The organism is Paenibacillus sp. FSL L8-0641, from assembly GCF_038006265.1.
GTDB classification, from domain to species: domain Bacteria; phylum Bacillota; class Bacilli; order Paenibacillales; family Paenibacillaceae; genus Paenibacillus; species Paenibacillus polymyxa_D.
This window is the reverse complement of sequence record NZ_JBBOUW010000001.1, coordinates 5,270,295-5,500,980: the sequence shown is the minus strand read 5'-3', so window position 1 is coordinate 5,500,980 and position 230,686 is coordinate 5,270,295. Positions and strand designations below refer to the sequence as shown.

Annotated in this window: 204 protein-coding genes, 2 pseudogenes and 2 riboswitches (2 of these 208 only partly in view); of the genes and pseudogenes, 118 read left to right on the top strand and 88 right to left on the bottom strand. The window is 45.4% G+C overall.

The annotated features are described in order from the left end of the window. The 6 genes from MKY16_RS24850 to MKY16_RS24825 all read left to right on the top strand — a co-directional run. On the top strand, positions 1–207 hold the final stretch of the coding sequence (locus MKY16_RS24850) for a M3 family oligoendopeptidase (RefSeq protein WP_340957491.1). The gene continues 1,614 nt to the left of window position 1, outside the view; only the last 207 of its 1,821 coding nucleotides appear in the window; its start codon lies beyond the left edge, outside the window; it ends in the stop codon at positions 205–207. Positions 208–363: 156 nt separating this feature from the next. Beyond that, complete coding sequence (locus MKY16_RS24845; protein ID WP_340957489.1) at positions 364–3,480, top strand: DEAD/DEAH box helicase; 3,117 nt, start codon at positions 364–366, stop codon at positions 3,478–3,480. Between the two features lie 220 nt (positions 3,481–3,700). Next, positions 3,701–5,665: a translation factor GTPase family protein gene (locus MKY16_RS24840; RefSeq protein WP_340957487.1), complete on the top strand. Its 1,965-nt coding sequence runs from the start codon at positions 3,701–3,703 to the stop codon at positions 5,663–5,665. A gap of 105 nt (positions 5,666–5,770) precedes the next feature. Next, positions 5,771–6,331 (top strand): DUF4303 domain-containing protein, encoded by a 561-nt coding sequence (locus tag MKY16_RS24835; RefSeq protein ID WP_340957485.1) that lies wholly within the window; start codon positions 5,771–5,773, stop codon positions 6,329–6,331. A gap of 33 nt (positions 6,332–6,364) precedes the next feature. Continuing rightward, complete coding sequence (locus tag MKY16_RS24830) at positions 6,365–7,006, top strand: hypothetical protein (protein ID WP_340957484.1); 642 nt, start codon at positions 6,365–6,367, stop codon at positions 7,004–7,006. Positions 7,007–7,148: 142 nt separating this feature from the next. Next, positions 7,149–7,676: a hypothetical protein gene (locus MKY16_RS24825; protein ID WP_069012336.1), complete on the top strand. Its 528-nt coding sequence runs from the start codon at positions 7,149–7,151 to the stop codon at positions 7,674–7,676. Positions 7,677–7,743: 67 nt separating this feature from the next. On the opposite strand, the gene MKY16_RS24820 is transcribed toward MKY16_RS24825, so the two are convergent. Next, entirely contained in the window at positions 7,744–8,124 is a 381-nt protein-coding gene (locus MKY16_RS24820) for a hypothetical protein (RefSeq protein WP_340957482.1), read from the bottom strand. A gap of 158 nt (positions 8,125–8,282) precedes the next feature. Between MKY16_RS24820 and MKY16_RS24815 the strand changes: the two genes are divergently transcribed. The 3 genes from MKY16_RS24815 to MKY16_RS24805 all read left to right on the top strand — a co-directional run bounded on the left by MKY16_RS24815 (position 8,283) and on the right by MKY16_RS24805 (position 11,158). Beyond that, a complete protein-coding gene (locus tag MKY16_RS24815) occupies positions 8,283–9,617 on the top strand; it encodes an SMI1/KNR4 family protein (RefSeq protein ID WP_340957480.1) in 1,335 nt (444 codons plus the stop codon). A gap of 189 nt (positions 9,618–9,806) precedes the next feature. Further along, complete coding sequence (locus MKY16_RS24810) at positions 9,807–10,340, top strand: YceI family protein (RefSeq protein ID WP_029518903.1); 534 nt, start codon at positions 9,807–9,809, stop codon at positions 10,338–10,340. A gap of 215 nt (positions 10,341–10,555) precedes the next feature. Next, a complete protein-coding gene (locus tag MKY16_RS24805) occupies positions 10,556–11,158 on the top strand; it encodes a class I SAM-dependent methyltransferase (RefSeq protein WP_340957479.1) in 603 nt (200 codons plus the stop codon). Between the two features lie 135 nt (positions 11,159–11,293). Here the strand turns inward: MKY16_RS24805 and MKY16_RS24800 are convergent, their stop codons facing one another. Further along, positions 11,294–12,715, bottom strand: coding sequence for an MDR family MFS transporter (locus MKY16_RS24800; RefSeq protein ID WP_340957476.1), 1,422 nt, complete (start codon positions 12,713–12,715; stop codon positions 11,294–11,296). A 316-nt stretch (positions 12,716–13,031) separates the two neighbouring features. Further along, positions 13,032–13,271 carry a hypothetical protein gene (locus MKY16_RS24795; RefSeq protein ID WP_029518900.1) on the bottom strand — a complete coding sequence of 80 codons (240 nt, stop codon included), beginning with the start codon at positions 13,269–13,271 and terminating at the stop codon, positions 13,032–13,034. A 344-nt stretch (positions 13,272–13,615) separates the two neighbouring features. Here MKY16_RS24795 and MKY16_RS24790 point away from each other — a divergent pair, with 344 nt between their 5' ends. Further along, positions 13,616–14,203 carry a sensor domain-containing protein gene (locus MKY16_RS24790; protein WP_340957636.1) on the top strand — a complete coding sequence of 196 codons (588 nt, stop codon included), beginning with the start codon at positions 13,616–13,618 and terminating at the stop codon, positions 14,201–14,203. A gap of 100 nt (positions 14,204–14,303) precedes the next feature. Next, entirely contained in the window at positions 14,304–16,103 is a 1,800-nt protein-coding gene (locus tag MKY16_RS24785) for a hybrid sensor histidine kinase/response regulator transcription factor (RefSeq protein ID WP_340933756.1), read from the top strand. Between the two features lie 200 nt (positions 16,104–16,303). Here the strand turns inward: MKY16_RS24785 and MKY16_RS24780 are convergent, their stop codons facing one another. Together MKY16_RS24780 and MKY16_RS24775 are read right to left on the bottom strand one after the other, a co-directional pair. After that, positions 16,304–18,298, bottom strand: a complete 1,995-nt coding sequence (locus tag MKY16_RS24780) for a serine hydrolase (protein ID WP_029518897.1) — start codon at positions 18,296–18,298, stop codon at positions 16,304–16,306. Positions 18,299–18,504: 206 nt separating this feature from the next. Then, the gene (locus tag MKY16_RS24775; protein WP_029518896.1) at positions 18,505–19,593 is read right to left on the bottom strand and encodes a GntR family transcriptional regulator; all 1,089 of its coding nucleotides are present in this window, start codon (positions 19,591–19,593) and stop codon (positions 18,505–18,507) included. Between the two features lie 291 nt (positions 19,594–19,884). On the opposite strand from MKY16_RS24775, the gene MKY16_RS24770 reads away from it, so the two are divergent. From MKY16_RS24770 to MKY16_RS24745, 6 genes are all read left to right on the top strand, one after another. Continuing rightward, a complete protein-coding gene (locus MKY16_RS24770; protein ID WP_029518895.1) occupies positions 19,885–21,498 on the top strand; it encodes a xylulokinase in 1,614 nt (537 codons plus the stop codon). 1 nt (position 21,499) lies between these two features. Next, entirely contained in the window at positions 21,500–22,195 is a 696-nt protein-coding gene (locus MKY16_RS24765) for an L-ribulose-5-phosphate 4-epimerase (protein ID WP_013373853.1), read from the top strand. A 41-nt stretch (positions 22,196–22,236) separates the two neighbouring features. Beyond that, entirely contained in the window at positions 22,237–23,661 is a 1,425-nt protein-coding gene (gene araA, locus MKY16_RS24760) for an L-arabinose isomerase (protein WP_029518894.1), read from the top strand. Positions 23,662–23,832: 171 nt separating this feature from the next. Next, complete coding sequence (locus tag MKY16_RS24755) at positions 23,833–24,696, top strand: hypothetical protein (protein WP_340957474.1); 864 nt, start codon at positions 23,833–23,835, stop codon at positions 24,694–24,696. 138 nt (positions 24,697–24,834) lie between these two features. Continuing rightward, positions 24,835–25,623, top strand: coding sequence for a class I SAM-dependent methyltransferase (locus MKY16_RS24750; protein ID WP_029518892.1), 789 nt, complete (start codon positions 24,835–24,837; stop codon positions 25,621–25,623). 238 nt (positions 25,624–25,861) lie between these two features. After that, on the top strand, positions 25,862–27,361 hold the full coding sequence (locus tag MKY16_RS24745) for a malate:quinone oxidoreductase (protein ID WP_029518891.1): 1,500 nt from the start codon (positions 25,862–25,864) through the stop codon (positions 27,359–27,361). Between the two features lie 265 nt (positions 27,362–27,626). Here the strand turns inward: MKY16_RS24745 and MKY16_RS24740 are convergent, their stop codons facing one another. Further along, on the bottom strand, positions 27,627–28,373 hold the full coding sequence (locus tag MKY16_RS24740) for an SDR family oxidoreductase (protein ID WP_049817054.1): 747 nt from the start codon (positions 28,371–28,373) through the stop codon (positions 27,627–27,629). Between the two features lie 185 nt (positions 28,374–28,558). Here MKY16_RS24740 and MKY16_RS24735 point away from each other — a divergent pair, with 185 nt between their 5' ends. Both MKY16_RS24735 and MKY16_RS24730 read left to right on the top strand, forming a co-directional pair. Further along, the gene (locus MKY16_RS24735; protein ID WP_029518889.1) at positions 28,559–29,482 is read left to right on the top strand and encodes an AraC family transcriptional regulator; all 924 of its coding nucleotides are present in this window, start codon (positions 28,559–28,561) and stop codon (positions 29,480–29,482) included. Between the two features lie 31 nt (positions 29,483–29,513). Then, positions 29,514–30,089, top strand: coding sequence for a histidine phosphatase family protein (locus tag MKY16_RS24730; RefSeq protein WP_340957472.1), 576 nt, complete (start codon positions 29,514–29,516; stop codon positions 30,087–30,089). Between the two features lie 90 nt (positions 30,090–30,179). On the opposite strand, the gene MKY16_RS24725 is transcribed toward MKY16_RS24730, so the two are convergent. The 3 genes from MKY16_RS24725 to MKY16_RS24715 all read right to left on the bottom strand — a co-directional run bounded on the left by MKY16_RS24725 (position 30,180) and on the right by MKY16_RS24715 (position 34,156). Further along, on the bottom strand, positions 30,180–31,247 hold the full coding sequence (locus MKY16_RS24725; RefSeq protein WP_340957470.1) for a DUF4367 domain-containing protein: 1,068 nt from the start codon (positions 31,245–31,247) through the stop codon (positions 30,180–30,182). Continuing rightward, positions 31,208–31,798, bottom strand: coding sequence for an RNA polymerase sigma factor (locus tag MKY16_RS24720; protein WP_340957469.1), 591 nt, complete (start codon positions 31,796–31,798; stop codon positions 31,208–31,210). Before MKY16_RS24720 ends, MKY16_RS24725 begins: the two co-directional genes overlap by 40 nt. Before the next feature lie 909 nt (positions 31,799–32,707). Next, positions 32,708–34,156 carry a DEAD/DEAH box helicase gene (locus MKY16_RS24715; protein ID WP_029518884.1) on the bottom strand — a complete coding sequence of 483 codons (1,449 nt, stop codon included), beginning with the start codon at positions 34,154–34,156 and terminating at the stop codon, positions 32,708–32,710. Between the two features lie 286 nt (positions 34,157–34,442). On the opposite strand from MKY16_RS24715, the gene MKY16_RS24710 reads away from it, so the two are divergent. Beyond that, positions 34,443–34,853, top strand: a complete 411-nt coding sequence (locus MKY16_RS24710; protein WP_016822512.1) for a YjdF family protein — start codon at positions 34,443–34,445, stop codon at positions 34,851–34,853. Between the two features lie 147 nt (positions 34,854–35,000). On the opposite strand, the gene MKY16_RS24705 is transcribed toward MKY16_RS24710, so the two are convergent. Next, complete coding sequence (locus tag MKY16_RS24705) at positions 35,001–35,582, bottom strand: TetR/AcrR family transcriptional regulator (RefSeq protein ID WP_340957468.1); 582 nt, start codon at positions 35,580–35,582, stop codon at positions 35,001–35,003. Between the two features lie 318 nt (positions 35,583–35,900). Here MKY16_RS24705 and MKY16_RS24700 point away from each other — a divergent pair, with 318 nt between their 5' ends. From MKY16_RS24700 to MKY16_RS24690, 3 genes and pseudogenes are all read left to right on the top strand, one after another. Continuing rightward, the gene (locus MKY16_RS24700) at positions 35,901–36,962 is read left to right on the top strand and encodes an LLM class flavin-dependent oxidoreductase (RefSeq protein WP_029518881.1); all 1,062 of its coding nucleotides are present in this window, start codon (positions 35,901–35,903) and stop codon (positions 36,960–36,962) included. 24 nt (positions 36,963–36,986) lie between these two features. Beyond that, a pseudogene (locus MKY16_RS24695) lies at positions 36,987–37,926 on the top strand (alpha/beta hydrolase). Between the two features lie 298 nt (positions 37,927–38,224). Beyond that, the gene (locus tag MKY16_RS24690) at positions 38,225–39,181 is read left to right on the top strand and encodes an endo-1,4-beta-xylanase (RefSeq protein WP_340957467.1); all 957 of its coding nucleotides are present in this window, start codon (positions 38,225–38,227) and stop codon (positions 39,179–39,181) included. A gap of 196 nt (positions 39,182–39,377) precedes the next feature. Here MKY16_RS24690 and gnd read toward each other — a convergent pair whose 3' ends face one another. The 4 genes from gnd to MKY16_RS24670 form a co-directional block, all read right to left on the bottom strand. Further along, on the bottom strand, positions 39,378–40,781 hold the full coding sequence (gnd, locus tag MKY16_RS24685) for a decarboxylating NADP(+)-dependent phosphogluconate dehydrogenase (RefSeq protein ID WP_340957464.1): 1,404 nt from the start codon (positions 40,779–40,781) through the stop codon (positions 39,378–39,380). A 107-nt stretch (positions 40,782–40,888) separates the two neighbouring features. Then, complete coding sequence (locus tag MKY16_RS24680) at positions 40,889–42,235, bottom strand: GntP family permease (RefSeq protein WP_029518877.1); 1,347 nt, start codon at positions 42,233–42,235, stop codon at positions 40,889–40,891. Between the two features lie 27 nt (positions 42,236–42,262). Further along, entirely contained in the window at positions 42,263–43,801 is a 1,539-nt protein-coding gene (gntK, locus tag MKY16_RS24675) for a gluconokinase (protein ID WP_318627776.1), read from the bottom strand. After that, entirely contained in the window at positions 43,794–44,525 is a 732-nt protein-coding gene (locus tag MKY16_RS24670; RefSeq protein WP_029518875.1) for a GntR family transcriptional regulator, read from the bottom strand. The genes gntK and MKY16_RS24670 overlap by 8 nt, the downstream gene beginning before the upstream one ends. Before the next feature lie 212 nt (positions 44,526–44,737). Between MKY16_RS24670 and MKY16_RS24665 the strand changes: the two genes are divergently transcribed. Both MKY16_RS24665 and MKY16_RS24660 read left to right on the top strand, forming a co-directional pair. Next, positions 44,738–46,033, top strand: a complete 1,296-nt coding sequence (locus MKY16_RS24665) for a GntP family permease (RefSeq protein ID WP_025719225.1) — start codon at positions 44,738–44,740, stop codon at positions 46,031–46,033. 21 nt (positions 46,034–46,054) lie between these two features. Continuing rightward, positions 46,055–47,200 carry a glycerate kinase family protein gene (locus tag MKY16_RS24660; protein ID WP_209950092.1) on the top strand — a complete coding sequence of 382 codons (1,146 nt, stop codon included), beginning with the start codon at positions 46,055–46,057 and terminating at the stop codon, positions 47,198–47,200. Positions 47,201–47,327: 127 nt separating this feature from the next. On the opposite strand, the gene MKY16_RS24655 is transcribed toward MKY16_RS24660, so the two are convergent. Both MKY16_RS24655 and MKY16_RS24650 read right to left on the bottom strand, forming a co-directional pair. Next, entirely contained in the window at positions 47,328–48,368 is a 1,041-nt protein-coding gene (locus MKY16_RS24655; protein WP_029518873.1) for a CdaR family transcriptional regulator, read from the bottom strand. 223 nt (positions 48,369–48,591) lie between these two features. Next, positions 48,592–49,722, bottom strand: coding sequence for an RDD family protein (locus tag MKY16_RS24650; RefSeq protein ID WP_340957462.1), 1,131 nt, complete (start codon positions 49,720–49,722; stop codon positions 48,592–48,594). A gap of 211 nt (positions 49,723–49,933) precedes the next feature. On the opposite strand from MKY16_RS24650, the gene MKY16_RS24645 reads away from it, so the two are divergent. Next, a complete protein-coding gene (locus MKY16_RS24645) occupies positions 49,934–50,491 on the top strand; it encodes a GNAT family N-acetyltransferase (protein ID WP_039272193.1) in 558 nt (185 codons plus the stop codon). 99 nt (positions 50,492–50,590) lie between these two features. Here the strand turns inward: MKY16_RS24645 and MKY16_RS24640 are convergent, their stop codons facing one another. Continuing rightward, positions 50,591–51,061 (bottom strand): MerR family transcriptional regulator, encoded by a 471-nt coding sequence (locus tag MKY16_RS24640; protein ID WP_238437914.1) that lies wholly within the window; start codon positions 51,059–51,061, stop codon positions 50,591–50,593. Continuing rightward, complete coding sequence (locus MKY16_RS24635) at positions 51,055–51,783, bottom strand: SDR family oxidoreductase (protein WP_069012309.1); 729 nt, start codon at positions 51,781–51,783, stop codon at positions 51,055–51,057. The genes MKY16_RS24640 and MKY16_RS24635 overlap by 7 nt, the downstream gene beginning before the upstream one ends. A gap of 150 nt (positions 51,784–51,933) precedes the next feature. Here MKY16_RS24635 and MKY16_RS24630 point away from each other — a divergent pair, with 150 nt between their 5' ends. Together MKY16_RS24630 and MKY16_RS24625 are read left to right on the top strand one after the other, a co-directional pair. Then, the gene (locus tag MKY16_RS24630; RefSeq protein WP_340957459.1) at positions 51,934–53,886 is read left to right on the top strand and encodes a BglG family transcription antiterminator; all 1,953 of its coding nucleotides are present in this window, start codon (positions 51,934–51,936) and stop codon (positions 53,884–53,886) included. 170 nt (positions 53,887–54,056) lie between these two features. Then, positions 54,057–56,063 carry a PTS fructose transporter subunit IIABC gene (locus MKY16_RS24625; protein WP_340957458.1) on the top strand — a complete coding sequence of 669 codons (2,007 nt, stop codon included), beginning with the start codon at positions 54,057–54,059 and terminating at the stop codon, positions 56,061–56,063. 86 nt (positions 56,064–56,149) lie between these two features. Here the strand turns inward: MKY16_RS24625 and MKY16_RS24620 are convergent, their stop codons facing one another. After that, complete coding sequence (locus MKY16_RS24620; protein ID WP_340957456.1) at positions 56,150–57,049, bottom strand: DMT family transporter; 900 nt, start codon at positions 57,047–57,049, stop codon at positions 56,150–56,152. Between the two features lie 107 nt (positions 57,050–57,156). Between MKY16_RS24620 and pdxR the strand changes: the two genes are divergently transcribed. Continuing rightward, complete coding sequence (gene pdxR, locus MKY16_RS24615; protein ID WP_340957455.1) at positions 57,157–58,530, top strand: MocR-like pyridoxine biosynthesis transcription factor PdxR; 1,374 nt, start codon at positions 57,157–57,159, stop codon at positions 58,528–58,530. A 75-nt stretch (positions 58,531–58,605) separates the two neighbouring features. Here pdxR and MKY16_RS24610 read toward each other — a convergent pair whose 3' ends face one another. After that, positions 58,606–58,953 carry a DUF3243 domain-containing protein gene (locus MKY16_RS24610; RefSeq protein ID WP_069012304.1) on the bottom strand — a complete coding sequence of 116 codons (348 nt, stop codon included), beginning with the start codon at positions 58,951–58,953 and terminating at the stop codon, positions 58,606–58,608. A 116-nt stretch (positions 58,954–59,069) separates the two neighbouring features. After that, positions 59,070–59,984, bottom strand: a complete 915-nt coding sequence (locus MKY16_RS24605; RefSeq protein WP_340933732.1) for a phosphatidate cytidylyltransferase — start codon at positions 59,982–59,984, stop codon at positions 59,070–59,072. Positions 59,985–60,079: 95 nt separating this feature from the next. Between MKY16_RS24605 and MKY16_RS24600 the strand changes: the two genes are divergently transcribed. Beyond that, positions 60,080–60,622 (top strand): hypothetical protein, encoded by a 543-nt coding sequence (locus MKY16_RS24600; RefSeq protein ID WP_023991046.1) that lies wholly within the window; start codon positions 60,080–60,082, stop codon positions 60,620–60,622. Between the two features lie 18 nt (positions 60,623–60,640). On the opposite strand, the gene MKY16_RS24595 is transcribed toward MKY16_RS24600, so the two are convergent. Continuing rightward, positions 60,641–61,531, bottom strand: coding sequence for a diacylglycerol/lipid kinase family protein (locus tag MKY16_RS24595; RefSeq protein ID WP_340957453.1), 891 nt, complete (start codon positions 61,529–61,531; stop codon positions 60,641–60,643). Between the two features lie 139 nt (positions 61,532–61,670). Here MKY16_RS24595 and MKY16_RS24590 point away from each other — a divergent pair, with 139 nt between their 5' ends. Then, complete coding sequence (locus MKY16_RS24590; protein WP_340957452.1) at positions 61,671–62,537, top strand: SDR family oxidoreductase; 867 nt, start codon at positions 61,671–61,673, stop codon at positions 62,535–62,537. A 262-nt stretch (positions 62,538–62,799) separates the two neighbouring features. Next, a complete protein-coding gene (locus MKY16_RS24585; RefSeq protein ID WP_029518861.1) occupies positions 62,800–63,141 on the top strand; it encodes a zinc ribbon domain-containing protein YjdM in 342 nt (113 codons plus the stop codon). A 41-nt stretch (positions 63,142–63,182) separates the two neighbouring features. Here MKY16_RS24585 and MKY16_RS24580 read toward each other — a convergent pair whose 3' ends face one another. Next, positions 63,183–63,938 (bottom strand): AIM24 family protein, encoded by a 756-nt coding sequence (locus tag MKY16_RS24580; RefSeq protein WP_029518860.1) that lies wholly within the window; start codon positions 63,936–63,938, stop codon positions 63,183–63,185. 251 nt (positions 63,939–64,189) lie between these two features. Here MKY16_RS24580 and MKY16_RS24575 point away from each other — a divergent pair, with 251 nt between their 5' ends. Further along, a complete protein-coding gene (locus tag MKY16_RS24575; protein WP_069012299.1) occupies positions 64,190–65,242 on the top strand; it encodes an LLM class flavin-dependent oxidoreductase in 1,053 nt (350 codons plus the stop codon). Positions 65,243–65,349: 107 nt separating this feature from the next. Here the strand turns inward: MKY16_RS24575 and MKY16_RS24570 are convergent, their stop codons facing one another. From MKY16_RS24570 to MKY16_RS24555, 4 genes are all read right to left on the bottom strand, one after another. Next, positions 65,350–65,859 (bottom strand): DUF1036 domain-containing protein, encoded by a 510-nt coding sequence (locus MKY16_RS24570; protein WP_029518858.1) that lies wholly within the window; start codon positions 65,857–65,859, stop codon positions 65,350–65,352. A gap of 82 nt (positions 65,860–65,941) precedes the next feature. Beyond that, complete coding sequence (locus MKY16_RS24565) at positions 65,942–67,450, bottom strand: aminotransferase class V-fold PLP-dependent enzyme (RefSeq protein ID WP_069012298.1); 1,509 nt, start codon at positions 67,448–67,450, stop codon at positions 65,942–65,944. A gap of 134 nt (positions 67,451–67,584) precedes the next feature. Continuing rightward, positions 67,585–68,061, bottom strand: a complete 477-nt coding sequence (locus MKY16_RS24560) for a DsrE/DsrF/DrsH-like family protein (protein WP_029518856.1) — start codon at positions 68,059–68,061, stop codon at positions 67,585–67,587. A gap of 96 nt (positions 68,062–68,157) precedes the next feature. Continuing rightward, a complete protein-coding gene (locus MKY16_RS24555) occupies positions 68,158–68,796 on the bottom strand; it encodes a histidine phosphatase family protein (protein WP_340957451.1) in 639 nt (212 codons plus the stop codon). A 313-nt stretch (positions 68,797–69,109) separates the two neighbouring features. On the opposite strand from MKY16_RS24555, the gene MKY16_RS24550 reads away from it, so the two are divergent. Continuing rightward, the gene (locus MKY16_RS24550) at positions 69,110–70,072 is read left to right on the top strand and encodes a radical SAM protein (protein WP_340957450.1); all 963 of its coding nucleotides are present in this window, start codon (positions 69,110–69,112) and stop codon (positions 70,070–70,072) included. Between the two features lie 160 nt (positions 70,073–70,232). Further along, positions 70,233–71,207 carry an aldo/keto reductase family protein gene (locus MKY16_RS24545; protein ID WP_069012295.1) on the top strand — a complete coding sequence of 325 codons (975 nt, stop codon included), beginning with the start codon at positions 70,233–70,235 and terminating at the stop codon, positions 71,205–71,207. Between the two features lie 32 nt (positions 71,208–71,239). On the opposite strand, the gene MKY16_RS24540 is transcribed toward MKY16_RS24545, so the two are convergent. The 5 genes from MKY16_RS24540 to MKY16_RS24520 all read right to left on the bottom strand — a co-directional run bounded on the left by MKY16_RS24540 (position 71,240) and on the right by MKY16_RS24520 (position 76,307). Next, positions 71,240–71,623, bottom strand: coding sequence for a hypothetical protein (locus MKY16_RS24540; RefSeq protein ID WP_318627764.1), 384 nt, complete (start codon positions 71,621–71,623; stop codon positions 71,240–71,242). Positions 71,624–71,820: 197 nt separating this feature from the next. After that, a complete protein-coding gene (locus MKY16_RS24535) occupies positions 71,821–73,761 on the bottom strand; it encodes an ABC transporter permease (protein WP_029518851.1) in 1,941 nt (646 codons plus the stop codon). Then, positions 73,751–74,512 carry an ABC transporter ATP-binding protein gene (locus MKY16_RS24530; protein WP_069012292.1) on the bottom strand — a complete coding sequence of 254 codons (762 nt, stop codon included), beginning with the start codon at positions 74,510–74,512 and terminating at the stop codon, positions 73,751–73,753. The genes MKY16_RS24535 and MKY16_RS24530 overlap by 11 nt, the downstream gene beginning before the upstream one ends. 102 nt (positions 74,513–74,614) lie before the next feature. Continuing rightward, positions 74,615–75,619 (bottom strand): sensor histidine kinase, encoded by a 1,005-nt coding sequence (locus tag MKY16_RS24525; protein WP_029518849.1) that lies wholly within the window; start codon positions 75,617–75,619, stop codon positions 74,615–74,617. After that, complete coding sequence (locus MKY16_RS24520) at positions 75,612–76,307, bottom strand: response regulator transcription factor (RefSeq protein ID WP_029518848.1); 696 nt, start codon at positions 76,305–76,307, stop codon at positions 75,612–75,614. Before MKY16_RS24520 ends, MKY16_RS24525 begins: the two co-directional genes overlap by 8 nt. Before the next feature lie 190 nt (positions 76,308–76,497). On the opposite strand from MKY16_RS24520, the gene MKY16_RS24515 reads away from it, so the two are divergent. Continuing rightward, positions 76,498–77,127: a YfbR-like 5'-deoxynucleotidase gene (locus MKY16_RS24515; protein ID WP_209947909.1), complete on the top strand. Its 630-nt coding sequence runs from the start codon at positions 76,498–76,500 to the stop codon at positions 77,125–77,127. A gap of 174 nt (positions 77,128–77,301) precedes the next feature. Beyond that, complete coding sequence (locus tag MKY16_RS24510; protein WP_029518846.1) at positions 77,302–78,288, top strand: aldo/keto reductase; 987 nt, start codon at positions 77,302–77,304, stop codon at positions 78,286–78,288. 155 nt (positions 78,289–78,443) lie between these two features. Here MKY16_RS24510 and MKY16_RS24505 read toward each other — a convergent pair whose 3' ends face one another. The 7 genes from MKY16_RS24505 to MKY16_RS24475 form a co-directional block, all read right to left on the bottom strand. After that, positions 78,444–78,743 (bottom strand): spore coat protein, encoded by a 300-nt coding sequence (locus MKY16_RS24505; RefSeq protein WP_029518845.1) that lies wholly within the window; start codon positions 78,741–78,743, stop codon positions 78,444–78,446. Continuing rightward, positions 78,740–78,949 carry a hypothetical protein gene (locus MKY16_RS24500; RefSeq protein WP_029518844.1) on the bottom strand — a complete coding sequence of 70 codons (210 nt, stop codon included), beginning with the start codon at positions 78,947–78,949 and terminating at the stop codon, positions 78,740–78,742. Before MKY16_RS24500 ends, MKY16_RS24505 begins: the two co-directional genes overlap by 4 nt. Positions 78,950–78,981: 32 nt before the next feature. Continuing rightward, complete coding sequence (locus tag MKY16_RS24495; protein WP_029518843.1) at positions 78,982–80,118, bottom strand: zinc-dependent alcohol dehydrogenase; 1,137 nt, start codon at positions 80,116–80,118, stop codon at positions 78,982–78,984. Further along, positions 80,115–80,495: a spore coat protein gene (locus MKY16_RS24490; protein WP_039272188.1), complete on the bottom strand. Its 381-nt coding sequence runs from the start codon at positions 80,493–80,495 to the stop codon at positions 80,115–80,117. Before MKY16_RS24490 ends, MKY16_RS24495 begins: the two co-directional genes overlap by 4 nt. A gap of 40 nt (positions 80,496–80,535) precedes the next feature. Beyond that, positions 80,536–80,787 (bottom strand): hypothetical protein, encoded by a 252-nt coding sequence (locus MKY16_RS24485; protein WP_039271973.1) that lies wholly within the window; start codon positions 80,785–80,787, stop codon positions 80,536–80,538. 72 nt (positions 80,788–80,859) lie between these two features. Further along, complete coding sequence (locus MKY16_RS24480; protein WP_340957449.1) at positions 80,860–82,398, bottom strand: FAD-dependent oxidoreductase; 1,539 nt, start codon at positions 82,396–82,398, stop codon at positions 80,860–80,862. A gap of 178 nt (positions 82,399–82,576) precedes the next feature. Beyond that, complete coding sequence (locus MKY16_RS24475; RefSeq protein WP_029518839.1) at positions 82,577–83,200, bottom strand: acetate uptake transporter; 624 nt, start codon at positions 83,198–83,200, stop codon at positions 82,577–82,579. A gap of 264 nt (positions 83,201–83,464) precedes the next feature. Between MKY16_RS24475 and MKY16_RS24470 the strand changes: the two genes are divergently transcribed. From MKY16_RS24470 to MKY16_RS24455, 4 genes are all read left to right on the top strand, one after another. Continuing rightward, positions 83,465–84,124: a hypothetical protein gene (locus MKY16_RS24470; RefSeq protein ID WP_029518838.1), complete on the top strand. Its 660-nt coding sequence runs from the start codon at positions 83,465–83,467 to the stop codon at positions 84,122–84,124. 70 nt (positions 84,125–84,194) lie between these two features. Next, complete coding sequence (locus tag MKY16_RS24465; RefSeq protein WP_069012290.1) at positions 84,195–84,551, top strand: nucleotide excision repair endonuclease; 357 nt, start codon at positions 84,195–84,197, stop codon at positions 84,549–84,551. A gap of 109 nt (positions 84,552–84,660) precedes the next feature. Next, complete coding sequence (locus tag MKY16_RS24460) at positions 84,661–85,605, top strand: helix-turn-helix transcriptional regulator (RefSeq protein ID WP_029518836.1); 945 nt, start codon at positions 84,661–84,663, stop codon at positions 85,603–85,605. Between the two features lie 67 nt (positions 85,606–85,672). Then, complete coding sequence (locus MKY16_RS24455) at positions 85,673–86,194, top strand: DinB family protein (protein WP_080658672.1); 522 nt, start codon at positions 85,673–85,675, stop codon at positions 86,192–86,194. On the opposite strand, the gene MKY16_RS24450 is transcribed toward MKY16_RS24455, so the two are convergent. From MKY16_RS24450 to MKY16_RS24435, 4 genes are all read right to left on the bottom strand, one after another. Further along, positions 86,127–86,663 (bottom strand): Crp/Fnr family transcriptional regulator, encoded by a 537-nt coding sequence (locus tag MKY16_RS24450; protein ID WP_029518835.1) that lies wholly within the window; start codon positions 86,661–86,663, stop codon positions 86,127–86,129. The genes MKY16_RS24455 and MKY16_RS24450 overlap by 68 nt on opposite strands. Positions 86,664–86,699: 36 nt before the next feature. Further along, positions 86,700–87,440: an SDR family oxidoreductase gene (locus MKY16_RS24445; RefSeq protein ID WP_029518834.1), complete on the bottom strand. Its 741-nt coding sequence runs from the start codon at positions 87,438–87,440 to the stop codon at positions 86,700–86,702. 30 nt (positions 87,441–87,470) lie between these two features. Beyond that, entirely contained in the window at positions 87,471–88,049 is a 579-nt protein-coding gene (locus tag MKY16_RS24440) for a TetR/AcrR family transcriptional regulator (protein WP_029518833.1), read from the bottom strand. A gap of 132 nt (positions 88,050–88,181) precedes the next feature. Beyond that, positions 88,182–88,727, bottom strand: a complete 546-nt coding sequence (locus MKY16_RS24435) for a glutathione peroxidase (RefSeq protein WP_165145594.1) — start codon at positions 88,725–88,727, stop codon at positions 88,182–88,184. 278 nt (positions 88,728–89,005) lie between these two features. On the opposite strand from MKY16_RS24435, the gene MKY16_RS24430 reads away from it, so the two are divergent. Next, complete coding sequence (locus MKY16_RS24430; RefSeq protein WP_029518831.1) at positions 89,006–89,734, top strand: YheC/YheD family protein; 729 nt, start codon at positions 89,006–89,008, stop codon at positions 89,732–89,734. 115 nt (positions 89,735–89,849) lie between these two features. On the opposite strand, the gene MKY16_RS24425 is transcribed toward MKY16_RS24430, so the two are convergent. Beyond that, positions 89,850–90,560 (bottom strand): SDR family oxidoreductase, encoded by a 711-nt coding sequence (locus MKY16_RS24425; RefSeq protein ID WP_340957444.1) that lies wholly within the window; start codon positions 90,558–90,560, stop codon positions 89,850–89,852. A gap of 32 nt (positions 90,561–90,592) precedes the next feature. After that, the gene (locus tag MKY16_RS24420) at positions 90,593–91,144 is read right to left on the bottom strand and encodes an NAD(P)H-dependent oxidoreductase (protein WP_069012287.1); all 552 of its coding nucleotides are present in this window, start codon (positions 91,142–91,144) and stop codon (positions 90,593–90,595) included. Positions 91,145–91,305: 161 nt separating this feature from the next. Here MKY16_RS24420 and MKY16_RS24415 point away from each other — a divergent pair, with 161 nt between their 5' ends. Both MKY16_RS24415 and MKY16_RS24410 read left to right on the top strand, forming a co-directional pair. Further along, complete coding sequence (locus tag MKY16_RS24415; protein WP_029518827.1) at positions 91,306–91,656, top strand: winged helix-turn-helix transcriptional regulator; 351 nt, start codon at positions 91,306–91,308, stop codon at positions 91,654–91,656. Between the two features lie 174 nt (positions 91,657–91,830). Continuing rightward, entirely contained in the window at positions 91,831–92,319 is a 489-nt protein-coding gene (locus MKY16_RS24410) for a hypothetical protein (RefSeq protein WP_340957441.1), read from the top strand. A gap of 88 nt (positions 92,320–92,407) precedes the next feature. On the opposite strand, the gene MKY16_RS24405 is transcribed toward MKY16_RS24410, so the two are convergent. Then, positions 92,408–93,148, bottom strand: a complete 741-nt coding sequence (locus tag MKY16_RS24405) for an SDR family NAD(P)-dependent oxidoreductase (RefSeq protein WP_029518825.1) — start codon at positions 93,146–93,148, stop codon at positions 92,408–92,410. A 157-nt stretch (positions 93,149–93,305) separates the two neighbouring features. Between MKY16_RS24405 and MKY16_RS24400 the strand changes: the two genes are divergently transcribed. Beyond that, positions 93,306–94,211 carry a LysR family transcriptional regulator gene (locus MKY16_RS24400; RefSeq protein ID WP_340957439.1) on the top strand — a complete coding sequence of 302 codons (906 nt, stop codon included), beginning with the start codon at positions 93,306–93,308 and terminating at the stop codon, positions 94,209–94,211. 90 nt (positions 94,212–94,301) lie between these two features. Here MKY16_RS24400 and MKY16_RS24395 read toward each other — a convergent pair whose 3' ends face one another. Then, positions 94,302–95,171, bottom strand: coding sequence for an AraC family transcriptional regulator (locus tag MKY16_RS24395; protein WP_340957437.1), 870 nt, complete (start codon positions 95,169–95,171; stop codon positions 94,302–94,304). Between the two features lie 249 nt (positions 95,172–95,420). On the opposite strand from MKY16_RS24395, the gene rlmN reads away from it, so the two are divergent. The 5 genes from rlmN (at position 95,421) to MKY16_RS24370 (ending at position 100,947) form a co-directional block, all read left to right on the top strand. Continuing rightward, positions 95,421–96,518, top strand: a complete 1,098-nt coding sequence (gene rlmN / locus MKY16_RS24390; RefSeq protein WP_340957435.1) for a 23S rRNA (adenine(2503)-C(2))-methyltransferase RlmN — start codon at positions 95,421–95,423, stop codon at positions 96,516–96,518. 139 nt (positions 96,519–96,657) lie between these two features. Then, positions 96,658–97,359, top strand: a complete 702-nt coding sequence (locus tag MKY16_RS24385; protein WP_029518821.1) for a dihydroorotate dehydrogenase electron transfer subunit — start codon at positions 96,658–96,660, stop codon at positions 97,357–97,359. Then, positions 97,340–98,272 carry a dihydroorotate dehydrogenase gene (locus MKY16_RS24380; protein WP_340957433.1) on the top strand — a complete coding sequence of 311 codons (933 nt, stop codon included), beginning with the start codon at positions 97,340–97,342 and terminating at the stop codon, positions 98,270–98,272. The genes MKY16_RS24385 and MKY16_RS24380 overlap by 20 nt, the downstream gene beginning before the upstream one ends. Positions 98,273–98,563: 291 nt before the next feature. Further along, entirely contained in the window at positions 98,564–100,213 is a 1,650-nt protein-coding gene (locus MKY16_RS24375; protein ID WP_340957432.1) for an ATP-binding protein, read from the top strand. Next, complete coding sequence (locus tag MKY16_RS24370) at positions 100,210–100,947, top strand: response regulator (protein WP_340957431.1); 738 nt, start codon at positions 100,210–100,212, stop codon at positions 100,945–100,947. The genes MKY16_RS24375 and MKY16_RS24370 overlap by 4 nt, the downstream gene beginning before the upstream one ends. A 55-nt stretch (positions 100,948–101,002) precedes the next feature. On the opposite strand, the gene MKY16_RS24365 is transcribed toward MKY16_RS24370, so the two are convergent. Both MKY16_RS24365 and MKY16_RS24360 read right to left on the bottom strand, forming a co-directional pair. Continuing rightward, positions 101,003–102,022, bottom strand: a complete 1,020-nt coding sequence (locus tag MKY16_RS24365; protein ID WP_340957429.1) for a 2-hydroxyacid dehydrogenase — start codon at positions 102,020–102,022, stop codon at positions 101,003–101,005. Positions 102,023–102,039: 17 nt separating this feature from the next. Next, a complete protein-coding gene (locus tag MKY16_RS24360; protein WP_340957428.1) occupies positions 102,040–103,095 on the bottom strand; it encodes an AEC family transporter in 1,056 nt (351 codons plus the stop codon). Between the two features lie 339 nt (positions 103,096–103,434). Here MKY16_RS24360 and mmuM point away from each other — a divergent pair, with 339 nt between their 5' ends. Next, the gene (gene mmuM / locus MKY16_RS24355; RefSeq protein WP_340957427.1) at positions 103,435–104,382 is read left to right on the top strand and encodes a homocysteine S-methyltransferase; all 948 of its coding nucleotides are present in this window, start codon (positions 103,435–103,437) and stop codon (positions 104,380–104,382) included. Between the two features lie 147 nt (positions 104,383–104,529). Here the strand turns inward: mmuM and MKY16_RS24350 are convergent, their stop codons facing one another. From MKY16_RS24350 to rhaB, 5 genes are all read right to left on the bottom strand, one after another. Further along, entirely contained in the window at positions 104,530–106,818 is a 2,289-nt protein-coding gene (locus MKY16_RS24350; RefSeq protein WP_318627823.1) for a GDYXXLXY domain-containing protein, read from the bottom strand. Between the two features lie 140 nt (positions 106,819–106,958). Next, positions 106,959–107,852 carry an AraC family transcriptional regulator gene (locus MKY16_RS24345; RefSeq protein WP_340957425.1) on the bottom strand — a complete coding sequence of 298 codons (894 nt, stop codon included), beginning with the start codon at positions 107,850–107,852 and terminating at the stop codon, positions 106,959–106,961. Positions 107,853–108,050: 198 nt separating this feature from the next. After that, positions 108,051–108,896: a rhamnulose-1-phosphate aldolase gene (gene rhaD / locus MKY16_RS24340; RefSeq protein ID WP_340957423.1), complete on the bottom strand. Its 846-nt coding sequence runs from the start codon at positions 108,894–108,896 to the stop codon at positions 108,051–108,053. A 67-nt stretch (positions 108,897–108,963) separates the two neighbouring features. Further along, positions 108,964–110,220, bottom strand: a complete 1,257-nt coding sequence (rhaA, locus tag MKY16_RS24335; protein ID WP_069012278.1) for an L-rhamnose isomerase — start codon at positions 110,218–110,220, stop codon at positions 108,964–108,966. A 12-nt stretch (positions 110,221–110,232) separates the two neighbouring features. Then, a complete protein-coding gene (gene rhaB, locus MKY16_RS24330) occupies positions 110,233–111,714 on the bottom strand; it encodes a rhamnulokinase (RefSeq protein WP_340957420.1) in 1,482 nt (493 codons plus the stop codon). A gap of 327 nt (positions 111,715–112,041) precedes the next feature. Next, positions 112,042–112,145: riboswitch (purine riboswitch) on the top strand. A gap of 181 nt (positions 112,146–112,326) precedes the next feature. Between rhaB and MKY16_RS24325 the strand changes: the two genes are divergently transcribed. The 16 genes from MKY16_RS24325 to MKY16_RS24250 all read left to right on the top strand — a co-directional run bounded on the left by MKY16_RS24325 (position 112,327) and on the right by MKY16_RS24250 (position 129,483). After that, a complete protein-coding gene (locus tag MKY16_RS24325) occupies positions 112,327–112,944 on the top strand; it encodes a xanthine phosphoribosyltransferase (RefSeq protein ID WP_340957419.1) in 618 nt (205 codons plus the stop codon). Further along, positions 112,938–114,245, top strand: a complete 1,308-nt coding sequence (locus MKY16_RS24320; protein ID WP_340886847.1) for a nucleobase:cation symporter-2 family protein — start codon at positions 112,938–112,940, stop codon at positions 114,243–114,245. Before MKY16_RS24325 ends, MKY16_RS24320 begins: the two co-directional genes overlap by 7 nt. 757 nt (positions 114,246–115,002) lie before the next feature. Further along, positions 115,003–115,200, top strand: a riboswitch (cobalamin riboswitch). A gap of 217 nt (positions 115,201–115,417) precedes the next feature. After that, on the top strand, positions 115,418–116,998 hold the full coding sequence (locus tag MKY16_RS24315) for an ABC transporter substrate-binding protein (RefSeq protein WP_340886845.1): 1,581 nt from the start codon (positions 115,418–115,420) through the stop codon (positions 116,996–116,998). 15 nt (positions 116,999–117,013) lie between these two features. Beyond that, positions 117,014–117,943, top strand: coding sequence for a nickel ABC transporter permease (nikB, locus tag MKY16_RS24310; protein ID WP_165145644.1), 930 nt, complete (start codon positions 117,014–117,016; stop codon positions 117,941–117,943). Between the two features lie 14 nt (positions 117,944–117,957). After that, positions 117,958–118,773, top strand: coding sequence for an ABC transporter permease (locus MKY16_RS24305; RefSeq protein WP_340886842.1), 816 nt, complete (start codon positions 117,958–117,960; stop codon positions 118,771–118,773). After that, on the top strand, positions 118,773–119,690 hold the full coding sequence (locus tag MKY16_RS24300; RefSeq protein ID WP_318627748.1) for an ATP-binding cassette domain-containing protein: 918 nt from the start codon (positions 118,773–118,775) through the stop codon (positions 119,688–119,690). Before MKY16_RS24305 ends, MKY16_RS24300 begins: the two co-directional genes overlap by 1 nt. After that, on the top strand, positions 119,687–120,463 hold the full coding sequence (locus MKY16_RS24295) for an ABC transporter ATP-binding protein (protein WP_340957418.1): 777 nt from the start codon (positions 119,687–119,689) through the stop codon (positions 120,461–120,463). Before MKY16_RS24300 ends, MKY16_RS24295 begins: the two co-directional genes overlap by 4 nt. 158 nt (positions 120,464–120,621) lie before the next feature. Further along, a complete protein-coding gene (gene nikA / locus MKY16_RS24290) occupies positions 120,622–122,247 on the top strand; it encodes a nickel ABC transporter substrate-binding protein (protein WP_340957416.1) in 1,626 nt (541 codons plus the stop codon). A 46-nt stretch (positions 122,248–122,293) separates the two neighbouring features. Continuing rightward, positions 122,294–123,238 carry a nickel ABC transporter permease subunit NikB gene (gene nikB, locus MKY16_RS24285; protein WP_340957414.1) on the top strand — a complete coding sequence of 315 codons (945 nt, stop codon included), beginning with the start codon at positions 122,294–122,296 and terminating at the stop codon, positions 123,236–123,238. Beyond that, entirely contained in the window at positions 123,238–124,068 is an 831-nt protein-coding gene (gene nikC / locus MKY16_RS24280; RefSeq protein WP_340957630.1) for a nickel ABC transporter permease subunit NikC, read from the top strand. The genes nikB (MKY16_RS24285) and nikC overlap by 1 nt, the downstream gene beginning before the upstream one ends. 20 nt (positions 124,069–124,088) lie before the next feature. Continuing rightward, entirely contained in the window at positions 124,089–124,913 is an 825-nt protein-coding gene (locus MKY16_RS24275) for an ABC transporter ATP-binding protein (RefSeq protein ID WP_340957412.1), read from the top strand. A 38-nt stretch (positions 124,914–124,951) separates the two neighbouring features. Next, positions 124,952–125,761 (top strand): nickel import ATP-binding protein NikE, encoded by an 810-nt coding sequence (nikE, locus tag MKY16_RS24270; protein WP_340957410.1) that lies wholly within the window; start codon positions 124,952–124,954, stop codon positions 125,759–125,761. A gap of 143 nt (positions 125,762–125,904) precedes the next feature. Beyond that, entirely contained in the window at positions 125,905–126,714 is an 810-nt protein-coding gene (locus MKY16_RS24265) for a transporter substrate-binding domain-containing protein (RefSeq protein WP_165145665.1), read from the top strand. A 30-nt stretch (positions 126,715–126,744) separates the two neighbouring features. Then, complete coding sequence (locus tag MKY16_RS24260) at positions 126,745–127,461, top strand: amino acid ABC transporter permease (protein ID WP_013312615.1); 717 nt, start codon at positions 126,745–126,747, stop codon at positions 127,459–127,461. Between the two features lie 4 nt (positions 127,462–127,465). Continuing rightward, positions 127,466–128,233: an amino acid ABC transporter ATP-binding protein gene (locus MKY16_RS24255; protein WP_340933681.1), complete on the top strand. Its 768-nt coding sequence runs from the start codon at positions 127,466–127,468 to the stop codon at positions 128,231–128,233. 233 nt (positions 128,234–128,466) lie between these two features. After that, on the top strand, positions 128,467–129,483 hold the full coding sequence (locus MKY16_RS24250) for an asparaginase (protein WP_165145671.1): 1,017 nt from the start codon (positions 128,467–128,469) through the stop codon (positions 129,481–129,483). Positions 129,484–129,525: 42 nt separating this feature from the next. Here MKY16_RS24250 and MKY16_RS24245 read toward each other — a convergent pair whose 3' ends face one another. Next, entirely contained in the window at positions 129,526–130,473 is a 948-nt protein-coding gene (locus MKY16_RS24245) for a Gfo/Idh/MocA family protein (RefSeq protein WP_340957409.1), read from the bottom strand. 112 nt (positions 130,474–130,585) lie between these two features. Between MKY16_RS24245 and MKY16_RS24240 the strand changes: the two genes are divergently transcribed. Next, a complete protein-coding gene (locus tag MKY16_RS24240; protein WP_340957406.1) occupies positions 130,586–131,545 on the top strand; it encodes a helix-turn-helix transcriptional regulator in 960 nt (319 codons plus the stop codon). Positions 131,546–131,587: 42 nt separating this feature from the next. On the opposite strand, the gene MKY16_RS24235 is transcribed toward MKY16_RS24240, so the two are convergent. Next, positions 131,588–131,833 (bottom strand): DUF6953 family protein, encoded by a 246-nt coding sequence (locus MKY16_RS24235; RefSeq protein ID WP_340957405.1) that lies wholly within the window; start codon positions 131,831–131,833, stop codon positions 131,588–131,590. A 213-nt stretch (positions 131,834–132,046) separates the two neighbouring features. Between MKY16_RS24235 and MKY16_RS24230 the strand changes: the two genes are divergently transcribed. Next, on the top strand, positions 132,047–133,447 hold the full coding sequence (locus tag MKY16_RS24230) for a transcriptional regulator (RefSeq protein WP_069012261.1): 1,401 nt from the start codon (positions 132,047–132,049) through the stop codon (positions 133,445–133,447). A gap of 209 nt (positions 133,448–133,656) precedes the next feature. Here MKY16_RS24230 and MKY16_RS24225 read toward each other — a convergent pair whose 3' ends face one another. Beyond that, positions 133,657–135,393 (bottom strand): ABC transporter substrate-binding protein, encoded by a 1,737-nt coding sequence (locus MKY16_RS24225; RefSeq protein WP_069012260.1) that lies wholly within the window; start codon positions 135,391–135,393, stop codon positions 133,657–133,659. Positions 135,394–135,540: 147 nt separating this feature from the next. Between MKY16_RS24225 and MKY16_RS24220 the strand changes: the two genes are divergently transcribed. From MKY16_RS24220 to MKY16_RS24210, 3 genes are read left to right on the top strand one after another with little or no spacing between them, the layout of a single operon-like run. After that, positions 135,541–137,052 (top strand): DUF4153 domain-containing protein, encoded by a 1,512-nt coding sequence (locus tag MKY16_RS24220; protein WP_340957404.1) that lies wholly within the window; start codon positions 135,541–135,543, stop codon positions 137,050–137,052. A gap of 13 nt (positions 137,053–137,065) precedes the next feature. Beyond that, positions 137,066–137,632, top strand: a complete 567-nt coding sequence (locus MKY16_RS24215) for a hypothetical protein (RefSeq protein WP_061829536.1) — start codon at positions 137,066–137,068, stop codon at positions 137,630–137,632. A 12-nt stretch (positions 137,633–137,644) separates the two neighbouring features. Beyond that, the gene (locus MKY16_RS24210; RefSeq protein ID WP_176716881.1) at positions 137,645–137,800 is read left to right on the top strand and encodes a hypothetical protein; all 156 of its coding nucleotides are present in this window, start codon (positions 137,645–137,647) and stop codon (positions 137,798–137,800) included. 675 nt (positions 137,801–138,475) lie between these two features. Here the strand turns inward: MKY16_RS24210 and MKY16_RS24205 are convergent. After that, positions 138,476–138,655 (bottom strand): aspartyl-phosphate phosphatase Spo0E family protein, encoded by a 180-nt coding sequence (locus MKY16_RS24205; RefSeq protein ID WP_209947593.1) that lies wholly within the window; start codon positions 138,653–138,655, stop codon positions 138,476–138,478. Positions 138,656–139,122: 467 nt separating this feature from the next. On the opposite strand from MKY16_RS24205, the gene MKY16_RS24200 reads away from it, so the two are divergent. The 5 genes from MKY16_RS24200 (at position 139,123) to MKY16_RS24180 (ending at position 142,629) form a co-directional block, all read left to right on the top strand. Further along, positions 139,123–139,662 carry a hypothetical protein gene (locus tag MKY16_RS24200; RefSeq protein ID WP_340957400.1) on the top strand — a complete coding sequence of 180 codons (540 nt, stop codon included), beginning with the start codon at positions 139,123–139,125 and terminating at the stop codon, positions 139,660–139,662. Positions 139,663–139,829: 167 nt separating this feature from the next. Then, positions 139,830–140,351 carry a hypothetical protein gene (locus MKY16_RS24195; RefSeq protein WP_053326405.1) on the top strand — a complete coding sequence of 174 codons (522 nt, stop codon included), beginning with the start codon at positions 139,830–139,832 and terminating at the stop codon, positions 140,349–140,351. A 106-nt stretch (positions 140,352–140,457) separates the two neighbouring features. Next, positions 140,458–141,342, top strand: a complete 885-nt coding sequence (locus tag MKY16_RS24190; protein WP_139116778.1) for a hypothetical protein — start codon at positions 140,458–140,460, stop codon at positions 141,340–141,342. 242 nt (positions 141,343–141,584) lie between these two features. Then, complete coding sequence (locus tag MKY16_RS24185) at positions 141,585–142,262, top strand: cell surface protein (RefSeq protein WP_340957395.1); 678 nt, start codon at positions 141,585–141,587, stop codon at positions 142,260–142,262. A gap of 142 nt (positions 142,263–142,404) precedes the next feature. Then, the gene (locus MKY16_RS24180) at positions 142,405–142,629 is read left to right on the top strand and encodes a hypothetical protein (protein ID WP_307350903.1); all 225 of its coding nucleotides are present in this window, start codon (positions 142,405–142,407) and stop codon (positions 142,627–142,629) included. Positions 142,630–143,046: 417 nt separating this feature from the next. Here the strand turns inward: MKY16_RS24180 and MKY16_RS24170 are convergent, their stop codons facing one another. After that, positions 143,047–144,426 carry a transcriptional regulator gene (locus tag MKY16_RS24170; protein ID WP_340957392.1) on the bottom strand — a complete coding sequence of 460 codons (1,380 nt, stop codon included), beginning with the start codon at positions 144,424–144,426 and terminating at the stop codon, positions 143,047–143,049. 325 nt (positions 144,427–144,751) lie between these two features. On the opposite strand from MKY16_RS24170, the gene MKY16_RS24165 reads away from it, so the two are divergent. Further along, on the top strand, positions 144,752–145,189 hold the full coding sequence (locus MKY16_RS24165; protein WP_069012257.1) for a hypothetical protein: 438 nt from the start codon (positions 144,752–144,754) through the stop codon (positions 145,187–145,189). A gap of 73 nt (positions 145,190–145,262) precedes the next feature. Here MKY16_RS24165 and MKY16_RS24160 read toward each other — a convergent pair whose 3' ends face one another. Both MKY16_RS24160 and MKY16_RS24155 read right to left on the bottom strand, forming a co-directional pair. Then, positions 145,263–146,378, bottom strand: a complete 1,116-nt coding sequence (locus tag MKY16_RS24160; protein ID WP_340957390.1) for a WG repeat-containing protein — start codon at positions 146,376–146,378, stop codon at positions 145,263–145,265. Positions 146,379–146,572: 194 nt separating this feature from the next. Continuing rightward, a complete protein-coding gene (locus MKY16_RS24155) occupies positions 146,573–147,286 on the bottom strand; it encodes an SAM-dependent methyltransferase (protein WP_340957389.1) in 714 nt (237 codons plus the stop codon). A 318-nt stretch (positions 147,287–147,604) separates the two neighbouring features. Between MKY16_RS24155 and MKY16_RS24150 the strand changes: the two genes are divergently transcribed. From MKY16_RS24150 to MKY16_RS24130, 5 genes are all read left to right on the top strand, one after another. Further along, entirely contained in the window at positions 147,605–147,922 is a 318-nt protein-coding gene (locus MKY16_RS24150; protein WP_340957387.1) for a PTS sugar transporter subunit IIB, read from the top strand. Further along, entirely contained in the window at positions 147,915–148,247 is a 333-nt protein-coding gene (locus MKY16_RS24145; RefSeq protein ID WP_013312602.1) for a PTS lactose/cellobiose transporter subunit IIA, read from the top strand. The genes MKY16_RS24150 and MKY16_RS24145 overlap by 8 nt, the downstream gene beginning before the upstream one ends. A gap of 84 nt (positions 148,248–148,331) precedes the next feature. Then, the gene (celB, locus tag MKY16_RS24140) at positions 148,332–149,660 is read left to right on the top strand and encodes a PTS cellobiose transporter subunit IIC (protein WP_340886811.1); all 1,329 of its coding nucleotides are present in this window, start codon (positions 148,332–148,334) and stop codon (positions 149,658–149,660) included. Between the two features lie 72 nt (positions 149,661–149,732). Next, positions 149,733–151,142, top strand: coding sequence for a glycoside hydrolase family 1 protein (locus MKY16_RS24135; RefSeq protein ID WP_340957628.1), 1,410 nt, complete (start codon positions 149,733–149,735; stop codon positions 151,140–151,142). A gap of 207 nt (positions 151,143–151,349) precedes the next feature. Continuing rightward, a complete protein-coding gene (locus MKY16_RS24130; RefSeq protein WP_029518770.1) occupies positions 151,350–152,060 on the top strand; it encodes a GntR family transcriptional regulator in 711 nt (236 codons plus the stop codon). Positions 152,061–152,154: 94 nt separating this feature from the next. Here the strand turns inward: MKY16_RS24130 and MKY16_RS24125 are convergent, their stop codons facing one another. After that, positions 152,155–153,696 carry a family 43 glycosylhydrolase gene (locus MKY16_RS24125; protein WP_340957384.1) on the bottom strand — a complete coding sequence of 514 codons (1,542 nt, stop codon included), beginning with the start codon at positions 153,694–153,696 and terminating at the stop codon, positions 152,155–152,157. A gap of 344 nt (positions 153,697–154,040) precedes the next feature. Between MKY16_RS24125 and hmpA the strand changes: the two genes are divergently transcribed. Next, entirely contained in the window at positions 154,041–155,270 is a 1,230-nt protein-coding gene (gene hmpA / locus MKY16_RS24120) for an NO-inducible flavohemoprotein (protein ID WP_069012254.1), read from the top strand. A gap of 110 nt (positions 155,271–155,380) precedes the next feature. Here hmpA and serS read toward each other — a convergent pair whose 3' ends face one another. Beyond that, positions 155,381–156,670: a serine--tRNA ligase gene (serS, locus tag MKY16_RS24115; protein WP_069012253.1), complete on the bottom strand. Its 1,290-nt coding sequence runs from the start codon at positions 156,668–156,670 to the stop codon at positions 155,381–155,383. Positions 156,671–157,193: 523 nt separating this feature from the next. Here serS and MKY16_RS24110 point away from each other — a divergent pair. The 4 genes from MKY16_RS24110 to MKY16_RS24095 all read left to right on the top strand — a co-directional run bounded on the left by MKY16_RS24110 (position 157,194) and on the right by MKY16_RS24095 (position 164,637). Beyond that, complete coding sequence (locus tag MKY16_RS24110; protein ID WP_165145713.1) at positions 157,194–159,746, top strand: DUF2339 domain-containing protein; 2,553 nt, start codon at positions 157,194–157,196, stop codon at positions 159,744–159,746. Positions 159,747–159,908: 162 nt separating this feature from the next. After that, positions 159,909–161,258: a sodium-dependent transporter gene (locus tag MKY16_RS24105; protein WP_013312591.1), complete on the top strand. Its 1,350-nt coding sequence runs from the start codon at positions 159,909–159,911 to the stop codon at positions 161,256–161,258. A gap of 168 nt (positions 161,259–161,426) precedes the next feature. After that, entirely contained in the window at positions 161,427–163,493 is a 2,067-nt protein-coding gene (locus MKY16_RS24100; RefSeq protein ID WP_340957382.1) for an acyltransferase family protein, read from the top strand. Positions 163,494–163,689: 196 nt separating this feature from the next. Further along, the gene (locus MKY16_RS24095; protein WP_029518762.1) at positions 163,690–164,637 is read left to right on the top strand and encodes a polysaccharide deacetylase family protein; all 948 of its coding nucleotides are present in this window, start codon (positions 163,690–163,692) and stop codon (positions 164,635–164,637) included. A gap of 74 nt (positions 164,638–164,711) precedes the next feature. Here the strand turns inward: MKY16_RS24095 and MKY16_RS24090 are convergent, their stop codons facing one another. From MKY16_RS24090 to MKY16_RS24080, 3 genes are all read right to left on the bottom strand, one after another. Continuing rightward, positions 164,712–165,839: a glycoside hydrolase family 88/105 protein gene (locus tag MKY16_RS24090; RefSeq protein WP_209947611.1), complete on the bottom strand. Its 1,128-nt coding sequence runs from the start codon at positions 165,837–165,839 to the stop codon at positions 164,712–164,714. 49 nt (positions 165,840–165,888) lie between these two features. Beyond that, on the bottom strand, positions 165,889–167,421 hold the full coding sequence (locus tag MKY16_RS24085; protein ID WP_069012248.1) for an MFS transporter: 1,533 nt from the start codon (positions 167,419–167,421) through the stop codon (positions 165,889–165,891). Between the two features lie 112 nt (positions 167,422–167,533). Next, positions 167,534–168,886, bottom strand: coding sequence for a right-handed parallel beta-helix repeat-containing protein (locus MKY16_RS24080; protein WP_340957378.1), 1,353 nt, complete (start codon positions 168,884–168,886; stop codon positions 167,534–167,536). Positions 168,887–169,217: 331 nt separating this feature from the next. Here MKY16_RS24080 and lepB point away from each other — a divergent pair, with 331 nt between their 5' ends. Next, on the top strand, positions 169,218–169,838 hold the full coding sequence (gene lepB / locus MKY16_RS24075) for a signal peptidase I (RefSeq protein ID WP_340957375.1): 621 nt from the start codon (positions 169,218–169,220) through the stop codon (positions 169,836–169,838). A gap of 62 nt (positions 169,839–169,900) precedes the next feature. Here the strand turns inward: lepB and MKY16_RS24070 are convergent, their stop codons facing one another. Next, the gene (locus MKY16_RS24070) at positions 169,901–171,103 is read right to left on the bottom strand and encodes a GTP-binding protein (RefSeq protein WP_340957373.1); all 1,203 of its coding nucleotides are present in this window, start codon (positions 171,101–171,103) and stop codon (positions 169,901–169,903) included. 326 nt (positions 171,104–171,429) lie between these two features. On the opposite strand from MKY16_RS24070, the gene MKY16_RS24065 reads away from it, so the two are divergent. Beyond that, complete coding sequence (locus tag MKY16_RS24065; RefSeq protein ID WP_340957372.1) at positions 171,430–172,452, top strand: methyl-accepting chemotaxis protein; 1,023 nt, start codon at positions 171,430–171,432, stop codon at positions 172,450–172,452. Between the two features lie 36 nt (positions 172,453–172,488). Further along, positions 172,489–173,118, top strand: coding sequence for a methyl-accepting chemotaxis protein (locus tag MKY16_RS24060; RefSeq protein ID WP_340957370.1), 630 nt, complete (start codon positions 172,489–172,491; stop codon positions 173,116–173,118). A gap of 104 nt (positions 173,119–173,222) precedes the next feature. Here the strand turns inward: MKY16_RS24060 and MKY16_RS24055 are convergent, their stop codons facing one another. Beyond that, positions 173,223–174,053, bottom strand: coding sequence for a carbohydrate ABC transporter permease (locus tag MKY16_RS24055; RefSeq protein WP_340957368.1), 831 nt, complete (start codon positions 174,051–174,053; stop codon positions 173,223–173,225). After that, entirely contained in the window at positions 174,053–174,949 is an 897-nt protein-coding gene (locus MKY16_RS24050) for a carbohydrate ABC transporter permease (protein ID WP_029518756.1), read from the bottom strand. The genes MKY16_RS24055 and MKY16_RS24050 overlap by 1 nt, the downstream gene beginning before the upstream one ends. A 121-nt stretch (positions 174,950–175,070) precedes the next feature. Between MKY16_RS24050 and MKY16_RS24045 the strand changes: the two genes are divergently transcribed. From MKY16_RS24045 to MKY16_RS24010, 8 genes are all read left to right on the top strand, one after another. Beyond that, complete coding sequence (locus tag MKY16_RS24045) at positions 175,071–176,936, top strand: cache domain-containing sensor histidine kinase (protein WP_340957626.1); 1,866 nt, start codon at positions 175,071–175,073, stop codon at positions 176,934–176,936. Then, positions 176,929–178,575, top strand: a complete 1,647-nt coding sequence (locus MKY16_RS24040) for a response regulator (protein ID WP_340957366.1) — start codon at positions 176,929–176,931, stop codon at positions 178,573–178,575. The genes MKY16_RS24045 and MKY16_RS24040 overlap by 8 nt, the downstream gene beginning before the upstream one ends. Positions 178,576–178,681: 106 nt before the next feature. Then, entirely contained in the window at positions 178,682–179,986 is a 1,305-nt protein-coding gene (locus MKY16_RS24035) for an ABC transporter substrate-binding protein (protein ID WP_039271867.1), read from the top strand. A 319-nt stretch (positions 179,987–180,305) separates the two neighbouring features. After that, entirely contained in the window at positions 180,306–181,334 is a 1,029-nt protein-coding gene (locus MKY16_RS24030) for an NADH:flavin oxidoreductase/NADH oxidase (protein WP_029518752.1), read from the top strand. Positions 181,335–181,524: 190 nt separating this feature from the next. After that, positions 181,525–182,451, top strand: a complete 927-nt coding sequence (locus MKY16_RS24025) for an ABC transporter ATP-binding protein (RefSeq protein WP_340957364.1) — start codon at positions 181,525–181,527, stop codon at positions 182,449–182,451. Then, entirely contained in the window at positions 182,444–183,154 is a 711-nt protein-coding gene (locus MKY16_RS24020; protein WP_340957361.1) for an ABC transporter permease, read from the top strand. The genes MKY16_RS24025 and MKY16_RS24020 overlap by 8 nt, the downstream gene beginning before the upstream one ends. Before the next feature lie 28 nt (positions 183,155–183,182). Beyond that, positions 183,183–183,920: an ABC transporter permease gene (locus tag MKY16_RS24015; RefSeq protein ID WP_340957359.1), complete on the top strand. Its 738-nt coding sequence runs from the start codon at positions 183,183–183,185 to the stop codon at positions 183,918–183,920. A 161-nt stretch (positions 183,921–184,081) separates the two neighbouring features. Next, positions 184,082–184,195: a putative holin-like toxin gene (locus MKY16_RS24010; RefSeq protein WP_016822651.1), complete on the top strand. Its 114-nt coding sequence runs from the start codon at positions 184,082–184,084 to the stop codon at positions 184,193–184,195. Positions 184,196–184,377: 182 nt separating this feature from the next. Here MKY16_RS24010 and MKY16_RS24005 read toward each other — a convergent pair whose 3' ends face one another. The 3 genes from MKY16_RS24005 to MKY16_RS23995 form a co-directional block, all read right to left on the bottom strand. Beyond that, positions 184,378–187,968, bottom strand: a complete 3,591-nt coding sequence (locus tag MKY16_RS24005) for a family 14 glycosylhydrolase (RefSeq protein WP_340957356.1) — start codon at positions 187,966–187,968, stop codon at positions 184,378–184,380. Positions 187,969–188,274: 306 nt separating this feature from the next. Next, the gene (locus MKY16_RS24000) at positions 188,275–190,446 is read right to left on the bottom strand and encodes an alpha-glucuronidase family glycosyl hydrolase (protein WP_340957354.1); all 2,172 of its coding nucleotides are present in this window, start codon (positions 190,444–190,446) and stop codon (positions 188,275–188,277) included. Positions 190,447–190,481: 35 nt separating this feature from the next. Continuing rightward, the gene (locus MKY16_RS23995; RefSeq protein WP_340957352.1) at positions 190,482–192,680 is read right to left on the bottom strand and encodes a glycoside hydrolase family 52 protein; all 2,199 of its coding nucleotides are present in this window, start codon (positions 192,678–192,680) and stop codon (positions 190,482–190,484) included. Between the two features lie 166 nt (positions 192,681–192,846). On the opposite strand from MKY16_RS23995, the gene MKY16_RS23990 reads away from it, so the two are divergent. Beyond that, positions 192,847–193,791, top strand: coding sequence for a helix-turn-helix domain-containing protein (locus MKY16_RS23990; protein ID WP_209947625.1), 945 nt, complete (start codon positions 192,847–192,849; stop codon positions 193,789–193,791). Positions 193,792–193,934: 143 nt separating this feature from the next. Beyond that, positions 193,935–194,045: pseudogene (locus MKY16_RS26220) on the top strand (SDR family oxidoreductase); the annotation flags it as partial. Between the two features lie 147 nt (positions 194,046–194,192). On the opposite strand, the gene MKY16_RS23985 reads toward MKY16_RS26220, so the two are convergent. Beyond that, entirely contained in the window at positions 194,193–195,380 is a 1,188-nt protein-coding gene (locus tag MKY16_RS23985; protein ID WP_340957350.1) for an MFS transporter, read from the bottom strand. Between the two features lie 147 nt (positions 195,381–195,527). On the opposite strand from MKY16_RS23985, the gene MKY16_RS23980 reads away from it, so the two are divergent. Continuing rightward, positions 195,528–195,971: an Lrp/AsnC family transcriptional regulator gene (locus tag MKY16_RS23980; protein WP_023990936.1), complete on the top strand. Its 444-nt coding sequence runs from the start codon at positions 195,528–195,530 to the stop codon at positions 195,969–195,971. On the opposite strand, the gene MKY16_RS23975 is transcribed toward MKY16_RS23980, so the two are convergent. Further along, positions 195,957–197,138 (bottom strand): serine hydrolase domain-containing protein, encoded by a 1,182-nt coding sequence (locus MKY16_RS23975; protein WP_340957348.1) that lies wholly within the window; start codon positions 197,136–197,138, stop codon positions 195,957–195,959. The genes MKY16_RS23980 and MKY16_RS23975 overlap by 15 nt on opposite strands. Positions 197,139–197,454: 316 nt before the next feature. Between MKY16_RS23975 and MKY16_RS23970 the strand changes: the two genes are divergently transcribed. Continuing rightward, positions 197,455–197,649 (top strand): hypothetical protein, encoded by a 195-nt coding sequence (locus MKY16_RS23970; RefSeq protein WP_340957347.1) that lies wholly within the window; start codon positions 197,455–197,457, stop codon positions 197,647–197,649. A 381-nt stretch (positions 197,650–198,030) separates the two neighbouring features. Here the strand turns inward: MKY16_RS23970 and MKY16_RS23965 are convergent, their stop codons facing one another. From MKY16_RS23965 to MKY16_RS23940, 6 genes are all read right to left on the bottom strand, one after another. Then, positions 198,031–198,918, bottom strand: coding sequence for a copper amine oxidase N-terminal domain-containing protein (locus MKY16_RS23965; RefSeq protein WP_340957344.1), 888 nt, complete (start codon positions 198,916–198,918; stop codon positions 198,031–198,033). Between the two features lie 346 nt (positions 198,919–199,264). Further along, positions 199,265–200,167, bottom strand: coding sequence for an AraC family transcriptional regulator (locus MKY16_RS23960; protein ID WP_029518728.1), 903 nt, complete (start codon positions 200,165–200,167; stop codon positions 199,265–199,267). Positions 200,168–200,256: 89 nt separating this feature from the next. Further along, positions 200,257–200,553 (bottom strand): hypothetical protein, encoded by a 297-nt coding sequence (locus tag MKY16_RS23955; RefSeq protein WP_029518727.1) that lies wholly within the window; start codon positions 200,551–200,553, stop codon positions 200,257–200,259. Positions 200,554–200,793: 240 nt separating this feature from the next. Then, a complete protein-coding gene (locus tag MKY16_RS23950) occupies positions 200,794–201,141 on the bottom strand; it encodes a KGG domain-containing protein (protein WP_029518726.1) in 348 nt (115 codons plus the stop codon). 123 nt (positions 201,142–201,264) lie between these two features. Further along, positions 201,265–202,026 (bottom strand): ABC transporter permease, encoded by a 762-nt coding sequence (locus tag MKY16_RS23945; RefSeq protein ID WP_340957341.1) that lies wholly within the window; start codon positions 202,024–202,026, stop codon positions 201,265–201,267. Further along, complete coding sequence (locus MKY16_RS23940) at positions 202,023–202,763, bottom strand: ABC transporter ATP-binding protein (RefSeq protein ID WP_340957339.1); 741 nt, start codon at positions 202,761–202,763, stop codon at positions 202,023–202,025. The genes MKY16_RS23945 and MKY16_RS23940 overlap by 4 nt, the downstream gene beginning before the upstream one ends. 243 nt (positions 202,764–203,006) lie before the next feature. On the opposite strand from MKY16_RS23940, the gene MKY16_RS23935 reads away from it, so the two are divergent. From MKY16_RS23935 to MKY16_RS23920, 4 genes are all read left to right on the top strand, one after another. Then, positions 203,007–203,606, top strand: coding sequence for a TetR/AcrR family transcriptional regulator (locus MKY16_RS23935; protein ID WP_340957337.1), 600 nt, complete (start codon positions 203,007–203,009; stop codon positions 203,604–203,606). Between the two features lie 100 nt (positions 203,607–203,706). Further along, positions 203,707–204,348 carry an SDR family oxidoreductase gene (locus tag MKY16_RS23930; RefSeq protein WP_340957335.1) on the top strand — a complete coding sequence of 214 codons (642 nt, stop codon included), beginning with the start codon at positions 203,707–203,709 and terminating at the stop codon, positions 204,346–204,348. Between the two features lie 375 nt (positions 204,349–204,723). Further along, the gene (locus tag MKY16_RS23925) at positions 204,724–205,434 is read left to right on the top strand and encodes an MBL fold metallo-hydrolase (protein WP_340957332.1); all 711 of its coding nucleotides are present in this window, start codon (positions 204,724–204,726) and stop codon (positions 205,432–205,434) included. 99 nt (positions 205,435–205,533) lie between these two features. Further along, positions 205,534–207,339 (top strand): glycosyltransferase 87 family protein, encoded by a 1,806-nt coding sequence (locus tag MKY16_RS23920; RefSeq protein ID WP_340957329.1) that lies wholly within the window; start codon positions 205,534–205,536, stop codon positions 207,337–207,339. A 132-nt stretch (positions 207,340–207,471) separates the two neighbouring features. Here the strand turns inward: MKY16_RS23920 and MKY16_RS23915 are convergent, their stop codons facing one another. From MKY16_RS23915 to MKY16_RS23900, 4 genes are all read right to left on the bottom strand, one after another. Then, positions 207,472–208,176, bottom strand: coding sequence for a Crp/Fnr family transcriptional regulator (locus MKY16_RS23915; RefSeq protein ID WP_029518719.1), 705 nt, complete (start codon positions 208,174–208,176; stop codon positions 207,472–207,474). Positions 208,177–208,237: 61 nt separating this feature from the next. Continuing rightward, positions 208,238–208,408 (bottom strand): rubredoxin, encoded by a 171-nt coding sequence (gene rd, locus MKY16_RS23910; RefSeq protein ID WP_069012221.1) that lies wholly within the window; start codon positions 208,406–208,408, stop codon positions 208,238–208,240. A 2-nt stretch (positions 208,409–208,410) separates the two neighbouring features. Continuing rightward, on the bottom strand, positions 208,411–209,604 hold the full coding sequence (locus MKY16_RS23905) for an NAD(P)/FAD-dependent oxidoreductase (RefSeq protein WP_340957326.1): 1,194 nt from the start codon (positions 209,602–209,604) through the stop codon (positions 208,411–208,413). A 36-nt stretch (positions 209,605–209,640) separates the two neighbouring features. After that, a complete protein-coding gene (locus MKY16_RS23900; protein ID WP_029518717.1) occupies positions 209,641–210,876 on the bottom strand; it encodes an FprA family A-type flavoprotein in 1,236 nt (411 codons plus the stop codon). Positions 210,877–211,223: 347 nt separating this feature from the next. Between MKY16_RS23900 and MKY16_RS23895 the strand changes: the two genes are divergently transcribed. The 8 genes from MKY16_RS23895 (at position 211,224) to MKY16_RS23860 (ending at position 222,676) form a co-directional block, all read left to right on the top strand. Beyond that, entirely contained in the window at positions 211,224–211,565 is a 342-nt protein-coding gene (locus MKY16_RS23895) for a cupin domain-containing protein (protein ID WP_025721355.1), read from the top strand. Positions 211,566–211,678: 113 nt separating this feature from the next. Further along, positions 211,679–212,452 carry a class I SAM-dependent methyltransferase gene (locus MKY16_RS23890; protein ID WP_340957324.1) on the top strand — a complete coding sequence of 258 codons (774 nt, stop codon included), beginning with the start codon at positions 211,679–211,681 and terminating at the stop codon, positions 212,450–212,452. A gap of 273 nt (positions 212,453–212,725) precedes the next feature. After that, the gene (locus MKY16_RS23885; RefSeq protein ID WP_340957321.1) at positions 212,726–214,357 is read left to right on the top strand and encodes a response regulator; all 1,632 of its coding nucleotides are present in this window, start codon (positions 212,726–212,728) and stop codon (positions 214,355–214,357) included. Beyond that, positions 214,354–216,117, top strand: coding sequence for a sensor histidine kinase (locus tag MKY16_RS23880; protein ID WP_340957318.1), 1,764 nt, complete (start codon positions 214,354–214,356; stop codon positions 216,115–216,117). Before MKY16_RS23885 ends, MKY16_RS23880 begins: the two co-directional genes overlap by 4 nt. A 210-nt stretch (positions 216,118–216,327) precedes the next feature. Then, positions 216,328–217,995: an ABC transporter substrate-binding protein gene (locus MKY16_RS23875; RefSeq protein WP_029518712.1), complete on the top strand. Its 1,668-nt coding sequence runs from the start codon at positions 216,328–216,330 to the stop codon at positions 217,993–217,995. Between the two features lie 14 nt (positions 217,996–218,009). After that, positions 218,010–218,990, top strand: coding sequence for an ABC transporter permease (locus MKY16_RS23870; RefSeq protein ID WP_029518711.1), 981 nt, complete (start codon positions 218,010–218,012; stop codon positions 218,988–218,990). A 567-nt stretch (positions 218,991–219,557) separates the two neighbouring features. Then, the gene (locus MKY16_RS23865) at positions 219,558–220,481 is read left to right on the top strand and encodes a carbohydrate ABC transporter permease (protein WP_029518710.1); all 924 of its coding nucleotides are present in this window, start codon (positions 219,558–219,560) and stop codon (positions 220,479–220,481) included. A gap of 62 nt (positions 220,482–220,543) precedes the next feature. Beyond that, positions 220,544–222,676 carry an endo-1,4-beta-xylanase gene (locus MKY16_RS23860; protein WP_029518709.1) on the top strand — a complete coding sequence of 711 codons (2,133 nt, stop codon included), beginning with the start codon at positions 220,544–220,546 and terminating at the stop codon, positions 222,674–222,676. 179 nt (positions 222,677–222,855) lie between these two features. Here MKY16_RS23860 and hxlB read toward each other — a convergent pair whose 3' ends face one another. Together hxlB and hxlA are read right to left on the bottom strand one after the other, a co-directional pair. Continuing rightward, entirely contained in the window at positions 222,856–223,413 is a 558-nt protein-coding gene (gene hxlB / locus MKY16_RS23855; protein WP_340957315.1) for a 6-phospho-3-hexuloisomerase, read from the bottom strand. A gap of 5 nt (positions 223,414–223,418) precedes the next feature. Then, positions 223,419–224,054, bottom strand: coding sequence for a 3-hexulose-6-phosphate synthase (gene hxlA / locus MKY16_RS23850; protein WP_029518706.1), 636 nt, complete (start codon positions 224,052–224,054; stop codon positions 223,419–223,421). 559 nt (positions 224,055–224,613) lie between these two features. On the opposite strand from hxlA, the gene MKY16_RS23845 reads away from it, so the two are divergent. Next, positions 224,614–225,489 (top strand): DNA-binding protein, encoded by an 876-nt coding sequence (locus MKY16_RS23845; RefSeq protein ID WP_340933623.1) that lies wholly within the window; start codon positions 224,614–224,616, stop codon positions 225,487–225,489. Positions 225,490–225,676: 187 nt separating this feature from the next. Here the strand turns inward: MKY16_RS23845 and MKY16_RS23840 are convergent, their stop codons facing one another. Further along, on the bottom strand, positions 225,677–226,513 hold the full coding sequence (locus MKY16_RS23840; RefSeq protein WP_069011007.1) for a methyl-accepting chemotaxis protein: 837 nt from the start codon (positions 226,511–226,513) through the stop codon (positions 225,677–225,679). Positions 226,514–226,711: 198 nt separating this feature from the next. Further along, positions 226,712–227,947 carry a peptidase T gene (pepT, locus tag MKY16_RS23835; RefSeq protein ID WP_209947651.1) on the bottom strand — a complete coding sequence of 412 codons (1,236 nt, stop codon included), beginning with the start codon at positions 227,945–227,947 and terminating at the stop codon, positions 226,712–226,714. A gap of 144 nt (positions 227,948–228,091) precedes the next feature. On the opposite strand from pepT, the gene MKY16_RS23830 reads away from it, so the two are divergent. Both MKY16_RS23830 and MKY16_RS23825 read left to right on the top strand, forming a co-directional pair. Beyond that, entirely contained in the window at positions 228,092–229,156 is a 1,065-nt protein-coding gene (locus MKY16_RS23830; RefSeq protein WP_340957311.1) for a LacI family DNA-binding transcriptional regulator, read from the top strand. Between the two features lie 198 nt (positions 229,157–229,354). Continuing rightward, positions 229,355–230,686 carry the 5' portion of a glycoside hydrolase family 2 protein gene (locus MKY16_RS23825; RefSeq protein ID WP_340957304.1) on the top strand. It continues 963 nt past the right edge of the window, so only the first 1,332 of its 2,295 coding nucleotides appear in the window; it begins with the start codon at positions 229,355–229,357; its stop codon lies beyond the right edge, outside the window.

Here is a 230,686-nt window from a genome sequence, read left to right as displayed (position 1 = left end):
GGCGGATTCGCCGAGCAATTTCAAGCCTTCCTGGCCGCCAGCAGCACCACCATGGTTGCAGATGCCGGGCAGTTAATGGGTATCGATGTGCGTTCACCAGAGTTCTGGAGAGATGCGCTGGCCTTGATTGGGGAAGATATTCAGCATTTAGTAAACCTGCACATGCACAATGTCATTAAGATTAACTCAAAGACAGAGCTGGAATAAGAGTGGAATACAATACACTGTTAAAAGCAGTGAAATCTTATATAATTGAATGGTACATTGATAAGCTCTCTAAGTTGGGGAGCTTTTCTTTTTGTCTTTAGATGACAGGGTGAGAGCTTTATAATAGTAATTACAGATGATAATGGGGGGAGACTCATGAATAAACGGCAAGATATCTTAAATGCTTGGATTACGATCGAGCAGTTATCCGAAGGTTCTATTAATAAAAAAGACAAATCGCTAAAGCTCATACATACAATGGAAGAGGATTGGAATCAGTTTTTTTCAGACTTTTTAATGAAGCAAAAAAAACAACAAGATGTATCAGATAAGTTCTTTAAGAAATCGGGCTTAGCATTATATTTCGATATTTTCGATTTTCAAGAAGTTGTTGAACTATTGAGGGAGAAATACAAGATTGCTAAAACCTACGAGGAAGTTAGTAAATCTGACAAATTCACCTTCTCTATCTATTTTGATAACGAATTGAATTTTCTAGCAGACAAATTGTTTTATACAATGAGTGGTTATATCCGCCAACATGGTGAATTACCGAAAGATTTTTTGAAAGTTGAAAACATATTTAGAGAAGATTTGAACAGCAAATTTGAAGAAGGTTTTCATACCACCATCTCTGAGCTTTTTCATAAATATCAAATTTCCGCAGAAAATTTCCGCTATGCATTTGTGAAAAACCTGGATAACGGAGATGTAAATCTACATTCGTTCTTTATTGAAGATCTGAACAAAGCAAAGACAATCACTAATAAAAATTTGGATCGATATTTTAATGGCTTTCCGGGACATAGGCACAATCTGGATGGCAATAAAGAGTCCGTTCATTTTAACCCCCGAATTTTCGAGACAACTATTTTACAACCTAAGTTCTATCCGCTCGGGCGGTTCCCAAGTAATCCCGGTTTCGCGCTTTCCTTTATGCAGCAGGTTGCGGTGAATCTAGCTTTAAATGATAAAAATGATATTCGTAGTGTCAATGGCCCGCCAGGAACAGGGAAAACAACACTGTTAAAAGATATTTTTGCTGATTTAGTCGTACAACAGACAGCGGAAATTGTGCAGCTTTCTGATAAAAGGATTAAAGGGAGTCTGGTTTATTGGAAAGATTTTAAGCTTGGTGTTTTACCACATTCCATTTCAGATAAAAACATTGTTGTTGCAAGTTCAAACAATGGGGCGGTCCAAAATATTGTTAGGGAGTTACCAAAGAAAGAAACGATTGCGGGCGACTTTCAAAAGCTACTAGATGAAGCAGATTATTTTAAAGAGGTTTCCAATTCTAAATTAACCGGTGAAGGTTTTGGACAGAATCGCGAGATTAAAAGTGAGTTTTTACATGAGGAAAATTGGGGTGTGTTCTCGTTAGAGGGCGGCGCGTCAACAAACATGAACAAGTTACTTTTAACTATTGAAGCAATCGAAAAAGATTTAGAGGATCATGATCAAGCGAATACAGGTGAAAGTGTATATCAAGAATTCTCCCGTCTGTATGCTGAATTAAAAATCGAAAGAGATAAAATGCAAGACTATAGCGAGAATATGTATGCTCTTCGAAAATTAAAAACCAAGCATAAAGAGCAAATGTTTGCATTTGAACAAGAAGAAAAAAAGAAACGAACAGATTTAATCTCACAGGAAGAAGAAGCGAGACGTGAACTAGAAAGACTGGGACAAGAAATTGAAAATCTCCAAGAGGATTGGTCAAATGCTTCTGTTGAAATAGAAAACCTAATTGATCTACAAGCTCAAGCTAAAAGGAATTATGACGTAGTTACTTCTCAAAAGCCAAGTTTTTTGTGGCTTCAGAAAATATTTAATAAGGCAAAAGTTGAGCAGTACTTCAAAGATCTGAATAATGTGAACGATCATTTAAATGATCTATCTAAACAAAAAACGAAATGGTTAAATGACCGTAGGCGACTCGAAAATAGGTTAAGGGAAAATGTTGCGAAAAGTGAGTATGTCCAAAAACAAACTCAGGACACAAGAGCTAACTTCGATCGATGGATGGTCAAACAACAAAATGGTTTTAAAAAAGTGGAACAAGAAATTGTATTGTTAGAAAAACTCAAGTATCAAAGTGGCATTAAGGAACCAGATTTTTCACAATCGTATGATGAGCTGCAAAAGTCTAATCCATGGTTTACAGTGAAATTCCGTAAATTACAATCAGAGCTATTTATTCTAGCCTTAAAAGTTAGAAAGCAATTCCTGTATGAAAACAAAAGCAATTTAAAAGCCGCGATAAATATTTGGAATAAGCAGTCTGAATACTTGAGAAAAGAGAATGGACAGCAGCTAATTTCAGAATCATGGAGTTGGTTGAATTTCGCGATCCCCGTTGTCAGCACTACTTTTGCTAGTTTTGGTCGAATGTTTAAAAATCTTAATGAAGATTCAATAGGTAATCTGTTTATAGACGAGGCGGGCCAAGCACTGCCACAAGCTAGTGTTGGTGCCATTTTTAGAAGTAAAAAGGTTATGGTCGTTGGGGATCCATCACAAATAAAACCCGTAATGACGCTAGGTTCAAATGTTTTAACCTTAATTGGAAGACACTATGAAGTCGATGAGAAATTTGTTTCTGCTGATGCTTCTACTCAAACCATTGTGGATGCCACAAGTCAGTATGGTTTCCAAAAAAATGAGGATGAATGGATTGGCATACCCCTTTGGGTACACAGACGCTCGAACTATCCGATGTTTACGATTTCAAATGAAATTTCGTATGAGGGGTTGATGGTACAAGGTAAATCAGCAGATGAGGCACGAGGGAAATCACAATGGTATGATTCAACCGGTAAAGCAAATGACAAATTTGTTAAGGAACAAGCTGACTTATTGAAAAGAATGATTGATAAACGTTTGCAGGAAGATCCGGATTTAGCGGATGAAATCTATGTGATCACCCCATTTAGAAATGTGGCTTATAAGCTTGCCCAGGTTTTAGATGAAATTAAATTCACAAAACGAGAAAACGGGAAGACAACGAATATTGGTACAGTTCATACTTTTCAAGGGAAAGAAGCCAAAGTCGTCTACTTTGTTCTTGGAGCGGACTCTGATAGCAGTGGGGCAGCAAGATGGGCTGTCTCTGATCCCAATATGATGAATGTTGCAGCGACGCGAGCTAAAGAAGAATTTTATGTGATTGGCGATAAGAAATTGTATGCCTCACTCGGTAGTGAAGTGGCAAGTAAAACGATGTCAATTATTGACGACTATAACAATAATGAGGTCGGGAATGATGGTTAGGCGAAGTTCTCCAAGTTGGAGTAGATTCGAAGGGGAGATTTAATAGTATATTAATTATATTTTAATCTGGAGAAATCACTCAATATAAATGTAACTCGTTAAATTTATCCTCTGTTTATAAAAAAGACCCTCACTCAAAACCAACTCCTACCCACTCTCCCGATTTCTATGCTTTAATAAAATGAGCAGTATTAACAAGAAGCGTTGAAAGTGGGATTCTATGAAGCGACTAACGATTGGCCTGTTCGCCCATGTGGATGCAGGTAAGACAACTTTTGCGGAACAGCTGCTGTACCATACGAACAGTATCCGGTCGCGGGGGCGGGTGGATCATCAGGATGCGTTTCTGGACAGCCACGACATCGAGCGGGCAAGGGGCATTACGGTGTTCGCAGATCAGGCGGTAATAGAATATAAGGGAGATAGCTATTACATAATAGACACGCCCGGACACGTCGATTTCTCCCCGGAGATGGAGCGGGCGATTCAGGTCATTGATTATGCCATCCTGATTGTAAGCGCAGTTGAAGGTGTCCAGGGCCATACGGAAACGGTCTGGCAGCTGCTGCGTAAGCATCGGATTCCGACGTTCTTCTTTATCAACAAGACGGATCGGATCGGTGCGGATGCAGGCAGAACCGAGGCGGATATCCGTCAGCAGTTGACGGGGGAAGTATGCTGCATTACACAGAGCTTCGCTGACGGCATAGTTGGCGAGCCGCTGCGGGAGTGCATGGCGGAGCGGGACGAAGCCTTGCTGGAAGCGTTCCTAGAGGGGAGAGAGGATTCCGGCTTCTGGCTGGAGGCCCTGCAGAGGATGATAGCGGCGGGTCTTCTCTTCCCCTGTGCTTACGGCTCTGCGCTTCAGGATACAGGCGTCATTGAATTTCTGAATCAGCTGCATCTGCTGACGACAACCACTTATGACGAGAATGCTTCGTTCCAGGGGCGGGTTTATAAAATTCGGCACGATGCAGGCGGAGCGAGACTCACGTTCATTAAGGCGTTGGGTGGTCGGCTGAAGGTGAGAGAACAGCTTAGTTACGAGAGCGGCGGGGTTCAATATGACGAAAAAGTTACGCGGCTCTTCTTGTTTAACGGCCTTAAATCGCAGCCGGTGGAACAAGTGGAAGCTGGCGATTTGTTTGCGGTTGCCGGCTTGTCCGCCGCCGAGGCCGGACAAGGCCTGGGGTCGATATCAGACAAGTTAGCTTACGATTCGGAGCCGACGTTACAATCGAGGGTAGTATTCGACAATTCGATACATGTACAAAAAGTGCTCGGTGCTTTTCGCACGCTGGAGGCGGAGGAGCCGTCTCTGAACGTCGTTTGGGATGAGAAATTGCAGGAGATTTCTATCCGCGTCATGGGATTGATTCAGCTGGAAGTGCTGGAGCAGCTTGTTAGAGAGCGCTTTGGCTTTGCTATCTCTTTTGGACAACCGGAAATCTTGTATAAGGAAACGATTCAATCGGCTGTGAAAGGGTACGGCCACTTCGAACCGCTCAGGCATTATGCAGAAGTGCATTTGCTGATTGAACCGGGAGCAAGGGGCAACGGCATCATGTTCGATAGCAGATGTCATGCCGATGATCTGAATGTCAGCTATCAGAATTTGATTCGGAATCACCTCTATGAACGGGAGCATCACGGACTGCTGACCGGCATGCCGGTCACCGACGTGAACATTACGCTGCTGAGGGGCCGCGCGCACAAAGAACATACCCATGGCGGCGATTTTCGTGAGGCTGCCTTTCGAGCACTACGGCAGGGTCTGGAGAAGGCGGACAACGTGCTGCTGGAGCCCTTTTACGATTTTAAAATCAAGGTCGCTATCGATGAAATGGGCAGGGTGCTGTCCGATATTCAGCGTGCTTCAGGTACTTTTAATCCGCCGCAGACAACCGGAACGCAAGCGGTGGTCACGGGCAGGGTGCCTGTATCGACTTTCATGAACTACAGTGCCGAATTCGCATCCTTTACGCATGGACGAGGCAGTATCCGCTGCGTGTTCAGCGGCTACGACCGCTGCCATAATACGGAGGAAGTCATAGAGCGGATGGGCTACCGCAAAGAGGCAGACCCACTGTATACATCCTCCTCTATCTTTTGCGCCAAAGGGGCGGGTTACTCGGTGCCATGGGATGAGGCGGAAGCCAAGATGCACCTTGAATTAGAACCCTAATCGCACATATTTCCAGGATTCAGGTGAATAGTAGGAAGATTTAGGACGAACAATCCTTGTAATGGAAACAAGATGTATATTTTATAGGGCTAAGGGGCGAATGTCATGAAACCGACGCAAGGAATAGAGGCGCTGGCGGCAGAAACTGCCGATGTGGCTAGGACATCCTTTCGCACTCTTTTTGAAAACGGCGAACGTTACTATTACTGCGCGCTATTTACTACTGGAGAGGGACATGCGCCAAGCATTTCCGCCTGGTCATGGGAGGCCTTGGAGAGGGAAGCGGCCAGGCAAGGAGACGAAAGCGACACGCCGGGATCAACGATTGCGGAACTCATCAAATGGTCCTATGCCGATTCACCCTATTGTTGTTTCAGGGATGAGGAGTTCGATGATGTTAAACAATTGTTTATGGAGCGTCCTTCCATTGCGGAGCTTGAAGCTGACGAATGGAATTGTGAATTTGATTCGAGGCTGAAGGCCATGGAGCTGGCGATGAAAATGCTCGATGATGAAGGCGTGTTTGCCTTGAATCAACCGCGAGAGGCTGTATGCGTCCTTGTCGAGGTCATGCCGCCGGATGAGATCAATACCGAAATCGCCCTGCGTTTGAACCGGGCGGAGTCTCCGGCTATGCAAGCATGGCTGGCGGAGGCAGCGGAGTAAGAGTATTCGCGTTTCTTGAGGGAGAGTTGTAAAATGCCTAATGAAAATCAAATGAATATTTTAGTTGAGAGAGCAAATTGTATTCTTTATTATGCCGAATCTGACCTATCGAAAGAGCATAGTGCAGGCTGGATCGGCGGGAATGCACCTAAATTCTTTGATGATCAATCAGACCTCATCCACAAAGGTAACCCAAAATATGTTTTTTACTTGAGCCTCGTCCATCCCTTTAAACCTGAGAGCATGATTTCGATCTTCATCCCTGAAGACTATGAGGAGTATTTGGAAAATAACATTTATCCTAATTGCCCGATCAAGGTGATTGAGCATCCCATTTCGACTGAAAGCGTCAAAGATATGTTTACTAACCCGGGTCTTATAAAGCATGTAATTTCAAACGGGGAACTAAGCCATGACGAAAAGTCGATGGATCAGCCTTTTTTGATCAAAGTAGGCGGAAACCCGAGACTTATTCAAAATGAAGACTATTATTTTGCGAAGCTGAAGGAGGAGTCATTCTCTTTTTTATTTCAGGTAGATGAAGATGGCTACCCCGAAACGTTGCTTCAGGAGGATTACAATTATCCTTTTGGTTTTGGATCACTATATGTTTTCGCCAAAGTGGGGACGAATGAGATACAACATCCAGTAGCAGGTTTTTGGCAATTCTCTTGATTTAGCGTGGGGACCGTTGGGCGGACTTGAACGGCGGTGAGCCCGCCAAGCGATTTTTGGCGTGCGTATGTCCTATTCGCACAAGCAGGCAGCCCGCCCCTGGCGTAAACTGAATTATAATCAGTGAGCGAGGTGAACTTCTATGGCACAATCGAAGGAGATGCGTGCACGGGCTAAGAAATTTCAAGGCCGTCCGGTCTGTGTCACCCTGCACAGCGGAGAGACCTACGTCGGCTACATCACCGACGTTAATCGCGGCGGGTTGATACTTGCCAGTGCTGGGGCTCCTCCACGCGCTTCTTCCGGGAGGCAAAATTCCCAATCTCTCAAACGCAGAGCCAGTTCGCATGCCCCGGGCGTCCGTCTCGGCAACCGGAAAAGCGGCGCACGTAAACCGTCTGGCCGTTCGCGCTCCCGCAAGCCGGACGCCAAGGTGTCGGCATTCCTGCCGATGATGGGCTCGCTGTTAGGCGGCCTTGGCGGCTCCACTGCAGGCGCAGGAGGACTTGGCGGTATGCTCGGCGGCGGCTTGCGGCTGTTCGGCATGATCCAGAAATTTCTCCCGGTCGTGAAGATGGGCTACGGCATGATCAAGTCCATTCGCCCGTTTCTCGGCGCCGTTAAAGGCTTGATGCCCCCGGCCAGTCCGGCCACGCCGGATAACGAATAATCGTATATCTGTGAACTTTAAGCTCCCTTTGAGTGGTCAAAGGGGGCTAGTCCACAAACCATTATCACTACCACTGTCTAATCCAAATCGGTTTTAACTCGGAATAGCCCATTTCCTTTAGTAAATCCCAGGCATGATCCAGAACGTGAGGCTTCCCCTGGCCCCAAAGTTCTTGTCGTTTTGCCATCAAGTAAGAGATGATTTCAGCAATATGTTTGGGTTTACCTAGATGGATGACAGTTTCTATTTCATTATTTTGGGCTGAAATGTCATAAAAGGACCAAAAAGTATGGGGTTCTTCTTCAGGGGGATTCGCCTGAAAGATGAGCGTGATTTTGATGTTTTTATTCTCTTTCGGAGATAGGTTTAGGATGAAGCGAGACCCGCCTGAGTACCAATAAACGAAGGCATAACCGTCGACCGTAATATTTCTTAATTGGCTTTTCATTACTTTCTCCCTCACGATATGTTGTTTAAAATGAACTGCGTTTGATGAGTCTCTAGATACATAACACTTTTAAGAGGTACGACCCATAGAAAAAATAATAAAATTGCTGGATAAGCAAACAAAGGAAACCTGGCTATGGTCAACAGGAGGGTTCAAATATGTGGTTTGGCAAGAAAGAAACGCAACTGGATCGAATAAAAAACAAACTGAGCCAAGCTATGCGCAAAGACGCGGGTTTCTCAGTGTTTGGATCATCCTCACATCAATATAGGGTTAAAGAGAAGCTTACAGCAAAAGAGCTGGCGGACTGGCAAGCCCACAATCAGGTCACACTTCCTGAGCCTTATGCGCTGTTTTTAACGAACATCGGCAATGGAGGCGCCGGACCCTATTATGGAATATATTCAATTGAAAAGGCAACTTCCTACACCGAGCGCCAAGCGCTCCTTGCAAAATCCGTTCTGTACCCCGGGATGACCAAAGAGGAATGGAACCGTCTAATTGAGCCCCTGACCAAGGACGAGGACATTCCCGATGAGGAATACGACGACACCTGTAATAAGGTGTTGGGCGGCATGTTGTGCATAGGCACCCAAGGCTGCGAATACGACATGTATCTCGTACTTGAGGGGAAATATAGGGGGAGAATTGTGTACACCTCCGATTTTCATCCTGATCATCCTTTTTTCTTTGTCTATGAGGACAGCTTTCTGGACTGGTATGAGCGCTGGCTGGATGAAATTATTCTGGATTATGATATCGGGTGGTTTGGCAGTCGAATGCCGGGTGATGAGAATGCGCTGATCCAGATTTATCAGAGCGCTCCAAACGAAGAAATCCAAGCCAAAGCGCTTGATGGAATGTTCAAGTTTAAGAAAGTCTCTCAGCTAACCCTTGCTTTTTTGAAAAAAATTGCGGAGCAAAGCCCCAAAAATCGGACCACAGCCATTTGGCTCATCTGCAAAGCTTCTTTTGACACGGGTAGAAAGTATACTCTGGAGCTGTTGCAATCGGATGAACATGAGGATTTTCTGCAAGCTTTACAGATTCTGCACGCTTCCAGTAAAACTGAGGATTTAACGGAGTTTATTCCAGTGATCTTGCAAAGGCTTGACCGGATTCACGACCCGGAAACGTTGCGTTATGCAGGGTATATCTTGGAAGAGTACGGTGCGATTACGCTCCAGAACTTTGCGCCTTTCTTGTGTCACGCCGACCCGAAAATGCAAACCACTGCCATCTATGCCGCGCGCAGTTGCGAAAACAAGCTGGGAAGCTGGCAGATCATTGAACAGATGTTGATGGGGGGCGACCCGCAGGTTCTGAATAACTTGATTTTATACTGGGGCATTATTCCACATGAGAAGCTGCTGTCTTATTATAAGGAGGTATGGCCGAAATACAAAAGCAATCCGAATTTCAGAGAAAAATTTATCGGTTGTTTGCGAGAACTGCATTTGCCCGATGATTATTTCGACAAAGACGAATCGTGAAGAAGGTGTACATGCATTATCCATAAAATGTAAACGAAATCGGATTTACGAGGAAGCCGAAAAAATGCTAAAACGCTACTGACATCCCGTTGTCAGTAGCGTTTTTGTATATTAGGGGTATGCGAATATCGCAGTGCTTTGAGAGGGGCGACCTTTCTCAAAATCTTATTATAGAGGTGGAATTTATTTATGAAAGATATCAATTGGGAAGTGGATCCGGACCACAGCTCCGTCGAGTTTTCGGTGACGCATTTAATGATTAGTAGAATTAAAGGAGTATTCGAGCATTTCCAAGCGATCTTGAGTTTTGACCCCAACAATTTAAAAACCATGGGTATTCAGGCTTCCATAGATGCAAATAGTATTACAACTCGCCAATCGCAACGAGATGAACACCTGAAGAGTGACGACTTCCTTCATGCAGCCAAGTATCCAACCATTACGTTTCAAAGCACCAGCTGCGTCCTTGCTGGCGAAAGGCAATATGAACTTACGGGCAATCTAACTCTGCATGGAGTAACCAAACCCATCACTTTTCATACCTTTTTTGAAGGACTAAACAAAGACCCTCGTGGCCGGGAACGTGTAGGATTTCATTCAACAGCCAGTATTGACCGCAATGAATTTGGCTTGACATTCAACTCGCCTCTGGAAAAAGGCGGGGTTATCGTCGGAAATGAAGTGAGAATCGAGCTTTATATCGAGGCAATTAGAATAGAATAGCAGTCCTAAAGGCCATCCTTTTAGCGGGGTGGTCTTTAAACTTGCCGTTACAGGTAGGGCGGTGAACCGTATCACAAATAAGGGCGGAAATTTTGAAGCAAAACAGTTTTGTTTTCCATAAGCATGAATTAGAATGTGGACTAAATGCAAATGCTTCGATAGAATATCATTCTATATTGTTGTGTTTTTTATTAAGGCGGATTGGGGAGGTAATCATGGGAAATACGGATAAGTTTGAAATGATAGCTAATGTATATGACACTTCTGAAAGAATTCAAATTGCAAAGGCATCATCTGATGCCATTCGTGAGTATGTAGTTGACGCTAATAGTAAGAATGCTATTGATTTTGGGTGTGGAACAGGTCTTGTCGGAATGAGCTTGTTAAATGATTTTAATTCTATGCTTTTTCTGGATACTTCACAAAACATGATTAATCAAATAAAGCAAAAAATTACTGATCTTCACATTCAGAATGCAGATACATTATGTTTTGACTTTGAAAAGGAAGGTCTAACGGATTTACATGCGGACTATATTTTTATGGCTCAGGTTCTGCTCCATATTCATGATGTTGAATTTGTTTTATCCAGATTATTTGATGTTCTAAATGAAGGAGGACATTTACTAATCGTAGATTTTAATAAAAATGAAAAAGTAGTTTCAGATATAGTTCATAACGGGTTTAATCAAGAAGAGCTGGCTGACATTATGACTAAAATAGGGTATAGAGAGATTCAATCCAAAACTTTTTATAATGCAAGTAAAATATTCATGGGACAAGATGCATCTATGTTTATCCTTGATTCTCGAAAATAAACTTTAGGCAGAAATCAGCTCTCCTTATAGTTAGCGGTTCTAAGGTACAACGAAATAAAAGGCCGCCCCTTATGAGACAGCCCATGCTTCTTGTACGGTTTTAAACTTATGATTCAATCTGTGCCTAGTAATGAATTAATTATGTTCAGGTGGCTTTTTTATAAACCAACCCAGCGCCAGAATAAGTATTGCCAGAATAAATTCAATCCAAAAAACCGTTTGTAGACCGGAAACCATGCTTTGTGTCTTCTCATGCATCGCAGTGGGATTGAGCGAATGGTGAAGATAATGATTGGCTCCAGACGACATGATGCCGACGAACAATGCGATGCCAATTCCCCCTGCAATCTGTTGGAGCGTATTATATATGGCTGTACCATGAGGAACTAGGTGACGTGGAAGTTGATTCAATCCTGTCGTCTGAGCCGGCATGACGACGAATGACATGCCTAAGAATAAGAGGATATGATTGAACAGAACGGAACCTTGTGTTGTATCACTGTCGATGCCGGTAAACAGCCACAACGATATGGCGATCAGGAATAGTCCGGGCACAATGACGAGTCTCGGCCCGAATTTATCGAGTAATTTCCCCGATACCGGCATCAGCATTCCGTTCAAAATGCTACCTGGCATTAGAAGTAAGCCTGTCGCGAATGCTGTCAACTTCATCACATCCTGCATATAGAACGGCAGCAATGTTGTTGTGGCGAATAGAACCATCATCAGAATTACAATCAATACCGCAACCAGAGAAAAAGTGGAATGCCGGAATACGGAAAGATTGATCAACGGCTCTTTGATCTTAAGCTGGCGCCATACAAGCAAGAGCAAGAAAAGGCTACCTATTGCAATCGATCCGTAACCTTCTGGCTCAAGAGAGACACTTGTTTGGCTGAAGCCATAGGTGACGCAGCCGAAACCGACGGTTGACATCACAATGGATACAAGATCGACCCTTGGCTTGGTCAGTTCTGTCACATTCTTTAAGTACACGAATGCATAAATCATCGAAAACAGTGCGACAGGAATCACCATGTAGAACAGCCATCGCCATTGAAAGGTATCGATAATTAAGCCAGACAAAGCCGGCCCGATGACAGGGGCGACCATGATGACCAGCCCCATGAGACCCATGGCGGCACCCCGACGTTCTGGAGGATAGAGAGCGAGAATCGTATTCATCATCAACGGGATGAATAATCCTGTCCCGCAAGCCTGAACAACCCTGCCCATCAGCAAGATTCCGAATCCCGGGGATACTGCACACAAGCAGGTACCGGCCAAAAATAACGCCATCGCAGACATAAACATCTGGCGAGTCGTGAACCATTGCTGTAGTAATGCGGTCACCGGCACCAGTACGCCGATCACGAGCATATACCCCGTCGATAACCATTGTATGGTCGAAGCAGCAACGTTAAATTCTCTCATCAACGCAGGAAACGCATGGGTAAGTAAATTTTCGTTAAGAAACGCGACAAATGTACCGATGAGTAGAGCGGTTAATATTGCCCCTCTCTTCATTCCTCTTGCATCTTGAGCCTGATTGTCCATCTTCTACCTCCCGATTGTTCATTACGTTCCGTCCATTGTTTGTATATCGCTTAACCCGCAACGCCTGAAGATCATTTTACGTGGAGTGGGATGAATTGGAAAAAGCGAAATTGCCCATCATACTCGGAAATTCATTCATATTTCGAAAGCATAAGGGGGGCTCCACCACGGTGTCGCTCATTCGCGCATTATTTCTTGACAAGATGAGGTTAGGGGATTATGATAACGTGCCGGTCAACTCTATAAGGCAAATAAAATCAAAAAGGCTGACTTTTCGTAGTGCCTTGGCACTGGAATCGTCAGCCTATCGTGCAGATTATCCTACACCATCACTTTCTAACAAAGAATAAAAATTATCACGGTCTTGGTCATCAAATTTGCCAAGTGTCCTTACCCTAACAAATTCATGTCCGCCATACATGTCTATTTCCTCACCGTACCTATTGTAGAGCGCGATCATATTGCCATCCTGATTCAACTCCAAGTACCCGTAATATTTTGCTTCAGGAACTTCACCGTAAAAGAGCGTAAATTTGATTTTGATCACTCTGTGCATGCAGATCCTCCCTTCCTGTCTTTCGTATTGGCTTTGAATATATATAGTATTCTCCATAAAATGTCAAGAGATAAGGTTTCTACGTATCTCTAAATGTTATTCAATTTATAATGACAAGCTCAATATATGGATAGTGTAAATTTCAAGCTTCTAAGTTTTTGGTGGGCAGTTTTTGTTTAGCCGTGCGATCCAAAATTGCCGTACACACAGTAACTACTGTTGTTTTTCCCCATTAGGTTCGCAGACCGCTTTCGCTTTGTGTCATATGACATTATGGCACTGGCGGATTTGACATCAAGAGCCGTAGGATACGATGACTACTTGTAAAGGATGTGAGCTCTTTGATGACAAGAACCGTCGTCAGCTTTATTCAAAATGGCTATTTCCTACTGCTTACTTTCGCTACCGGATTGTTTTACTTTTGCTTTTATCTGGTCGCTCTTACATTAGGCTTGAGTCTTTCGTTTACCGTCGCGGGCGTTCCTCTGATTACTCGCATTTTGCGAACTACAAACACCTTCCTGCAATTTGAACGCACACAGACCAAGATCTATACGGATATTACCACAGAGTTTTACGTTAAACCAATAAACACCGATGCCTCTATCTGGCTTCAAGCAAGGAAGGAGCTGCTAAATCGGCGCAACTGGATCGCTATCGGCTGGCTGATGCTGAAGCTTCCGGTGGGGATTTTAAGCCTCATTAGTGCAGCCTTGCTTTATATAACTCCACTCGCAATGATTGCGACCCCGCTCCTCTTTCCGCTATTTAATTATTATTTTATGGGTGTACCTATAGATACTGTGATAAAATCCGTACTGGTTTCGGCCTCAGGAGTCATATTCACTATGGTGAGCTACAGGCTTGCGAACAGCTTCACGCGCATGCTAGGAGGCTACACCCGTCGTATGATCAAGAGTGTGAACCGGTAGCCGGAATGTCCCGGTCTGGATTTAAAAGTATTGTTGGATGATGATCTGCTCTATAATAGTTACGTAATGTCATACTGATAGTTCTTAGGGGTTGATGGTTTTGTTCGATATGGTAAAGCAGTGGTTCTGGTACGACTGGTTCATGCTTATGATCCGCCTGATTTGCAGTACTTCTCTCCTGCTCACTATCATAGAGCGGCAAGCTCATTTCACGCTGCCGCTTTGGGTTCTTGTGTTTTGGCAGCTTATTGCTTTTTCCGTTCCCTGGCTGTGCTTGCAGCTCAATTATAGATACTACCTGCTTACCGAGATTGTGATCCCGGGCGGGCTCTGCCTGTATTTAGTTTTGTTCTTTCCAGAAGCCTACCTCACATTCCTGGTATATGCATTTTTGATTGCCTCTAATAGCAAACAAAGAACATATCTTTGGTCAGGTCCTTTATCCATACTGCTCCTACCCGCTATAGTTAAGCTGCTTGCAGAGCAGATTGATTTTTGGATTATGACCATTCAATTCGGGACGGCTTATGCATTCGGATTTTCCTTCCATTTATTGATGGTCAATCATCGTCAAAGTGAAATTATACGCGAGCAAAATGCGGTGCTGGAGCAGTACTTGTCCCAAATCGAGCGCATCACGCTGGCCGAAGAGCGGAATCGGCTCTCCAAAGAGCTCCATGATACCGTCGGTCATGCGTACACTTCCCTCATTATGGGGTTGGAAACCTTGCGCCCTGAGCTAGAGACGGATACAGGAACGAAACGGCTCGATTCCCTATTGAACCTGGCCCGGGAAAATATGGATGAAGTGAGAGGCTATGTGCATCAAATCGAATCGCCGCATGAAGAACTCCCACTGCTTCAGTCTTTGCGGAAGCTGGCAGAGGAGTTTCAGGAGCATGCTAAGGTGTCGGTTCGTTTCCAGGCCTTCGGGGAGGAATACCCTGTAACGAAGCAAGCGAAGATAGCGCTGTATCGCTGCTTGCAAGAATCATTGACGAATGCCGTGCGTCATGGACACTCGACGGAGATTACGGTTTCGGTGCAATTCGAGCCTCAGCAGACGAGGCTGGAAATTCAAGATAACGGCCGTGGGATGGAACATGGACGGGATGGTTTCGGCTTGAACGCCATGAAAGAGCGAGCGATGAATTTGCAAGGTCATGTTGGCGTCTATACCCAACCGGGCGAAGGCACCCTCGTTACCTGCACCCTGCCACGACAAACGGAGCTTAAGGATGATGTCATCCGTCTGTTGGTCGTCGATGACCAGCCTTTTATCCGTGAAAGTCTACGGACTCTTCTCGAGGAGCAGCAAGATTTGCAAGTCGTCGGGGTGGCAGAAGATGGCGAGCAAGCCATCGAACTGTGCAGGCAGGTTCAGCCTCAGCTGGTGCTCATGGATTTGGACATGCCGAACCTGGACGGAATCTCCGCATCCCGTACCATAAAACAAACGTGGCCCCACATCCGCATCTTGATTCTCACCACGTTCGAAGATACTGGACAGGCTTTGGAAGCGCTGCGAAGCGGAGCGGACGGATACCTATTGAAGTCGATGAAGCCGGTAGAGCTCGCCGAAACAATACGTACGGTCTATCGCGGAGGCACGCTGATCGATCAGGAGATGTCGCACAAATTGTTTGCTCAGCTGGAAGCCGCCAAGAGCGGAGACGTTCCGTCGACAACCAAAGTGGCTGCGACCTATGATTTAACTTCACGGGAGCTTGAAATTTTACAGTTCGTGTCGAAAGGACTGCGATATAAAACCATTGCTTCCAAATTGTATTTATCCGATGGTACGGTTAGAAACTATGCGTCATCGGTCTATCTGAAGCTGGGGGTTCGCAACCGGGAGGAAGCAGTGCAAAAGGCCCGGGAGGCAGGGCTTATGGAATAACTTTCGGTACGCCTCCTTAGGTGCCTGCTAGTACCGTGCCCTTATCGGTTGGCTTTTGCTTGCCCATAACATTCTTAAATGGGCGAGATGAACCAAAAAGCGCGAGTCATGGGGAAATCCCCTCTGCACTCGCGCTTTTTTCGTTAATCCCGAAGTAAGCACTGTCCTTTACGGTAGAAAATTTACTTAATCCTTTTGAATTAGTGACTGATTGGCAACGTATAGTAATTAAATGCTTGATCCAACAAGGCACTGGCTTCTTGACGCTTCAAAAGCTGTTTGGAGCGGAAGTCTATGGAGCCGTCTAAATTGATCTTGGTATTCGGGTCCATGATACCTTGGGAAACAAGAGCTGTGATGGCTTTAACTGCCCAAGCATCCGTTTCGCCACCCAATTTAACCTTAATTCCAGGCTCAACCTGTTTCAGGTTCTGGATCATTACCGCCGCCATTTGTCTAGTGATAGGAGAATTAGGCTGATAATTACGTAGTCCGGCCATCATCTGTTTTGTATTCGGTTCAATCATGAAAGGTTGTTTATACCACCCGTGGGCGCGCAGCAGCACTTCTGAGAATTCTCTCTGAGTCATCGTTCCTTTCGGATCGAAGAGGTGGGCTGATTTTCCGCTCATGACTTTCAAAGCATTAAGGTTGTTTATATATGGAATATATTTACTATCCGCAGGTACATCAGAAAATGGTGAATCAATGTTTATTTTTTGCGCATAAGCAACGAGGTCTGGGAGTTGCATGTAATACAAATATGCAATATGGCCTGCTTGATTTTTATTAAACGTCAATTTATTACCTGATTCATCTTCAAATAATAAAGGGTGGATCATTTTTAGTGTATGTTTGCCTGATGTTCCTGTCTCCATTATTAATTTCCCGTCCGAATACGAAACCTTCGTCCTTAAGGCAGCGATACGCGTGTTTTGGTATAATCCCACGTAGTCTTGGGCCTGCTGCTCACTTATTGTCGCGTAGGTTGACTTTGGAAGTTCTGATTTTCTCGGATAATAATGATTCATAAATTCTTCATACACGTCAAGACTCATCATGGAGTCGTTATTGTAGGACATGTACATTGCTGTATTCTTCTCAGGCAGAATAACAATCAAGGAAGAATGCCCTGTAACATTTCCTCCTTTTAGAATCACATGCTGATTATTCATCTTCTCTTTGAAGTAGCCTTCGAATCCAATTGTTGTGACCGGGAACTCCTTATCAGGGAATAATTGGTATGTGTGCATTTGCTCTATGCTCTTTGGACTCACTACTTCTTTACCTTTGTACTTGCCTTTGTTCAGGTGCATAATAAGGTACTTCGCCATGTCATCTGCTGTTGAGACGATACCGCCTTCAGGTTTTTCCGTTGGTTTAAACCCGTCCAAGGGTATCAGTTCGCCTGTTGGTCCATAGTGAGCAGCCATTCTGCTTAACAATTGGGGGGTAAACCGCACATTCGTCGAATTCATGCCTAACGGTTTGAAAATATTCTTTTCCATATATTTGGAATATGACATACCCGTTACGTTTGCTACAGCATATCCCGCTAGCATGAAACCAAAATTGTCATAAGTGTACGCTTCTCCTGGAGTCCTGACAACAGTTGGCATATTTGATGCGATGAACTTCTTCATCGGAAAATATTTGTCCGCGTATTCTGGATGCATTTCCATGGAAATATCTGGTTCATCAAATCCACTTGAATATGTAAGTAGATCAAACATCGTCAGTTTTTTTCCTGTTTTATTCGGAACCTTTATTCCTCCTAAATACTCTTGGATATCGCGTTTTAAATCCATTTTCCCCTTATCGACCAACTGCATAGCTGCCAATGCAGTGAATGACTTTGTAACAGAGCCGATTTGGAAAACGGTATTTTTATCAACAGGAATTTTTTTGCCCTTGTCGGCATACCCGTAACCTTTGCTTAGCATCACTTTCCCACCTGCAACGACCACAAAATTAGAACCAACTGTATTATACTTCTTCATCTTGTCCGCAAAAACGCCATCTGCAAAAGCTTCTAGTTCCTTAGCATCTCGCGGTCCCTCCAAGCTAGCCTTCTCAGATGCAACTGGTACGTTAACGGGTGCGGCAACTGATGCGCCGTTGGGTGCCATACACGCGGTAGTTACCGTAGCAGATAATAGTAGAACCGCGAGACTGGTGTGAATCATTTTTTTCATGAATGATTTCTCCTTGAAATGTATTTTTGCCTTATAGCGTCCGGCAAAACCAAGTATGGCAAAGGACTTGTCATACCAACAAGTTACATTTCGCCACCCACCATACCAAGTCACTCCAAAGTGTCATATGACAATTAGGCACTAGGTTTAAAGGGCGATGGTTCATTCAGAAAAAACGGAAATTCACCACAGTTACATATCCTTTTTCACTTCAGTTTCTTCTTAACCGTCTCTCCTTCAATTAACACAGGCTGATAATAGGTGTGGTTACGTAGATCCTTTTTCCCTTGAAGTTTCTTAATAACCCAATCGGCGGCATCACGTCCCATTTGTTCCTGGGGGTGCGTTAATGTCGTTAGTTTGATGTTTGCATTCTTGGAAATATAGGAATTATCTTGACCAATAATGGATAAGTCTTCGGGCACCAATATCCCAAGTTGTCTGCATACATGTACAACTTCTAATCCTACCTCGTCGTTATAGCAGACAATTGCGCTTAACTCGTCTCTTTGTTCGGTCAGAAATTTCCTCAAATTGGTGGACAAATCCTGCTTCGTTTCAGTATAGAATGAGAGCACTTGCTCGGGGTGAAACCGTAATTTGGCTTCTCCAAGCGCTTTGATATAGCCTTTCATTCGATACTTTCCTTGTAAATCGTCCATTTTGGCAATGATACCAATCTGTGTGTGTCCGTTAGCGATCAATTCTTTGGTTGCCAGATAGCTGGATTGTACGTCATCGAGGCAGAAGTAAGGAACTTCCAACTCTTCATAATAGGCATTAATCATGATGAAGGGAACATCCTGTTCCTTGAACGTCAGATAATAAGCGATATTGGGATTATATAGATTGCTCTTCGTAGGCTCAATGATCAAACCATCCACACCAAAGGACAGCATCATCTCCAAGGCTTTCTTTTCCTGGGCGACATCATTATTGGTACTCGCTAATAGTAATGAATAATTATCTTCATTTAATCTGGCTTCAATCCCGCGAATTATCGAGGGGAAGATGTAATCAGAGATGTAGGTCGTGATGACTCCGATGGTTTTATTACTGGAGTTCCCACCAGTCTTTGAGCGGAATTGGTTACTGACATAGGTGCCAGATCCTTTTTCACTTCTTAAGAAACCTTCGTTGGATAGTTCCAAAATAGCCTTCCGAACCGTCTGGCGACTAACTTTATACTTATCCTGCAAAGCGAATTCCGTTGGAATTTGTTCTCCTACGCTGTATGCCCCTGAAAGAATATTGCTTTTTATATCCTCAAGGATGACCTGATACTTTGGTTTCACTTTATTCCTTCTTTCCAAGTTGTTCTAATACTAATTAATGCATCTATAATATTTGTATGTACATATTTTAGCATAATTATGAGTTTATTATAATCTATTGTCCTATCTGTATAAATACTAAAGTTAAAACTAGAAAAACACTCGGTTTGTCAAAGTATTTGTAAGTATAACTACGGTTTTGTGTTGACAAATGTACGCACAAAAAATATACTAAGGCTGTAAACAAAAGAAAGCGCCTTCTTTCAATTAATGCGATTATAACAGTTGTTCAGAGAGAGGAGTAACGTGAGCATGGATCAAGACATTAAACAAGCGATTACTAAGGGAGAAACCTCACTTGGTATCGAATTTGGATCCACACGTATCAAGGCAGTGCTGATTGATCATCGTTTTGAAACCATCGCATCTGGAAGCTATGAGTGGGAAAACCTCCTGGTAGATGGATATTGGACGTACAACTTAGAGAGTATTATTATGGGCCTGCAAGAGGCTTATCGTGAAATGAAGCAAGAGGTTGAGCAAAAATATGGAGTCACCCTTCGTACGGTTGGTTCTATAGGATTCTCTGCAATGATGCACGGCTATATGGCTTTTGACAGCAAGGGTGAGTTGCTTGTTCCGTTCCGGACTTGGCGGAATGCGACAACCGGGGTTGCAGCAAAAGCTTTAACTGATAAATTTCAATTCAACATTCCTGAGCGATGGAGTATTGCTCACTTGTATCAAGCGATATTGAACGAAGAGCAACATGTCCCTCATATTGATTTTATGACGACGTTGGCTGGATATATCCACTGGCTGCTGACTGGCGATAAGGCAATTGGTATCGGAGACGCGTCGGGGATTTTCCCAATTGATGAGACTACACATGATTATAACGAGTCGATGGTTAAGCAGTTTGATGAACTCATTGCAGCCAAAGGCTACGATTGGAAGTTACAAGATATTATTCCTAAAGTTCATATCTCAGGCGAGCAGGCAGGTGTACTAACCGCAGCGGGAGCGAAAATCTTAGATAAATCCGGAGATTTACAACCTGGTATTCCGCTTTGTCCTCCAGAAGGTGATGCGGGAACAGGAATGGTCGCTACGAATAGTGTGAGAAAACGTACTGGCAACGTGTCTGTGGGAACCTCGGTTTTTGCCATGATTGTATTAGAGAAGGACCTTTCAGCGGTATATCCGGAAATTGATCTGGTGACCACACCGAATGGTAATCCGGTCGGCATGGTTCATGCCAACAACTGTTCAAGTGATCTCAATGCTTGGCTGGGCTTGTTCCGTGAATTCTATGAGGCCATGGGGCACAAGGCGGATCCGAATCAATTGTTCAGTGTGTTGCTGAATAAGGCTTTGGAAGCGGATCCAGATGGCGGTGGTTTACTCAGCTATGGCTATTTGTCAGGGGAGAATATCACCGGAATAGAGAAAGGCAGACCGTTGTTTGTCCGCTCTCCTGAGAGCCGTTTCAATTTGGCCAATTTCATGCGGACTCATCTGTTCACTGCATTTGCTGCTTTGAAAATCGGAATGGATATTTTGACGAAGAAAGAATACGTCGCAATTGACAGCATTCTGGCTCACGGTGGTTTATTTAAAACCCCTATCGTCGGACAAAAAATTGTTGCGGCTGCTATGAATGTCCCGGTATCCGTGATGTCAACAGCTGGAGAAGGCGGAGCGTGGGGTATGGCTATTCTGGCTTCTTACATGATGAACAAGGATCAACAAGAAAGTCTGGAAGACTTCCTCGACCAAAAAGTATTTAGAGATGTTGAGGGACAAGAAATTCATCCTGACGGTTCCGATGTTAAGGGATTCGAAACATTCTTAGAACGCTATACACAAGGCCTGGCGATTGAGCAGGCTGCTGTAGATAATCTAGTGGAAAACTGGAGGAATTGACGTGTTAGAGCAGCTGAAAGAAGAAGTATTTCAAGCCAATCTGGATTTGCCTAAACATGGACTCGTGAAATACACCTGGGGTAACGTAAGCGCTGTTGATCGTGAGCGTGGCTTATTCGTTATCAAACCGAGTGGTGTTAGTTATGACACGATGAAACCTAGCGATATGGTGGTTGTTGATTTTGACGGCAATGTTGTTGAAGGAGAGATGAGACCTTCATCGGATACACCGACTCATGCCGTACTTTACAAGCACTACGCAGAGATCGGCGGTATTGTGCATACGCATTCGACTTGGGCGACGATTTGGGCTCAGGCAGGCCTGGATGTACCTGTAATGGGGACTACTCATGCAGACACCTTCTATGGTTCTGTTCCCTGTGCTCGTTTCTTGACACAAGAGGAGATTGATCGTGGCTACGAAGCCGAAACCGGCCGTGTCATCATCGAAACTTTTGAGCAGCGCGGGCTGGATATTTTAGCAGTGCCAGGTGTCCTGCTTAAGGGTCATGCTCCCTTCACTTGGGGTAAGGATGCGAAATCTGCAGTCATGAATAGCGTCGTATTGGAAGAAGTTTCGAAAATGAATTTATTCGCACGGGAATTGAATCATTTTGCCGAAGAATTGCCGCAGCGGATTCTAGATAAACACTATTTGCGCAAACATGGGAAAGACGCCTACTACGGGCAAAAGTAAGACCAACTAAACTAACAAACGAAGAAAAGAGGATGAATGTTATGTCAACAGTAGGTACAAAACAGTTCTGGTTTGTCGTAGGTTCACAACATCTGTATGGAGAAGAAGCATTAGCAGAAGTCAAAGCACACGCACAAGAAATGACCGATGCCCTAAATAAGAGCGGCGTTCTGCCTTATCCGCTTGTATTGCAAGATCTGGCGGTTAGTGCAGACAAAATCACCAGCCTTATGAAAGAAGTCAACTATCGTGATGAGGTTGCTGGTGTCATCACTTGGATGCATACTTTCTCACCTGCAAAAATGTGGATTCGCGGTACTAAATTGCTGCAAAAGCCGCTACTTCATTTGGCCACACAGTACAATGAAAGCATTCCTTGGGCTACAATTGACATGGACTTCATGAACCTCAATCAGGCAGCTCATGGTGACCGTGAATATGGGTTTATCAACGCCCGCTTGAAGAAACAGAATAAAGTGGTTGTAGGTTACTGGGAACGTGCAGAAGTGCAAAAACAAATCGCAGAGTGGATGGATGTAGCGGTTGCTTATAACGAAAGCTTCAATATCAAAGTCGCCCGCTTTGGCGACAATATGCGTAATGTTGGCGTTACGGAAGGTGATAAGGTCGAAGCCCAAATTCAATTTGGATGGACTGTTGACTACTTCGGAATTGGCGACCTCGTTCAGTACGTCAATGCTGTGAAAGAAGAAGAGATTGATGCTTTGTTTGCGGAATACTCTGAACTTTATGAATTCGATTATGGTACTTATAGCAAGGAAGCTTGGGAAGCCAGTGTAAGAGTGCAAGCAAGCTATGAAATTGCTATTAAACGATTCCTGGATCATGGCGGCTATACTGCCTTCACTACGAACTTCGAAGACCTCTATGGTATGAAACAGCTCCCTGGTCTTGCCGTTCAACGTTTGATGGCACAAGGATACGGATTTGCTGGTGAAGGAGACTGGAAGACTGCAGCGCTCGATCGCCTGCTTAAAGTCATGAGCCATAACCAATCCACTGGCTTTATGGAAGACTACACCTATGAATTAGCGGCTGGTCAGGAATCGATCCTTCAATCCCATATGCTTGAAGTTGACCCAACGTTGGCGAGCAACAAGCCTAAAGTCATCGTTTCTCCGTTAGGTATCGGCGATCGTGAAGATCCAGCCCGTCTGGTATTTGACGGCAAGGCAGGAGACGGTGTGGTTGTTTCTATGGCTGACTTTGGCACTCATTATAAACTGCTGATCAATGAGGTTACGGCATTTGAACCGACAGTTCCTGCTCCAAATCTTCCGGTAGCCCGTGTACTGTGGAACGTGAAGCCTAACTTCCAGGATGGAGTTAAGGCATGGATTGAGAACGGTGGCGGTCACCATACTGTGGTTTCCTTGAATCTAACCACAGACCAAATTGTGACTTATGCAAAACTGGTTAACCTGGAATACGTAATTATTAAATAACTAGAAGATAGCCATCTATAAAAGCATTGGGTCAGTCCTTAGGATCCAATGCTTTTTATTGGTTTTCTAAGGATGTCGAGATAAAGGAAAGGTTCCTAAGCTATCTGGCGATATAACGAGATAATTGGATTCTCCTTAAGGTAATCATTTAATTCATAAGGATGTGATACTATGGCGAATGTACCAGCTACGAAAACGAAATTGGTTATCGTCGAAGGCATACCTGGCTCTGGCAAATCCACATTATCTAGATACATACATGACATGTTAAATACACATCAAATAGAATCGGAACTATTTTTAGAAGGAAATTTACGGCATCCCGCTGATTATGAATCGGTTGCATGTATGCCGAACGAAGAACTTGATCGGCTCCGATCAATCTATTCCGAGGTGTTTCATTACATTGATCCGTTCGTATCTTTGAATGGCAACGACTCTTTAATCGCATATGCGCTTGCGCAGCAATCAGCCCAAAATAAAATTCCTTCTAGTTTGTATGAGGAAATCCAGCGTTATGAAATCTACGATGGAGTACCCGTGGAAAAGTACTGCGAATTGATGATCCAACGTTGGAAGTCTTTTGTTAAAGATCAGCGAGAAAAGGAAAAGCTAATCATACTCGAATGCTGTTTTTTACAGAACCCAGGGTGTGCATTACTCGCCCGGCATGATGCTGGAAATGATCGATTTGTTCGGCATGTATTACAGATTGCGGAGCAAATTCAGGAGTTAAATCCAATTTTGTTCTATTTGAAGCAACCTGATGTGCGTGAGACGATTGAGCGAGTAAAAACGATGAGATCTCAAGAATGGTTAGATTTCACGATTTGGTACCATACAGAGCAAGATTATGGAAAGAAGAAGGGGCTTCATGGGTACGAGGGATATATTCAGTTCCTTGAATATCGACGAGAGCTAGAATTACAAATTATTGAGCAACTTCCTTTTCAATCGTTTGTTATGGATAACTCCGATTATGATTGGGTGAATCAACAACAGACTGTTTCGAATATCATGATGAAGTATTTATAAACCATGAAGCTCATTCGAGGAAACGTTAGTGCAATTAGAAAGGGCCTGTCCCGTAAAGATTGGCCCAAAAACTTGCCGTTACAGGCAGCCCTGTGACTCTCATGTTTTAAAAGTTCAGTAGAGAGAAGGTTATAAGCTATGAGTGATTATGGTCCAGATCTATTTAAAGGTACCGCTTGGTACTACTCTAGGTATCGACCTCCTTATCCTTCGTCGCTTATTCGGTTTTTAGTTAACAAGTTTTCTCTGAATGGGGAAGGTCGCTTGCTTGACTTAGGATGTGGAACGGGTCAGCTAGCTCTAAGATTTAGTGATTGGTTTGAAGAAATAGTAGGTGTAGATACTGAATCAGAAATGCTAGATGAAGCAAACCGTTTGTCCAGTGATAAAAGGTTGGACAATGTTAAATGGGTACAAGGAAGGGCGGAAGAGCGCGTATGTGACTGGGGTGTCTTTCGCCTCGTTATAATTGCGAAAGCATTTCATTGGATGGATAGAGAGTCCATTCTTGACATTCTGTATAACAGTTCTGATACTAATGGTGGCGTAGCTATTATTGATAATACTGGGAAGCAGGAACCCTTACTTTGGCAACTCAAGGTCAACGAAGTAGTGAGACGTTGGCTAGGAGACGCAAGAAGAGCTGGTAATAGCACTTACACTCCCCCAAAGGAGAGGTATGAGGATATTGTAAGAAAATCTGGATTCAAAAATGTCCAAAGACATATTTTACCGAGTTATTCATATACATGGACTGTTGATTCGATCATTGGAAATCTGTACTCTACATCATTTGCTTCAAGACGCCTTTTTGGTGATAATTTAGTACGATTTGAAAATGATTTAACATCTGTTCTACTAGATATGGACTCCACGGGTGTGTTTACCGAAGAATTGTCAGTGTCTGTTATTACTGCTAGTAAGTGAAGCCCCAATAATACAGCGTGTTGAGATTCATTCTTATTATTTTGCAAAGAAAATTCTCACTTTTTAGCAGAAATGATTTATAATTATCAGATAATAGACAATATAATTTTTAAAAGATTATATTTTAGTTATAATAGAGACAGAAAAGATATGTTCCTGAGTGGAGCCTTGCTTCTTGTATCACCTAAGCAGGAGGGCCTGCTCTTTTTTGCAAATATAAGAGATAAGGAAGGTTTTTATGAATAGCATTCAGAAAAATACAGACGTTATCTTAATTGGTGCCGGAGTCATGAGCGCGACTCTGGGATCATTGCTGAAAGAGTTAGCACCAGAATGGGAAATTAAAGTGTTTGAGAAACTCGCAAACGCAGGAGAAGAAAGCTCTAACGAATGGAATAATGCAGGTACAGGCCATGCTGCACTGTGCGAACTGAACTATACATCCGAAAAAGCTGATGGATCTATAGATATTCGTAAAGCTGTAGACATTAATGAGCAGTTTCAGCTTTCAAGACAGTTTTGGTCTTTTCTTGTAAACAGCCATTTGATTCGTAATCCTCAGGACTTTATCAAGCCAATACCTCATATGAGTTTGGTAACAGGAGAGAAAAATGTATCTTTTTTGAAAAAAAGGTTTAAAGCGCTTTCAACTATTTCTCTATTTCAAGGCATGGAATTTTCCGACGACCCTGAAAAGCTGAAGGAATGGATTCCGCTAATTATGGAAGGCCGTACATTGAATGAACCAATCGCGGCAACCAAAATCGACTCTGGAACAGATGTCAACTTTGGTGCTTTAACACGCATGTTGTTTGAGCATTTAAAAAGTAAAAACGTTGAGATCAATTACAAGCATAGTGTAAAGGATATTAAACGTGCGAGCGACGGCTCGTGGAAAGTCAAAGTCCATAATCTGGATAACGGTAAAATCGAATACCATACTGCCAAATTTGTCTTTATCGGTGGTGGGGGTGGAAGTCTACCTTTGCTACAAAGAACCGGTATTCCTGAGTCCAAATATATCGGGGGATTCCCGGTAAGTGGACTATTTATGGTATGTAACAATCCTAAGGTTGTCGCCCAGCATCATGCGAAAGTATACGGTAAAGCTAAGGTTGGTGCTCCTCCCATGTCTGTTCCGCATCTGGATACAAGATATATCGGTAACCAAAAAGCACTGCTATTTGGACCGTTTGCCGGCTTCTCACCGAAGTTCTTGAAAACGGGCTCAAATTTGGATTTGATCGGATCTGTAAAACCCAATAATCTCATCACGATGTTGGCGGCAGGCGCAAAAGAGATGGCATTGACCAAATACCTGATTCAGCAAGTGATGTTATCGAATGAAAAGCGTCTGGAAGAATTACGCGAGTTTATTCCGAACGCCAAAATCGAGGACTGGGGGATCGTGGTAGCGGGTCAACGTGTGCAGGTGATCAAAGATACGGAGGGCGGTAAAGGAACACTTCAATTTGGTACAGAAGTGGTTAGTGCTGCTGATGGTTCGATAGCTGCACTGCTCGGCGCCTCTCCGGGTGCTTCTACTGCTGTTCACGTTATGCTGGAAGTATTGGAAAAATGCTTCCCACAACATATGGAAGAGTGGGAACCAAAAATAAAAGAAATGATTCCTTCTTATGGGGTGTCACTAGCGGAAAACCCAGAGCTTTACCAAGAAATTTATGACTCCACAACGGAGGTGCTCGGTCTGGGCGAAAGGGAACCGCTTCATCGTTAATTTTTACATGGCTAGTAACTCGATCATCCAAATATTTTTAATAAAAAGCACAGTAATCTTACGATATATTTTAGAGTCCAATAAGCAACAACACCAAGCGGTGGGAAGAAAATCCCCACCGCTAAAAATGTTTGTTTAACAAAACAAAGTTTTGCAATCCTTCTGCATTTTCGATGTCACATGGATGAACAGCTTCCATGGTAAAGCTTTATGTATGAATAGATAGGGGCGCACTCACAAGAGGAGGTGCCCCTATCTATTTATGTTATATTTGTGCGGTTGGACGGATCACGATTTCGTTCACATCAATGTCAGCCGGTTGTTCAATTGCGAATCCAATTGCGCGGGCTACCGCGTCTGGTGTCATGGCTAGTTTATCCCGGATGACGGCGAGTTGATCTCTTATAGCCGGGTCTGTTAAACTTTCGGTGAAATTTGTCTGCACAATACCTGGCGAAATGATGGTTACGCGCAGTTTATCACCAGCCTCCTGGCGCAACCCCTCTGAGATGGCGCGTACGGCAAACTTCGTACCAGAGTAGACCGACTGGTTCGGAACGGTCTTGTGTCCTGCAGTAGAAGCAGTGTTCACGAAATGTCCGAAACCCTGTTTGCGAAAGACAGGCAACGCTGCAGCAATGCCATACAAAACGCCTTTAATGTTGACGTCAATCATGTGCTCCCAATCTTCCACGCGCAGATCATCGAGAGGGGATATAGGCATAACGCCAGCGTTGCTGACGAGAACATCCAGCTTCCCGTATCGTTCGCAAGCCAAAGTAACGAGGTTGCATAGATCCTCGCGCCGTCTCACGTCAGTGCGTGCATAGACAGCTTCGCCACCCCTATTCGTAATACGTGTCGCCAGTGCTTCAAGGCGGTCCACCCCGCGCGCGCCAAGCACGACTTTTGCTCCACGCTCGGCAAGCAACAGTGCTGTTGCTTCTCCAATTCCGCTGCTTGCACCTGTAATCACGACGACTTTGTTCTCTATTCTTCCTTCCAAACTCATAGCCCCATCCTTCTTTCTTTGATCTATTTGCCTTAGGCCCTTTGTTGGCCTTGCAAGTAAATTTTAAGTAGAATTCAATTGAGACAGGTAGACCGATCAAGTCCAATTCTTGCCTAATCCTATTCGGCGTGCATATAATTAGCACATCAATATTAGCGTTCAACGGAAAGGAAGGTGAAGCATGAATGGTTTCGTCTCCTCCCCCCTCTGATATTTCTACGAATCTACAAGAACTGATTCGTCTGATTGATCAACGCGCGTCTTCGGACGGTACGTTTGTTTCGTCTGTGCCAGGACTTTATTTCAGACGTGCAAGCCATGTGTCCGAGCTGAATCATACGGTCCATATGCCCTCCCTGTACGTGGTTGCGCAAGGCTCAAAGACAGCAATGCTGGCTGGAGAAAACTATGTGTACGATCCAACAACCTACATGGTCACATCAGTTCAACTTCCCGTAACTGGTAAAATAACTCAAGCCTCGTCGGAGCTTCCTTATCTCAGTCTTCAATTATCCATTAGTCCAGACGCCATCCTGGACATTATCAAGAAGAGTCCTCCTCCATGTAACGTTAAGACTGGACGCGGCATACTGGTGAGCCAATTTGACCCTCTGCTGCTTGATGCGCTGCTTCGGCTTGTCAGACTTTCGGATACGCCTGCGGATATTCAGTTTCTTGCGCCGCTTATCACGCACGAGATCCTTTATCGTGTATTACAAGGTGAGCAGGGAGCTTTAATCAGGCAATTTGCCGTAGTTGGCAGCTATGCACATAGCATCTCCAAAGCGATCCATCTGATTACCCGCGATTACTCTAAGCCTCTTGTGATCGAAGAATTGGCGAAGGAAGTAAACATGAGCCCTTCTTCCTTACACAAGCATTTTAAAAAGGTAACGGCTATAAGTCCTCTGCAGTATCAGAAGGCCATTCGACTGCAGGCTGCACGCCGCTTACTGCTCTCGGAGGGATTGGAGGCCGCCACTGTAGGCTTTCGCGTTGGCTATGAGAGTCCTTCGCAGTTCAGCCGAGAATATGGACGCATGTTTGGACGGCCACCGATGAGTGATGTTAAACATTTGCGTAATTCTCTTAGTGTCTCAGTTGATTGAGAAGTTTATCGGGTGATCCGTGGAGGTTAATATGAAAACTTTCATTTACATGGTGAGACATGGCGAATCACCAAAGACAGAAGGAAATGAAAGAACAAGAGGTTTGACTGATAAAGGTAAGTCAGATGCTTTTCAAATAACTGAGTTATTGAGAGGAGAGGGGATCGAGGTTTTCGTTTCAAGTCCATATCAACGGGCAATCCTAACCGTTCAAGAATTAGCTCAATGCTCAGGACAAGAAGTTTTAATATTCGAGGATCTTAAAGAAAGAATTTTTTCTAGTGAAGACAATCGAATGCCCGATCATGAATTATTCCCTTTGTTAGATAAGTCATTTTCTGATCCCAACTTTGCTTTAACGGGAGGAGAGTCTAATGCAGTTTGTCAGAACCGAAGTATAACGGTCTTAAAGGAATTGTTAAAAATCTACCGAGGACGGAAAGTCGCATTAGGCACTCATGGAGCTGTAATGGCTTTAATGATGGGGTACTATGACAAGCAGTATGATTTGAATTTTTTACTACACACATCCAAACCAGATGTATACAGAATGGAATTCAATGATCAGGAACTCGTTGAGGTAAAAAGATTGTGGAACTTGCCGTAATAGTTTGCGAGGAAAAGGTATAGGGACATTCTTCAAAGAGAGACCACCCTTATAAAAAGGATGGTCTCTCTTTGAAACTTTCTTGTATAGCTATTGCGATGAACCGTTAAGCAAATCTTCAGCTATTTTTACCAGGTCTTCTTTGCTCAGAGGGCTGTCCTGGTTATCGGATATGTTGTAGTGTAAATGTCTTTTTTCATCGAGCCATCCCAATCGGTTTTTTCCTGCTTCCAAGGGCTTGCTTGCTTCACTTGCCCTGATGTAATAGGCCTTGGTTCCTTTGATTGTCAATTGCTCAGCCGAATCCTGTTCATTTTGCATGATGGTTGTCTTTGTGACTTCAGGAGTGTATTTGGTGACGGTAATGTTTACATAGTCGTTTCCTCTCGCATACCGGGCAAAGGAGGAGTCTGACTTGTCCCAGCTCAGCTTTTGAATAAACAGATTTTCACCCTCCGGTGCAGCTTTGGCCTGTTGCATCAGTTTATCGGTTAAAGCTCGATATTCCTTTTTATCCATCATCCCAGGATATGCAGCGCTTGGATAGACGTATCCGAATTCAAACTGATAGCCATCCGGTAGATGAGTGGGGTTGCTGAATAATGGAGCCTCAGTCCGTTTGATTTCATCTTGTAAGCTGTTGAAACTTGAAAGTTCAGCCGGCTTGTACGCAAACAGGGCCGGATTAGATAGGTTGTTTTGATTCATAGAATCGTCCTTGACGTAATAAGCGGCATACTCTCCTGGTTTCAAACGGTCCCTCACTTCTTCGTTCCACCGTGCATAGGTGGAGGTATACGTTTTGGAGGCGTTCGTTTCGGTAGGTGTTTTGGCGGTATTTAATACAACGTCGCCCTTACTGTTGCGAAATTCAAGATATTGTGAAGCTGCGTATCCGGTCACAGAGGCCCCTACTACAAAAAGCAAAATCATGATGGGGACGGTGATCCGAGGCCGAAAATGGGTTTTTCCTATTTTTACCTTTTTGGGCATCGCCTTTTGGTAGACCTGTTTCATCACTTTGTCAGAGACATCAAAAGCTTGGATTTTCAGAGCACTCTCTGGTTCTGTCAGCATGTCCATGTTTTTTAATCCCTTGTCTTGCAGATCGGTGTAATTCAGATTTTGTTCCTGATTTCTGCCTTGAAATTCACGCATTTCGGGTCCTCCTTTATGGGCTCCATTATTTTTTTAAGCTTTGTTTTTGTTCTGCCGTATTTTTTCTTGATAGCTTCCTCGCTCTTGTTCATAATTTCCCCGATTTCTCCAAACGTTTTTTCTTCAAAAATGCGCAGCACCAACAGGTTTCGTTCTTCTGCATTCAGTTGGTCTAATGCCCGGCTCAGCGGTTCACTGAAAAGCTGACGTTCTATAACCTGTGCTGCGCTGTCCGCGGCTATGTTAGTTGAGGCGAACAAGTTAATTCTAAATTTGCGCTGCAGATTCTTCCGGCGAATCAGATTCAGGCAGTGATGATAAGCCATTTTATACAGCCAGGAGGAGAAGCCCATTGTCGGTTTGTACATGTTAATTTTTTCAAAAGCTTTGACCAAAATATCCTGTACGGCTTCTTCTGCCTCATGCTCACTTCCTAATAGCCGCCAGCAATACACAAATATCTGACGCTGATACTCCTTCACAATGTAGGCGTAATCCTGGATTTCGCCAGCTTGAACTGATTTGATTCTGTATTCGATTTCCTCATTCAAAAATTTAGGCACCTCCTCTGATCAAAAAGAAAACTATACCTATATAACAAATGAAGATGACCGAAAGGGACACCTTGTCTAAAAATTTTTTGAGTATTTTATCAACTCTCTAAGAGAATACGATAAAGCAGAACGTTTATCACTAACGGTGTTGATTTCATAGGGCTTGGATTTATATTGTGGAAGTAAATAGAATGATAAAGTATACCTATCAAAAATTGAAAATAGATTGTAAAAATATAAAAAGGAGATAAGAAATGAGGTTTTATAATAATAGGGGAGTCCAGATGGTGGTTGCACTTTTATATCCTGTTATAGCATTTGTTATATTAAGCAATAGTCTTATGATAGGTTCATGGACTGTTCCGGCCATTATGCAATTTTGTTCTGTCTGTTATGGAGAAATACTCTTTATGTAATCACCTCTAATGCCTTGATGTGGATTGTATCCGTACCTATGTGGTGGCTGCTAGTTGAACGTGTCAAAACAGGCCAGGGCGCTGAAATTTTCATTTCGTCATTACCATTCATTATATTGTTATACATATTTGCTGTATTGCTACCCGAAATTTCAATTGTTCTATTTAGACATTACATTTTTAATAAGTTTAGACGTCGTAATAGTAAGTAATCTCTGAAACGATTCAGGAGTGCTTTTCCAAAACAACCTATGGATTAGGTAAAGTGGAAGGAATGAGAGATAAAATAAAATTAAGTTAAGTTAAGTCATTGATAAGGTGAAGATGACTATTGGTTTTATCCAAGAGAGCACACAATTTTCTTGCAAATTCAAAATGGAAAGATGAATTAAACGATCAAGAGGTAAACTCGGCAATCCCGCCCGTTAGCTAACGAAAACTATCGGCTGTACGGGCGGGGTTGCCTCACCTTCTTTTATGCAGCATACATCTACTTATTATTCCCTTTGCGTACCTTTAACAGCTTACCCTTTACGGTTGTATTCTTCATAATCTCAAGCACCAATGGACCCTTGCCATTCAGAATCTCGACATCTGTCACATTATCTAGAATCGTAATGATCCCGATATCATCTGCGTTGACTCCGTCAAGCTTAGCGATGGTCCCCACGAAGTCGACAGCTCTAAGTTTTTTCTTCTTACCGCCGTTAAAGTTCAGCTTCATAATCTGTTGGTTTAATTGCTCGCGCTTATCTTTTTTGAGTGCGGTTTTTACATGCAGTTTTTGCTCAAAATCTTCTCTACGGAGGTCAACAGCCTCTTCTGAGGGAGCCTTTACCTGCGGAATCGCGAATCCAATATATGCTTCGATATCAGCTAATCTTCGGCCATCCTTAGGAGTGATGAGGGAAATGGCCTTCCCTGTTTTGCCAGCACGTCCCGTACGTCCTGTGCGGTGAACATAGCTTTCCTTCTCAAGGGGAATATCGTAGTTAATGACATGGGTGATATTCGTGATATCAATTCCTCGTGCGGCAACATCTGTTGCAATCAAGTAACGAAATTGACCCCTTCTGAATGCATTCATTACCTCAAATCGCTCGTCTTGCTCCATGCCACCATGAATGCGATCACATGGATATTCAAGATCAGCCAATGCCCTGAATAATGTATCTACATTCTCCTGCGTACGACAGAAAATAATGCAGCTGTCAGGATTCTCAACAATGAGCAGATCTTGCAGTAGTGCCAGCTTGTCTGACTCCTTCACCTGAATAAGAGAGTGATCAATTGTAGCGGTCGTTATACCAGTCGCTTTAATCTCAATTCTAACAGGGTCTTTCATATATTTACGTGACAGTGTGGCTACGTCCTCAGGGAAGGTAGCGGAGAATAACATGGTAACCCGATCACTAGGCAGCGCTTGAATAATCGACTGAACTTGCTCGATAAAGCCCATATTCAGCATCTCATCAGCTTCATCAATCACGAGATAGGCAATCCGATCTAACGGTAACGTCCCTCGTTCAATATGATCCAGTACACGTCCTGGCGTACCTACAGCCACATGCGTCCTTTGTTTTAACTCAGCCTTTTGGATATGAAAAGGATGTTTCCCATAAAGGGGTGTTGCTTTGATCCGCTTAAAGCGTCCAATATTCGTGATGTCTTCGGTGACCTGTAACGCGAGTTCACGGGTTGGCGTCAGGATTAAAGCTTGGGGCTTATTCTCATTCCAATCTACTAGCTCACAGATTGGAATGCCGTAGGCCGCTGTTTTGCCGCTACCTGTTTGCGATTTGGCGACAAGATCCTTCTTTTCAAGCGCCACTGGAATGACTTCCGTCTGAATCTCTGTTGGCGTCTCATAGCCCAAGCTATTCAGCGCTCTTACAATTTCTTCACTTAATGCGTAATCTGTAAAATGCTTCTGACTCATTTTCAACCTCTTCTGTTCTGTATTTAAGTACCATTACATATATCATGTCATCGTGTACCGAACTTATACTCATCTAGTATACTCTATATCCAGGTTCACTCTAATACATATCAGCGATTAACTTGCTGTTTTCCAGTAAGGCAACTATACTTTTTCTGAGACGAAAAAACACAGTCTGGTTGGTAGTCCAGACGCATGGACGACTCTATAATAGCAAGAGTGTCATGTCAGTAACCTTCCCCCCTCGGGATGTCCATCGTTTCGATTTAAAATGAGGGGGATTCAAATGAAGCTTACGATTTATCATGATGGACAGTATTGGGTTGGAGTCGTGGAGGAGCAGGACCAAGGGAAATTGAAGGCAGCCAGGTACATTTTTGGTACAGAGCCTAAAGACGAAGAGATTCTCCATTTTATTCGTGAGGAAATGTGTGAACTTGTTAGTCGGCTTTCACAAGAGGTGGCTGTAAAGGGGTCTGAGACGAAGAAGATCAATCCAAAGCGGTTAGCAAGGCAGGCAGCGTATGAATTAAGGCGAAAGGGAGTCTCTTCCAACGCACAAGAGGCCTTAAAGTTAGAGTATGAGAAGCGTAAGTTGGAGAAACGTACTTACTCTAAACAGCAAAAGGAATCTATGAAGGCACGGATAAGGGAATTAAAGGAGAAAAAGGCGAAAGAAAAACATCGTGGACATTAATAAAACCTCCATCGTTATCCGCAATTGTAACGAATTGTTTTATATCAGCATATGTAAAAATATGTGTTACGCACAAAGGGCACCCGACTGGGTGCCCTTTAAACTGTCATATAGAGATTGGTATCCGCTAAAATGAATGACTCCAAATTACTTAAGCAGTGTAAGTGTCACCTCTATCGTGTTATTAATAAATGATCGTTCTGGACGAGACTTTATCATTACGGTCAGTCCAATTAACGATACGACTAGCGCCTGTGATACAGCCTTCGCATTGAGCCCGATCTCAAGCTCACCTGATTGTATACCTCTTTCAATGGTTTCTTGAAATATAACCGCTAGGTACATTTGATGCTCCCTTGTAAGAATTTCAAACTTCTCATCATGGGGCGCAAGTTCAACCATTGTATTAATGCAAAAGCATCCTTTTCTAGGATTTTCCGAATATTCCTCATCGACCACACCTTCAAAGAAAGTCCGAAATGCTTCTTTTACAGATGGATTGCTTTGAAGTTTGGTTCGGATCAGAGAAGCACGGGACATCATGTATTTGCGCAGCGCAGCTTCGAACAATTCTTTTTTGCCTCCAAAAGTGGAATATATACTGGGTCGTTGAATTTCCATTCTGGAAGTTAAATCACTCAATGAGGTAGCTTCATATCCCTTCTCCCAAAATATTTGCATAGCTGCATCTAATACTTTATCTTCGTCAAATTCGCGGATTCGTCCCATAATCAATACCTCTCATTGTTCGTAATTTTATTCTTAATTCCATGACTCTGACCATAATTGTTAGGGGTCTTTATTTGCGTACCAGTTAGTATGTTATTATCTTATAATTAGCCCGTTATATTGTCAAATGCAGATTGGTTTATCGCACCAAGGAGATATCAGTATGAGGATAAATCAAAGTGTCTTTACTATATTTATTGACAGTACTCTTTTTAATGAGTTATATTTACTGGGAAAAATATTTTACCGATCGGTATGATATTTTACCGGTATTTAATTAACATACAAAGAAAGCTATTAGAATAGGAGAGATGGACGATGGAGATAGGTATTACTTCGTTTGTAGAAACAAAGCCCGACGTTCAGACAGGTGAAGTGATAAGTCACGCACAGCGATTGCGCGAAGTTGTCGAGGAAATTATCCTTGCTGATCAAGTGGGGCTTGATGTGTTTGGTGTAGGTGAGCATCATCGGAAGGATTATTCTGCATCTTCACCAGCAGTTGTGCTGTCAGCGGCTGCAGCGCAGACGAAACGGATTCGGCTGACCAGTGCAGTGACAGTGCTTTCTTCAGCTGATCCCGTTCGCGTTTTTCAGGATTTTGCTACGCTGGATGGTATTTCGAATGGACGTGCGGAGATTATGGCGGGTCGAGGTTCCTTTATTGAATCTTTTCCACTGTTCGGCTATGACTTGGAAGACTATGATGAGCTGTTTGAACAACATTTGGAATTGCTCCTTAAAATACGGGAGTCCGAAAAAGTAACCTGGAAAGGCGGACATCGGCCAGCAATTAACAATTTGGGTGTGTATCCACGGCCGGTTCAGAATCCTTTACCCATATGGGTTGGCAGCGGGGGCAGGCAGGATTCTGCTATCCGGGCAGGTCTGTTAGGACTGCCCTTGATACTCGCGATCATTGGCGGGAATCCGGTAAATTTTGCACCACTTGTCCAGCTTTATAAGAAGGCAGCAGCGCACGCCGGTCATGAGGAATCAAAGCTTAGGGTTGGGTCGCACTCGATAGGATTTGTCGGAGAGAATAATGAGCAAGCTGCAGATACATATTTCCCTTCTACGATGGCAGGTATGAATAGATTGGGCAGGGAGCGGGGCTGGGCACATTATGATCGTTCTAGCTACGATGCCGCGCGCAGCTTTGAAGGTGCGCTGTATGTCGGCGATCCAGAGACTGTTGCCCAGAAGATCATTCACCTTCGCAAACATGTAGGTGTTACTCGCTTTATGCTGTATGTTCCGTTAAGCACGATGCCGCATGCCGAAGTGATGAGAGCCATTGAGCTGCTAGGAACAGAGGTAGCACCCCGAGTTCGGAAGGAAATAGCCAAGTGGGAAGCGGAGACGGAGAAAAGATTGTAAAAACCAAACATAGGAGTGACTTGCATGGATTTTGAAAATCGTTTATTACCAGAATTAAGGTCAGTAATCGCACAATTTCCTGGTTTTCAACTGGAAGAGAATTTAGAGCTGAGCAGAAGCTATTTGTCTAGTCCTCCTATTGAGCAGTCGGAGCACGTACGCACGACAAGCCGGATGATTCCGAGTGTAGCAGGCGAGATATTAGTCAAAATCTACGAACCTGCTCAGCGAACTGACGTTAGGCTACCGGCCATGCTGTGGATTCACGGGGGAGGCTATGTGATGGGGCATCCTGATATGGACGATGCTTTGTGCGAACGCTTCGTGCAGGCGGCCAAATGCGTCGTCGTATCGGTCGATTACCGACTTGCTCCTGAGCATCCCTACCCGGCTGCCATCGATGACTGTTATGCCGCTTTGACGTGGATGACCGACGAAGCGGAGCTGCTGGGCATTGACTTAGATCGGGTCGCCATTGCAGGAGCAAGTGGGGGCGGCGGGCTGACCGCAGCACTTGCTTTAATGGCTCGTGACAAAGGTGGGCCAGCCCTCATTTTCCAAATGCCGCTGTATCCGATGATCGATGACCGCAGTATTACGGCGTCAAGTCATGAAATTACGGCCGATAACGCACCATGGAACCGGAAGAACAACTTGGCGGCCTGGAACATGTACTTAGGCAATCGTACCGAAGATAGCGAGGTGTCCCCATATGCGGTGCCGTCGAGAGCAGAAAGCTTGGCTGGGCTGCCGCCGGCTTATACGTGCGTAGGCCAGCTCGATCTATTCCGAGATGAGACGATCGAATATGTGGGACGCCTTGCCCAAGCGGGGGTGGACGTCGAATTCCATCTGTATCCCGGCACATTCCACAATTTTGAGGGAATAGTTCCACAAGCAGAAGTAAGCCAACGTCCCTAGCCAAAGTTATGTAGACGCAATTGCAAGAGCCCTTAATCCTTAAACTATTAAATAGGCAGTCTCCAAAGTGATATGTTCCCAAAAGAGTAGGCAGGTTAAAACTTGCTACTGTAAGGGGAGCATATCACTTTTTGCATCAACCTTTTTTTGTCATTTCGGAGTTGTTTGGGATAAAGGAGCACCAGGTTTTCAGTCGCCCCGCAATGATGTAAAGTTTTTCGGGTAAAATCTTTACTTTTACATGTAGCAGATAATAACCTTACATTCTTATAATTGGAAATGTAAGCGATTTATTTAAGAGTAGGAATATTAAAAAACTATACGTATGAGGAGGAGATTGTATGTCGAAATTTAAAGTGGGCAAGTTGGTAAGCGGCTTGGCGTTGGCGGGTGTGTTGTTATCATCAGTTCTGATAAACCCGGCTAGTGCCAGTATGGCGAACGGTGGCAAATTCCTGGGGAATGTCATTGCGGGCAGTGTCCCTCCTAGTTACGGGACATACTGGAATCAAGTGACGCCGGAAAACTCGACTAAGTGGGAATCGGTTGAAGGCAACCGTAACAACATGAACTGGTCACAGGCCGATACCGCCTACAATTATGCCCGTAGCAATGGCTTCCCGTTCAAGTTCCATACGTTGGTATGGGGTGCCCAGGAGCCAGGTTGGGTTAGGGGGCTGTCGGCTGCTGATCAGAAAGCGGAAGTGACTCAGTGGATTAAAGCAGCAGGTCAACGCTATCCGAATGCGGAGTTTGTAGATGTGGTGAATGAGCCGCTGCATCAGAAGCCGTCCTATCGCAATGCCATTGGTGGTGACGGGTCGACCGGATGGGATTGGGTCATATGGTCGTTCCAACAGGCCAGACAAGCCTTCCCCAATGCTAAGCTGCTGATCAATGAATATGGAATTATCAATGATCCTTCGTTAACCGACCAATATGTCAATATTATTAATCAGCTCAAGAGCAGAGGCCTGATTGACGGAATTGGTATCCAATGCCACCAGTTTAGCATGGACACTGTTTCAGTTAATACGATGAACACTGTACTGAACAAGCTGGCGGCAACAGGATTGCCAATCTATGTGTCGGAGCTGGATATAACTGGCGACGACAACACCCAGCTTGCCAGATACAAGGAGAAATTTCCGGTATTATGGAAGCATTCTGCGGTGAAGGGAGTTACGCTCTGGGGGTATATCCAGGGACAAACTTGGAAGCCGAACACACATCTGCTGAACTCTAACGGCACGGAACGTCCCGCGCTCCAATGGCTGAGACAATATCTGCAAAGATAAGCTATGGGTGGCACTTAAACCCCAACAGATGCAAACTTTTGCCAAATGTCTGGGCTGGGTAGATGTTTATTTGAAGAAGTCTTGGCTGAAATGTTATACGCCCAAGGCTTCTTTTTATTTAGCTTAAACGAGGAGTGCCCTAATGAAGGGAAGGAACCACTTCATTAGGGCACTGGAGATTTACTACCACTATCGATCACTGCCAGTTTGTATGAAAGGACCCTGCTGCATCACTTCGTTCATAAGTATGGGCACCAAAATAATCCCTTTGTGCTTGCAAAAGGTTAGCATTTGAAATGCCTGTCCGGTAACTATCGAAATAAGTAAGTGAAGCACTTAAACATGGAAACGAAATACCAGAATTAATACCCTCACAGACTACTTTTCGCAATCCCAATTGATACTCTTTAACCTTTTCAGCAAAATACGGGGCGATTAAGAGATTAGCCAAATTCGGCTGTTCTTGATATGTTTCGCTTATTACATTTAAGAATTTGGCACGAATGATGCAACCACCACGGAAAATAAGGGCAATATCCTGTAAAGGTAAATTCCATCCGTAAAGCTCAGAAGTCATTTTATATTGTATAAATCCTTGCGCGTAGGCACAAATTTTACCCATATAAAAAGCTTGTCTAATGTACTCAATCCACACATTTTTATCTAAACTTCGCTGATCAATCTCTGGGCCTGTCAGGATATTTTCTGCATAAACTCGTTCTTCTTTTAAAGAGGAGATGTAACGGGCAAACAATGACTCTGTAATAATGGATGATGGGATTCCATGATCAATTGCTTGAATACTTGTCCATTTACCTGTGCCCTTTTGCCCTGTTTTATCCAGAATCACATCGATCAGAGGTAAGCCTGTTATTTCATCTTTTTTTCGTAAAATCTCTGCGGTAATTTCGATTAAATAACTTTTCAGTTCCCCTTGATTCCATGTTTCAAAGATGTCGGCAATTTCATTAACAGATAAACATAGCCTCTTTCTTAAAAATGTATAGACTTCTGCGATTAATTGCATATCTGCGTACTCAATTCCGTTATGTACCATTTTTACAAAGTGACCGGATCCTTTTGGACCCATATAAACACAGCAAGGGTCTCCGTCTACTTGGGCTGCTATTTTTGTTAGAATAGGAGATGCTTTTTCATATACGTCTTTATCTCCACCAGGCATGATCGAAGGTCCATGTAAAGCCCCAACTTCGCCGCCGGAAATACCGATTCCTAAATAACCGATTCCTTTTGACTTCAATTCATCATATCTACGTTCCGTATCTTTGTAATGGGAGTTACCACCGTCCATGATCACATCGCCTGCTTCAAGGAAGGGGACTAATGTACCTATTACCGAATCAACCGGTTTGCCCGCTGTTACCATAAGGAAAATTTTCCTTGGAGTTTTTAAGGAGCAGACAAAATCTTGAATTTCGTAGTAGGGATGGATGGAGTGACCTTCACTTTTTTTGACAAGATCGTCCGTTAAATCCCTCGTATAATTATAGACAGCGACTTGCTCGCCTTTACCAGCCATGTTTAAGGCGATATTACGGCCCATTACCCCTAAACCAATGACACCCATTGTGTTGGACATTTTTTCTGCTCCTTTTGTTTGAAATGAATAGGCCGTAGATCCTCACTTATAAACTTAGAAGATTCTAAGAAAAATAAGTGGGGGATCTACCGCCCGGGAATCGTGGTTTATACGAATAAACTTAGTACTAAAATAAATCCTAATCCGGCTACCGAAATGATGGTCTCAAGCAATGTCCATGTTGCAAATGTTTCTTTCATGCTTAAACCAAAATACTCTTTAAACATCCAGAAACCAGCATCGTTAACATGTGAAGCTATTAAACTACCCGCTCCCGTGGCGAGCACAACTAAAGCAAGATTAACGTCGGATTGTCCTAACATCGGTATAACTAAACCAGCGGTTGTTAAAGCTGCAACAGTTGCAGAACCTAAGGAAATACGTAAGATTGCAGCGATGATCCAGGCAAGTAAAATGGGTGATAATGTAGTTCCATTGAATAATTCAGCTACATAGTCGCCTACGCCGCCATTAATCAGTACTTGTTTGAAGGCTCCGCCGCCCCCAATGATTAAGAGCATCATCCCAATATGAGTAATAGCCGTTGTACAAGATGCCATTACATTTTTGATTGGGATTTTTCTTGCTATTCCCATGGTGTAGACAGCTACCAGTAAGGAAATTAACATGGAAGTTGATGCATCACCAATAAAACGGATCGCTGCTAGTAAACTATTATCTTCAAATCCCATTGTTTTTTGAAGCAAAGTTATAATCGTAGCAATAGACATTAAAATGACAGGAAGCATTGCAGTAAATACACTGATTCCAAATCCAGGAGTTTCCTCGGACTTAAATACTTTTTGTTCACCTAAAGAGGCAATATTACCAGTTTTCGTAAATGATGCAGGTACGAGTTTTTTGGCAAGCTTCGTAAATACAGGTCCAGCTAAGATAACGGTTGGAATGGCAATAATGAAACCGTAAAGTAAAACCTCACCAAGGTTCGCGCCATATTCACGGGCAATAACTGTCGGCCCTGGGTGTGGAGGTAAGAAACCGTGTGTTACGGATAAAGCTGCAATCATCGGAATACCGAGATGTAAGATAGAAACCTTTAATTGTTTTGAAATGGCAAATACGATTGGAATTAACAATACTAATCCTACCTCAAAAAATAGCGCCACACCGATAATGAATGAAGCAGCTACGACCGCCCATTGAATATTTTTTTCACCAAATTTGTCTACGAGGGTCATGGCAATTCGTTGAGCACCACCAGAATCAGCGATCAACTTACCTAACATCGCTCCAAGTCCAAAGATTAACGCTAAGTGACCAAGGGTTCCGCCTAATCCGGCTTCGATGGTTTTAACAATTTCTTCTAAAGGCATTCCAAGTGCTAAAGCGACGCCGAACGATACAATGATTAATGAAATAAAGGTGTTCAATTTGAAGCCCATGATTAAAACGAGTAATGCTAAAATTCCAATCGCTACGATAACTAATGGCATTGTAATTACCCCCTGCTTTTTATCTTTTTAGTGTTTAATTAAGCTTCTTTGATAATTGGAAATCCGTGTATAATCGTCTTCTAATACTCTGGATAGGTTAATGAAAATCGGCAGCAATTTCCTGTATTCCTTGGTTGCTTCTTCTTTTGGTGTATGTTTGTTGGTACTGCCAACCATTTCAGAGACGACTTCAAAGGACTGGATTTTTCCGGTGGCATACAAGCCTAAAATACAAGCTCCTAGACAAGAACTTTCGTAGCTTTCTGGAACGACGACTTCAGATGCGAATATATCGGACATCATTTGCCGCCAAACATCTGACCTCGCGAAGCCTCCAGTAGCTTGAATTCGGGTCACGGGACCGTCCATGCATTCAGTTAATGCCAAAAATACGGTGTACAAATTGTAAATGACTCCTTCTAGGGCTGCGCGAATCATATGTTCTTTCTTGTGTGACATCGTCAAACCGAAGAATGAGCCACGTACATCTGGATTCCATAATGGCGCACGTTCACCAGCCAGGTATGGATGGAATAACAATCCGTCAGATCCTGGTCTTACACGTTCAGCAATCTTGGTTAGTACATCATATGGATCAATTCCTAGTCTTTTCGCTGTTTCTACTTCTGATGAGGCAAGTTCGTCACGGATCCAGCGAAGGACCATCCCGCCATTGTTCACCGGCCCCCCAATAACCCAGTGCTTTTCTGTTAAGGCATAACAAAATATTCTTCCCTTTTCGTCTGTTTGAGGCTTGTCTATAATGGTTCGAATGGCACCGCTTGTCCCAATTGTGACGGCAACCTCGCCTTTTCGTATCGCATTTACACCTAGATTAGAAAGGACTCCATCGCTAGCTCCAATAACAAACGATGTTTGTGGATCGATCCCCATCTTTTTTGCTAAATCTGAATCACAGTTGGTAAATATCTGGGTTGTTGGCACGAGCTCAGATAATTGAGAAGGGGTTATACCCGCAATTTTTAATGCTTCTTCATCCCAATCTAATTTTTCTAGATTCATCATGCCCATGGCAGAAGCTAGGGAATAATCCACTACATATTGATCAAAGAACTTTTTGAAAATATATTCTTTAATTCCGATATACTTTTTAACCTTGACAGCGGTTTCAGAAAGATCATTCACAATCCAAGCTATTTTTGTTAAGGGTGACATGGGGTGAATGGGTGTTCCTGTTCGTTTATAGACTTCATGGCCATTCAGCTCATCTTTTATTTTATGTGCCCATGCTTCACTTCGATTATCTGCCCAAGTGATACAAGACGTAAGTGGGAGGTCATGTTCATCCATCGCAATGACACTATGCATGGCACTGCTAAATGAAACAAACGATAGCTTTTTTTGTGAGTGATGTTTCATGATATTCGAAATGGCCTGTAGGACAGCCTGAAATATCTCTTCTGGATTTTGTTCAGCTGTCGCTATGTCCGGTGTATAAAGCGGGTATCCAATATTCTCTTGTTGGATGACTTCGCCCTTTTCGCTAAATAGAACGGCTTTCGTACTTGTGGTCCCGATATCTACACCCAACATATAGTTAGTCATTTGGTTGCACGACTCCTTTAGATAGCATTTGTTGTGACATCCATAGGTCTTCTACTTTACCTTGAACATCATCAAAGTTTTCATGTAAAGACTTGATCATGAGGTCTCTATCTTTTGCTTTGATTGCTTCAATATAAAGTTCGTGATTGTTTATAATCCGTGTAAAATCTTCATACTTTTCTTTGAAACGCATACGCATCGACAAAAGAATGAGACTTTCCATAACAGGCTTTAGATTATTCCAAATCATCAGAATATGAGAATGATTGACTGCACGAATAATCGTTTCATGGAATAAGACATCTTGATATGAAAACTCATCAGCATCACCATATTTAATGGCGACTTTCATCATTTCGAGTATTTTACTAAGTTCCTTCGCCAAATCATCAGTGTCCATCTTTACAAGACGTTCAAATACGAAGGATTCTATGAGCAGACGGACATCATAAATTTCTTCTATTTCTTTTTCTGATAAACCAATAACAACGGCTCCCATTCTTTCTAATCGAATGATATTTTCGGATGCCAGTATTTTTAACGCTTCACGAATGGGTGAGCGACTTACAGTGAAATCAGCAGCTAGTTTATTTTCAGATAATATGGTACCGCTTTCAATCCCGCCAGAAATAATGCGCATTCTAAGCTCGGAAGTTACGCGATCACCAGCTGAGGCTTTTAAAAGCCATTTGGAGGGATATAGGAATTCTGATTCGACCATCATTTCACCTTCTCAATTAATCAAGTATACTTGTATACAGGTATTATAATCTTAAATTTTAAATTTGCAAGCGTATTCATTAAATTTGTTTTGTAAGCCTGTTCGGACTTTTTTGTGCAAATGCACAATCAATTTCGTCTGTTCTTCAATATTTTTCACATACAGCAATCGATATAATGAAAGCGTAATCAAAAATTGCCCGGGGGGTTAGACAGATGGAAGGATTGACGATCAGTTGGATAGGGGCTCTGGCAGGGCTGGCTATTGCAATTATTCTGATATTAAGAAAGCTGAATCCGGTTTATGCTTTATTTTTGGGAGCTATTGTAGGCGCTTTATTGGGCGGAGCCAATCTGGAGCAGACGATCAGCGTGTTAATAAGCGGTACGCAAAGTGTGATGGGGACGGTCATTCGTGTGCTTGCCGCAGGTGTATTGGCAGGCGTAATGATGGAATCCGGGGCGGCGGAGACGATTGCGCAGGCTATTGTAAAGAAATTTGGCGGTAGTAAAGCGATACTCGCACTAGCCTTAGCGACGATGATTATTACGGCGGTAGGTGTATTTATTCCCGTTGCCGTGCTGATTGTGGCACCTATTGCATTGTCGGTCGGTAACAAAATGGGGATTTCCAAGCTGGCGCTCCTGTTGGCTTTGTCTGGAGGCGGAAAAGCGGGGAACATCATCTCTCCCAATCCTAATACGATTGCGGCGGCGCGCGGATTTAATCTGGATTTAAGCCACGTGATGTTGGCGGGCGTGGTTCCTGCGATATGCGGTTTAATCATGACTGTATTGGTGGCATCTATGTTGAAAACCAAAGGTGTGAAGGTGTCCGACCAGGATATTATGGACAGTGATGTCGATACATCGAAATATCCAGCGTTGGGACGGGCGATTGTAGCCCCGCTGGTAGCTGTTATTTTGCTGATGATTAACCCGATTGGTTCCATCTCCGGCATTGAAGCACTTTCGAGTTTCAAGGTGGATGCGATGTACATTTTGCCGATCGCCGGGATTGTGGGTATGCTGGCCATGGGACAAGGGCGCAATATCCTGAAGTATTCGGCCTCCGGTTTAAATAAAATGACAGCGACTGTGCTGATTTTGATCGGTGCAGGCGGGATTGCCGGTCTGATCTCTGCCTCCAACTTGTCTGCACAGGTGGTTGGCCTGATTGAAGCTTCGGGAGTTTCCGGTACATTTTTGGCACCGCTTGCAGGTATTCTGATGGCAGCCGCCACGGCGTCCACCTCGACGGGAGTTATTTTGGCGACAGGCTCGTTTGGGGAAGCCATTCTGAACATGGGGACGGCCCCGCTCGCCGCAGCTGTGATGGTGCATACAGGAGCTACAGTCATTGATTCCTTGCCGCAGGGCAACTATTTTCACGTCACGGCAGACAGCATGAAAATGAGCATTAAACAACGGATGGGATTGATTCCTTACGAAGCTATTGTGGGTGGGACGATGGCAATTGTAGCGACACTCATGTATGGATTTTTACTTTAATATTTACAATGGGGTGAGAAGATGAGAGAGAAAACATTTGTGCTGGCACCAGATTCTTTTAAAGAAAGCATGACGGCTAAAGAAGTGTGTATCGCGATGGAGAAAGGACTGCGCAAGGTCTATCCAGCAGCGAATTACGTCCACGTACCGATGGCGGACGGCGGTGAAGGAACGGTGCAGTCACTGGTGGATGCGACAGGCGGACAGGTTCGTTATATTGAGGTGACAGGACCACTTGGAGAACCTGTAACTGCTGCATACGGCTTGCTGGGAGACGACACCACGGCGGCAATCGAGATGGCATCCGCCAGTGGAATCCATCTGGTTAACAAGGATAACAAGAACCCGTTAAAGACAACCACCTACGGTACAGGGGAGTTAATCCGTGAATGTCTGAACCAGGGAATTCGAAAAATTATCATCGGCATTGGCGGAAGCGCGACGAATGATGGCGGTACAGGAATGGCGGAAGCACTGGGCGCCAGATTTCTGGATGCAACAGGCAATACTCTTCCGCGCGGTGGCGGTAGTCTGGGCGAGCTGGCCAGTGTCGATATTTCATCACTGGATGACCGGTTGCAGCAGGTACAACTGATTGTAGCCTGTGATGTGACAAATCCGCTGTGCGGAGAGCATGGGGCCTCTCAAGTATTCGGGCCACAAAAAGGGGCAACCCCGGAGATGGTGCAGCAATTGGATGCCAATCTTGCCCATTATGCCGATGTGGTGAAGCAGCAACTAGGCAAGGATGTGCGCGATCTCCCAGGCGCAGGCGCAGCAGGTGGATTGGGTGCGGGCTTATTGATTTTCACTCAAGCGGCGCTGCAAAAAGGCATTGAAATTGTGATTGAATACACCGGTTTAAAACAAAAGCTTGCCACGGCCGATATCGTTTTGACGGGGGAAGGCGGTATTGATTTTCAGACTAAATTCGGTAAAACTCCTTATGGAGTAGCTCAGGCGGCCAAACAGTCTGGCAAAAAGGTTATTGCGGTTGCAGGTTATATCGGGGAAGGGATCGACACGTTGTACAAGGAAGGAATAGATGCGGTGTTCGGCATCGTACCGGGAGCCTCGGAGCTCGGTAAGCTGCTGGCCGAAGGGCCGCAAAACGTAGAGCGTACGTGCGAGAATATCGCAAGAGTACTTCAATTCAGCGAGAAGTGAACCGAATAATACGAGCGCTCGCCTGTAATCCCGAGCTTAGCTAAAGCCGGATTGACTGAGAAATTGGGAGTGCGGCGAGCGGATACATGATATTTCTGGCGTATGGTCAGGGGCGTGAAACAGCTGTTCATTGATACAGTGCCAATAAGCCGTGCGTAAGCTCAAAAAGCTGAAGGAGATTCCGGGGATCTTTACCAGTTAAGGTATGGATGCGCTTCAGGCGGTATTGCAGCGTATTTCGGTGAATGTTTAATTCATCTGCCGTAAAGGAGACACTGCCGTTATGGTTAATAAAGCTTCGCAGCGTATCCAGCAAATCCACGGTATCCTCCAGCTTGCTCACCAGATAGATCGTGTTCGTCAGGTTCGTTTGACTCAATTTGACCAGAAATTCGACTTCCGCAAAAGAAATTTTTTGCACAGGCGGGCGCAAAGCCAGTAAAACATTCATAGCTGACTTGGCTTGCATATAAACATCCGCAATGTTGTGCTCTTGTCTGCTGACCGTAATCAGCACATCGGGATGGCTGCGCACAAGTGGCTCTAGCAGTTTGTCTGTCGGTTCCTGATTTTGTATTAGGACGAGATAACAATCTTCCTCCATACGAAAGGATGGATGCTGCATGAATATATTGGACAACTCGGCTAAATGAGCTGGATCAGCAGGCAGATACTTTACATATACAGCCGAAGTTTTTAGAAGCAAATCAATGTGATATTGAGCTGCTTCTTTTTTTATTTTTTGCGTGTAGGCTCCCTGATGATTCAATAACATTTCCAGCACAGATTTTTTGCGATTGGCTTCATAGGCCAGATGCTCCAATGAGATGCGCTGTTCGATCAGGAGAGATACTGTAGTTTTAACAATATTGCAAAAAGGACGCACTTCATCAGGATTGCCTGAAATACCAATCACGCCAACTAACTCATGATGAATGACAATCGGTTCGTTGGTTCCCTTTTTCTCATAGTGGCCGTCCTGCCACACTTCAATCATTTTCCCGGTTTCGAGCGCCTGAACAGCGCCTTGGTGAATGGTTCCGATTCGTTCACTCTCGCCGCTGCCAATGATGATGCCTCGTTCATTCATTATATTGATATTGTATGGAATATCCTTCATCATTTTGTCTACGATGTCTTGGGCTTGTTTTTCGGAGAGCTGAAACAAATCCGGATTCCTCCTTTATCTATCGTGATATAGTGTACCTTAATGTACTACCTTTATGAAAGGGTTTCCAATTTATTGTGCATCTGAACAATATGATAAGGCAGGTCGCCGAGCATGTCAGTCCATTTTATCATAGATGTGAAGAATCGTTGTACGCAAAAAAACAGGGCTCTAAGGAGCACCTGCTTTTTGTGTCTATCCTTTTTATTGCCAGCCACGCTGACTAATGACGAACCTCGCGGAAGCTATAGATAATGTCGTGCAGTTCTTTCTTTAAACGGCCGTCTTTAGACGCTGGGGCATATCCTAGCACCTGGTAGTAATCCTTTTCGGTCTCTATAATCGCTACGTGGGTGATATATTTATCCACATCTTTTTTACCTTTAATCGCGAACTCAAGGGCAGGATATCCATGAATGGTTGTATTAGAGACAGGTCCTACACTGGACAGGTTCCACTCTTTGGTTAAGTTATTTTCAGCTTTCTTACCATACTGTTGGAGAGTTATATTGCCCAATTGCTTTTTCGAGTGGGATAGTACCACAACGGACTTTTGAATGTACGGATTAAATATCGCAATCTCTGCTTTTCCTTCACGGTCCGGATCTGTTGACCAGTCCAGTGGGGCTGTGATTTGAAATCGTCCATCTTTACTCACATAGCTTTGCTCTTTCTTGCTCACTGGAGCTTCAGGAGGCACGTAACTATTTGCCAGTATAAAAATAGCATTTACAAACGAGGCTCCCAAGATCACTATGGCGGTAAAAAATATAAACAGCGAACGTTTCATTGTCTTTTTGCTAATCGGCTCTAAATCCTGTACCTTTACAACATATGTACCTGCAGCTAAATCACCAATTCGTTGTCTAGATGCAGTTACTAACACGCTGATACCAGCAGGTATCCCACCCATTAGCAACGGATTGGTATCGATTAGCCTGAGCAGCGTACGAATGAGTGATTTAAGAAAACCAGGAGGCTTACCTTCCCCGTTAACCACCTTAATACGAAAGACGAACTTACCCAGCGTATAGCCTGTGTAACCTTCCAAAAGCAAATAATAGCTGAAGAAAGCAATAAGCAGAATACAACGGGATGCAATCGCTAAAGGCCAAAACCATCTATCCGTTATTTGAATGACAGAAATAAAGAAACAAATATACCCAAGATAAAAAAATATGCAATCAAAAACTGTTGCTCCCCACCGTCTAAACAGAGTAGAGTTCCCGTATGTTTTTGATAACGCCGCCATCCTGTTTGGATCTACCCCATAATTTTGACCATGCCGAATGTACATCTGTCTTGAAGATTCCTGCGGGTTGTGTGGTACGTGCTGTTCGTCCAAAAAATACACCTCTTCTTAATAATTAAAAACACACTCCTTATATTAACGGTCATTTTACAATCCATGTTTAGGAAAACATTCTATAAACAAAGAAATTATTATAAATATCCCTTCCTCTCATTTACTCTATAATTGGAAGAAGAAAGTAACGATAGACTCGGGAGGTATGGGTATGCAAGAAGAGCTGGCAAAAGCGAACAAGGCAGCAAGAGGTGAGAATGTGAAAGGTGAGTTTCCGGTTATAACGACCGAACGTCTCGTATTACGAAAAATGGTAGCGACGGACAGCAAGGACATGTTGGAATACTTTTCAGATGAGCAGGTTATGAAGTTTTATGGACTGAGCCCGTTTGAGTCTGAACAGGATGTACTGGATGAGATCAGTTGGTATGATCGGATTTTTGAGACAGATCAGGGAATACGCTGGGCTCTTCAAACGAATGAAGGTAAAATCATCGGTTCTTGCGGGTTTCATAACTGGGACCAACGTCATCACCGGGCAGAAATGGGCTATGAATTGTCCAGAGACTATTGGGGCCAAGGGTTAATGTTGGAGGTACTTGCAGCTGTAATCGACTATGGGTTTAATACCCTCTCATTGAACCGCATTCAGGCGCTAGTAGAGCCAGAGAATGCACAATCCTTGCGTTTGCTCGAAAAAGCAGGCTTTCGGCAGGAAGGGCTCCTCTCCCAATATGAATTTACGTCCGGGAAATATGATGATCTTTACATGTGCGCATTGGTCAAATCAGAGTATATCAATCGTTCTCAGAAATGATAGATGAGGTGAATCAAGCGGGGGAGCATGGGTAGGAAGAAGGTTGATCATTGTACAACATGATCGACCTTCTTTTTGGATAAAGCAATAAAAAACCCCCTAAAAAAGGGGATTGGTGCTGGGGGTTGTAGGGTTACAATTCGTGTCGCTAAGATCAGGATTGGTAGAGAGGTCGCGATAATGGCTGAGCTTATATTCAATAATTTTTTGGGTCTCCATCAGTCTGGAGATTTCTTGTTGAATCTTCTGATTATGTTTTTCAAGTAAGGAGTGTCTAATCGGAATGGTGCTGTTGCCTTGCATCGAAAGTTCTCGATAATGCTTCATTTCCTCTATGGTCATTCCAGTGGCTTTTAATCGGGTTAGAAAGATAATCCCCAGAATCTGATCTCTACTGTAGAACCTGTGTCCGTTAGCCCTTCGTTCTGCATAAGGCAGCAAGCCAATTCGCTCATAATAGCGTATGGTATCCTCTGTTAAGCCTGTTAGTTCTGCAGCTTGACTAATAGAGGTTATGGTCTCCGGAATTTCCTGCAAAGTATCCCACTCCTTAATTGTAACGATTACCAAGGAACTTCTCCATTCGCGTCGAAAAACCCTCCTGACGGCCCGTCATTATTTAAAGTGGCTAAACGAACAACGACAGCAGCAGCTTGTTGTACCGAACCCGGTCCTGTAAAGCCATTTAAGTCAGTGGCGGTAAAGCCAGGATCAGCCGAATTAACTTTGAGAGGTGAGTCTTGGAGTTCCTTGGCAAGGGTGACGGTGAACATATTAACCGCTGCTTTGCTGCTATTGTAGGCAAGCAAATTAAATTGGGCATGCTCATGTTCAGGATCGCTATTATAGGTTAATGAACCAAGGCCACTCGACAAGTTAACGATTCTACCGCATGGAGATTCTTGCAATAAAGGCAGCATGGCTTGCGTCACGGCGACCAAACCGAAAAAGTTTGTTTCATACGTTTCTCTTAAATCGTCCAAAGAAAACTGACTTGGAGGAGTGGCTCCTCCCAAAGATATGCCGGCATTGTTGATGAGTACATCAAGGGAACCGGATTCTTGCTTGATCTGATGGGCTGCGGAATCAATCGTACTTTGATTCGTCACGTCTAACAAAATCAATCGGGCTTTTACTCCCTCATTAGCCAACTTAGCCACCGCTTCCCGGCCGCTCTGCTCATTCCGTGAGCCAATCAGGATTGTAAAACCCATACCGCCCAATTGTCTGGCTGTTTCATACCCGATGCCTTTGTTGGCCCCAGTAATAAGAACTGTTTTCCCAATGGTCATGAGTGATTCCTCTTTTCATTATTCTTAAATTTGGCGGCCACCATGCTTTAAATGTACTACTTGGAGTATACTTAAAGTCAACACAAAACCAGCAAAAATATAGCTCGAAATGCCCTGGACATTCTTTAACTTGGAAGATGGGAGAATGGAATGAATAAAAGGCAAATGGAAATTTTACGCATGTTGTTAACTGAACCGGACCGGTTGTGGTTAGCGCAGGATTTGGCAGATCTGACCGACTGCTCTGAAAAGACGATCCGCAACGATCTGAAAGTAATTGAAGATTATATCGTTAAGCATTCTGATGCCAATCTGGTGAGAAGGCCGGGACGCGGCATTTATCTAGAGATGGGTGAAGCAGATCAGAATGAATTGTTCCATCGACTGTATGCGGACGAGAGTACAGCCCAACATGAGTCGGATGAGGAAAGGGTACTGCATCTCGCCTATCGGCTCTTGATGAATGCCAAGCCTGTGACCATCCAGGATCTAGCTTCACAGTATTATGTGAACAAGACGGTAATTCGTAGAGATATGGAGAAGATTGATGGCTGGCTGCACAGCTTTAATCTGGCCTTAATTACCAAGCAGCGCGTAGGCTTAACCATTCAAGGCTCTGAGAAAAATAAGCGCATCGCTTTGGCGCGGATGAACCAGCTGATTGACAGTCCTGAGTTAACAGGACAGTTGATGCGCAAACAGTTTGAATCGCACGAGATTACAACCATAAATCATGAATTAAAAGCATTGCAAAAACGCCATGAGCTCAGCTTTACTGACGAAGCTTTCGAAGCTCTAATGCTGCATATCCTTTTAATGGTCAAACGAACTAAGATGGGACAACCCATTTCCCTCTCCAAGCAGGACATTGCCTTTTTGCAGGAGAGACGCGAATTTACATGGGCTACGTCTTTTTTGCAGCAATTGCAAAAGTTGTTTGCCGTGCCTTTTTCCAAGGAAGAGACAGCGTATTTAACTCTGCACCTGCTTAGCGGGAAGTTCCGTTACCAGCAGGAGGAAAGAACAGGAAAACAAGGTGAGCTGGCAGATAGCCACCCGCTTTTGCCTGAGTTGATTGAGCAGTTAGTCCGGCGGATGTCCGAGCTGAATATGATTGCCTTTTCCAAGGACAAAATGTTGCTGAAAGGATTGAATGTCCATTTATATACGACCCTGAACCGTCTTCAATATGGGTTGACCGTGTCCAATCCTATGCTGGCCGAGATCAAGAAGATGTACCCCTACATGTTCGACCGAGTTATTATTACGCTGGAAGAGGTGGGGAGATGGGTCCGGCTATCATTCCCCGAGGAGGAAGCGGCGTATTTAACGCTGCATTTTCAGGCTTCTGTGGAGCGATTGCACCGGAAAGAGAGTCATCCCCAGAGAGCCATTATCGTGTGTCACATGGGCATCGGTATGTCCCAACTGCTGCGCACCAAGGTGGAACGTAAATTTCCGGCTGTACATGTGGAGACCACCCTTTCCAAAGCAGAAGTCCAGGACTATCTGGCAGCCCAGGAGGTGGATCTCGTCATTACCACTGTAGATCTCCCAGAGATGAACATTCCGCACATTCTCGTCTCTCCCTTGCTGGATGCCAAGGACGAACGTCGACTGGAGCAAGTGATCCGACGACTGGATGAGCCGGAACATAGGGCGGCAGAAGAATCGGTATTTTTTAAATATACAACACCTTTTTTGGTCTTTCCCCAGCAGGAAGTGCAGCATCCGGAACAATTGATCTCCAAGCTGGCGCAAATACTGGAGGACAAAGGATATGTGGAGCCCGGTTATGTGGACAGCGTACTGGCGCGTGAGAAAATGTCGGCTACGACGATTGGAGGAGGCATAGCCATCCCGCATGGCGGTTCTGAGTGGATAAGGCAGTCCTCCATTGTAATCGCTACCTTGAAGCAGCCGCTTACCTGGGGGACCGAGAAAGTAGAGCTTGTGTTCTTGCTTGCGGTTAAACAAGATGGGCGGGAAGAGATGCGCCAGTTATTCAAGGAATTGTCCCTGATCAGTGAGCAGCCTGCTTTGGTTCATGCTTTATCTAAGGAGACTGATGCGATGAGATTATTAGGGAGAATGAAGGGATAAACTAAAATCAAAAAGCTGTGCTCTGGAGCAGGACTTATAGTTAAGTCCTGTTTTTTGTCGGTATAATTCCGTTTTTCCGAAAGTTCCGGTAAAAAGTTCACCCGATAATAGCAGGATAGGCGTTTATACTATCAATGTAAGCGGAAACATCAGAGAGAAGGGGAATGACTATGAAGATATTGGCGATTACCTCATGTCCTAACGGAATTGCACATACGTATATGGCAGCTGAGAATCTGCAAAAGGCAGCAGCAAAGCTGGGCATCGAGATGAAGGTCGAGACACAAGGCTCCATTGGAGTCGAAAATCAACTGACCGAGCAGGAGATCCGTGAGGCAGATGGCATTATTATTGCAGCGGATAAAACGGTGGTTAAAGACCGCTTCGTCGGTAAGAAACTGCTGGTCGTTGGCGTACAGGATGGCATTCGCCGTCCGGAAGAATTGATCCAGCGGGTGATGAAGGGTAATGTACCTGTGTACCAAGCAGAGTCACGTTCTGCCGAAGGTAGCTCACAGGAGAACAAACCGAAGCAAAATCCCATCTACCGCCACCTGATGAACGGTGTGTCCTATATGGTACCCTTCATCGTCATTGGGGGATTGCTCATTGCCATTGCGTTGACAATTGGCGGTGAGAAGACACCAGGCGGTCTGGTTATACCGGACGGTTCATTCTGGAAGACGGTTCAGAATATCGGTTCGGCTTCATTTACCTTTATGATACCGATCCTCGCTGGATTCATCGCGATGAGCATTGCAGATAGACCGGGGCTTGCACCGGGTATGGTTGGCGGATTCATTGCTGCGAACGGCAGTTTTTATGGAAGTGAGGCGGGGGCCGGATTTATCGGCGGCATTATCGCTGGTTTCCTGGCGGGTTATGTTGCGCTGGGTATTCGGAAAATGAAGGTTGGGCGAGCGTTACAGCCGATCATGCCTATTATTATTATCCCTGTATTGGCATCGTTAATTGTTGGATTAATCTTTGTCTTTGTGATTGGTGCTCCAGTCGCACAATTGTTTGAAGCTTTAACGGGTTGGCTTGCAGGTATGCAAGGTACAAGCTCAATTCTACTGGCATTGATTCTAGGTGCGATGATCTCCTTTGATATGGGCGGCCCTGTGAACAAAGTCGCATTCTTATTCGGTTCGGCCATGATCGGCGAAGGAAATTATGAAATTATGGGGCCAATCGCTGTTGCGATTTGTATCCCGCCAATTGGGATGGGACTTGCAGCGATGCTCAACAAACGTAAATTTGCACCTGCAGAACGTGAGGCTGGGAAGGCAACATTTACGATGGGGTTGTTCGGGATTACCGAAGGTGCGATTCCATTCGCGGCGCAAGATCCACTGCGTGTTATTCCTAGTATCATGGTAGGATCCATGGTCGGTTCAGTCATTGCGATGTTGGGGAATGTAGGTGACAAGGTAGCTCATGGTGGACCGATTGTAGCTGTGCTTGGTGCAGTGGACCATGTGTTTATGTTCTTCATCGCCGTTATCGTTGGCGCAGCCGTGTCGGTTATCCTGGTGAGCCTGCTGAAAAAAGATATTGCAGCAACTGTAACTCCGGATGCTGCTGGGGAAGCGATGCCTGGACATTCTACCACAGGAGCTGGACAATCTGCGATTACTACAACGGCCGTTGCGGAGTCATCAGTTTCAACAACTGTCACAAGTAACGGGCCAGCCGTGTCTTCGCAAGGCATTCACATTGAGAAACTGACGGATATTGTAACGATGGATCTGATTAATTTGGATCTGGAAGGAACGACACGAGATGCTGTGGTTGATGAAATGATCGGAGCACTTGAGAGAACTGGAGCTGTAAGCTCTGCCAGTGATTTCAAACAGGCGATATTAGCCAGAGAGGAAGAAGGATCAACAGGCATTGGAATGAATATTGCCATTCCTCATGGCAAATCGGAAGCTGTCCTGAAGCCAAGCGTGGTATTTGGCATCAAGCAAGGCGGTGTTGACTGGAATAGTGCAGACGGAAGTGAAGCAAAACTGATCTTTATGATTGCCGTACCGCGCAACAACAAGGAAAATGCGCATCTGAAAGTGCTGCAAATGTTATCGCGTAAGCTGATGGACGATCATTTCAGAGAGGCGCTTCTGGCAGTTACTACGAAGGAAGAAGCATATCAATTGCTGGATCAGGTGCATTAATTCAATGCGATAAGAACCTAAAATAAAGAAAAGAGGCTCCCGAAGTTTCAGCCGGGAGCCTTTTTTTGAGAAGGTCTTTGCGTGAGTCAGCGGCGTTCACCGCGTGATATAAGTATGATGCCGAGAAATACAAAGCCTGCACCAGCCAGATGAGCAAATGAGAAGGATTCACGGAGGATGATATAGGACAGCAGCAGTGTGCTGACGGGAATACAACCCGTGTATACAGCTGCTGTACTAGCAGGTACTCTTGATACACCCCTAAACCATAATACGTAGCCTAATGCGGTGACAAAGATACCATAATATAAGACTAGCCCAATCTCCCCTACACCAACGTGGTTAAAGTTGAACTGTTGGGCCTCCACAAAGGAACAAGCCAGGAACATGAGGAATGAAAAGAGTGTTATATACATGGTTCCAAGCAGGGAAGAGACATGGCTGGATAGCATCTTGCGTAACACTGTCAGTGCCGCTTCTCCGAACACAGCAGACAGAACAAGCAGCGGGCCAATGAACGAGGTTGCGTTAGGAGCATTGAACCAGAGCGCCGATATGTGAGGTGCTTGTAGTGCCAAAACACCGAGCAGTGAACAGGCAATCCCTAGTCCGGGGCGGAGCGTAATCTTTTCTCTCAGCAGCACATACGAAAGAAGTGCAACAATAGCTGGGGTTAAGCTAGTTAAAATTCCGCTTTCAGAAGCAGAGGCGTAGGCCAGCCCGTACAGCATTAGGACACGGAAGAGAAACATGCCGACCAGTGCTTGAATGAACAGGATTAAGGCATCCCGTTTGCTGATCCTTAATGAATACTTCTTGATGAATACAATGGGTACCAAGAACAGAAGGGCAACAGCCAGACTGGCAGATTGCGATAAAAAAACAGGCAGCTGCATCACGACCAGTTTGCCGACTACCACAGAACTGCCGACAATGGAAGTGGCGATCACTAATTCCATGTAAGTCGAAAAGGTTGGTTTGTTCATTTTATCTCACCTCTTGTACAGATATTGATATATACTGTAGCAATAGAAACTGGGCACTTGTAGATCCAGTTGAAGAGGTTTTCGACAGTACCGCTTGGGGGGTAGCTATGTGGTTATCTATCGATAAGAATGTGACAGTTCCGATGCTGCGTCAGGTATATCAAGCAATACGGGACCGTATTTTAGCTGGAGAACTGAATGCAGGGTATAGACTTCCTTCGACCCGGGTGCTGGCCTTACAGTTGAACGTTTCCCGGAATGTTATCCTCGAAGCTTATGAAATGCTGCTAGCCGAAGGCTTAGCCATTGCGCGCTCAGGTTCAGGAACCTATGTAGCCGAAGGGGCCGTCCTTCCAGGTTATGTATCCGCACCGCCTATCGAGGCGTCTGCGTCTGCAGTGGAATCTGCATATTCAAATGAGATGTCGGTAATTTCCTTCCGGACAGGCCTTCCTGCATTGGAATTATTTCCGCGCAAATCATGGGCTGACTTGCTTCAGAGCGTATGCAAAGAGGCTCCTGATCTGGCACTAGGTTATGGCGATCCTGCTGGAGAGCCTGAGTTACGCAGGGAGCTAGCCGACTATTTGAGTCACACCAGAGGAGTGAAAGTCAGCCCGGAACATATTGTAATCACTAGCGGAGCAGTACAAGCGATTCAGCTTGTCACCCGTCTGTTACTGTCAGCTGGAGATGAAGCCCTGGTAGAGGAACCGACAAATGAAGATTTAAAAAGCATTCTGGCGGCCACAGGAGCCACACTTCGGAGTATGACTGTTGATGATTCGGGAGTTATAACAGCCGATCTGCCGCAAAAGAAACACCCCAAACTGGCATATCTGACACCCTCGCACCAGTTCCCGCTGGGGGGTATCTTGCCGATCCAAAGGCGGATCGAGCTAATTCAGTATGCAGCCCGGACAGGATGTCTTCTGCTCGAAGATGATTATGACAGTGAGTTCCGATATGACGGGGCGCCCGTCCACTCCTTGCAGAGTCTGGACCCAGAACGGGTGCTATATGTCGGGACGTTTAGCAAAATATTATTCCCCGCGCTGCGGATCGGCTATATTGTTCTTCCCTCGTCACGAGTCGCTGATTTTATCCGTTTAAAGCAACTGGCGGATTACCAGACGGCGAGCCTGGAGCAAATTGTGTTGAGTCGGTATATCAGGAAGCGACTCCTTCATAAACATGTACATAAGATGAAGAAAGTGTATGCCAAGCGTCGTCAAGTCCTGCTTGATAGCCTTGAGCAGCATTTTACAGGGCAATATCGGGTGTGTGGCCGATCGGCGGGTTTACATTTGGTAGCAGAGTTTCAGTTCCCGTTCCGAGAGGATTTGCCGAAATGTCTCCATAGTCAAAATGTATTTGCGGCACAGCTTGAAGGGAACCGGCTGCTCATGGGCTATGGGCATCTAAAGGAAAATGAAATTCGTGAAGGGGTTCGCAGAATCAGGAACGCACTGCAACGGTAGTAAACGCGAAAGCAGCCTATCCTTAGGTGAGGATAGGCTGCCCTTTTCATAGCGAGATATTGTGTTTCATCATCACTATTCATACGAGGTTTGAGCCACGCGTACTAGCATATGGGCAAGCGCATGCTGCTGCTCCTTGTCCCCCGCTTTCCACAGCTCCTGGAGGAGCTTCTCCTCGCTGTTTCGAGGTTCTTCTTTGGCTGCCAGATATCCAGCTATCTTCTCAGCTGCTTTTGCGATCAATTCTTCATTCAAACCAATATTTTGAGCCATTTCAATCTTGTCGCTCAAATAACTTTTGAATGAATCAAAGCTGCCCAGAATGTTATCCTTTTTGTTGTCGTCTATCCGATTTAATACGTCATCTACCTTGTTCAAGGCCACTTCGCCTTCCTTATTCACAACATGATTGTGCTCTGCCATTTCTAACGCCTCCTCAAGATCGTTTTCTAGGATAAGGACTGCTTACGGTACGGTAGTACTTACCCCGGCTAACCAAAATGAAACCGATGAGAAGCGGAGTATTGCGGAGGTAATCGCTACATAAAGTCAAAAAAATAACGAATTACGTGAAAAAAGACGGGTGAGGTGTAGGTCAAACTATCCACCCGGCTTAAATAGCTTTTTTTCAAAGCATCGAACTTATCATCATCGCCGATTAATAAATCTCGCTTCAGCACGGAAACCGTTAAGCTGCCGAAGAAACCGCTCAAGCTGATCAGCATGCCGAAAATAATTCCAAATTTCAGGTCAAACGGCGTCAGGTAAGGATAGATGAAATAGGAAGCCGCTATAGTTACGGGAAAAGCGAGTGCAAAGCCTTCCCAAGTTATATTGGGATTGGATGTCGGGACGATTTTCCGCTTTCCGAAATAGAGTGATGCTAGATAGTGTACGACATCATTGAGCTGCGTCAGTACCACTAGAAAAAGTACAAGTTTCGCTCCGTATTGCGGCGTAGCAAACTGAAAATAGGCCAGATGACTCAACCCGAAAACCATCAGCATGAGTCCCCATTGGGTCGAGCTGACACTGCGCAAAAAACCAACCGTTCCTTTGTTGATCAATCGTGGGAGCGGTAGCAGTAAGAATACATAGATAGGAATAAAAACAATAAACATTCCGTACCACCCGATATAAATCCAATAAAATTGTACGGGAATCGCCAAGTACGCCCATAGAAACAATCTGCGATCAGCTTTTCTGGATCTAATCATGGAAAAGTATTCTTTTAGCGCAAAAAAGGTGAGTGCCATCAGGGAAAGCAGTGAAACAATCGGATTGAAAAGAGTTGCCAAGCAAAAGATAAAGAACATACCCCACCATGTCTTGATGCGAAGCCCAATCCCTGCATAGTCTTTGTCTGGTTGTGTTTTGACTACTACTATGTAAATCAGATGGATGACCAATAAGGCTGTAAAAATAAGGATTAACGTAAATAGCGAACTGTCCATTACCACTCACCAACTTATCGCGAAATAGGGTTCCATTAGGGTTCCTATGTTATTATGAAGGAATAATTCAAACTTGATAAGGGGAAATTTCGTAAATGGTAGCAGATCAATCCGTCTTTATCTTGCTTACGAATACGGGAACGTTTCTTACGAGAGTCATTAAAAGCTATACGAGAGCGCCATATAATCACGCCTCCATTTCCTTCAACCGGGAACTTTCGGAATTATACAGCTTCGGAAGAAAGACCCCTAATAACCCTCTGGATGGTGGTTTCGTGAAAGAGGATATTAAGACAGGTACATACAGCAGATTTCCGAATACAACATGTGTTATCTACGAACTTCAAGTAACCGACCGTGAAGTTGAAAAAATGAAGCGAGTTTTACATGTATTTATCCGAAGTCGTCAAAAATATATGTATAACTTACTGGGTTTGATTGGTATTGCACTCAAAGAACCAGTCGAGTTCAGCAATTCTTATTTTTGTTCGCAATTCGTCGCGGAAATTTTACAGCGATCCGGCATAAAAATATGGAACAAACTGCCCGCTCTTGTTACGCCAGACGATTTTCGGCAAAGTGATCGATTCCATTTGATCTACGAGGGGAAATTGAGCGAGTATGATCCTCAAGCTTGAGGACCAGCACCGCATGACCTAGACCCCTTCCGGCACAATTACCTCGATATGACGCGGTAAAATACCAAGCTCGATAGGCAAAGACGGCCCTTCCTCACCATCTACATTCGTACTGACCGGTTCTGCGGAGCTGACACTTACATGCTTTGCAGTAAAGTAAACGATATCACTATGATCCTTCAGGTTGCCTAAAAATAAGGATATGCTGGCCGTCACGGTGTTCAATATATTGAGGTTTTTAAAAATAAAGCAGTGAAGCAGACCATCGTCAACAGCCGCATCGGGTGCCAGTTTCTCGAATCCGCCAACTGAATTGGTTAACGTGGCCAAAAAGAGTGGGGACTTTCCTTCCCAGGTCTTGTCATCATAGCGGACGATAAGTGAGTGGGCTGGATGGCTGATAAGCTCTTTCATGCCTTCTTTGAAGTAGGCAAATGTGCCAAACATGGATTTATCGTCTGACGATACAGCTGATAGCGATTCAGCAAGCGAACCTGTAGCAACAACATTGGCAAACATTCGGCCGTTTAAGAGGCCCATATCTACGTTTTTCACGCGGGCAGAAGTCAGTGTACGGATCGCCAGCTCGGGACTTAGCGGAATTTGCAAGGCACGGGCAAAATCATTGACTGTCCCAAGGGGGATAATCCCCAGTCTTGGACGGTGGTCTTGATCCATGAAACCGTTGATGGTTTCGTGAAGTGTGCCATCTCCACCGATGGAAACGACTAGGTCACAAGCTTCCTCACACGCATTAACGCAAAAACGGGTGGCGTCCAGTTCCTTCTCTGTCTCTTTAACCGTAACAACGTATCCTTGATCACGTAGAGTTTCTTCTACGTTTCTGACATGTTGGAGGGATTCCTCTTTGCCGGAAGAGGGATTTACAATGATCATAGCTTTCTTCATATACATGTTCCTTTCTCTAGGGGAAAGTTTGGGTTACCCACTCTTACCCGCAAAGCAGACCTTTAGACTCTAAATTAGACATGTGTTATATTTTTAGTTACTATATAAAAGTAAATAAAATCTGAATGGAGGATTTCATATGAAAATCGCATTAACAGGAGCAACAGGGCAACTGGGTTCCATCGTGGTAGATACGTTGCTTACATCTGTCTCCGCAAACGATCTTATTGTTAGCGTAAGAAATCCAGAAAAAGCAGAGAACTTACGGTCTCGTGGCGTTGACGTTCGTCACGGTGATTTTGATAAACCGGAGACGCTGGATCAAGCGTTTGCTGGAGTAGATCGACTGCTGATTATATCCGCTGACGGGGATAATGATACTAGAATTCGTCAGCATAAAGCGGCTGTTGATGCTGCTGTGCGTGCTGGAGTAGGCTTCATCGCTTATACTAGCGCTGCCAATGCCGCTGACAGCACTCTATTTCTTGCGCCCGTACATCGCATTACGGAGGAGTTCATTCGCGAGTCAGGTATTCCTTATTCCTTCTTGCGTAATAATTGGTATCTGGAGAATGAGACAGGCACGATCCGATCCGTACTCGCGGGTGCTCCTTGGCTAACCTCGGCAGGGTCCGGTAAAGTAGGTTGGGCTACCCGCGCAGATTATGCGCAAGCAGCTGCAAATGTTTTGTCTGGTGAAGGACATGAGAATACAATATACGAGCTCTCCGGTAAGCCGATTACCCAAGAAGAGTTTGCAGCGGTACTTGCTGAGGTTCTGGGCAAAAACGTTCCTGTCCAGCAGGTGGATGATGCTACGTATGCCGAGGTTATGCTCGGTGCGGGAGTCCCAGAAGGAGCAATCCCTATTGTGGTTGGTATTCAACAAGCGATTCGTGAAGGAGCCTTGGATGTCGTAAGCAGCGATTTTGAGAAGCTGTTGAAACGCCCCCTTACACCGCTTAGCCAAGGAATTAGTGAACTAATCAAGCAAATCCAAGCATAATAAACGTGCCGTAAAACGGATGCTGCCTACCTAGGCAACATCCGTTTTTAGTTATATGTTCACCTATGGACATTTTCAGCAGACAGAACGCTTACATATGAGGTGCAACAATACTCAGATTAGTTTCATCCATGAGTGGAATCGTGACGGATTATCCAATATACTTGTAGGGAACTCCAAGGAAGACTTGGAGCAAGCTTGGTCTATCCAGGGAAGCTTAGCACAGCAGTAGAATTTGAAAATGAATGGAGTACATAATACCATGTCTAATTTACCAAATTGTCCTGAATGTAATTCAGAGTACACTTATGAGGATCGCAGTCTTTTCATTTGTCCGGAATGCGCTCATGAGTGGTCTACCGAGTCAGAAGCGGTAAGCAGTGAAGACATTAAGATCGTCAAAGATGCGAATGGTAACATTCTGCAGGATGGTGACTCTGTAACTGTCATTAAAGACCTTAAAGTGAAGGGAAGCTCATCCGTCTTAAAAATCGGCACCAAAGTAAAAAACATCCGTCTGGTGGATGGCGATCACGATATTGACTGCAAAATTGATGGTTTTGGAGCAATGAAGCTAAAATCGGAGTTTGTAAAAAAGAATTAAAATGTAAGAAAGGAGAAGCCGAGGGCTTCTCCTTTTTTTGTTTATAAGGGCGCTAACCATACGGTTCCTGTTCCCCTGTACACATTTACCAGCCCTTCGCCGGAAGCAGCCGAGCCCATTTTGGTTTTTCCAGATTTTTCGACGGTGAACTGTAAGGTATTGGACCACATGAGGGCAAAGTTACCATCCACCTTCAGCACATCATTTTGCAATTCTATAACGACCGCTTCCTCGGAAGGGATTGGCGCTTGAAGTGCCAGAACTCCTTTTCCGCGGGCGCTTAAATTAAATAACCCTTCTCCACCCAGTGCGGCAGAGGAAAGATTACTACGTGCAACGACGGATATGTCCAGCGTCGTGTCACAAGCCAAAAACAAGCCGTCTTCGATGGCAATATCATCATTGTCGACATCAATAAGCCAAATATATTGGTAGGTAGGCTCCAGCATAATGGTACCCGTGCCTTTATAGTGCGGTTTAATGGCACCTGTCCCTGTTACAGCGCCGGACACCAAGTTTCGCATTAAGCCTCCCACGCCTTTTACACCGGTAGTCATTTCCATGCTACCCACAGTATATTGCATGGCTCCCGCCTTCATCATAATCTCACTATTGTTGATTTCGATCATGAGTTGCTTGCGGCGCATGTTACTTTTGCTCATATAGTAATTGTCTTGCGCAGCCGCAACCGAGGTGCAGCTCAAATCTGTTATGTATTCCAGTACCGTAAATCCGCCTAATTGGTCAGTGATAGCAACATTGCTGTTATCCTTTAAATTATTAATAACAAAAGCCATAAATGTAAGTGCCTCCTTGTTGTATTCATGGTGTGGGGATGGGAAACTTCTTTGTTCCATACAATATTCGACAAAGAGACTTCTTTTCCTGCGGCGAATCTTGACACTTCCCTTGGCTGATTTTCAGACTCAGAAAAGGAGAGCTTGAAAAAGATGCGAAAAAGGTTCAATATAAAGATATCGGTTTTTAAAATGATTGGCTTCGAAAGCAGCCGAATGAGAATGAAACATGAAAATAGGGGGTAGAGCAAGTGGAGATAGGGATAAGCACGTTTGTAGAAACAACGCCGGATCCCCAAACGGGGGAGGTTATCAGTCACGCACAACGAATACGTGAAGTGGTCGAGGAGATTGTGCTTGCAGATCAGGTAGGGCTGGATGTGTACGGCGTCGGGGAGCATCATCGTAAAGATTATGCGGCATCTGCACCTGCTGTTATCCTCGCTGCTGCTGCTGCACAGACCCAACGGATTCGGTTAACCAGTGCAGTTACGGTACTTTCATCGGATGATCCCGTACGTGTGTTTCAGGATTTTGCTACACTGGACGGCATTTCGAATGGACGAGCTGAGATTATGGCAGGCCGGGGCTCTTTTATCGAATCGTTCCCGTTATTTGGGTATGATTTGGATAACTACGATGAGTTATTTGATGAAAAACTGGAGCTGTTATTGAAAATCCGAGAATCCGAGAAAGTCACCTGGAAGGGCGGACATCGGCCTGCAATTCACAATTTGGGCGTGTATCCGCGTCCAGTTCAAAATCCGTTGCCCGTATGGATTGGGAGTGGGGGGAATCAGGAATCTGTGGTTCGTGCAGGATTGCTCGGTTTGCCATTGGTTCTGGCGATTATCGGGGGTAGCCCTGTACAGTTTGCCCCGTTGGTGGAACTATATAAAAAAGCCGCGAGGCATGCCGGTCATGATGCATCGCTGCTTCCGGTTGCATCACACTCACATGGTTTTATCGCAGAGACTACTGAGCTGGCAGCGGATAAGTTCTTCCCTTCCACTCAGCAGAGCATGAATGTGCTTGGGCGTGAACGCGGTTGGGGCCCTTACACTCGCTCCAGCTTCGATGCCGCACGCAGCTTTGAAGGAGCGTTATATGTAGGTGATTCAGACACGGTTGCCAAGAAAATCATTCATCTCCGTAAACAGGTAGGCATTACACGTTTTCTGTTGCACGTGCCCGTCGGTACGATGCCGCATGACGATGTCATGAGAGCTATTGAGCTATTGGGAACAGAGGTAGCACCACGGGTTCGTGAAGAGATATCCAAGTGGGAATCCGAGAGTAAATAGGTGGATTGATCTCAGTAGACAAAGGAGAAAGGGGCAGACCATGAGCGATATGGCCGCTCCTTTCTTAACTCTAAAATAATCTATATATGAGCTGATCAGATCATTTTTTATTTTGTCCGTTTTTTATGCGTGATGCGCTTTTGCAACAGGGTTTTACCTTGTTTTAGTCTCTTAGGTTTAGCAGGGACTCTGCGCAGGATAGGTTTCTCTTGGATTGCCTTGGAAGGCAATGTCATGCGGAGTGTGGATGATGCAGGTTTTCTTTGACTGCTGCTCGTTACAAAGTTGATGGTGTAGTCCAAGACGAATGGACTAACTGCGATTCTCCGCAGTCCCACGCTTCTACAAGTGGTACAACCTGTATCCCAGCACCAATTGAAGGCATTCTCAGGAACTTGAGTGAAATATGAACCCCGCCATTCGCGTCCAAAATCATCTTCAGCGTAATAAAAGAACGTATTCCCTCCTGCGAAGCCGCTCCAAACCTGAATAGTCTGTCCAGGGTTAACACGGTACCAGCCTGCTTTAGAATAGTTAACAGGAGTACAGCTGAAGTCCGGATAGGCAAAGACCACAAAGATAGCCGCATTGGTACTGTTGCGAAAATTGAGACCCATTTGTCGTCACTTCTTTCCTCATATAGTAATCCTACAGAGTATTCTATGAGAGTTTTGAAAGAAGGGAACGGACACGAGTCTCTTAATCGCTAAAATTGAACCATTTGCTGATGTCTATTTTGTTATGTTCATTTATAGATCTCCATTCGTTTGATTCTGGTTGATAGGTATAATCTTTTTGCCAGGTCACGATGTTTTCCACGATTGCCCGTATGGAAGAGGCGATATAGGAGACTTCCTGATTCGTCATCATGGGATGGAGCGACAGACGCACCCAGCCCGGTTTTCGAGATAAGTCTCCTGCATCGATCAGGTCTGTCATTTGTTTAGACGTTTGGGGGTCGATGCCCAGCAAATAATGTCCGTAGGGGCCTGCACAAGAGCAGCCGCCCCGGACCTGAATACCAAACCGGTCATTCAATAGTTTTACGATCAGGTTATAGTGAATAGGACCGACAACGAAAGAAACGATTCCCATTCGTTCTTGGCTGCTTCCTCCTAAAATGTGTAGTCCTGGTATGGTACTCAAGCTTTTTAGTAATAATGATGTCAGTTCCTTTTTTCGCTCCAACATGCGGTTGTATCCCATTTGTTCTTTCAGCCGAATGCAGAGCGCCGTTCGAACGGCCTGTAGAAAGGCAGGGGTTCCTCCATCCTCACGGGCTTCAGTATTATCTTTATACTCGTATCCACCCCAAGGATTGGTCCAGCTAACTGTACCCCCTCCGGGCTGATCCGGAGCACAACTAAGGCATAGTCTCGAATCCATAATTAAAACGCCGCTTGTACCGGGACCCCCAAGAAATTTGTGGGGTGAAAATACAATCCCGTCCAGTTTCTCGAGAGGATCTGTGGGGTGCATGTTAATCTCGGCATAAGGTGCGCTTGCTGAAAAATCAATGAAACAAACGCCGCCATGTTCGTGCATTTTGCGAGATAGCTGGTAAATCGGTACTTCGAACCCTGTAACATTAGAGCAGGCGGTAAAGGCGCCGATTTTGATAGGGCGATGCCGGAATTGAAGCAGCAGTCGTTCGAGATGAGTTGGATCGACAATCCCGCCGGGACCCGGAGGAAGACATACAACGTCTCCAACGGTTTCTGCCCAGGAAATATGATTGGAATGATGCTCCATATGTGTAACGAAAATAACGGGGCGCTCTTTTTTGGCGATGGGGTAGAGGGGCTTTAATTTTTCATGTATTTTCAATCCTAATAGCCGCTGAAGCTTATTCACTGCACCTGTCATACCTGACCCGGCGAACAGGATGATATCATGTTCATTGGCATGAACGTGGCCCTTAATGATTTGTTTCGCTTCTTCATAGGCTTGGGTCATCAGAGTTCCTGTCAAATTAGACTCCGTATGCGTATTCGCCACAAAAGGGCCTAATTCATGAGCTATTTTCGACTCGATGGGTCCATACAGACGGCCACTGGCTGCCCAATCCGCATAAATCAGCTTTTTTTGTCCATATGGAGATTCAAAGGTCTGGTGATATCCGATTGTACTTTCGCGATACCTTTGGAAATAAGCCTCGTTAGAAGGCTGATACCTACAATTACTGCTTCCAATTCGAGCCATGAGCATACGGCGCCTCCCAAGTCGTTCTGTCTTCTTAGGGTACGTAAGTAGGTCCGAATGGGTTAAAAAAAATAGGCGAGTGTCATCATTTAGTCACAATAAAAGCCTCATCCAACAGCCGGATAAGGCGCAAGTCTATCCTATATAAACAACTGCATATCGGATTCGAGCGCATCTTTTAGATACGTTTTGGCCTCGATAATTTCCAGTTCAGGTATAAATTCTTCCGGTTTAAAACCCATAATATCCACCGATAGCTTACAGGCATAAAATTTGACGTTTTTCTTCCGGGCACCTTTTAGGAAGTGGATCAGCTTTGGGGCTTCATTGTCTTCCAACATTTCCGTTAGCATCAGTTTGCCCAGACCACTAAAATTCATATGGGACAGCGGTAAGGATTCAGGCCCTTTGGGCGTCATCAAGTCCATGAGTTTCTCGTAAATCGTCTTATCCTCAAGCGTCATCTTCTCGGGATCACGAACCAGTGATAATCCCCAGAACGCAAAAAACATCGTCACATCCACATCCAATTCCCGCGCTGTATTTGCCAGAATCAGTCCAGCCATTGCCTTATCATAATCGCCGCTGAACATAAGCAGATTCATCCTTTTATCCACAATTCCCGCCTCCATTACCAACAGATATATTCAGTATGGATTTGGAAATGAAAACTATGCATGGTTCACTGTGTTGTCTGAAGCCGCAAATTTTTCTCACGGCACAGTCGACAACTCAGCAAAAGATATCCTGTCTACAATATCAAAACCGTTTCCCTGTCCTCTTGGCTTCACAACTACAGTACCCAAGTTCGGAATCTCGCCCAAACCAATGCCTTGAGGGAAACTGTGAGCAATGATAACTTTGTTGGTCCCAGAAGGTGGAACTTTCTCTAACACAGAAGTCAGTTCGGCTAATGTACTTTCCTTCTCTGCTGCGGTTACATCACCACTTAGATTGTAAATTCTAACCCAGAAGGGATCTACATGAACATTTTCTGCTCCAAAAGCTAATTCTGCCGTTTCCCTTGTTCGACAAAAGGGACTTGCTATAACTGGGGTTTGAATGGGGATTTGTAAGCTCTTTATCCTTTCCCCAAAAAGTAAGGCTTGTCTTTTACCTTCCTCGGAAAGATTCCTTTGGAGTGAGCAATCGCCGAAGACGAGATTAGGTTGATCTTCTCCTAGCGTTGCTTCACCGTGCCTAACGAACAGAATGTATCCACCCTGACGAAGAGAACTTAGTAACTCTGGTTTAACTGGTCTAGCTTCCGCTGTATTTATAGCTGCTCCCACGATTTGTATCGGAGTCATAAGAAGTAAAGAAAGCATGCATGCATAAACTAACCTTTTCATCTTCGCATCTCTCCCCCTAAGAATACAATTTTGAGATATAGTATATGTATTGAGGGAAGAAAAAAACGGGGAATAGTATAAGTTACTGTTTCATAAGCTAGGCGGTTGTAACCCTCTAACATTGAGTTTTTTACTATTTAACAATATGCTGCCAATCCTTTTCTGCGCTTTTTCTGCAGTTCCCTACCCAAAACATGACGCTACTTATGCAACGGTTCGCCGTTACCAATGTCATATCTACAAACCGTCCCATTCTATATAATCTCAAGGGGAATTCAAGACACAAGCCTGAGATCGGGAGGATCATGAGAAAGTGAGTATAGAGAACAAATATAAAGCACTTGAACTGGAAAAGCCGGGCATCTACGAGCTGGAGGGACTGGAAGTCGGGGTCACCTCTAATTGCAACTTCAAGTGTGATTACTGCTGCGCATATCAGCGGAACGATGGGCAATGCATTAGCAGCAAAGAGGTCATTGATATTATTGATGACATTCCAACGTTAAAACGTGTGCGACTGTCCGGGGGAGAAGTGACCCTGAAGTATGAGGATTGTCTGGACATTGTGGCTCACTGTTCGAGCAAAGGAATCGCTACCCAGCTCAACACCAATGCCAGCTTGCTCAGCCCTGAACGAATTGAGAAACTGCGTGATGCAGGTCTTTCCAACATTCATATCTCCTTCAACTTCACGGATGCTGATAAATATGCAGCATATTATCATGTTCATCCTCGCATGTATGAGAAAATTGTTCAAAATATCCGGTTATGTACCGAGGCCAAGCTGGAAACGGTGTTGGAGACGTTGCTGTTTGCGGAGACACAAAACAACATGCCAGCTATTAGCGAAATGGTATATGATCTCGGTGTGCGCATCCATGAAATCCAAAACAGCATTGTGATGGATCATACCAACTGGAACGCTATTTCCACCAAGGAAGCGCTCGTCCGTTCCGTTCATGACCTGATTGCACATAAAAAAGATGATACTGTATTGTATTTCACCTGTATGGACCGTTTCGCAGAAGCACTGGGTTTCAAGGAACAGCCGGGTGTGTATTTTTCCAATTGTGTTGATGGTAAAAAACAGCTCCATCTGCACGGGAACGGGGACATTCTGATCTGTGAGCTATGCCATCCTGTGGTCATCGGCAATATTTATGATGGAACATCCTTAAAGGATATTTACAAAAATAAACCGAAGCAGCTTCAGGAGTTTCTCGACAAACTGCCTTGTCCTGCATATGATGCGCTTTTTCCTGTAGGAAGCAAGTAGACATGATTTGAAATTGTGAAACTAAAGCATCTACCACCCTAACAGTCAGGGTGGTAGATATCCTTCATGTAACTCCATGAATCCTTTATCAATGATTTTATGAAAGGGTTTACATGTTAAAATATAAAAATATAATTCTCTTATGAAAGAAGGAGTAGATATGAAATATAGAAATGTAGGCAACAGTGGTCTTAAAATTAGTGAAATCGGCTTGGGGAGCTGGTTGACGTACGGTACAGCCGCCGAGCAGGAAGCAGCTCATACCTGTATTGCCAAAGCCTTTGAACTCGGGATTAATTTCTTTGATACCGCGAACGCGTATAACCGGGGAGAAGGCGAAAAGGCTATGGGAGCTGCTTTGAAGTCCTATCGAAGAGATAGCTATGTATTATCTACCAAGGTGTACTTCCCTATGGATACCGGTCCCAATGACAGGGGACTGTCACGCAAGCACATTATGGAGCAATGTGAAGCGAGTCTGAAGCGTCTGGGTACGGATTATATCGACATGTACTTTTGTCATCGTTATGATCCAGACACTCCTTTAGAAGAGACGCTGCGAGCGCTCGATGACCTTCAGGCTCAGGGTAAGATTCTGTACGCTGCTGTCAGCGAATGGAGTGCTGCCCAGCTCATGGATGCTTATGGGATTGGAAAAAGGCTGAATCTGCGCCCGCTGATTGCCAATCAGCCGATCTATAATATGTTCGAACGTTACATCGAGCATGAGGTACTTCCGGTATCCGGGCAGGTAGGCATCGGCCAAATTGTATTTTCGCCTCTGGCCCAAGGGGTCCTCACGGGGAAATACAAGCCTGGACAACCTTTACCGACGGGTAGCCGCGGGGCTGATGCCTCTGTCAATAATGTCATCAGCAGTTACATGAACGATACCGTTCTGAACTGTGTCCAGGAGCTGGATAAGCTGGCGAAGAATTTGGGTGTTACCCTGTCACAGCTCGCGCTTGCTTGGATTCTGAGAGAACCGGGTATCAGCGCTGCACTTATTGGGGCTACTAAACCGGCACAAATTGAGGAAAATGTAAAAGCAGTCGAAGTGACGCTGCAACCGGAGACATGCGCGGAAATTGAGCGGATTCTTAAGCAAGCAGAGGGTTTTGAACCTTTGCGTTAAGCATTCACACGAGCCTCTGTAGAGGCGAACCATTAACTAGCTCCAAGTATGGCATAAATTCCTGAACCCACACTAAATACAATCCCGCTCACTAGAACGAGGATTTGCTTCTTACTGAGATCCAGCGGATCAAAAAAGATGGGTAATAGCCATTTTAGGGTGATGACAGACCATAAGCCCTCCAGTAACCCTAGCATCAACACCTTTTGTCCCCAGTGAAACTTCATTTGCGGTGTTAGCGGACCTGCTAGCATCAAATCACCTGAGGCACGGATATTCCAGCAAACGATAACCATGAATACAACAAGAGTTAATAGGGTTGACATAATATAGGCGATATCTTTTTTAGCCTTTTTCGTAAGTGTCGGCGATTTTTTAAACTCAGGCAAGCCAATTAGGAAAAAAACAATTCCCATAAAAATAGCCGCACCTATAAAGGAAGCGAGTATGATATTGGCTACGATGCCGATGCCATTGATGAGTAATAATAAAATAAGCTCCCCCCCTTGGGGTTACGATGATAGTTATTTTATTGTACATGTAGGAACGAAAATGCTCAAATATTTGGAAAAGCCCCAGCACTTTCGCCTGGGGCTTTTTTGCTTTTTGCCGATTATAATGCTGATTTAATGACCTTTTTATAATACAGGATGGATAGTATCCCGAAAATGGAATATAAGGCGGTGTACAGCACCATAACGATAATCATAGGCATCCAAATTTCGGTTCCAAATAAGAACCAGCCGGATTGAACGGCGAAATAGCTGTGTGATAGGCCAATCACTAATGGAATGCCAAAGTTAAAGAGTTGTTTTATTTTAATACCTCGAAGCAGGTCACTTTGGGTGAACCCTAACTTTCTTAACACCGTATAATTGGCTTTTTCATCTTCGCTCTCATCCATTTGCTTAAAGTAAAGGATACAGCCTGATGTAATGAGAAAGGTGAGTCCCAAAAAGCCAACTACAAACATGATCACTCCCATGTTCCGCTTCTGATTGCTGCTCATTTCAAGGCGGGATGTTTGTTGATCATTAAAATTCGCAGCTGCAAAGAGACGATTGGCTTCTTCAATCTGTTCTGCATTTATCATATCAATTCCAATATATAAGGATGATTTCTTTTGAATCTCAGGATTTACATCTTTCTTTAACCGCTCAAAGATGGTTTCGTCTACAATGACAGTGGGTACTCCCCCGGCTGCAAAATAGTAGGGAATGACATAATCCTTTTTTAGACCCACATATTGTTGAGGTATGACTTCTGTTTTCCCCTTCAAATCCAAGGGGCCAAAGTCTTTCAAGGACATGAATTTCTGTAACATATCATTATAGCCCGTTAAAACCGTTTGGCCTGGAGTTACATCCGTACCCTCCACAGATTGGTCGCTTACGACAGGCAGTGTCATGGAATCCGTACCATCATTTAATTGTTCCATAGGAGTCTCCATAATTTGCGCTGTCTTCACACTGACTTGAATCACTTCAATTTTCTTTTCACGATACTTTATATCATGCTCATGAAGTAACGCTTTGAATTTCTCCGCATCCGGTACATTCGTCATGGCAAAATGGGAAGGTACATTGTCCTCAGCTGCTTGATCCGCAGAATAATAGGCGATATAGCTTAAGGAAAGTAAACCGATGGCAAGTGCTGATACTGTCGTAATAATGGTCAACAACAAAGCATTGGACTTCATGCGGAACATAATGGATGAGAGAGATAGCACCTCATTAATGTTCAAATAGCCGCCTTTACTCTTTCTGATGATATTGGAAATAAAGCGGATAGATCCTTTATAAAAAAGGAGTGTTCCGATGATGACAGTGCCCAAAATAAACACCATAGCCATAAACAATTCATTTATGGATGTAAAGTCTCCACCAAATAATTTGGAGGAAACATAGTAACCTAAAGCGATGAGAGAGATGCCAATGATCCCGATGATCATCTCAAAGATCGATATTTTCTTGATTTTCCCTTCGGTGGTTGAGGTCACTCTGAACAAGGACAAAATACTTTGTCTTTTGATAAAAGAATAATTCATGAGCATGATCAGCAGGTAGATGACAACAAAAACGATGAGTGTTTGAGTCAGTGCTTGGTTAGAGAAATATAGAGTGGCAATGGCTTCGACGCCCGTCGTCTTAAATAAAATCATAATCACTAATTTGGAAAAGGAGAATCCAACCCCAATCCCAATGAAGAGGGAACTAAAGTATAAAATTAGGTTTTCAGCACTCAGGATGCGAAAAATTTTACTTTTAGTCATTCCGATCAATTGAAATAGGCCAATTTCTTTGCTTCGTCTTTTTATAAAAATATTATTGGCATACATAAGAAAAATGCAGACAATAGCGACCAGTAAAATGGAAGCTGCCCGTATGGAAGCTGCACCTTTAACAGACCCCTTCACTTCGTCCATGGAGGGATCGTACTGTAGTGTGACAAAAGCGAAATAGAGTGCAACACTGAAAATGAGGGCAAAAACATAAAGGTAATAATTTTTCAGGTTTTTTTTCAAATTTTTTAGAATGAGCAGATTAATGTTCATATTGGACCCCGCCTAAGACCCCTTGGGTTTTCATGATATCCTGGAAGAAGCTTTGTCTTTCCTGCTCGCCTTTGTGAAGCTGCGTATACATTTGCCCATCCTTAATAAAAATAACCCGACTGCAATGGCTGGCAGCGACAGGATCATGCGTGACCATAATAATGGTTGCTTTGCGTTTTTGGTTCAACTGGCCCAGCTTGTTTAATAAATCGGAAGCCGACTTGGAATCCAGTGCACCCGTAGGTTCATCGGCAAAAATAATACTGGGCTCATGAATAAACGCTCTGGCCGCTGATGTACGCTGTTTCTGTCCACCCGAAATTTCATTGGGATACTTATCTTTCAACTCATAAATCCCCAATTCTGTAGCCACTTCCTGAAATCTTCGGTTGGCTTCTTTCTTAGGCGTTTTGGTGATGGATAACGGTAAGAGGATGTTCTCCTTCACCGTTAGCGTATCCAGCAGATTATACTCCTGAAAAATAAAGCCTAAATGCTCTTTTCGAAATTCAGCCAGTTGCTTTTCTTTCATTTTCGTCATTTCGATATCATTGATTCTAATGGAACCTTGGCTCACTTTATCAATAGAGGAAAGAACATTCAGCAATGTGGTTTTACCTGAACCGGAGGCTCCCATAATACTGACAAATTCCCCTTCTTCAATAAGGATATCTATTCCCTTCAAAACCTCCTGCATATTGAACTTATTACCGTAGCTTTTACGGATTTTATGAGCTTCTAAAATGTTCACTTCGATGCACTCCTTATTGTTCTTGTAGCCTTATTATAAAAATAGAGCCGATGTTTTTCCTTTGATTGGGCGAACAATACATAAAAGCATGTGACATCTCTGTCACATGCTTACCACACTCACGAAATCATTTCGTTTGGGAAAAATTAAAGTGAAGGTTGTACCTACGTTCGGTTTGGAGTGCACATCTATATGTATGAGCAAGGTTTGTGCTGCCTTTTTCGTTAAATATAACCCCATACCCGTTGAAGTGTGATCAGAATGTTGGGTTGTGGAGGTAAAACCTTTCTCGAAGATACGCGGTATATCCTTCGGATCAATACCGCGTCCAAAGTCTTGAACCTCAAGCTGTATTCGATCCCTTTGTTCATAGCTGTGAATGATAATATCACTGGCATCGCTATATTTGATGGCATTGGTTAAGAGCTGTCTGATGATAAAAGCCAGCCATTTGGCATCACTCAGCACTTCCATGTGCTCAAGTTGGATGTCAAAACCGATCCCCTTTTGGATGCACCATGACTGTAATGCTTTGATCTCTTTAAAAACCAGAGATTTTAAATCCACTTGCTCGACATACAGATCATTTTCAATAAAAGATATTCGTTTGTGATGGAGCTGCTGATCCAGCAGTAAGTGAATTCGTAGCCATTCATAGGTTAACTGAGCTTTTAGGGACTTGTCGTCCAACCGCTCAATCATCAAATGCATGGTGGTCAAAGGTGTTTTTACCTCATGAATCCAGGATAATAGTTCATCTTTTTCATGTTCAAGTGTCAATTGATTTTGCGAGATGATCTGTTGTAACCGTTCGTTCTGGCCCGTGATTTTTTGTTCAATGATTTGCTCAAACGGACTCTCCGGTTCGCCTATACCCGTTAGTTCAAGAGAACTCTCCCATTTTTCTAGTGTGGTATAGAACTTGGTTTCCTTGGGATAACGAATGATTAAAAAAACCAAGAAAATCATCATAGATAAGAAGACGATATAAAGAATCGGCATTAACGGAATTGCTGCATCCACATAAGCAATGAACAGGATCAGGAATTGCTGACACACAAACAGTAGAATCCAGCTCCGCCTCTCTATAAGGTATTTTTTAATCATAGGCAGGTGCCTCTTCTGTAGCCATGTAGCCTTGCCCGACTTTCGTTTCAATGAAACGGCCCAAATCCAGCTCGTCCAATTTTTTGCGCAGGCGGTTCAAGTTGACGGTCAGGGTATTGTCGCTGACAAAACGTTCATCATCCCAGAGGCTTTTAATTAATTCCTCACGTGCAACAATTTTATTTTTTTGTTCGATCAGCAGCTTCAAAATAAAGATCTCGTTCTTGGTTAATTCGATGGAGCCAGTCTCATTGGCTACTACATTTTTTTCATAGTCGACCGTTGCGCCACACCATGTTTTAAGGGAGACAGGTTCTGTATTGTAATTATATACGCGGCGGAGTGTCGCCTGTAATTTGGCAATGAGTACATCAAAATGAAACGGTTTTTGGATAAAATCATCCGCTCCAAGCTGCATCGACATCACCATATCCGTAGGATGATCCCGTGAAGATAAGAAGAGGATGGGGACGTTAGAGTGGGATCGAATCATTCGACACCAATGAAACCCATCAAATTTCGGCAATTGAATATCTATCACGACCAGATCAGGCTTTATCGTTGTGAATTCCTGAATGACTTTATTAAAGTCCTGGATGCCATACACATCATAGTTCCATTGAGTTAACCGATCCTTCATTTCATGGAACAAAGTTTCATCATCTTCAATTAATAAGATTTTGAACAACGAATTCACCACTTTATATTTTTTTCAGGATTTTGCAAATTCCTCTTTTATAAAGTGTATAGCAAAAATTGTGTATATGCTACATGTGTGAATTCCACTTGATATTGCGATAATCTGCTGTTAATAGTTGAGGTTTATAGTGGGATTTAGATTGACTATCTCATATATATATTAAAGGATGGATGCAATGATGGGGATTCACACGTATTTTCGGTCGCTAAATGAGCTGGAAAGAATCATCCGTTGTCCGGGTAAGTTTAAATTCGAGGAACACAGCGTATCGGCACATTCTTGGAAAGTCGTACAATACGCCAAAACGCTGGCTGATATTGAAGAGAGAAATGGTGTCCGTATTGACTGGAAAAAGCTATACGAGATTACGAGCAGTCACGATTACGGGGAGATTTTTATTGGAGACATCAAAACGCCAGTTAAGCACTCCTCTAAGGAACTACGATTATTAATCCAACAGGTCGAAGAGGGTATGATTGAGTATTTTATTGAAGAGAATATTCCCGAGGATTTTAAGGCTATTTTTCGCAAACAGCTAAGGGAAGGTAAAGATGATTCTGTAGAAGGTTTAATCCTTGAAGTTGCGGACAAGATGGATCAGGTATACGAAGCATTTGCAGAACTTCAGCGGGGAAATACGGAAAAAGAATTTATAGTCATGTACCGTAATGCACTTGTAAAAATCAAGAATATTCAATTACACTGCGTTGAGTATTTTTTGGAAAATATCCTGCCCGATATGGTCAAGGAAGAAACGCCTTTATCCATTGATATCAAGAAGATTACGGAAGAGGCTTTAGCTCTGTAAGTGAATCTCCCTACCGTCCAGAAGCTACCGACCGCTTCTGTTCATACATAATAATTCTCGTTTCAAAACGAGACAATGCTTGACTTCAAGTTAACTTTAAGTAGTAACATACGGAATGTGACGTGGTGCTTAGGAAATACGATGACTATTCTGACAATTTAGGAGTGATAGAAATTGAAAAAGAAACAACTGGGTAACAGTGACCTTCAAGTATCTGCACTGGGTCTGGGCTGCATGGGAATGTCCGAATATTACGGTGAGTTGAATGAGCAGGAGTCGATCAAAACACTTCATCGTGCGCTGGAGCTAGGGATAAACTTTTGGGATACTGCCGATGTCTATGGTGTGGGGGAAAATGAAAAACTGATTAGCCAAGTCCTGCGGAGCCGCCGCGACGAAGTCGTATTAGCCACTAAATTTTCCATTATGCGTGGGGAAGATGGCGCATTTATGGGTGTAAGTGGCCGTCCCGAATACGTAAAAGAGGCATGTGATCGCAGCCTGCAAAGACTGGGTGTAGATGTGATTGATCTGTACTACCAGCATCGTGTTGATCCGAATGTGCCTATCGAGGAAACAGTTGGTGCGATGAGTGACTTGGTTCAAGCGGGAAAAGTCCGCTATTTGGGGCTGTCCGAAGCTTCTCCTGGGCTCATTCGACGCGCTCACAAGGTACATCCGATTACAGCGCTGCAAACGGAATACTCCTTATGGAGCCGAGAAGCAGAAGATGAAGTTATACCGGCGTGTAAGGAACTAGGCATCGAGTTTGTGGCCTACAGTCCACTTGGACGCGGCTTTTTGAGCGGACAAATTCAGAAGTTTGATGATTTTGCAGAAGATGATTTCCGTCGCTCTGTGCCACGTTTTCAACCTGAGAATTTCCAGAAAAATCTGGATCTCGTGCAGCATGTTAAGGACCTTGCCGCCCAAAAAGGGGTCAAACCTTCTCAACTGGCGTTGGCATGGCTGCTTGCGCAAGAGGGAATTGTACCGATTCCAGGAACCAAGCGGGTTACGTATTTAGAGGAAAATGCAGGATCCGTCGATGTTGTTTTATCCGCACAGGAAATGGAAGCTATTAACGCAATTATTCCAAAAGGAATGGCAGCGGGTCTTCGTTATCCTGCAGAACGGATGCCGAATTGGCAAGCCGAATAATTAAGATAACATGTTAATCCCAAAAGCCGCCCTTAACGCGTATCGACGTGAAAGGCGGCTTTGTGGGTTTACATATACTGCTAAGGATGTGCTTTTAAAATTCCCAAGGGACGTCCTACGGTCAGGAATGTACGACCGAAGTGAGCGTCCTATCTTTATAAAACAGGGGCTTGCAATGCAGTATTGATATTTTGTAGATCCATCGTAAGCTGCTCTTTTACGTTCCATGGGTGATACCAGCCACGTTCGATCATGTATGTTGAAATCTGCTCATGCATATCAATAGCCTCATCCAGTTGCTTCGTAAGAATTGCCTTAATTTCTGGAGTTCCCGCTTCTGTTACGGCCATAGCGTAATTTCTCACACCGCTTTTGGCCGCGTTCAGAAAATCGGCTGCAATGACTTGGTCCGTTAAGGTATGCAGTCCGGTCAAATGCTCCAACAGTGTATTCATGGCTTAACCTCCTGTGAGATGGCTTGATCTAAGAGGGTACCGAGTTCTTGTAATTGGCGGGTCGATAAGTCAACATCCTGCTGTAATATAGCTTTGAGAGTTGGATCAGAGATTAATGCTTGCATGGTTTTAGACTTGGTAAGACACACTGTTTTGAACGCTGACAATTCATGGACTTCAAGTGTTTCGTGCAGGCCATACACCATATGACGTTTACCTCCAATGCTCCAATATATAGTTAAGGTTTAAGTACAACTTTGATGCAATTGTCCTGTCTGGTATCAAAAATTTCATATCCACGTTTGGCGTCGCTTAACGGAATGACGTGTGTAACAACGTCTCCTGGGTCCACCTTTCCCGTATCAATCAGCTCATACATATATGGCATATAGTGAATAACGGGAGCCTGTCCCGTACGTAAATTAACATTTCGCTGAAAAATGTCTCCCAAAGGAAAACCGTTATATCGTCCGCCGTAGACTCCGGTAACTTGAATGGTGCCACCTTTGCGCACAGCCTGTGTAGCTATGACTAGTCCTCCTAAAGCTCCGCCGTGAAGCTTGAGACCGGAAGCGAGAGATTCCAGCGGAGACATTTTACCGCTCATGCCGGAGCAGTCAATAACTACGTCTGCGCCTCCTTTGGTTATCTCTTTGAGGTAGTTGCCGACGTTTTCTTGCGATTCTACATTAACAATTTCCACATGATTTGTACGCTTCGCATGTTGCAGACGATAATCCAGGTAGTCTGCCGCAATGACTCGTTTTGCCCCTTTGAACCAGGCGAACTTCTGGGCTAGCAGACCTACCGGTCCACAGCCAATAACAATGACAGTATCCCCCTTCTTTACTCCGGCATTATCGACGCTCCAAAATGCAGTAGTCATGGCATCAGCAATCAGGCAAAGCTTCTCGTCAGGATGTTCACAACTCTCCGGAATTTTGAAGTGAGTGAAGTTGGCAAAAGGCACACGTAAATATTCAGCTTGTCCACCCGGATATCCACCAGTTGTTCCTGAATAGCCGAAAAAACCGCCCATTTCTCCATGCTCATTAGAATGATCACATTGACTTTCCAATTGGTTTTTACAATAAAAGCATTCACCGCACGCTATGTTGAACGGAATGATCACGCGGTCTCCCTTTTTTAAGTTGGTTACGCCGCTGCCAACTTCCTCTACAACCCCCATCGGCTCATGACCAATTACATAATCTTCCTGTAGATTCGGAATCATTCCATGAATGAGATGCAGATCTGAACCACAAATAGCGGTTGTCGTCAGTCTGACAATCGCATCGTCGGCTTTTTGAATACTTGGGTCCGGAACCTCTTTAACCACAACGTTTTTGATACCTTGGTAGGTCACTGCTTTCATGCCTGGTTTCCTCCCATATGTTCGTCCGGCGTGCGATCAAACATACCCTTGCGGGTGGTATCGTCTGGGAACAGTTTCATTTTACTGATGTCCACCGTCTTGTTGGCTGATAGTTGATCTAATTGATACTGCTTTTGCAGATCATAGGGATGAAACCATTTTTTTCGTACCATAAGATCAGTAATTTCCTGATGAAGAGCGATGCCTTGATGCAGTTGATTGCGCAACAGAGTTCTGGCATCTGGAGAGACGGTTTCCGTCAAGGCTACGGCTGTATTTCGAACTCCTTCCTTGACGCGAATCAGAAAATCCATCGCTAAGGTCGTGTCTGCCATTTCTGGCATGTTTAATGAGTTTTTTGGATCCACATAATCCATTTTAGCGGACTGGGTCTGATCTAATGTCACATCATTCACCTCAATTTAAGATTGGTGTTGGTCTGAATTCTGGAACAGGTGCCTGAAACGGTGCTTTAACATACAATGCTTGCAAATCGGCAATAGCTTGTATAGATTGTTGAACATCTTTTTCCATTAAATCCTTTAGCTCTTGATCGAATACCAAGCCCTGCATTAATTTGGACTTGGCTAAGCATAACGTTTTAAAATTAAGCGCTTCGTGGATTTCTAAGGACTCATGCGCCGCTAATGTAGACTGTTGGTTTATCATCGGATCACCTTTCTTTTATGTTTCTCAAAGGTATGTTATCCAGCCTAACTAGGTTTATTCGAAAGGATCGTGCTATTCGGCTTCAACCTTGCCAAGTGCTTTTTTGGCCGGTCCTTCAATGACTTCGCCTTGATATGAAAAGCGAGAGCCATGACAAGGGCAATCCCATGTTCTTTCCGCTTCATTCCACTCGACTTCGCAACCCATATGGGTGCATGTCGTGTCCACTAGGTGCAATGCTCCTTGTGGGTCTCGGTATGCGCCTGCTCTTTTGCCGTTTACCCGGATGACCGACCCTTCGTCGTGTTCCAGTTCTTCGGCTTTTTTGTAGCTGATGTCTAACTTTCCAGCAATCAAATGTTTAGCCACATTTGCATTTTGAGTTACAAATGTTTTAATGTCGGGGTCCATATGAAACCTTGAAGGGGAGAAAAGATCCTGGTAGGGGCTTTCCTCTCTGGTAATCAGATTCGTATTTAATAAGGCTGCCGCTACACTTGTGGTCATCCCCCATTTTCTATAACCCGTAGCAACGAGGATGTTAGAGGTGTTGGATAGTTCCTGCCCAATATAAGGGAGCTTGTCTAGCGTATACAAGTCTTGGGCCGACCAGCGATAAACGATCTCCTTTAATCCAAATGTTTGCTCCGCGAACTTTTGTAAAGCTTCATAGTACTGGAAAGTACAGATTCCTTGTCCTGTTTTGTGACCTTCCCCACCGACGATAACCATTGGTTCTCCGTTTACCATTACGGAGCGAAGTGAACGTTTTGGGGTTTCTGCACTTAGATACATACCACCTGGATAGATTTTATCGGTTTTGACCGCGAGTACATAAGACCGCTCGGCATGCAATCGCGCAAAATAAAGACCGTTGGGATCATTGAATGGAAAATGTGAGGAGGATACGACATGGTTGCAGGTAATCTTCTTTCCGTCGCTGGTTGTAATGATGGCAGGGTTTCCTTTTTCCACATCTACAACGGTGGTTTGCTCATAAATTTCCCCGCCCTGACGGATGACTTGGTTTGCCAAATATCTTAAGAAAGGTACAGGATTAAACTGGGCCTGGTTTTTCATCTTAATAGCTGCTTTAGTTGAAAACGGCAGAGGCGTTTGTTCGACATAACTTCCCGGGATGACAAGTTGCTCGTAAGCTTTATATTCGTCGTCGATTTTTCCAACGTACGTATCTTCACATGTATAAACGTAGGCATCTTCTTCTGTAAATTGACAATCAATATTAAACTCTTCTACCGTTTGTTTGATAAATTGAAGAGCGTTGTGGTTGGCTTCGTAATAGAGCCGGGTTTTTTCCTTGCCAAAATGGGAAATAAACTCGCTGTAGATCAAATCATGCTGTGCGGTAATTTTGGCGGTAGTATGACCGGTTGTCCCATGAAGTATCCGCCCTGCGTCGACGACGGCGACGTTTAATCCTTTTTTAGAAAGTAAATAAGCAGTGGTAATACCGGTAATCCCCGCACCTACAATGGCAACATCCACCTGAATATCCTCACTAAGTTTGGGGAAGTTAGGGATGTCAGTGGAAGCTAACCAATACGATTCGGGAAATTGCGGAAATGCGATACGAGATTTGCTTTGTGTCATTTTTACAAAAACCCCTTTGATTACAATTTATGTATATTGTTATCATTGTGGGGTTTTATATTCACTAAACGACTCTCTTTAGTATTTTTTTGATACAGGGGGGAGTGATGGAAAGGAAACAAAGCCGTCCTTAACGCGGATCGGCGCGAAAGGAGGCTTTGTGGGTTTAAATATGCAGCTAAGGACGTGGTTTGAAAATGCCGAAAGGACGTCCTACGGGCAGAAATGTTCGGCCAAAATGTGCATTCAGAACGGCAGCTCCTGTACCGTACAGCGAGAGTAGACCAATGCCCATTTCAGCATAAGCGGCGATGGTATGGAACACCTCTGGGGCGATGCCGAATGCATCGAAGCTAAGGCCGAGGAATAGAAAATCAATCAACACAAAAATAAAAAATAGGACCTTGTGCGTCTCCATGGCTCCAATGGTCATGAAGAGCGTGAAGATGAGATAGCCGGCAAAGGCAAAGCCGAGCTGTTTGCCATCTACAGCAGATGCCAGCTCTGAGCCGAATACGCCCATTTTAATCATCCAGCTACTAGCTACGGCTAACCAGAAGAAGGCGTAAGCACCAAATGCCGTCATGCCAAAGGTATTGTTATGCTTTGCATCCTGAATGCAGGCAAACAGCTGTGCAAAGGCACCAAGGAAAATAGCCCAAGGGATAATAAAGCTCAAGCCTTCAGTGAGACCAAGCTTTTGGGATGAAGCTACAAGTGTTACAATAGCCAAGCCAAACAGGCCGATCGCACTCGGATCGGCCGTTATGATTTTTACGTTAGCATGAGATTCATTTTGCATGAAAAAATAGAAGCCTCCAATAATGTTCAAATACGCGTCAATCTGCCGATGCCAGAATCACACTGACATATTGTAACGGAAACCGGCGTGCTCGCATAGTAGGGAATTCATAGATTTCTATCTATTACGGTGCCTGTATTAACGTTATTACGACCATCCTCGATACTGACTGAGGTAAAAGGAATACTTTCAGCTTGCTTTAATCTTGTTTTAAGCTTGACCAGGTACACTCAAGGCAATTTTCCTAGGAAGGATGTATAACAAATGAAGACGAAAAGGGCCGTTTGGATTCCAGCTATGATTGCAGTTACGGTAGCAGTTCTACTCGTCATCTACTATTACTACATGTCATCGCTCTCCGGCGGTGGACCTGGCCCACGGCTATCAGAAGGTGGGTCTACAGGGCCTGTGGGCGTACATCCTCGTGGAGAAGGGCGTGGGGGCAACGGGGAAATATTCAAGACTTTGGGTACGATTTCCGTATTTCTTGGTGCGGCCGCTTTCTCTTGGTTCTGGTTTAAGAAGAAGCTAAGATCGCCATCAATGTTGGTTAGAAGAGCCGGGCGGTTGTTACATTCCCTCCATAAACTTCTGGGTTGGGCGACCTTGATCCTGATTGCCGCTCATGGTATTTATTTTTTGATAACCAAGCTTCAAGATAACAAAACCTATACCGGGATTGCGGGATTTGTCATTCTGCTGGCGATCGCCGGGTATGGCTTCTTCATTAACAAAGTTCGTAACAAGTGGATGCGGACCGTACATCGTTTGCTCGGATTGCTTTGGGTTCCCGTGTTGCTGCTACATGCTGGCGGATCGGCGATTATGGCGGTCATCGCCAGCCTTGCAGTGGGGGTACTTGTCTGGGTACTGGAAAGAATCGTTGAGAAAACGACGAAGCCTGTTCCAGGGGACACTCCCTGATTATCTTGAATGGTGTTACCGCAGGATTTGTGATAATATTTACACCTATATAGAATGAGGAAGTGACATAGTGATTAATATAACAATTCCAACTCCGGATATCACGATTACCAAACAGGTTAACCCTGAGCTCAGCCATATTTACGGGTTTACCGACTTTCACCTGATCCCTAGAGATAAGGCGGGTATCTTTATGTTTTACAATGCGCAGGAGGAACTGCTGTTCGTTGGTAAAGCAAGAAAGCTAAGACCAAGAATCAAAAAGCATTTTGAAGATAACGTATCGCCGATCAAGGACAAGCGGAATGAGGTTGCGATTATCGAGGTTTGTATTGTAGAAGATGCGGTAGAGCGAGAAATTTATGAAACCTACATTATCAATTCACAAAAGGCTAAATATAACGTTGAAAAAGTATTTTTTAAGTAATGGAGTAACTTCCGTATGAAAAAAAGAGCAATAAGTCGCAGTGACTGTACTGCCCTTATTGCTTTTTTGTATTTCTGCATTTTAGATCCTTCCAGAGAGGGGCCATGGTATGAACAAAACAGATCGTTTGCTAGCGATCTTGCTAGAGTTGCAGCGTAAGGATATTTTACGAGCTGAGGATTTGGCAGCTATATTCGAAACGAGTGTGAGAACCATCTATCGGGATATTCAGGCTCTAAGCGAATCGGGCGTACCGATTGTAGGAGCACCGGGCATTGGATATTCCTTGATGGAGGGGTATTTCCTGCCCCCAGTGAGCTTTACCGCAGAAGAGGCTGTGGCGTTGCTAATCGGGACGGATTTTATCGAACAAAAATTTGATACAGACTACGGTATCAAGGCGCAAACCTCCCGCAGGAAAATTGAAGCCATTTTACCAGAGAGCGTCCGCAGGGAAGTTTCCCGGGTGCGTACAACCATGAGATTACTCGCTGTGGGTGAAGGGGCAAACCATAGAGAGAAAACCTACTTGGAAACGCTGCGTCTTGCTGTATTGGAAAAACGAATGGTACGGTTTGGTTACTCCAAAAGAATGCCAGAGGCTGACGGGAATCGTCAAAGTGTGCGTGTGGTCGCTCCCTATGGTCTGGTATTGCTTCGTGGTTCGTGGGTATTAATCGGGCAATGTGAATTGCGGCAGCAGCTTCGCCATTTCCGTCTGTCACGTATGGACGAGCTTATGGTACTGGAGGACAGGTTTCATTTGCCTGTCGATTTTCATTTGCAGGATTATAAGCAAACCGATGACCGTCATGTGACTGTTCGCATACTAGCACGCTCCGATATCGCAGATAAGGTGAAGGAAGCGAACAACTTTTATATGGAGGCTATAGAGGAGCGTGCAGATGGATTGCATATACTTTTCCGCGTTAGACAGCCGGAGGAATTACTGCAATGGATACTTGGATGGGGCGCGGATATGGTTGTGCTGGAGCCTGAGTCGCTCCGGGAGCGGATACGTGCGGAAGTGGAAAAAATGTTGAAATGCTACTGACATAATGCTGTCAGTAGCATTTTTGTATAGTAAAGCTACTTTAATAGAGAGGGGCAGTCACTAATATATGAATACAACCGAAACATTGCAGCGTTTTGAAGAAACGGCACAACACTATCTTCTTGAATTGGACAGCTTTAGCTTGGAGCAATTGCAGTACACACCGCAGGAGGACCAATGGTCGCTTGGACAAATGTATCTTCATTTGGTGAACTCTGCTCTGTATATGCACCTGAAGAACATTGATGTTTGTCTACAGCCTAATGGGGAGACAGGGGTTAAAACGGAGGCGGGTACGGCCGTTTTTAATCTAGGAGGGTTTCCGCCCATACGTATCCAAGTTCCACCATCTCCGCAGTATACTCCCCCACAACCGACGAGCAAAGAAGAAATTGTGGAGGGTTTAAATGCTGTGATCCGTAAAATGAGAGAGATTGAGCCGATCGTTGGGAAATCAACAGGGCTTTCTACCGTCTCTCATCCCAGATTCGGCGCGTTGAATGCTGGAGAGTGGTTTTCGCTCATCGAGATGCATTATCGTCATCATCTTTTGCAGAAGGAGCGCTTGAAGCACGCAATAGCCGATTAATCGTCTCCCGGCGTAGCCCGATAAACTGGCCGATTTCCTCCTGCGTCAGCACGTCCGTTAACGTGGCGGGTGCGATGTAGGAGTGGAACCAGCGTTGAAGCTTCCGAAGCTTTTCGGCAGGTGACACCTCGGTGAGCTGGTCAATTCGTTGCTGCATCATGCGCAACTTATCCTGTAGCTGTAAAGCGATAGCCCGACATTGAGTCGGGTCTTGCTCCAGCGCCTGATACCATTCTTTTTGTGACAGAACCTCAACCTCAGAGGTTACCAGCGCGACTGCTGTACCATAATAAGGATTGGGGCTGATCAGGGAGTGGTGCGGGATGATTTCATCGGGCACAATCACATTAACTAAAATTTGCGAGCCGTCTTCATGGACTCGGACAATTTTTAACAAGCCGCTCTTGAGGTGATATAAAGGGCCAGATTCTCCTTGTCGAAATAAGGTCTCACCTTTGTGTAACATCATGAACGTAATAACCTCCATTCCATGTATTCCAGCTTTTTAGATGAACCCGCCATTGACGCGGATTGTCTGCCCGGTAACCCACTGTGATTTGGCGCTGACCAGAAACTCAATCACATCAGCGATATCTTCCGGTTCGCCGAGCCGACCCATAGCATTCATTTTTTTCATGCCTTCGATTTGCTGCTCGGTTTTTCCAGCTTGGAAAAGCTCGGTGTTCACAGGACCGGGAGCCACGGCGTTGATCGTAATTTGTTTGCTTCCGAATTCCTTGGCTAGCTGACGGGTAAATTGCTCCACTGCGCCCTTGGTACCTGCGTATACGCTATAGGTCGGGAACATTTGTCCGATCACGGATGTGGACAGGTTCACGATTCTTCCGTAGTTCTCCATATATTTCATGGCTTGCTGACAGGCAAAGAAGGTGCCCTTTACATTCAGTGCGAATTGTTTGTCAAAGTCAGCTTCGGTTACCTCAGCCAGAGGTTGGGTGATCATCAGCCCAGCGTTGTTAACCAGAATATCCACTTTACCGAATTCAGCAATCGTATTTGTAAATAATGCTTCAATATCACTCATTTTGCCCAGATCAGCGTGAAGTGCTATGGCTTTGCCGCCTTTTTGAATAATCCTCTCCACGACTTTTTGAGCTTTGTCCGGACTGCTGGCATAATTGATGACTACATTAGCGCCCAGATCAGCCAGTTGCTCGGCAATGGCACGTCCAATTCCTCTAGAGGACCCGGTGATAATTGCTGTTTTTCCGTCCAAATGCTTCATATGTGTTTGGACCTTCCTTCCATATCTATTTTAAGTGATTCCTTTTTCTAAAAGCATCCACACATCCGAAAACTCCCGATTAATCACGGGATTCTTCCATTCGTAAGCATGAGCGGGATGATGAAAACGGGCTGTGGCATAGAAAAGGGTACGCGCCAGTTGGGCTGGCTGATCCGATGTGATGTCTCCGCGTATAATGATATCAGCGAGCTGATCCACAATGTGGGCGATATGCTGGTCGATTAAATCAGCCGCTTGCTCGGTGACCCTCGTATACATCTCAAACATTTCCTCGTCGTCGCGGGCATAATACTGCTTAAGTTCGACCAAGGTCTGTATATATCGTTTTAAATGTGGCGTTCCCAGTATAGATGAATTCTGACAGACCTCCGTTAACGGGCCGATAATCTTTTCATTCAGCCATTTTTCGGTCACACCTTCAAGAAGCTCGGCTTTACTTTTAAAGTGTCGGTAAATGGTACCATGACTTACTCCCAATACTTTGGCAACATCGGTCACGGAGGTTTTGGCTATACCAAAACGCCTAAGTGTGTCTTCTGTAGCGATAAGAATCTGTTCCTTGGTTAGCACATCTGAGGATTTTTCCATAGGGACACGGTCAAGTGCCGTGTGAGTCACCTCCTTAAAGTCAGGATAACATAAAGGGTATCAAATGACAAATATACGTTTTTGTCATTTGATACCCTTTTTTTAAAGAATCCAAAGAAGTGAACAGAAATACTACAATAACGATTCGATGACGGGATCAATGGCCCAGGGCTCCGTTGTTACTTCAAATCTCCCTTGCACATGGCCATCGCGATCGACCAAGAATTTAGAAAAATTCCACTTGATACCGTCGCCAGCGTATATATCCGGATACTTATCCCGCAGGAAATCCTCCATCCATTGACCGTCTTTGGTCTGGATATCGAAGCCTTGAAACGGTGCCTGTTGGGTCAGATATTGAAATAAAGGATGAAGAGATAAGCCTCTTACATCCGTCTTCTCAAATAGTGGGAAGGTTACTCCATGGTTAATTTGGCAAATTCCCTGAACCTCCGAATTGCTACCCGGCTCTTTTTTATTGAATTGGTTACAAGGAAATGCAAGGATTTCAAAACCTTGTTCCCTCCGTTTTTCGTAGAGCTTTTGCAGATCAGTGAATTGACTGGAGAAGCTACACATGCTGGCAGTGTTTACAATAAGGAGAATCTTACCTCTATAGTCTGAGAGTTCAATCGGTTCCCCATTAATTGAGGTTGCTTGAAAATCATAAATAGACATGTTAACGTTCCTCCTCACGTTATTTTTTAATACATCATATATCCAGAATTGTTATTGGTCTAATATATTATTGGAATCAACCTTATAGGTATTTGCAATAATCTTGTCATGTAAAGACACATTGTCCATCTCTCTCTTGAAACCAAAGAAGACTCGACTTGAGAAAGTGGGAGATTTGCCTCTTCATAGCAAACTGTGGCATTCGCCGTTACCAAGATAGAATATAGATGCATATTCATGTAGTGTGTGCAAAAACCCAACAGAATCGAGGGATATTCGTGCCCATTGGAAAGATGATTCAATACAAGGAAATGCGACAACATCCCATTTTACGTTCTCACTTGCCCGAAACCCGCTGGATCAGTAATGCAAGGACTTTACGGATGCTGGATACCTATCGCACAGTCTTCATCAAGCCTAATTATGGGAGTGGAGGGACTGGCATCATACGTGCGAAAAAGCTGGGGAGGAAATATGAGGTTCGTTGTGGCTCCAGTCGCAGAATCGTTAGATCTCACGCCGTAAGAAGAGCAGTTAGAACCTATCGAAGACCTCATCGCCGTTATTTGGTACAGCAAGGACTTAAGTTAGCCAAGTACAAAGGTTCGATTTTTGATGCCAGAGTGTATATGCAGAAGCCGGAATCGGAATGGGTCATTTCAGGAATAACCGGCCGTGTCGCTGCACCTCGAAAAGTCGTTACCAACTATCGGAAGGGAGGACATGCGGCGCCGTTGTCCAAAGTGCTTTTAAGGGTCTTTAAAAATGACAGAACAAAAATGAAAGAGATTCTGGACCAGGTCACCGAGCTTTCTAGAATCATTGCCGACACGATAGATAAAAATCATCCGGTTCGCGAGTTGGGCATCGATCTTGCTATTGAGAAGAGCGGCCAAATTTGGATTATCGAGGCCAATCCGCATCCCGGACATATGTTGTTCAGGCAGCTCCCCAATCACAAGATGATTCGCAACATCTTGAGAAACAAACGTCGTATACATCATTAGGATAAAGTTTGTGAAATCATTCATGGATAAGAAAAGGAGGAGAACGCCCAAGCCAAGGTGCGGGAGCGTTCTCCGTTTTTTTTGGTAAATGACTGACAGATTTAGGACGAAGCTTTTATGTTAAAATGTGTCCGCCATCCACATGAAGGACTGTTCCGGTCACAAACTGATTTTGAATCAAATAAAGTACGCCTCGTGCAACATCCTCCGCAAGTCCAACTCGCTTCACAGGGAGCTTATGCGCGACCGTATCATAGAATTGATTGCGTGTATTTTCAGGCATTTTGCTACGGGAAGGTGTGTCAATAATGCCGGGTGAGACGACATTCACGCGGATGGGAGCAAGCTCTAACGCCAAGGTTTGACCAAGATTCGAAACGGCTGCATTCACAGCACCGAGCGCAGAGGAGCCGATCATCGGCTTGTAAGCCACCACTCCTGAAAATAAGGTAATGGAACCCTCGGCTGAGAGTTGGGAAGCCCCGTATTTAGCTGCATAATACTGTCCCCAAAATTTGTTTTCGAATAGCTTGCGGGCTTGATCTGTCTCCGACTGAAGGAATGACCCACCTGATGTTTCTGCCGCGCTAACGATAAGATGATCATAGGGGCCGACTTTTTCGAAGAAAGATTTTACCTGCTGCTCATCTGACGTGTCCAGCATATGTATTACAGCACGAGGGCCCAGCATTTCCTTGGCCTTGTGCAATTTATCCTCCGAGCGGCTGGCGATTACCACTTCCGCTCCAAGCGAAATGACTTGCTTAGCTGTTTCTAAACCAATACCTGAGCTTCCACCAATAATGACAATCTTTTGGTTTTGCAAATGGATTCCCTCCTAGTATTCATCTGGATTTGTTAATCATGTAATACGGCTTGTAGATGTGTATCAAGATCAGCAATAAATTTGGGTATATTTGGATTTTTAATAACATCGTAGCATGCAAAGCTTTTCAAGGGCTTCATACCGAGAAATGTATGCGCAGAATGCAAATGACGGAGTGCAGCTTCTAGACTAGCCCCATTAAAAAATTGAGTTGGATCATTAAAGGCTTTTTCCGGAGCATTCCAAGTTGTGGAGAACATATATTTCTTGTCGGTTAATAAACCTCCGCTCCCATATTCATGAGCACCCGTGAAGAATATACCGTAAGCATAGACTTCATCCATATAAGTCTTTAATAATCCAGGAACGCTGAACCAGTAGATGGGGGTTTGGTAAATGACTACATCCGCCCATAAAAATTTTTCTTGTTCTTCGCTGAGGGTATAGCCGTCTTGAACAGACGTTATTTTGATTTTGTTCTCTTCACTTAAGAGACGCACCATATTGTCTATCAATGTTTGGTTCAATTTCCCTTCAGACGAATCATATTTTTGATGACCGTTAATGATTAGTATATTTTTCATCTCTTCACCTCCTTGTATTAGAGAAAACGTTAGTTGCTACAGCGATATTGTATATGTAGTAAGTTTATTTAGGGAAGTAGTGATATTTAATTCATATAGTTTCCCTAAAGGAACTATTGTGATATCATTGGATTTAACAGATAATTTTTGGGGGAGTTCCTATGCACGACCAAGAACCTATTGAATTGACCAAAGGAATACCCGGCAAGCCGTGCCCTATTGCCCAAACACTTGATTTGATCGGAACGAAATGGACTTTTTTAATCATCCGTGACCTGCTTATCGAAGGAACACTGAGATTCAGCCAACTTCAGAAGTCCATGAAGGGGATTAGTCCCAAAACGCTTTCCCTACGCCTGAAAGAGCTTGAAGATAACGGTCTGTTAGAGAGAAAGGTATATGCCGAGGTTCCCCCGCGTGTTGAATATTCGTTAACGGAAAAAGGGAAGCGATTGGAAGGTGTTTTTATTGAGCTGAAGAGATTTGGCTTAGATTTAAAAGCAGATCATTGAGGGATATGAACTGCAACATTCCAAGGTATCGTTGAGCTGAACGATGCCTATTTCTTATATTCTAAAAAAGAAAACGTTTGCCAAAAAGTTCACAGAAAGTTCACAGAAAGTTCACTTATGTGGAGGTTTCGACTATTTATATAATTACCAAGGTACACAGAAGGGATGATGGAATTGCCAACGACGAAGAAAGAAGATTTTTACTTTGGTTTCATGATGTGCTTGGGGATGGTCGTATTCATGACATTTTATAATCTATATACAAATGACTTGATTGGCACAATCTCTCTAAAATTAATGGTTTTTCAATTTATTTTATGTTTTATCATTGCTTTCGTATTGGAACTATTTATTGTCGGTCCATTAGCAAAGAAAATAGCCTTCTCATTACCATACGATAAATCCAAAAAGGTATTTGTGATTCTGTCCCTTTCATGCTGTATGGTCATTGGAATGGTTCTCTGTATGTCACTTTATGGATTGGGGACAGCTTACTTTTTTAATGGTCTTTCGGGAGATTCATTATTTAAAAATTACTTATCTTTAGTTTTTAAGAATTTTATTTTTGCTTTCCCTCTGCAGCTCTTAATTGTAGGGCCGCTTGTTCGGTACTTATTTGCTAAATTCGTGAAAGGTACACGAATTGCGGTATCTTTAAGCTAAAACGTAGTTTAACGACGGTATACGATAGCTCAAAAGCCGCCTTCTGTCTGAGAAGGCGGCTTGTTTTTACTCAGAAGTCCCAATATCTTTACAGTGTTTGTCCGCTGTCTACCGTAATAATCTGGCCTGTCATGGCTTCCTGTTCCAAAGCAGAGCAGATCATGCTGGCGATATCTTCGGGCGTGGAAATGCGCTGTAGGAGTAAATGAGGAGCCAATGTTTTCATTTGCTCTTCCCTGCCTGACCACCATCTTGTCGCTACAGCTCCCGGCACGATGCAATTGACGCGAATATCCGGCGCAAGTGCCCGTGCTAAAGATTTGGTCAGCCCGTGGACGGCCGCTTTGGATACCGCATAGGGAAGCGAAGAACCTAGCCCTGTTTGCCCTGCTATACTTCCCAGATTGACGATAGCTCCTTGTTTACTACGCTTCATAAAAGGAGCTACGGCTCTGGCACAGTAAAACATGCCTTTTACATTTACATCAAATAGATCATCCCATACCTCTTCCGTGGCTGCCTCCAGATCATCCATCGGAATGTGATGTGTAATGCTAGCGTTATTCACGAGTATATTAATCGTACCGAATTGCTGGACAATCTGGTCAACCATAGTTCGAACTTCCTGATCTCGGGAAACATCTGCCTGTAATGCGATAGCACGTCCGCCCTTTTCAAGGATCATACGTACAGTTTCCTCTGCATCGTTTTTAGAGCGGGAATAGTTTACGACTACCGTAGCTTTTCGATCTGCCAAGGCCATACACACGGCTCTCCCAATTCCTGTACCTCCACCTGTAACCAATGCTACTTTTTGATGTAAATCCATGTAAATTCGCTCCTTCTCCATCCAGTTCATTTGCGTCTGAAAAATAATACGATCTGATATGTATCATTGTAGAGGAGGTATTGTATTCTGTATAATTGAATTAAATGAATTTATAATTCAATAAAATTGAATCAATTGTTTATACAGGAGTCTGATAATGGACATTAAAACACTCAAAACATTTCAAATGATTGTGAATTACGGAAGTTTTATGCGTGCAGCGGAAGAGTTGAATTATGCACAATCTACCGTGACGATGCAAATACAGAAGCTGGAGTCCGATATGGGAATTCAACTGATCGAACGGGGCAAGAAAATAAAGTTAACTGAAGCGGGCAGGATGTTTTACGAGCAAAGTCTACATATTGTAAAGGATATGGAGCAATTGCAGGAAAATATGGACAATCTGCAAAGAGGGACCGCAGGCGACATTCGTATAGGAGTGACCGAACCGACTGCCAGTTATCGACTACCAGGAATTTTAAAACGTTTCTTAACCCATTATCCGAACATTCGGGTTTCTGTTGAGTTTGGAAATACCCCTACCTTAAGCGAGCGTATTCTCAAGGGGGATATTGACTTAGCGCTGTGTTCCACACCAGATTTGGGCACAGAGCTATATTTTGAGCCTTTATTTAGGGAGAAATTTGTAGTTTTAATGCCTGAAAATCACCCGCTTGCGGAAAAAGAAAACATTGGGCCGGAGGATTTACAGGGGCAGCGGTTGCTTATTACGTCGGCTACTTGTCCCTATCGTCGCAAACTTGAAATGGTCATGAAGGAATATGGAATAACCACGTTAAATACGATGGAAATTGGCAGCATGACGGCTCTGAAATTTTATGTGGAAAGCGATTTAGGGATTGCACTTGTGCCACAACTTCTGGTCAGTTCTGTCCCGGCAGGAACAGCGGTGAGGGAATTAAGCGGTAGCATGATCGATATGACCTTCGGACTTCTCTGCAAAGCAACAGACTATCCGCTAAAGCCGGCAGGTTCAAGGCTATATTCTGTGTTGAAGCAGGAGCTTGGGGGATTGCATGCGACCATTAAGCTAGAGTAACGAGTATTAGGGAATTGTGTTTTCTGTCACCATATGATGTAAATGCAGTACAGCAGAAAACCGACTGCCGTGGGCAATCGGTTCATTGGTTTACTTTTTATTAATCGGAACCCATACCTCGCACCGGTAGTCTTCAGCATGTGAATCTCCCATAGTATACACTTCCAGTTCCGGGCCGCCTGAATGCTCATAATTGCTGGCAGGGAACCATTCCTGAAAAATTCTTTGCCATACCTTTTGGATCGAGTGAGGCATAGGGCCGATGGATGTAAACACTGCCCAGGTTGAAGCCGGAATGGTTCTGGATTCCAGCCCATTCGCGGTCGCTACTTCTTCGCTGCCTTCTGCGGCGATTAAGTACGTGAATTTTTCTTCCCCATGCTTGAAATCCAAACAAATACCGAGTATATCGTCGCCTATTCCCAAGGCATGAATCCGATCCGATGTACCATCCGCATTCAGTTCGTTCCAGAATTTTGGGATTTCTCGAAGATTATCGCCGTTCTTAGTGGTGACTTGAATGGACTTGCCAATGACCGTAAAGGCCGCTTTCTCTACAATTTTGTAATCCATTTCCTGATCTCCCTTCAACGATAGATGGAAGGTGATGCGTGGAAAGGCTTTCAGGTTCACCCCAGGGCTTCTGGCCTCAGAGGGAGAAATACCGTGTACCTTTCGGAACGCTTTAGAAAAAGATTCGGGGGAATCATATCCGTATTTGAACGCTACATCCAGCACCTTGGCGGAAGAAAGACTCAATTCCTGAGCAGCCAAGGTCAATCGACGTTTGCGCACATATTCTGCTACCGTGACGCCAGTTAGCATATGAAACATACGCTGAAAATGAAAAGGAGACGAATAGGCTGCCTTTGCAATTTCATCGATATCGAGTGGCTGCTGCATTCTCTCTTCCATCAGATCCAGTGCGTTCTTGATCCGAAGCAACCATTCCAACCGCATCACCTCCTTGGTTGTAATCATATCATTAGGAGTATCTGTAATCCTGTCTTTGCGTGCTCTTATTGAACAGGAAAAACAATGTGCCTGCCCCCTTGTGTTCATAATTAAAATTTGGGACAATGAAAGAGGCGTTTAAATAGCGCAGACTGCTTAAACATGCTATGATGCAATGATCGTTGAGACGAGTCGTGATGGCTAGGGTTTATATATAGAAATACGAATTTGATTGTTTTGAAAAGAGGATCGAACATGAAAAAAGAATCCATTTATGGATTAACGCTAGATCAATTGACAGCATGGCTCATCGAGCATGGGCATAAGAAATCCCGGGCATTGCAGGTATGGGACGCATTGTATCGGAAGCGGGTTACTGATTTTGCAGCGATGGCAGATGTTCATGAAGATTGTACTCGCCTGTTGGCAGAGCACTTTTCCATTGAAACACTTGAAGAACACGTGAAGCAACAGTCGGCAGATGGGACGGTCAAGTTCTTGTTCCGGCTTCAAGATGGTAATTTAATTGAGACCGTATTGATGCGGCATAAGTTTGGCTTATCCGTATGTGTGACTACCCAGGTAGGATGTAACATTGGGTGCAGCTTCTGTGCGAGCGGACTGTTGAAGAAGAGCCGTGACCTGTCTAGTGGTGAAATTGTAGAGCAAATTATGAAGGTCCAGCTGTATCTGGATCAGGAACGTCCGGGCGATCAGGTCAGTCATGTTGTTGTGATGGGAATTGGCGAACCGTTTGATAACTTCGTGAACCTGTCCGATTTCATTCGGGTCATTAAGGATCACAAAGGGCTAGCGATTGGGCCACGGCATATTACCGTTTCCACAAGCGGATTGGCTGATAAAATCATTGAATTTGCAGATTCAGACCTGCATGTCAATCTGGCGATCTCCCTCCACGCCCCGAATAATGAGATTCGTACTCGCATTATGAAGATCAACCGGGCGATTCCGATTGAGAAACTCATGCAGGCGATTGATTATTATTTGGACAAAACAAATCGTCGAATTACGCTGGAGTACATCTTGCTGAAGGATGTTAATGACGGTAAGGAGCATGCGCTCGAACTGGCTGAGCTGGTGGGCCATCGTCGTAATCTGGCCAATGTCAACCTCATTCCGTACAATCCAGTGGATGAGCATAGCCAATACCAGCGGAGTGAGTCGGAGTCGATTACGGGCTTCTATGATGTGCTGAAGAAACAAGGTATTAGCTGTAGTGTTCGGCTGGAGCATGGAGTCGATATTGACGCAGCCTGCGGACAGCTACGCAGCAAACAAATCCGCAAGGATGCCAAGGGTAGCCGCGATGCAGAGCGCGAAGCCATTAGTTAAATACACAAGCGTACTCTCTAACAGGAGTACGCTTTTTTATATCACGAGCCGTAGGGCGAAACGTTACCCAGAAATGTGAAAATAGTCACGTAATAGTTGCTGCTTTTACGTTATAGTGAGTGGTTAGTGGAGGGGTTATATGGCTAACGTAATTTCGAATGTGGCGCTCGTTCCGGGCATTTATGTGATGAAAATAGAGGGAAAGTTTAAAGGGAACATGGGGCAGTTTTACATGCTGCGCAGCGGGACAGGTTACCCACTGCTGCCCAGACCCATCAGCATTTATGATATCGGGGAAGAGAGTATTTCCTTTTTGTATCGGGTTGTTGGAGAGGGGACAAATTTGTTTTCCCAATTACAGCCTGGTCAGGAAATTCAGTTAGAAGGACCTTTCGGAAACGGTTTTCCGCAGGTAGAGGGTAGTTTGGCTTTAATCGGCGGTGGCATGGGTACAGCTCCGTTGCTGTTGGCTGCAAAGTATTACCCGCATGCGCATGTTTATCTAGGGTTTGCACAGCAAGCCTTCGGGGTTGAAGCGTTCGAAGCTGTGGCGGCATCTGTACAGGTCAAGGTAGGGGGAAGTATCGTCGAACAGATCGATCCGACGCTCTATGCAAATATGTTTTCCTGCGGGCCAACTCCGATGTTACAAGCACTCGCTATAAAAACGGTGGATACGTCGTCCCGCTTATATATTTCAACTGAAAGACACATGGCCTGTGGTATTGGCGCATGTTTGGGCTGTACGATGCGTACCCGTGGAGGCAATCGGAGGGTATGTAAAGAAGGGCCTGTATTCCCGGTGGAGGAGGTGGAGTTCGATGATCTCCATGGCGTGTAATATTGCGGGTGTACCGTTCAAGAACCCGATCATCATGGCTTCCGGTACGTTTGGATTCGGACGGGAGTATGCGGAATTTTATTCTCCTGAATTATTGGGCGGCATCGTCGGCAAGGGACTAACCCTGCATCCGAAGGCTGGTAATACGGGATCACGAATACATGAGACAGCATCCGGCATGCTCAATAGTGTGGGGCTGGAGAATCCGGGTGTTGCCGCCTTTTTGAAGGATGAACTGGATGACATGACTCACTGGAACACGGCTGTTATTGCCAACGTGGGCGGTTCCAATCTGGAGGAATATGTTCAGGCCGTAGCGATGATTACGGAAAATGCACAAAAGCGTCGCACGATGAACCGCAGAGGCGTTGATATGCTGGAATTGAACATTTCATGTCCCAACGTGTTGCAGGGTGGAATGCAATTTGGTATCCAGACGGAGGTAGCGCGGGAGGTTGTGCGTCAGGTGCGCAATGTGACGGCACTTCCGTTGGTTGTCAAGCTGTCTCCCAACGCAGAGAATATCACGCAGATGGCGGTTATGTGCGAGGAAGAAGGCGCAGACGGAGTTTCGTTGATCAATACATTTTCTGCGATGAAAATTGATATACGTCGGCGTCGTAGTGTTTTTGCCAATACGTATGCGGGTCTTTCCGGCCCGGCAATTAAGCCGATTGCTTTGCGTATGGTTCACCAGGTGGCACAGGCGGTGTCGATTCCGGTGATCGGGATGGGCGGGATTAGCTCAGTGGAAGATATTATTGAATTCACCATGGCAGGTGCCGCTGCCATTCAGGTAGGAACGTACAACTTTGTCCATTTACATGCAGGGGCCGAGCTGGTACATGGCCTTGAACAATGGATGCAGCGGGAAAAGGTGCAGTCATTGGATGAGATACGGGGAATTTTGTGAATTTGGAACCTTTTTGCATACACTAATTCATATGAGGATTTTGCAAAATCCTGATATAAAGCCGGCTTGTCTTTTAAAGACAAGTCGGTTTTATTTATTTTACTGAAGTAGCCAAGCTTCAACTAGGTGTTAATATCGCATTTGCTCAAGATGAACGAAATTTGCCTTTCCAGCCGATGAATGGTTTGCGAAATAAGAAGGAAATTGTCAAACGATGTCGAATAACAAGGGATTATAGGGAAAGAAATAGGCTCTTATTCCTAATGGAGAGCTTAACAAAAAAGCTAGGTGATGGGGTTGCGGTCAAAAAGTAAATCGAAACCGAGACGACAATTCAAAGTTTCGCTACAATTCATGATTATTATTTTGGTTGTTTTAGTTATCATTATTTCCTTAATTATATCCTTGCTTCTCATTCGTAATTTTGTGATTAACAAGCATTTTGATAATACGAAGGAAAAACTTTCGGGTGTTGCCAAGATGGTTGCCAGTGACAACGATGTTATTCGTAATGTCGAGCAGGGAATTCCTGTGAAGCAGATTCAAGACTACTCGCTTGGAGTCATGCATAACGTTAATGTGGATTTTGTTGTCATTCTGAACCACGATTTAATTCGGCTATCTCATCCGAATGCAACGATGGTTGGCAAACCGTTCTCGGATTTAAATGATGCCAGAAGAGCGCTATCCGGTCAGGGACATTTTTCTGAGAATATAGGTATTTTGGGCAAAGGTTACCGATATTTTACGCCGATATTTAATCAACAGCATGAGGTCATTGGCATTGTATGTGTAGGGCTGACCATGAGAACCCTAAATCACGATTTGATGCAGGCGCAGTATACCATTTTTGGGGGGCTGATGCTGGGGCTCTTTAGTGGAGTTTTGGGTGCGATCATTCTGGCTCAGAAAATCAAAACCATTTTATTTGGGCTTGAGCCGCAAGAGATAGCAACACGATTGCGCGAAAAAGAAATTATTGAAAATGAGGTGGCTGAAGGAATTATAGCCATTTCGGCTGACAAGAAAATTATGCTCATGAACAAAGAAGCTCAGGCCAAGTATCAACTGGCAAACCAAGAGATGAAAGCCTCGATTGGCAAGCAGCTAGATACCAACTTTTATAACGTGCTCTTCAAGAGAGTGTTTGATGATAAAAAGAAAATCAAGGATCGCTCATTTTATGTGAATGGTATAGAAGTCATTGCGACAGTAACCCCTATATATATTGAAAATGAGTTTTTTGGGGCGGTTGCAACGCTGCGCGACCAATCCGAGATGATTCATCTTAGCAACCAGTTAAGTGGTACTAAATATTATATTAACTCCCTTCGCGGACAGACCCATGAATTTATGAACAAAATGCACGTAATATCCGGGTTGATTGAGATGAGGAAATATGCGGAGGTCAGTCAATATATTCAGCAGCTAAATCACCGGTATCAAGATGAGGTAGGCTTTCTGACTGAGAGAATTAAAGTTCCGGCATTAGCAGGTTTTATTATGGGTAAAATCAACGAAGCACGCGAACAGAATATTTCGGTTCTTCTTGCAGAAAGCTCGGATATCTCTAATGTGGAGATGCAGGATATCGTTCATGATGTCATACACATCCTGGGCAATTTTTTTGACAACGCCATAGATTCCATCTTACAAAAAAAAGAACCCGGCAAAATTGAACTGAAATTGAACTATGAGAGTGAGGGAAATGTATTCATTTTGGAAGTGAAAGATAATGGGTTGGGGATTGATTTTGAGATGCAAAAAAGAATATTCGAGCATGGTTTTTCAACCAAAGGAGAAGACAGAGGCTACGGCTTGAATCTGGTTAAAACCATGGTGGAAAATCATCAAGGAATCATTGAGCTTGATAGCCAACCGGGTCTGGGAACAAGTATATATGTAGAGTTGCCCTGTACATTGGAGGTGACAAATGAATGAAAGTTCTAATTGTTGAGGATGATCCGATGGTTGCTGAGCTCAATCAACAGTTTATCGAGCGCATGGACAATTTGGACGTTGTATGTAAGGCAGATACCGTCAAGAAAGCACAGGACTGCCTTCAAAAATGGTCACCGGATCTGGTATTACTGGACGTTTATTTACCTGGAAAAAGCGGATTAACTTTATTATCACATATGCAGGAGCATCAGTATCATGCTTCCGTTATTTTAATTACGGCTGCAAAAGATATTCAGACGGTGAAGGAAGCTGTTTTTTATGGTGTTGCAGACTATTTAATTAAACCCTTTACATTCGAACGCTTTAGACTGGCTGTTGAGAAAATCCAGCGTCTGGCCACGGTGATGGAGGAAGGGAACGGAATTAATCAAGCTGTTATTGACCATTATTTTAATAAAGAAGAGCATGCGGGTGTGGAAAAGAAAAAACCTGTTGAACATCCATCGCATAATCTATCGAAAAACCTGTCTAAAAATTTGTCCAAACTGACCATGACCACAATACTGAAGAGTATTCAAGAGCTGGACGGACCCTTCTCGGTTGAAACGTTAGCCAGAGAAGTGGACTTGTCCCGTATCACGGTAAAAAAATATATTCAGTTCCTGGTGGACGATGGCTTTCTCGTTGAATCGATAGAATACCACAAGGTTGGTAGGCCGCTAATGCTCTATCAGTTGAATCCTGATATAAAAGAACCGCCATTTCCATTGTAATCTGGAAATAGCGGTTCTTTTTTTGTTCAACAAAGGTGCCGAGCTTCCTAATTATTTATTTCATAGAGAGGACAGGAAGTGGGACCAGGTTATCTGAAGAATGAGTTGTAACGATATCATGGAAGTTGTCATAGCTAGTTTCAATCATGTTGGATAACGCCGTAACGGTATTCGAGCCAGCATGAGGCGTTACCAAAACTCTTGGATACAGCTCCACAAGCTTCTGGATCGTTGGGTCCGGGAGCATTTGCCATGGTTCAAAGGCTTTGAAAAATAGTTCTTCCTCTTTAGGGAAGACATCTGTCCCAAATCCCTCCAAATGATTACTGAGTAAAGCGTCCAGAATGGCTTGGTTATCTTGTAATTCTCCACGTGAGGTATTGATGAGGATAGATCCCTTTTTCATTTTTGCTAAAAAGCCAGCATTAATCATTTGGTCGTTCTGTCCCGGCAGATAAGGAACATGCACACTAACAATATCGCTCTCTGCCAGTAGCTCATCCAAGGTTGTGAATGGAATGACTTCCTTGGCTGCGTCGGATTGGTACACATCATAGCCGATAACAGAAGCTCCTAATCCTTTAAACAATTTGGCCTCTGTCAGACCAATGCGTCCAACCCCGATAATCCCAACTTTACAGTTATGGATCTCTTTGCTGAATGTATGCTCATCCACAATAAAATTTTTGAAAGAGCTTTTGGTAGTCATATAAGCGGTGTGGCGGAACAGCATCATAGCCAAAGTTAAGGAGAGCTCAGCGATGGCATTCGGAGAGTAGGATGGCACGCGTGCCACCTTCATTCCGAATTCGCTACAGGCATCCAAATCAATGTGGTTGATTCCGACTGTTCTGGTGAAAATATATTGAATGCCGTATTCATTGAATTTTGTGATATTTTCCCGATTGGCAGCACAGTTTCCTCTTAGCAAAACGGCATCGTGATGCTGCGCCAATTCTGCATTGCTGGTGGTTAACAACTCTTCTACCAGCGTTAGTTGGAAGTTATATTTATTGAGATCCTGGAAATAGGGTTTCTCATAAGAACGGACACCATAGCAAATGATTTTTAACATGTTGTTTACCCCCTGATTTAGAAAATTCCAATTTTATCAATGACATTGAGCGTAATGATCCACACTGGAATCATGACGACAGAAGTGATAGTTGATAGAAGTGATGCATTGGAAGTCAATATGGCTTCCTTATCAAAACTGATGGCATAGGCTGCGGCTACGGTAGCTGTAGGAGTAGCCATCATGATGACAATAGTAGCTAAAGCGACAGAATCAACTGACAGAATATGAGATACAGTCAACAAGGCCAGCAAGACGATGTTAACAATAGGTACAAGCCAAACCTTAACGATGCTGTAATACCAAGAGGTCTTATCCGTAGCTGCCGACTTGAAGCTGATCTCCCCCAATGTCGAGCCAATCGATAACCAGGCTAACGGAGAAGCTAGTCCAGCAAGGTAGGTCATGGGCTTGAACAGCCAGACAGCCGTTTGATCAATTCTTAGAAAGGCGAACTGCTGAATGGCCCCATCCTCTGTAGCTACACTCATCTGTGGCAAATAACCTTGAAATAACCAAACAAACAGGCCTAGAAACGTGGCGATAACGATGGGATTTAAAAACATGGTTTTGAGATTTTTAAGCTCCATTTTTAAGCCGCTCATTTTGATATAGCCGTAGGAGTATAAGAAAATGCGGTACCCTATATTAAAAATGGAACTGTACATCACTCCGGTAGGACCATAAATGGCTCCTACAATTGGAATTCCGAAGAAAGTAGTAGAACCGAAAATGGTTAACACCCGCAAAACATCCTGTTTATCCTTGTTGTAGCTGAGGAAGAACGGTTTAGAAATAAAGATGAGAATAATATAAATTAGAACTCCCCATATTAAAACATTCATTCCTTGTTTTAACATTGTAGGATTGATATCTTGCATGAAAGAATTAAAGGCTAGCGCTGGTAGAGCCACGGTTAGAACAACCTTGGATAACATCTTTCCTACTGCTGCGTTAAAAATTCCCTTCTTGCGGCAAAAGAAACCAAGAAGGATAATAAAAACGGTGGAAGCGATAGAACTGACAATTTTGTTATCTGTTAAGGTCGCGGTAATCATTTCTAGTAAAGACATAAATAAAACCCTCTCTTGTACCTTTTTTCACATATATGACGATGCAGAATGTGACGATGCAATGCCATGATCTTTTGGCCAAAGTGTTGGTTTGCACCTTTATAGTAAAATGACTTTGTGAAAAAAAGAACAATATCTAATTAATTTAACTTATGAAACTAATTTAAAAAATTTATACGTTACATCAGATAGCAAATGAAACGAGAGGGGGCGTCTTCACTTCACAAAATGATTATTTCTTGGCTTTGTGAATGCTCATCAACATCCGTGCTATAATGTAAATCATTAAACCCTACTTGATTAGTGGGTTAAATAGAAAAGACGAGCAGGAGGGGCCGCATGAATCCGATACAACATATACTGAACGAATTTCAGCTGATCGTGCTGGATGGCGCAATGGCGACCGAGCTGGAGCGTCATGGACATGATCTGAACGATAGCTTATGGTCAGCTAAAATCCTCCATGAGCATCCGGAGTCGATCAAGCGTGTACATAGGGATTATTTTGAGGCTGGGGCAGACTGTGCGATTACTGCGAGCTATCAGGCTACCGTTGAAGGCTATGTTAAACGAGGCCTAAGCGAAAATGAGGCGCTGGAGTTGATTCAATCATCGGTGCGGATTGCTGTGCAGGCACGCGATGAGTTTTGGGCTGACGTGACGGCTACTGCAAGTCAGCGACATCGTCCCAAGCCGCTAGTCGCAGCTTCTGTTGGCCCTTACGGGGCATTTTTGGCAGATGGATCAGAGTATCGCGGCGATTACAAGCTGAGCGAGGAACAGCTAGTGGAGTTTCACAGGCCGCGTATGAAAGCTCTGATTGAGGCGGGTGCAGATATTTTAGCTTGTGAAACGATACCCTGTCTGGTTGAAGCCAAGGCCATCGCCCGATTGCTGAAGGAATTCCCTGGTACGTATGCCTGGATCAGCTTTAGCGCAAAGGATGGGCAGCATATCAGCAATGGTGAGTCTGCCGCTGCATGTGCTGAGTGGCTGAATGGGCATGAGCAAGTGGCCGCTGTAGGGGTCAATTGCACTTTGCCGAAATTCGTTCCATCGCTTATTCACGAAATACGCAGCCACACGGATAAGCCTGTGGTGGTATATCCCAATCTGGGAGAGGAATATGACCCGGTCACCAAGACATGGCACGGTAGCACTTGTACAGAGACGTTCGGACAAAGTGCCCGCCAATGGTATGAAGCGGGAGCTCGTCTGATTGGTGGTTGTTGCCGGACTCAGCCGCAGGATATTGAGGAAATAGCATCATGGACGAGAGATGTATAAACGAGGATAAGCGTAGCGTAGGGATAAAGGTTATCTATAAGAGGGTAACTCGATGACCCGAAAAAACAAGCAGGCTGAACCAAGTGGTGCTCCAGCAATGGAGCAGCTTGGTTCAGCCTGCTTCGTTAACTATCTGCGCCGATCCGGTCAGCTTTCTGCCAAACGTTCCAGCAGTGCGTCTCCATTGCGGCTCACCCGAATATGGGCAAAATGTGCGTTCTGTTCTACAGTACGTCCGGTTCCCTCAGGGATGAAATAATTCTCAATACCGTACACAATACGAGAACCATACCACTGTCCATTTAGAATGACCTCATGACTGGCAAGTTTTTCGCCATCTTGATAGAGGCGGTCTGCGACGTATACTCCTTGGTTATCTGGTGTGAGAACGACTTTGACCTTGCCTCGGCTCCATTCTTCCTCCTGAAGAGGGGTCTTGGAAGGAGGGGTAGATATGTCGTAATTCAGTGCCACATAATCGCCTTGTAGCAGGGAGCGCGGGTCTATAGGAGCCAGTTTGAGCTTAATGGAAGCCCCTGTGGCGAGCAGGGTTTCGCTTCTCACCGTCTGATACCCGATGATCCCCAGCTGTAGCACGATGACAATGGCAATGAGTAACGGGCTTAAGCGCATAAAGCTAAAGCTGCGGTGATCGGCATCGAATGCTGCTTTGCCGCTATGGGCCATTCGCCGATCCGCCCACCAGGTAATTCCGAGCGCAATGATCCCCAGTAACGCCAGCGTAAAAGATTTATACAGTAGCGTCCACAATAAATCATAGTATTTGAAGCCGATAAAAATAAACCAGAAGACAACGCCCATGATGGCCTCCGATTTTTGTTTCACACGGGCAAAGGCAAAGACCATCCCGGTAACGATAACAAAATAAAAAATGTTAATGAACATATAAGAGTGTGGAACGACATCCTCGAAAAACGTCGCCCAAAACAGGAACAGCAAGCTGAAAAATAATGAGCTATTCCGCAGATGTTCTTTTAACTCCGTCTTGGATATAAAGTAACTTACCCCATATAACACGGCATTGACGATGAAAAGAGAGAAGATGATGAACTTATAGGTCCAGTTCCAACCATCCCACTCCTGATACTGCTGAAATAAAATGGTCGCCAGATTCAGGTTTACAAAGGTGTAGGCAAAAAACAACTGCCTTTTCCCCTTGGAGCGAAACCATCCAGCGATGGAAACGATCAGAAATAATACCGAAAGCAGCGACTGATCTGACCATAGAATGGCCGCCAAGCCTGTAATATAGCTGATGGTTAGCAGGGTATAACGTATGACCGAATCCAGCTTGGATTCCGGTATGACAATCATCAAAATCATAAGTAGCAACGACACAACCAACAGTACATATTCGGTGTGGTTTACATTCGTGCTAATCATAATCAATCCGATGAGAGATATACTTCCGATCAGCACCCCAACCACTTTGATTACACGGGATACGGTTTTGCTGATCCATTCACTGCCACGTTCCTCGGGAACGATTGTTTCCACATCGGTTTTCGCGATATCCCCGTTTTCCCCATTGAATATCTCCCCTGTTTCCGGCGGTGTTTTCCCCAAACGATTCAAATAACGGAAAAACCACACGTTACCGGTCAGCAGCAGCGCCACAAAAATCAAACCAAAAACAAAAAACAGAGATGAGTAGTAAGCCTCTGCTAGCTCTATAAATTTAAAGACAGCAAACGCTGAGAGCGCCAATGCATTCAAGGTCAGTAGTGTTTTATTCAGCCGTACCTTGATAAATATATAAAATCCTAAAGCAATCACAGCGATATGCGGTATATTCATGACCAGGCCATACCCATCAAATGCAAAAGAGTTGGTCATCGCCAACATCGCTATATGAAAAACAGTAAAGCTCATATATTGTAGTGGAGCAGAATGTATACGATGAAGGAACGCCAATAGGAACAACAACAGATTGACCAGTGCGAACACTCCGGCAATGGACAACGATTCCAGCTCGCTATAAGATGCACTTTGCATCGTAGGGTAAAAATAAAGCCACAAACCGAGGTGAATTAGTACATAAGACAGCATATAAAAAGGATTGTAGCGAGTAATCCAGCTAAGCAGTAGAGCTGGCACCGACCAAATGAAAAACAACCCGTAGCTGTCCGCATGGGAATTGTAAATTTGACCGAGCAATGCCACAGAAACGCCAAAGGCTATACAGCCAGCCACCAAAAACATATTTGACAGAAAAGCTTGTTGACCGGGAACAGCACGTATCCGTGCAAATACAAAAGACAAGCCATAGAACAGAACAATAAGCGCAGCAGCCAGTACAATTTTGACTGTCCGATCCAGTCCGCCCCAATTGGAGGCGAAAAAATAAATAATCGCGGCAAGTACCAGTGAGATGCCCAGCAGATAGCCCGTACGTATCGCATTGAATCGCAGCATGGATTTCACGTACCTTTCCTGTTGGTTTGATGCTTATTATAACGTTGAAAGGGCTCAGAACCAAGTACTAATTAGGATCAGGTCATAAAAAAAGAGAGCCACCGTATACGGCGGCTCTCTTGAACGTTACTGGATTCCAGCTAGGCATTGACGGTACGAATCTCTTGCCGGGACTGATGTCGGAAGCGATACTCACGCGGTGGAATCCCTGCTGTTTTCTTAAATGCTTTGGAAAAGGTGGACATATCGGTATAGCCGATGGACTGGGCTATGATCGACAAATTGTAAGTTGTCTGCTCCAGTAATCTTTTGGCTTCGTTAATCTTAAGGTTTTGCAAATACTTGGCGGGAGAGATGAGGAAGGTGGAATGGAACTTACGTGAAAAGTGGGCACGATCCACACCTACATGCTCGGCAATTTGCTCAATCGTAACACGGTCACAATAATGCACTTCAATGTAATCTTTCCCCTGCTGGAGCCAATAATCAGAGCATACAAAGTTGCGCAGTACGTCAGATGTGTTGCGGGACAACTCCTCGAAGATCTGGTGCAGTATAATCAAGCGGGCCAGATCGCTGCCCTGTCTGTTGTTGTCGTGTACGATGGAAAACAGGTTAGAGATAAGTTCGAGGATTTCCTCACTCACGGCGTTAGCCATAAATGGCGTGGAGGGATTAATTCCGATCCGCTCCAGTAGCGCGAGGGATTTGGGTCCCTCAAAGGCAATCCATACCTTTTGCAAAGGGTGCTGGTGATCGGTGTAATATTCATGGGCAACATGCGGAAAAAAACAGAATAAATCAGACTTTTGGACACGGTACTTCTGTTGCTTATAAATAAACTCAGCCTGACCTTCAAGCACAAAAATCAAATAAAAATAAGGAACAGCCTTGGGACCGACATGGCAGCTTGTTTTCGAAATATCCATACCCAGTCTGACAGGCCAAATGGCGCTGGACTTTTCCAATTCGGTAGCTGTGAAATAATGGTCTTCCACGATGTCGAAGTGATCTTCATTTTTTGCTCTTTTCATAACTTGTCACCTCTCCTTTGGTGGAGATAAGGGAATTTTGATTTTATTGTATATAAAGGAAAGCACAATTACAAGTTAATTCATTGGAATTGAGGGTTATATAATTAAAACTGCGTATGCCAAAGGCTCCATGGCCGGTTTGAGATGACCCGTGGAGCCTTTTAAGTTCTGTATTATGAGATGGGGATTAGCCTATATTTATACGTTCAAGATTCCTTCTTTTGGAGTAACGTTGAAGGCTTTGGCTAGATCGGCCAATTCCTGATCTGTAATCCGTTGCTGGTTATCATGGTGAGCAATGAGCATGTAAATTTGCGCCGCTTTTTCAATCGTCTCAATGAGACCAAACGCTTCATCAATGGAGCTGCCCGTTCCGAAAATGCCATGATGAGGCCATAATACAGCGTGATGATCCTTCATTTTTTTAGCCGTTTCGCGGCCGATTTCGCTGGAACCCGGTACCATCCAAGGGATTACACCGATACCGTCTGGAAAGACGACAATACATTCGGTACACATTTCCCACAGCGTTTTGGTGAATTGGTTTTCGTCCAGACTATGAATGAAGGTCATGGCAATAACATGGGTGGCATGATTATGAATCACCACGCGATGGTTAGGAGCGACCTTCAAGCGCTCAATGTGGCTCATAAAATGGGAAGGTAACTCACTGGTAGGCACTGCGCCATGTTTGAGGCCCCACAAGACTTCCAACTGTTCGCCATCCTGGGAGACACGAAGGACCCCTAAGTTTGCTTCTGGATCTGCAATTACGTTTTTAAAATATTTTCCTGATCCGGTGACGATAAAATACTTACCAGCCAGTTCATTCACCGGGAAAGCAGGTTTAATCGTCCGAATGACCTGATGAATATCTATATATTTTGCAACCTCAGCTTCATCCAGAATATAGCTTACATTACCTCCATTGCGTTCATCCCAGCCGAATTTCCACATGTTTTGTGTAATTTCCGCCATCTCGCGAACAAATGGGATATCCAGTCCCGATTTGCGTTCTTTTTGATTCTCCAGCACAGTAGTCATGGATGATCTCTCCCTTTGGATGATATGAATATAAGCATTATCAGTGCAGTAGTTACCGTTTCAGCAGTTATCGTTTCAACAGTACTTGTTGTTCATAGTTTTTAACTTCGGCCAGCCATTCCTCACGAACGGGAACGCTGTTTTGAGCGCAATAGTAATCCCATATCGCACCAAACGGATACGATTTGAACTCTTCGACTAGAGCAAGACGAGTGGTGAAGTCTCGTTCCTCTTCCGCCTGCTTTAATGCTTCAATCGGTTCGAGCATAGCGCGAAGCAGCGCTTTAATCGTGTTGCGTGTTCCGATGACCCATGCTGCCACATGGTTGATACTGCCATCAAAGAAGTCGAGACCGATATGGGTTCGGGAAAGCAATTCACCGCGAACCAGCTCACGGGCAATGTCCAGCAATTCGTCGTCCATTGTCACGACATGATCACTGTCCCAGCGAACGGGTCTGCTGACATGGAGCAATAATTGATCGGTGAACATCAGCACAGAGGACAGTTTGTTCGAAATGACTTCGGTTGGATGGAAGTGACCCGCATCGAGACAGATAGATTTACCGCGTGTCAGGGCGTAACCCATATAGAATTCATGTGAGCCCACGACATAGCTTTCCGAGCCAATGCCAAACAGCTTGCTTTCAACCGCATCGATGTTGTATTCCTCGCTGATTTCCTCGCTGAAAATGTCGTCCAGCGCATCACGCAGACGTTCTCTTGGAGCCAACCGATCAACCGGAGTATCTTTATAGCCGTCCGGCATCCAGTGGTTTGTGACACAGGGCTGACCGAGTTCTTTGCCAAAATACTCGGCAATCCTGCGTGATTTTTTGCAGTGTGTGATCCAGAAATCACGGATTTCCGAATCCTTGTGACTCAGTGTGAAGCCGTCTTCCGCTTTAGGATGGGAGAACAGGGTTGGATTAAAATCAAGCCCAAGTCCTTGCTGTTTGGCCCAGTCTACCCAGTTCTGAAAATGGCGTGGCTCCAGTTGATCCAGATCCACTTGTTCTGTGGTGTCCGCATAGATGGCGTGCAGATTGACCTTGTGTTTACCCGGAATGAGTGATAAGGCTTTTTCTAAATCCTGACGCAACTCATGCGGCGTGCCGGCTCTGCCCGGGTAGCTGCCCGTTACGGCAATCCCCCCGCTAAGCTGTTTGTCTTTGAACAGGAATCCCTGAACATCATCTCCCTGCCAGCAGTGCAGTGATATTTTGATTTGTGAAAGCTTCCGTAAAATGTCGTCCACTTGAATACCGTGGCGGGCATACAGCTTTTTCGCTTCGTTATAACTGGCTTCAATGGCTTCGTTCATGGCTTTACTCCTTTATTGAGATATGTGAATAGAGGATGTTGCTTGTATCTTAAGCTGCTCCCAGCGATCCAAAAGTTCTTGCACGCCTTCCACCGATTGTGGCTCATATAGCCGAGTCGGAAAGGAGCGGGCGATGGTTCGACCCGCAGCCTTGAGATTCTCAAGAACACCAGAGCTAATTAATTGCACGACAATATTGCCGATGGCCGTAGATTCGGAAGGACCTGCCTGAACCTCAATTCCCAAGAGATCGGCTGTTAGCTGACATAGTAATTCGTTGTTAGCGCCTCCGCCGACAATGTGCAATCTGGTAATCGTTTCGTCTGTTAAACGTTGCAGTTCGTGTAAGGCATCGCGGTAGCTTAAGGCCAGACTGTCAAAAATACAGCGGGCGAGTGAGCCCGGCGTCCTGGGGATGGGCTGGCCTGTTTCTTCACAGAATCGCTGGATTTCAAGGGTCATACTATCCGGGTTTAAGAAGGATGAATGGTTACAGAGGACAAGACTGACAAACGGTGCTTCTGCTGAGGCCAGTTGGGCCAATTCGGCAAAGCTATGTGCACAGCCCCCTTCTCTTCTGACCTCCTGAATCATCCACAATCCCATAATATTTTTCAGAAAACGGTACGTACCGTAAGCGCCCCACTCATTCGTGTAGTTCGCCTGCATGGCTGCCTTCGTATTCAAGGCTTCGGATCGTTCCATTCCCAGTAGTGACCACGTGCCGCTGCTAATATAAGCCCAAGATTCTTCCCGCTGTGACGGAACACCTGCAACGGCCGATGCAGTATCGTGAGTAGGCGCAAGAATGATCTGACAGTCCGGAAGATCGTATTTTTGAACAAGCTCCGGCAAAAGAGAACCCAGAACCCGCCCAGGCTCGGCAAGCTCTGAAAACTGATTGCGTCGCAGTTGGAGCAGGGACAGCAGGTCTTCATCAAACTCTCGGGTGTTCACGTTGAGAAGCTGCATCGTGGACGCATTCGTCATTTCATTGATCATGATGCCTGTCAGGCGATAGTACAGATAATCGGGTACCATCAATATTTTATCCGCCTGGGCGAGCTGTTCCCGATCATGGACGAACAGTTGATACAGGGTATTAAAGTTTAGTTCCTGAATGCCTGTTTTCTCATACACAGCCTCTCGACTGATGAGCTGATGCAGTCTGTCGGGTGCGTGGAGGGTACGTGCATCCCGGTAAGCGTATACCTCATGAATGCGGTTACCTTCCTTATTAAGTAACACGTAATCTACAGCCCATGTATCAATGCCGAGCGTACAGGATTCAATTCCATTTTGCTTAGCCTTTTGCAGTCCTTGAATGATCTCATCAAATAAATTGTCTATGTTCCAGTAATTGTGCCCGTGCCTCTCAGTAAAGGAGTTGTTGAAACGGTGAAGCTCTTGCAAGTGAATTTGTTCACCTTGTAGAGTTGCACTCACGAGTCTTCCGCTTGAAGCTCCAATATCAACAGCAAGATAGTTGTTCATATCTAATCTCCTTGCATGGTGAAGTCCTGGCAGCCCCAAAGTCTGCCTTTTGTTTCTTAACTAATTCCATACTACTTCCGTTTGTCTGTGCAGTCAACATAAACGGAAATATAATTTTTGGTTTTTCTTTTGAATTTAAAAATAAAAATAAAATTAAATGTTGTTTTGTATGGTTTTGCGTTTTTTAACATTTGCTTTCTACTATATATATACCTCGAACAGGAATCGGTGTGTTGCTGCGATATTCAAATTGTGGAAGGTTCTTCAAATGCCGCTGTTTGTATGAAAAATAGTCTTGAAACCGCCCGCCAGAGGGTGTAGTATACAAGATATCAATTTCATATGACTCGTATAATATTGGGGATATGGCCCAAAAGTTTCTACCGGACGACCACTGTAATCGTCCGACTATGAGTGATAGCGCATCGGCTTCGGATGAATGCGGGCATTTATTTGTGCGCCAATCCGTCAGGGATTACAACCCCAAGGACAGGCTTCACTTGAGAAACAACTCAAGGGAGCCTGTCCTTTTTTGGTTTTGGCAGGTTTTACTGTTCAGGATTTTGCAAAATCCTCACTATTTTAAAGTACAGAAGGAGCGATACTCACATAATGAAAGCTTTGGAGGAACGTATTCGTCAAGAAGGACAGATTTTATCTGACACCGTATTAAAGGTAGATTCATTTTTGAATCATCAGGTAGATACAGCATTAGCATTAGAGATTGGTAAGGAGTTTGCACGCCTGTTCGGCAGTGCTCCGATCACCAAGGTGCTTACCATTGAAGCTAGTGGTATTCAATTTGCAATGGCTACTGCTATTGCCTTGGGGGTCCCGTTCATTTATGCGAAGAAAAAGAAGGCCATCACGCTGAATGAGCAGGTATACTTCGCAGAGGTTCATTCGTTCACTCGGCAGGAAACCTATCAGGTGAGTATCTCCCAAAAATATCTCGATGCCAGCGATCATGTGCTGATCGTAGATGATTTTTTGGCAACTGGTGCAGCATTGGTCGGACTTACGGATATTGTAAAGGAAGCAGGAGCGGAGCTGGCCGGGGTTGGCTGTGTGATTGAGAAGAGCTTCCAGGAAGGCCGTGGACTGTTGGAGCAAAGAGGCATCGCCGTACGTTCTCTTGCGCGTATCGCTTCCATGGCACCCGGCGAGGTCCATTTTATAGAGGAAGCTGGCGCGGTAATTGCTCCTGTTAAGGAGAATGTGGGATGTTAAGTAAACAAAAGTTATTCGCACTGGGCTTCCAGCATGTCATGGCGATGTACGCTGGAGCCATTGCTGTTCCTCTGATTGTAGGGGGAGCATTGCACCTGACGCCAGCCCAGATGGCTTATTTGGTGGCTGCCGATCTGTTCACTTGCGGGATTGCTACGTTATTACAAATTATGGGCACACGCTTTTTCGGTAGTAGACTGCCTGTCATTTTAGGCTGTACGTTTACGGCAGTAGGCCCCATTATCGCGATTGCTTCGACCTCAAATTTGGCGACAGCGTACGGAGCCATTATTTTGTCTGGTATATTCGTGGTGCTTGCGGCACCACTGTATGGCAAGCTGCTACGTTTTTTCCCAACGGTGGTTACAGGTTCGGTTGTTACGATTATCGGTCTATCCCTTATTCCGGTGGCGATGAACAATGTAGCAGGGGGCCAGGGCAGCGCGGATTTTGGACAGCCGCGTAATTTGCTGCTGGCGCTGGTTACATTATTGGTTATTCTGCTTGTGAATCGGTTGGCAAAGGGCTTTATGCGCTCGATTTCCGTGCTCATCGGTCTGTTTGCAGGCACGGTGGTTGCTTATGCGATGGGAATGGTGCATTTTGCTCCCGTGGCAGATGCGTCATGGGTGAGTGTTGCGCAGCCATTTTATTTTGGTAAGCCAGAGTTTAGCATTATGGCAGTTTGTACGATGATTATCGTCAATATTGTCAGCATGGTCGAGTCTACGGGTGTTTATCTGGCAGTAGGCAAGGCGATTGATCAAAAGGTAGAGCAAAAGCAGATCGTCAATGGACTCCGTTCGGAAGGACTTGCGATTATGCTTGGGGGTATTTTTAACGCGTTTCCTTATACAGCCTTCTCGCAAAATGTGGGTCTGATCTCGCTCACACGCGTCAAATCACGGAACGTTATTTTTGCTGCGGGCGGTATCATGGTTGTTCTCGGTTTGCTGCCTAAGCTGGCTGCTTTAACGACAGTGATTCCTAACGCTGTGCTGGGCGGGGCGATGATCGTCATGTTTGGCTCGGTCGCTGCATCAGGCATGTCTATTTTGTCAGAAGTGGATCTGCGAAAGGAAAGCAATCTGCTGATCGCAGCATGCAGTATTGCTGTGGGCCTAGGTTCTGCCGTTCTGCCACAAATGTTCGACCAGCTGCCGAGCTTTGCCAAAATGTTGTTGCAAAATGGTATTGTTTCGGGCTCGATTACAGCGATTGTCTTGAACATCGTTTTGACGAGAAAACAAGGGGAATCGGTCAAAAGCGTGACGGTTCAGGAGGTTCCACAGGAGGTTTGATGATTAGAAATAAATAAAGATAGCCGGAGAGAGGACGTATGCCTCTTTTCCGGCTGTTTGGCATGGGGTTATCCAGATAGTAGATCCCCTTGCTGTCTGGGGATATATAGATAAACTGCGGAATGAAATGGGTAGCTCTAATTTGGTGCGTTTTCCAGTTTACTTACTAGAAGAATTTGCTAGAGCAGCGGGCGATATCATGGTATAATTTACCTTATGGATTTTGAATAGTGGTGGATGTTTTCGGACCACGGTGCAGCTTCCCGAAAGGGGGTGAAGCCGATGGTCAACCTTGTGTCGTGCTACGATGTGTTGCGTTGGATGGTTACGTTACTAAGCCTGGCGTTTAGTATTCGTAAACTTTATCGCTGGCTACGTCGAAAATTTCGGAACAAGCGAAAACCCACCGCGTAATTAGGTTGGCCCCTAACGGTGGGTTTCGTTTGCATTGACATTTAGTTATGCAGCGCGCCGTGGTGGTGATCCACAGCCTTTCAAGTCCTAAGAGTCTTTGCCGTTGGCGCGGCGAAGACTCTTTTTAGTATACGGACACGGTGGTTTACTCTATACCTAATTTTAACACTTCAATTGCGTGCACGCAATTGGAGGTTATGTCTTGTTTCTACCTTATCGTTCAAATTTAAATTATTGTGCAGCCTTTATTGACAAGCCTGTGACAACAAAATAAGATCGTAATGAAAAGAAATAAAGGAAGAAAACAGGTGTGAGCCGGACAACTCTATGTATGGGGTTTCGTAGAGACGATGTACATAGTTGTTGAGCATGTTCACTTAAAAGGGAAGTTCGGTTGATTCCGACACGGGCCCGCCACTGTATACAGGCATCAGCAGGATACTGCTGGAGCTTTCAGAACAGCCACTGGAATTGTGAAGAACCGGGAAGGCCTGAAAGATACGCCTGGAGTCAGGAGACCTGCCTGTTTTGACATCACTGTCAGACCCACGGGATGCTGGGGAGGTGGTTAGGCGTGCTGCATACGGAATGTCTGAAACCGATCTGATCCCTTCTATGTTTTTGGAGTTGGCTTCGAGGTGAGTTCTGACATTTTATATTGAAGGCATTTCTGACTGCTAATTAAGTGGTCTGGAATGCTTTTTTCGCGTTTTGCGTTAGGTTTATGCGATTTTACAAGATAGAGGGGGATTCATCGAATGATAAGCAGTCGTAGTAGGCGTTCATGGTTGATATGTACAGGAGTGATGCTGCTGCTGGCAGTTATGGCTCTTTCGGGATGTGCCAGCAATAGGACGTCGGATAGCTCCGGCAAGGGTGAAAACGCGTCAGCACAACAAACAGCGACAGATAAAAAGCTGGTAATGGCGTATACATGGAAACCGTCAGGCGTTGACCCGCATGGAGATAATAGCTGGGATGTGATGCGATCCGGTGCAGGTGAGACACTGGTACGTTTGAATGAAAAGCTGGAGCCTGTGGCTTGGCTGGCAAAGGAGTGGAAGCAGGATAGCCCTACAGTTTGGACGTTCAGCTTGCAGGATAAAGTCACTTTTCATAATGGAAAAAGTATGGGTGCAGCAAGTGTAAAAGCGTCTTTGTTACGCTCTATTGAGAAAAGCCATCTGGCGAAGGATTTACTGAATGTGAAGTCCATTGATGTAAGCGGCCCGCTGGCCTTGAAGATCACGACAAACCAGCCGAATGCGGCGTTGGTGTCTAATCTAGCTGATCCATCGACGATTGTACTGGATGTGGCATCGATGAAAGATGAACAGAGTTACCCAGCGATGACAGGCGCCTTTAAAATCAAAGCGTTCAACAAGGACCAATCGTTGGTCGTGGAGCGTTATGACGGATATTGGGGCGAGAAGGCACGACTGGCTGAAGCGACGATGAAGTTCATTACGGACGGGAATTCGCGCCTGATGGCGCTGCAATCCGGCGAGGTGGACGTAGCGACGGATATTCCGGTTGATAACGCAGAGGTACTGAAAAAGAACGGCAAGCTGCAAGTGCTGTCAGCTCCGTCCTTGCGCACCCATATGATCGTGTACAATATGGAATCGCCAGTATTCAAGGATGTGGCGAACCGTAAGGTGGTGGACAGCCTGATTCCACGCGCATCGATTGTGAGCGCCGTCATGAGGGACTTCGGTACGGAGGCAAGCAGCCCGTTCCCGAGCATTCTTCCCTTCGGTAAAGTTGAGCGTAAAGCGCTGGACGGAACGGCAGAGCAACTGTTGACGAAGGATGGCTGGCAGAAGGACGCCCAAGGGACATGGACTAAGCAAGGCAAGCCGTTCGAGGTTACGCTGCTGACTTTCCCTCAGCGTCCGGAGCTCTCTGTTATGGCTGAGGTCATCCAAAGCCAATTGCTGAAAGAGGGAATCCAGGTCAAGATTCGCAAGGTGGAAAATATCGACGAGGCGTTGACCAAAAACGATTGGGATTTTGCTATGTACAGTATGCTTACTGCTCATACAGGAGAGCCGCAATATTTTATGGACATGTTTTATTCTTCGAAAAGCGAAGCCAATGTAAGCCGTTATAGTTCCAAACCGCTAGAGAGTATTCTGAACAGCTTGAAGCTGGCGAAGGATACAGCGCAGCGTAATGCCATGACACTACAAGCGCTGGATATCATCAATACGGATTTGCCACAGTCGTTCATTGTGCATCCTGATAATGTGTTTGGCGTGAAAAAAGGGGTGGGGGGGTTTACACCGCATCCGATCGAGTATTACTACATTACAGCGCAATCCGATATTGCGGAATAACGAGCTGCGTATCCTATGATTCGTTTTATACTGGAACGTGTGGCGCAGCTGCTTATCATTGTATTCGTGGTGTCCACGCTGACTTTTGTACTGATGCGGCTGGCCCCTGGAGACCCTGCTACCATTTTGCTCACCGCGCATAATATCCCTGCCTCTGAGGAGGCGTTGACGACGCTACGAAAGGAACTGGGCTTAAACGAACCGCTTCATATTCAATATGTGAACTGGCTGCGGGATGTGTTCACAGGGCATTGGGGCACTTCGTATGTATCCAAGGAGTCGGTGCTAGCCGAACTGTGGAACAGACTTCCTGCTACTGTGGAGCTAGCTGCTGCGGGCTTCGCCGTCATGACGGTGCTTACGCTGGGGCTGGGGCTAGCTGCCTCGCTAAAAATCAGCGGCCCACTGGATCGTCTGGGCAGGCTGTTCGCCCTGCTGGGATCGTCGATCCCCTCTTTTTGGTTTGGTTTTCTGTTGATCTATCTATTCTCCGTTCGCTTGGGCTGGCTCCCATCCATGGGAAGGGAGGACTGGACACATCTAGTGCTCCCAGCGCTGACTCTTGGCGCAGGTTTGGGAGCTGTGCAAGCACGCGTACTGCGCGCTCAAATGCTGGAGCTGGGTGACCGGAATTTTGTGAAAGCAGCGAAGGCTCGAGGCTTTTCACGTTTGCATATCCTGTTTTTTGAGATATTTAGGCATGCGGTTCTGCCTATAATTACACTGCTAGGTACCAATCTATCATTTATGCTGGCAGGTAATGTGATTGTAGAGACCATTTTTTCATGGCCGGGGTTGGGCAAGTATTTTATAGATGCGATTACACAGCGAGATTATCCGGTGATTCAGGGGTATGTTATTTTCGCCGTATTTTTAATTGTAGGAGTTCAGTGTTTGGTGGATGTGGTCCAGACGGCGATAGATCCGAGGCTACGTTTGCGTTAAGGAGGAAGCTGAAAATGAAAAAGATACGGCTTTCCTTTCAAGGGAGCTTGCTGGCAGGAGGCGTACTGTTTGGTCTGATCGTGCTGCTTGGGTTATTGGCTCCATGGGTCGCTCCTCATGATCCTCTCCAAGTGGACCTTTTGAACCGTCTGGCACCACCCAGCCGGAAATATCCTTTCGGTACGGATCATCTGGGCCGGGATGTGCTATCACGGCTAATTTACGGGATTCGGATGAGCGTGCTAATCGCATGTGCGATTACTGTAGCTACGTTGTGCTTCAGTCTGCCTATAGGGTTGCTTATTGGTTATGTGCGCGGACGCGTGGACCAGCTGGTTATGCGAGGAATCGACGGGGTACTGGCTTTTCCTGATATTATTTTAACAGTGGCAATTGTCGGTATTTTGGGTCCGGGTTTTGTTAACATGACCCTTGCGATTATTGCGGTACGGTGGGCGGGCTATGTCCGATATATCCGTAGTCTGGTTCAAAAAGCTTGTCAGGAGGACTACGTTCGGTATGCCCGTTTATCCGGCAATTCACACGTACGTATACTGAGCCGTTATGTATTGCCACAAGCGTTGCCGCAATTGTTGGTTTATGCGGTATGGGATATCGGACGCGTGGTGCTGATGATCGCTGGGCTGTCCTTTCTTGGACTGGGGGTACAGCCGCCCAAGCCAGAGTGGGGCGTGATGCTGCATGATGCCACCTCATATTTTCAGGTGGCTCCGCATGTCATGATTTTCCCAGGCTTGGCGATTATGCTATTCGTACTTGCCTGCCAGCTTTTGGGCGACCGCTTTTCGGAAAAGGAGGCGGCCAAATAGTGGAGGATCAAACAGCCCTTGGGGGCAAGGATACGATAGAACAAGTGGCAGGTCGAAAACCGTTGTTACACGTGGAACATTTGGAAATCTGCCGCACAGGCGTAGGAGCAAGCAGAAGTGGGAGCAAACCACTGCTGCGTGATGTGAGCTTTTCCATATATTCAGGGGAGATTGTGGTCCTGACTGGACCGAGCGGATGCGGCAAGAGCCTGACCGCTCACGCAATCGCAGGCATGCTGGAGCCAGGTATCGGTGTTACGCATGGGCGTATCTACTATAACGGGGAAGACATTCTCCCGTTCCAGGAACGGCGCTGGCAAAGGCTGCGCCGAGAGGATATTGCCCTGCTCATTCAACAATCGCTGAGCGGGTTAAACCCGATCCGGACTGTCCGCGCCCAGCTGATGGATACGCTTAGACTGCACGGGCGGCGTTGGATGCCGCATGACCAGATGGAGCCGGAGCACGCTGGTGCTGCATTATCCCACAATGCACCGCAGCAAGTCCACCCACTGGGCGTGCTGCCACGGATGCGGCAGATGCTGAGCCGTGTCTTAGAAATAGCCAGAGGAGGCGCTACTCCAGTGCGGGAGGCCTATTTGCGCTCTCTGCTCTGCAAGGTAGGGTTTGCAGATCCTGAGCATACTTTGTCGTCATATCCTTTTGAACTAAGTGGAGGCATGTGTCAAAGGGTGCTGCTGGCTGCCATGCTAAGCTCCGGTCCTCGCCTCTTTATTGCCGACGAGCCTACTACGGCGCTGGATGTGATCAACCGCGACAAGGTCTTGGCATTGCTGCAACAGTTGAGAGAAGACTTTGATCTCACCATATTGTTGATCTCACATGATCGCCAGGGTATGAGTCGCATAGCAGATCGAGTGTTGGAGATGAGCCCGGAAGGAAGGATGCACCAGTGATGCTGGAATTGAAGAATGTGGCCAAAGCATACCCTGTCCGCAAACGGAGAAAAGGTTGGTTCAGCACGCAAGATAGCGAACAGGCCGTGAAGAAGGTGAGTCTGGAGATACGACAAGGAGAATGTCTTGGACTGGTTGGAGAAAGTGGAAGTGGCAAAAGCACGCTGGCACAATGTATTCTGGGGCTGGAGTCGTTGACCTCAGGAGAGATTTGGCTGGATGAACAGCCCATTCACACCGGAAAGATGAAGGATGTTCAGCTGTACAAGCGAATCCAGTTGGTTGCACAGGATTCGTCCTCCTCGCTACATCCCCGTATGACCATTCGAGATATTTTAATGGAGCCAATCCACAACTATTTCCCTGAGCGAAAAGCGCAGGCGCTGGATATTTGTCTGTCTCTATTGGAATCGGTAGGATTAGAGGCTGACAGTCTGGAAAAATACCCAGCTCAGCTGAGTGGCGGGCAAAAGCAGCGGGTATGTATTGCCCGAGCTTTAGCGGTGGAGCCAAATATTATCTTGTTCGATGAATCGATCGCCAATCTGGATACGACAACGCAGTCTTCTGTACTGGACATGCTCAAGAGAATGCAGGTGGAACGTCAGTTGTCCTACCTATTTATCACTCACGATCTCCCATCTACTCGTCAGTTTTGTGACCGGGTTGCCGTCATGGTTCAGGGGGAGATTGTGGAAATATTTAGGGAATGGGATGAAGACTTGTTACAGCATGAGTACACGCGTACTCTATTTCAAACGTTGGCGAATTAAGCCATAAGTTTAGGATTTTTCAAAATCCTCATTCTACAAATTCAAAAGAAATAAGAGGGTTGCTTGTCGAATAGTGTTGACAAAATTGAGCGTGATACCTATTCTAAATATGATTATGATAATCATTATCACATATATAGAAAAGGGGAAATACATTGATGTCCGTTCGACACCGCAAGACTGCTACCCTTATGTTGGTGGCGCTCCTCTTATTATCCGTTGTTTTGGGCTGCGCAAAGCAGGAGAACACACCTGCATCCACCTCTACTGACGGAGCTGCCAATGAAAAGTCGATCACGCTATCGTGGCCGCGTGACATTGGCACGATGAATCCTCATGTATACAATCCTTCCCAACTTTTTGCACAATCCATGGTTTATGAGCCGTTAGTCAGCTACAAGCAAGGAGGCAAGCTGGAACCTGCTTTGGCTGAATCCTGGACTATTTCCAAGGACGGTAAGACATATACGTTTAAGCTGCGCAAAGATGTGAAATTTTCGGATGGTACGCTATTTAATGCGGCCATTGTCAAAAAGAACTTTGACGCTATCATGAAAAATGAGAAGACGCACAGCTGGCTTGGTATAGTAGGCGTTCTCGACAAAACTGAAGCCGTAGATGACAGCACCTTCCGAATGACGCTCAAAGAGCCATACTACCCAGTGCTTCAGGATTTGTCTGTCGTTCGCCCGTTCCGTTTTCTGGGTGAAGCCGGGTTCCCGGATGATGGAGATACGTCCAAAGGAATCAAGAAACCTGTAGGTACAGGACCTTGGATGCTGGATGAATACAAGCAAGATGAGTATGCAACCTTTAAGCGTAATCCGAACTATTGGGGTACTGCACCGAAGGTGGATAAAATTACGGTAAAAATCATTCCCGATGGCGAAACCCGTGTGATGGCCTTTGAAAAAGGCGACCTGGATCTGATTTATGGAGAGGGTGTCATTAGTCTGGATGCCTTCAAACAGCTTCGCGACACGAATCAGTATGTTACCACGCTGTCCGAGCCTGTCGGAACAAGAAGTCTGTTGCTCAACTCGTCCAATCCCAAGCTGGCAGACCTTCGGGTACGTCTGGCCCTCCAGCATGGCTTTAACAAGCAGGCAATGGTGGAAGGTGTGACTTCAGGGCTGGAGGAAAAAGCGGATACGGTTTTATCCAAAAACTATCCGTATACGAATGTAAACCTACAGCCTGTTGGCTATGATGTGGAAAAATCCAAAGCGTTGCTGGATGAGGCTGGCTGGAAGCTGCCCGCAGGCGGTACAGTACGGGAAAAAGACGGACAACAGCTGGATTTTGAGCTGATTTTTGATAAAACCGATCCAATCCAAAAGGCGATGGCTGAAACCATTCAGGCCGAATGGGGAGAACTGGGTGTCAAAGTGAACCTGACCGGACTGGAGCTGACGGTTCAAGTTAAGCGCCTTAGATCCAATCAGTTTGATCTGTACTTCTGGTATAACTACGGTGCGCCTTATGATCCGCATTCCTTTATTAACGTCATTGCCAAGAAGAGCTTCGGAATTTCCGAGACGCTGAGCGCCCTTCCGATGAAGAAAGATCTGGATCAGCAAGTACACGAGGCGCTCTCATCGACAGATGAAACCAAGCGCCAAGAGCTGTATGCTTCGATTCTGAAGACGCTTCAGGAGCAATCTGCCATTGTGCCTATTTCGTATATTAAGAAAACGGCAGTGTATCAGAAAAAGATTACGAACTTTGTATTCCCGGCCAACCGGGATGAAAATCCGTTTGGTGGGCTTGAAATCGGGAAGTAGTTAAAAACGAAGGGTAACGTTCGTTTACAGGATAGGAGGACAACTCATGATCAGCTATATCGGGAAGCGAATGGTAGCGGTCATTCCTATTGTTCTCTTTGCCACCCTCGTTACCTTTGCACTGATTCATATTTCACCAGTTGATCCGGCCGAGGCCTATTTGACGGCTGCTCATATTTATCCTACTCCAGAGATTCTGGAGCAGAAAAGACATGAGTTCGGGCTGGATGAGCCTTTGCTGACGCAGTATATGCATACACTTCAAAGAATCAGTCAATTGGACTTTGGTACTTCGTATCTGACCAACAAGCCGGTATGGGATGAGGTCAAAGTTCGGCTGCCCGCCACTTTTGAATTGGCTGTGAGCAGTATGGTGCTATCTATTCTAGTGAGTATCCCGTTGGGCGTGCTAGCGGCGATGCGTAAAAATGGCTGGATCGACATGCTTAGTCGAGGAATTTCATATTTTGGGGCGTCTATTCCCCAGTTCTGGCTGGGATATTTGTTAATCTTCTTTTTCTCTGTCCGATTGGATTGGCTCCCTGTAGAGGGGCGAGGAACGTGGCAGCATCTGGTGCTGCCCACGTTAACCCTGTCGCTGGTTCTGATTGCTTTATATACGCGCCTGCTGCGTTCCAGTGTGTTGGAGCAGCTGCAGGAAACGTATGTGCAGTATGCCAGAACTAGAGGACTCCGTGAGCGGGTGATCATGCTCAAGCATGTACTGAAAATTGCCATTGCTCCACTGATTACAAGTATGGGTATGAACCTGGGCAAACTTTTGACCGGAACGATTATTGTGGAGCAGGTGTTTTCATGGCCCGGGTTTGGCCGTTATTTTGTGGAGGCGATTTTTAACCGGGATATTCCCGTCATACAATGCTATGTGTTTTTGGCGGCATGCCTGTTCATCGTATGCAATTTGCTCGTTGATCTGGTGCATTTGTATATGGACCCCCGAATTTCATCGAAGGGACGAGCAGAGCAGTGATGATAAGATTGCGTACAATGTTCAAAGGTCAAAAGGTAATCGTGGTCTGCTCTGTCGTACTGGCTGCTCTTTTTATTATTATGGCGCTAGCTCCTTGGCTGGCTCCCCATGATCCGGTTAAAGTCAGTTTACTGCACAAGCTGGAGGGACCTTCCAAAGAGTACTGGCTGGGAACCGATCATTTGGGTCGGTGCAATTTATCCCGGTTGCTGTATGGCGCACGGATTTCGCTAGGCTTTGCAACCTTAATTTTCCTGTCCTCGCTTAGCATCGGCGTTGTGATCGGGTCGCTTGCGGGTTATGTGGGCGGCTGGGTCGATAATGTGCTGATGCGGTTTTGCGAAGGTATTATGGCGTTTCCGAATTTGGTGCTTGTGCTGGGCATTGTCGGTATTTTTGGACCGGGCCTCATGCAGGTGCTGCTTGCATTAATGATGGTGCAGTGGGTGTATTATGCCAGAATGTGCCGCAATATGGTCGTCAGTCTGAAAGAACGGAATTTTATAGCTGCCGCAAGGATCAGCGGGTCCTCCTCAGGAGCCATTATCCGGCGGCATATTATTCCGAATGTGCTGCGGCCGATTGTGGTCATTGGTACGCTGGAAATGGGCTGGGCGATCATGGATATTTCCGCGTTGTCGTTCCTCGGTTTGGGCATCCAACCGCCGACTCCCGAATGGGGAGCGATGATTCATGAGGGAACGGGATACATCCGCAGCCATCCGGAATTAATGATCTATCCGGGGGTCATGATTCTGGTGGTGGTGATGGCCTTCAATATATTGGGGGAGGCGCTGTCCGACCGATACGGAATTGCCAAACGTCAGTAAAACAGGAGTGAGTTACAACGATGGACGACAGGGCGAAGGTGCTGGAGGTCAGCGACTTACAGGTGAAGCTCAGAACCGATGCAGGGACGGTGTCTCTGCTGGAGCCAACTCATTTTGAGCTGAGAAGGGGACAAGTTCTGGGTCTTGTCGGCGAGAGTGGAAGCGGCAAAACGGTGACTTGTAAAGCGTTGCTCCAATTACTGGATCGCCAGACGATGGACGTGGAAGGAAGTGTCCGTCTGAACGGGCGTGAGCTTAACGGAATGGCGGCTGAGGAGATGCGCCGTATTCGGGGCAAGGAAATCGCGTTTATTATGCAAAATCCGATGAGCGCCTTTACGCCAGTGTATACGATCGGAGCTCAGTTTATGGAAACGGTCCGCACGCACACCGGATTAACCAAACGACAGGCCCGTGATCTTGCCATAACGGCTCTGGAAAATATGAATTTGCCCGATCCAGCCAAGCTGATGAAGCGTTATTCATTTCAGTTGAGCGGAGGGATGCTGCAACGGGTCATGATCGCTATTTCCATGTGCCTGCGGCCAGCAGTGGTTATTGCCGATGAACCAACGACGGCGCTTGATGTGGTCAATCAGCTACAGGTGCTAAGAGAGCTGGATCGCTTGCGTACGGAATACAATACGTCCATTTTGCTGATCTCGCATGATCTGGGCGTCATTTCCCAATTGGCGGATGAAGTGGCTGTCATGCAGCAGGGTCGTATTGTTGAGCAGGCTGAGGTCCATCAGTTGTTCGATCACCCGCAGGATGAATATACGAAAATGCTGCTGCATGTCAGACCCAAGTTGTCCCTTCGGGGCATGAATCAGGTAGGTGGTTAGTCGCCTGTTCGACGGTCACACTTTCAAAAGGGGAGCGAATGCGCATGCTACAAGTGAAGGAAGTAACCCATAGCTATGGAAGGCGCAAATGGCTGGGCCGCTCTGAACCACGTCCCCCTGTGTTGGCTAACGTTTCGCTTACTATAGAGAGTGGATTTTGCCTGGGCTTACTTGGAACCAGTGGAGCTGGTAAAAGCACGCTGGGCAAGATTATTCTAGGGCTGGAGAAGCCGCAGGAGGGTCAGGTTCTGTTCCAGGGACAGGACATTTATAATGCGAGTCCCCAGGCCCTCAGGGGACTGCGACGGGATATGCAAGTCGTATTTCAGGACTGCTACTCTGCTGTAAACCCCCGAATGACCGCCGGGCAGATTATTGGGGAGCCATTGGACAATTACGAACGGTTATCGGTGAAGGAACAAAAAAGAACGGTCGAAAGCCTGCTGGAACGGGTTGGCCTCAAGCCAGAGGATCGGATTAAATATCCGCATCAGTTCAGTGGCGGACAATTGCAGCGGATCAACATCGCACGGGCGATTGCGCTCAAACCAAAGCTGATCGTGCTGGATGAGTCCGTCAGCAGCCTCGATATGGTTCACCAGATGCACATTTTATCCCTGCTGGGAGAACTGAAATCTTCGTTTGGATTGTCATATCTGTTCATCACGCATGATATTCGGGCAGCTTATGCTGTCTGCGATGGCATTGCTGTGATGGAGCAGGGGAGATTGATCGAGCGCTGTGATGAGAAGGATCAGATTTTTGACTCTGCTCATCCTGCTGTACGACGGTTGATCTCGTCCATTTTGCCGGAACATCCAGCAGAGCGTTTTCCGCTTCATGGATAACAGTGGACCCGCAAGGGTCCTTTTTTTGTGCAACATATAGCTAAATAATCAATATGAAATTTACTTGTTGTATTATTTGAATAACCCGTTATAATATAAAATCATAGTAAATTACTTGGATATTAAAAAGGGGATGTCATAATATGAAGAAATCTGCTTTGGTAGCAGCGATTGGCCTATCTCTTGTGTTATTAACGGGTGCCTTGAGTGGATGTTCCTCGAAGGATGCGGCATCGGGGGATAAGGTCATCTATGTCGGCACACAAAATGACTACCCACCGTTTGCCTTTACGAATGATAAAAATGAGCTGACTGGATACGATGTGGAAGTAGTCAAGGAGATCGACAAGAAGCTGGACGGCTATAAGATTGAGTTTGTACCCTCGGGCTGGGATGCGATATTCCTTGCACTGGATTCGAATAAAGTTCAGATGATCGCAGATGAAGTTGCCAAAAATCCTGAACGTGAGAAGAAGTATTTGTTCTCGGATGAGTCTTATTTCTCGGCTCAGTCGGTTATTATTGTGAAAAAGGGTAGAACGGATATTCATTCCCTCAAGGATTTGGAAGGCAAGAAGGTAGCAGCCTCGGTAGGCGACTCCTACACACAGTTGCTGGAACAGTATAATGCGAAGAACGGGAATAAAATTATTTTGAAATACAATGATACAGGCACTTCGTCCGATAACCTTCAAGACGTGCAAAATGGCCGAGTGGACGCTTATGTGAATGATCCGGTTATGGCGGCGGCAACGATCAAGAAGGAAGGTTTGCAGGTGGAAGCTGTGGGCGAGCCGGTGCAAAGTGATAACATCAACCTGGTGTTTAAAAAGGATAAGCAGGGCGAAGAGCTGAAAGCTAAAATCGACCCGATCATTAAAGAGCTGAAAACGGACGGAACACTGAAAAAATTGTCTGAACAGTGGACAGGTGGAGAATTTATTCCTCAGTAATAACAATGTAAAGGGTAAAGTGGGGTTCCTATGGAAAAGCTGTTTGATCTTGATTATATGTTGAAAAGCCTTCCCCAGATCGTCGAGTATCTCCCCGTGACCTTATGGATTGCGTTTGTGTCCATGCTGCTGGGTGGGATCATCGGGTTAGCTACCGCCTTAATCCGGATATACAAGGTGCCTGTCTTGGCACCGTTATCTACGTTGTATGTCTCGTACATTCGGGGAACACCGCTCATTGTGCAGCTGTTTCTCGTATATTACGGAATACCCAAGTTTCTGTATTATTTCCAGAGCGAATATGGGTTCTTACAGCAGTTCAATGTCTATGTCATTCCGCCCGAGCTGTTTGCGTTGCTCTCATTTTCATTGAATCTCGGGGGATACCTGTCGGAGACATTTAGGGCGGCGATTCATTCGGTCGATCGGGGACAATTTGAGGCTGCTAATTCCATCGGCATGAGCCAAACACAAATTATGCTCAAAATTGTACTGCCGCAGGCGTTGACGGTGGCTTTGCCCAATTTGGGAAACACGCTGATCAGTACAGTGAAGGATACGTCTTTTATTTTTATGATTGGTGTCGTCGATATGATGGGACAGGCTAAAATTATGGGCGCGCGGGCGCTGGCTTTTTTTGAGGTGTATGTTGCGGTGTCTCTGATTTACTGGTTGGTGTGCATTATTATTGAGCGCGGACTTGTCGTGCTGGAGAAGCGTATTCGAATTTACGAAAGAAGTGAGTAAGGGTATGATTCAACTTCATCAAATTCATAAGCATTTTGGACAGCATCACGTGTTGAAGGGCATAGACCTGACGGTGGGCAAGGGAGAAGTCGTGGTGATCCTGGGCCCAAGCGGATCGGGGAAGTCCACGCTGCTGCGCAGCATTAATTTTTTGGAACAGCCGACCAGTGGTGTCATTGAAATTGACGGTGTAAAGGTAGACGCGGCCAAGGCGGGAAAAAAGGACATTCTCGGACTACGGATGGCAACGGCCATGGTATTTCAGCAATATCAGTTGTTTAAAAATTTGAATGCACTCCACAATGTGATGATTGGTCTGACCAGTGTGAAAAAGCTGGATCGTAAGCAGGCGAGGGAGATCAGTGAAGGCATTCTGGAAAAGGTCGGGTTAAAGGATCGTATGACTTATTATCCTGCCCAGCTTTCGGGTGGACAGCAGCAGCGAGTTGCGATTGCCCGTGCTTTGGCACTAAATCCGCAGGTGTTGTTGTTCGATGAACCGACATCTTCACTTGATCCTGAACTGGTAGATGAAGTGCTGTCCGTGATTCAAAAGGTGGCGAGTGAAGGCAATACGATGATTATTGTCACGCATGAGCTTGGTTTTGCGAGAGATGTAGCGGATCGGGTTGTGCTGATGGAGCATGGCGTGATCGTGGAGCAGGGACCCGTGGAGCAGTTTTTCACCAATCCGAAGGAAGAACGGACACGGCAGTTTCTGGGCAAAGCGTTGGTACAGAGAGTGCCACAGGAGCAGCCTGTATCCCCATAAGAAGTACGTGGATGGCTTATAGGTATGTGCAGCGGCGCTGTAGACTTATTGCACCTATGTAAAAAGCACGTTAGACAAGTCGCAGGAGGAAGGAAAGCCCGCGCTTGTTTGTCGTGCTTTTTTGGCCCCTCATATCTCCAATTATTTTCCATTGCAAAGTAGCTTATCACACTTATTCATGATAAATTCTAAGAACAATACAGTGAAGATGTAATCGGGAAGGAACATTGGATATGAAAAAGGTTTTGTTCATTAATACCGGAGGGACCATTTCTTCCTCCTATCAGGAAAACGGCCTGACACCGACCCAATCGGCTGAAAATATTTTGGCGGAAATTCCGGAACTGAAGGAGATTTGCGAGATTGATGCCCATAATCTGATGAGCATTGATAGCACAAATACACAACCTGAGGATTGGGCTTCCATCGCCCGGATGGTACATCGTTCGCTCGATCAATACGACGGTATTGTCATTGCACACGGCACGGACACGATGGCTTATACAGCATCAGCCTTGAGCTTCATGTTGGGAACTGTAGACAAACCCGTCGTCGTGACAGGTTCGCAGGTTTCTATTTTGGCGGAGCACAGCGATTCCAAAAAGAATGTAATCGACTCATTCCTGACCGCATGTGGCGAGGTGGCCGGGGTTTTTGTCGTGTTTAACGGCAAAATTATCAACGGTAGCCGCAGTTCAAAAATCAGAACACGCAGCTATAATGCTTTTGAGAGTATTAACTATCCGTATATCGGACTCGTGGAGAACGGTAAGGTGATCTATACGGAGGGCGTATTTGCAAATCGCGGTACCGCTCGTCACCCATACAACGACGGGTATGCTTCGGAGGTATTTCTGCTCAGGCTGATTCCGGGTACGAATCCGGCGATCTTCGATGCCATTCAGGGCTTGGGCTATAAAGGTATCGTCATTGAGGGCTTTGGTATGGGCGGCGTTCCTTTTAAAGAAAGAAGCCTGATCAGCAAAATAGAGGAGCTGATGAAGGACGGTATGAGTATTGTCGTGACTACTCAATGTCCTTATGAGGGCGGGGATTTGACGATTTACGAAGTGGGGCAAAAGGTACTGGAGAAGGGTGTTATTCCGGGGTATGACATGACAACGGAAGCGCTGGTGACGAAAATGATGTGGGCGTTGGGGCAGACGGACGACCCGGCAGGGGTAGCCAAGATTATGGCAACGAACTACGCGGACGAAGTTTCCTTGCCTGCGGATACAGCTTCCTTATAGGAAGCTGATTTCCGTAGATGAGGATTTTGCAAAAATACCGGGTTAACGCTGGGCTTGCCCCAGTCTGCTTTTAATCTCAATAGCCACTTTCAGCGCTTGTACAGCTGACTCCAGTGGAATCAGGCTTTCCGGATGTCCACCAAAGCATTCAAGTGCATGGTCCAAACTTTTTTCGTATGGATTGGCAGATTCGAGGTTGATTTTTTGCTGTCCTGATGCGGTATATTCATATAATGCGGTAGGTATAAGATCGTTTTCGTCGCTTTCATGAAATACCAGCTTGGCCTCTTCAAAATACGCCTCATAGGCCACTGTGAATGGGTAGCTTCCCGGCAAGTGGGATGAGGCGATGACTTCTGTGAAAGTATCCCGATGCTGAAAGTAAGCCCGAACCTGTGCTTGTTCAGGATGAGTAACTTCTGTTCCCCAGACTGTACAAGGATCACAGGGGCCTAATAGCCAGGTCAATAAATCCAGTTCATGAATCATGAACTGAGTAGGGATGGAGCTTAGTCCAAGATCCCCCCACAGAGGAGACGTTTCTCTTTTCAAAGATAAGGAAATGAGCTTCCCGTATTTCTGTTGGCGGTATGCTTCATACAGATAGGTATAGGCGGGGTCAAACTTAATGAACTGGTTGACCAGAATCTTTTTGTCATATTGCTTCTCAGCTTGTTGCATAAGAAGAGCGTCTTCGAGATCAAAGCAAACGGGTGTTTCACAAAATACATGCTTACCGTGCTTCAGCGCGTCCACCGCATATGACCTATGCAGGTGGGAAGGCAGGCATAGATCGACGATATCCACGTCTGGATCCAGCAGAATATCCTCTATATTTTGTGTGACTTCTACGTTTAGCTCCTCTTTCAGCTTTTGCAGCTTGGCTTCGTTCCTTCCAAATACCATGATTCTGTTTACCTTGGGATGGTTGTTTAACAGTGAGGCATGATACGCGCCGAATCCCGTCCCCAATATTCCAATATTCATCATCCATCACACCTCTTTACTTCTATGATACACACCTATTACTGCCAACAGGGTGTCAACAATCTTTGCATTATCTTTTCAATTCGGGTTAACCATCTATTGTGGAGGAATGATTGTGAGACTGCATCGTTTAATCGCGATTTTATTATGTATCGAATCTAGAGGGAGAATGAAAGCCAAGGAATTGGCGTTGGCACTGGAAACCTCTGTACGCTCCATCTACAGGGATATCGACCTCCTGGCTGAAGCCGGCGTTCCGATTGTTACCGCTTCCGGCCCGAAGGGCGGAATTTATTTAATGGAGGGTTATACGGCGAACCTGAAACAGTTGAATGGCGGGGATGTCATTCAGTTGTATTTAACAGGGATGGGCATTTATACAGGCGGGCCCACGGAATCGGGTTTGAAGTTAAAGAATGCTCTCCTCAAACTGGAACAGACGATGCCAGACTCGTATCAGTCCGATATTAAGAAAGCCAAAGCGCGGTTTTATTTTGATGATACGCCGTGGTGGACGGAACGTATAGCCATTCCTTGTCTTGAGTCCGTAAGAGCTGCGGTGTGGGGGTCCCATAAAATAAACATTCAATATGAAAAAGCTGACGGAATCTGTTCTTCCCGTTATGTGCATCCCTACGGACTTGTGGTGAAAAAAGGAGATTGGTACCTCATTGCCTTCTGTGAAGTTGGGCGGGAGGTTCGGACCTTTAAGTGTGAGCGAATCAAGGAGGTTCAGCCGTCTGCGGAAGTCTTTGAGGTTCCGGAGGATTTTTCGCTGGAGCATCATTGGATGAGACAAGAAACCGCGTTTAAGCAGCTTTGTGCAGAGAAAGAATACTATCCCGTTCTGATCCGAACGAATAAGAAGCAAGCGGAAATCATAGCGAAAAGGATGGAAATCATCCAGTCTGTACAGGAAGGCACTCATTTCATTCTAACGGTCAACATGTATAGTTATGAAGCGGCCTGCCGCGATGCTATGGATTGGATTGGCAGGGTTGAAGTTGTGGAGCCTGTAATACTCCGACAGTTTGTGAAGGAAGAAATTAACCGACTTCAGAGGATATATGGATAAATCATTAAAAAAGCACCTGCCTAGGGCAGATGCTTTTGCTTGTTAAGTCCAGGCCCAGAGAAATCCGTCACGATCCCAGGCGATTCTGCCACCATGAAGCTTGCGAAATGCTTTTTTGATTTCTTTTTCCAGAGATACATGACCATGCTCGCTTATAAACACATACTGCTCTCCATACTTAGAGCGTACATATGCAATTGCATCTTCTTGTTTCAGGGTGCCCACTTCACGGATCTGCGCGACCATCCATTGTGCAATTTCTTGTTCTGCTGTAGGGGTGTTGTCCATTTGTCGTATCCTTTCCTGCGTACCGATTGGGTGTAGCTGCTCGGCTCACCTCCCCGTAGTATACGGCAATTCGGAGAATTATTGAATTTTTTGATATAAATTTACTGGAGCGGTTGGCTAAGCGAGCTTTCTTTTGTATAATTAAGGGAATATTCACGGGAATTTTCTTTTTTTGTATTGTAATCATGCAAGTAATCCCTGGGGGTGCCTGGTTTGAAGGAAACAACCACAATTCGCGCAGAGCTGGAACAGTACATCAGACGAGAAGGAATTACGATTAGTAAGTTTGGGGAGAACACAGGTATTAATGCAGGAACGATCAGTGCCATTATTAACGGTAATCGTCCGATTGCGATGCTGCTGTTGGATAGGATTGGTGCAGGCATGGGGCTTGAAGAAGGGAGCCTCTATGAGTTATACATTGATGAATTTATACGGAATACGGCACCGAATTGGCGACGGGTTCGTCCCTTTTTGCATCGCTGTGCAGAGCTGAACAAACTGGATTGTATTAAGCAAGTCGTGGAGTTTATGATGGACTATCTCATATACGCCCCAGCTTTGTTTGAGACAGCAGAAGAATTATTCAGCGAAGGTAAGCTCGAGGCTGCTGCAATTATTTATAAAAATGTTTCGGAAAGTGAGAAGTACCAACATTCAGAGCGCCTGGCGCTCTGCCAATACCGTTTATTTACGATTGCCGTTGGTGATGACCAGGACGAAAATTTATGGGCAGCCACACATTTCGAAAGCTTTGTGGACCGACTGGGTGAAGCAGACCAACTGGATGCCTTAAGAGACTTGGCTAATACCTATGCCTCCTTGCGGCGTTGGGATAAAGTAGAATGGTATGCTGAAAAAATGGCTCAAAAAGCCAAGGTACAATACGAGCAAAAATACGGAAATACCAGAAGGCCGGAGCGTGGCAAGGAACCTAAGGGTCCTTTGTTTATGTATATTGTATATTCTTACGTGCTGCGTGCCGGGGTGTGGGATGAGCGCGGGGATTATCAGAAGGCACTGGAATTTGTATCCCTATACTCTGATTTGAGCTGGGTGCAAGAGGATACGGAAGAAGCTCGGCGTTTGAAGGCCCTTTGTAGCAACTGGGCTGAGGCCAACGGGTATTTATACCAGTTGATGTCCGGCAGTCTGGATGTGATTCCACAGTATGTAGATTATTTGGAAAAAAACGAAGGCGAAATTCTCGTGGGGTTACATAAAATTATGGTAGCGGCCAACCGTTATGATTTTAATGTAGACCATGTACTGCAACGTTTTGAAAAACAAATTGAGGCATTTGCAGATCAGCATGTTAAGGTAGGCACTTATACGGAGCAAATGTCAGCAGATCTCTATGCACGATTTTTGGCAGAGATGGCTTGTTATGATCTCAACAAACACCGTTATACCAAAGGTATGAAATTCTTGCTTGAGAGCCTTTCCTATTCTGTAGTGCTGAATGGTAATCCTGTCACCATCAAATGTGTAGGATTATTTGAAAAGTATCGGCATACTGCCACTTCTCAGGACAAAGAGGAATATAAAAACTTACTTGGAGAGGTAGAGTACATCCATGATAAAAAAGATCGTTTTTTCTCTGCTCGCATTTAATGTTTTTATCCTGTTGAATTTTCCACCCGTTACCCCTCCTATGGAAGATCCTAGCGATGTCCACAGTCATGGGTTGGGGGGATGGGCGCTTTCATCCCTTGAACCATCTACTTGAAAAGGTCTGGATTGTCGTAACCCAAAAGGTATCCTCTTGTGAAAAGAGGATACCTTTTTTTGGTCATCCGATGCGCTTGAATGGACCGCTTGGCTCAAGGCTTGGATGATGGAGGTACAGCAGGTGGAAACCAGACATGACGCAGATCCACCCAGCCCTGACTGTTAAAAGATACGCCGCGCACAGAAGGGAGATAGGCCGTCTGAACGGGTTTTTCATATAAAATATGCAGCTGGTGCTCATCCATGAGCCGAGTTTCGATATGTTCAAATTGCTGCGCCCTAACAGTGTGATCGGCCTCCCGTGCAATTTCACGCAGCAGTCTTTCGATATCCACACGGCTATGAGGCTCAACATGTCCGGATACATTCAGATACAAGTCAAACAGGCGTAATTGCTCATCACGGTCACGAAAGAGAGAAAAGATGATTAAGTCTGACTCCATACGGATAGATGAGCTTTTGAATTCATTCATAGATGCGGCCACGATGTTACAGGTATACCCACAGGATTCGAGCTGAGCCGCAACCCGGTCTGCGTCCGCTTTATACTCGGGAATGGTAGCAATTTGCAGTGCCGCCAGTGGTTCAAAAGAATCGTTAGATGAATTTACTGCTGGAGGAAGGGAGCGATGATCCAGACATGCTACAATGCGGGCACGTATTTCTGGGTTACGCAGTGGTCCATCCTTGTGTGTATTACATGTGATAAATTTGCGTACCGAAGCCGCTGAGTGAATCTGGCTCCATGCGGTATCCGTATCTCCCGCCGATACGGGATTATGGATAATGTGAAAAGAAGAAGCGGTGTCTTCCGTATCCGGCGATTCCAGCTTAGTCGCCCACGGGAGTTGGACAATTTCCACTCGGTCCAGATGAGCTCGGCCTTGAAAATAAGGTGCGAAAGCCTCCAGTGTACACAGGCTCTCGTTCATTTCCGTGACTTTGAATGCCCCTGTACCGACAGGGTGGATGCCAAAGGCGGCTTCACCCACCTGATTAAGCTCACGCGGCACAATCGCAGCCCGGCTGGTACACAGGAAGGATAGAAATAGCTCGTTTGGCTCCTTTAGTACGAAGCGTACCATCGTCGGACTTAAAGCCTGGACGTGCTGAATTTGCCGGACGATAAAATGGTAAAGTCTCCTTCCCGGGGCCCGACTCAGTCGCTCAAAGGTATAGACGACGTCTTCAGCGGTGAGTATTTTTCCGTTATGAAACAGCACTTCTTTACGCAGGAAAAAAGTCCACTGTGTACGAGTGGTGTCCACCTCCCAAGCGTGCGCCAATCCCGGCAAAATCTCGCCGCTTTCGTTCGCCCGACGGGCCAGGCCATCAAAGACGTGGCTGGATACGAAGGACTCGGCAAGCCAGTTCAAGTACAACGGGTCCAGCGTATAAAGTTGCTGGCGAATAGGCAGACGCAGCGTGTCGATCTGCTGCTGATCACTGCGCACCTCCGCGTGGTGCCCAAAATAATTTAGCAGCCAGCCTTGCAAATGCTCTTGCATGGTGGAGGAGCGCGAATGAACTCGGATCTCATCCAGCGCGCGTTTGATATCATGGCGGTCTATGGCTTGCATCATGGATTGCACGGCAATGTCTTCCGGCTGAATAAGGAAGCGCAGACTGGAGCGGCGGCCTCTGCCTCGGCGGGGAGTCCATTGTATCCAGTCATGCTGCTCCATTTTCTGAATGATCATCAAGGCGTTGCGGTGAGTACAGTCAAAAATAGCTGCCAGCTCATCCAGCGTCGTCTCTATAGTATGGTTTTCGTCCTTGTCGTCAGCTGCGTGTGAGTGAAGTCGTAAAAATTGGGCATGGAGTTTCATTCAAGGTTGCTCCGTTTCCCCTATATTTGATTAAAAGCGTAGCCACTTTTATAAAATAGGAAATTTTGTTTGAATTAATTTCTCTTTATCTTCTTATTTTATCATCTACAATAAGGGTTATAAAGCATATTTGCGGAGGTATTTATCATGCATGACAAGATGAATGGAACGTCTTTGCCGAAAACGTCGTTTCTGTCTGCCTTTGCTGGCGCAATTGTGTTGGCGCTGGTTCATCAATATCTGTTCTTCGGACATGGGCTGGGCGTGTCTATGCCAATTTTTGTTATTGGGTTTTACGCCTATATGTATGCCTTTAATCGAGATCGTTTCCAGCTCAAATCATGGATAGGGCGTTTGCTGTTTGTGATCATTTTCATGCTGGCATTGACATATGCGCTGTTCAATAATCCGGTCCTGTATGTGTTAAATGCGCTGGCGATACCTGCTCTGATTAGCGTACATATGGTGCTGCTGTTTGGGGAGAAAAGGCATGGCTGGTCAGAACCCGGTATTATTGGTCAGGCGTTAAGCCATTGGTTTTATCAAAACTTTCGTCATATCGTGACCCCGTTTCGGATGGTCAAGACAGTAGCCCTTCGGAATGTAAAGGATGAGCGTAAGCGTGTATTGGGCAAAGTGATGATTGGTTTACTTATTGCCTTGCCGCTACTGTTCATTATCATATCTTTGCTGGCTTCGGCGGATGGGATGTTCGAAAAGTTGTTAGCTGGAGTACCCGAATGGATCGGAACGCTGTCCTTTGGGAGTGGCATGCTACGGCTGATCTGGACCTGCTTTTTCACCTTCTGTTTCTTCTGTTATTTGTGGGGATTTGTACAGCCTGCTCCGCGTAATACGCAGAGAGAAACTCAGTCATCAACAGTACCTTACCACGAGCCGGTCGCGATTAAATTTGACCCTGTCATTACCGCTACGGTGCTGATTGTCATGAATCTGGTGTATGTTGTGTTCGTCGTGTTGCAGTTTGGATATTTGTTTGGTGCATGGGAAGGTGCTCTGCCCGAAGGAACCTCGTATGCCGAATATGCGAGAAGAGGATTCGGGGAGCTGGTTATGGTAACAGGTATTAACTTTGTGCTGATGATCAGTGTATTGAAGTGGACTGAATTTGGATCAGGTATAGTGCAAAAAATGAACAGCGGCCTGCTGTACATACTTGTGGGTTGTTCGGGTGTGATGCTGTATTCGGGATATACCCGGCTGGTTATGTACGAAGAAGCATACGGCTATACGTACACCCGCTATTTGGTACACGCGTTTATGATTTTTCTGGGCTTGCTACTGCTTATTGCAGCAATGCGCATTCATTTCCGTCAACTGCCGTTGGCGAAATATTATATTGTACTCGCTCTGGTCGCCTATGTCGTCGTGAATTATGTGGGCATTGATATACGGATAGCTGAAAATAATCTCGAACGGTATCGCACGACATCGGTGATAGATAAGGAATATTTGAGTGAGCTATCGGCGGACGCGATTCCGCTGCTGATTGACTTTAGTCGTAAGGAACATGGATCACTAGATGAGTTTTTACAGGCCCGTTTGACGAGCATGACGAGAGAAGAATCGGCTTGGCCTGAATTCAATTGGGCAAAGTATCGAGCGCAACGGGAATTGCACGACTATATTTTGGAATGAGAGGTGTTTGGGAATGATCGGAACAGAAACGGCACAGGGTATGGTACTGGAGCTACAGGATGAAATGTCACAGTATCAGCATCAGTTTGGTGTAAGACGGAACGATTTTCTCGTGGAGGCTATGTCTTACGGAATGAGTGAGGAGGAAGCTCGGTCTTATGCTATCCAGAGTATCGGTCCGGTCGTTCCCGTCGCCTATATGCCTACGTTGGCTCCCGGTAAAATCCGACCACTCAGTCCAATGCTGGCAGCGCGGTACCGATATGCGGGGGATTGGAAGGATATCGACGAGCATCTGCTCCTACCTGATGAAGTCCTGCGGATCGCAGGTACAGAGCAGTTCCGCAGCTGGATCAGCGATATGCGGAATTACTGGGTGGAATCGGCTCCATACCGATTCGGGGATGATCGTCTTTCGCTGCTGTCGGTTGCGAGCGAGGAAGAAGGTCACTTTTCCATGCTCGTCTGGAAGGAGCCCGGTGAAGAGCCAGAAGTATGGACGTACGCTTCGCAGCATGAATACCGATTCAGTCATCTGCTCCATTGGTTCAAGTGGCTGAACGGGCGCAGTGAAGAATGAGAGGTACAGATGATGAAAAAGAATCGTAATTGGGTCGTGCTATTTATCGGCATCGCTCTGATGATGGGGGCAGCAGACTATTTAACACAAGCTAAGCCTACGACTCCTCCTGAGCTTATCGTTCCAACCGTAATCAGTGAAGAAAGCCTTCAGCTAAGTGATGATTAACGAGAGAAGGATTCGATAGACGAGGCAAGGAACGATTTTTGGTAAGGCACCGTTCGGGGGATGATGAAATCTTGTCGGCTATTAGTGAGACGCTGGAGGTTTTTGGAATCCGCATAAAGGAAGCCACGATCATTTTAGGACACGATCAACAACTGGGTTAATTCAGATTCAGTAACTAAAGCGCTTTGCTGGAGACTTTTCTCCGGCAAGGCGTTTTATTTTCTCCATGTCGAACGCAGCTCTTTTTCCAGTTCACGCCATGTGTTAATAAATATTTCCTTATCAAAAGCATTTATGCCTATTTTTGAACTACTGATATTTTTGAAATAAGGAGGTTTTCTTTTGGATCGAGTAGGATTGGTCAGAGACTTAGATAGCCTAGGTCGGATTGTCATCCCTGTAGATATAAGGAAGCGTCTTGGGATTGGCAAGCATACAACCATGGAATTTTGGGTGACGGAGAGTGGTTTGATTATGCGACAATGCACGGGGGAAGTCTGCACTTTATGTGGCGAACTTCAGGACCTTACATACTTTAAGAATGCTTGGATCTGTATTTGCTGTATGAATGAACTCAAAAATAAACGATAAAGCTGGCAATCGGATTATTTGGCATGTATGTTACAATAAAAGGGCGAGTGACCCACCACAAGTTTCTCGCCCGGTCGATTGCCTTCAAGCAATCGGCTTTTTTAATTTTGCATAGTATATCCGATTGTATTGATTAATCAGTTCGTCCAAGACCATAGATTGACGGAGTACATAGATATGCTCTAGTCCATATTTCGCTTGCAAATCATAGAGCCGCTGTCGATTTTTCTCCAATCGTTGTTGCAAAGTTTCTTCACTTCCCATCATACACCCCTCCTTAGGTAATACTTATTTTAGGATGCCATGTGTATTTATGGGAAAAGTGAAAGTGCATGAGGAATATCTTTTCTAGAAAACAAAAAAACGGCTCGTCTAACTCTGATTATTTGATCGATAAGGTCAATGTAAAAAGGAATTATGCTCTCATAAAGTTTTTTTGTGAATATTTCTAAAGAAATTAATACTGTTTTGAAACTTGGAATCTGTACAGATTCCAAGGATTATAAGATTCCTACCATTTCAAGCGTAAAGCAAGGTAAGTCAATGGGTATCAACAAATGATAGTGTATTAGAAATATGGGATTTTATTTGGTTTATATTGGTATATGTATAGTCTTCTAGTTAATGACAACATGAATTTTTTTCACTATAATATGGATAAATAAGTTGATAGATTACATAAATAGAAATCTACATCTTGCACTTCGAATTTAGATATTAGGGAGGCAAAAATGCATAAAGGCAAATGGAAAATTGTTTTTATTCTAATCAGTATAGTTCTCATCGTTGTAGTTTCAAATTACTTCACAAGAGATAAATACACCGCCATTAATGAGGATACAATTAAAAAAGTTTCAGGCAAAGAAGAGTTTGAGTTACTAAACTACAAAATAGTAAATAATGTAGACAAGCCATTTTCTCTAATAGCTTACAAAGATCATAAGCGTATCGGAGTCGGAATGTTAACTATAGTAAATGGACAAGAGGAATTTGTAAGAGAATTAGAGATTCAGGAAGATAAAAAGCAGGTAGTGCAAACCATTGGACGCAAAAGAGGCTCTCCGTATTTGGCGCTTTTTATTAACAGTGAGGAAATCCTTATGTATGGCAAAACTATATCTATTACCTTTCCAAATCAGCGTACACAGACAAAAAAAATGGATGTTAAAGAAACAGTATATATCTTCATAAGTGATAGTTCTGATACACGTTTTAAACCAACTGAAGTAGATATACGAGATGGTCAAGGTAAAGTGATTTATAAAAAATAATGAAGTGAGACTGTATAGTATTTTATACATACATTTATTACTAATAGAAACAACTTTTTATATTTAATTGTTAGGTATCCTATCTGTTCTGGTATGCAAACTCAATTACACTATGAGTTGTAAGGGAGTTTTGTATAAATAAGCTCACAAAAAGGAGAAAAAAGACTATGAAGAAGAGAGTTTTATTGGGAACGCTGGCTTTAACTTTTATGTTTTCTGCTTCCGCTTTTGCCACTGAAGTATCGGAAAAAGACTCAGAATCTGTAAAAAGTTATTCCTACACTAATGAAGACAATTTTATAGTTAAAGTGCAGGAAAAAACTTTTACACCTTTGTCAGACGGAAGTGGGATTACTTTGGCCGCTTCTCCTGATTGGACGTGCAGCACAAAATTAGGAAAAGCTTTTAAATTTCCTGTTCCTCAGGCACAGCTATTTTCAACAGGAGAAACAAGATCTTCGTTTGTTGCTAGTAAACTTGGCGTAGTGACTCGTTTATATCACAATGGAGGGATATTAGCGACTGCTTCTGACACACAATCGAATACTAATCTTGCTGCTGCTACAGCATGGCAAGGTACAATGATTTTGCCGAGCTATGATGCTTATGGTTATTCTAATCACTCATTTGAAAGTAAAGGCTATAGTAGTTGGTATCCAGAAACTAGAGAAGATTATAACGGTTGGTAGTTATGGCTAATTACTCTTAAATATAGAAAAAGAGGCGGGAACCAATTTCCTGTCTTCTTTTTCAAAAAATAGGATGTGGATAAAACTGAAAAAGTTATGTATATTTTTGTTATTTATATTGTTTGTAGGCTGTAGCAACGATACAAATTCAAGTATCGAGCAGAACATAGTACCCAATGAAAAGAGGGCGCAGGGCTATTCCTTAGGTCTTTACAATAGCAATTCTACCATAGAAGCCGAGCGTTCATTTGATATAAAAGATGAAATTTTTGAAAAAAATATTATATTTACGAACAAGACTAATCAGGACAGGGTATTTATATTGCTTGTCTTTGATAATGGAAAGCAAAGAAACTTTAAAATACATGATAATGATATGCGGTACTTTCGCTTTACTTTAGCTAAAAATCAAAGTGAGACAATTCCTGTGAAAATAGAAGGTATCACAGACGGATTCCATGCGACAAATTTTATTATTCTCAAAAATCCAGATGAAGTTGTGACAGATAGCAACACATTAGCAAAGGCCGATTCTCTATCTCAAACATATAATATTCGAGTAAATTTGTTTAAGAATTTGGATAAAATTCCTATGGAGCGGCCTCAACAAGTGAATAGTGAAAAATTAAAAGAAGCGCGTATAGATGGTATTTTTGTAGGTAAGCAAGGTGATGCTTATAAAGCCTTGTTACAAACGGAGGATGATAATCTAAGATTCAACGTTCTGTACGGCAACTTATCGGAGGAGTCAATTGATTTTTATATTGTATCGCTAGTCGATTGGGAGCAAGTAAATATAAATAGCAATCAAAATATTTATGATAAACTCGCTAAAGGAGAGAACAAAAAAATCACTGTATCTATAGACAATAAGAAGAATGGAAAAGTCATGATTTTATTCATGCTGACTAATCCATTTTCGCCCTTGCCTGATGATAATCCTTATACAGCAAGTCCTAATGCAAGTTTTAAAGTTAAGCTGATAGATTAATTTTTTTGAGCTACTGCATTTTTTTGTTTTCGCCCAGTCGATTGCTTGAAGGCATTCGGCTTTTTTAATTTTGCGTAGTATACCCGATTATATTGATTGATCGCTCATGCTCTTGGGTTGGAACATAATACAAGTAATGATGTAATGTACGCGTTTGTTACGTCCATAACAATGCTCAGCGCTAATGATAAAGCTTCATTCGTTCTTGCTTATAAAAGATACTAATTAAGGAGGTACAACCAATGAGAACTAGCATGAAGAAAATATTTATGTTCCTGTCCCTTTTCACAATGATTGCCATGCTGGCTTCCGGTTGCTCCAATAGTAATGTAGACAAGAATATAACGAAGGCTGGCGAGGTTCCGACCAGTTATTTACATGCTTCATTTGATATAAATGTAGATAACTCTAAAGAGGTTGTAGGTTTTGCAGATTATGTATTTGTAGGATTTGTAGAAGAAATGACTGGAACTGATTATAAATTTCCTGTAACGAAAGAAACGGAAGATGGACCAAAAGAATTGAAAAGTCCCTATACGAATTATTCCATTAAAGTGCTTGATAATATAAAAGGTAATCTAAAGAAAGATGTTTCCATTCCTCTTCAAAAGTCCGGGGGATTGAGTGAAGATAAGAGCACATATTTCTTATTTGAAGATGATTCCCTACCACAAAAAGGAAAGGTGTATGTGTTTACTGCGACCGCAGAGCAGGATGGTTCTTTACTAGTATCAGGACCTAATTCTAACATAGAGGTAAAAAAAGATTTTTTTTCGAAAAATAGTATCCAGAAGCTTAGTGAAGAGAGCATTGCTAATGAACTAGCCAAAACAGAGGAGTATAAAACGTATCAAGATGCTTATAAAAACGAGATTGTTAAAGATCGAAAAAGATTTACATCCAAGTATGAAGCTTCTTAATATGAGCATTATGCATAAATTCCCAGAGGAAATCGGATGAGGGGAAACTCTGAATAACAATTTCTGATATAGATTCTTGTAAAGCATATCCCAGTGGTGAGGTACTCTGCTTGAGCTTATCAACTGGAAAAAGGACAAGATTGTGTTTCACATAGGTAAGGAGGATTTACACGAAGTATTTGTCTTTAATCAAACGCTTAACATGGATGCTGATCAAGCTTCCGTAGATATTCCCGATAGGAAGCGTCCAAAGATTGAAAAGGACAGCTCAGTTTCTCAAAGCATTTCATTTGTTACCGTAAAAGATCCTCTTCAATATATATTAGTTGCCGGTAGAACGATAAAAACAAAAGATGAGCTTAAGTAAAAAGGGAAAATAAATTATTTATAGCGCTTTCATTGGAAGGCGTCAGGCTGTCGAGAAGTCTTGGTAGCCTCCTTTATACCTACGATAGAGCAAGCTTCGCGCATGCTAAAGACCTTCACGGGTTTCGCTATTGCCGTTTGCGCGGACTCCCCAATCTCTGGGAACAAGCCTTGAATAACGGCAGCCGTGCAGAACATGAAGAAGATGGCGATTCACCTGGATTGCCTGGAGAGACGGTGGTAACCCTCTCGTTTCTCAACGTTACACATGCCAGAACATAAAGAGAAACCCAAGGTCTTAAAATGATCTTGGTTTCTCGACAATCTGAACCAGCTCGAAGAGCTGGTTATACAGTAGAGTTCCAATTGTAGTAGTAGCCATTTGGTTGAGGTGTCAAATTCAAAGCAACTTGCATTTCTAAAAGTAGAATAATCTTTCTTTCCGCACTTCAGTGATTAAATTGTGATATTCTAAACATATTTGTTTGGTTGAATAAACTTTAAATTGCTCAAACAATCCCGTACATTTGATGTAGAATACTTCATTATTTAATGAAGCAGATTTTCTTAAGCAGTCTATTAGGTATTTAAAACCGTGAGAATACATAGCTCTATTTAAACAGTAGTGAGCCAATTCGTATAGTAAACGAATGAGCTGATCAGATATATTTTGTGGGTCATATACGCTTTCTGGGTGTTGTTTAATATACTCTGTGATCTCTAATTTAAAGCGTTGGATTACATTATCTACATTAATATGATATCGGTTAGCAGCTTCAAAGATGTTGCATAAGGCTATAAGAGTTTCATCCTTTTTTGATTCAATATATGTTACATAATCCGAAATTACGCTCCCATCCCCGGACAAGAGCTTAATGACATAAAAATTAGCCTCTGCCCACTCTTGGAACAGTTGCTTCCAATGTTGAGCATCCTCGCTCGTCTCCACTACCCAACTCACATCTCCATAAGTGCGAATATATTGTAGTGTTCTCTCATAGTCACCTTTCGCTTCACAAACACATGCATGGAGCAAATTTGAATAGGCTATGTAGTAAAATAGCGGTCTGATGGGTCTCTTTGGAGTTCTCTTTTTCTTTCGCTCCTGATGGTAAGTCAAACGATACTGAATTTGAGCCTTATAGTCCATTACAGATGCCCACTTATCTAGCTTATCCCATTGGCGCAACGAGAGATATATATTCGCCAAATTTCTTAGTGCCTCCAACTGATCGACCTCATTCAGCCGCTCAACATAGGGCTCAAACTGATTGGCAGCTTCGAGATTTCGTACATGATCGTCCCCTTGCTTCGCCATAAAAATGCGGTACTGACAAAGGGCTAGTCGCTCGGAGTGCTGCTTTTTCTCACCAACGGCTACGCTCTCATAAAGGATGATGGACGCTGCAAACTTTCCTTGTTGGAAAAAGTCCTCAGCTATGGTAAATAGGGCATCACCGTATGTTAGCTTCTCCATGAGCAAGATGACAACCTGCTCAATGCAATCCAACATGTTCAACTCTGCACAATTGTACAAAAGGGGTCTGACTCTACGTATGTTAGGGGTTGTTGCACTCAAAAATTCCTCAATATAATTCTTGTAAAAATGTCCTTTGGGGTGACCCAACGTGGCTGTAATACGATCTAATTGTTGAACGGAAAGTGTACGGTTGCCTGTGACGATCCCGCTTACTGTACCCGGGTTTATACCTGCCACCAGACCGAATTGAGTAATGTTTAACTCATTCTGTTTCATGAAGTTTTCCAGTTCTGCGCGTATCGTGGTTGTAGGTTCCAAGTGTAACAACCCCTTTAACGTAACATTTTATGTATTCCGTTAGATAGCGATCTATAAGGATATTTATTGGGACAATCCGATGCTAAAATATAAATCCATTCTGGGAGATATTATACCATCTTATGGATGTATTATATATACTTTTCTACTAATTACTTTTTTGTGAATTAGGATTATTTCCTTGCGTATTACGTTGTTAAAGTAAGCCGGAAATCACCCTAATAGTTGAGAGGGAATTGAGGCCAACATCAATGAATGTGGAGCCATTCAGATGTTCAAGCGACTCCGTCAATTCCTCTACAACTTATATTCAGGGGGATTTTCAATGGCTAGAAGTGCAAGTACTTATGCATCTGTAATTGACGGTTTTAAGGTAGAAACGAACAAAAAGTATTCGCCAGTAGGTGGAACGAAGTGTAATATTTTTGCACAAGATGTGATGTCTGCGATGTCGGCTTCCCTGCCAAGTGGCTTAGCCAATCAAATGGCTGATGCTTTACTGGGCAACAATGCGCCGGGATGGTACACTGTAACCTTTCAGGATGCTCAAAAAAGAGCAAATCTCGGGTATCCTACCATCGGAATCAAAAAAGCAGATGGGCATGGTCATGTGGTTGTTGTCAGACCGAAGGGTTCATCGATCACGATTTTGAAGGAGGTACAGGTTGCACAGGCGGGGACCAAAAATTACAACAGTAATACCATTAATTATTCGTGGGTGGCAGCAGATCTGCCTGGGGTAAAATTCTACACACACGACTAATTGTATACAAGATATTGGAAATCTAATGACCCCGGAAGCAGATCCACTCGATCTGCCTCCGGGGTCGTCTTTTTTATTTTGAAACGGAATGTTTAGATATAATAAACGCTTTGCCTGGTTTGATAAAAGCAACAGCATAGCCATTGGAGAAGGAAGAAGATTCGGATCTGTACTCAAGTTTAGTTAGCAGTTGCCCTTGACGATTGATGTAACCGAATTTGCCGTCTGAGACGGATGATTGTGTTTGTTTACCGACTAAAGCTAAGCCTTCCTTGAATGGAGAGGTAACGTCAAATTTTTGTTGATATTTAATGACCAATGCTCCGGTTTTATCAATAAATCCAACCTCATTTTTTGCATTTTTCACACTCGCCAAGCCTTCACTAAAATCCTGTGCATCCGTAAATTTAAAGGGAATTGCGACTTTTCCCTGTTTATTGATGAATCCCCATTTTCCCTTGGTATTTTGCACCGGGGCCAATCCTTCCGAGAAGTCTCCACCGGATTGATATTGAGGAGGAATGACTTCTTTCCCTGCTGTATTGATATACCCGTACAGCCCTTTGCTATTTTGAACAATAGCCAGGCCATTCGAGAAACCACGACTATATTTGTATTGATAAGGAATTTCTAATTGACCAGAAGCATTCACAAAACCGATCTTGCCAGTGTTGGGGGCGTAGGCGAGGGCCAGACCGTCTGTAAATACATATTCTGACTCCCCATTTTCTTTAAAATGAGAAAGGGTTTTTCCCGTTCGATCTATAATTGCATTTTCTTTGGTGTCTGCTATGGTAACCTTGGCTTTTCCTTCGGAAAAGAAATTGGCTTCGGTATATTGGCAAGGGATGACCAGTGTCCCTTTGGTGTTAATGTATCCATAGAGATTGGTCTTTGTATTTTTGACTACGGCTCGCTGCTCATGAAAATCACCAATGGGTTTAAGCTCGGCGGGAAGTGAGAAAGCTTTCTCTCCTTTGGTATTGTAATACACGAGGTTTCCAGCAGATGTTTCAGCAGCCAATAAGCCATCATGAAAAGCACCATCGCTCAGCGGGCGAGCAACGTTGTAATCCAGAGCAGTTTTAGAAACTTCAATGGTTGTTGTGCCGGATGCGGCCCAGCCTGTTCCAATAACAGAGAGGCTAGTAACCAGAATCAATGCAGCTAATCCTAACTTTTTTAACATGCATAAGCTCCTTTGTGAGTTGATTTTTTAACTTCGGGCTTCGAAAAATCTTACCTTCATACGTAAGGTATTCCATAATATAGACGATAAAAATGTAGGAATGTTTCTTAATATTCTAAATTTTTCTAATTTCCATCTCGATAACCAGAAAGGGAGCAAGCTAATCGCTTGCCCCCTCTACACCTAAACCTGCCCTATATCTTTCGTATGCTTAACAGAGAGTTGCCGTTACGCATAAACTCATACGGAACCTTGGCCTCTGTCACCCGTAAGCCTTCTGCCTCCAGCTCAAGAATCAAACGATCTAGCAGATCGTAACGAGTTCCCGTTAAATCGGTCAGAGGAAAAATGCGGACTTCCTCTGAAGCCACTCGCAGCAGTTCGTGTACCGTATTCTTATGAAACTCATAGTCGAGTCGATCACTATACATAAACAGAAAATGGGCAGACAGCACGATATTAAACTGTTCATCTTCAAAGGGAAGCTCCGGCAGTACCGCAGCAACGTAGTGTTCTGGGTGCTTCCTCATATCCTGCGTGCAATCCTGCAGTGCTTGATGGCGCTGCTCGCTAAGCCCTTGCACATCTCCATAACAGCTCCAAACATAATTATCTTTTGCACGTTCTAGCGTTTCCATTGCATGCTCAATATCCAATAGGCCTTTGCGTTTCAGATCATCAATCTTGTGGTCGTAGGCGATATCACTTGCGGTGATATCCAGCGAGGCTTTGGTGCCCAGAGCGGTGAAGGAACATGCTCCCGCAGGACAGTCCAAAATCTTTTTGCCTACAAGTTCAGGAATGTGCAAATTGAACATTTGGACGTATTCCTCAAACGTGCGGCCGATGAACACGACCCGGTCTAACTCTTGCTTGGTTTTACTTTGACTCTTCTCATCTCTACTCATCTCTTCTCACCTCAGCTATTCTTTGGCTACGGAGGAGCAACCAAGTTTACTCCGTAAGCTCATGTTAACATTTTACAGAATCGAATAACATATCATTTGGCAGAACCTCTTATTGTGAAAATCGATTCTATTGAGAGATTAAAGATAAGAGATCACGTTCATTTTCAAGAAAAAAAGTGAAGAAACAGTGTCATTTTAAAAAAAGTCTATACATATATATTAAATGTATAGACAAATCAAAAAACTGGATTTATAATTACGCTGTAAACGTTTTCTAGTACTTAACATCCAATAATACCTTGAAGGGAAGGAATAATCATGAAAAAAATTTTACTGGCGTGCAGCTCAGGTATGTCTACAAGTTTGCTGGTTACTAAGATGCAGGAATATGCTAAGTCCATTGGGGACGAGGCTGAAATTTGGGCAGTAGGTCAAGATCAGGCGGCAGAAGACATGGCTAGGGCTGACGCGGTATTGATTGGACCACAAATGAGTTTTCTGAAAGGACAACTGGAAAAGGAAGCAGCTCCATATGGTATTCATGTAGAAGTGATCGACATGATGGCCTACGGAATGGTTGACGGTAAGAAAGCCTATGAACAGGCCGTGAAGCTGGTGGAACGCAAAAATGGATAAAGTCAATATAGCTGAACTGACGGAAGAACAGATTAGTTTCCAACTTATTCTTCATAGTGGAAGCGCTCGCAGTAAAGTAATTCAGGCGCTGACCGAATACCGAAATGAGAATGTAGAAGGTGCGGACGAACTGCTCAAACAAGCCAAGCAGGATTTACGTGCTGCACATGATATCCATTTTCAAATGGTTAAGAAGGAAGCGGGAGGTACCCAAACTCCCTTCTCGCTCCTTCTGATGCATGCCGAGGATCATCTGATGTCCACGGTTACCATGAAAGACCTGGTTCTAGAATTGCTGGAGCTGTTCAAATCCAGAAATTTATAGCGAAACATATAAGTATGTGAAATTTAGGACATAAAAAGCTTGCAACCCTATTGATGCAAGTCACTTCGCGGGGAGGAATAGGCTTTGTTTGAGAAATTAAGCCGGATACTGATACCTATTGCCGGTAAACTGAACAACAACCGCTATCTTACTGTACTACGTGATGCATTTATGTTGTCATTTCCATTAACAGTTTTTGGCTCCATCATCGTCGTTATTATCAATCTGCCGTTTCTAAAAGGGTGGATGGGCGACGGCAATTATACAACTTTTAACAGTCTGCTGAACATTGCGCCGAGTGCCACACTGAACATCATGACCTTATTCGTGGTTGTCGGGATCGGCTATTATTTATCCCGAAGTTATAAGGTCGAGCCCATATTCGGCGGCATGATCGCGTTGGTCAGCTTCTTGATGCTCACCCCGTTTGTGCTGACACAAGAAAGCGGTGCCACGATTGCTGGTGTCATTCCGTTGGATCGGATTGGGGCCAAAGGCATGTTCCTTGGCATGATCGTTGCTTTTATAGCTGGTGAAATTTACCGAAGAGTGACACAGCGGAACATTATTATCAAAATGCCTCCAGGCGTTCCGCCGGCAGTTGCCAAGTCATTTGCCGCTTTGCTTCCGGCATGTATTACATTGGGCATATTTTTGATCATTAATGTTGTAGTTACACTGACCCTTCATAATAACCTGCATGATCTGATTTATCATGCCGTACAGGCACCGCTGGTACATTTGGGCAGTGGCATTATCCCTACATTGATTGCTATTTTCTTTGTTCAGCTTTTATGGTTCTTTGGTCTTCATGGTCAAATCATTATCAACTCGGTTATGGAGCCGATCTGGAATACGCTGGCACTTGAAAACTATGAAGCATACTCCAAAGGAGCGGAACTGCCGCATATTATCACCAAGCAGTTTGTGGATATTTATACCGTAGGTATCGGTGGTACAGGTATGACACTGGCAGTCGTGCTCACGATTCTGATCTTCCTGAAGAGCAAGCAATTGAAGCAGGTCAGTAAGTTGGCCATTGGACCAGGTCTGTTCAATGTCAATGAACCCGTCATTTTCGGTTTGCCGATTGTGATGAATCCGCTTATTTTTGTCCCATGGGTCATTGCTCCAATGATCGTTACGCTGATTACTTACTTCGCGATGTCCACCGGGCTTGTACCACCGCCTAACGGAATACAGGTCCCTTGGACGATGCCGTTGTTCTTTAGTGGAATGATGGCTACGGGATCTCTAATGGGAGGCGTACTGCAGTTGTTTAATATGGCTGTCGTTTTTGTCATTTGGTTCCCATTCCTGAAATTTATTGATCGGATGAACGTTCGTAAAGAGCAGGAAGAGGAGCTTAACCAAGCAGCCATTGCAGGTAAGGATCAAACTGTTGGAATGTAATGTGAATAAGCTGCTGGATTAGCAGCTTATTCATGCAAAAGAGAGAGGAGTAGAGCTGTGAATCATACCGAAATGAAAGATATCGAGCAGCAAACCATTCAATACCGTTTTCCATCTGACTTCTGGTGGGGCTCATCGGCCTCGGCTACCCAGACAGAAGGAACCATGGAGGGAGACGGCAAAGGACCGAACATTTGGGATTATTGGTTTGAGCAGGAGCCGAACCGTTTTTATGGCGGGGTTGGACCTGGCGAAACGTCCCGTTTCTATACCCGTTACAAAGAAGATATTGCACTCATGAAAGAGCTTGGTCACAACTCCTTCCGGTTCTCTATTTCTTGGTCGCGTCTGTTTCCAGCGGGAAGGGGTGCGGTGAACCAGAAGGCGGTTGATTTCTATAATGCCGTCATTACAGAGTTGCATCAGGCGGGGATTGAGCCATTTGTGAGTTTGTATCATTTTGATTTGCCGATGGCTTTACAGGAAAAAGGAGGCTGGGTGAACCGGGAGACGGTCGAAGCTTACGTAGATTACGCTAACACTTGCTTTGGGCTATTCGGAGATCGTGTGGCCAAATGGTTTACGCATAATGAGCCGATTGTTCCGGTGGAAGGCGGCTATCTGTACGATTTCCATTATCCAAATGAAGTGGATTTCGGAAAAGCTGTACAGGTGGGATATCATACCCTGTTATCGAGCGCGAGTGCCATTAAGGCTTACAGAGAAGGCGGTTACAAGGGTAAAATTGGTATTATTTTGAACCTGACGCCAACTTATCCGCGTAGTCAGCACCCGGCAGACGTGCGGGCTGCTGAAATATGCGACGCGTTCTTTAACCGTTCCTTTTTAGACCCATCTGTGACGGGAGAATTTAATCCTTTGCTCGTGGAGTTGTTACGCCAAGAGGGATTCGTACCAAACATGGAAGACGGAGATCGGGAGACTATACGTCAAGGCACGGTGGATCTGCTGGGGATTAACTATTATCAGCCTCGCAGAGTCAAGGCTCGCGAAAGTCTGCCGAATCCAGATGCGCCTTTTGTGCCGGAACGATTCTTCGATTATTACGCTATGCCTGGCCGTAAGATGAATGAGATGCGGGGCTGGGAGATTTATGAGAAGGGCATTTACGACATTCTGACCAATGTCAGACTGAATTACGGCAACATTGAATGCTTCATTTCAGAAAATGGGATGGGTGTTCAAGGCGAGGAAAAATTCAGGGATGAGCACGGCATGATCCATGATGACTATCGCATTGATTTTATCCGTGAGCATCTCAAATGGGTTCAACGGGCCATCTTGGAGGGCTCCAATGTGAAAGGCTATCACTTATGGACGTTTATGGACAACTGGTCCTGGACGAATGCTTATAAGAATCGCTATGGTTTTGTGTCTGTCGATCTTCAGGACGGCGGCAAAAGATCCGTTAAACAGAGTGGGCACTGGTTCAAACAAGTGATCGAAAATAACGGATTCTAAGGTGGTGGGTGGTCCTCTGGACCGCCTTTTTTTTATCACCGTGCCAAGTTACTCTGTATACTGCTGGTGAGAAAGTATATTGTTCGGTATACTTACTTATACCGTAATACCTCGATGTCCCCGCCTGCAGAACCAAAAGAACCAGCGCTACCGATGTTTTTGGTAAAATGCTGACATAAAACAAATTTTAGTACAGGTGGTAGACAGATGAATAAATACGAACGGATTGCACAAGAGGTCAAGAAGCGTATTATAGATAAGACCTATAGCAGTGATGATCCGATTCCCGATGAAATTTCACTGGCCAGTGAGTTCCGGGTAAGTCGGATGACGATTAAGCGGGCATTGGATACGTTGGTGTCGGAAGGGCTGTTGAATCGTAAAAGAGGACACGGAACCTTTATCGTCAAATCGGTCTACAATGTCCCGGTTAATGTCGTTGTGAATGAAATGCTGGGGCTGACAAACGTACTGCGCGGGAAAGAAATCAAAAGTAAAATCATAGCGTTTGACGTTCAATTTCCATCTGAAGAGGTAGCGGCGCATCTATTTATTGATGCCAATTCTCCTGTGTATCATGTCGTCCGTCTGCGTATTGTAGAGGGCGAGCCCTATGTGATAGAGCGCACATACATGCCTACCAAGCTGATCAGCGGTATTACCGAGCAGGTGTTGCACGGCTCAGTGTACAAACATATTAAGGAGGAGCTGGGCCTTAATATTGTCAGTTCACATCGTACCATCCGCGCGTCCAAGTCGACTGAGCTAGATTGGGAGTATTTGGACTGTGGTGTGGATGATCCGGTTTTAGAAATTGAGCAGGTAGGTTATCTGGATACGGGTATACCGTTTGAATACTCATTCTCACGGCATCGGTATGATAAATTTGTGTTTACCACAGTAAATCGGATACGTTGAGCGAATGAGTACGAAACAGGTGGTAAAGCAAGCATGGCAGAAGAAGCCTATTTGATATGGGATTCTCCTGTCATGTTCTTTTTAATGAAGCAAGTTAATTGCCAAGCAATCTGACTTCATGCACTGTCGGGGTATACCAGTTGTTCGGATTATTGAATAGCACTGCATTTATAAGGTTGATTCGCACGTAGCGAGCTTGAAAATTGACTTTGTCACAGGTAAAACCATATGTGGTATTACCTGTGCGATCAATCGTGGAGTAGTTGACTCCATCCATGCTGTATTCAATTTTGTATTTGTAATACGCTTCAGATCCTTTGTACATAAACCATGAAATACCCACTTCGCGGATGGTCTTGGAACTGCCCAAATCGACCTGCCACCATGCAGGCCAGGATGCGGAAGTAGCCTTCCACGAGGTTTGGGCGTTGCCATCGTTCGCCAGTGAAGCTGGAGAACCGGATGCGGCTGAGCTAGCAGTCGCTGTTTTGCCCTGTGCATGATTCACAAGGGACGGTAGAATTACTGCGCCTGTCGCAGCATCCAGATCCCAGCTACTGTACCAGTTCAGGGTTGCTGTTTTGTTGGCGTCATTCAGAGTTAGTGGCAACCAGATGAATTTGTGGTCGCTCAGATTGAGCGGGTTCCAGCGGTCGCCCATATAGATGTAGCTGGTTCCCGCGCTACCCGTAATCGTGGCGATGGAGTGGATTTGCGATCCATAAGCCGCCGGATCACCGAAGGGCGATAGAGCAGACCAGCTTCCCGTCATGGAACTGGCGGTTGCGTAAGCGCCCTGATTCGGATACCAGCCGGATGCCTGCGAGGTGAACAGGTAGTAGGTGTTGTTCTTTTTCACAACAGCAGGAGCTTCGCGATAGCCATTTTCAAAAATCCAGCCAACAAACGACTGCACGCCCGTATAATCAGCTGTCAGCTTGAAGATCGCCATCGTATCGTTGGCGCCGCCATTTTTACGGGAAGCTGTAATAAGGTAGCCGCTACCGTCAGTATCCGTGAACACCGTCATATCACGAGATTCGTAATTCAGCGGGCGAAAGCTGCCTTGGTAGGCAAAATTTCCGTCGGGTGTATCGCTGGTAGCGACGGCTACACGACCTAGGGAGTAGTCCGTGCCATTTTCATAGTGCGCCCATAATACATATTTTCCGGTGGTTTTGTTGTAGATGACTTTGGGACGCTCGATTTTGCTCGAATTTAGCTCAGGGGCGGAATCCTTGGTGAGAATAGTGCTGCGGAAGGACCAATTTTTCAAATCGGTTGAGGTATACACGTTCACTTTTTCAAATTTCCAGTTTTCGGCGTGCTCGCCGTACCAATAATAAGTGGAACCTACTTTTAGGATATTACCGCTGTTCGCCTGAATGGGGTTACCTGCGGTGTCTTTCCAATCCGTTCCGTTCGTAATGGCCGTGCTTGCTGTTGCGCTCAGGGATAGTTCGGCATTGGCGACGTCCAAACCATTCAGCGCCTGGTTCACTTCGGTCCCGTAGGTTGCTTGCGTAACTCCTGTTGTATGGGCATGGGCTGCGTCGGGTTGAAGACCCGCACTGGCCACTGCGAATAGGATACAAATCCATGCGGCTAACCATTTGCTGCTGTGGATCCACTTCACGATATCATCTGCCTCCTTTAACACGGATAGGATGGGCCGGAACGGCTTGTCCGGCACCTCATCTTCGATTTTATCCCAATTGGAAGCGTTTACAAGTGGAATAAATTGAAGTCTTTAGAATGGTGAAACTGTTGTTAGGGGAAAGTACGTTCGTTATATCGGAATTGTTTTTAAATGTGCGTTTTGTCATTGACATTTTCGGATAATTCAAATTTAAAGTGACTAGAATCACATAAACGGTTACTTTAGTTGGGTATACTTGCTTTAAATTGAGGATTAACAAATGGGGCATATGTTGATACATCCTTTGTTGATCTAATTTTGGAGAGAAGAGGGATACAAAGATGCTAAGTGAGCAAACCATTGCAACGATCAAATCGACTGTACCTGTTTTGGAGGTACATGGCACTACAATCACCAAGCGTTTTTACCAGATGATGTTTGAGGCCCATCCCGAGCTTCTCAATATATTCAATCACGCGAATCAGAAGCAAGGACGTCAACAAGGGGCGCTGGCCAATGCTGTATACGCAGCTGCACAGCACATTGACCGTCTGGAGGAAATTATTCCGGTGGTACGTCAGATTGCACATAAGCATCGCAGTTTGGGAATTAAGCCCGAGCATTATCCAATTGTCGGAAAATATCTGCTCGCTGCGATCAAAGACGTACTGGGAGATGCGGCTACAGACGAGATCATTGCCGCATGGGCTGAGGCCTATGGTGTGATCGCTAATGTATTTATAGACATGGAAGCTGAAATGTACAAGGAGGCTGGACAGCAGCAGGGAGGCTGGTCAGACTTTAAGAGCTTTGTTGTGCAGAAAAAGGTTAAGGAAAGCGACCAAATTACGTCCTTTTATTTGGTGCCGCAGGATGGACAGGTGCTGCCTGAATTCGAGCCTGGGCAATATATCAGCTTAAAAATGGAAATTCCGGGCGAACATAATACCCATATTCGTCAATACAGCCTTTCGGATGCACCGGGCCAATCCCACTACCGGATATCTGTAAAGCGCGAGGATGCCGTAGAGTCACGTCCGGCAGGTAAAGTATCCGTATATCTGCATGAGCAGGTACAAGAGGGCGATGTGCTTCAGGTATCTGCACCGGCGGGTGATTTTACGCTGGATCGGGCAGATCGCAGACCTGTCGTGCTGATCAGCGGCGGGGTCGGGCTAACCCCAATGGTCAGTATGCTGGCTTCCTTGGTGAAATCTGCTCCGCATCGGCCTGTCACCTTTGTCCACGCAGCAGTCAACGGAGATAACCATGCTCTGCGCAATGAGGTGGAAAAGCTGGTCGCCACACATGCACAGGCTGCAGTTCGTTGGTGTTACAGCAGACCAACGGAGCAAGATCGGCTGGCACAGGCTTTTCACAAGGAAGGTCGTTTGGATCTGGCCTGGTTGCAATCCGTGATACCGGAACGTAACGCACAATATTACTTTTGCGGCCCTGAGGGATTCATGCAATCGGTATACGGCCTGTTGAAGGAGTGGAATATCCCTGCTTCGGATATCCACTATGAATTCTTTGGCCCTGCCAGCGCTTGGGAAGCAGAAGCACAATGACACAATGAAACATCAAAAAGACGAAGGATATTTGTCCTTCGTCTTTTTTGCGATGATACAATGGGAAATCCTGCTCATGGGGTACTACTTTTCAAAGTGCACTCCTGTTTTCATAACAAGGGAGTACGCAAAAATTCCATACCTCGCGGCATATATGGACGTAAAGCCTCCGGAATACGGATCGAACCGTCCTCTTGCTGGTGATGCTCCAGCAACGGAATCAAAATCCGGGGCGAAGCAACCGCTGTGTTGTTGAGCGTGTAACAATATCGCAGCTTGCCGTCCGCATTACGGTAGCGGATGTTGGAACGACGCGCCTGAAAATCAAGCAGTTGCGACGACGAATGTGTCTCGCCGTAAGCTTGACGGCTGGGCATCCATGTCTCAATGTCCACCTGCTTGTAGGTTTTTTGCGCCATGTCGCCTGTACAGACAGCCATCTTACGGTAGGGCAGTTCCAGCAGTTGAAGCAGGTCCTCCGCATTGCGCGTAATCTCCTGAAACATCTGCTCTGAAGCGTCCAGACTGGCTTCACAGATGATGACCTGCTCGACCTTGGCAAACTGGTGCACACGATACAGTCCGTGCACATCCCTTCCGGCCGAGCCGACCTCATTGCGGAAGCATACGGACACGGCTGCCAGCCGAATCGGGTCCGTAACATCCACGATCTCACCGCTGTAATACGAGACCAGCGGCACTTCCGAAGTGCCTACAAGCCACTGATCCTCTCCTGTGATGCGGTACGTCTGATCCAGTCCGAGCGGGAAGAAACCAGTGCTGCGCATCGCCTCTGCACGTACCATCAGTGGAACGTCCAGCAACTGGAATCCGCGTTCAGTCAGCAGATCCACCGCAAGCTGCTGCACAGCCCGATGCAATGCAACCCCTGCTCCCGTCAGATAGTAGTTACGGGTACCGGCTGTTTTGACACCCCGAGGGACGTCGATAAGCTTGTGAAGCTCACCAAGCGCCATATGATCCTTTGGCTCAAATCCGAAGTTCGGAACCGTTCCAACCCTCTCCAGCTCTACATTATCCTCATCTGATCTCCCCCGTGGTGTATCTGGCGATACGATATTAGGCATCAGAAGCAAAAGCTGTTGAAACTGTTCTTCTACTTCCTGTTGCGGGGCCTCCAGAAGATCTAGCTGTCCGTTAATTTCTTTGACCTGATGCTTTGCTCCTTCGGCCTGCTCACTCTTACCAGCATGGATTAGCGCACCAATATCCTGACTACACTGATTTCGCTTCTGCCGAAGCTGTTCCACTTCCTGAAGCAGCTGTTTTCTCCGCTCATCCAGAGTCAACAGCTCTGCGACCGATACTTGTATTCCTTTGCCGTCTGCTGCCGTCTGAACCTGTTCTTGATGCTCTCTGATCCATTTGATATCCAACATGACACCGCACTCCTTTTCGGATAAAAATACAAAAAGCGCCCTCATCCATAAGGGACGAGGAGCGCTTTGATCTCGCGGTGCCACCCAAATTGACCGGACAGCATGACAGATGTCATGACTCTCCAATCCACTTTGCTCCGCTGTAACGGGCGGGTCCGGTTTACTTAGGTACATATCGCCATATCCTACGCTAACGTATGGTCCTTGGCGTAAACGCCTCCGAGTTGGATGCTCTTCACAGGCATAATATCGTTTGCTTTTTTGTTAGTATACTGATTTTCGGCAGGGTAATCAAGGGCATGACTCTGCAACACATCCATGCGGGTTTCATGTTTGCGAAGGGAAAAGGTAGGCTTTATTTCTTATGTATATTCGTCCTGCTTTTTTTGTGATGATGAAACTGGAAGAAAATTTAAGTAAAAGCACCAATTTAACGCTCAAAATAGGCTATAGTCTCTATAATGCCTTTTTAATTTCATGTAAAATGTAATGATTACCAAAATGGACAGCGATGGAGGAGAACATGGAGGATTTTAAAGATCGTTTACATACGATCCGCCAAGAACAGAACAAGCTGCTCAAGGAGTATCAAACATTAATCGCAGACTATGAAGCCTCAGATATCATTTTGGAGAATGAGGTTCTGCGAAAAAAGTTCGAGGATTATCAGGCTCGCTGCATTCACTTGGAAGAGCGAGTACGACATATTGAGCAGGAAAATGGAAAATTGCGCACTGCGCTGACGGAGCAAATGCTGAGCGAAAAGGCGAATATGATTCGCATTTCGCGTGAAAAGCTGGAGACCTATTTTGCTTCCAGAACCACAGAAGGGGAAAATCGGCTGACATCCTTTGAATATGGGGCTAAAAACCGAGTGGACCAGCTTATTCAGCAAACTACGCATGAGCTTAAAGAAGATCAGGACGAGATCGTCGCCCGATTACGACTGTTCTCAGAGGAGATACGAGACCGAATCATGGAGCAACGCAGGCGGTTTCAGGAGGCCGAGCGCAAATTGCTTCATCAGACGGCAAGCGAGTTCCAGCAGTTCGGAGAAGAAGAGATCAGCGAAGAAACGATGCAGAAGCGCATGAAGCAAAATCAGTTTGAAATGAAGTTAGGCTTGAACTGGATCAACAAGCTGGGGATTTTGCTCATTATATTGGGTGTGGGAGCCGCATTTAAATACTCATACTCGAACTGGTTTACAGGAAATATGAAGGGCGTTGCCTTCTTTCTGCTAGGAGCGCTGATGCTGGGCGGCGGCGAATGGCTGTACCGCAAGCAGAAGCAGACCTTTGCGCTCGGTATTTTGGGCGGCGGTATTTCTGTACTGTACGGATCGATTTTTTACAGCTACTTTTTGTTAGAAATCATAGGAATGTATACAGGCATAGGCTTGTCCGTACTCGTTACAGTGACCGCTGTGCTACTGTCATTAAGGTATGAATCCCGAACGATATGCTCTTTTGGTTTAGTAGGGGGATATCTTCCGCTCTTTTCCTATATGGCAGCGAACGGGCTGGAAGGGAACGCCGTGTATATCGCCATGGGCTATTTGTTCCTGTTAAACTTGCTGATTCTGCTTGTATCCTTCCGCAAACGGTGGGTCGTCGTGCAATATATCAGCTTTTTGCTTAATACGCCCTTGATGATTGTGCTGGCGTGGTTATCGGAAAGCGCCGTAGCGAGCATGCTGTATGCAGTCATTACATTTGCGATGTACCTCGGGATGACACTGTGGGTGCCGTTCCGTTTAAAAACAAAACTGTCATGGCTGGATTTCTCCCTATTGGCTCTGAATACAGTCGTGAGCTGTTCCGTTCTGTATTCTCTGTTCGGTGATGCAGGCCTGGATGATTATAAAGGCTTGTTGGCTCTCGTCTTTTGCTTGGTGTACGGGGGTCTGGGACAATGGGTCCGTCGATATATTCCAGAGGAGAAACAAACCAAAATATTATTTTATGCGACTTCGTTGACCTTTGCGATCCTTATGATTCCGTTCCAGTTTGGAGTTAGATGGTTATCCATGGGGTGGTTGATCGAAGCGGTTCTTCTTACATTATATGGCCACCGTTACCGGTTGAAGGAATTGGAACGAGCTGGCTGGGGCATTTTATTACTGTGTCTGGGCGCATTCTTTTTCGTCGATTTCCCTATATATCTGTTGTCAGGATTTGAGACGGATTATTTTGGACTCAAATATACGCTCATTACACTGGGAATGTTGGTCGTTACCGTCTTCTATGCGATTGAATTTAGCCGTCCGAATGCTTTCAAAAACAATCGGTTGTACGAAATGCATATCATGCAAGGATTTAAATATGTAGCTTTGGTGAACGTGTATTTCTACCTTTTGTATGAAGCCGGGCATTGGTATAACATCGTTGTATCCGACGAGTTTGCCCATTACACCTTGTACAAAGTATTGTTGTACACCTGCGTATCGCTGGTGTTGGCTTATTTCCTGCCTAAAGTGAAGCTGCTGTACGATCGGGTGATTAAATACTACAGCTTGGCGTTGTACGTCATAGGCTATGCGCTGGCACTGGTGGCCACCGTAGCGATTCCAACTTTGCATGAAAATTATGCGCAAAATACGGCTGCTGATTATGTGGCGCTGGTGGTACTCGCAGCCTTTAATGTGCTGGTATTCTTCAGCAGCAGGGATTTCCTGAACGCACTGATGACCCGACATTATAGAAGTAATGAGTTGTATCCGGTCATTATGGGTGTATATTTGCTGGGCATCATAACCGCCTTCCTCGGAGTTCAGTTCCGCCTGGGGGATGCTGGTCTTGTGTTCAGTCTGGTGTATTTGCTGCTGGCCATTTTGTATATTGTATACGGCTTCCTCAAGCGAGTGGTCTACATTCGCAGATTTGGATTGGGCTTGACCTTGCTGTCGACAGGTAAGCTGCTGTTGTATGATCTGCATCTATTAACGACAGGAAGCACGATTGTAGCCTACTTCTCTTTTGGTGTTGTACTGTTGGCGATTTCGTATATTTACCAAAAAGTATCCAATCGCATGGGAGAGACCATTATAAAGAAGGAAGTTGAAGAAAAAATGTAGTTTTCTGTTGTATTTTGTAGATACCGAACATTATGAAAATAAATCCGGTAATAGTGAAAAATTATGCATGACCTTACATCCTACTTACGCTATAATGAGTAAAAATTATTTATGTACGCATGCTCATGTTTATGCGTAAGTAGAGAGAATGAGGGGGATATAATGAATTTGAGCAAGGGGCAGAATAGCCTGTCTGATAAAAATGAACGCTTCTCGTCAGCTGGATTTATATTGGCGGCGATCGGAAGTGCGGCAGGACTAGGTAATATTTGGAAATTTCCGTATATTACAGGACAATATGGCGGAGCTGCATTTTTCTTATTGTTTATTGTCTGCCTGTTGCTTGTTGGTTTGCCTGTACTTTTAGCAGAGCTTGCGCTTGGTCGTGCAGGTCGAGGAAGTGCTGCTTCTGCAATGGTAAAAGTAGGCGGTCATCCGATTTGGGGCAAGATGAGCATCATGTTTGTTATAGTGCCGTTTGTTATTTTATCGTTCTATGCCATTGTAGGGGGCTGGACACTGCATTATGCCGTAGAGGCATTTAGCGGAAATCTGTTTTCAAATAATGATTTTGCTGGCCAATTCGCTTCTTTTTCCTCCGGCTATGCGCCGTTGGTTTGGCTGTTAGTTGTTTTTGCATTTACAGCAGTCGTGGTTACTCTTGGGGTATCGAACGGGATTGAAAAGTTCAATAAAATTTTGATTCCTGCCAAGGTCATCCTGCTGCTCGTGTTGATGATTAACGCTCTTATGCTGCCAGGCTCTGGTGCGGGCGTATCCTTCTTTCTGAATCCTGACTTCTCTAAGCTAAGTATAGAGTCTGCATTGGTTGCTTTGGGACATGCCTTCTTCTCACTCTCACTGGGGATGGGGATTATGATCACGTACGGTGCATATGTGGATCGCCGTCAATCCCTGGGGGGAGCCATGCTGGCAGTTGGTGGTGGAGATTTAATCTATGCGTTTATCGCAGGTATGATTATTTTCCCTACAACCTTCTCCTTCGGAATTAATCCAGCTCAAGGACCATCGCTGGTTTTCATTGCTTTACCGGCTGCATTCTCGGCAATGCCTTTTGGTGCATTCTTCGGCGGTTTGTTCTTCGTACTGCTGGCGGTTGCTGCGTTAGGTTCTATGGTATCCTTGCTGGAAGTTCCAGTAGCCTATGTCATGGAGCGTATGCGTTGGAGCCGGGTTCGCTCCGTTATCGTCGTATCGGTCCTGTGCTTGATGCTGGGCGTCCCTTCTGCATTGTCCATGGGGCTGGTGCCAGAGTTAAAAGTGGGGGATAAATCATTCTTTGATTTCGTAGATTTCACCGCGTCCAACATCTTCTTACCGTTAGGCGGTTTGTTGATTGTTATATTCACAGGTTACTACTGGAAGACTGCGGCTGAGCATGCGAACATCAAACCCTTCTGGTTCAATGTTTGGTTATTCGGTCTTCGGTATGTTGCACCGATCCTGATGTTGTTGGTCTTCCTTCATACCTCAGGTATCATCAAATTTTAAGAGAATAGAATCCGAATAAAGAGGCATTTTCTTCCTAAGGGAAGAGATGCCTTTTTTTGTATATCTATCAGTGGTTACCTAACTGTGGAAAGGAATGATATAATAAAAACATTGTCATTAATTTTAACTTCAATGAAATCATTACGATTATGAAGTTTTATATAATGAATGAAAAGGCTACAAGGCATCGCACAGACGATGTGCAGGAGAGGGAAAGGGCAGAAGAGCATTGAAACAGACAGGGAGCTTGAATTTGCAAGAAGGACGGCGGCTGAAATGAAGTCTAATCGGTTGTCGTCACAACGTCGTTATATGCCAGGTTTGGATGGTTTAAGAGCGCTGGCGGTCATCGCAGTCATTGTGTATCATCTGAATCCGGATTGGTTGCCGGGCGGTTTGTTGGGTGTAGGCGTGTTTTTTACGTTGTCGGGGTATCTGATTACAGATATTTTGGTTAGTCAGTGGGATACATATCATAGTTTTAAAATGAAAGATTTCTGGCTGCGTCGTGCCAGAAGGTTGCTGCCTGCCATGTTGACGGTTGTGGCTGTCATCGTCCTGTGCTCGTTGCTCTTCGATCCGTCACGGCTAACGGCCTTGCGCGGAGATGTTCCTGCCGCATTGGTGTATATGAGTAATTGGTGGTTTATTTTCCATCAGGTTTCGTATTTTGAAAGTTTCGGCCCCCCTTCTCCGCTTGGGCATCTGTGGTCGCTGGCGGTGGAGGAGCAGTTTTATATCCTGTGGCCTTTACTGCTGGCGCTCGGGCTAAAATTCATGCCCAAGCGTATTGTGCTTGCAGGCTGGGTGATTTGTCTGGCGTTAATATCTGCACTCCTGATGGCCGTGATTTACGTACCGGGAAGCGACCCGAGCCGGGTGTATTACGGCACGGATACGCGTGGATTTGCTTTACTAATTGGTGCAGCGCTGGCATTGGTGTGGCCAAGCGGCAAGCTGAAAGAGCAAGCTTCTGCTAAGGCGCGTATGCTTCTGGACAGCATCGGTGCGATAAGCTTGCTGCTGCTTTGTCACTGGGCGTGGGCCTCGAATGAATACGACCCATCTCTGTACCGGGGCGGCCTGCTGGGCATAGCCTTGGTCACTGCTATTGTGGTCGCAGCGTTGGCTCATCCGGTAAGCCACCTTGGTCGTCTCCTTGGAATCAAGCCGCTACGCTGGATTGGAGCCCGTTCCTACGGTCTGTATCTGTGGCATTTTCCGGTTATTACGCTAACGACGCCTCAAGTAGATACCGATGGCGTACATATGACGCGTATCATTTTACAATTGCTAGCTACCGTATTGCTGGCATCTCTCTCGTTTAAATATATCGAGGAGCCGATTCGCCATGGAGGATTCCGCCACTGGATTACAGAAATCCGTTCAGCGGTTCGTAGACAGGCGCAGTGGAGATGGATGCCTACAACTACAGCGGCTGTGCTTTTTGCAGGTATTCTCATGGGTACCGTCCACCTGTACGTGGCTTCTCCTGATGCAACGATTCAGGCGGCATCAAGTGATGAGAAGCCAGTTGCAAAGGCAAAGGCGATGCCGCCACTTCACGGAACGGTATCCGTGGCTTCCAAGGAGCCCCAAGCCACCAAGCTGCAAGGGTCCGAGGGTAACAAGGCGCAGACCCCAGCCCCGTCTCAAGCCCAGACGCCTAAAAACACGGTGGTCCAGGCTGGTACTACGGATGATGTTACGAAACCGTCGGAACCTTCGGACAAACCCAAAGAAGTTACGCCTATGACAGGTGATGGGTCGAGTGTGACCGCCATTGGAGACTCTGTCATGTTGGATGTACAGTCGTACCTTCAGGAATCCTTCCCGGGAGCTGTTGTAGATGGGCGGATCGGCCGTCAGATGGCCGAAGCGCCTGCCGTACTGGAGCAGCTAAGACAGAACGGACAGCTAGGTAAGACAGTTATCATTGAGCTGGGCACGAACGGCGCTTTCACCAAGGATCAGTTGGCGAATTTGCTCGCCAGTCTGAAGGATACGAAGCGTATTATACTCGTGAATACCCGTGTGCCTCGGCCATGGGAGAGTATTGTGAACAAGCATCTTGCCGAAGCTGCATCCCAAGACCCACGAATTACAATGATTGACTGGTATGCAGCAAGCTCTGGTAAAAATTCATATTTCGAGCATGACGGAGTACATTTAAAACCTAAAGGTGCTAAAGCTTATGCGTCCTTGTTAGCTCAGGTCCTAACGAAACAATCGTAATAAACTGCAATGATACTCGTAATTATGCAAATGCAAGACAAGAAAGCCACCGGGAGTAGGTTGTCCTCTGGTTGAAGTGCATCCCTAAATTTTCACCGGCTTAAACCTAAGGGTTTTTCCAATGTCCATTCTAAGGTGTGTACATCCACCCTGATCCGGTGGTTTTTCTTATTTTAGTGTGGAGGTACATAAGCTAATGGAAAAGGGCTATTCACATAGTAGAACGAGTGAGCACCGCTTGAAGAGGAACAGAAGAAGGCTGATACTGATTGCTATTATATTATTTGTGGCAGGCTGCATTACTTTCATTGCGATAAAGGTTTCGGATAGTAAGCCACACGCGCCGACCCAGGAGCTTGCTAAAAAAACGGATTCCGGATCATCAAACGTTAAATCCAGCGCAGGGGCAAAGGGTAAAGCGGCCTCTCCAAAAAACGATCCCGATGTAGAAGACGGTGCCTTTGTTGAAAAGTATTTAAATCAGCAAATGCTAGGACAAATGCCCGATGGAGCTGATGGTAAAAAAGTGGCCTACTTATCCTTTGATGACGGACCATCCGTGACGGTCACACCTCAGATATTGGATATTCTGAAAAAGCAGAAGGTCAAGGCAACTTTTTTTATTGTAGGTAAAGAAGCCAATGAAAATGAGCATACCAGGAACCTTATCAAAAGAATTGTCAAAGAGGGTCACGCGATAGGAAACCATACGTACTCACATAATTATAAATATTTATATCCGAACAGACGAGTAAATACGGATCATGTTATGCAGGAGATCGAGAAGAACAATCAGGTTCTAAAAAGTATTCTGGGGCCAGAATTCTCCACCAGAATGATCCGCTTCCCTGGGGGGCACATGACATGGAACAGAAGAGATCCACAGGGAATGGCTGCTCTGGATAAGGTTTTAATTCAAAAGGATTACCATCAGGTGGACTGGAATGTATTAACGAAGGATGCAGAGGGAAGATCCAAGAAAGCACCGGCACTAATCAACCAGTTTATAAGGTCAGTCAAAGGTCGAGAAAAAGCAATTATACTCATGCATGACACCTATGGTAAAGAAGAAACAGCCAAAGCATTGCCGCAAATCATAGAATATCTGAAGAAACAGGGATATGAATTTAAGGTTATGAAGTAGGATATATAGGAGAAAAGGACGGGGCTGATCGCCACCGTCCTTTGTGCTATCTAAGAGTATATAGTCCGCATCGTTTAGATGCGCTCCGCTTCACCCATCGCCTGAATGAAAGCGCCAATACCTTTGGGATCGTTAGTTATAATCGGCTCACTGATATAGTAAGCGAAGGTACCGTCCCGACGATCTTTACCACCCAAACCGCTTACTTGCACCGTTTTGTTCAGATTCACGAGTCCTTCTTCAGTAATCGTGATAAATTCATCGATAATTCCCTTACGGATGATTTCTGCCTCTTGACGATATTGCTCTGGCAGATAGCCTTTGCGAACGCCCTTGGCAATAGCATAAAGAATCATGCAGGAAGCAGAGGCTTCCAGATAGTTGCCTTTCACATGGCCCAGGTTGAGCACTTGATAAAAGACTCCACTTTCTTTATCACGCACTTTCAGCAGGGCTTCCAGTGTTTCCGTCAGCATATCGATCAGGACAGGACGGTCTGCATGATCCTCTGGAATATAGTCCAGCACGTCAACGAGTGCCATAACGAACCAACCCATCGAGCGTCCCCAGAAATTTTTGGAACAGCCTGTTTCCGGGTTGCACCAATGCTGCTCACCCTTCTCATCCCAAGCATGGTAGAGCAGACCCGTTTCAGGATCACGCGTATGCTTGTAGCAAAGCTTGAATTGTAGGGTCACATCGTCAAACTCTGACGGATCTCCGAATTCGCGGATAAATTCAGCGTAGAACGGGGCACCCATGTACAAGCCGTCGAGCCAAATTTGATACGGATAAATTTGCTTATGCCAGAATGCGCCCTCGCTTGTGCGTGGGTGTTTTTCCAACTGACTGCGTAATTGGTAGGCAGCCTTTTTGTATCGTTCATCTCCTGTGGCACGATACAGAGAGAAGAGCAGCTTGCCGTTATTCACGTGGTCAATATTGTACTCATCTACTTTATAGCGCTGAATTACGCCATTTTCGTCAACAAAATGATCCATATGTTTTTTTATAAATTCCATGTACTTGGGATCGCCTGTCAGTTCGCCGACCCATTCCAGACCTCTGTAAATCACGCCATGGTCATATTCCCATTTTTCATAAAATTCCGGGCTCCGTTGTAGAACGGAATCGCTCATACGTACAGCCCAAGAATCTGTTTTTGTAGGGCTGGGGGTTGGTTGTGATGTTGGATTTGCCATGATACAGTCACCTCTTTAGTAAATGTTTAATCTGTAATTGTTATTGTTGTTACATAGATGGAGTGTGTGTCTTAGGGTCAACGGGTTTGTTCTTGAAGCCCACATTATTGTTACCCCAGCACCGATCGTAATGGAAACCTGTCAGTTCCTCGAATACCTTCCGGGCTTCCGGTTTAGCTGATTTCATGGAACCACCGTTTTTGAGGCGGTCAATTTCGGCGATTAGCTTCTTGTGGCTGTCAATATCCAGCTTCATCACGACAGAAGCAATCATACCGATGATCGCGAGAACGATGGTACCGACCACGAGTACATAAAAGATGGCGTGCTGAGCAGCGACGGGCTGACTATCAGCCCCGGATACAAAGCCAAAGTGCTGTAACACCCAGCCGAGAATGAAGACGACAACGGCCCGCACCATTTTTCCGGCAAAAGTCATCATACCTGCATAAATTCCTTCCCGTCGACGGCCAGTCAACGCTTCATCCACATCGGCAAGGAACGTATATTGATTCCAAGGGATATAGTAGACGCCCCCTGTACCAAGTCCCATGAACAGTGTGATGACATATAGCCATACCATCGTATTAGAGGCTCCCGTTATATAGAGCAGGCCATAGCCTGCTACGCTAAAGCAAACGACAACGAGTGCAGCGATGAATGGCATACGGAATCCTTTACGCACACAGAATTGGATGAAGAAATAGGTAGAAATCAATTGAATGACAGAGTTAAAGCTATTCAGATTGGACACCATCTCCGAGCTTTGAAACAAGGAGAAGACAATAAAGTACGTAAAAGCAGAAGTAAACAGCCACTCAGCTGAAAAGCCGCCCAGGTACATCCCGAGATGATGACGGAACGTCTTGACCCGGAAGGTAGAGGAAATGTCGATAAACAACTTTTTCATCGAATCTATAAAGGAAAGCGGAGCTTCACCTTCCAGTTCCTTTTGCAGTTCCTCACTTGGACGTTCCCAGGAGTTTTTGTACAAGAATGCCATCGCAATCAGCAAAATAGCTGCAAAAACGAGACCGGTATAAAAGAAAGGCAATGGAGAGTCTTTGCCATACTCAGCAATAAAGCGACCAGGGATAAAGGCAGCGGCGAAATTGGCAATTTTGCCAAACATGGCCTTCCATCCAGTTAATCTGGAGCGTGCGCCGAAGTCGCGGGTCATCTCTGACGCTAGTGCTTCATACGGCACCATGACTGAGGTATACACCAGTTCAAACAGCACGTACGTACTCAGGTAATACCAGAAGCCCAACCCATCTACCCAAAGCATCGGATACACGAGCATCAGCGGGATACCCATCATGATGAAAAAGCGTCGTCTGCCGAATTTACGGCCCAAGCGGGTCCGGTGAAAGTTATCGCTGATAAAGCCCATGACCGGATTGCTGACTGCATCTATGATGCTAGCAACAGAGAAAATGGCCGCGGCCTGAACGGGAGACAGTCCGCAAAAGGTTGTATAAAAGTACATTAACCATGCACCGCTAATCGCAAGTGCGCCACTTCCCAGCATGTTACCGCTTCCATAGGCGAGTGTATGTTTCAGTGTGATTCTTCGTTCCATGATCTGTTCACCTCATATTTTGTCTGGTTATGAGGACAATCACCGGTCGCTATATTATGCAGAATTGTCTAAGTTGGTAGATGGGCCAGGGCGTCCTGATTAAGCTGGGCTTTTAACGTGCCCCTATATTTTTTCCGCTCGGAGTACCCGAGCCGATCAGATCGCTCCCTTTGGCCAGCTTAAGGAAATCACCTAGCTGGATGGAACCGTCTGCACCTCGAGTGATAGAAGGCGTGAGACTAACAAAGTCGTCTGCACTGACTACCAGACCTTTGGCATTCGTCGATTTTTTGTTTTTCCACCAAACGCTAGAGTTGTCTTGATCTGTACCGCTTGTTTTGTCACTGGCGCTTCCCTCAAAGGAAAGATTGTTAATGAACACGTGATCACCCTTGTCAAAAGCAAAATTACTTTGTCCATTGTCCCACGAGGTATTATTGGTCAACGTAATGCTGCCGGGGTTGCTATTGTAGGTGAAGCCGTGTTTTTTGTTCTGGAAAGCAATACTGTTTTTCACAATATGGTTGACTTTGATTTTGTCTCCACCCAGCTTAAAGCCATTGCCGTCGCTGTTCGCGGTAGACGTTCCATCTGCGGTCTGCCCGTTGTGGTGGGCCACACTGTTCAAGATGGTTACCTCACCGATAGGGCCTGTTTCTGTTTTGCTATACAAATCCCAACCATCGTCTACGTTGTACGCAGCCAAGCAGTTATCAAACACATTGCCTGATCCTACAGTCAATTTGGCCGCGAAGCCATCGGCATCCTCACCATTATCGGGATCAGCGTTATCATGAGAGTAAGAATTCAAAATCAAATTATTCGAAGGCCACTCACTAGTGGAAGCGTTAGGAGAGTAACGCCCAAGCTGAAGTCCAGTATCCCGGTTGTGGTGGGTTTCCACGTTTTCGATTCGGTTATTGCTACCGCCGATATAGATACCATTATCTCCGGCACCCTTTACTTCAAGGCCCTTTACCAGCCAAAAGTCTCCGTTAAGCTGAAGTCCACGATTGGCTGAACCAAAGGCTTGAGCAGAGAAATCAAGTACCGGCTTTTCACTACCGTAAGCGACCAACCCTTTGAGTGAGCCGTTATTGCCGCTATTTTCACGCTGAATTGTAATTGTTGAGGAGTAGGTGTAGTTGCCACCGCGCAGGTAAATGGTTTTACCAGGAGCAATTTGTGTAAGAGCTGCTTCGAGCGTGGTAGGACTAGATATGGTGCCCGGATTGGACACGTTACCATTTGGCGCCACATACAAATCTCCTGCCGCTAACGTTGTGGAGACGGTGGTTGAGTCAGTTGTACTAACTGCCTCTTCTGTGAGTGCGGAAGAAGGGGTGTCGTTGGGTAACGCATCTGCGTAAGCGGTTCCAATAATACAAGAAGAGGCGAAAACAAAAGAAACACCGAGTCTTAGAGCGTTAAATCCGTTTTTTGGACGATCATTCCGTTTAAACATGTAAATTCCTCCTCATTTGAGTTCTTATTTTAAAAGAAGATAGCATATATAAAAGTGGCTCATGCTGTCTTTCCAGTAAAAACAGGACACCTCCTGGGGTGACAGATTGATCTAACCTATGTCTAATACGCTCTAAGAAGTATATGCACAGTGTAATATATGTTAACGTTTGCATCAACGGTTTTTTGCTGTTTTTTTAATGTTGTGAAAAAAAGTTCACACTTTTGTTTCAACTAAAAATGCAGTTTTGCCAGACTGGGAAAATTTGATTATACTTAAACATTATACATATAATAGGAATGAAGACTGTGGGAAAGGGTGGTTTTAGCGCATGGAGAGTGGAAATCATTTGACAGATTCAACTGTCGAACAATTGCAGGAAAAGCAGCCAAGAGTGAAAAAGGAGATGATCGATTGGCTTAAGGCCATTATTGTAGCCATTGTGCTCGTGTTCATTATACGTTGGCTATTATTTGCGCCATTTATTGTTGAGGGAGCGTCCATGGAACCGAATTTCAAGACAGATGAACGAGTAGTCGTGAACAAGGTGATTTACGATTTTCGTGATCCCAAGGCGAGTGAGGTTGTTGTATTCCATGTGAGAAAGGAACAAAGAGACTTTATTAAGCGTGTTATTGGGGTGGCTGGCGATACGATTCGGTATCAAGGCGACAATCTTTATGTGAACGGTAAGAAAGTAGAGGAGTCATACATTCAGGGAGCTATTCAGGATGCGCACGCCAAGGGAGAACTATATAACAATGTGGACTTTCCAAATGGAACCATAACCGATTCCAAGGTACCTGAGGGGTATATTTTTGTGATGGGCGACCACCGCAATAATAGTAGGGATAGTCGTGCTATTGGCTTTGTTTCTATTAAAGATATTGTTGGCCGTGCGGATGTGATTTTTTGGCCGGTGGATAGCGCACAATGGGTTAAGCATAAATAATATAAGAGCGCCTAAGAGAGGAGGGATTCCTCACTTAAGGCGCTTTATATTTTATAATCTCATTATATTTTTTTCGTAAACGGGTCCGGCAGCTTGCGCCAATCCTGCTCTATTTCTTCAGGGGTCAGCAGTGTTTCATCCAGGGTGCGCTCGATTTCTTCCCGGTTCATGTCGATACCAATAAATACGAGCTTGGTAACCCGGTCACCGTACTTTTCGTCCCAGTCAGGTGTCTTTTCGAAATCTTCATCGAGATAGTATTGGCGTTCTTCTTCAGTCAATGCAGATATCCAGAGTCCTGCGCGTGCAAATTGTTTGGAGCTACCCGCCTGACTGAATGTAAAAGCAGTGCGGTTCTGCGTGGCGAGCCACACCAATCCCTTGGAACGTACAACCTCAGCAGGCCATTGAGCCAGCCATTTCAACAAACGTTCGGGATGAAATGGGATTTTGCGCTTGTACACAAACGAAGCAATGCCATATTCCTCTGTCTCCGGTACGTGCTCTTCTTTGTTCATTTCCTGTATCCAGCCTGCCGCCTGACTAGCTATTTCAAAATCGAAGCGATGCGTGTTCAAAATCTCTTTTGGGTCCACTTTACCGTACTCGGAACGGATGATTTTGGCGTTTGGTTGAATGCCGCGTAATGCTTTTTCCAGTCGTTCTAGCTCCTCAGGGGATACCAGATCGCATTTGTTAATGATCAGCACATCACAGAATTCCACCTGCTCTATGAGCAGATCAACGATGCTGCGTGCATCCTCCTCTGCCACTTCTTGTCCGCGATCCCTGAGGGAGTCCCTGGAGTAGAAGTCCTTCCAAAATTCCGGTGCATTCACGACGGTGACCATCGTATCCAGCCGGGTCAGCTTGGTCAAATCAATTCCATTTTCCTCATCTACATAACTGAAGGTCTGGGCTACCGGAATGGGCTCACCTATACCCGTGGACTCGATCAAAATATAGTCAAACCTTTTGTCGAGTGCCAGTCGTTCTACCTCTTTTAATAAATCTTCCCGCAAGGTACAGCAGATGCATCCGTTGGACATTTCCACCAGCTTCTCATCCACACGAGATAATCCTCCACCGTCACGAACGAGATCAGCATCAATGTTTACCTCACTCATATCATTGACAATAACGGCTACCCGCAAGCCTTCCCGGTTGTTCAGCACATGGTTCAGTAGTGTGGTTTTGCCGGAGCCGAGGTACCCGCTTAGTACCGTGACCGGTATTTTCTTTTCCAATTCCATAGCGTTTGCCAACGTAATCACTCTTCCCTTCGAAAGTATCATGAAATGTCAAATGTGCTGTAGTGGTTATCATGCGAGATAGCAAAGCAGAGGTGCTTTCTTTGTTCTCCTTTAATCGTAATAATTACGAATAGTAAAATTAGTAAATCATTATTAAGAGGAATTGTCAAGGAAGGTAAGATCACCTGATAAGAACTGTATTAATTTTCAAATCGATAAATAATTAAAATTTTAGGTAATTTGTACGATAAAATAAGTATCCATGATGGAACAGATTCAGCTTAAGTTGTAAGAGTTGTGACGGCATGGCGTCAGATTAGAGAGGACGTATCCAATACATGCGGACAATAGGGATAGGCACTAAAATTAGTGGTATGGTGATCGGCATTTTGATTGTATTGTCTGTCGTGGTCGCTTACGTGGTTACTAGCCGAATGCAGGAGGGTATTGAGTCTTTTGCTACTGAAAAGGCTAAAAATGACTTGAATATGGCAACCCGCCTGGTGGACTACAAATATAGCGGGGCATGGCAGATCAAGGACGGACAATTATATAAGGGAAGCCAACGGATTAACAATAATGAAGAAATCGTCGATGAAATTGGCGAGGCAACAGGCGATACGGTGACTTTCTTTCAAGGGGAGCAACGGGTAGCGACGAATGTCATGCTGGACGGCAAACGAGCTGTAGGCACGAAAGTATCGGAGAAGGTGGCTACCGTTGTCTTAAAGCAGGGTCAGCCTTATTATGGCCAAGCGGTAGTAGTTGGAAAAACGTATCAAGCTGCGTACACACCCATCCGCAGTGCGGACGGTGCCGTGATTGGCATTCTGTATGTAGGTGCATCGCAATCGATTATTGACGGGATCATTAGCGGGTTTATCCGTCAGTTTATGATTGTGATTGTAATTGCTATTGCGGTGTCGCTAGCCGTGATTCTCTGGTACATGAGCAGGGTAAACCGCAGGCTGGGCCGTGTAGGCCAAGCTCTCGCCAAGGCAGGTCAGGGAGATTTTACTTCTGTCCTGCTTGACCGGAGTGGAGATGAGCTTGGGCGGCTGAGTGTTAACTATAATGAAATGCGAGAAAATTTGAGCATTTTGATTTCCGAGGGCATGCATGCTTGTGGAGCGGTATCCGACTCAACGGGGCGGCTTGCCGTCATTGCTGAAGCATCGGCCAGACAGGCCAATAGGATTGCAGACACCATACGGCAGGTTGCAGACGGAGCCGAAGCGCAGACTCGAAGCGTGTTGGAAAATCAGACGGCGATGGAAGAGATGGCTCAGGGCATTCAGAATGTCGCGGAAAATGCCTCGGAGATTGCGGAATCTGCTATCTACTCCAAGCAGCAGGCATAGGCAGGAGCGGAAACCGCACGCCTCACGGTGGAACAGATGGGGGAACTGCATTCGTCCATCCAGCATACGGATGCTCTGATTCAAGCACTACACCGTCAATCAGGTGAAATTACCGGGATCATGCAGGTTATTCAGGGAATATCTGAACAGACGGGACTGCTGGCGCTGAATGCTTCTATTGAAGCTGCTCGCGCAGGTGAGCAGGGACGAGGATTCGAGGTTGTAGCATCCGAGGTGCGGAAGCTGGCAGATCAATCGGGAATAGCCTCCCGCCGAGTGGCGCAGCTCATCCAAAACATTGATGGAGATGTACAGCGCTCAGCGGAAGCGATTGGACATGTGGTAGCGCATGTGGACAGCGGGCTGCGGATGATGAACGAGACACATGACAGCTTCGAACATATCGTAGAAAGAAGCACTCACATTGCAGAACGGATCGAAAGCATGACAGCAACCGCAGAGCAAATGTCAGCAGGTGTGCAGGAAGTTACCGCTTCTGCTACTGAAATTATTGTCATCGCCCGCAGGACGAGTGGCGGATCACAGGAAGTATCGGTTGTAGCCTCCGACCAGCTGGAAGAGATTAACCGTCTGAATATCTGCTCTGCTGATCTACAGCTTGCTATGGAAGAGATGCAAAAAGCGCTAGGCCAGTTTAAGGCTTAAAGAATACGGTACAGAAGCCCATGATGGATATTACGAAGACAAGAGGACTTGCGCGAACAACACGCAAGTCCTCTTTTTTTTGTATCTGGCTTCGCATCCTTGACTCAGCCTTTGACGGCTCCAGCGACGACGCCTTTGACGATGTATTTTTGCAGAAAAATAAATACGATAATGGAAGGCAGCACAGCCATTACCATCGCGGTCATGGCATATTGCCAGTCGGATGTATACTGTCCGACGAAGGTATAGGTGGCCAGCGTCAGCGTCTTAGTGCTGGGTGAGCCGTTAACCATGAGAAGCGGAAGCAGAAAATCGTTCCAAATCCACATCACGTCGATAATGACAATGGTAGCAGTGACTGATTTCAGCAAGGGGAAAATCACGGAAAAGAAAAGCCGGAAGCCTGAGGCCCCATCGATTTTGGCGCTTTCGTCAATCTCAGCCGGAATACCTTTCACGAAGCCATGATAGATAAACACGGCCAGCGGTGCACCGAAGCCCCAATACAGCAAGCCAAGTCCCCAAGTGCTGTCTGCCAGATTTAAGTCTTTTGCCAGTCGCAAGACAGTGAGCATGATGGACTGAAATGGGATTAGCATCGGCATAATGCACAGCATGTAAATCACGGAGCTCCATTTGCTTTTGGTTCTTGCCAGCTTGTAGGCCGCGATGGAAGATATCAGTACGATACCTGCCAGTCCAACGACGGTGATAATGGTGTTATTCAGAAATAGGCGCGGATAGTCAATGAATTTCCATACATATACGTAGTTATCCAGCGAAAGTTGCTTGGGTAGCGCAATGACGTCGGTCATGACCTCAGCGAAGCTTTTGAACGAATTGTTAATGGCGAGAAACAGCGGGTACAAAAATAACAGTGATAATACAATCATGCCCGCTTCTAGCAAAATACGTCCCGTACGGCTGCGTTGCATCAGGCTTCAACCTCCCTGCGTTTGAAAATAGACAATTGAATAATCGTAATGATCAGGACTGCAACGAATAAAATCAATGCTTTGGCTGTTCCGTAGCCATACAGATTGTTCTGGAACGTGTCCCGGTAAATATCATACGCAATGCTGTATGTCGTACCTCCCGGCCCACCGCCGGTCAGAGATAAAATGACGTCAAACACTTTGATTGAGTTGGTCAGTGCCATGAAGACTGAGATCGTAATGGAAGGTGCAAGCATCGGTAGAATAATACTGAAAAATCTCCGAATCGGCCCCGCGCCATCGACAATGGCAGCTTCTTTTAGATCCTCTGGCACAGATTGCAAGCCTGCAATATAAATGACCATGTAAAAGCCAATGGATTGCCAGATCGATACCGCCAAAATGGAAACAAACGCGAGCCCTTCCTCACCCAGCCAACTGAGCTGGAAGATGCCCCAGCCTGTACTGTGACCCAATGACTCAAAGCCTTGCATGAAGATAAATTTCCATATGAATCCAACAATTACAAGACTGAGGATATAAGGGATAAAGAAGGCCGCTCGCAACCAAGCCGAGCTTTTCAGCTTCATATCGAGAACGAGCGCCAGCAAAATGGCCAGCACATTCACCAATACAATGTACAAAATGGCATACTTGACGGTAAACCAGGCTGCATGTGCAAAATTGGCGTCTCCAAGCAAGATTTGCTTGAAGTTATCCAGACCTACAAATTTCGGATGTTTGGATATGCCGTTCCACTTGGTCAGGGAATAGCGTATCGTCATCAAAAACGGAATATAAAATGCAATCGTAATGCACAAGATTACGGGCAGTGTGAATAAACCGAATTCCAGTTTACTGCCCTTGTCGCCCCGGGTTCCCCTTTTTTTCAGCATAACGCACCTCTTTTTCTCAACATTTTCCGCTCTTACGTTCCAAGCTGTTTAAGATATAATGAAAGTATAGGATAGCTCTAGGGCCGGACCAATGGATTTAAGAAAACAGTTGAGGGTAAAAATGTGTACGCTTTCAAAAGGGGCGATTATCATGATGTCAGAGCGTGTAAGAACGTTTCTTCGCTCTATGTGGAGGAGAATCACGCAAAAATTAGTGAACAAGCTCATTCTACTTTTTACCTCGGTGATTATTCTGGTGGTGGGCTCACTCACAATTATTTCCTATCAGATGATTGAAAAGGAGTCGGTTAACCATAGCATCGCCAGCACGACGAATAATCTGCTGCTGGTCAATCAGAATTTGGAGGATTACTTGGAGGGAATGCAGCAGTTGGCTCTTCCGCAGCTACGTTACAACGATATTATGAACGCGATTGCCAATGAGAACTGGGACTATGCTTCGAGAATGGTCATTGAGAATTACTTGCGCAGCATGTTTTATTCGCGTACCGATCTGGAAGCGATCTATCTGTACGTGGCGGACCGACATCAATACTATGTGGTGACCAGGGAGACGTATAACATTACGGTGCGCAAAGGAGTAAATACAGATATTCCCAAGCTTCCTTGGTATAAAGAGGCGATGGCCAGTACCACGAACGAATCATTTCAATCCTTTGTGGGGTCCCGCTCTGATATGGGCTATGTAGCGCCACAAGCCAGCTTTATGGCATACCATCGAGTGCTGAGGTCGATTGCATCCCGTCACCCGCAGGCGGTGCTGTCCTTTTATTACAATACGAGCGCCGTGGACGAAATCATGCAGAACATTCCACTGGGCAAAGGGGACCAATTGATGCTAATGAGCCCTAAAGGGGTTCCCTTTTATGTGAACAGCTTTCCGCTATATGAGCGGATGCGTGATTCCGGAGTGTTGGCACAGATCGGCAAGGGAGGAAGCGGGCGAGTAACGTGGTCTGATCGCAGTGGCAATCAGGAGTATTTGGTCGTCTATGATGCTGGCGAAAAGGATGGGTGGCAGCTCATTAAGCCCATCCCATACCGCCAGATTTATGAAGCAGCTACGACAACACGGAATTGGAGCTATGCCATCGGGGCTTTATTTTTAGGCGTGTCTATTATATTAGTGACACTGACCTCGAACGCCATTACCCGACCTTTACATAAGCTGTCCACCCAGATGAAGCGGTTTAGCACCGGAGATTTTGGAGCAACAGCTCCTGTGAAGGGACATGACGAGATTGCATATTTGTCACTGCATTTTAACGAAATGGTCCAAAGAACCGAAGAACTTATTAATGAGCGCTATCGCATGAAGCTGGTCGAAAAGAACGCCATACTCAAGGCGTTGGAGGCTGAAATTAATCCTCATTTTCTGTACAATGCCCTGCAAGCCATATCCACACAGGCATTAAAGCGGGAGATGTTCGACATGGCGGATATGGTGGATGCGTTGGCCCAAACGTTACGGTATTCCATCAACGGCAAGGATATCGTAGCTGCCCGCGAGGAGCTCAAGCACATTGAACGGTATATAGGTCTGCAAAAAGCAAGGTTCGGAGCGAGACTGCGGGTCGAAGTGGTATGGGAGGAAATGCTGATGGAGCTGCCGATTCCAAGGTTATCTGTGCAGACGTTGGTGGAAAACGCTATCAAGCATGCGTTGGAAAAAGTATCAAGCGATATTCTGATCGTCATTTCAGCCGATTCGAGTTCTACAGATGCAAATGCCACAATTACAGTCAGGGACAACGGGCCTGGATTTTCAGAGGACAAGCTGAGACTGGTGCTGGATTCATTCCATGAAAAATGGGAAGAACGGGAGAGTGAGCATATTGGTTTGAAAAATCTGAACACACGGTTGAAGCTTTTGTATGGAGATCAGGCAGGATTATTCATCCTTACGGATGAAACGGGAACGGAAATGAGAATGCAAATTCCCCGGGGAGGAAGTAGTCATGTATAACGTATTAATTATTGACGATGAAGAGCCGTTGCGCGAAGCCATTCGTATTATCGGGGACTGGGACCGTCTGGGGATCGAACATATTTATGAAGCGACGAATGGAAGATTGGGACTGGAGCTGCTGGGTCAGCACCCTATAGATGTGGTGATGGTCGATATGAAAATGCCTGAGCTGAACGGTATCGAATTTCTTCGTGCCATCGAGAAGGCATATCCACATCTGCTGACGATTGTCATTAGCGGCTACAACGACTTTGAATTTACACGGCAGGCGATTCAATCCCGGGTGGTGGATTATCTGCTCAAGCCTATCAATCGTCAGGATCTGAACCAGGCACTGCGCAAAGCAGTGGACATTCTGGAAAGCCGAGAGCAAAGCAAAAACAAGTCCATTAGCCAGAACATTACGCTGAATATGTCACTGCCGAAGCTGAAAGAGAAGCTATATTTGTCCATTTTGGACGGTAGCTTTAAAAGGCAGGCCAATACGGCGTTGCTCCCATTGATCGGAGCGGATCAGCCGGGGAATCGCTTTGGGGTGATCGTGCTGCGGCTGCTGAACAGGGATGAGATTCGCAGGACACGTTTTCATGGCGATGTCGATCTGATGGATTTTGCTGTAACGAATGTATTAGCGCAGACATCAGATGAACGGTTGAGTTGTTTTAGCTTCCCCCATCCGCGACGGGAGCGCGAGGTCATTTCGATCTGTACCCTGGCCCCAGGGCATGAAGAACATATGTCCCTCCTACTGGCACAAGTGGCACAGAAGGCGGTTGTGAACCTGCATGGGCTGTTCCGTATGGTAGTAGCGGCCGGAGTGGGCAAGCTCTGTACAGACGTAGTGGAGCTGGCATCTGCCTATAGGGATGCCAAAACGCTCATTCACAGCACGGATGTATTGAAGCTGGAAGGGGAATCTATTCTCCATACGGTGCCCCGGCAAATGGGTACCTCAGAGGAAATGTCTTGGACGGAGCAACTGTTGGTGATCCAAAAGGATGCTCAGACAGGTCAGGCAAACCGGGCAAAGGTGCTGCTGGGTGATCTGCTGAAACAATTGGCAACAGGTCCTGTTTTCCGTTTACAGGATGCAGATCGATTGATGCGGGAGTTCCATTTTCTACTGAAAGAGGCAGCGATTGAGTTGGGTGCGTCTACGTCAGCGTTGAATCAAGATGGAGCTTTGGAAGAACCGGAGCACGTGGGGGAAAGCGATTTGTCTGCTGATTTTACGAGCTTTGTTCACTACGGTCAGAGATTGAATCGGATGCTGGAGCTTTACATTGCTGGGGTCCAACATGCTCAAGCGGGGAACCAGCCCTTTGATATAACAGACATCAAAAGGCACATCGACCGTTATTATTTTGAGGATATTAAAATTTCGTTTTTTGCCGAAACCTATTTTTTGAGTCGGGAATACTTGATGAAGCTGTTTAAGCAGCAGTTTGGTTACGGTATTCACGAATATGTACAGAAGGTTAGGATGGACAAGGCGAAAGAGCTACTGGGCGATTCTAGCCTGAAAATACAAGAAATCTCGGATATGCTCGGCTACAAAGATAAAAATTATTTCAGTAAGGCTTTTCGTAATTATTATCAGGTATCACCGTCTGAGTATCGTGTGAGCTTGCAATAAACCACTTTTTTCCCCTTAATGCTTCACTAATCTGCCTTTTTAAATCGGAGTATATTTTTTAGAATGATCGCATGGACGTTGATCACAAACAAATGGGGGAGTATCCATGTTAAAGAAGATGATGGCGTTATCCGGCAGTTTGCTTTTGACGGTCGGTTTGTTGAGCGGATGTGGAAGCAGCGGCGGCACGGATGCGTCGAAAGAAAGTGCTGGCGGCAAAGAAGATTTGAAAACGGTTACAATAAACATGTTCACAGCCTCACCAGAGTATACCGATGCTTTTAACGCGTATATCGAGGAGTATAAGAAGGTCAAACCTAACGTGAAGATCAATTTGGAGATCATGCAGGCAGACTACAACACGATTCTGAAGTCGAAAATAGCTTCAGGTAGTACACCGGATGTATTCCAAACGACGGCAGGAGGCGACATCGACACGTATGCGGATTATAGCGCCGATCTGACCAATGAGCCGCTAGCAGCAGCCATGACGGATGCTGTTCGAGCGAACATGAGTTCCAGTGACGGAAAAGTGCTCGGACTCCCGGTGAAGGGGAACCTGTTTTCGTTGATTTACAACAAAGATTTGCTTACCAAAGCTGGGATAACCTCCCCGCCAAAGACGATTGCAGAAATGCAGGACGCGGTCACCAAGCTGGAGGCGAAGGGCATTACTCCATTTGCGAACGCATATAAAGAGTGGTGGGTATGGAAGCACATCTTCATGCACTATGTAGATGCTGCTGCACAGGATGCAGGCGTGGAGTCGAAGCAGCTCGTTAGTGATTTTATCGCAGGTAAAGCAAAAATCAAGGACTACCCAGTGCTGTACAACAACTTCTTTAGCTTCATTGATTTGACGGTGAAACATGGCACAGATAAGCCGCTGGAACGGGACAGCAATGCGGGAGTAAGTGATTTTGCATCTGGAAAAGCTGCATTTATGACGGGTAAAGGTGCGTGGGATGAGGAAGCGATCAAGAAAATTAACCCTGATCTCAAGATTGGCATCATGGGATATCCGGTGAGTGACAAAGCGGATCAATCGGTCATCATTACCGGTGCAGATCAGGCGCTACGTATCAACAAGGATTCGGAAGTATCGAAGGAAACGATTGAATTTTTCAACTGGCTGTACACTTCGGAATACGGTAAAAACTGGTTCTCCCAGGTAGCGAAGGTGATTCCGCCAATTAAGGATGCACCGCTTCCTGATCTTGAAATGCCTAAGGAAATGGAAAGCATTTTGAAAACGTCGAAGTCCGGTGATCTGTCTGTTAACTACTCCTTGGATACATTCCATCAAAAATTTGGCGAGCTGATGCAGGCTTATATCAGTGGTAACATGAACAAGGATCAGGCGGTTGCAGAGATTGAGAAGGCATGGGTGCAATTAGGTTCAGCACAATAAAACTGGTTTCGCAGAGGCGTCCGTAAGGGCGTCTTTTTGTGTTAGAGTTAGGAGGTCGAGAGAGTGTGAACAAAAAAATATTTAATAATATTTAAATATTTACTTGCAAAAAGTTATTAGGTTGTGGATAATAGATTGTGTGCAATACATCTACAACCTTACGATATACATAATGACTGCACGGTGCAAATACGAGGGAGACCCCGGTTGGGGAATCTCTTTATTTCGTTTGGACTGTGCCGATTGTGCTTATAATAGACCGTGTAATTTGGAACGCATTTTTAGTTATGTGGTAGAGATGAAAAAGGAGATGAGCGTTTTGAAGACTTCGTTGTTTACACCGTATACAATCAAAAATTTGGAGTTAAAGAATCGTGTGGTCATGGCACCGATGTGCCAATACTCGGTCACAGCCAAGGATGGGATTCCGAATGATTGGCATCATGTTCACTACCTAAGCCGAGCAATTGGAGGCACGGGGCTGATTATTATAGAAATGACGGACGTGGAACCGGATGGACGAATTACCGATTATGATCTGGGCCTTTGGTCAGATGAACATATTCCGGCTTATAAGAAGCTGGTTGACGGTATTCATGCGCACGGGTCCAAGGTAGGCATTCAGATTGCTCACGCGGGCCGTAAAGCTGAGGATGCAGCAGAGCCGGTCGCTCCCTCGGCCATCGCATACCCGGATGCGAGTTATAAGCAGCCGCGCGCACTGACCACAGAGGAAGTCCGTGGCATGGTACAAAAATTCGCAGACGCCGCCCGGCGTGCGGTTCAAGCGGGCGTGGATACGATTGAGCTTCACGGTGCACATGGTTACTTGATTCACCAATTCCATTCGCCGGTTACAAACAAGCGTGATGACGTGTATGGTCAGGAGCTATCCCTTTTCGGCGTTGAAGTCATTCAGGCTGTGCGCAAGGAAATGCCTGCGGGTATGCCGTTAATCTTCCGCATCAGCGCGGTGGAATATGTAGATGGTGGATACGATGTGGATCATGCTATTGAGCTGAGCCGAGCATATCAGGCTGCAGGCGTAGACGTGATCCATGTCAGCTCGGGCGGAGAAGGACCGGCAGGCGCCAGAAAGCCAGGCAACTATCCGGGCTATCAAGTGCCGTTTGCTCGCCAAATCCGCGAGGCGCTGAACATCCCAGTCATCGCCGTTGGCGCACTGGATGAACCGGCCTTGGCGCAGTCTGTTATCGGCAATGAGGATGCCGATCTGGTCGCTGTGGGACGCGGATTGCTGCGTGATCCATATTGGGCTACTCATGCAGCGGTGGCACTGCGCGGCGAGAAGCCTTCCATACCTGAACAATATCAACGTGGCTACTGAGGCCTAAGTAATCCCACGTTGTTTATATATAAACAAGGCACCTGCAACGAAGTGTACGCTTCGTCAGGTGCCTGTTTTGTTTTTATCGGGATAATGATTGGTAAATGAATAAATGTGATGGTTTTTACATTTTGTGGATGATTCAATCTGTATAATAATTATATTTGGTGTGTATAGGAGGATGAAAGAAATGCAGTATGTTATTGAAACGAAGGGCCTCCGCAAACAGTTCGGGATGTCGGTAGCTGTAGACGATATTTCCTTACACGTGGAGCGTGGCAGTATCTACGGTTTCCTCGGTGAGAATGGGGCTGGCAAAACAACGACCATCCGCATGCTGATGAGGCTGATTGAGCCTACAAGTGGGGAGGTTTTTTTATTTGGCGAGCGGTTGGAGAAAAACTACCCGTCCATCTTTTCCAAGATTGGCACAATTATTGAAACACCCGGTCTATATGAAAACTTGAGTGCACGCGATAATCTGAGAATATGCTGTAAGTACATGGGAATGAAGGATGATGGAAGAATAGAACGTACCTTAACCACGGTAGGTTTAGAGCATACCGGTAAAAAGAAGTTCAAAGATTATTCCCTAGGGATGAAGCAAAGATTGGGGATTGCGAGGGCGCTTGTTCATGACCCTGAGTTGCTCATATTAGATGAGCCAACAAACGGACTGGACCCATCTGGAATTAAGGAAATTCGTCAGCTATTGAAGCGGTTGTGCGAGGAAGACGGGAAAACAATTCTTATTTCCAGCCACATCTTGAGCGAAATTCAGCAGTTAGCTACACACATCGGGATTATACATAATGGAAAACTGTTAGCGGAAGATCGTTTGAGCCGGTTAGAGGAAGGTTTTGAGCAATATACAGATCTTAAGGTAGACGATGCAGGAGCAGTACAAACATTTCTACAAGAGCACATGAAGCAGCTACAATCTCAGGTGCTATCTCCACAACAACTAAGAATTCATAGTCCGATTGAAAATACATCTGCGTTAAATAAACAGTTAATAGATCATCAGTTTTCAGTTTATGAGATACACACCACAAAGCAGACGCTAGAGGAGTACTTTTTGACTCTCATTTCAGGAGAGGGTGGGCGACGTGATTAGAGCAGAGCTCATTAAGCTTAAAGGCTCTAAAGCCTTCTTGTTGAGTTTTATAATATTGCTGGCTGTTGTGTTGCTGGAATTCGTAACAAGCGCCGTTTTTTACCGATATTCAATTGATAAACGGGGTTGGACCTACTATTTTGAAGGCATAGTTCTTTTCGTTAATGTTGCAGCCGGATTTGTCAGTTATTACATTTTAACGGGTCATATTTTTGCGAGAGAGTACCAGGAAAACACGCACCTCTTTATGTTTACTACGCCTGTCACCAAGGCAAAATTTTATTTTAGTAAATTGATCATTATTTATGGATTTATTATTGTGTCGCTATTTATCGTTCTGTTTCTGTCTGCAGTATTAGGCATGCTTATTACAAATCGACCTTTAACGATGGCTATCTGGGTATACCAAATTCAGGTATTTTCTAAAATGTGTGTGATGCATGCTATGCTCATCCCGATCGCCTCTTTTTTTGCTATACGCTGGAAGAGCATTATGGTGGTTGTACTCGTAGTTTGTACTGTTATATTTTTAAATTTTATATACAAAAGTGAATGGTACCCTTGGATTGTGCCCTATCTCTTATCTCCTAATGAAAGAAATGCGACTATACCTACCAATGTTTCAATAGCATGGCTCAGCTTATCCGTGATCTTTCTTCTTGGATTGTTTTTATCCATATGGACATATCAAAGAAGAGCCTAAATGAAGATTTTTTGAAAGGAGGGCTACTATGTTTGACCTGTTTAGAGCAGAGTGCTTGAAGCTGAAAGGAACTAAAATTCTTTTTCTAAGTGTGTTTATTTTAATAGCAACCGTATTTTTGACTTTTAGTACTTACGCCATAAATCCTAAACTTTCCTTGGATCGTGATGGATGGAATGAATACTTTATGGATTTGGTATCCTCCATTAATTTAATAACTGGATATATGAGCTATTATATTTTGACTTGCTATATCTATGCGAGAGAATATCAAGAGAGGACCCATATGGCCCTGTTTACAAGCCCGGTTCGCCGGAGTCGTCTTTACTTCAGCAAGCTGCTTGTTATTTATATGTACATCGCTGTTAGCCTTTTGTTGGCATTTGCGCTATCTGCGCTATTGGGTATGTTAATTACGGACAGACCGCTAACCTTTGAAATCGTTATATATCAGCTTGGAATCTTCACTAAAATGATTATTATGCACGCTATGCTCATCCCGATCATCACGTTCTTCGCCATTCGCTGGAGAAAATTTGTGCCCGCCATTATGGGGATGTGTACCGTTATGTGTTTAAATTTTGTTTTGGTTAATACACCTGGAAATACCTTTTATCCATGGACCGTGCCGTTATTGTTTTCTCCACACGGCACACTGGGCAGAACATTTACGAATGTTCCTGGAGGAATCATCAGTATTTGCTTCATTTTTGTGCTGGGGCTTTTATTGGCGTTAAGAAGCTATACCCATATAGAGACACAGTAGAATGTGTAAGCAGCAAAGGACGATGAGTGTCCATATAAGATTGGCTGGATGAATCTGTAAAATGTTGTCGCTTAAGGACGGATTTACGTGCTATAATTCCAGTAACAACAGAATGGCTTAGGTGGGCGGTCGGCTAATCTCCCGGAAGGGAGGTGATGCCTGTGGAGGTTAAGGATGCTCTGACATTAATGATGATGTTCGGCACGCTATTAATAGCGTTGATCGGATTAATCGTTACGATTGTTATTGCGTTGAACCAAAACAAAAAGAAATAGACCGCCCTGCTCAAGGGGAAAACGGTCTATTTCTGTAGATCGCCTTTGAACAGCCGACCGCTCTTCAAAGCGGCTGTTGCCAAGAGTAGGGATGTTACCAGCATCCTTGCTCTTTTTTTAGTATATCCTTCTATCATTTATTTTAGCACATCTGAATAACCAGTGTAACTGAATAACGCTGTTTACTTGGTGAAAATTTTAACTTCCTTTGGAGCGAGAGTCACGGTGATTGAGCCATTGTTAATCTGAACGGAGTCGTTGCTTAGCTGGTTGGTCAGGCGGGTTCCGTTGGACAGATTATCGAAGTTGCCAATCGTGCGGGTTTGACTATTCCAGGAGTTGTTGATAAATACGATGGCCTCGTCACCGTTTTTAGAGCGCTGAAAACTGTAAAAGGAGTCGTCCACCCATTTTTCCTTTTGGCTGCCGTTTTGCAGAGCAGGGTGGTTGTTGCGCACATTGTTCAGCTTAGCGATGTACTGATACAGGTCATGGTTGGAGTTGAAAGCCATATTCTCCCGATTGCCGGGATCATCTCCGCCATTAAAGCCTTGCTCAGTACCTTGGTAGATGATTGGAATTCCGCGTGATGTCAGAGTAAAGCCCAAAGCAGTTTTGAGCTGTGGCCATTTGTCATAGTTAGCACCCGGCTTGCCGGAGGCGTCATTCAGGAAACGTTTTACATCATGATTGTCAATAAATACACCGTTTGTCTGGGCATCGCGATAGTAACGATCATCGGAGTAGCGTTCCTTGATTTTTCTCATGGATTGATCGTGTCCGAAGACATCCTTGATTGTATAATACATCGGAAAATCCAATGCGGCATCGAGATACCGGGTGTAATCCCCCACATAAGCAGGGTCGCCATGGAAAATTTCACCCATGGTGAAGGTATTGGCGGCTTGGTCAAAATCCTTTAGAAAACCCTTCGGTACATGCTTGGCGGTATCCAACCGCAGTCCGTCGATGCCTGTCTCATTCAGCAGCCATTTGATCCAGTTTTTAAGCTCATTTGCGGTAGCGGGGTTTTCATGATTTAGGTCATCCAGTCCAGCCACATCACCGTTTTCAATTTTCCATTGGTTGTTAGAGTTGTAGTCCCCACCTGTAATTTCACCATTGTGATGATACCAATCTGTTTTATCAAAAGGAGCCTTGGCGATGCCGTTCCCCGGTTGGAAATCACCTGTGTGATTCACGACGACGTCCAGCATCACAGCGATATTTTTGTCATGTGCCTTACCAACCAGCTCTTTGAACTTGTCCATTGTACCGAGATGCCCGTCTACCGCATAAAAATCATACGTATGATAGCCGTGGTAAGCGTATTCACTCTTTTGCATCGTTACCGGAGTAATCCAGATCGCGGTAAACCCCATATTTTTAATGTAGTCGAGTTTGTTAATAATACCTTGAAAATCGCCACCATGCCACTTGCGTTGATCGCTGTTGTTGGAATTGAAGCCACCGTAGTTATCGTTGGACGGATCTCCGTTGCTAAATCGGTCTGTCATGATAAAATAAATGCTTTGTTCGCTCCAGTCTACGTTGAGGGGAGTTGGCTTGGAAAGGGTACCCGGATCTATAGGAGTGAAGGCGCCTAAAGGCGCCTCCGTTTGAGCAGTTACTTCAACTCCGTTAGAGTTGGGTGCATAGGTAGAAGTACTTACGTTTAAGGATACACCCGAAAGTTTTTCTGTTGGGATAGGTCCTGCCACTTCGTTGAGGTCGGTTGCGTAGGTAGAAGCCCCTACGCTGAGGACGCCCCCCGAAGGTGCCCCCGTTCGGATAGATCCTGCAGCCCCGTTCAAGCCGGGTGTGTAGGTAGAAGTTCCAGTGCTGAAAAGGTAGTTCTTCGAGTTATTGCTGTCCCAACTGTTATTGCCGTCATTAAAAGCAGCTTCCAATTGGGAGGCAGAACCGATATCAACGGTAATTTTGGCATAGCCGCTAATCTCGGCATCCTGCATTTTCACACCGGGTACGGCAGTCCAGTTTCCGTTAGCTGGGCGGTAGTGAATATAAGGCGAGTTAAAGCCTTTTTTGTAGTATACCGTTACCGTGTTAGTTGTACCGCCGCCATCCCCGGGAATCGTACCCGCTGGAGCGCCAGATGTGATCGTTCCCGCATTGCCGCTGTTACCGGGCGTGTACGTAGAAGTGCCCGTGCTGAAGGAGTAGTTTTTGGTGTTGTTGCTGTCCCAGTTGTTATTGCCGTCATTAAAAGCGGCTTCCAATTGGGAGGCAGAACCGATATCGACGGTAATTTTAGCATAGCCGCTAATTTCGGCATCCTGCATTTTCACACCTGGCGCTGCAGTCCAGCTTCCGCCAGCCGGACGGTAGTGAATGTAAGGTGAGTTAAAGCCTTTTTTGTAGTATATCGTTACTTTGTTGCCTGTACCGCCATTATTGTCAGGCTTGGCTTTGCTGATGATATATTGTTTGAATCCACTCAACTCACCGGTTGGTGAGCCATCATTGTTGACGAGATTGTTGATGCGCAATAACGTAAACCCGTGATAACCGAACTTCGTGATTTTCTCCTCGATTTTTTGGAAGCCGCTGCCGCCTGTCGGAAGTGCATTTTCACCATTCAGGCGAACACCCTTGGCATTCGCGATGGAGGAGACGGTATCAACCAGGGTGGACGGCAACGAATAATTCGGTGCTGAGCCACTGTCAGTCATCTCCAGGCAAGTGAATGTCAGGTCTAGATCGGCATCCTTGAATTTCTGAATGAGACGGTTGTAATCATAATATCCACCCGCTTGTTCTGTGCTGTGCGGCATAGCAGGATTGTTCATTTGCCAGTGCAGACCAGAAACTTTGGCCCCGATCCGGACACCAAACACAGAATCGAAGTTTTTGTGAGCCGCTGCTCCGATGACACCTAGATGCTTCTCAAGTACACTTTGGTACCACGACAGAAAATCCTTTCCATATGTGGAATTATATCCGCCGTTCGTGTAAAATCCGTCCCCATCGGTCGGTGGATTGATTTGGCTAAGGCTGGTAAGTTTGGTGCCCCAAGCAGCATTAATCTTGTCCAATGATCCGTACTTGTCATTCATAGCTGTGCGGAATGCATTTTTGGCTGTTTCAGTATAAGCTTGGAACTTGCCTCGTCCCGGGTAGCTCCACCCTGCTGCTGGATAGTAGGACGGATAGCGCAATTCCCCAGAAGGACCGCCGCTCAAATAAATTTTGGGAATGATACTTTTATATCCGGCAAAGTTTTCAGCGAATGAGGCATACAGCTCGTCATATTGTTTACCGGTTCCGCTCCACAATGGGGAGAGGGCTTCACTATTGGCATAGCCGCTTTCGTCCTTGAATTGCATTTCATCTGCACTGCCCTTGCTCGGCAGCCAGCTTGGCAGTGGGATGTTACAGTCATCTCCCACATTTCCTCCACACTTATGCGTAGAGATAATAGGAACCCACTTCAGTCCCGCTTCTTTCACGGCATTTGCATAGGTCTTGTAGTAGCTCCAATCGAACTGGTTATCTCCTGCACTTTCTACATAGCCCCACCAGACGTCGGTAGTGATGGCATACACGCCATTGTTTTTCAACGTTTGCAGTTGCTTTTTGAAGGAACCCCAGTCGTTGATTTTCGCCAGTGGTCCCATAACGGAAGCCTGAAAATCATCTGCAACCGCGGCGCTCGCCGTATTAGAGGGTGAGCCAATGAAGGCGGTCAGAGACAGCACAAGGCTTAGTAGAAGCATACACCCTTTTTTCCATAGACTTCGATACAAGGTCAAACCGATCATCCTCCCCAAAGCATAGTCTAATTCGACAACATTTTGTAAACGTCTACAAAAATAGTATAAAGCAAGCGGTTGCATAAAAAGAAGAATTTATTGCGCACTCAAGGTGGACAAATATGACATTTTACGTAAGCAACCGTGTGCCTAAAAGTCTCCAGGCAAAAAAATAAGGCATAGGTCTGAGGAGACGCATGCCCTTTAGTGATGTGCGGATAGCCAAGCCAGTATAGGAGAAAATGAACCTAAGCGTATAAAAGTCTTGTTCCAGTCTGTATGGAAAGTATTGCCGAGACAGCCTGCTTAATAAATAGGGCGATCCTTCTGGTCGGCAATGCCGCTTTTACGGTAGAAATACGTATTGATCCGATCCCGCCATTCTTTGGCATGCTCTGCCTGATGCTCCAGCCGCTCCAGCACCTGTTCATACATGGTATCATTCAGTTGCCCTCGTAGACTAACCCATGTGTCTCGGAGATGGGCCGCACGTTCTGCACCTTCAAAATGGGTATCATAAATGTGCTGTATGACAGTTTGGCCGGAGTGGAGCAAGTGTGTATAAGGGACATGGTGAAAGAATAAGAGCAGCTCATCCGGACAGGTGTCCGTAGATTCGTAGATATCGGCATGGGGAGCAAAATATTGTCCTGCATAGCCGGTCCCGGTTGTGGTCGTGCGATCTACTCCAATCCCTCGGCAATCAGCAAAATGGTAGGTGCCCCACTTGGAATATTCGTACCCGTCTACATCCGGCCCATAGTGGTGATCGGGACTGACCATCCAGCCGACCCCCAGAGGGGCGGTGTAGGATTCGTAGATATTCCATGAATCGAGCAGCATCTGCTTAATAGTAGAAATTAAATCTGTGCTACCTTCGCTATTCCCTTGTCTGCCAAACGTCAGCCGAACCCACTCATCAGCGATTTCGTCCGCAGACAGCTCCGGGTCCCATGCCAGTCGACCATAGCCATAAAGATTGGACTGGGCGAGCAAATGTCCGGTCCAATTGGTGTCTGCACCAATATTGGATACAGCGGCTATTCCATAGTTGGTAGGTTTGGGAGAATGCAGGGCGCCACTCACAATACGCTTGATGGTGGAGCCTTTTCCTTGGGCGTAAGTATCAAAATCCAATACTTCCTTCCATTGCGGAACAAGGTAACATAGATGCTTCTGTTGGCCGGTGTACTCTTGCGCAATCTGAAATTCCAGTAGCACCTGAGTGGCTTCCAGCCCACCGAACAGGGGGGAGACAGGCTCCCGCACCTGAAAATCCATGGGGCCATTTTTGATCTGTAAAATGACATTTTCTCGAAACAGCCCATCCAGTGGTTTAAAATGGTCAAAGGCTGCGCGGGCCCGATCCGTCTTGCGATCGCGCCAGTCCTGCTTGCAATTGTAGACAAAGCAGCGCCAAATCACACGTCCGCCATAGGGCTGCAACGCATCTGCCAGCATATTGGCTCCATCGGCGTGATGGCGCCCGTAGCTGAACGGTCCGGGCCGATTTTCGGAATCGGCTTTGACCACAAAACCACCCAGATCAGGAACGGCGGCGTAAACTTCCTGGGCTTTGGTCTGCCACCATTCAGCTACAGCTGGTTCCAAGGGATCGGCTGTAGTTAACCCGCCGAGCTGAATAGGACTGGCATAGTTAATGCTCAAGTAGATCTGTATGCCATAGGCGCGGAATACCGCAGCTACTTTGGCCACATCCGGTAGGAATTTATCTGTAATCAGCTCGGTTTCTACCTGATGGACATTCACATTGTTAATGGATAGCGCTTGAATGCCTACAGAAGCGAGTAGACGGGCATAGTCTCGCAGGCGCTCCATATTTGCAGTAAAGGCATTATTGTCGTAGAAAATGGACCCACCCGCATACCCGCGTTCAATACTACCATCCATGTTATCCCAGTGGTTGATCATGCGGATGGGATTAGCTGGATTAGACAATAGGTCTAGAAGGGGAGCGTGCAATGATTCCTCGGCGGCGGGTTTCAGTTTGCCGTCTAATCCTCCTTGAAGGTAGCGCAGCAGATGAAAGACTCCATACAATACGCCTTTGGAGGTCTGCCCCGCGACTATAACGTACGGTCCTTTGAACTCATCGTTACTGTGCAAAGCTGAATATGCCGGATCTGGCATCTCTAGCCCGCGAATTCGGTAGCCTTCCGCGCCCACTTCTGCCTGTTCCGCCGCACTGAATCGTTCTGCGACCAAAGGATGCGTTGGGAACGTACCCAGCGCAATGAATGGCGCATTTACAGGAACGGTGCTGATTTTCGGCTGCTGTCCAAACATGGAGGTCAATCCGTGCTGAAGCTCACTCGCAGCCGATTGAAGCACTTCATCTGTCTCATGGACCACGATGACCCTGCACCAAGCGGGCAGCTTTTGTACCTTACTATTGCGGCTGTAATGCAGCCAAGCCGCATAGCCGCTTTCTTTTGGCATATCCATAAGCTTGCTCATATTGGAGCCTCCTTTTGGGCAGGTGAAGATGATCCTCAGACATGCTGTTTCTGATCCTGACTCATATGCTCTGGGAGAGTCAGACGGTTGCCGTTGCCTTCATACAGCCACAAAATAGCGGTAACTCCGCGCGGATAATATTTACTGCCATGGGCAATACCGGAGAGTATCTGATCGCTCCAGCACCAATAGGATTCTTCAGGGTGAAGAAGCCATGAGACGTGGGCAGCGTCTGCGGCCTGCCCAGCTTCTTCCCAAGGCAGTTCCAGCAGCTCGCGGGCAATAAACTGTGACAGATAGATTTTGCTCAGCCAGGAGTTGTTACTGGTCGAGGACAGCTTCCAGCCTCCGTCTTCAAACAGACAAACTCCCGGTACCAGTACAGTTTCCAAATGGCGCCGCAGTGCTTGGATATATCCACCGAACCGTCCATCAGGCTTAAGCGCAGCCTCACATCCTGTAAAGTAAGGGAAGATCAGTCCCTCAATGGCAGGAATAATCTGCGAGTCATTACCTTCCTGAATAACTGCTGGAATATAGCCCTTGTCTGTCATATGTGCTGTGATCGCTGCTGCGCATTTGTCTGCCTGTAAGCCAGCCTCCTGTGAAAGGGAGTTAAGCCCTTTTGAGGCAAATATCTTTTCCAGAGCAACATATACAGCCCAGCATTTGCTGCCCAGATAGATGTTGTTGCGGGACTGACCCAGAGATACGTCCAGACTGTCGTAGGTCGTAATTTCCGCGCCTCCCCGGGTTCTAGAGCTGTCCAAGCCCATCAAGCCGTTTCGTTGTGCCGGGTCGGGGTGATCCCGTCGTAGCATGCTTTCGAAGCAGTCACACAAAACAGGTAGCATACGTGTCGTAAATGACTGATCCTGTGTCTGCTCGATATATACCGTGACGCAGCAAAGCCAGTTCACCAGTTCCTCGTGGCTCATGTAAGAGAAGCAGTCGTCAATCCCTGCCAGCTCATAACAGGAGTATCCCTGCCGGGAGAACACGTTGGCTACGCCCATATCATGGGTAAACGTGATACCACCGGGATAGGTCTGTTCCTCTCCCGGAAAGCGTACCTCATCCCGATAGCTGTACCTTTGGACAAACCACTCCAGCTCGTTGCGTACCGTCCATGGATTCAAAATCAATTCATAATAAAGCTGATCCGCCGTCAGATCGAGGGTATTCATCATCCGATACTCGCCTTCGTTCACAATCCAGATCGGTTCTCCGTCCGCTTGGTGACTCAGCAGTTGAGTACTGCCGTAGTAGCTGTGGATCGCCTGAGCGAGCATAAATTTCTGGTCCGGGCTCAGGTCTGCCGACTCCATCCAGCGATTAGCCTGAACACAGGCTGCAGTCAGGTCTGTAAAATGCTTCAACGCATAGTTTCCCACGTCCTCAATATCCTTGAACAGCTGGGTATAGTAATACGACGCTTCGATGCCTGTTGTCACAATGCCGCCGCGATAGAAGCATATGGCGAAGGCATATGTGCGCTTCTCACCTGCGGGAACGTCCATCAGGAGCGCACCCGTCGTGCCCAGGCCAAAGGATAAATTCTCGGCCATGGTCTCCCCAAGCAGCTTCTCCATTGCAAATCCGCTGGCAGGTACTGCTTCGCTGCTGTTGGTCACAATGGCTGTACTGCGCCCTTGGCCGATGCCTGTGAGTCTTTCCTCCAATGGGGTAGAATCCGTAGTGTCCCTGCGCGGATCTTCTCCTATAATGCGTATGCCGCTATACGGATCACTGCCCTGATAGCCGAAAAAAGCTCTTCGCGCTGCAGTCCCCTGCGTGTTATCGACGGTTAGCTCGGCGAATACCGCCGGAACCAACGCTGCTCGCAGTTCATCCATACCTGCGGTTCCCGGCTCGGGTACCGGGCGAACAGGAGAGTACAGCCGGAACGTCAAATCGCCGGCCTGCCATGTATCCGTTCCTACTTTTAGCTCACGGGTAATGTCGGAATCAGCAAAGGCCATAAGCTGCGGTTCCGTTCGTTTACCCTTTTTCTCCACGTCGTAGCGGGCACTTTCATCCTGTGTGGATGCAAAGAAGGGAAGCGCCTCGTATGATTCGCCATCTCTGGATTGCAGCCCGATATATACATTTTCGTCGGCAGGCTTGCCCAGCTCCAAACCAAGTCCGCCGCGATTACCCTTAAACCCAAGTGTAAAGCTGGAAAAAGAACCGATAGGTGCATGCTGTGTGTTATAAAATATATTTTTCGACATATAATGAAACCCCTTTCATGATAAAGTTCAACTTTGATTAACTTCACTTAGAGCCTAGCATGTCATGTGGTGGGGAACCATTGTCAAATCGCTCAACTATTTATCCAAATCGCGCTGAAGGCGATATACTGGGGTATATCCATGTAAGTAAGCCAGGAGGGAAAACATGTCGTCACCACGTTTACCGAAGCGTCCCCATCATCCGGACCTTACAGCTGCCGGAGAGGAATTCTTTTTTCCCGATGTGCGGACCACAGTCAATCTGTTTGCCATTCATACACGAAGTGTGGGAAGAGACTGGAGCTATCCGCCACACGAGCATCCTCAATATGAAATTAACATCGTGCTTGCGGGAGAACAGATCATGGTTGTGGATGGTCGTAGCTATACCCAGCGACAGGGTGATCTGGTGCTGCTGCGTCCGGGGATTGTTCACTCCAGTCATAGTAACGGAGAGGGATTTACGTATTTTTGTATGCATTTCGACATTGATGATAAGCTGTTTCTCTCGCTGCTGAGTCGTCTGGAGCAGGTGCTGTTTCCAGCTGAAGGCACAGTGGCAGGGCAGATGGGACCAGCGCTGGGCAAGTTGCTCGATCTTTCAACGCCGGAAGACATAGGAATTGGTAGTGATTCGGTGGCAAAGCGAATGCGGATTCAATCTGCTGTGTTTGAACTGTTCGCAACGTTGTGGGAGGCTGTATCCAGCGAAGCCGCTCATCTGCCGGGGCGTGGATATGTGCAGGCAGAGCTTGCCCATCAGATTGCCAGTCGTCTTCAGGGCAGAGTGAATCAGCCCTATGGGCAGGCTGGCTCGGTGGAAAAACAGGATGGGATCGAGGGGATTTCATCCGAGCTAGGTATTAGCGTATCCCATTGTAATCGTGTATTCCGTAGTGTTTTCGGCGTTTCTCCCCGTGTATATCTATCCGGGCTTGTGCTGCATGAGGCCAAGTTGCTGTTGGCTGATCCGCAATGGTCGGTGCAACAAATTGCCGATATGCTCGGCTATGGGGATATTGCGCATTTTAGCAGACAGTTCAAGCGCTGGTCGGGCCAATCGCCGACATCCTATCGCAAAAGCTCGGTGCAGGAAAGCCCATCTGAATAAAAATAAGTATTCCTTTAAAATAGTTATGATATGATCCCCATAGAGTAGCTGAGAATAATACGAATTTACATAATCAACATGCTTAATAATCAAATAGAGGAAGAGGTTCAGGCGTTTTTTGAAAAAGTCGGAGCATTCGACCATCTGTTTACCACCGGGGTGGGTATAATGAGGGAATCGCACATGCTGTGTTGTATCTGATGACGAACAAGTTTACCACCGGAAGCGTGCTGTTCCCAGATGGCGGTTATACGTTGATTCAATTCGCAACGAAGTGCAGATTTCATTCTGATCCAATCCGACAGGCAGGAATAAATCATTAAACAAAAACCGGTTCAACCCCATACAAAGTGGTTGACCGGTTTTTTTTATGATAACAGGCTTGGCCCTCTTGCAACTTTTTAGTTTTGCACATCTAACCTTTTATATTTTCGAAAAATACGTGGATAAATTGCTCTAGTCCCGATACATACCATCGCCAGCATGGCGAACAGCAAACCGCTCCACAGCGTCCCCTGGATGCCCGCTCTGGCAATAAACCATCCCCCTGCCAGCGAGCCCAGTGAAACCCCCAGGTTAATAAACGAGATGTAAAGACTGTTGGCAAACGCGGGAGCTTCTTTGGCCTCATCAATCACCCAAATCTGGGCGACAATCAGTCCGCTGGTATGAACGGCCCCCCACACAATAATGATGAAGAGCGTAGGAATAAATGAAGAACTGATCCCGTACAGCAGCAAATAGGTGCCCCCCAAGACTACTGGATGAAAAAGAGCGGTGCGAACCTTATGCAAGCCCATGAGCTTGCCAGCCAATAGATTGCCGAGCATTCCGCCGATGCCGAAAATAATAAGCAGAAAACTGATAACATTGCTGCTCATCCCTGTGTTTTGCCCCAAATATTCGGCAGAATAGCTATACACCGAGAACATGGCTGCAAATATAAAAGTAGCTGCCCCGATATTGAGCCACAGCGGTATTTTACGCAAAATGCCAAGCTGCTTCCGGTAGGAGAACATTTCGGCTTGTGGTGTATCCGGCAGCATGAATAAAATACCAATCCCTGCAATCCCATTCGCTACCGCAGTAAACCAGAAGGAGGCCTCGTATGAAATTTGATTGGCGATATAGGCCGTAATTGGAATACCGAGTACCATTCCCATGCTCGTGCCGAGAAAGGCCTTGGCGGAAGCTTGCGTTGCCTTTTCCGGGGGATACAACGCAGTAGCAGCGACAAAGGCAAGCGAGAAATACACCGGGTGAAACAGAGCCGGAATGATACGTAAAATCACTAGTATATAAAAGTTGGATGTATAGGCTGACAGCAAGCTTGTTATGGCAAAAACAAACAACGACATTGTCATGATTCGCTTGCGGTTAAACCTGGACATCAATAGTACCATGAAGGGACCGAACACCGCGATGATCAATGCAAATGAACTGACAAGAAACCCGGCCTGAGCTGCCGTAATATGAAAACGTTCAATGATGACCGGCAAAATGCCAACCACACCGAACTCAATCGTGTATACACCAAATAGGCCAAGTGCGATGAAAAGCAGAGGCTTACTATATTTCTTTAGTTTCATTCCCTCTCCATGTCCTCCTACTTTACGTCCTTGATTTTGCATGCTAATATTTCATTAAATCATAAAATAATAAGTCAATATTCGAAATAATACACAATAATAATTGCATTTTTGCAATATTACCTTGAGCTTAAGGAGATGGATTTGATGGATCAAGTGGATCATAAAATTTTGTTGTGTCTACAAAACCAGGCGCGTATCTCCATGACCGAGCTGGGTAAGGAGGTTGGACTTTCCCAGCCTGCCGTAACGGAAAGAGTACGGCGCATGGAGGATAAAGGTATTATCACCGGTTATCGTGCCATAGTCTCACATGAGAAAGTTGGAAAACCGATCATGGCTCACGTGCTCGTGCACACGAATCAATGCAATTCATTTGTTGAGTTTTGCCAATCTGCACCTGAAGTCATTGAGTGCCATCGAATCAGCGGCGAGCAAAATTACTTACTGAAAGTCATGGTTGAGTCTATGCTCAAGCTGGAGCAGTTCGGGGATGAGTGTGGAAAGCATGGGCACTCTACCACGTTAATTGTCCTGTCCTCGCCTGTAGACCATAAACATGTAACCCCTACTTTATTAGACCCTATTTGAGCTACCGTAAATGGCTTGGCAAAGCTCGGTTGTAAACGGACCTGACATCCCTTCAAATGCTGTATTGGTAAAGGCGACCACACTGAGTCTTAGTGCGGGATCAACGAACCACGAATGACCATAAGCTCCTCCGAGACGCCACGTTCCGGGTGATTCTGCTGTTCCGCTTTCATCGGGATTTTGGAGTACGGTGAATCCTAATCCAAAACCCCGCCCCGGCCAGCCTGCCAAGGGAAGGTTCCCGGTCTGGATGGTGCCCATTTCGCGGACCCATTCCTCTGAAAGTAACGGATTGCCGCCGTTTCGCAGTGTTTCCAGCAGCCGCATGAAATCTTTTGCGCTGCCAATCATACCAGAACCACCAGAGTGGAAAGCCGTGGGATCAAAGGCTCGTGCAGGCTGAAAACGAAGTCCTGCAGTGCCTTCAAAAACCTGCGCAACCTCAAGCTCACGCATCCGCCGGGGTTCTGATATATCGTTGACATAAGGAGCCGCAAGCCGTCCGGCATCCGCGACCGCGAAACTGGTGTCGTGCATACCGAGAGGTTCGGTAACGAGCTTTTTAACAGCTGTATCAAGGGTTGTGCCACATACACGGCTAATGATAGCGCCGAGCACATCAGTAGCAATCGAATATCCCCACGCTTTACCCGGTGTATATAACAGAGGCACAGAAGCCAAACGTTGCAAGTTCTCTTCCAGCGTAAGATTTGAAAAATCCATGCCATCTGATACGCCTGCACGATGATAGGGGCCGCCGCCTTCTTCCTCTAAAAAACCATAGGTCAACCCGGCAGTATGTGTCAGTAATTGGCGTACTGTAATGGAGGGCTGCTCACCACTGATTAATCGGGGGCGAAAATCGGGCAACCAGCGTTCAATAGATTCATCGAGCTTAATCAATCCTTGGGCTGCCAAAACCAAAGCCGCAGTAGATACAATCGGTTTGGATACAGAAGAAAGCCGAAATAAAGCATCCTCTTGCATAGGACGTTGTTCTTCTCGATCAGCCAGCCCTGCCGCTCGGACATACACGGGTGAACCATCCATATATATCATGACGACTGTGCCGATCAGACGCTTTTCGGCAAGGGTTTGATCTATAACTGCATTTACACGTCCGTCCAGACCAGCTTGTATCGCAAAAACTCTATTATCCAAACTCATAAATATCTCATCCTCTCTACGATCCAGCGGTTACCGCTTGATGGAACTTAGTTTACAGGATGGGAAGACGACATTACATAAGGTAACAAAGGTATTCAGTGAGTATTTACGTTAAAATAAAATTATATTGAAGAGATGGCCTTAGATTTAAATGAATGGGGTTTTACAAGAAGTTATGCTGCGTTTTATAGCATCTTTTTAAGTTGAGATACGTTGAAAGTAGGTAGTAAAATTTACAACAAAGAGGGTTTTGTTTTGTTTATTGAGGATTGTATCGCGTAATAAGTTGGCTTGCTTGGTTGCCCTAGGAGGGGGTTTGACCGTAATTGTTACGGGTTTTGGAGGGGATAAGGAACCTTATAAACTTCCCGATAAGCCCAAGGAGACTGCTGTCTCGACATTTTCAGAATATATGAACGCTTCTATGAGTCGCGATTACAATAAGATGCTTTCACTGTCTGATGATTATCGCTTTGAAACAGAACGGTCGAGTTTGAGCCTGACAAAGTAGACGACAATTTAGAAGATAACTTCAAGTGATTTTAGTTTTTCAATTTTCTAATCAAACGATCCAAAACGTATCCAATAAGATACCAGAAAACTAGTGTAGTGAAGTAAACAATGGCTATGGGGATGTCTGCTTCTCGCACAAATCGAAATGATTCATACATCCAAACCAACGGGCTAACGATAGCCAATAGCATATTATAGTCGTCGTTCCCCATAATATTTACAGTAATAACTAGACACGAGATTAGGACTAGCCAAAAACGAAAAGATTTCATTGCCTATACCTCCAAACCAATATTGTATCAATTTATTACCACGTACCAGCTTAGATTCTGGTCTTTATTAATGTAAGAGGAAAAGAACGCATGCAAAGTCAATTCGATCATTTTTGTTCATCAGGGATATCAAAAAAGAAATTTGTTGGATCAACTGGTTTTTGCCCTGGGTTTATCTCTTTCCCAGTATTGTCAATGAGATTGTAACTGATTTCTCCAACAGCGGCCATGAAATTAAAATGGGTTATTCGCCCTTGAATTGTAGGTTTCTGGCCGTCTTGTTCCACTAATTTATAAGGCAAAAAGGATAGACCACTGCTCTCCCTTTTGGTTGAGTCAAAACGTGCTGTCCATATTAATACACTACAATCGTTGCTGATTTTATAGTATGAAATAACATCCATCTCCTGAATAAAAAACGAATTTGATTTGCCTTCAGGAAAATAATAGTCTGTGTTCAGATTTTCATACCCTTTGGGTGTATATTCTTTTAAATTGCTAACTTTGGGAAGTTTGATTGCTGCTCCTCTGGATACATTAAGCTTATCCGAAGTATATTTGTTTTTTATTTCATTGTTTGCTTTCGCTACATAGGCCGTCTGAGATTTTGGATTCCAGGAGACATACGCATTGGATGAATCAGCAATGAATCGGAGAGGGACCATAATCCGTCCGTTTTTCAATGTAGTGACAACAGGCAAGGTTATATTTTTTGAACCAAGCGTTGCACTTTTCTGCCCAACTTTTAATAGTGTTTTTTCACCGTTACGATCTATTGTGACTGTCTTGGTGCTATTATTCCATGTGATGGATACACCAGGTAAACTTTGAACAGCGTTTAATGGGACCATGGTAATCCCATGAGATTGGTAAGTTTCATCAGAGGATACAATTGAATTATTAACGATAATATGTGTCGAAGAAGCTTGTGCTGCTCCCGCACCTAAAGTAAGACCTAAAATAGATATGCAAGCTATTTTTGAGACAGATCTCATATTCTATACCTCCACAATTGTATTTGTTGTTATAGACGAATAAAAAAGCTGAAAGCAGCTTTTATTCCAAATTTATTTAATAAAATGTATTAAAAAGAACGATATTTAAATCACTGATAGTTACTTGCAAAATAAAAATGCTGATCAAGAATAAACCGACAACTGTATGATTCAGTGAATCGGTTTATTCTGTATTTACATCGGATTGTGTCCACAATGTCAATTCGATGTGTATTGCACCTCAAAACGGAACCCGTCAGTAATAAACTGTTATTATTTTTCAACAGACTTTAGCAAGACGATGAACAGCATCCTGATCGTAGCGGCTTCTTCGGATTCTTTTTCTCTACACTTTTTTTACTGGACGTAACACTGCGTATCCGTATCCTTCTGGGAAATGCCGCTGATAATCTTGCTTTGTTTCCTCATCCCATTCATACCCCAGGCTGCTAGGGTCAAAGTTCCAAGCTTTCTCCTCCACCATTCTCATAACGTCTCCATTGTTTTTTAAATAATTGAAGGGTGGGTGGAAAAACACCAGGTAATCTGATTCGGGGATGTCCCGGCACCTCATTCCTGCGGGAATCTCTCCGGCGTAGTCAGCGGCAACCGGTATTCCATAGAGATATCCCTTCTGACCATCCTGATAGAACCAGCCCGCAGTTTGGCCCAATTGTTCGGGAAGCTTGAGATGAGACATGCTTTCCAATGTTCCGCAAATTTCATCACAATTGTGACCGTTTCTCCAGAAATCACCGTAGTTTCGAGAAGAGGTATCCCAGATTCCAATAAATTTGTGTGCTGGTATATGCTCGATTTTGACTTCAGCTTCTTGCAAATGATCCTTAACCATCTTATCCCGCTCCTTCAAATGGTAATGATAAGGAGAGAACACCTCAACGCGAATGGCTAACGGAATAGGTCGGGGCTCCTTCTGGTATACAGCCGGAGTTACCTCGAATGCTTTTACAAATGCCCGTGTAAAAGCCTCCTGTGAAGAAAACCCATACTTTATTGCAACATCGAGGATGCGGACATTGCCATCTCGGAGTTCTAGCGCGGCACGGCTAATCCGGCGCATCCACACATAATCCCTTAACGTTATTCCTGTAAGGGAATGAAACTGTTTTGTACAGTAGTAAGGGGAGTAGCCTAACTGATTGGACATTCTCAACAACGAAGGTGCTGAAGTAAGATTATTATCAATCCAATCGATCATAAGCTGAACCATTTCGTTCCATTCATACACGAGCGTTCCCTCCTTTCGACTCCATCTTAACAGCCGGAATGCAGGAATATTTGACTTGAGTTGCATGTGTTTTTTTCTCTTGTTCTGCTTTACTCCTCTACATAGCGGATATATGGGTGTTGAAAGTACCTTTGATCAGACACGAAATAATATTGTTTGCCTATAACCAGAGGAGGGATCGCGGACTTTGAGGAAATATATAATTCTTTATATCCACCTCCGTTAAAAGTATCTCTCTGTATGACCAAGTAATCATCTGTAGTTTTAACTAGCTTAGCGATTTCTGTCGAGTGATGACCTGAATAATAATAAATCCAGCTGAAAATTAGTGAAAAAAATATAATTTTTAAAATAGTTGCAGCCGTTTTATTTTTTGTAATCAACATTCGCACCAACCTCCCATAATCCATTCTTTCATTTGTAATAAAATATGTATGATTGGTTATTTATCCTGTTTATGTATATTGTAAGGTGTATGATCCGATGTTGAAAGTAACTTTTACACAAAAAGCCTATCTGCCATTCTTCCGGCAGATAGGCTTTTATAACATAAACGTCAACTTACTTTGTGTTTATACGCAGTCTGTGCCTCTTCATAGGATTGCACCGACGGCATAGCTTTATTGTCAATTATTTTTACGTTGGCGTGCGCGAGCCTCGCCGCCTTTGCGGCCTGCTTCTTCCCTACTCATTTTCCCGTCGCTATCACTTTGGTCTGAATTGCCACGGGCTTCGCCGCCCTTGCGTCCGATTTCCTGATAGAATTCCTTGTCATGGTTTTTGGAAGTGGCTTCGCCGCCTTTTTCACCAATTTCCTGGTAGAAGTCCTTGCCATGATTTTTGGAAGTGGCCTCGCCACCTTTTTCGCCAATCTCTTGGTAAAATTCTTTGTCGTGATTTTTAGCAGTAGCTTCTCCACCTAGACGTCCTGCTTCTTCGCGACTCATTTTGCCATTTTGGTTGTTGTTAGCCATGTTCAATCACTCCTCATCGAATTTTAGTAAAGCGGGTACGTGTATCTATTAACCTTTGTGTCAGGAATTAAACATGTCCCTTTTATTTTGCCAAATAGCAGATAACTGGGGATATTCACCTGATTAGCGTTCCCATGCTTCGGGGTGCAGTTGTTGCTGGCGGTTAAATAATGCCGGATAAATGAACAGGCTGAGTAGCACGCTGGTCAAAATAGCAGAGGTCATGGTGGTAAATACGATGAGCAATTGCAAACGCACAGCGGCAATCGGATTGGCACCTGCGATGATTTGTCCGGTCATCATGCCGGGAAGCTGGACAAGCCCCAGCGTTTTCTGCCCCTCAATGGTTGGAATCATACTGGAACGTATGCAATCCTTGAGTATAGGGAAGATGGCTTGTCTAGGCGTGCCGCCTAGTGCCAGAATGAGCATGATTTCAGGCTTGCGCAGCAGGACTTCCGACTTGAGCCGGGATACCAGCAGACTGGACAAAATCATGGAGCTGCCAATGATCATACCGCTAATCGGAATCATATATCGGGCTGTCGCCGGAATAATATGCAGGCCAATGAGGAATGTCTGTGTAACGATTTCCACACACAGCAAAGTCAGGAATGACTTCCACATGAGACCGGGGATAAATCGTCCTTTGCGCGCAACATTTTGTGAGGCTACGGTAATCATGAGCAGAATGAATAATACGATAAACCCGTAGCTTTGCAACCCAAAAATCAAATGCAATACATATCCAATCGCCAGCAGTTGAACCGACGCTCTGATCGTGGCGATGATCATGTCTCGGTCCAGACCGAGTTTGAAGGATTTGGACATGACAATGGCGATAAATACAAAACCAAGAGAGAGAATCAAAGCAACAATCGTCATACCCATTCTCCTGCTACAAACTTGCGGGTCTCACTATGCTGCGGAGCATTAAAAAACGTCTCCGTATCCGCTTGTTCTATCAGTCTTCCGTCGATCATTAGCCATGTTTCGTGGCCTACTCTGCGGGCTTGTTCCATGTGATGCGTAATCCAAATCATCGTTGTTCCCTCTTCTTTGTTCATTTGTAGCAGCAGTTCCTCAACCTCTTTGACCGAGGCAGGGTCCAGTGCAGAAGTAATCTCATCCAGCAGTAAAATATCCGGGCGGTTCGCAAGCGTCCGCGCCAAGGCCAAGCGTTGTCTTTGTCCGCCAGACAGTTCCTGCGCCTTCTGTTCCAACAGGTCGCGGGTGAGCCCTACGCGTTCCAACAGGCTGGCAGGATCACCCAGCACTGTACCGTGCAGCCGTTCTACGGTTTGGAGATTGTACAGGACAGTTCCCTGAAGCATGGGGGCATCCTGAAAAACCAATGCGACTTTCCGTCTCAGTTCAGGGATCTCCCACTCCGATATAGGTTTGCCGAGGACACGGATTTCCCCTTCATCCGGTGTCATTAGGAGGTTACACAGTGAAAGCAACGTGCTTTTACCAGACCCCGATGGACCGACCAACGTGGTGATTTTGCCGGGGGAAACTTTTGCGGTAATCCCGTTCAGAACCGCACGTTGTTGTCCAGACCCGGTGAAATATTTGATGATGTGGTTAAATTCAATAGCTGGAAGTGGTTTGGGTTCCATAGATATAGCTAGCTCCTTTGTAGGGGATCGAGGAAGGGATCAGATCCGTTCTATGATCTTATTTTTTTATTATATCAGTAATGACTGCTATGCTCTTCTGTAAAGATTCGATGCAGGTTGGCTGCGGTAAACGGCATTTTCTTTGTATAAACTAACAGGATTAGTTAAAATAGAATCTGGATCGATTCTGTACATGTATAAGGAACCGAATTACATAGAAATTCGATGAAAGGAGACAGGATGATGTCGCCTAGAAACGGAGTAAAGCTGCAAGATATTCTGCGGGCTGCCGAGGACATTGCCAATGAACAAGGGATGTGGGATGTCACGCTCACCACGCTGGCGCAAAAGTTGCACATTCGCCCTCCGTCTTTGTATAACCACGTGGACGGATTGAATGGACTGCGCCAAGTACTGGCATTGCACAGTCTCGAACAGTTGGAGGAAGCTTTGATGAGCGCAGCAGTTGGTAGAGCGGGCGCAGATGCGCTAACCGCTATGGGGAAGGCGTATATGCGGTATGCTCGCGAGCGACCCGGTTTGTATGAAGCGATGCTGTATGCAACTGATCGAAATGATACCGAAATGAGGCAGGCTGCGGATCGCGTGGCCGAGCTGGTCATTACCGTCCTGTCCAGTGGTTACGGCTTCAAGGAAGAAGATTGCATTCATGCAGCGAGGGGATTCCGTAGCCTGCTTCATGGATTTGCCTCGCTTGAACAAAAGGGCGGGTTTGGTTTGCCTGTCGAGGTGGACCGGAGCATTGAGGTGATCATGGCTACCTTTTTGGCAGGTCTGCGTGTGCAGCAAAAGCGAGATGGTGAGCTGACCAAAGAAGTCTGATTTCAACCTGATGCAGCTAACATGGTTGCGTCGCAGACCCGAAGGGTAAAATACATCTGTATAATGTAGATGAGAGACTCTGAATACAGGAGGGATATGAGTGAACGTACTGGTGATTGGCGCAAATGGAAAAGTAGGCAGACATCTTGTTCGTCTACTGGGGCAAAATAAATCGCATCGTGTAAAGGCGTTGATCCGCCATTCGGATCAGGCCGAAGCGCTTGAACGTTTGGGAGCAGAAACAGTGGTAGCTGACCTCGAAGGGACGGTTGGTGAAATTGCCGCAGCTATAAAAGGCAGCGATGCTATCGTATTCACGGCAGGCTCCGGTGGAAAAACAGGAGCGGATAAAACGCTGCTCATCGACTTGGATGGAGCGGTCAAGGCGATGGAAGCCGCCGAACAAGCAGGTATCCAACGCTTCGTTATGGTCAGCGCCCTACATGCGGAGAAACGGGAGCGGTGGCCCGAATCCATTAAACCGTATTATGTGGCGAAGCATTACGCTGACCGCCTGTTAGAAGCGAGCAACCTGGACTACACGATTCTTCGTCCGGGTGGCCTGACGGATGATGTGGGCACCGGCAAAGTTGCTACCGGTGAGGATTTCACCAGCCACACCATTTCCCGTGAAGATGTGGCGGCAGTGGTCATAGCAGTGCTGGAGGAACAGCAGACGTATCATCGTTCAATTAATCTGGTGTCTGGCAGTACGCCTATTGCTGAGGCAATCCGGCTGTAATTACGGATGAAGTTGTTGGATCCATTTCTTTTGGGAATGTTTCTTCAAAGCTGTCTTTTTTCTCGTATAAGTTGTACCAAGTTTCTGCAATGATATCTGGATCTCCTGACATCTCGATATCACCATTCCCAAGACTGGGCAAAGGGAGCGTGCAGGAAGATTCGTATCTAAGACTAATTTTTGCTTTGAGAGGCATCCACGGAGGCAGAGTTCCGGGGATGCTTTTTTGCTGTTTTTCTCAGTGTGATCGTCCCCGTAGTAGTCCCAAGCTCCAACTCCGGCTGAATAGCAGCAAAAACAGTTGCTTAAAACTAATTATATTAATTATAATACTAATATAATTAGTTTGTGATGAAGACAAGGAGATGAGCTGAAATGCGTATTGTTCAGGTACAGCATCTGTATCAATTGACGTTTATGCCCCGGCTGTTCCCGGTGAACTGTTATTTGGTGGAGGAGAAAGAGGGGCTCACCTTAGTAGATGCCGGATTGCCATACAGTACCCGTGGTATAGAGCAGGCTGCGGCGCGGATCGGGCAGCCGATTATTCGAATTGTACTTACCCATGCCCATGGGGATCATGTGGGTGCGTTGGATAAGCTGAAGGCAAGGTATCCTGACGCGCAAGTATTCATTTCAAGGCGGGACGCACCGCTGCTACAGGGCGATGTATCGTTGGAGGCAGGGGAACCGGATACTCCAATTCGGGGCGATGTACCGAAGCATATCCTTACCCAGCCTGACGTTTTACTGGAGGATGGGGATCATGTAGGTTCGCTGTTGGCGATCAGCGCACCAGGACATACGCCGGGTTCGATGGCATTTTTGGATACTCGTACCCGAGCGTTAATTGCAGGCGACGCCATTCAGACCCGAGGAGGTATAGCGGTATCGGGAAGGCTTAAACCGCTGTTTCCTTTTCCGGCACTGGCTACCTGGAACAAGGAAATTTCGCTGAAAAGCGCCAAAAAGCTGGCGAGTTTCGATCCATCTTTATTAGCTGTCGGTCACGGCAACATGCTGAAGCATCCACAATCTCAGCTGGAAAGGGCGATTATGGAGATGGAACGACAATCTTCAGTGTGATGATTCCGTATTCAGCCAACATTCAGCCAGAACTCACAAAGTCCTAAGCTAAGGCAGATACAATATGGGAAAATAGAAACAGAGAGAGGTGCATCGGATTTGAACGTTTGGAAAGCGAACGGTCTGAAATATATACTTCTATTTAGTCTCATATTGTGTGCTGTCGTTAGTGTCGTTTCGTTATGGAGTTATTCAGGTAGCTCCGCGTCCCAGTCTGCGGCTGTTAGACAGGGCCCATCCGGCGGGTTTGGGGGAGGAGGCGGACCTGGCGGAGGTATGAGGGGGCTGGATTCGGTGAATAGCGCTGACAGCAAGGACCAGGGGACGACAGGCCAAACTACCGACTTCTCCACTGAGGGGACATCAACATCGGGTGACCAAGGTACAATGGCTGGAACGGATACGTCTGCATCGGACAGCAGTGGTGCCGCCAGAGACGGTCAGCACAGAGGCCCCGGAGGCATGTCTGGTAACGGATCTGGCATGGGCGGTCCTGGCGGTGGTATGAGTGGTGGAAGAAGTGGGAATTCTTCATTTGCTTATGCTACTCCGCTGGCGATTTTCGCCGCTTTGTTCTTCGGTGCGTTCGTGTTTATCGCGTACCGGTTTCGGGCTCGTGTATGGAAGCTCGGGGAACGTAATCGAGGACTGATGCTGTGGACTGTGCTGGGTGTGGGTTTCTTTTTAAGAATGGCGATCGCCCCATGGATTTCGGGTCACATGGATTTAATGCTATTCCGGAACTGGGCTACGACAGCAGCGGATAGCTTATCGGGCTTTTACACGAACGGATCAAGTGATTATCCGCCGTTCTATATTTATATTTTATATGTGATCGGTCAAATCGGCTCTACGGATGCTTTCAGTCCCTATATGTCTGTGCTGCTGCGACTTCCGAATATATTAGCCGATATTGTGACAGCGTACATGCTGTACCGGTTGGCGAGCAAACGGGTCGGCTATGGAATAAGCCTTGGATTGGCTATATTCTATGTGTTTAACCCAGCGGTATTTATTAATTCAACCTTTTGGGGACAGGTAGATTCATTTTTTACTATGCTGATTATGGCCATGATTGTGCTGCTTGTGGAAAACCGGGTCGGCTGGTCAGCCGTATTGTTTACGGTAGCGGTATTGATGAAGCCGCAGGGAATTATTTATGGGCCAGTTTTGTTTTTCGAGCTGCTGAGACAACGCAAAATACAACCTTGGCTGTTGTCCATTGGCGGTGCCGTTGTGACGACCATTCTGGTTATATTGCCATTTTCGTGGGGGCAGGAACCGTTATGGCTACTTGACCTATACAAGGGAACGGTCGGCGAGTATCCGTATGCTTCGGTGAACGCGTATAACTTTTTTGCACTGATCGGAGGCAATTATACGCAGGACACTACAACGCTGTTCCTGTTTAGTTACCATACATGGGGTATGATCTGCATTGTGCTGGTGACTCTGTTCACGTGGTGGATGTATATCCGTAGTCGCAAACCACAATTTGCAGCGGCAGCTGCACTGGTACTCATTGCAGGTGTATTTACCTTCGCTTCCAGCATGCATGAAAGGTATTTGTTCCCTGCGGCGGCGTTAGCTGTACTGGCGTATCTGTATTTGCGAGACCGCAGATTTTTATGGCTTGCAGGTGGATTCAGTCTTACGATTTTCCTGAATACCTTTGATATCTTCTATAGCTCCAATTCTCGGGATCAATACGGTATTATTTTGTGTGTGACATCATTGTTGAATGTGTTGTTGTTTGGGTATTTGGTCAAAGTAGTGTGGGATTGCTCCCAATCGACCACGATTGAGACTGCTCCTTCCACAGACGGAGTTTCGCCAGAACTTCCTTCAGCGCGGCCTGCATGGGGAGCGTCTTCCCAAGGCGTGAACACGACAATTGATCGTTAGTGGAGTATAAAATACGGTAAAAAACCGCCTTTTAACGAAATGGAAGTGGTTGATAGATCAACTGCAATCCATAAGTTAAAGAAGCGGTTTTTTTGTTGTCCTCATGTTAGAGTAACATTGTATCTATGTGTCTCAATCCATATATTCGTTCAGTTTTTGTACATCGCAGATGGTAATCTCTCGTGTACCCTTGCTATGAATAATCCCCAGCTGTTCAAATTTTCCAAATTTACGGCTGATGGTTTCGCGGGTGACACCCACATAATTAGCCATTTCTTCGCGTGAAAGGGGGAGATTTATTTTAATATTGGAGCCATCCGGCTTGCCGTATTTATGTCCAAGCTCAAGAATCATATAGGCGATACGGATTTCCGGGTCTTTGGTAGCTAGGCTTTGAGCCAGATTTTCGGTATGTGCCAAGCGTTTAGTAATGGTTTTGAGCAGCTTCAAAGAGATATCGGGATTGTTGCGGATCAACTGCTCCATATCATCCTTGGTGAGCATACAAATATCAGTATCTTTTAAGGCATACGCACTAAAGTTACTCAGCTCATCGCTGTTAAATATGTTCAACTCGCCAAAAAAATCGCCAGTTGTTAGAATGTGCAGGATTTGCTCCTTACCCTGAGGCGTCATCTTCAGCAGCTTGACATGCCCGCTTTTAATAATGTACAGCGTATCGGATGCTTGTTCCTCGATAATTAGGGCCTCACCCTTCTGATATTTTCGGTGTCGGATCATGGAGCTGACCTTACACAAATCTTCGCAGGACAAAGAGGAAAAGATAGGTACTTTGCGGGCACAGGGCTCCTTTTCGCACTGGCAGGGGCAGGACATCTCATTCACATTCATTCACTCCATTCATAAACCGGAAACTACAGGTTATAGCGCATGGTTGTTATTCTGTATCATCTATTGGAGAAAAATGGCTTTGATCCTCACCGCAGACCGGACAAACCCAGTCCTCTGGGAGATCCTCAAACGCTGTACCTGGCATTACGTCTTCATCGGGGTCGCCGATTGCAGGATCATAAATATATCCACAGGGTTGACATACATATTTTTTCATCTTTAGTTCTCCTTGTCATTCAAAATTTTTGTAAGCTCTGGTGCGTCCGGTTTGAGTCCCTGCATGATAGCTGTTTTGTAGGGTAGTGAAGCAAGAGCATCCCCAAAGCCAATCACGCCGCAGATAGAGCCGTCTTGTATGAACATACGTGTATAAGAAGCTTGATTTTTAGTAATCAGGCTGGTGTCGCAGACTTGTTCATCTACTAGACCGATGGAAAAGAGAGGGGATTCGTAGCAGTTCGACAGGGTTACAGGGAGGGGACGCTGATAGCTGACGGATGCGCCAGCCATATTGGCGCCTGCTATTTTTCCCTGCTCCATTGCGCTTTCCCACAACCCATCTACTCTACCCTGAAATTCGGCTGCATCACCTGCTGCATAGATATTGGCGGAGCTGGTCTCCATCTGCGCATTCACCAGAATGCCTTGTCCAATATCAAGGCCGATTTGGCGAGCAAGCTCCGTATTAGGTACAATTCCGATAGAGTACACGACATGCTCGCAGGGGATAACAGAGCCGTCCTGTAGTTCCACACCTTCTACGTGATCTGTGCCTTTAATACGTTGTACGCCTTGTCCAAGGTGTACCTGAGTACCCCGATCGGTCATACGATCGGTCAAAATAGTGGAGGCCTTTTCATCTAGCTGGCGGGGCATAAGCCGATGCGAGGCTTCCAGTATGGTTACAGAATACCCTGCTTGCTGGAAGGACCAGGCGGTTTCCACGCCTTGAATACCACCGCCGATGATGCATATCCGGTCTCCCTGTCGCAATTCCGCTTTAAGGCTATCTGCATCTTGTCGAAAACGGATATTGTGAACATTCCTTAGAGAAGCCCCCTCTAGCACAAGCTTACGGTTGTGAGCTCCTGTACACAGTAGCAGCTTGTCATAAGCAACGGTTTGTCCATTTATGGTTTGGATAGTACGATCCTCAGGATGTATCTCGGTTATCTTGATACCGGAATACACATGAATTCGTTGATTGGCAAACCATTTTTCCTTTTTGATCAGGATTTTGTCACTGTGCAAATCAGTAAATAGTCCCTTGGAAAGTTTGACTCTGTTATATGGAAAGGATGCTTCCTCTCCGTAAATAGATATTTCAGCCAGCTCATCATGATCTCTAATTGCTTTTGCTGCGTTGACGGCGGCGACACTGCCTCCGATAATAACGTAATGTGGGTTACCCATTCAGTATCTCTCCTATTCGCTATATGCTACTGTGTTTTAAATAACACTAAGCAGTAGATCTGAGACAAATTCAGCGGCATTTTTAATTTTTTTCACTTTTTCAACATCTGTAGGAGAGAAACGAATACGTACCGGGAATTCCACATGGGTCATACCTGTTGATTTGATTACATCTGAAGTGCTTTGGACCTTCATATTGGTACCGTTCAAGTAATCTTGTACGACTTCAATGGCTTCCCCGCTCCAGCCGTAGGAACCAAAGGCAGCAGCCAGCTTGCCTTCCAGATTCATCTTTTGCATTTGTTGCAATAGGTCTTCCAATTTGCCTGTCATATCAGCATATTTGGTAGAGCTACCGACAAAAACAGCATCCGCTGAGGCAATACTATTCAATATCTCCGTTTCATCGGCTTTATCCACGTCCCATAGCTCCACCTTGATTTGGTTCTCCAAAAAGCAGTCTTTCAGAATGTTTGCCATTTTTTTAGTGTTATTTTTTAGGGTGGCATAAACAATCGCTACTTTTTTATCCTCCTTGGTTTCGGTACTCATAGAGGCGTACACATCAATAAACTTGGCAATATCATGCCGGATGGCGAAGCCGTGGGAAGGTGCAATCATCTCAATATCCAGATCGGCAACAGCTTCGATTAATGTGCGCACATATCTGCGATGTGGATGAATAATAGCCTGATAGTATCCGACAAAGTCCTCGGTGATATCAAAACCAGCCTCGTCGGCAAATAGATGCTCTACAGCCACGTGTGTACTGAAAATATCGCAAGGGAACAAGATTTTATCTTCTATGCAGTACGTAATCATGGTTTCTTCCGTATGCAGGTAAGGTGTTTCTTTGAACAGCAGCGTTTTGCCTCCAATGTCCAGTTGATCTCCATCCTTGATGACGAGGAAGTTGCGATGCTGAAGCTTGTACATTTGTTGAATTTCCGGAACGGCAATCTCAGTGCAGACGATCGTAGCGTTTGTTGCCTTGGAGGCGAGTGCCGCCAATCCACCCGAGTGATCTGGTTCCGTGTGATTGACGATAATATATTGAATATCCAATGGATCGATCAATTCGGCAACAGCCTCTGCAAATTCTCTACCGAACGCCATATCTACGGTATCTACAATGGTCGGTTTTCCGGTTTTCAATAGATATGCATTATAGGTTGTGCCCTTAGATAGTAGAAGACGATGAAAGGGAACCTCACGATTATCAATTTTTCCTACCCAATAAATATCCTTTGCCAGTTGGAATCCTGGTTTCATAGGAACAACCTCCTGCTTGTTTTTGTTTGTCTAACACAATTCGATTCTAGTTGGATGTGTCGATGAAAAAGATGATTGAAATCAAATTTTTAAATATTTCAAAAGTATTTTTGACTTTAGGATTTTGCAAAATTCGATTCCAGTCGCCCCAAAGTACAATATATAGACGAACTAGACCATTTCGATCTATATATTTTGTTCATTGAAAGTCGCTTATTGGATTTTTGCAAAATCCTCCTTAAATTTAGTTTTGTGATTGCAATCACAAGGCGAGCGAAATAATCCAATACAATAAAGGTATAAATCCATCTTAAGCAATTTAATTCCAAACAGGAGCGTGAACCAATATGAAAAAATCAAACCTCATTCAATTTCAGGAATATAAGGAAGCAGCCTTTACAAAACGAATTGTGCATAAGGAAGCCGACAATGTAATTTTTATTCTCAACTTTACTCCTAATGCCGAGCTGCCAACACATAATCACCCGGGAGCGAATGTATATTTGCTTGTTCTTGAAGGCAGCGGTACTGTAACTGTGAACGGCGAAGCAACGGAAGTTGTCCAAGGGGATATCATTCATGTTACGGGCGATGAGCACTTCTCCTATCGTGGCGGTGCAGAGGCGAATTCCAGTCTGCATGTAGTGTTGACCCAAACGCCAAGTGAAAGCTATGCGCAGAACATATAAAAGAAGATACAGCAGCAACATGCTCATATAAAAAAAGAAAATGGTTATTTTTTTTACACTCGTATTGATAATGAATATCATTATCAAATTTTGAGAAGAGGTGTTAATGGCCAATGCAGACAGTAGATTACAATCAGGTGCCAGGGCACTGGGTATTAGCAAGTCTCGGTAAGCGCGTGCTTAGGCCCGGAGGGTTAAAAACGACACGTTGGATGATAGAGGGACTTGACGTAACCGGGCAGGATGAGGTTATTGAGTTTGCCCCCGGATTGGGTATAACTGCCCAAATCACACTGCGGCTTAATCCCCGCCGTTATATTGCGATTGAACAGAATGAGAAGGCGGCTTCTATCGTAAAAACGTATGCAAGCGGAGCAAACCGGGAGGTCATTATTGCCGATGCTGAACAGGTTCCGTTGCCGGATGCCTCTGCGACGGTGGTATATGGGGAAGCCATGCTGACGATGCACACAAGGGCCAAGAAAGCGCAGATTATTTCGGAAGCCAGGCGGCTTTTGAAAGTAGGCGGGAAGTTTGCTATCCATGAGATGTGCCTTGCTCCTAGCCATATTGAGCCTGCGCTCAGAAAGCAAATTTACAAGGACTTGGCTGTAGCCATGCGAGTTAACGCGACACCGTTGACGGTGTCAGAGTGGGAACAGTTGCTGAAAGAGGAAGGCTTTAAGGTCGTTAAAATCTATACGGTTCCTATGCACTTATTGCATCTGCCACGTATCATTCAGGACGAGGGCTGGTTGAGACTTGGAAAAATCACCTTTAACCTTATGCGTAACCATGCTGCCCGGACAAGGGTTATGGGTATGCGCAAGCAGTTTGTAAAGTACGCCGACCATCTGCAAGCGGTCAGTATCATCGCTGAGCGATAGCCTGAATTCACGAATAAGAGAATAATAAAGCCTTTTACGCAATAGCAAAAAAAGGAGACGAACCCCCATTCAGGGATTCGTCTCCTTTTTATATATTTGCTGCTTGGCTTGGCTGCTGGTGTGCGCATGCTTTGCACCCCTCTATTTGTCATATCATAGGTGTGGTGAAAATTTCCAATCCCTGATGTTTTTACATTATCATAGTGACTAAGATCGTTGGAATAGTTAACTAAAATAATAAAATAGGCGTACATCAAAAGGAGGAAGCGTGTTATGAAGCTGCATCGAGCCATTGTGGTAGATGATGAAACCTTTACTCGTAAAGGGCTGCTTCAACTCATGGATTGGCAAGCCTGTGGTTTTGAAATCGTAGGAGAAGCTGATAACGGTGAGGATGCGCTGGAGCTAATCAGCCGTATTCACCCGGACCTGGTCATTACCGATATTCGTATGCCTGTGCTCGACGGATTAGAGCTGATTCGATCTGTGCTCGAACAGAGTACAGAACATCCCGCGTTTATTATCTTAAGCGGCTATAGTGATTTCGCTTATGCGCAGCAGGCAATCCGCTATGGGGTTCATGATTTTATGCTTAAGCCGATTGATGAGGGTGACTTTTCGGCTACATTGCGCAAGCTGAGTGAGAGACTGCATCGTGAACAACAGAATGCGCAACGATATCAGAATCACCATGCAGGTGGGTTGTTAGAGACTGTGATGATGAACCCAGTGGATGATGTAGTGGTGACACAGTGGGAGCAGCAGCTACGGCTTGAGGAGGCCACTTCTATGTACTATGTACTCGTCGAGCTGAATGACCAACATCCCTGGCGCTCTGGTGACAATAATATTATGCTATCGCTTTTCCAATTCAGGGAGCTTATAGAGCAAGCACTTCATCGTTTAATGGATGGCAAGTACCCTCTCTATGTCCATGAGCATCGCAATCGGATTGGTCTTATCGTACCGGACTTCTTTTTGAACTATTTTGAAGGCAAGGTCGAAGTCTATATGAAAGCGCTACAACAGGAGATAGAGGGGATGAAGTCACTAAAAGGCCAGCTGGGAAGTCGGGTTTTCATTTATGCAGGAAAGCCTGTGAATCGGTTGCAGGATATCCAGCAGTCCTATGCCTGTGCGAAGGAAGCAGTGCTCCATAAATACATTTATGACCATAGCGGTATTGTTGTATATCTACAGGAGGGAATGCCACCACTCCACTATAAGACCATACATCAGGACGTACTGGATCGCATGACGGAACAAGTCGAGGAACTGCGGTTGGAGGAGCTGCGTGTGGCCGTGGATTATTTATTTAGCAGCTTTCGGGAGGAGTGTTATGCACCTGAGGCTGTGAAAATGAGTTTGCATCAATGCGTACTTAGTATCGTTCGGGTCATTCAAAACATGCAGGGAGATGAGCGCTCACTTCGGTCACTAGAACCGATGATGAACTGGCAGGACATGAACCTGTCCCTGGGTGAACTACAGCGATTGTTTACAGCTTTTGCAGAGGAAAGTGGAAGGTATATTGGGGTTCTGCGCAAGGATTGTCAGCAGGGAGGCATCCAGCACATCCGTGCTTACATTGAGCAGCATGCCGCCGAGAATATAAGCCTGAAAAGTATTGCGGCTCGCTTTTACATGAACCCGGTGTACCTCGGTCAATTGTTCAGAAAAACGTATGGTGTGTACTTTAACGAATTTTTGCTGAAATTGCGCGTTCAGGAGGCAAAACGTTTGTTGCGGCAGACGGATCTGCGGATTTATGAAATTGCGGAGCGCGTGGGCTTTGGCAGTTCAGACTATTTTGTTACCCAGTTTGAAAAGACGGCGCACGCCACGCCTAGTGAATACCGCAACAGCCTGAGTATTGGCGACGAGTCAGAGAGGGCCGGCGAATGAAGATGCTGAGGACGAATCTTGATCATGTGCGATTGCGGGATAAAATGCTGCTGCTTTATTTTCTGTGTGTTTTCGCGCCTGTAGTGTTGACCAATCTGGTTTTTTACCATGTTACCTCACAAAATGTGAAAGAACAGCGTATTCAGGATATTTCGCGTGCACTGGAACAGATTAAAATTGAATTTTACCGTGAATTTGAAGATGCGATGGAAATCTCGTCTATCTTTTATACCGATCATCAGCTCAATGAGGTATTGGAACAAACATATCCCCACCCTGCTGATTATATTGCTGCCTATGACTCTTATTTACGTCGTATCTTGAACAATAATTACAGTCCTGTATACCATTCCGTAGGTGGAATTACGATCTACACCGATAATTCAACGCTGCTGGATTCCGGGGGAGTCAGCTTTATAGATGAGAGGGTCAGAAGCTTGCCCTGGTATACCAAAATCCCGTCTGGGCGCCAGTCCAAGCCTATATTTGTACGTACCGATGACAGTACAGGCGAACAGCTGCACCCTTTCAGCCTGATTCGGCGGATGAACTACTTTTATTCCCAAAATGGTCGTGAAAAAATACTAAAAATAGAACTGCGAATGTCGTCCATTCGTGAGATTTTCAACAACCTGAATTTGCAGGGAAGTCTCTTTCTGCTGAACGAACGAGGGGAAATCGAATATACAACGGATCCCAAAGTTGCTATAAACCACAAAAGTGTGGCCTATAGCACCCTCAAGCTGCCCGAGGACACGATGGAGTTCAAGACGAATTATGTGCTTACGAGCAATCTGAACGGCTGGAGCATTGTGGCAGCGGTATCCAGAGATGAAATGCTGTATGAAATGCAGGAATCCCGCAACTTTGTGCTCTTGTTAACCTGTGTAAATATGCTGTTACCTACATTAATTATTATCTGGATTACACGTTCGCTGAACGTGAGGATTCATCGTATTTTAAAGCACATGAAAAAGGTGAAAAACCAGCATTTTGAGCTGATTCCCGGTACAGAGTCGCGAGATGAAATCGGGCAATTAACAGGTGAGTTTAACCGGATGACGCTGAAAATAAAGCGACTGATTAACGATGTGTATATGGCTGATATTCAACGAAAAAATCTGGAAATTCAGCGCAGACATGCCCAGTTGAATGCACTTCACAGCCAGATCAACCCCCATTTCCTGTTCAATGCGCTGGAGACGATTCGCATGAGGAGCTTGATGAAGCATGAGGATGAGACAGCGCACATTATTCATAACATGGCACGGATATTCCGCAATTCGCTGGTGTGGAACAAGGATCGGGTTACTTTGCGGGAGGAGCTGGAGCTGATCCGTTGTTTTCTGGAAATCCAGCAATATCGCTTTGGTGAGCGAATACAGTACGAAGTGCAGGCGCGCTCTGAAGACTTGGACAATCTGCTTCCCAAAATGGTCGCGCTGACACTGGTTGAAAATGCAAGTATCCACGGCATTGAGCCGCTAAAGCATGGGGGACGCATTGAGATTCATTTTGAGCATGAGGAAGGACAACTGATTCTAACGGTTCGAGATGATGGGGTGGGCATGTCTGAGGAACAGGTACAACGTTTATATGGTTACATGCAAAGGCAGGAAGAAATGGGTGAGCGTATAGGTCTGCAAAATGTCATCTATCGTCTTAAACTTTACTACGGGAGCCGCTTTGAGCTTGCCATACGCAGTGCCCCCGGCGTGGGTACGGAGATACGAATTAGGATTCCTGCGGATCGGGAGTGAGGTGGAGAGCGGTACCTATTTTGCTTTGAAGGACCTTTACCTATAGTTTCCTAAGTAACACCTTTAGATTGGCAGGTGAACGAAATGGACGGCATTTTATAAAATGAAAGTGCTTACAATTTAGGGTGTGCGGGATTCCCAGTGCTTGCGGTACGTCCGCACGATATTCACACACAATCGACAAAAGAGGGCGAAAGGGGAAGGTCTGGCATGACAAGCAAAAGGTTCGGAATCATCGGTCTGGTAATGGTTATGATGGCATCTATGATCACTGCTTGCTCAGGGAGCTCGGGCAAGGAGCCAGCGTCAGGAGATAGCAAGGAGAAAGTCACATTCACGTATTTTAATGCCACTGCGGGCAGGGACATTAATACCAATGAAACGCGGATCGGCAAGATCCTGGAGGATCAGACGGGGGTAAACTGGAAGCTGGAGCATTTGGTGGGTGATTCCAATACGAAGATCGGTACATTTATTGCCAGTAACGATTTCCCGGATGTGATAGTACCGGATGGCACGATCGATAAGCTGCTGGATGCCGGGGCTTTTATTCCCCTGAATGATTTGATCGACAAATACGGACCGAATATTAAGCGTGTATATGGACCGTACTACAACTTGATGAAGGCGGAGGATGGGAACATTTATTTTCTTCCGCTCAGTGCGGTGGTAGGCGATTATTTACCTGCGCCTAACTTGGAGCAAGGAGCCTTTTGGGTGCAACGCAGGGTATTAAAAGAAGCGGGATTTCCAAAAATCAAAACACTTGACGAGTATTTAGCCCTGATTCGTAACTATGCGAAAAAACATGCAGATGAGGGCTTGACTGGGTACCTGGCGTTAACCACGCAGGATAGGTTTTATGCTCTTACGAACGCGCCGATGCATCTGGCAGGCTATCCGAATGATGGCGGCACGATTATTGATATGAAGACACACCGGGCCACGGATTATGGAGATATGGAAATCACAAAGCGGTATCTGAAAGAGCTAAATCAGCTCAATGTAGAGGGCCTATTTGATAAATCGTCCTTTGTGGACAATTACGATCAATATTTGGCGAAGCTGACTTCGGGTAAGGTGCTGGGCTTTTTTGACTACCGCTGGCAGGCGGGGCAGGCCCTGAATAATCTGCAAGAGGCTGCCAAGCAATCGGGCAATGATGATATGGAGTATATAGGGCTGCCTATTGTATACGACCAGAATATAAAGGATCAGTACATTGATCCGTCGTCATTCGTTAATAACCGAGGCATAGGAATTACGGTCAGTGCCAAGGACCCGGTACGTATCATCAAATTTTTTGACAACCTGCTGACGGACGAAAACCAGATATTATCCAACTGGGGAATCAAGGGGGAAACCTATGATGTAGATAAAAAAGGACGCTTTTACCGGACTGAGGAGCAAATTAAGCAGACTGGTCAGGACGCGTTCCGCGAATCATTCGGGTTCAAATATTTTGAATATAGTTGGCCGCGATACGGTAGCGGTTCTACCCTGCCTGACGGTAACTCGGTTGGCCCCGGACGGCAGCCTGAGGTTGCGCGTATGTCCTACACCGAGGGAGATAAAAAGCTACTAAAAGTCTATGGTGTAGAGTCCTTCTCGCAAATGTTTTCCGCACCTGACGAGCGCCCATGGTATCCGGCCTGGAGTATTCCGATTGCTCAAGGCTCAACTGCGCAGCTCTTCCAGCAAAAGAAGGGGGACCTACAGCGCAAATATTTCCCGCGTTTGGTGCTGTCTGCACCGGAACAGTTTGATGCGATTTGGAATGAATACACTACTGAATTCAACAAGCTGGATGTAAAGGCGTATGAGGAGTTGATCACGAAGGAGGTTGCCAAAAAAATCGAAAATCCCGGTAAAAAATAAAGGAGGAAGCAGCTATGGGCCACTCGTCACCACCACCTGTCACGATCTCCCCGGATCATTTTCCGCCCTCGCGGCGAACCGGCTTTAGGGGATTTATGCACAAGCTGAATCAGCAACGGGCACTAGTATGGATGTCCGTCCCTTTTTTAATCTGGCTGTTCATCTTCAAGTATTTGCCCATCTGGGGCTGGACGATTGCCTTTCAGGATTTTAAGCCTGCCCGCAAGTTGCTCGATCAGCAATGGGTTGGATTAAAGCATTTCCATTTTCTGTTTCAGGATGAACACTTTCTGCGGGTCATGCGCAATACGCTGGCGATGAGCTTTATTAATTTGGTGTTGGGCTTTGTCACCGCTATAACACTAGCAATTTTGCTGAATGAGCTTCGTCAGCTCGTATTTAAGCGGGTGGTACAGACGATCAGCTATCTACCGCATTTTATTTCGTGGGTGGTCGCGGCCAGCATCATTAGTACGGCGCTATCTGCGGATGGCGGCATCATCAATGAGGTGCTGATGTGGCTGGGATTGATTAAGGAGCCTATTCTGTGGCTGGGCGAAGGAAGCTATTTCTGGGGCATTCTCGGTGCATCGGAGGTATGGAAAAATGTCGGCTGGAATACCATCATTTATTTGGCCGCGATGACGATGATTGATCCCTCGCAGTATGAAGCGGCTGAGATGGATGGAGCAGGGCGTTTTCAGCGGATTTGGCATGTGACATTACCCGGATTGAAGCCTGTATTTATCATCCTGCTCATTATGAACATCGGCAATCTGCTGGAATCCGGCTTTGAGCCGCAATACTTACTGGGCAACGGTATGAACGTGGATTACTCGGAGAATCTGGATATTTTTGTGCTGAAATATGGTATCCAGATGGGTAATTTCTCGCTTTCCATTGCTGCCGGGATGTTCAAAACGGTGGTCAGCTTCATCTTACTGTTTAGCGCCAATCATATTGCGAAGCGGTTAGGGGAGGAGAGATTGTTCTAAAAAAAGAGTGAGTTTCTGGGGAGGGCTCGTTGTCGCTTCGCATGCGGATTGTTCTTCCGATCGCTGTTATCCCCGTATTTTCTTATTGGAATAAAGATTATAGGTTAAAATCCGGGGATAAAGGCGAACGCTCCGCTTCTTCAGAACAATTCCGCCCGCTCCGCTGCTACCCGCCGTAAAGTCACTTTTTTGAGAACTGAGGGTAGTGGCAAGGGGGGAGCTTAGGGAAGGCGCGTGACTCGCGCTTCCATGGGTAAATGCGCCATGATGGTTGGCTCAGCTTCGCTTTCGCTTGTTTTTAGGACTGCTAGTGGTGGTGATAACAGAAGGTGCGAGCTCATCCATACTACGGGTGCAGGTCAGTGGATTTTTAACAGGCCGCTTCGCTGACCTCATTAACTGCTTGAAAAATAACTTTTCTAATAACAACTGACATTAAGAAAATAATTGACACAAACTACAACTCATATCACAGCACCAACAACGGCTCCAATATCAATGATCCTACCCATCGTATGGATTACATGCCTGGGTGCTTAAGCTATTTTTTAGAAAGGAGCGGAAGTCATGGGTAAAGGAAAGGCCGTACACGGGCGATTTCGGGCCCCCTCGGATCGGATTTTTGATGCGTGCAATATTCTGTTTATGCTCTGCCTGATGGTGTTCACGCTGTATCCGTTCTTGAATACACTGGCGGTTTCGTTGAATGAAGCGAATGATTCGATACGGGGCGGGATTTATTTGTGGCCACGTGAATTCACGTGGAGTAATTATGAATTTGTGTTCAAGGAAGCGACGATTTTTCATGCTACGCTGATTTCTGTATTACGTACGGTTGCGGGCACGGTGACTTCGGTGTTTTGCTGCGCGATGGTGGCGTACACGATCAGCCGGCCGGAATATGTGCTGCGTAAATTTGTTTCGATTGCTTTTATTTTAACGATGTATTTTAGCGGTGGACTGATTCCGAACTTTCTCCTGATTCGTGAGCTTGGGATGCTGGGGACTTTCTGGGTGTATGTTGTGCCGGGATTGATTGGGGTGTTTAATGTGATTGTTATTCGCTCCTTTATTGAGGGATTGCCGGAAGGGATTTTGGAGTCGGCGCGTATTGACGGGGCTGGGGAGTTTTCCACTTTTATGCGCATCGTTTTACCGCTGTGTGTTCCCGTGCTAGCGACGGTGTCGCTGTTTACAGCAGTCGCGCAATGGAATTCCTGGTTCGATGTGTTTTTGTACAATTCGTCATATGAACAATGGAGCACTCTTCAATATGAGTTGATGAAAATACTGCAAAATTCCAACACGTCTGTTAACACTCAGGACTATGCGAGCCAATTCGCTGGTTCGGAAAATCTAGCGAAGTCGGTCACGCCTACCTCAATTCGGGCCACGATGACGATTGTCGCTTCAGTGCCTATTATTTTAGTTTATCCCTTTTTGCAAAAATACTTTGTGAAGGGTATGACCTTGGGCGGTGTCAAAGGATAGTAAATGAAAACCAATGGTGCCAAATACCAATTCCAAAAAATCGGAGTACGGGAGGGATTGCTTTGCGGTCATGTTGGGTTAAGCCTTTTTGTCTGGTACTGGCTGGAGCGCTGTTGTTATCGCCTGTCGGTTGGTGGGGGGCGTCTGTACTAAAGGCAGCTCCGTCTATAGAACATTCCCCGCCCGTTTCGGATACGGTGCTGTCAGCGGGTAATATCCATAAGACCATTGGAACGTATGGATTTGAGCAAGGAAACAGCGACGGCTGGAAACCCCGGGGAACTTATACCCAAATTGCATCCGTCACGGAAGCAGCATATGGCGGCACGCACAGTCTGAAGGCAACCGCCCGCACAGCGGCTTGGAACGGGGCGGAGCTGGATGTGAAGTCGCTATTGCAGCCGGATGTAGAGTATGAAATTAGTGGCTATGTGAAGCTAGATGGTCATTCTGCGGTTCCGAGCATGGTTAAACTTACAGTGGAGCAGCAGCCGACAGACGGGACTACGACATGGAAGACGGTAGCGCAGACGGAGACGGCGGATACATCGTGGATTAAACTTCAGGGGAAATATACTTTTACCGGGGGGATGGATGCATTGAAGCTGTATGTGGAAAGCTCGAATCCCGCGCAGGCCTACTATGTGGATGAGGTAGAAATAACACAGGTATCGAAGACGCCAACGGAGCCGGCCCATGGTATCGTATCCGGGTTTGAAGAGGGTACGGCTCAAGGATGGGTGTCCCGTATGGGAGCCGAGACCGTGCAGGTTTCGGATGCCGATGCACGAAGCGGCTCATACAGTCTGCTGACAACAGGCAGACAAAAGACATATGCCGGACCGAAGCTGGATGTGACTGCTACGATGCAAAAGGGCAGCCGATATACGGTCAGTGCCTGGGTGAAGCTGGCGCCGGGTGAGCAGCCTGCCAAGGTGAGGCTCAGCGTGCAGCGTGATCACCAAGGGAATAGTTCGTATGAAACTGTTGTAGGCGACACGGCTACTACGACAGGGGGATGGATGCATTTATCTGGTACGTATACGCTCGCGCATGATGCAGACACTGTTTCTATGTATTTGGAAACGGCAGAAGGAACGTCTTCCTTTTATATGGATGATTTCGAACTGTCACTTGTACCACCACTGGCTATTGAAAAGGACATTCCTTCTTTGCATGGATTATATGGGGGACAGTTCAGCATCGGCACGGCGATTGAAGCTTTTCAGACCGAAGGGGCTTACGGAGAGTTGGTACAGAAGCATTTTAACAGCGTCGTTGCAGGGAATGCGATGAAGCCAATCTCCTTACAACCGTCCGAGGGACAGTTCCATTGGGAGGAAGCAGACCAAATTGTGCAGTTTGCTAGACAGCACGGACTAGAGATTCGCTTCCATACCTTGGTGTGGCATAACCAAACTGGGGATTGGATGTTCAAGGATAAGAATGGACAGCCGATGACACCGACTGCTGAAAATAAAAAGCTTTTGCTGGATCGGCTGGAGACGCATATTCGCGCTGTTGCAGCGCGGTATAAAAATGTCATCACCGATTGGGATGTGGTGAATGAGGTCATTGATCCTGATCAGCCGGATGGCATGCGCCGCAGCAAGTGGTATCAGATTACCGGTACGGATTATATTGAAAAAGCATTCCGTGTCACGAGGGAAGCGGCGGGCCCGAACGCACGACTATTCATTAACGATTACAACACGCATGAGCCGAAGAAACGGGATTTTCTGTACAATTTGGTACGTGATCTGCTCGCTAAAGGTGTACCGATTGACGGGGTAGGCCACCAATCGCATATCCGCCTAGAGTTTCCCGCTATTAGCGAGATTGAGCAGTCCATCGAAAAGTTTGCTTCGCTTGGTCTGGATAATCAGATTACCGAGCTGGATATGGGTCTTTATTCCAATGACACAGATCGCTATGAAACGATTCCAGAATCTATGCTGATCCGGCAGGCTCACCGCTATCGGGCGCTGTTCGATATGTTTTCAAGGCAGCAGGATCATATCAGCAATGTGACGATTTGGGGTACGGATGATGGAAATACGTGGCTCAGCACGTTTCCAATAGCCCGGCTGGATAAGCCGCTATTATTCGACGAACAGTTAAAGGCCAAATATGCCTATTGGGCACTTGCTGATTCGTCCAAAGTCCCGCCGTTGCCAGCAGGGAATAACGAATAAATGGTTTGAATACATGCCGGCCTTTGTTATCTCACCTGAACGCAATGGCGGTTTTACGGAAGTATGGATTGGCATGTATGCTGTATCGAACGTCCGCTTATACAAGCATAAAAGCAGGCTGTCCTTTACATTTCACATGTGAAGGACAGCCTGCTTTGTTATCGTAAAGGAATCGCGGTTTATTCCAAGTTAGCGTGTTGGCCAAACATAGATTCGGAGGTCAGCTTGCGCAGCTCCATCGTTCTGAGTACCAGTGCATCACCGTACAACAGCAGGGTTTGCTCAAACAATGAGCCCATAGGCTGAATCGTCTGGTAATCCTTGTTGGAAGGATCCTTGGGTGCACCGGGCAGCTTGACGATGATATTGGCCAGTTTGCCGATGGTAGACTCGGGGGACGTGGTTAGAAGCGCCAGAGAGGCCCCGAGTTTCTTTGCTTTTTCTGCCATGGAGATCAGGCTTTTGGTTTCGCCAGAGCCTGAACCAATAATGAGCAGGTCGCCCTCGCCCAAGCCGGGAGTTACGGTTTCACCCACCACGTAAGCTTGAATTTCCATGTGCATCAGTCGCATCGCCAGCGAGCGAATCATGAACCCTGAGCGGCCCGCACCTGCCACGAATACCTTATTCGCAGCGTTGATGGAGTTGATCAGCTGTTCCGATTCCGCATTGCTGATCAACTGTGGAACCCATTGTAGCTCGTTGAGTACCTCAGATAAATATTGAGAGGTTTCCATTGGGGTTAACCTTGTTTGATGAGCTGTTGCATTTGGGAAGCTACAGCCTTTTTGTCGTCCTCGCCAGTGATACCACCGCCGACGATAACCAGATCCGGTTGAGCCTTCACGACTTCAGCCAATGTGCTCAGCTTAATACCGCCAGCCACGGCAGTTTTGGAGTTTTTCACGACTTGTTTGACGGTTTGCAGTGCTTCGAACGGGCTTTGTCCTTCAGCTTGTAGATCGTAGCCTGTATGCACACAGATGTAGTCAACGCCCAGAGCGTCAATTTCTTTCGCGCGTTGCTCCAGGTTTTTAACACCGATCATATCCACCAGGATTTTTTTGCCGCCTTGTTTTTTCGCTTCTTCTACTGCACCTTTGATTGTTGCATCTTCAGCTACAGCCAAAATCGTAACGATATCTGCACCAGCCTCGGAAGCTTTTAGCACTTCATAGCCCCCTGCATCCATAACCTTCAGGTCAGCCAGCACTTTCAGATTCGGGAATGCTTCTTTCATTGCTTTTACTGCATGAAGTCCTTCATTGATGACAATCGGCGTACCGATTTCTACGATGTCAATATACGACTCTACTTCTTTTACCAATGCAATCCCTTGCGGGATATCTACTAAGTCTAAAGCCAATTGAAGTTCCATGTTATTAACTTCACTCCTTAAGTGAATTTGTATTTTGATGAACAGGTACATGCTCTGTTGAGTATTACTCTATACTTTAATTTCATGCACAGGTTTGATTGTAAGGCCCAGCTATCCGGTTGAAAAGTACGCACTAATTCGTAACGTAGTTACCCCCACGATACTATAGCATCATAAAAACCATCCATGAGAGAGCCTATACTTTGTCTTTTTTAGTATTATTTCTATAAGGAGAGTCAACTATTCGTAACCGAGGATTTTGCAAAAATCCCATAAGCGACTTCCAATGAACAAGATATAGATCGAAATGGTTTGGTTCGTCTATATCTTGCACTTCGAAGCGACTGGAATCGAATTTTGCAAAATCCATAACCGTACACAGCAATGTAAGGTTGCAAAAAAAAAGAAGATAGCGATGATTGAATTGACTTCAAGTTAGGTTTTGACTATATTTGCAATATACGGTATGCAAAAATGGAGGCTAGCAGCATAACTGCCCTGAAAAATAGCCATTGGGCTAGGGGTAACCGCAATTTTCAGGCTAGGGAGGCGGGGTCTAATGGAAGAGGTCTTGAACCAAAGGGAAGCCATTTATTTGTTGTCGGACAGTCACGAACTCGATAAAGCTTGTGAGTTGTTTAGACTCAGCTACACACATAATGATTGGGATGAAGCGAACAAAGTAGCAGACTTTCTGCATACGTTGGCTGAAAACCTGTATCACACCCAACTGAGAAATGCTGCAGACGGCAAGTATGAGACATTGGACACCAAACACCCGCTAGTGTTTTATTATGCTTACAGTTATCTGGCGAAGTCTATTTACTATCAGAATATGGGCAAGTATGAGGAAGCTAGAAACTATATTATGAAGTATAGCGAAATGGGCTGGTTTATGGGGCTGGATCAGAGCGGTCACGAAGAAGTAGAGAGATTCCGTTTCCTCGCCAAGGCCAATTTATTTACGATTGAGTTACTTTCGGGGAGAAGGGAACTTTTGCCTGAGTACGTTCAATTTCTTCATGACAATGAAGAGGAGTTACTTCCAGGATTGGTTGGTATTGCGGAAGCGGCTAACTTGAATAATTGGAATATAGACGACCTGCTGAACGATTTTGCTGATGATATTAAAATATTTGAAGGTTATGAAGATAGAGCAAACCGCGTATATTATCTAAAACTGGTCAACCAATTGGCCATTTACCATTTCAAGAAGAAGCAGTACTCCGTTGCCTTAAATTATGTTCTTGATTCTCTGCAATTCTCTGCCAATGTAGAAGTGGATGCCAATTTCAGGACATTGGTTGCTCTGTTTGAGACTTATCGAGATTGGGCAACACCATCACAGCAAGAGCAATACCAAACCATTTTATTAAGGGGGCTTCATAATGAAAAAGGCATTAATCTCGGTAACTATGGCCTTGGCGTCTCTTAGTATTGCTCTTCCGGTGGGAAATATTTGGGGAGGGTTAGACCCCGTGATTCCTTCAAATCATGGCGTTTTTTCTTATCCTGCTTGAGTTTCAGATTTAGATCCTTAAGCCCGATAGGCCTTTTGTACATAAAGGGAGCACACTTTTACGCATTTTGCGATCCGTGTGCTCCCTTTTTTATGCCAAAATTTATTTTACGACATACGAAGTCAGGCTATTGGCCAGATGTTGCATCGTTTCACTCGCCTTTTGCATACGGTCCATCACTTCAGTGAAAGAGCCTACCAGAGTCGCCTGCTCTTGAGAAGAAGAAACAATTTGCTCAATTTCCTGCTCCATTTGATGAATGGAGTTCTGTACATCCTTAAGGGCCCCTTCAATATCGACCGTCGCCTTTTTGGATTCTACGGATAGCTTGCGCACCTCTTGAGCGACGACACCAAAGCCTGCTCCTGCTTCTCCGACACGCGCGGCCTCAATCGCTGCATTCAATCCAAGCAGGTTGGTTTGATCGGAAATTTCCTTGATGAACACAGCTACCTGATTGATTTTACCCGAGTTTTGCACAGCGATTTGGGTGTTTTTCAAAATTTGTTCACTGGTTGCCTGAAGTTCCTCGGAATGAGCTGCTACATGCTGTACCATATCAATGAGCTGCTCGGTGATGGAGCGGTTCTCGGATACGAATTGATCCAGTTGATTTTTGTTAGTCAAATTATAAGAGGCCGCAAATGCTGCAATGACTTCACCTTTCTCGTCCAATACAGGAATACTGATCATATCCAGAGGAAAACCTAGAATTTCAGCAGGAATGTGGGTCAGGCTGGTCTCACGTCCATTTTTAAGCATGGCAAAATTCTTATAGTCCTCGAGTAGCTCCGAGCCTGTTTCAAAGCCGAGGTCCATACCCTCCGATTGGGTATACATAAGGACATGAGTTCGGTCGAAGAGAGCAAGGGTCACTTTCTCACGCATGATCTGTTGTATGTAGGGAATGGCTGCAATTAATGCATCTATTGTATTCAAATAGATAACCTACCTTTCTTTACTAGGTATATTTTTTATAGTCTCGTATATAGTTGTCGGTCTAAAGATGGATAAAAGTTATAAAGATATTGAATCTTTAAGGAAGTGAAAGCATCAGAAAAAAAGGCATACCATTTCCATTACGAAACGATATGCCTTCTATTTAATCTGAACGTGTCAGTGCTGCGTATAGGTAGTTCACTTGCCGCGTTGCTCGAACAGTTGTGCGATTTCCACAATAACCTTGGTAGCGAGCACCATGTTGTCCACCGACACATATTCAAACTTACCGTGGTAGTTCTCCCCACCTGTAAAAATATTCGGTGTAGGCAGTCCCATGTAGGATAGCTGTGAACCGTCTGTACCGCCACGGATCGGCTTGATAATGGGTTCGATATTCAGCTTTGTCATTGCTTCATAAGCGACATCGACGATATGCTTGACTGGCTCTATTTTCTCTTTCATGTTGTAATATTGATCTCTCAGCTCCAGCGCAATACGGTTTTCTCCATATGCGGCCTGCAGCTCTTTGACTACATTTGTTAAATAAGCTTTCCGGTTTTCAAAGCTCTCGCGGTCAAAATCACGGATAATATAGTACAGTTTAGCTTGTTCTGCGGTGCCTGTAGAATCCAAGAGATGATAGAAGCCATCATATCCGTCTGTATATTCCGGGGCTTCGTTTGCAGGTAACCGACTGTGCAGCTCCATAGCGATTTTGGCAGCGTGAATCATTTTGTTTTTAGCCGTACCAGGATGCACATTCACACCGTGAATGGTAATATGGGCGGCTGCGGCGTTAAAGCTCTCATACTCCAGTTCTCCGAGCGGTCCGCCGTCTACCGTATAGGCATATTCAGCGCCAAAAGCGGCTACATCAAAGCGTTCCGGTCCTCTCCCAATCTCTTCGTCCGGTGTAAAAGCAACGCGAATTTTGCCATGTTGAATTTCTGGATGGTCAATCAGGTAGTGGATAGCTGTCATGATTTCTGCGATCCCGGCTTTGTTGTCTGCACCGAGCAGGGTGGTACCATCTGTTGTGATCAGGGTGTGGCCTTTATATTGAGTCAGTTCGGGAAACTCACGTGGAGAAAGAACCACACCAAGCGAAGCATTCAGCGTGATATCGCCCCCATCATAGTTTTCCGTCAATTGCGGCTTTACCCCTGCACCAGTCAGCTCGGTAGCCGTATCGAGGTGAGCGAGAAAACCGATGACGGGAACCTCTTTATCCGTATTGGAAGGAAGGGTCGCCATCACATAACCATGATCATCAATAGTTACGTCTGTCATACCAATGGCTTTCAATTCGCCCACCAAGAGGTTGCCCAATGTGAGCTGTCCGGGTGTAGTGGGGCAAGTGTGACTGCTTTCATCAGATTGGGTATCTACCTGAACATAGGTAGTCAGGCGGTCAATCAGTTCCTGTTTCATGTGTGTATCCTCCTTGGTGTCATTTCTATTATGGTACGTATTTTATCATGATTAGGCTTATAATATGAAAAAAATGGTTGAACCTTTTAGGGATAATAGTAAAATAAAAGTAAAAATAGAGTAAAACGATTAAAGGAGTCTGCAATGCCTACGTTAAAAGATATCGCCCAGGAGGCAGAGGTTTCGATATCCACGGTCTCCCGAGTGCTGAATTATGATGAAACACTGTCTGTATCAGAGGAAACGCGGCGTAAAATTTTTGAGGTTGCCGAGCGTATGAAGTATACGACTGTTAAACGTAAAAATGGCGGTATTGGTCGTCAGCCCCGCAAGAAGGCAGATGGACCCATTCGGTTGGGCATGGTGCACTGGTTTAGTACGTACGAGGAACTGGAAGACCCTTATTATCTGTCTATCCGGTTTGGCGTGGAAAAAGAGTGCCGCCAAAGCGGGGCACAGCTGGAGCGTATTTTCAGAAGAGAGGACCTGACTGCGCTGAAGGCGTCATCCGAAGGGCTGCATGGGCTGATCGTGCTGGGGCATTTTAGCAGCGAAGAGGTAGAACGTATGCTGGAACTGCCCATTCCTTGCGTTTTTCTGGATCATTCGGTAGAGCGCACAGGGGCAGACTATGTGGTCATTGACCTTGCTCGCGCTACAGCTGATGCACTGGATTATTTGATGGGCGCAGGCCATCGTCACATCGGATATGTTGGCATGGGCAAGGATGAGCAGTCCCATGATTCCGAACGAGTCGAGCTAGATGCCCGCTATGAGACATTTTTGCGGTATCAGGAACAGCACAGGCTGTGCACGTCAAATGATATTCATGTGTGCGGCGGAACGGCGGCAGACGGCTTCCGTGCGATGGAAGCGGCTATTTTGGCAGGACCCGAAAATCTGCCTACAGCTTTCTTTGTTGCGAGCGATTCGGTGGCTATTGGGGTGTTAAAGGCACTGGAGCGGCATCACCTTGCGGTGCCGGAACGGATCTCCATTGTTGGCTTCAATGATATTCCGACAGCGGAATATTTGACCCCATCTCTGTCAACGGTCAAAACACATACCGAACTGATGGGAGAAACGGGTGTTCAGTTCTTGCTGCATACGGTACGCAACGGTGCAAACGAGGTGGGGCGCAAGGTCATCATTCCGACCGAGCTCATGATTCGCAACAGCAGTGCGCCGCTACATACCGATCCCCAATAAAATCTACGTTATTGATTTGGACAGCTCCGGCTTACCGGGGCTGTTTTTTGATATAAAAAGATACAAAAATGGATTGACAATTGCCTTGTAAATGCTTACATTGAACGTATATTATTTTACTAAGTTTTACTCGTCATTTTTACTTGAATATTTTACTGTGGTATAAGAGTGGAAAATAAAAGGTTGAGGTGACTGCCCATGCGTACCATTTTGCCGTTAAATGACCAATGGTTATACCTTCCGGAATATGTCGAGAGCGAAGTAAACGTAGGCATTGATGCAAGTCGGTATGAGCCAATTCAGCTGCCGCACACCAATGTAGAGCTTCCGTATAATTATTTTGACGACAAGGCATTTCAGTTTATTTCTACGTATAAAAGAGAGCTGACCATTCCGGCAGAAGCCAAAGGTAAGCGAGTGTATGTTGATTTTGAAGGAGTTATGACCTATGCTCAGGTGTATCTAAATGGGGTAAAAGCGGGGGAGCATAAAGGTGGATATACACCGTTCAGTGTTGAATTGACCGAACTTGCCGACTATGGTGGCTCCAATGTGCTCACGGTCATTGTCGATTCCACGGAACGGGACGACATCCCTCCCTTTGGGGCAGTCATCGACTATCTGACCTACGGCGGTATTTACCGCGAAGTGCAGCTGCGAATAGTGGAGCCTGTACACCTCGGAACGGTATTCGTTCAGACACCGGAGCCGCTTGCGGCAAATAAGGCGGTGCGCTTAGTCGTGGAGCTGGAGGGCATCGGCGATCAGCAGGACGACTTGACGGTCGCGCTACAACTGCTGGACGGAGCGAGCGTGAAGGCGGAGACCGAGCTGACAGCGGTGACGGCGGCAGAAGTAACGCTGGAGCTGAAAGAGCTGGGCGAACTGCAGCTTTGGGATATAGATAGTCCCAAGCTATATGAAGCGAAGCTGACGCTGCTACGAGGCGGAGAAGAGTTGGATCAGGTGACCGTGCGCTTTGGCTTCCGCGAGGCCGAATTTCAGCCGGACGGTTTTTACTTGAACGGGCGGAAGATCAAGCTGCTCGGCCTGAACCGTCACCAATCCTATCCGTACGTTGGCTATGCTATGCCCAAAAGAGCGCAGCGTCGTGATGCAGATGTGCTCAAGGAGGAGCTGGGGCTGAATATGGTACGGACATCCCACTACCCTCAGTCCCGTCATTTTCTAGACCGCTGTGATGAGATCGGATTGCTCGTTTTCGAAGAGATTCCGGGTTGGCAGCATATTGGCGGTGAAGCGTGGAAGGACCAGGCGGTGAGGGACGTAGAGGACATGATTATCCGTGATCGTAATCATCCCTCCATCGTCATCTGGGGCGTACGAATTAATGAGTCGCAGGATGACCATGATCTGTACACGCGTACCAATGAGCTGGCACGAAAGCTAGATCCGACCCGTGCTACGGGTGGTGTACGTTATATTGTAGGCAGTGAGCTGCTGGAAGACGTATATACGATAAATGATTTTGTTCATGATGGTGGGCACAAAAAATATTTGGCGAAGGAA

What these genes read in the sequence shown, in the direction of transcription:
- MKY16_RS24845 (WP_340957489.1), top strand. Translation starts at nt 364, where the DNA reads ATGAATAAACGGCAAGATATCTTAAATGCTTGGATTACGATCGAGCAG.
- MKY16_RS24840 (WP_340957487.1), top strand. Translation starts at nt 3,701, where the DNA reads ATGAAGCGACTAACGATTGGCCTGTTCGCCCATGTGGATGCAGGTAAG.
- MKY16_RS24835 (WP_340957485.1), top strand. Translation starts at nt 5,771, where the DNA reads ATGAAACCGACGCAAGGAATAGAGGCGCTGGCGGCAGAAACTGCCGAT.
- MKY16_RS24830 (WP_340957484.1), top strand. Translation starts at nt 6,365, where the DNA reads ATGCCTAATGAAAATCAAATGAATATTTTAGTTGAGAGAGCAAATTGT.
- MKY16_RS24825 (WP_069012336.1), top strand. Translation starts at nt 7,149, where the DNA reads ATGGCACAATCGAAGGAGATGCGTGCACGGGCTAAGAAATTTCAAGGC.
- MKY16_RS24820 (WP_340957482.1), bottom strand. Translation starts at nt 8,124, where the DNA reads ATGAAAAGCCAATTAAGAAATATTACGGTCGACGGTTATGCCTTCGTT.
- MKY16_RS24815 (WP_340957480.1), top strand. Translation starts at nt 8,283, where the DNA reads ATGTGGTTTGGCAAGAAAGAAACGCAACTGGATCGAATAAAAAACAAA.
- MKY16_RS24810 (WP_029518903.1), top strand. Translation starts at nt 9,807, where the DNA reads ATGAAAGATATCAATTGGGAAGTGGATCCGGACCACAGCTCCGTCGAG.
- MKY16_RS24805 (WP_340957479.1), top strand. Translation starts at nt 10,556, where the DNA reads ATGGGAAATACGGATAAGTTTGAAATGATAGCTAATGTATATGACACT.
- MKY16_RS24800 (WP_340957476.1), bottom strand. Translation starts at nt 12,715, where the DNA reads ATGGACAATCAGGCTCAAGATGCAAGAGGAATGAAGAGAGGGGCAATA.
- MKY16_RS24795 (WP_029518900.1), bottom strand. Translation starts at nt 13,271, where the DNA reads ATGCACAGAGTGATCAAAATCAAATTTACGCTCTTTTACGGTGAAGTT.
- MKY16_RS24790 (WP_340957636.1), top strand. Translation starts at nt 13,616, where the DNA reads ATGACAAGAACCGTCGTCAGCTTTATTCAAAATGGCTATTTCCTACTG.
- MKY16_RS24780 (WP_029518897.1), bottom strand. Translation starts at nt 18,298, where the DNA reads ATGAAAAAAATGATTCACACCAGTCTCGCGGTTCTACTATTATCTGCT.
- MKY16_RS24770 (WP_029518895.1), top strand. Translation starts at nt 19,885, where the DNA reads ATGGATCAAGACATTAAACAAGCGATTACTAAGGGAGAAACCTCACTT.
- araA (WP_029518894.1), top strand. Translation starts at nt 22,237, where the DNA reads ATGTCAACAGTAGGTACAAAACAGTTCTGGTTTGTCGTAGGTTCACAA.
- MKY16_RS24755 (WP_340957474.1), top strand. Translation starts at nt 23,833, where the DNA reads ATGGCGAATGTACCAGCTACGAAAACGAAATTGGTTATCGTCGAAGGC.
- MKY16_RS24750 (WP_029518892.1), top strand. Translation starts at nt 24,835, where the DNA reads ATGAGTGATTATGGTCCAGATCTATTTAAAGGTACCGCTTGGTACTAC.
- MKY16_RS24745 (WP_029518891.1), top strand. Translation starts at nt 25,862, where the DNA reads ATGAATAGCATTCAGAAAAATACAGACGTTATCTTAATTGGTGCCGGA.
- MKY16_RS24740 (WP_049817054.1), bottom strand. Translation starts at nt 28,373, where the DNA reads ATGAGTTTGGAAGGAAGAATAGAGAACAAAGTCGTCGTGATTACAGGT.
- MKY16_RS24735 (WP_029518889.1), top strand. Translation starts at nt 28,559, where the DNA reads ATGGTTTCGTCTCCTCCCCCCTCTGATATTTCTACGAATCTACAAGAA.
- MKY16_RS24730 (WP_340957472.1), top strand. Translation starts at nt 29,514, where the DNA reads ATGAAAACTTTCATTTACATGGTGAGACATGGCGAATCACCAAAGACA.
- MKY16_RS24725 (WP_340957470.1), bottom strand. Translation starts at nt 31,247, where the DNA reads ATGCGTGAATTTCAAGGCAGAAATCAGGAACAAAATCTGAATTACACC.
- MKY16_RS24715 (WP_029518884.1), bottom strand. Translation starts at nt 34,156, where the DNA reads ATGAGTCAGAAGCATTTTACAGATTACGCATTAAGTGAAGAAATTGTA.
- MKY16_RS24710 (WP_016822512.1), top strand. Translation starts at nt 34,443, where the DNA reads ATGAAGCTTACGATTTATCATGATGGACAGTATTGGGTTGGAGTCGTG.
- MKY16_RS24705 (WP_340957468.1), bottom strand. Translation starts at nt 35,582, where the DNA reads ATGGGACGAATCCGCGAATTTGACGAAGATAAAGTATTAGATGCAGCT.
- MKY16_RS24700 (WP_029518881.1), top strand. Translation starts at nt 35,901, where the DNA reads ATGGAGATAGGTATTACTTCGTTTGTAGAAACAAAGCCCGACGTTCAG.
- MKY16_RS24690 (WP_340957467.1), top strand. Translation starts at nt 38,225, where the DNA reads ATGTCGAAATTTAAAGTGGGCAAGTTGGTAAGCGGCTTGGCGTTGGCG.
- gnd (WP_340957464.1), bottom strand. Translation starts at nt 40,781, where the DNA reads ATGTCCAACACAATGGGTGTCATTGGTTTAGGGGTAATGGGCCGTAAT.
- MKY16_RS24680 (WP_029518877.1), bottom strand. Translation starts at nt 42,235, where the DNA reads ATGCCATTAGTTATCGTAGCGATTGGAATTTTAGCATTACTCGTTTTA.
- gntK (WP_318627776.1), bottom strand. Translation starts at nt 43,801, where the DNA reads ATGACTAACTATATGTTGGGTGTAGATATCGGGACCACAAGTACGAAA.
- MKY16_RS24670 (WP_029518875.1), bottom strand. Translation starts at nt 44,525, where the DNA reads ATGATGGTCGAATCAGAATTCCTATATCCCTCCAAATGGCTTTTAAAA.
- MKY16_RS24665 (WP_025719225.1), top strand. Translation starts at nt 44,738, where the DNA reads ATGGAAGGATTGACGATCAGTTGGATAGGGGCTCTGGCAGGGCTGGCT.
- MKY16_RS24660 (WP_209950092.1), top strand. Translation starts at nt 46,055, where the DNA reads ATGAGAGAGAAAACATTTGTGCTGGCACCAGATTCTTTTAAAGAAAGC.
- MKY16_RS24635 (WP_069012309.1), bottom strand. Translation starts at nt 51,783, where the DNA reads ATGACCATTGGGAAAACAGTTCTTATTACTGGGGCCAACAAAGGCATC.
- MKY16_RS24630 (WP_340957459.1), top strand. Translation starts at nt 51,934, where the DNA reads ATGAATAAAAGGCAAATGGAAATTTTACGCATGTTGTTAACTGAACCG.
- MKY16_RS24625 (WP_340957458.1), top strand. Translation starts at nt 54,057, where the DNA reads ATGAAGATATTGGCGATTACCTCATGTCCTAACGGAATTGCACATACG.
- MKY16_RS24620 (WP_340957456.1), bottom strand. Translation starts at nt 57,049, where the DNA reads ATGAACAAACCAACCTTTTCGACTTACATGGAATTAGTGATCGCCACT.
- pdxR (WP_340957455.1), top strand. Translation starts at nt 57,157, where the DNA reads ATGTGGTTATCTATCGATAAGAATGTGACAGTTCCGATGCTGCGTCAG.
- MKY16_RS24610 (WP_069012304.1), bottom strand. Translation starts at nt 58,953, where the DNA reads ATGGCAGAGCACAATCATGTTGTGAATAAGGAAGGCGAAGTGGCCTTG.
- MKY16_RS24605 (WP_340933732.1), bottom strand. Translation starts at nt 59,984, where the DNA reads ATGGACAGTTCGCTATTTACGTTAATCCTTATTTTTACAGCCTTATTG.
- MKY16_RS24600 (WP_023991046.1), top strand. Translation starts at nt 60,080, where the DNA reads ATGGTAGCAGATCAATCCGTCTTTATCTTGCTTACGAATACGGGAACG.
- MKY16_RS24595 (WP_340957453.1), bottom strand. Translation starts at nt 61,531, where the DNA reads ATGAAGAAAGCTATGATCATTGTAAATCCCTCTTCCGGCAAAGAGGAA.
- MKY16_RS24590 (WP_340957452.1), top strand. Translation starts at nt 61,671, where the DNA reads ATGAAAATCGCATTAACAGGAGCAACAGGGCAACTGGGTTCCATCGTG.
- MKY16_RS24585 (WP_029518861.1), top strand. Translation starts at nt 62,800, where the DNA reads ATGTCTAATTTACCAAATTGTCCTGAATGTAATTCAGAGTACACTTAT.
- MKY16_RS24580 (WP_029518860.1), bottom strand. Translation starts at nt 63,938, where the DNA reads ATGGCTTTTGTTATTAATAATTTAAAGGATAACAGCAATGTTGCTATC.
- MKY16_RS24570 (WP_029518858.1), bottom strand. Translation starts at nt 65,859, where the DNA reads ATGGGTCTCAATTTTCGCAACAGTACCAATGCGGCTATCTTTGTGGTC.
- MKY16_RS24565 (WP_069012298.1), bottom strand. Translation starts at nt 67,450, where the DNA reads ATGCTCATGGCTCGAATTGGAAGCAGTAATTGTAGGTATCAGCCTTCT.
- MKY16_RS24555 (WP_340957451.1), bottom strand. Translation starts at nt 68,796, where the DNA reads ATGAAAAGGTTAGTTTATGCATGCATGCTTTCTTTACTTCTTATGACT.
- MKY16_RS24545 (WP_069012295.1), top strand. Translation starts at nt 70,233, where the DNA reads ATGAAATATAGAAATGTAGGCAACAGTGGTCTTAAAATTAGTGAAATC.
- MKY16_RS24540 (WP_318627764.1), bottom strand. Translation starts at nt 71,623, where the DNA reads ATGGGAATTGTTTTTTTCCTAATTGGCTTGCCTGAGTTTAAAAAATCG.
- MKY16_RS24535 (WP_029518851.1), bottom strand. Translation starts at nt 73,761, where the DNA reads ATGAACATTAATCTGCTCATTCTAAAAAATTTGAAAAAAAACCTGAAA.
- MKY16_RS24525 (WP_029518849.1), bottom strand. Translation starts at nt 75,619, where the DNA reads ATGATTAAAAAATACCTTATAGAGAGGCGGAGCTGGATTCTACTGTTT.
- MKY16_RS24515 (WP_209947909.1), top strand. Translation starts at nt 76,498, where the DNA reads ATGGGGATTCACACGTATTTTCGGTCGCTAAATGAGCTGGAAAGAATC.
- MKY16_RS24505 (WP_029518845.1), bottom strand. Translation starts at nt 78,743, where the DNA reads ATGAATACACTGTTGGAGCATTTGACCGGACTGCATACCTTAACGGAC.
- MKY16_RS24500 (WP_029518844.1), bottom strand. Translation starts at nt 78,949, where the DNA reads ATGGTGTATGGCCTGCACGAAACACTTGAAGTCCATGAATTGTCAGCG.
- MKY16_RS24495 (WP_029518843.1), bottom strand. Translation starts at nt 80,118, where the DNA reads ATGAAAGCAGTGACCTACCAAGGTATCAAAAACGTTGTGGTTAAAGAG.
- MKY16_RS24490 (WP_039272188.1), bottom strand. Translation starts at nt 80,495, where the DNA reads ATGGATTATGTGGATCCAAAAAACTCATTAAACATGCCAGAAATGGCA.
- MKY16_RS24485 (WP_039271973.1), bottom strand. Translation starts at nt 80,787, where the DNA reads ATGATAAACCAACAGTCTACATTAGCGGCGCATGAGTCCTTAGAAATC.
- MKY16_RS24480 (WP_340957449.1), bottom strand. Translation starts at nt 82,398, where the DNA reads ATGACACAAAGCAAATCTCGTATCGCATTTCCGCAATTTCCCGAATCG.
- MKY16_RS24475 (WP_029518839.1), bottom strand. Translation starts at nt 83,200, where the DNA reads ATGCAAAATGAATCTCATGCTAACGTAAAAATCATAACGGCCGATCCG.
- MKY16_RS24470 (WP_029518838.1), top strand. Translation starts at nt 83,465, where the DNA reads ATGAAGACGAAAAGGGCCGTTTGGATTCCAGCTATGATTGCAGTTACG.
- MKY16_RS24460 (WP_029518836.1), top strand. Translation starts at nt 84,661, where the DNA reads ATGAACAAAACAGATCGTTTGCTAGCGATCTTGCTAGAGTTGCAGCGT.
- MKY16_RS24455 (WP_080658672.1), top strand. Translation starts at nt 85,673, where the DNA reads ATGAATACAACCGAAACATTGCAGCGTTTTGAAGAAACGGCACAACAC.
- MKY16_RS24450 (WP_029518835.1), bottom strand. Translation starts at nt 86,663, where the DNA reads ATGATGTTACACAAAGGTGAGACCTTATTTCGACAAGGAGAATCTGGC.
- MKY16_RS24445 (WP_029518834.1), bottom strand. Translation starts at nt 87,440, where the DNA reads ATGAAGCATTTGGACGGAAAAACAGCAATTATCACCGGGTCCTCTAGA.
- MKY16_RS24440 (WP_029518833.1), bottom strand. Translation starts at nt 88,049, where the DNA reads ATGGAAAAATCCTCAGATGTGCTAACCAAGGAACAGATTCTTATCGCT.
- MKY16_RS24435 (WP_165145594.1), bottom strand. Translation starts at nt 88,727, where the DNA reads ATGTCTATTTATGATTTTCAAGCAACCTCAATTAATGGGGAACCGATT.
- MKY16_RS24420 (WP_069012287.1), bottom strand. Translation starts at nt 91,144, where the DNA reads ATGAAAAATATACTAATCATTAACGGTCATCAAAAATATGATTCGTCT.
- MKY16_RS24415 (WP_029518827.1), top strand. Translation starts at nt 91,306, where the DNA reads ATGCACGACCAAGAACCTATTGAATTGACCAAAGGAATACCCGGCAAG.
- MKY16_RS24405 (WP_029518825.1), bottom strand. Translation starts at nt 93,148, where the DNA reads ATGGATTTACATCAAAAAGTAGCATTGGTTACAGGTGGAGGTACAGGA.
- MKY16_RS24400 (WP_340957439.1), top strand. Translation starts at nt 93,306, where the DNA reads ATGGACATTAAAACACTCAAAACATTTCAAATGATTGTGAATTACGGA.
- MKY16_RS24395 (WP_340957437.1), bottom strand. Translation starts at nt 95,171, where the DNA reads ATGCGGTTGGAATGGTTGCTTCGGATCAAGAACGCACTGGATCTGATG.
- rlmN (WP_340957435.1), top strand. Translation starts at nt 95,421, where the DNA reads ATGAAAAAAGAATCCATTTATGGATTAACGCTAGATCAATTGACAGCA.
- MKY16_RS24385 (WP_029518821.1), top strand. Translation starts at nt 96,658, where the DNA reads ATGGCTAACGTAATTTCGAATGTGGCGCTCGTTCCGGGCATTTATGTG.
- MKY16_RS24380 (WP_340957433.1), top strand. Translation starts at nt 97,340, where the DNA reads ATGATCTCCATGGCGTGTAATATTGCGGGTGTACCGTTCAAGAACCCG.
- MKY16_RS24375 (WP_340957432.1), top strand. Translation starts at nt 98,564, where the DNA reads ATGGGGTTGCGGTCAAAAAGTAAATCGAAACCGAGACGACAATTCAAA.
- MKY16_RS24370 (WP_340957431.1), top strand. Translation starts at nt 100,210, where the DNA reads ATGAAAGTTCTAATTGTTGAGGATGATCCGATGGTTGCTGAGCTCAAT.
- MKY16_RS24365 (WP_340957429.1), bottom strand. Translation starts at nt 102,022, where the DNA reads ATGTTAAAAATCATTTGCTATGGTGTCCGTTCTTATGAGAAACCCTAT.
- MKY16_RS24360 (WP_340957428.1), bottom strand. Translation starts at nt 103,095, where the DNA reads ATGTCTTTACTAGAAATGATTACCGCGACCTTAACAGATAACAAAATT.
- mmuM (WP_340957427.1), top strand. Translation starts at nt 103,435, where the DNA reads ATGAATCCGATACAACATATACTGAACGAATTTCAGCTGATCGTGCTG.
- MKY16_RS24350 (WP_318627823.1), bottom strand. Translation starts at nt 106,818, where the DNA reads ATGCTGCGATTCAATGCGATACGTACGGGCTATCTGCTGGGCATCTCA.
- MKY16_RS24345 (WP_340957425.1), bottom strand. Translation starts at nt 107,852, where the DNA reads ATGAAAAGAGCAAAAAATGAAGATCACTTCGACATCGTGGAAGACCAT.
- rhaD (WP_340957423.1), bottom strand. Translation starts at nt 108,896, where the DNA reads ATGACTACTGTGCTGGAGAATCAAAAAGAACGCAAATCGGGACTGGAT.
- rhaA (WP_069012278.1), bottom strand. Translation starts at nt 110,220, where the DNA reads ATGAACGAAGCCATTGAAGCCAGTTATAACGAAGCGAAAAAGCTGTAT.
- rhaB (WP_340957420.1), bottom strand. Translation starts at nt 111,714, where the DNA reads ATGAACAACTATCTTGCTGTTGATATTGGAGCTTCAAGCGGAAGACTC.
- MKY16_RS24325 (WP_340957419.1), top strand. Translation starts at nt 112,327, where the DNA reads ATGAAAGCTTTGGAGGAACGTATTCGTCAAGAAGGACAGATTTTATCT.
- MKY16_RS24320 (WP_340886847.1), top strand. Translation starts at nt 112,938, where the DNA reads ATGTTAAGTAAACAAAAGTTATTCGCACTGGGCTTCCAGCATGTCATG.
- MKY16_RS24315 (WP_340886845.1), top strand. Translation starts at nt 115,418, where the DNA reads ATGATAAGCAGTCGTAGTAGGCGTTCATGGTTGATATGTACAGGAGTG.
- nikB (WP_165145644.1), top strand. Translation starts at nt 117,014, where the DNA reads ATGATTCGTTTTATACTGGAACGTGTGGCGCAGCTGCTTATCATTGTA.
- MKY16_RS24305 (WP_340886842.1), top strand. Translation starts at nt 117,958, where the DNA reads ATGAAAAAGATACGGCTTTCCTTTCAAGGGAGCTTGCTGGCAGGAGGC.
- nikA (WP_340957416.1), top strand. Translation starts at nt 120,622, where the DNA reads ATGTCCGTTCGACACCGCAAGACTGCTACCCTTATGTTGGTGGCGCTC.
- nikB (WP_340957414.1), top strand. Translation starts at nt 122,294, where the DNA reads ATGATCAGCTATATCGGGAAGCGAATGGTAGCGGTCATTCCTATTGTT.
- nikC (WP_340957630.1), top strand. Translation starts at nt 123,238, where the DNA reads ATGATAAGATTGCGTACAATGTTCAAAGGTCAAAAGGTAATCGTGGTC.
- MKY16_RS24275 (WP_340957412.1), top strand. Translation starts at nt 124,089, where the DNA reads ATGGACGACAGGGCGAAGGTGCTGGAGGTCAGCGACTTACAGGTGAAG.
- nikE (WP_340957410.1), top strand. Translation starts at nt 124,952, where the DNA reads ATGCGCATGCTACAAGTGAAGGAAGTAACCCATAGCTATGGAAGGCGC.
- MKY16_RS24265 (WP_165145665.1), top strand. Translation starts at nt 125,905, where the DNA reads ATGAAGAAATCTGCTTTGGTAGCAGCGATTGGCCTATCTCTTGTGTTA.
- MKY16_RS24260 (WP_013312615.1), top strand. Translation starts at nt 126,745, where the DNA reads ATGGAAAAGCTGTTTGATCTTGATTATATGTTGAAAAGCCTTCCCCAG.
- MKY16_RS24255 (WP_340933681.1), top strand. Translation starts at nt 127,466, where the DNA reads ATGATTCAACTTCATCAAATTCATAAGCATTTTGGACAGCATCACGTG.
- MKY16_RS24250 (WP_165145671.1), top strand. Translation starts at nt 128,467, where the DNA reads ATGAAAAAGGTTTTGTTCATTAATACCGGAGGGACCATTTCTTCCTCC.
- MKY16_RS24245 (WP_340957409.1), bottom strand. Translation starts at nt 130,473, where the DNA reads ATGATGAATATTGGAATATTGGGGACGGGATTCGGCGCGTATCATGCC.
- MKY16_RS24235 (WP_340957405.1), bottom strand. Translation starts at nt 131,833, where the DNA reads ATGGACAACACCCCTACAGCAGAACAAGAAATTGCACAATGGATGGTC.
- MKY16_RS24225 (WP_069012260.1), bottom strand. Translation starts at nt 135,393, where the DNA reads ATGAAACTCCATGCCCAATTTTTACGACTTCACTCACACGCAGCTGAC.
- MKY16_RS24220 (WP_340957404.1), top strand. Translation starts at nt 135,541, where the DNA reads ATGCATGACAAGATGAATGGAACGTCTTTGCCGAAAACGTCGTTTCTG.
- MKY16_RS24215 (WP_061829536.1), top strand. Translation starts at nt 137,066, where the DNA reads ATGATCGGAACAGAAACGGCACAGGGTATGGTACTGGAGCTACAGGAT.
- MKY16_RS24210 (WP_176716881.1), top strand. Translation starts at nt 137,645, where the DNA reads ATGAAAAAGAATCGTAATTGGGTCGTGCTATTTATCGGCATCGCTCTG.
- MKY16_RS24205 (WP_209947593.1), bottom strand. Translation starts at nt 138,655, where the DNA reads ATGGGAAGTGAAGAAACTTTGCAACAACGATTGGAGAAAAATCGACAG.
- MKY16_RS24200 (WP_340957400.1), top strand. Translation starts at nt 139,123, where the DNA reads ATGCATAAAGGCAAATGGAAAATTGTTTTTATTCTAATCAGTATAGTT.
- MKY16_RS24195 (WP_053326405.1), top strand. Translation starts at nt 139,830, where the DNA reads ATGAAGAAGAGAGTTTTATTGGGAACGCTGGCTTTAACTTTTATGTTT.
- MKY16_RS24185 (WP_340957395.1), top strand. Translation starts at nt 141,585, where the DNA reads ATGAGAACTAGCATGAAGAAAATATTTATGTTCCTGTCCCTTTTCACA.
- MKY16_RS24165 (WP_069012257.1), top strand. Translation starts at nt 144,752, where the DNA reads ATGGCTAGAAGTGCAAGTACTTATGCATCTGTAATTGACGGTTTTAAG.
- MKY16_RS24160 (WP_340957390.1), bottom strand. Translation starts at nt 146,378, where the DNA reads ATGTTAAAAAAGTTAGGATTAGCTGCATTGATTCTGGTTACTAGCCTC.
- MKY16_RS24155 (WP_340957389.1), bottom strand. Translation starts at nt 147,286, where the DNA reads ATGAGTAGAGATGAGAAGAGTCAAAGTAAAACCAAGCAAGAGTTAGAC.
- MKY16_RS24150 (WP_340957387.1), top strand. Translation starts at nt 147,605, where the DNA reads ATGAAAAAAATTTTACTGGCGTGCAGCTCAGGTATGTCTACAAGTTTG.
- MKY16_RS24145 (WP_013312602.1), top strand. Translation starts at nt 147,915, where the DNA reads ATGGATAAAGTCAATATAGCTGAACTGACGGAAGAACAGATTAGTTTC.
- MKY16_RS24135 (WP_340957628.1), top strand. Translation starts at nt 149,733, where the DNA reads ATGAAAGATATCGAGCAGCAAACCATTCAATACCGTTTTCCATCTGAC.
- MKY16_RS24130 (WP_029518770.1), top strand. Translation starts at nt 151,350, where the DNA reads ATGAATAAATACGAACGGATTGCACAAGAGGTCAAGAAGCGTATTATA.
- hmpA (WP_069012254.1), top strand. Translation starts at nt 154,041, where the DNA reads ATGCTAAGTGAGCAAACCATTGCAACGATCAAATCGACTGTACCTGTT.
- serS (WP_069012253.1), bottom strand. Translation starts at nt 156,670, where the DNA reads ATGTTGGATATCAAATGGATCAGAGAGCATCAAGAACAGGTTCAGACG.
- MKY16_RS24110 (WP_165145713.1), top strand. Translation starts at nt 157,194, where the DNA reads ATGGAGGATTTTAAAGATCGTTTACATACGATCCGCCAAGAACAGAAC.
- MKY16_RS24105 (WP_013312591.1), top strand. Translation starts at nt 159,909, where the DNA reads ATGAATTTGAGCAAGGGGCAGAATAGCCTGTCTGATAAAAATGAACGC.
- MKY16_RS24100 (WP_340957382.1), top strand. Translation starts at nt 161,427, where the DNA reads ATGAAAAGGCTACAAGGCATCGCACAGACGATGTGCAGGAGAGGGAAA.
- MKY16_RS24095 (WP_029518762.1), top strand. Translation starts at nt 163,690, where the DNA reads ATGGAAAAGGGCTATTCACATAGTAGAACGAGTGAGCACCGCTTGAAG.
- MKY16_RS24090 (WP_209947611.1), bottom strand. Translation starts at nt 165,839, where the DNA reads ATGGCAAATCCAACATCACAACCAACCCCCAGCCCTACAAAAACAGAT.
- MKY16_RS24085 (WP_069012248.1), bottom strand. Translation starts at nt 167,421, where the DNA reads ATGGAACGAAGAATCACACTGAAACATACACTCGCCTATGGAAGCGGT.
- MKY16_RS24080 (WP_340957378.1), bottom strand. Translation starts at nt 168,886, where the DNA reads ATGTTTAAACGGAATGATCGTCCAAAAAACGGATTTAACGCTCTAAGA.
- lepB (WP_340957375.1), top strand. Translation starts at nt 169,218, where the DNA reads ATGGAGAGTGGAAATCATTTGACAGATTCAACTGTCGAACAATTGCAG.
- MKY16_RS24065 (WP_340957372.1), top strand. Translation starts at nt 171,430, where the DNA reads ATGCGGACAATAGGGATAGGCACTAAAATTAGTGGTATGGTGATCGGC.
- MKY16_RS24060 (WP_340957370.1), top strand. Translation starts at nt 172,489, where the DNA reads ATGGGGGAACTGCATTCGTCCATCCAGCATACGGATGCTCTGATTCAA.
- MKY16_RS24055 (WP_340957368.1), bottom strand. Translation starts at nt 174,053, where the DNA reads ATGCAACGCAGCCGTACGGGACGTATTTTGCTAGAAGCGGGCATGATT.
- MKY16_RS24050 (WP_029518756.1), bottom strand. Translation starts at nt 174,949, where the DNA reads ATGCTGAAAAAAAGGGGAACCCGGGGCGACAAGGGCAGTAAACTGGAA.
- MKY16_RS24045 (WP_340957626.1), top strand. Translation starts at nt 175,071, where the DNA reads ATGTGTACGCTTTCAAAAGGGGCGATTATCATGATGTCAGAGCGTGTA.
- MKY16_RS24040 (WP_340957366.1), top strand. Translation starts at nt 176,929, where the DNA reads ATGTATAACGTATTAATTATTGACGATGAAGAGCCGTTGCGCGAAGCC.
- MKY16_RS24035 (WP_039271867.1), top strand. Translation starts at nt 178,682, where the DNA reads ATGTTAAAGAAGATGATGGCGTTATCCGGCAGTTTGCTTTTGACGGTC.
- MKY16_RS24025 (WP_340957364.1), top strand. Translation starts at nt 181,525, where the DNA reads ATGCAGTATGTTATTGAAACGAAGGGCCTCCGCAAACAGTTCGGGATG.
- MKY16_RS24015 (WP_340957359.1), top strand. Translation starts at nt 183,183, where the DNA reads ATGTTTGACCTGTTTAGAGCAGAGTGCTTGAAGCTGAAAGGAACTAAA.
- MKY16_RS24000 (WP_340957354.1), bottom strand. Translation starts at nt 190,446, where the DNA reads ATGAGCAAGCTTATGGATATGCCAAAAGAAAGCGGCTATGCGGCTTGG.
- MKY16_RS23995 (WP_340957352.1), bottom strand. Translation starts at nt 192,680, where the DNA reads ATGTCGAAAAATATATTTTATAACACACAGCATGCACCTATCGGTTCT.
- MKY16_RS23990 (WP_209947625.1), top strand. Translation starts at nt 192,847, where the DNA reads ATGTCGTCACCACGTTTACCGAAGCGTCCCCATCATCCGGACCTTACA.
- MKY16_RS23985 (WP_340957350.1), bottom strand. Translation starts at nt 195,380, where the DNA reads ATGAAACTAAAGAAATATAGTAAGCCTCTGCTTTTCATCGCACTTGGC.
- MKY16_RS23980 (WP_023990936.1), top strand. Translation starts at nt 195,528, where the DNA reads ATGGATCAAGTGGATCATAAAATTTTGTTGTGTCTACAAAACCAGGCG.
- MKY16_RS23975 (WP_340957348.1), bottom strand. Translation starts at nt 197,138, where the DNA reads ATGAGTTTGGATAATAGAGTTTTTGCGATACAAGCTGGTCTGGACGGA.
- MKY16_RS23965 (WP_340957344.1), bottom strand. Translation starts at nt 198,918, where the DNA reads ATGAGATCTGTCTCAAAAATAGCTTGCATATCTATTTTAGGTCTTACT.
- MKY16_RS23955 (WP_029518727.1), bottom strand. Translation starts at nt 200,553, where the DNA reads ATGTTGATTACAAAAAATAAAACGGCTGCAACTATTTTAAAAATTATA.
- MKY16_RS23950 (WP_029518726.1), bottom strand. Translation starts at nt 201,141, where the DNA reads ATGGCTAACAACAACCAAAATGGCAAAATGAGTCGCGAAGAAGCAGGA.
- MKY16_RS23945 (WP_340957341.1), bottom strand. Translation starts at nt 202,026, where the DNA reads ATGACGATTGTTGCTTTGATTCTCTCTCTTGGTTTTGTATTTATCGCC.
- MKY16_RS23940 (WP_340957339.1), bottom strand. Translation starts at nt 202,763, where the DNA reads ATGGAACCCAAACCACTTCCAGCTATTGAATTTAACCACATCATCAAA.
- MKY16_RS23935 (WP_340957337.1), top strand. Translation starts at nt 203,007, where the DNA reads ATGTCGCCTAGAAACGGAGTAAAGCTGCAAGATATTCTGCGGGCTGCC.
- MKY16_RS23925 (WP_340957332.1), top strand. Translation starts at nt 204,724, where the DNA reads ATGCGTATTGTTCAGGTACAGCATCTGTATCAATTGACGTTTATGCCC.
- MKY16_RS23915 (WP_029518719.1), bottom strand. Translation starts at nt 208,176, where the DNA reads ATGTCCTGCCCCTGCCAGTGCGAAAAGGAGCCCTGTGCCCGCAAAGTA.
- rd (WP_069012221.1), bottom strand. Translation starts at nt 208,408, where the DNA reads ATGAAAAAATATGTATGTCAACCCTGTGGATATATTTATGATCCTGCA.
- MKY16_RS23905 (WP_340957326.1), bottom strand. Translation starts at nt 209,604, where the DNA reads ATGGGTAACCCACATTACGTTATTATCGGAGGCAGTGTCGCCGCCGTC.
- MKY16_RS23900 (WP_029518717.1), bottom strand. Translation starts at nt 210,876, where the DNA reads ATGAAACCAGGATTCCAACTGGCAAAGGATATTTATTGGGTAGGAAAA.
- MKY16_RS23895 (WP_025721355.1), top strand. Translation starts at nt 211,224, where the DNA reads ATGAAAAAATCAAACCTCATTCAATTTCAGGAATATAAGGAAGCAGCC.
- MKY16_RS23890 (WP_340957324.1), top strand. Translation starts at nt 211,679, where the DNA reads ATGCAGACAGTAGATTACAATCAGGTGCCAGGGCACTGGGTATTAGCA.
- MKY16_RS23885 (WP_340957321.1), top strand. Translation starts at nt 212,726, where the DNA reads ATGAAGCTGCATCGAGCCATTGTGGTAGATGATGAAACCTTTACTCGT.
- MKY16_RS23880 (WP_340957318.1), top strand. Translation starts at nt 214,354, where the DNA reads ATGAAGATGCTGAGGACGAATCTTGATCATGTGCGATTGCGGGATAAA.
- MKY16_RS23875 (WP_029518712.1), top strand. Translation starts at nt 216,328, where the DNA reads ATGACAAGCAAAAGGTTCGGAATCATCGGTCTGGTAATGGTTATGATG.
- MKY16_RS23870 (WP_029518711.1), top strand. Translation starts at nt 218,010, where the DNA reads ATGGGCCACTCGTCACCACCACCTGTCACGATCTCCCCGGATCATTTT.
- MKY16_RS23865 (WP_029518710.1), top strand. Translation starts at nt 219,558, where the DNA reads ATGGGTAAAGGAAAGGCCGTACACGGGCGATTTCGGGCCCCCTCGGAT.
- hxlB (WP_340957315.1), bottom strand. Translation starts at nt 223,413, where the DNA reads ATGGAAACCTCTCAATATTTATCTGAGGTACTCAACGAGCTACAATGG.
- hxlA (WP_029518706.1), bottom strand. Translation starts at nt 224,054, where the DNA reads ATGGAACTTCAATTGGCTTTAGACTTAGTAGATATCCCGCAAGGGATT.
- MKY16_RS23845 (WP_340933623.1), top strand. Translation starts at nt 224,614, where the DNA reads ATGGAAGAGGTCTTGAACCAAAGGGAAGCCATTTATTTGTTGTCGGAC.
- pepT (WP_209947651.1), bottom strand. Translation starts at nt 227,947, where the DNA reads ATGAAACAGGAACTGATTGACCGCCTGACTACCTATGTTCAGGTAGAT.
- MKY16_RS23830 (WP_340957311.1), top strand. Translation starts at nt 228,092, where the DNA reads ATGCCTACGTTAAAAGATATCGCCCAGGAGGCAGAGGTTTCGATATCC.